This window comes from Bordetella genomosp. 10 (assembly GCF_002261225.1).
Classification (GTDB): Bacteria; Pseudomonadota; Gammaproteobacteria; order Burkholderiales; family Burkholderiaceae_B; genus Bordetella_C.
In genome coordinates this window covers 855,218-1,083,381 of sequence record NZ_NEVM01000002.1, presented here as the reverse complement: position 1 = coordinate 1,083,381, position 228,164 = coordinate 855,218, and the positions used below count along the sequence as shown (strand labels likewise).

Here is a 228,164-nt window from a genome sequence, read left to right as displayed (position 1 = left end):
CGCGATGCTCCGCGACGCCCATCCGAACCTGGTCCTGCGCCCCTACGTCGACCTGGCGCGCCAGCTCGAGCGGCGGGTATCGCGCGGCGAGCTGGACTTCGCCGTGTCGCCCGGCCCGTCGCCGGACAGCGACCTTCAGGCCGAGGTCATGAGCGAGGTCCGTTTCTCCTGGATGGGATCGCCCGCGCGCATGGGCAGGAGCAGGAAACTGCGCGCCGAGGACTTCGAGCGCCACCCCGTCATCACGATGACGGAGGACTCGGGGCTCACGCGCGCCTTCGACGCCTGGGCCGCGGCGCAGGGACTCCAGGTGCAGCGCATCCTCGCCTGCAACAGCCTCATGGCGATTACCGGACTGACCGTCGCCGGCGTGGGCATCAGCTTTCTCCCGACCGATTACATGGGCACCTGGGTCCAGCAGGGATCGCTGGTCGAGCTGGCCAGCGATCCGCCCTTGCCCACGCTGAACTACTGCTTTCTCTCGCGGCGGGACGATACGCGCGGCATGCTCCAGACGCTGCGGGATTTCGTGCGCGAAGCGGTCGATTTCTCCGATGGGCCGCCCGCCCCGCCCGTCGCGCGACGATCCTAGATTTTGGCATCTGATTCCTTTTCCGAATAAAAGCCAAGTCGTTTAAATCGCTTTCCAGCGCATGGCCGACTGTCCCATGATTGCGTTCACCAGACTCGAACAAAATCCGGAGACTATCGATGCCACGTCCATACGCGCCCTTGCGCGCCCTATCCGTCGCCTTCGCGCTGGCGAGCGCCGCGCCCATGGCGCACGCCGCCTGGCCCGACGACCAGCCGATCGAAGTCGTGGTCGGCTTTTCCGCGGGAGGCGGCACCGACCTGATGGCGCGCGCGCTGGCGCCTTTCATCGAGAAACGGCTGGGAGGCCATGCCAGGGTCGTGGTCCTGAACAAGCCCGGCGCCTCCGGCGAGATCGCCAACGCCTACGTCGCGCGCGCCAAGCCGGACGGCTACACCCTGGGCATCGTCAATGTCCCGGGGTTCAACTTTCTGCCCCTGTACAAGAAGACGCAGTATCGCCCCGAAGACTTCACTCTGGTCGCCCGCGTGGTCAACGATCCCACCGTGCTTATCGCCAAGCGCGAGGTCAAGGCCACCACCCTGGCGGGAATCGTCGAGGCGCTGAAGAAGAGCCCGAAGACCCTGTCCTGCGGATACAACGGCATCGGCACCAACGGCCACCTGGCGCTCAAGCAACTCCAGAACGACTCGGGCGCGACGTTCAACGAGGTGCCCTTCAAGGGCACCTCCGAATCCAAGACCGCCGTTCTCGGCGGCCATGTGGACTATGCCTTCGTCAGCGCGGGCGAGGTTCCTGAACTTCGAAGCGGCGCGTCGGACCTGCGGGCCATCGCGCAGTTCGGCACGCAGCGCTCGCAGGCCCTGCCCGACGTGCCCACCGCGACCGAGACCGGCTACGCGGTGACGATGACGTCGGAACGCGGGTTCGCCGCGCCCAAGGGAACGCCCGCCGACGTGGTCGCCCGGTTGCAGAAGGCGATCGCGGACAGCATCGCCGACCCGGCCTTCATCAAGGCCGCCAGCAACGACGCGCCCGTACTGGCCTATCTTCCCGGCGCCGAATGGCAGGCGTCCTTGAGCAAGCAAGCGCCCGCGCTTCGCGCCATCGCCGCCCAGATTCCCAAAGAATGATCATGGAAAACCAAACACGCGTCCCAAAACGCAGGCTCTGGATATACCTTTTCCTCTTCACCCTGACGCTGATCAACTATATCGACCGGGTCTCCATGTCCATCGGCGCCTCGGCGCTGAAGCAGGAGTTCGATATTTCCCCGGTGCAGATGGGCTATCTTTTCTCCTCCTTCACCTGGCTGTACTTCATCGCGCTGATCCCCATGGGCTATCTCGTCGGCCGCTACGGACCCAAGCGGGTGAACGGTTACGGCATCGGCCTGTGGTCCCTCGCCACCGGCTTCACCGCCATCGCCACGGGCTACGCGTCCCTGCTCGCGTTCCGCCTGGCGATGGGATTGGGCGAGGCAACCACCTACCCCGCCGGCGCCCGCGTCATACGGGACTGGATGCCCGCGAAGGAACGCGGCCTGGCCACCGCCGTATTCCATAGCGGCAGCCTGGTCGGGCCCGCGGTCGGGGCGCTCTGCTTCGGTTGGCTGATCACCGTGCTCGGCTGGCGCGCCGCTTTCATCGTCGCCGGCGTCATCGGCTTCGTCTGGCTGGCCGCCTGGCTGAAGTGGTATGGCAACCCGGCGCGGGTGTCGTGGCTCAGCCGCGAGGAGCTGGACACCATCACGGCCGACGAGGCTGCCTCGACGTCGGGAAGCAAGACGGGACAGCCCCAGGGACTCGCCGGCATCGCGCGTTCTCCCACGATGTGGGCGATTGCCCTGTCGCACGGTTGCGCCGTGTACGCCACCTACTTCTTCCTGACCTGGCTGCCGGGCTACCTGCAGGCGGAACGCGGCCTGACGATACTCAAGAGCGGCATCTACACCGCGATTCCCTATCTGGGCGCCGCCGTGCTCGCCGTCGTCATCGGGCGAATCAGTGACGCGCTGCTCAATCCCGAGCGGATCCGCCAGGGCCAGCGGCGCCTTGCCGTGGCCACGACCCTGCTCTGCTCGGCCATCATCTTCATCGTGCCCCAACTGGGGGACATCTGGCCCATCCTGGCGGTCATCACCCTTTCGCTCGCGGCCTGCGCCTCGGCCGTTTCCCTGAACCTGTCGCTGGTCAACGACCTGATGGACCATGAAGCGGACGTGGGCACCGCGATCGGCTTCATCAGCACCAGCGGGAATATCTTCGGCTTGCTGGCGCCCATCGTTACCGGGTACGTCGTCGGCAGCACCGGCCACTTCGCCATGGCCTTCGTCGTCACCGGCGCGCTGCTCGTCACCGGCGCCGTGCTCTCGGCGTTCTGCACCCGCCGGCCGGTGGGCGCCGGGGCCGATTCCTCCATCCACATCAGCAGGGCATGACGATGTTCGCACCCCCTCCCCGCATCACCGCGCAAATCTTCGCGACCCTTCCCGATGCGCTGCGCACCGGAACGCCCGGCTCCGGCTGGAACGCCTTGCAGCCCGCGGGCCTGGCGGCGCCCAGTTTCCTGGAGGGTCCCAGCTTCGACGAGGACGGGACGCTGTGGTGCGTGGACGTCGTCAACGGCCGCATCCTGACGGTGAATCCCCAAGGCGAATTCGAGGTCCGCATCGAATACGACGGATGGCCCAACGGCTTGAAGATCCACAAGGACGGCCGCATTTTCGTCGCGGACCACAAGCACGGCATCATGCGCTTCGACCGCGAACGGCGCAGCATCGAACCGATACTGGAACGCCATGGCACGGAGCGCTTCAAGGCGGTGAACGATCTGTTCTTCGCCGCCAACGGCGACCTGTACTTCACGGACCAGGGGCTTACCGGCTTGCACGATCCTACCGGGCGCGTGTTCCGCCTGGATGCGAAGGGTAATTTGACCTGCCTGCTGTCCAACGTTCCCAGCCCCAACGGCCTGGTGATGGACCTCGATGAACGCGCGCTCTACCTGGCCGTGACGCGGGACAACAGTATCTGGCGCGTGCCGCTCGGCCGCGACGGCCTGGCGACGAAGGTAGGACGGTTCATCCAGATGTCGGGAGGCGTGGGCCCCGACGGATTGGCGCTGGCGGCCGATGGCGGCCTGCTGGTCGCGCACGCGGGGCTGGGATGCGTATGGTCGTTTTCGCCGGCCGGCGAGCCGCTGCTGCGGATAGATTCGCCGGCCGGCAAGCTGACCACCAACATCGCCTTCGGCGGTAAGGACAATCGCGAGCTCTACATCACCGAATCGTCCCAGGCGGCCATCTTGAAGGCGCACCTGGCGTGCGCCGGCAAGGCGATGTACTCGTCGGCCTAGTATTTGGCCAGCCGCTCCAGGAATCGCGGCCATACCTCGGGATTGACCAGGCGAACCGGACGTTCGCCGCCGAGCATCGTCCGGAACTGCCCCGCCGCGCCGCGCGCGACATTGCGGCGGGCTTCGTACGTAACGCCGCCCGTATGAAACGAGGCCACCACGTTCTCGCGTTGCAGCAGCGGCGCATCGTTGGGCGGCGGCTCCTGCCGCCATACGTCCAGGCCGGCGCCGGCCAGATGCCCGGAAGCGAGCGCGTCCTCCAGCGCGTCTTCGTCATGAATGCCGCCGCGCGCCGTCGTGATGAAGACGGCCGTCGGCTTCATGGCGGCGTATTCCCGCGCGCCGATCATGCCTCGCGTTTGCGCATTCAACGGGCAATGCAGCGACACGACGTCCGAGGTCGCCAGCAGGGTTTCCAGGCTCACCGGTTCGGCGCCGCGCTCGCGGATGGCACGCTCGTCCAACAGCGGGTCGTAGGCACAGACCTCCATGCCGAAGCCGTTGGCGATGCCGACGACACGGCGGCCGATCTGGCCGATTCCGACCAGTCCGATTCGCGTGCCCTTGATTTCGTGGCCCATCAGCGATTCGCGGCTGAAGCCGGAGCGGGTGCGCAGCTTGTCGTGCGAGAGCACGATGCGCCGCTGGACCGCCAGCAGCAAGGCGAAGGTATGTTCGGCGACGGAATCCGCGTTCATGCCCGCCTGGTTGACGACGGCGACGCCGGCCTCCGTACACGCGGGAACGTCGACCGTGTCATAGCCGGCGCCCGAGGACGCGACGCACAGCAGGTCCGGGCAATCGCGCAGCAACTCGCGCGAAACGAACCACGCGGGCGGCAGCTCGTCGCGCGCGGCCGAAACGAGATAGGCGTGAGATTCGCGCAGCGCCGCGCGTGTCGCCGCATCATTCCCCCGCGCGGGAAGAATGGAAAGCTCGGCGAACGCGCGCGTCAGCGCATCGAAATCGGGGTGGACCCACAGGTCCAGTCGGCTTACCTTGAACGTCATCTTCACTCCACCTGCCGGCGCGTCATGCCGGGCGCGCGCCTTGTCGGTCTCTGATCTATCGGCGTTCACACTGTACGGAAGCCGGATCGAGAACAAAAGCGAATATTTTTCCCTTCGAAACATCGCTTTTTAGAATGTCGGCGGAACGCCGAGGCGAGGCTCATGGAAGAGGGAAACTGGCGCATCCGTGCCGGCGTCATGCCGACTACCTGAAACCGCGGGCATCCACCGATGCACATGGGTCCCAAACCCGGATACCTTTCGTTCAACATGTAGCACAAGGACCCCGTCATGACGCAAGGCCTATCGCAGGAACGGCAGAAATTCGATGTGGTGATCATCGGCGGCGGGATCGTCGGATCCAGCACCGCCTACAACATCCTGGACATGGCCCCGGGCATCCGCGTCGCGGTGATCGAGCCCGATTCGACCTATGAATTCGCATCCACCCTGCGCGCCTCCGGCGGCTGCCGGATCCAGTTCTCCTGTCCCGAGAACATCGAAATGTCGCTGCGCAGTCTCGACGCCATCAAGCGCTTCGAATCGACCATGGCGACCGCGGACCGCGCCGCGCCGGTCGACTGGGTGCAAGGAGGCTATCTCTTTCTCGTCCCGCCCGACAAGATTCCGCTATTGGAAGCAAACGTCGACAGGCAGCGTTCGCACGGCGGGCGCGTGGACTTCCTGAAACCCAGTGAGCTAAAGGAACGTTTCCCCTCCATCAACGTCGACGACCTCGGCGCCGGCGCCCATACGCCCGAAGACGGCTGGTGCGATCCGAACGGCCTGCTCTGGGGCTATCGCCGCAAGGCCGTCGAACTGGGCGCGGTGTACATCGAGGACAAAGTCGTCGGCGCGGAATATTCCACGGGGCAAGCCCTCGCCGTCAAGCTGGAGAGCGGGCGACGCATCGACGCGGAGGCCTTCGTCAACTGCGCGGGCGCCTGGTCGGGGCGGGTCGCCGGGATGTTCGACATGCCTCTTCCCATTTCACCGATGCGCCGCTTCGAGCACTATTTCACCGCCGGCAATCCCATCGAAAAACTGCCCTACGTGAAGGACCTGAGCCGGCTGGCCTTCCGCTCCGAGGGCAACGGTTTTTCCGGCGGCCTGGTCGATGGCGACGAGCGCCGCGGCTTCAATTTCGACGTCGACCACGATTACTTCGAACGCGTCGTCTGGCCCGCGGTGGCCCACCGCTTCCCTCCCCTGGAGGCGGCAAGATGCCACCGCACCTGGTCGGGGCTCTACGAAGTGAACGAACTGGACGGCAACCCGGTCATCGGCGCCTGGAATTCCCGGCTGAAGAATCTCTATACCGTCGCGGGTTTCTCCGGACACGGCATGATGCACGCCCCCGCCGCGGGGCAGGCGATCGCCGAACTGATCGTCGACGGCCGGTTTCGGACACTGGACCTGACGCGGATGGGCTACGAACGCATCGAAGCGAACCGGCCCTATGCCGAGCAAGGCATCCTCTGACTCGACTAGCCGGATCGCTCCCCGCTTCCCGCCGCGCCTTCGCGCTCCAGCCACGCGCAAAACAGCATGACCCGTTCATCCCGCGCCTTCTCTTCCGGCACGTAGGCGCAATAACTACGTGACGGCAGCCAGGGGCCGGAAAAAGGCATGACCAAGCGCCCCGCGGCCAGGTCGGCGGCGGCCAGCGCCGTCGGCCCCACCGCGACGCCGGCGCCGTCGACGGCGGCCTGCAAGGTCAGATAGAAGTGATCGAAGGTCAGGGTCGCCGCCGGTTCGAGGCGGGGAACTCCGGCTTTCGCGAGCCAGTCCGGCCAGAGCCGCGGCAGGCTGGAGGTATGCAGCAAGGTATGGGCGCGCAGGTCGTCGGGAACCGCGAGCGGATGGCGCCGTAGCCGCGCGGGACTGCATACGGGAATCCTCTGCTCGGAGAGGAAAGGCCGCATCGCGTAGCCATAGAAGGTATCCGGTCCGCCACGAATGATGACGTCCCAGTTTTCCTCCAGGCTTTCCAGCGGCTCGTTCGAGGTTTCGAGCTTGACGTCGATGCCCGCATGCGCGTCCCGGAATCCGGATAGCCGCGGCACGAGCCAGCGCAAGGTGAAGGTCGCCAGCGCGTTCACCCGCAGCGTCCGCGCCACCGGATTCACGATGCCGTACTTCGCCGTCGCCCGCGAGACCTGGTCGAACAGCGGGCCGATCTCTTCCAGGTAAGCGGCCGCCGCGGGCGTCAGCACGACGCGCCGGTGCTGCCGCTCGAACAGCGTGGCGCCCAGCCACGCTTCGAGCAGGCGGACCTGCTGGCTGACCGCGCCATGCGTGACGTGCAGTTCCTCGGCGGCCTTCTTGATGCTGCCCAGCCGGCCCGCGGCCTCGAAGGCCCGCAGCGCGTTCAGCGGCGGCAAGGTCCGTTTCATATAAGAGATAAGCTAACGCAAACCGGCAATTTATCTGGTTTGTCGGCCTCCTACAAGATAGGTAATCTCTCCTGAATGCCAGGAGAGATCGATGCCCACCCATGTCCTGCTGCTCGTCCTCCTGGCCGCCTTGCTGCACGCCAGTTGGAACGCCGTCGTCAAATCCAGCCCGGATAAGCCGCTCGACATCGTGTTCGTGACGGCCAGCGCGGCCGCGCTCTGCCTGCTCGCCGTCCCCTTCCTGCCCTTGCCGGCCGGCGCAAGCTGGACGTACATCGCGCTGTCGGCGGCCATCCACGTGGCCTATTTCCTGTTGATCGGCGCGGCCTATCGCAGCGGCGACATGAGCCACGCCTATCCCCTGATGCGGGGCACGCCGCCGCTGCTGGTGGCGCTGGCGAGCGGGCCGCTGATCGGCGAGCGCCTGAACGCGGGCGAGTGGGCCGGCATCCTGCTCATTTGCGCCGGCATCCTGGGACTGCTGGCCGCGCATCCGCCGGCCGCACATACGACCCGCGCCGCGACGGCGCGCACCACGCGCCTGGCCTTGCTGAATGCCGTGACCGTCGCGTCCTACACCTTGGTAGATGGGACAGGCGTGCGGTTGTCCGGGGATCCTGCGTCCTACACGATGTGGGTATTCATCCTGACGGCGCCGCCTATCCTGGCGTGGACGCTGGCGCGCCGGCGCGCCGATGCGGCCAGGCACTTGCGCACGCGCTGGCGCTTCGTGCTGGCGGGCGGCGCGTGCACCCTGGCCGCGTATTCGCTCGTGTTGTGGGCGATGACGCGCGTGCCCATCGCCCTGGTCGCCGCCTTGCGGGAAACCGCGATCATCTTCGGCGCCGCCATTTCCGCTTTCATCTTGCGCGAGCGCCAGGGCTACGGCCGCGCCGCCGCCGCTGCCGTCATCCTGCTCGGCGTGGTCGCCCTGGAAACGCTGCATACGGATTGAGAGGCCGGCGCCGTCAAGCCTGGCGGCCTGAAGCCAAGTCCGCGCCCGGCGCCTGGCCCGACGCATTTCCCACCATCACCCATCACCCATTACTCATCATTTATCACCCGGAGGGTTGCAAGATGAACAGGAATGCAGTCCCAGATGCCACGCCCGATGCGCCATTGATCCTGGTCACCGGCGGAAGCCGCGGCGTAGGCGCGGCGACGGCGCGCCTTGCCGCCGCGCAAGGCTATGACGTGGCGATCAGCTATGTCTCGAACGAATCCGCCGCCCTCGCGGTGGCCGCCGACGTGCGGGCCGCCGGCCGCTGCGCGCTGCCCGTGCAGGCCGACAGCGCGGAGCCGGAACAGGTGGCCCGCCTGTTCGCCGCCATCGACCGCGAGTTCGGCCGCATCGACGTGCTGGTGAACAACGCCGCGATCATCGGCCGGCAGTCACGGCTGGAGGATCTCGGATTCGAGCGGATGCAGCGCATCTTCGCGGTCAACGCCATCGGCCCCATCCTCTGCGCGCAACAGGCGGCCAGGCGGATGTCCCTTCGCCACGGCGGGCGCGGCGGCGCCATCGTCAACGTGTCGTCGGCGTCGGCCCGGCTGGGCAGTCCCAACGAATATGTCGACTACGCCGCCTCCAAGGGCGCCCTGGAGACCTTCACCACCGGCTTCGCCAAGGAAGTCGCGCGCGAAGGGATACGCGTGAACTGCGTGCGCCCCGGGCACATCTATACGGAGATGCACGCCAGCGGCGGAGAGCCGGGCCGGGTGGATCGCGTCAAGGACTCGATCCCCATGGGCAGGGGCGGCCAGCCCGAGGAAGTGGCACGGGCCATCCTGTGGTTGGCCGGCGCCGAGGCGTCCTTCATCACCGGGACCTTCCTCGACGCCACCGGGGGCAAGTAAGCGGCGCCAGGGTTGCCGTATGCGCCGCCCGCGCGGGCATGCGCCCTCGTCCTTCCAGGCCGCGACATGCCTGCCGCCGCGCGGCGCGCGGTCGGAAGCTGCTGCCTCAGCCCCCGTGCGCCGCGACGATGTAAGGCCGCAGGCGCTCCAGGTCGGGCGTGACGCCCAGGCCCGCTTCGCCGGACAAGGTCACGGTGCCGTCCTTGACCGCGAAGTCGGCCGGCAGCAGCCAATCGCGCAACATATTGGGATTGGAATCCACCTCGACGTAGCCCACGCCGCCGATCGCGGCCTTCAGGTGCAGGGAGGCCGTCAGCCCGATGCCGCCGCCCAGCCAGTGCGGGCAGAAGGTGCGCCCGCGGGCCAGGACGTCGCGCGCCACCGGCAGGCAGCCGCTGAAACCGCCCCATTTGCCGAGGTCGGGCTGGATGACCGCCATGCCGCCCTCCTCCATGGCGGCGACGAATGCCTCCGGCCCGCGCAGGTTCTCGCCGCCGGCGATGGGAATGGACGACTGCTCCGCCAGCGTGCGCCATACGGGCCAGGGCGTGTCGGCCGGCAGGGGCTCCTCCAGCCAGGCCAGGTCGTAAGCCGCCAGCCGTTGCGTCATGTCGGCCGACTGCGCCGGCGTCCAGGCCTGGTTCGCGTCGACCATCAGCGTCGCGCCGGCGCCCATGGCCTGGCGCAAGATGCGCACATTGTCCTCGTCGCGCTGGTCGCCGAAGCCGACCTTCAGCTTGAACGCCGTATATCCCTCGCGCGCCTTGGCCTCGGCGATGCGCTCGGGCTGGTCGGGATTGATGCCCGAGGTGTAGACGCGGATCGTGGGCTGGCCGCCCAGGTGGCGCCACAGCGGCTGTCGCGCGCGGCGCGCCACCATGTCCCAGATGGCGGTGTCCACGCCGGCCACCGCCTGCGCCAGCGGGCCCGGCTCGCCGGACTGGATCGCCAGGATGCGCAGCCGCGCGCCGAGCGCATCGAAGCAGGCCGCCGGGCTGTCCCATGCCTGCCCCAGCAGCAGCGGCTTGATGCAGGTATCGAGCAGGCGCGCGCGGTGCTCCGCGCCCACCGCGGGGAAGTTGCACCAGACCTCGCCCCACCCCTGGACGCCTTCCTTGCCCGTGACGCGCACCAGGAGCGCGGGACGGTCGTGCATGACGCCGAACGACGTGCGCACCGGCGGACTCGCCGGCACGCGCAGGACGAAGGTTTCCAGGCGGGTGATTTCAAAGCTGTTTTCTTGAGCCATGTCGGGATCCATGATTTTCGATTGATGTTCCTGATCGAGGCGCGTGGCGGGGCCGGCTTCACGGTCCCGGTCAGCAGGCCGGGCAGCCGTGCCGCTGGCGCCTGTCACGCCGTCATCGCACTGCTCTCCCGCGCCACCAGCGCGCAGGGCACTTCCTGCCGGACCGCGGCGGCGCCGGCCTCGGCCCCGCCCTGCATGAGGCGCAGGGCCGCGTGCGCGGCCGCGGCGCCGATGGCATAGGGATCGGGGCGCACGGTGGTCAGCGCGGGCGACAGCATCGGCGCCACCAGCGCATCGCCATAGCCCGCCACGCCGCAATCGCGCGGCACCTGCACGCCGTAGGCCGGGGCGCGCAGCAACGCGGCCATCGCCATGTTGTCATTGGCGAAAGCCAGGGCGCGCGGCCGGGCACCCGGCGCTTCGGCCGCGAAGGCGGCGATGGCGGCCTCGCCCGCCGCGAAATCGTCGGCCTCGGCGGCCCGCACGCAGGCCGCGACGGCGCCCGCCGCCTGCATGGCCGAGACGAAGCCCTCGCCGCGGCGCGTCGCCCGGCTGTCCTGAATGCTGGCGGGCAAGACATAGCGCGCGCACCGCACGCCCTGTTCGAGAAAATGCCGCGCCACCAGCGCGCCGGCATCCTGCTGGCGGAAGCCGACCTGGTGGAATGGCCGGTCGTCGGCCAGGTCCCAGGCTTCGACCACGGGCACCCGCGTGCCGCGCAACAGGGCTTCGATATCGGGCGCGTGGTCGCCGCGGGTCAGGATCAGCGCGCTGGGATGCCAGCCCAGGAAGGTCCGTATCGCCCTCGCCTCGGCATGCTGCAGGTAATCGCTGCTGGCCAGCAGCAGTTGCAGGCCCTGCCGGTCCACCACCTCGGTGATGCCCTGCACGACGCGGGCAAAGGTAGGGCTGCCGATGTTCTGCATGACGGCGCCCACCACGCCGCTCTTGGACGAAGCCAGGCGGCGCGCCACCTGGCTGGGAACATAGCCGGTCTGGGCGATGACTTCGCGCAGGCGTTCGCGCACGCCCTCGGAAACCAGTTCGGGCGAATTGAAATAGCGTGACACCGTCACCACCGACACCTGCGCCAGCCGGGCGATGTCGCGGTTGGTGGTGGCCAGCAGCTTCGGGCGCGCCCCTCGGCGGCGTGCGGCGCTTTCGTCCGGCGCGTCGGCGGTCATGGATTCCCCTGGATGGCTGGAACGCGGCCGGGCCGCGTCGCGAACGGGTAATAAGGAGTAAACGAAAAACGAGTAAGCGAAGATTGACGGATCGCGAGGAGGAATAATACACTTTTGCCATGGAACCGGTTTCATCCGAAACCACGAGGCTTTGGATATCGAAGCCCACCGCAACGCCTGCGCACTACCCGCCGGCGTTTTTTGCCGCCGGGCCACCCCAAAGCAAAAACGCTCCCTCGGGGGGCAGCAAGCGGCGTCAGCCGCGCGGCGTGGGGGCTTTTTTTTGCGCTTCGGATGAAACCGGTTCCATAAACACATAACCATGGCGCATAAGCGCCGTCCCTGCCCGGCCCATCGCTATCGCGAGACCCCGCCGGCCGAATGGAAAACACTGGAGACGACACCCCCATGCCCTCGACCGCCTTCGCGCGTGCCCTCCTGACCGGCGCGCTGGCCCTGACCGCCGCAACCGTCCTGCCCCAGGCCGCGCAGGCCGCCTCCGGCTATCCGAACCAGCCCATCACCATCGTGGTGCCGCAACCGCCCGGCGGCGCGGCGGACCAGTTCGCCCGTCCCTTCGGCCAGGCGCTGGGCAAGGTCCTGGGGGAATCCGTGATCATCCTCAACCGCCCGGGCGCCAACGGCAACATCGCCGCGGCCAACGTCGCGCGCATCACGCCGGCCGACGGCTACACCATCTTCTACGGCTCGATCAGCACGCTCGCCGTGAACCCGCACCTGTACAAGGACGCGGGCTTCGATCCGCTCAAGGATTTCCAGCCGCTGACGCTCACCAACCAGACGCCCAACGTGCTGCTTGTCGGCGCGCAGACGCCCTACCATTCCGTGGCCGACGTCATCGCCGCCGCCAAGGCCAAGCCCGGCGCCCTGGCTTTCGGCTCGGCCGGCAACGGCAACACCATGCACCTCGTGGGCCTGCAATTCCAGAGCAAGGCCGGCGTGCAGTTGATGCACATCCCCTACAAGGGCGGCCCCGCCGCGCTGAACGATGTGCTGGCGGGCCAGATCCCCATGATGTTCCACAACCTGTCGGCGGTCGTGCCCTTCCACAATTCCGGCAAGATCCGCGTGCTCGCCGTGGCCGACACCAAGCGTTCGCCGCTGCTGCCCGACGTCCCCACCATGGCCGAAGTCGGCTTGCCCGGCGTGGAGTCGGTGGCCTGGAGCGGCATGCTGGTGCGCGCCGGCACGCCCGCGCCCATCGTGGAAAAACTGAACGCGGCCATGCGCCAGATCCTCGACGACCCCGCCTTCCGCAAGCCGATGGAGGCGCAGGGCTTCGAAGTGCTGTCGTCGACACCGGACGAATTCACCGCGCGCCTGAAGAAGGACTACCAGTCCATGGGCGACGTGATCCGCGCCGGCAACGTGCACATCGATTGAGAACCCCACACGCCCATACGCCTTACCCATCGAAAACGGAGCGAGCGCACCATGCCTTTGCACAACCCCTTCAAGCACGCCTTGCGCGCGGGCCGGCCGCAGATCGGCCTGTGGTCCACCCTGGCCTCGCCCTTCGTGTCCGAGCTGATCGCCGGTTCCGGCTATGACTGGCTGCTGCTGGACACCGAGCACACGCCCAGCGACGTGCCGCTCATGCTGCAACAACTGCAGGCGGTCGCGGCCGAGCAGCGGCGGCCTTCGTCCGCCGTGGTGCGGCCCGCCTGGAACGACGCCGTGCTGATCAAGCGTTATCTGGACATCGGCGCGCAGACGCTGCTGCTGCCCTTCGTGCAGAACGCCGAGGAAGCGGCCGCCGCCGTCGCCGCCATGCGTTATCCGCCGCATGGCATACGCGGCATGGGCGGCACCATGCGCGCCAGCCATTTCGGCCGCGACGCGGACTACGTGCGCGACGCGGACAAGGAACTGTGCCTGCTGGTCCAGGTGGAAACCGAGGAAGCGCTGGCCAATATCGAAGCCATCGCGGCGGTCGACGGCGTGGACGGCATCTTCGTCGGGCCGGGCGACCTGTCGGCCAGCATGGGCCATCCCGGCGAATTGCAGCATCCCAGGGTCAGCGCGGCCATCGACGACGCCATCCGGCGCATCCGCGCCTGCGGCAAGGCGCCCGGCATACTGATGCTGGACGAGAAACGCGCGCGCGCCTGCCTGGACCTGGGCGCGCTCTTCGTCGCCGTCGCCACCGACCAGGTGCTGCTGCGCAAGGCGGCGGACGACATGGCCGCCCGCTTCGCCCAGCACCGCGGGCCCGTGGCGAACAGCCAATACTGACATCCATTTCCCGGAGACATCGCCGTGAGCGCCACCCGCCCCGCCGCCCGCAAGACGCTGGACCAGTTGCGCAGCCAGCGCTGGTTCGCGAACGAAGAGATCCGCGGCTTCGCCCACCGCCAACGCATGCAGCAACAGGGCTTTTCCCGCGAAGCCTTCCTGGGCCGGCCCTGCATCGGCATCCTCAACACCTGGAGCGAGCTCTCGCCCTGCCATGCGCACCTGCGCGAGCGCGCCGAATCCGTCAAGCGCGGCATCCTGCAGGCCGGCGGCTTTCCCTTCGAGCTGCCGGCCATGAGCCTGGGCGAGGTCATGGTCAAGCCGACGACCATGATCTACCGCAACTTCCTCGCCATGGAGGCCGAGGAGTTGATGCGCAGCCTGCCGCTGGACGGCGTGGTGCTGATGGGCGGCTGCGACAAGACCACGCCGGGGCTGATCATGGGCGCGCTCTCGATGGACATCCCCTGTATCTACCTGCCGGCGGGCCCGCTGCTGGACGACCGCTATCGCGGCGAAGCCGTGGGCGCGGGGACCCACACCAAGAAGTTCTGGGCGGAATACGCCATCGGCAATATCGGCCACGACGAATGGGTGCGCCTGGAAGGCCGCATGGCGCGCTCGCCCGGCACCTGCAACACCATGGGCACGGCCAGCACCATGACCGCCATCGCCGAGGCGATGGGCCTGTCGCTGCCGGGCGCCATGGCGATACCGGCCGTCGATAGCGCCCACCCCCGCATGGCCTGGGCCTGCGGCCGGCGCATCGTCGACTTGGTCTGGGAGGACCTCAAGCCCTCGCGCTTCATCACGCGCGCCTCGTTCCGGAACGCCGTCGTCGCCTACATGGCGCTGGGCGGCTCGACCAATGCTGCGGTCCACCTGCCGGCGATGGCGGGCCGCGCCGGCATCGCGCTGGGCCTGGACGAGCTGGATGCCGTGGCGCGCGAAGTGCCGGTGATCGTCGACCTCTATCCCTCGGGCAAGCGCCTGATGGAAGACTTCTACTACGCGGGCGGCCTGCCCTCGGTCCTGAAGCGGGTGCGCCGGCACCTGGACCTGTCGGCGCTCACCGTCACGGGCCGCACCCTGGGCGAGGAAATCGATGCCTGGCCCGATGCCGACGAAGGACCGGCGGCGCAGGCCGCGCCTACGATAAGGACGTGCGAGCAGCCGCTGATCGCCGCCACGCCGGATTGCCCGGAGGCCGGCATGGCCCTGGCCGTCCTGCATGGCAATCTCTGCCCGGACGGCGCGGTGATCAAGCCTTCCGCCGCCGACCCGCGGCTGCTGCGGCACACCGGCCGCGCGCTGGTGTTCGACTCCAACGAGGAGATGCTGGCGGCGGTGAACGATCCGGACCTGGACGCCGACGAGAACACCGTGCTGGTGCTGCGCAACGCGGGGCCGGTGGGCGGCCCGGGCATGCCCGAATGGGGCAACCTGCCGATTCCCAAGAAGCTGCTGCGCCAGGGCGTGCGCGACATGGTCCGCATTTCCGACGGGCGCATGAGCGGCACGCACTACGGCACCTGCATCCTGCACGTGGCGCCGGAATCCGCGGTGGGCGGGCCCCTGGCCCTGCTGCGCACGGGCGACCGGATCCGGCTGGACATCGGCGAGCGGCGACTGGACATGCTGGTGCCCGAGGCGGAGATTGACGCCCGCCGGCAGGCCTGGACGCCGCCGCCGCAACCCTACCTGCGCGGCTACACCCGCATCTACCAGGCCGAAGTGACGCAGGCGGACCAGGGTTGCGACTTCCGCTCGCTCGAGGGCACGGCGCCGACGCCCGAGCCGCCGATTTTCTGAGCGGCGCGCGGGGCTGGCTGCCCCGCCTTGATCGAAATCAAGTCGTGAACGGGACCCGTGGCCTAAGATGGCGCGGACAGGCGGCGCGGAAGCTTTATCTTTATCTGGGAGAAGATCATGTACAAGAAAATCCTGGTTCCCGTCGACGGCAGCGAGGGAAACGGACGCGCGATCGAGGAAGCGGTGCGCATGAAGGCCATGACGGGGGCCAGCGTGCTGTTGCTGCACGTGATCGATCCGCTCTGGTACTCCCATGGCATGGAACGCCACAGCATCTTCGTCAATGAAGTCCTGCCGGCCATGCGCCGGCATGGCGACGAGATCCTGGACGCGGCCCGCAAGAAGTTCGGGCCGGACGACCCGTCGATCGAATTCCTGCTGGAAGAATGCGAGGATCGCCGGATTCCGGACGTGATCGTCGAACGCGCCGGACGATGGGACGCCGACCTGATCGTCATGGGCACCCGCGGACGGCGCGGCCTGGACCGCATGTTCATGGGCAGCGTCGCCGAAGGCGTGGCGCGCACTTCGCCGGTGCCCGTATTGCTCGTGCGGCCGGCGGGATAGGCGGCCCCCGCCACGCCGCCGCATCCATCAATTGGTGGTGATGTTCCGGTCCTTGATGAGCTTGCTCCAGCGCTGCCGCTCCTGCGCTTCGAAGGCGGACAGGTCGGCGCCGGTCAGCGTGCCGCCGGTGGCGCCCACGGACGCCAGTTGCGCCTTCACTTCCGGCGTTGCCAGCGCCTTCTTCGCCGCATCGATCAGGGTGGCCTGCACTTCCGGCGGCGTGCCGGCCGGCGCGTACAAGGCGAACCAGGCCGTGACGTCGAAGTCCTTCAAGCCCGACTCCGCCGCGGTGGGCACGTCCGGCAAGGAGGGCGAACGCTGGGCCGACGTGACGGCCAGCGCGCGGACACGGGTGCCGTCCTTCAACTGGCTGAGCGTGCTGGGCAGGTTGTCCAGCAGGATGTCGATCTGGCCGCCGATCAGCGCGGGCATCGAACCGGACACGCCCTTGAACGGCACGTGCAGCATCTTGATGCCGGCGGCCTGTTCCAGATAGGCGCCGGTCAGGTGCACCGAGGAGCCGATGCCGGGCGAGCCATACGTGAGCGGCTTGTTCGCGTTGGCCTTGGCCTTGGCGATGAGATCCTGCAGCGTCTTCATGTCGGACGTCGCGCTCACCGCGATGACGTTGGGCGTCGTGAAGACCATGGCCAGCGGCGCGAAGTCCTTCGCCGGGTCGAAGGGCATGTCATGGTACAGATACTGGTTGATGGTCTGCGTGCCGATGGTGCCCATGCCGATGGTGTAGCCATCGGGATTGGCGCGCTTGACCACGCCCATGCCGATATTGCCGCCGGCGCCCGCGCGGTTGTCGACCACGATGGACTGCTTGAGAAACGGGCCCATGGCCTGGGCGATGGTGCGGGCGGCGATGTCCGTGGTCCCGCCGGCGGGATAAGGAACGATGAGGGTGATGGGCCGGGCCGGATAGGTCTCGGCGTGCGCGGCCAGCGTGGCGCCGCCCAGCACGGCCAGCGCCAATGCCTGGATAAGGGAAACCGATTTCATCGGCGTTGTCTCCATGGTTTTATTCAGTCGCGTATTTTTATTCAGGCGCGGAAACTGTAAAGACTGGAAAGCCGCCAGGGCGTCCCATTTGATGAATTTCTCTCATCGCGTTCCGATGGCGCCCCCTGGATTTGCGCGAGCGCCCGCCTGACGCCTGGACCTTAACATTTAAATCCGGGTCACGCCCAATGCCTCGTCCGCGCCCGCCATTCTCCGGACGCTTTGCGGCGGGTGGCCCAGCATGCGGATGAAGGCGCGCCGCATGCGCTCCGGATCGGCGAAACCCACGGCTTGGGCGATGTGTTCGATGGGCTCGGCGCCCTGCTCCACGCGCGGACGCGCCACCTCCACTCTCAGGCGCTCCACCGCCTTGGCGGGCGTTTCCCCCGTTTCGGCCAGGAAGGCGCGGCCGAACTGGCGCGGGCTCAGGCAGGCGACCGCCGCCAGCTTCTCGGTCGACAGCGCCTCGTTCAGATGCTCGCGCATATAGGCCAGGACGGTGCGTATCCGGTCGGACTCCGGTTCCATCCCGGCCATGGCCGAGAATTGGGATTGGCCGCCCGGCCGGCGGTAGTACACCACCAGCATCCGGGCGGTCTGCTGCGCCACGTCCAGGCCCAGGTCGTCCTCGATCATGGCGAGCGCCAGGTCGATGCCGGCGGTAATGCCCGCCGAGGTCCAGATGTCGCCGTCGCGGGTGTAGATGCGGTCGCCGTCGACCTTGACGCGCGGGAACATGCGCTGCAACTGGATCGCATGCCGCCAGTGCGTGGTCGCCGGACGGCCGTCCAGCAGGCCCGCGGCCGCCAGGATGAAGGCGCCCGTGCAGACGCTGGCGATGCGCCGCGTGCGCCGGGCCACGGCCCACGCCAGGTAGGCGGAGATCGCCGGCCACTGGACCGGTTCGCGCGAACCCTGGCCGCCCACGACGATCAGGGTGTCGTACGGCGTCGAGCGCACCTTGCGCGTCACGACCTCCAGCCCCGAGGTGCTGAGAACGCCCCCGCCGTCCATGGAGACGACGTGGCAGCGATAGGCATTGCCGGGGATGCGGCCGGCAGTGTCGAAAGCGGACAACGGGCCGCTCAGGTCCTGGATCTGGAATCCCGGATAGACGAGAAACGCGATGTCCCGCGGCGGCTCGGCCGATTCCCGTCCTGTATTCCTCGTATTCATTGCGCACCCGCCTACAGGCCGGCCCGGCGAAGCGGCCGCCGGCGCCATGCCGTCCATGACATATCCCGAATGCCGAATAGTGCACGAGAAATGGGATGGCGGAAAGGACATGTATCCCTCGAAAACCGCCATTCCCAACCCGCGTCTCGAAACGAGGGATCTTCGTCCTTTCCCCGCCGCCGCCGGCTGTCCAGAATGCCCTCCATCCGCATACCGCGATAGCCGGCGCCCCGGCGTGGAATTCCCTGTTCCGCCGGCGCCCTTCCCCGTTCCACAGGCCACAGGAGAGCCCCCGATGCATGTCCCGCTTCCCGCCACCTCCCTCCCCGCGCGGAGGCGCCGCGCATGAACGCTCCCCGCATCGCGCCGCCCCCAGCCGCCGAACCCGCGTCCGGCCGGCGGAACACCACCGTCCTGGCCATCGCCCAAGGGCTGTTCACCGCCTCGATCGCGGTCGACCTGACGCTGACGGGGCTGACGGGCTACCAGCTCGCCCCGGACAAATCGCTGGCCACGCTGCCCTTCGCGCTGATCACCGTGGCGGCGGCGGTGGTCACCCTTTTCGCCTCGCTGTTGATGCAACGCCTGGGCAGACGCCGGGGCTTCGTCGTCGGCGCGCTGGCCGGCGGCATGGGCGGTCTGGTCTCGGTCTGGGCCGTGATCCACGAACACTTCTGGATGTTCTGCCTCGGCACCGCGGCCGTCGGCGTGTTCCAGGCCTTCGCCCAATACTACCGGCTGGCGGCCGCCGACGCCGTGGCGGAAGCGCACAAGGCGCGCGTCATCTCCATCGTGCTGACCGGCGGCGTGATCGCCGCGGTGCTGGGACCGGCCCTGGCCGCCTGGAGCCGCGATCTCCTGCCCACGGTGTTCGCCGGATCCTATCTGATGGTCGCCCTGCTGGGCTTCCTGTCGGCGCTATTGCTCGGGATAGGCTACCGGGACGCGGGAGCGTCGGGCGTCCCGCAACCGGATGCCGATTTGCCGCCGAGGCCGGTGGGTGTCGTCCTGCGTCAACCCATCTCGCTGGCCGCGCTGGCCAACAACGCCATCGGCGGCGTGGTGATGATGTTCACCATGACCGCCGCGCCCCTGGCGGCGGTCGCCTGCCATCATTCCATCGACGACGGCGCCAACATCATCCAGTGGCACCTGGTGGGAATGTACGCGCCCTCCTTCTTCGCCGGCCGCCTGATCAAGCGCTTCGGCATGCCGGCGGTGCTGTTCGCCGGCATGGCGCTCAGCGCGCTATGCGGGATCGTCGCCGTGGCGTCCACCACGCTGGCATCCTTCTATGTGGCATTGCTGTGCCTGGGGATAGGATGGAATTTCATGTACGTCGGTGGCACCACCCTGCTCGCGTCCTCGCACCGGCCGTCCGAGCGCGCGCGCGTCCAGGGCACGGCCGAACTGATACGCTACGTCCTGACCGCCCTGGCGACGCTGGGGGCGGGTCCGGTATTCGAGCACCTCGGCTGGAGCAAGCTCAACCTCATCACCTTCCCCTTGCTGGCGCTCGCCGCGGCGATGACCTTGCTCTGGGTCAGGGCCGCCCGGCGCGCCAAGGCGATGCCGGCAAACGTGGTAAGTTCCTCGCGATGAAAGACACGCCCTCCCATCCGCCGCCCGCCGAACGCCTTGCCCTGCCGGGAGAGGCGCTGGAAAGCCTGGGCGCCAGCGATGCGTCCATCCGCGCGCTGCTGCGCGAGGGCAGCGCGGAAAACACGGTGGCGTCCTATCGTTCGGCCATCCAGTACTGGGCGGCGTGGCACGCCCTGCGCCTGCGGCGGCCCCTGACGCTGCCCGTTCCGGTCGACGCCGTCCTGCAGTTCATCGCCGACCACGTCGAGCATCTGGAAGGCCAGGCGCTGGTGCATGACCTGCCCGCCGACGTGGATGCCGCGCTGGTCGCCGCCAAGGTCAAGCGCCAGGCCGGGCCGTTCAAGCTGGCCACGGTCCGCCATCGACTGGCGGTGTTGTCCGAGGCCCATGAAACCCGGTCCCTGCCCAACCCTTGCCGCAGCCGCGCCGTGCGGACCGTGCTGGAGCGCACCCGCAGCGCCTACGCCAAGCGCGGCGTGCGCGCCGGCCGCAAGGACGCCCTGACCCGCGAACCGCTGGAGCAGTTGCTGGCCACCTGCGACGAATCCCTGGCGGGCCTGCGCGACCGCGCCCTGCTGCTGTTCGCCTGGGCCAGCGGCGGCCGCCGGCGCTCGGAGGTGGTCCGGGCCACGATGGAAAACACCCGGCGCGTGGCCGAGGGCTATCTCTACACGCTCACCTATTCCAAGACCAACCAGGAAGGCGTGGCGCGCGCCGACAGCCACAAGCCCATCGTCGGCCGCGCCGCGCTGGCGCTGGACGCCTGGCTGAGCGCCGCCGGCATCGTATCGGGCCCGCTGTTCCGCCGCGTGCGGCGCGGCGGCGTCATCGGCGAAGGCCTGGGCGCCGAAGCCGTGCGCAGGATCGTGCAGGCCCGCGCAGCCCTGGCCGGCCTGGAAGGAGATTACGCCGCCCACAGCCTGCGTTCCGGCTTCATCACCGAAGCGGGACGCCAGGGCCTGCCCCTGGGCGAGACCATGGCCATGAGCAATCACGCCAGCGTGGCCAGCGTGATCGGCTATCACCGCGCCGGCGAGGCGCTATCGTCGCGCGGCGGCCGCCTGCTCGATAGCGAACCTCGATAGCGAGCCATGAGCCCGCTCAGGCAGGCCCGTATCCCCCGCCCCCCGCGCTTTCCATCACCACCCGATCGCCCGGCTTGAGGATGCGCTGCTCGGTGGGATCGAGCTCCTGCCCGTTCACCGTCAGGCGCCCGCGCTGCCCGGGATCGCCGCCGTTCAAGCCCGGCGGCGGAAACTTCAGGCGCGTCATCAGGAAGGAGGTCGCCACGCTGGAGGCCTCGGGCGTGATCTCGAACTCGAAGGTCAGGCCGTCGCCGCCGCGATGCTGCCCGACGCCGCCGCTGCCGCGCCGGATCTCGCGCTTGTGCACGACGATGGGCGCCAGCGCCTCCATCATCTCCACCGGCGTATTGCCCAGGTTGGCCGGGAAGGAAATCGCCGAGAAGCCGTCGCGCGCCGCCGTCGCCCCCTGCCCGCCGTTGATGAAGTTGACGACGTTGAAGGGGCGGCCCCGATACTGGCCGAACATGGTCACCGAGGAATTGGCCGACCCCGACGCCCACACGCGTTCCGGCAGGATGCCCGCGAGCGCCAGGAAGATCGCCGGCGACAGCATATGGCCGATGGCCCCGCGCCCGCCCGACGCGGCCGGATAGGTCGGATTGAGGATGGAGCCCAGGGGCGCCTGCGTGGTGATGGGCAGGAAGCCGCCCTCGTTGTTCGGCACCTCCGGGCACAGCAGGGCCTTGATCGGATAGGCCGAGTACGCGAAGGCGTAGATGGGCACCACGTTCACCGCGCGCGGCTGCTGCGGGCTGGAGCCGGCATAGTCGATGGCGATGGTGTCGCCGGCCACGGTGAGCTTGCAGCAGATGCGGATGGGCTCCTCGAAGCCGTCATGCAGCACCTCCGACTCGTACACGCCGTCGGGCAAGGCGGCGATGGCCTCGCGCATGGCGGTTTCCGAGCGCTGCCGGATGGCGGCGCCCAGCGCATCCAGGTCGACCTTCTCCAGCAGAGGCAGCAGCCGTTCCTCCATCATGCGGCAGGCGCTGACCTGGGCCCAGATGTCGCCCAGGCCCTGTTCCGGCACGCGGATATTCTGGCGGATCATGTCCACCAGCGTCTCGTTGACGCGGCCCTGCTCCATCAGCTTGAGCATGGGAATCTGCAGGCCTTCCTCGTAGATATCGCGGTTGGCGTTGCTGCGCAGCCGGCCGCCGATATCGGGCAGGTGCGAGACCAGGGCCGCGAAGGCCACCAGGCGGCCGCGGAAGAAGATGGGCATGACGGTGTTGACGTCATGGATGTGGCCCGTGCCCATCCACGGATCGTTCGTCACCAGCACGTCGCCCGGCCGCAGCGTCTCGGCCGGGTACTTCTTGAGGAAGTGCTTGACCGTGGCCGGCAGGCTGCCGATGAAGGAAGGAATGCTCATGGTCGATTGCGCCAGCGAGCGGCCCTGGGCGTCGGTCAGCACCACGGCGAAGTCGTTGGCGTCGCGCACCAGCGTGGAGAAGCAGGTGCGCACGAAGGCGGTGGAGGCCTCGTCGACGATGCTGATGAGACGGCGCCAGAGGATCTCCAGCTCGATGGGGTCGAAACGGGACGCCACCGGGGCGCCGTGGTCCGCGACGGTCTGCATTATTCGAACTCCTTGAGAATCACGGAAACGGTGAGGTCGGGCAGGATCTCGACGTCCGCCGCGAAAGGCACGACCAGCGTCGATTCGCGTTCTTCGAGCACCAGCGGCCCCTGCAGGCGGGTGCCCGGCGGCAGCGCGTAGCGCTCGTGGACGTCGACGGCGCGAAAGCCGCGCTGCAAGGGCAGGTAGATCTCGCGCTGCCTCGGCGCGGCGCTGCCGCCATTGCGCGCCCCGCCCCAGGTGAAGTCGCGCGCGCCGACGACCGAGCGGCCGGTCAGCCGCCACGTCAGCACCTGCGGCAAGGCGCCCGGCACCAAGTGCCCGTAGAGTTCGCGATAACGCTGCTCGAACACCTCGCGCATGACCTTGCCGCCGGCCTGCTCGCCCTCGCGCTCGAACACCCGCCAGTCGAGCGCCACCGGCACGTTGTCGCCCTGGCCGTAGTAGCGCATCTCCGCGCCTATGGTCCACGAAAGGCTGTCCGCGCCGGCCCCCGAGGCCTGCAGTTCAGCCTGGGCGTCGGCGCGCAAGGCCGCCAGGCGCGCATTGACGTCGTCCCAGTCGATCTCGCCCAGCAGCGCGGGCTGCGACCAACTGCGGTCGGCGCGCGCCGGCGCCGCCAGCATGCCCAGGCAGGAACCGGCGCCCGCCGCGATCGACGCCAGCAGGCGCGGGATGCGCAGCTTGCGCGCCACCTCGGCCGCGTGCACCGGTCCGGCGCCGCCGGTGGCGACGAAGGTGAAATCGCGAGGGTCATGCCCTTTTTCCGCGATGTGGATACGCGCCGCGCTGGCCATGTTCTCGTTGACCATGTCGTGGATCCCCCACGCGACCTCCAGGGGCGCCATGCCCAGGCGGTCCGCCAGGCGCTGCATGCCTTCCAGGGCCAGGTCCTTGCGCAGGCGCATCTCGCCGCCCAGGAAGTTGTCGGGATTCAGGTATCCCAGCACCAGGTCCGCGTCGGTCACCGTCACGTCGGTGCCGCCGTTGCCGTAGCACGCCGGCCCGGGCACCGAGCCGGACGACTCCGGCCCGATGTTGAGCAGGCCCAGGCGATTGACGTGCGCGATGGAGCCGCCGCCGGCGCCGATCTCGATCAGGTCGATGCTGGGAATCAGGATGGGCAGGCCGGAGCCGCGCTTGAAGCGATGCACCCGCGCGCACTCGAAACTGTAGGCGATGGGCGGCTCGCCTTCGGTGACGGCGCAGGCCTTGGCCGTCGTGCCGCCCATGTCGAAGGCCAACACCTGGCGCAGGCCCTGCGCGCGCGCCGTGTTCAAGGCCGCCAGGACGCCGGCGGCCGGTCCCGACTCCAGCAGGAAGATGGGCGTATGCGCGGCCGACCGCGCCGAGGTGAAGCCGCCGCTGGAGACCATGATGCGCAAGGCGATGCCGGGATGCACGGCGTCGATGCGCGTTTCCAGTTGACGCAGGTAGTCCGCCACGATCGGCTTGACGTAGGCGTTGGCCGCGACGGTGGAGGTCCGCTCGAATTCCTTGAGCTCGCGCGCCATGTCCGAGGACAGGGAGACTTCCACGCCGGGCAGCGCCTGTTGCAGGTGGGCGCCGATGGCGCGCTCGTGCGCGTCGTTGATGTACGAATGCAGCAGGGACACCGCCACGGAAGGCACGTCCAGCGCGCGCACGGCCTGGGCGACGCGGTCCAGCTCCTCCTGCGTCAACGGCCTCAGCACCTGTCCCGCCGCGCCCAGGCGCTCGTCCGCCTGCACGCGCCGGTCGACGGGGATGAGCGGCTCGGGCAAGGCCAGTTCCAGGTCGTACAGGTCGTAGCGCCATTCGCGGCCGATATCGAGCGCGTCGCGCATGCCCTGCGTGGTCACCAGCGCGGTCGCCGCGCCCTTGCGTTCGATCAGCGTATTGGTCACCAGCGTGGTGCCGTGCACCACTTCCTCCAGGGCGTCGCCCTTGGCGCCCGCCTGCGACAACAGGCTTTCGATCACCGTGGACACGGCCACGCCCGGATCGTCCGGCGTGGTCAGGGTCTTGCCCACCCAGATGCGGCCATCGGATTCGCGGATGGCGACGCCGTCCGTGAACGTGCCGCCGATATCGACGGCGATACGCAGCCCTGGCGTTGTCCTGCCGCCGGACTGATTCGTTGAAGACTCCACGCTGCGCGCCCTCCTGACTGGATGGAAAAAACCGGATGAAAAAAATGATAGGGGTCGGGATTTACACCTACAAATGAAAAATTCGGATTGATTCAGCGATGCGGCCTATATATGCTGAAGGCCTCGCCTCGCCGTCCCGTCGCGAGACCACGCCCACCCACGCCTGCCGCCCTATGTCCACGCTCATCACGCTGCGTCATCTGCGCAGCTTCGTCGCGGTCGCCGATACGGGGTCCTTCACCCGCGCGGCGGAACGCCTGTTCCTGACGCAATCCTCGCTGAGCTCCACCATCCATCAACTGGAAGACGAGGTGGGCGTCAAGCTGTTCGAGCGCACCACGCGCAGCGTCACCCTGACCCCGGCCGCCCGCCACCTGCATCAACAGGCCAGCACCCTGCTACAGCAGTTCGACACCATGATCAGCGACCTGCGCGCCGTGGCCCTGCACCAGCACGGCCACCTGCGCATCGCCGCCGCGCCGTCCATCGTCGCCTGGCTGCTGATCCCCGCCCTGCCCCGTTTCCAGGCCGACTATCCCCACGTCACGCTGTCCGTGCGCGAAGCCGGCTCGGCGGAAATCGAGCGCCGCGTGCGCGACGGCGACGTCGACTTCGGCATCACCAGCCGCCTGCTGGACTACGACGACCTGGACTACGTCCCGCTGCTGCGCGACCGCTACGGCATCGCCTGCAGCGCCGACCATCCGCTGGCCACGCCGGGCGAAGAGGTCCACTGGTCGCAGGTCTCCGCGCACCGGAACGACCTGGTGGGCCTGGCCTCCGATACGCAGGTCGGCATCGTGCACCGCCAGACCCTGCAAGACTTCAACGTGGCCGAGCCGCGCGAGGAAGTCTCCAGTTCGACCTCGCTCTACCCCATGCTGCAACTCGGCGGCCGGCTGTGCATCCTGCCCCGCCTGACCGCCTTTACCCACCAACTGGAGCAACTGCCCTTCCGCATGTTGCGCGACCCGGTGCTGTACCGGGAACTGTTCCTGGTGTCGCGCAGCCTGCGGTCGCTGTCCTCGACCGCGCAGGCCTTGCAGCAAGCCCTGCTGGACACGCTGGGCGAACGCGAATTGCCGGAGGGCATCTCGCTGTCCCCCGCGCCGGCGGCGGCCCATCCGCCGGACGAAGGAGACGGCGCGCCGCCCGCATAGGACCCACGGTCCCTCCGTTCGCGGCAGGGCTGGCCGCGCCGCGCGGGACTACCCTTCCTTGCCCAACGCGCGGATGTCCTCCCGCCGCCGCAGCCACCATGCATAATCCCTGGGCAGCAGCCCCAGGTAATCCGGCACGCCCAGTTCGTTCGCCGCGCGCACCGGCCAATTGGGGTCCGCCATCAGCTCGCGCGCCAGGGCGACGAGGTCCGCCTGCCCTTGTTGCAGGATGCGCTCGGCGTGCGCCGGCTCCGTGATCAGGCCCACCGCGCAGGACGCGATGCCCGCCTCCCTGCGCACGCGCTCGGCATACGGCACCTGGTAGCCCGGAACGCGCGGCACCACCGCCATGTTCAAGGGACCGTTGATGCCGCCCGACGAGCAGGTCACCACGTCGACGCCGCGCTCGCGCAAGGCCCGCGCCAGCACCACGGTATCGTCCATGTCCCAGGCGCCGCCGTCGCCGTCCACGGCGGACACGCGGAAGAACACCGGCCTGTCCGCCGGCCAGACCTGGCGCACCGCCTCGGCGATTTCCAGGGCCAGGCGCATGCGGCCGGCCAGGTCGCCGCCCCAGCCGTCGGTCCGCAGATTGGCCAGCGGCGAGAGGAATTGATGGATCAGGTAGCCGTGCGCGCCATGGACTTCGCACACGTCGTAGCCGGCGTCCACGCTGCGCTGCGCAGCCGTGCGCCAGGTCTGGATCAGGGCGCGGATTTCCGCCTCGTCCAGCGCGTGGGGAACCAGCGCGCCGGGCTTGGCCGGCAATTCGCTGGCGGACACGCCGCGCCAGGGCGGCATGCCTTGCCGGGCGTCGTCGTCGGTCAGCGGACGGAAGTTGGTCCAGGGCGGTCCGCAAGAGGCCTTGCGCCCGGCGTGCCCCAACTGGATGCCGGACGCCGCCCCCGCCGCATGGATGAAGTCGTTGACGCGGCGCGCGGCGGCGACGTGGCGATCGTCGTACATGCCGGCGCAGCCATAGGTCTTGCGGCCGCTCGCCTCGACGGCGGTTTCCTCGCAGAACACCAGGCCGGCACCGCCCATGGCGAACTTCCCCAGGTGCACCAGATGCCAGTCCGTGGCCGCGCCGTCGTTCGAGACGTACTGGCACATGGGAGAGACGACGACGCGGTTGCGCAGCGTCAGGCCGCGCAAGGTGCAAGGCGTGAAGAGTCGCGGCAAGGGATGGGCGGCGGCCTCGGGTTGGACGGTCATCATGGATGCTCGATTCGGTTGTGCGATTCGGTTGTTCGATTGGCTTGCTTGATTCAGCGCGCGAGTCGGAGGCCGCTGATCGCGCGACTCCCAGGAAGAAAACCCGGGACGGCGCGCAACGGCCACTACAAGGAAACGCTCAGGGCAACGTAATATGCCGCTGGGCGATCAAGCTCCCCCACTTGCGGGTTTCCTCGGCCGCGTACGCAACGTAGGCCTGGGCCGGACCCGGGGTGAGCTCGAAGCCCTGCGCGGCCAGTTGCTTCGACAAGGCGGGATCGCGCAGGCTTTCGTTGAGCGCCGTGTTCAGCTTCTGCACGATGGCGTCGGACGTGCCCGCGGGGGCGAACAGGCCGAACGTGGTCAGCGACTCGAAGCCGGACACGCCCGATTCGGCCAGCGTGGGAAGGTCGGGCAGCAAGGGCGCGCGCTTGGCGCCGCTGGTCCCCAGGGCGCGCAGCTTGCCGCTGTGGATCAGGGGCTCGGCCACGCTGATGTCGACGAAACCGACTTCGGTCTGTCCGCCCAGCAAGGCCTGCACCGCGGGCGCGCCGCCCCGGTACGGCACGTGCATCATGCTGATGCCGGTGGTGGACATCAGCAGCTCGGTCGCCAGATGGCTGGATCCGCCGACGCCCGACGAGGCATAGTTGATGGCGCCGGGCTTGGCCTTGGCCGCCTTGACCAGGTCCGCCACCGTCTTGTACGGCGCCTGCGGCTGCACGCACAGCACCTGCTGGTTGGCCCCTATCATGCCGATGGGACGGAAATCGCGTTGCAGGTCGTACGGCAGGTCGTGGTAGAAATGCGGCGCGATGGCGAAGGTGCTGTTGGTGCCCAGCAGCAGGGTGTAGCCGTCGCCCGGCGAACGCGCCACCTGCGCATAGCCGATGGTGCCCGTGGCGCCCGGCTTGTTCTCCACGACGATGGCCACGCCCAGGCGCTTGCCCATGCCCTCGGCCAGCAGCCGGCCCAGCATGTCGGTGGACCCGCCCACCGACCAGGGAATGATCATGCGTATCGGACGCGAGGGATAGTTCTCGGCGCAGGCCTGGCCGCCGCCCGCCAGGCCGGCCAGACAGAAAAACGCGGCAAGCAGCGCGCTTGCGGTATAGCGTAGCGTACGCATCGGATGAAGCCCCTTGTTGCTGGTTCGGAACCGCCGGCGGCGGGCGCCGGCATGTCTTCTTTGCCCTCAACTATCGCCGCCGGGCGAAAGACCGCACAAATGAAAAAATCCAATGCTTTTATCGATACGCCTCAACAATCGGGTGTGGCGGCTCCGGCTAGCCAGCCGCCAGGAAGCGGTTCAGCACGTTGCGCGTGATCCCCTGCGTGTACGGGCAGTTCCTGGTCAATCCCATGATCCACTCGCAACTGCCGGCGGTGAAGACCTCGCCCTTGCCCCGGGTAAACGACACGATGACCCCGCAGCCGTACTTGTAGCGCTCGATCGCCTCCGGGCTGTCGTCGCCGCACAGGGCCTTGGTGCGGCGCGCCGCGCCGTCGTCCTTGATGTAGTAGCGAAAGCCCTCGCCGTCGTGCATTTCCTCGTCGTGCACGGCCGGCGACAGCGCCAGGATCTCGGTGTTCCGGGGCACGCCGTCCTCGTGGGTGGGATACGGCAGGCCGTGGCGGAAGGTGTATTCCACGCCGTCCACCTCGTAGGCGAAGATGCCCGCCTCCGCCCCCAGCACGTCGCCGTAGTGCATGTCCAGGCCGGCGAAGGCCCAATGGCGCGGCCGGTACACCGTGAAGCCGCGGCTGGCGCGCGGCGCGAAACCGCCCCACGACGAATAGGTGCCGCGCCAGCCGTTGACGCCGAACGTCGTCGCGCCCGGCCAGTTCACGGACTGCTGCTCCCAGGCGCCGGTGAGGTAGGTGTTGTCGGGGCCGCCGGCCACCGGGTCCTCCGTGTCGGCCCGCGCCTTGTAGCAGACCTGGCGCGCGCCCTCCTCCTCGAGCCGGATCTGCCACATGAAGTTGCCGGCGAAGCGCGCCACGCGGCCGCCGCCGTCCACATAGCGGTCGATGGCCTCGCGCATCTGGCGGGTCCAGTATTCGTCATGGCCGGCGATCACCACCGTGCCGTAAGCGTCGAGCAGCTCCGGACGGTAATGCAGGTCGGTCTGCGTGATGGTGTCGAAGGCATACCCCTCGCGCTCGGCCCATACGGCGAAATGGCGCTCGAACTGCGCCCATCCCGACGAGGCGTAGTACTGGGCGTAGCCGTTGGTGTAGGCCCATTCCTTGGTCGGATAGCGCGGCGCCTCGCCCGCGCCGCGCGGCACCGGGTCGCACAGCCGCGGCGCGCCCGGCGGCAGCCACACCAGCCCGCGCGTCCAGGGGCGCAGCGTGCTCAGCGTCGGCGAGAACTGCTTGCCGTTCGGTCCGTCGATGCCGTCGTAGGAATTGGCGCCGCCCCAATCGTTGTAGGCGGTCCAGGTGGAGGTCGACAGCAGGAAGAGGAATCGGCCCTGCCGCCGGGGCTGGCCCGCCGCGGGGCGCACGACGAAGAAGTGATGCTGCAGGAAGCGCGAGCCGTCGGCCCGTTCGCACCATGCGGCGACGCGATAGAAACCGCTGGCGGCGTCCGCCGGCACCGTCCAGCGATGCACCTCGGGCCAGCCGCAGCCATCGCGATACGCGGCCGGCGGCATGGGCGCGAACGTGCCCGGCACCTCGTCGCGCGCGTGGACGCAGTCCGGCGTCACGCCGTCGCGCCAGATCTCCAGGCTGAAGCGCGGCGCCGTGCTGGAGCCATGGAAGACCACCGTCTCGCCCGGCGCGTACGACATGGCGTTCGTGTACACGTAGACCTCGGGCAGCGCGGGATCCTCGCGCGGCGCCTCGTACCAGTGCGAGACGTGCCATCCCTGGTCCGGGTGCATGACACTGGTGGGACGGGGACGCTGGTTGAAGGCGCCGAACTCGGGACGAGCGCGAGACATGAGGCGGATTCCTTTTTACTGGGACAGGGATCCCGGCGCGGCCGGGCTGATGGTTTCGTGGAAATGGCAGGCGACCTGCCAGCCCGCCTCGACCTCGCGCAAGCGGGGTTTTTCCTCGCGGCAGCGCTCGGCGGCGTGCGGGCAGCGCGGCGCCAGGCTGCAGCCCTTGGGCTTGTCCAGCACGCTCAGCAGCTCGCCCTTGATGGGAGGCTGGCGCGGACGGCCGACTTCCGGCCGCGGCACCGCCTTGAGCAAGGCCTGCGTGTAGGGGTGGCGGGGCCAGGCATAGAGACCGCGCTTCGCGCCGATCTCGACCACCTCGCCCGCGTACAGCACGGCCACCCGTTGCGAGATGGCGCGCACCACCGCCAGGTCGTGCGCGATGAACAGGTAGCTCAGGCCCAGCTTGTCCTGCAGGTCCATCAGCAGATTGACGATCTGCGCCTGCATGGACACGTCGAGCGACGCCACCGCCTCGTCGCAGACGACGAAATCCGGGTTCAGCGCCAGGGCGCGCGCGATGACGATGCGCTGGCGCTGGCCGCCGGAGAACTCGTGCGGGAAGCGGCTGGCGAAGGACGGCGGCAGGCCCACCATCTCGAAGAGTTCGGCGACGCGCTCGCCGCGCGCCTTGCCGTCCAGCTTGCCGGCGATGTCGATGGGCTCGGCCACGGCGTCGCCCACGCGCATGCGGGGATTCAGCGACGAATACGGATCCTGGAAAACGAATTGCAGGCGGTGGCGCACGGCCTTCAGATTGGCCTGGCCCGGCTTGCCGGCGATCGACCTGCCGAACAGGCGGATGTCGCCTTGCGACGGCGGCAGCAGGCCTATCATCATCCGGCCTATGGTCGACTTGCCGGAACCGGACTCGCCGACCAGGCCCAGGGTCTCGCCCACGCCGATCTGGAAACTGACGTTGTCGACGGCGCGCAGCACGGCATTGCCGGCGCCGCGCCCCAGCTTGAAATCGCGCGTCAGGCCGTCGACCTGGACAATCGGCGCACCACGGGTTGGTGTGCCCTCCTGTCGCTGCGCGACCTCCTCCCCAAGGGAGGATTCGCGCTTGGGGCGGCCCGGCGCGTGCATGGTGCCCTCCTGTCGCTGCGCGACCTCCTCCCCAAGGGAGGATTCGCGCTTGGGGCGGCCCGGCGCGCTCATGCCACCCCCTCCAACGCATCGGCGAGCGCCATGGCGCGCCGTGGCGGACAGCGCAGGCGCCGGCCGCCGGCCAGGTCGTCCAGCGGCGGCGGCGCGGCCAGGCAGCCCGGTTCCGCGAGGGCGCAGCGCGGGCTGAAGCGGCAGCCTTGCGGCCAGTTGCCGGCGGCGGGGATATTGCCCGGGATCGCCGGCAGCCGGCGCGCGTCGTGGTCCAGCCTGGGAATCGCGCGCAGCAGCCCTTCGGTGTAGGGATGCAGCGGCCGCGTGAAGATATCGGCCGCGTCGGCCTCCTCCACCACGTGCCCCGCGTACATCACGACCACCCGTTGCACGAATTCGGCGACCAGTCCCAGGTCGTGCGAGATCAGGATGACGGACATGCCGATCTCCGCCTGCAGCTCGCGCAGCAACTGCATGATCTGCGCCTGGATGGTCACGTCCAGCGCCGTGGTCGGCTCGTCGGCGATCAGCAGCCGCGGCCGGCAGGCGATGGCCATGGCGATCATCACCCGCTGGCGCATGCCGCCCGACAGGCGATGCGGATACTCGTCGACCCGGCGCGCCGCGTCCGGAATGCGCACCATGTCCAGCAGCTCCACCGCGCGGCGCCGCGCCGCGGACTTGTCCAGGCCCTGGTGGATGCGCAGCGTCTCGCCGATCTGGTCGGCGACGGTCAGCACCGGGTTCAGCGACGTCATGGGGTCCTGGAAGATCATCGCGATGTCCGCGCCGCGCACCCGGCGCAGTTCGCGGTTCGAAAGCGTCAGCAGGTCGCGGCCGTCGAAGCGGATGCGCGCGCCCGGCATGCGCGACATGCGCCGGTGGTGCAGCCGCAGGATGGACAGCGCGCACACGCTCTTGCCGCTGCCCGATTCGCCCACGATGCCCAGCGAGGCGTTCTCGCCGACGGAAAAGCCGACGTCGCTGACGGCGCGGGTCCAGCCGCCGTCGCCGCGAAAATCCACGTTCAGGTCTTCGACTTCCAACAGGGCCATCAGTTGCCCTCCACTTTCAGCCGCGGGTCCAGGACGTCGCGCAGTCCGTCGCCCAGGAGGTTGATGGCCAGCGCGGACAGGCTGATGGCCAGTCCGGGAAAGAGCATGATCCACCACGATTCCACCGCGTAGTCGCGGCCTTCCGAAATGATGTTGCCCCAGCTTGGCGTGGGCGGCGGCGGCCCGATGCCCAGGTAGCTGAGCGTGGCCTCCGCCAGGATGGCGTACGCGAACACGAAGGTCAGCGAGACCAGCAGGGGCGCCAGCGTATTGGGCAGGATGTGGCGCGTCAGGATGCGCCAGGCGCCGGCGCCGCTGATGCGCGCCGCGTCGACGTAGTCCAGCCGACGGATGACCAGGACCGACGCCCGCACGATACGGGCGGTGCGGGGCACATACGCACAGGACAGCGCGACGATGACGCTGTGCACCTGCGGTCCCAGCACGGCGTTGATGCCGATGGCCAGCAGGATGGCGGGGAACGCCAGCAAGGCGTCCATGAAGCGCATCAGGATGGAGTCCAGGCGCGAGAAATAGCCGGCCGCCATGCCCACCACGGCGCCGCCGATGGCCGACAGGATGGCGACGCTGAAGCCGATCCACAGCGACAGCCGCGCGCCGTACAGCACCCGCGTGTAGACGTCGCGCCCATACTGGTCGGCGCCGAACGGGAATTCGCCGGACGGCGCGTGGAAGCGGTTCACCATCTGCATGGTCATCGGATCGCCTGAGCTGATGAACGGCGCCAGCACGGCGGCGCCGACGATCAGCAGCAGGACGATCGCGCCGATGCGGAAGGAACGATGGCGCCACAGCCGCTTGAGCACGAGGGCGCGCGGCTGCGCGGGTGCGGTTTCGGCCTGGGCCTGGGCCTGGGCCTGGGCCTGGGCCTTGTCGATGGCGGCGTCCGTCGCGACGTCAGTCATAGCGCACCCGCGGGTCCAGGTAGGTGTAGAGCACGTCGATCAGGACGTTGATCAACACGAAGGCGAAACCCAGCAGCAGCATCGTGCCCTGCACCGTAGGGTAGTCGCGCGACATGATGGCCTGCACCAGCAGCCGCCCCACGCCCGGCAGCGCGAACACCTGCTCGACCACCACCGACCCGCCGATCAGCAGGCTCAGGATATAGCCGCCCACCGTCACCACCGACACCAGCGTATTGCGGAAGGCATGCTTGCCCACCGTGGCGAACTCCGACACGCCCTTGGCGCGCGCGGTGCGGACGAAATCCTGGTCGAGGATTTCCAGCATTTCGGACCGCGTCATGCGCGCCAGGAAACCGATCTGGAACAAGGCCAGCACCACCGCCGGCTGCACCAGCGAGGCGAACCACTCCCCCACCCCGCCTTCCGCGATCGGCACGTAGCCCGCGGTCGGCAGCCATCCCAGGTTGACGCTGAAGAGAATCACCGAAATGGTGCCGACCCAGAAACTGGGCAGCGATACCCCCAGCAGGGCGAAGCCCATCACCGCGGAGTCGATCCACGAGTTGCGCCAGAACGCGGCGACGATGCCCAGGCCCACGCCCACCGGCACGGTAATGACGAAGGCCACGGCGGCCAGCGACAAGGTCACCGGCAGGCGCTCCGTGACCGCCTGCAGCACCGGCTGGTTCAACACCAGCGAATCGCCGAAATTGCCGTGCGCCAGGTGCGTCAGCCACAGCCAGAGCTGTTCCGGCAGCGGCCGGTCCAGGCCCAGGCTATGGCGGATGGCCGCCACGGCCTCCGGCCCGGCCTGGTCGCCGGCGATGATGACCGCCGGGTCGCCGGGCAGCATGTGCATCAGGAAGAAAGTGAGGATCGCCACGATCAACATCACGGGCAGGGCCTGGGCGATCCGCGCGGACACGATACGGGACATGGACCGCTTATCCTTACTTGAGCCAGACGTTCCAGAAATGATTCAGGTAATACGGCTCGAAGCCGCCCGCCTTGCGCGTGTTGATCACCTGCACGTTGCCGCGGTCGGCCACCTTGATCATGTAGGCCTGGTCCAGGACGCGCTGCTCGATGGTCAGCCACGCGGCCTTGCGGCCGGCCATGTCGGGCGTCTTGTAGAAAGTGTCGTAGGCATCGTCCAGCACCTTGTCGTTCTTGACGTGCGGGAAGTTGTAGATCATGGCCTGCCACTGCTGCGGGCCCAGCAGCGGATTGGCGCAGAACGTGGTGGTCGACACGTTCCAGTTGCCCTTGCCGGACTGCATGTTGGAGGCGTTCGTCGTCCAGTCCGTGATGTCCATCTTGGCGTTCATGCCGGCTTTCTTCAACTGCTCCGACAACACCAGCAAGGCATCGCGCATGTAGTCGTAGTTGTTGTTGGTCTGCAGCACGATGGGCTCGTTCTGGTAGCCCGCCTGCTTGAGCAGCTCCGCGGCTTTCTTCGGATCGTTCTGGTTGTAGCGGCCGTCGGTGACCTCGCCGCCGTAGTACGGGCCGTCCGGGTACACCATCGAGTGATTCTTGCGCGACGCGCCTATCACTTTCATGATGTCGTCCACGTGCACCGCCGTGCGTATGGCCTGGCGCACCTCCACCTTGTCGGTGGGCGGCTGCTGGGTATTGACGATGAAGTACTGCTGGCAGGCGGGATAGGTCGTGAACGATTCCAGGTACTTCATCGGCTTCAGGCGCGCCAGCAGTTCGGGCGGTATCGCCGCGGTGAAGACCGCCTCGCCGGTCTGCATGGCCGCGACCCGGGCATTGGCCTCGGGCACGAAGTTGAAGCGCACCGTGTCCACGTAGGCGGTGCGCTTGCCGGCCAGGCCGTCCGGACCGCCGGCGCTGTCGTCGGGCGTGTAGCCGTCGAAGCGCTGCAGCGTCAGGTAGCTATCCTTCACCCACTGTCCCAGCTTGAAGGGGCCGGTGCCGATGACGTCGACGCCGCGCGCCGGCTTGTCCTTCTCCTCGGCGGGCAGGATGACGAAGGGATAGACGGGGGTCTTCAGCACGTCCAGGAAGACCGTATTGGAATGCTTCAGGTGGATGACGAAGGTGTCCGCGTCCGGCGTCTCGTAGCCGGCCACGTCGTCGAGCACGGACTTGTTGGGGCTGACCCGCGCGTAGCGTTCGAACGTGGCCTTGACATCGGCCGAGGTCATGACCTTGCCGTTGTGGAACTTGACGCCCTTGCGCAGGACGAAGGTATAGGTCTTGTTGTCGTCGCTGACCTTGGCCTCGCGCGCCAGCATGGGCTTGGCGTTGTACTTGGCGTCCATGGCCACCAGGCCTTCGTAGATATGATGGACGACTTCCAGGTCCACCATGCTGGCGGCGACCTGCGGGTCCAGGGTGTTGGGGCCGGACAGGTCGGCGTAGACCAGCGTGCCGCCCTTCTTCGGCGCGTCCTCCGCCGCGGGGGCCGCCGCCAGGGACATCGCGCCGAGCAGCGCCGCAACCGTCAGTGTGCGTTTCAAAACCATGCTTGGACCCCTTGCGGTTCAGGACGAGTTCCGAACACGATATATAATATATGGTGTTTTTACAACCTGCCCCGGCATTAGTAGTTCTACTAGGGGCCCCCACCTTCACCAGTACAGACGCCATGGCAATCGAGCAACCGTCCGTCACCCGCACGAGCCTGACCGGCCAGGTCTACCGCACCCTGCGCGACCGCCTCATGTCGGGCCGCTTCCAGCCCGGCGAGCGGCTGAAGATCAAGGAGCTCGCCGCCGACCTGCAAGTCAGCGAAACCCCCGTGCGCGAAGCCATCCTGCTGCTGGCCAACGACGGCGCCATCGAGATGAAGGCGGGCTACTATTTCCTCACCCGCCGCCTGTCACTGGCCGAGTACATGGAGATCCGGCGCCTGCGCCTGCTGCTCGAGCCCATGGCCGCCGTCGAGGCGCTGCCCCACGTCGACGCGGCCTTCATCGCCGACCTCGAACGCGCCCACGCCACGCTGGTGCGCGCCGAACAGGAAAAGGACTATCCGCAGGCGGTGCAATCGAATTTCGATTTCCACTTCCTCCTCTATCGCCGCTCCGGCATGGGGCAACTGACGGACATCCTCGAACGCCTGTGGATACAGGCGGGGCCGCTGCTGAACTACCTCTATCCGCACGGCCATCCGACCTACCACGGCGACCACCAGCACGAGCAGATCGTCGCGGCGATCAAGGCCCGCGACCCGCAGGCGCTGAAGACCGCGGTCGAACAGGACTTGATCGAAGGTGGCGAACAGTTCATCAACTACCTGGCCAGCATCGACGGCAAGGACGTCGAACCCGTCAAAAAATCCTCCACCAAATCGGTGCGGCGCGCGCCGCGCAAGACGGCTCGCGCATAGCGGGCCGGGATCGCGGGGCGGGCTCACGGGCCGCGGTTCGATCCGGGTTTTCCCGTTTTCGATAACATCATATATCATGTATCGTGTTCGCATAAACCAACCGCAGCACACGGACAGGAAAGAATATGACCGCCCTTTCACCGGTAGTGGATCCTGGCAGTAGCGGCGTTTCCGGCGATGCGGACCTGCGCCGCCGCGCGGCGCGCGTCATTCCCGGCGGCATGTATGGCCACCTCAACGCCAGGCTGTTGCCGCCCGGTTATCCGCAGTTCTACGAGCGGGCCGAGGGTTGCCGCCTCTGGGATGCCGACGGCCGCGAATATCTGGACTTCATGTGTAGCTGGGGGCCCATCATCGTCGGGCATCGGCACCCCGCCGTCGAAGAGGCGGCGCGGCGCCAGGCGGCGCTGGGCGATTGCATGAACGGTCCCACCGCCCGGCTGGTCGAGCTTTCCGAACGGCTGGTGCATCTGCTGCCGCACGCCGACTGGGCCGTCTTCCAGAAAAACGGCACGGACGCGACCACCACCGCGGTGACCATGGCGCGCGCCGGCACCCGCAAGCGCAAGATCGTGCTGGCCAAGGGGGCTTACCACGGCGCCGTGCCCTGGTGCTCGCCGTCGCTGGCCGGCGTGACGGCGGAAGATCGCGCCCATCTCATCTACTTCCGCTACAACGACGTCGAGAGCCTCGAAGCCGCCGTGCGCGAGGCCGGCGACGACCTGGCCGCCATCCTGGTGTCCGCCTTCCGCCACGATATGGGACAGCCGCAGGAGCTGCCGACCGCGGCCTTCGCGCGCGCGGCCCGCGCCCTCTGCGACCGGGCCGGCGCGGCCCTGATCGTCGACGAGGTGCGCGCCGGCTTCCGCCTGTCCATGCAAGGCAGTTGGGAACGCCTGGGCGTGCGTCCCGATCTATCGGCCTGGAGCAAGGCCATCGCGAACGGCTACGCCCTGGCGGCGGTCACCGGCAACGACGCTTTCCGCCAGGCCGCGCAGGAGGTCTACGTCACGGGTTCGTTCTGGATGGGCGGCGTCGCCATGGCCGCCGCCTTGGCCACCCTGGACGTCCTGGAAAACAACGACGCCATCCGGCATTTCGAAGAAACGGGACAACGCCTGCGCGACGGCCTGGCCCGCCAGGCCGCCCGCCATGGCCTGGCCATCCGGCAAACGGGCCCCGCGCAACTGCCTTCGGTGCTGTTCGAGGACGACGCCGATTACGCCAAGGGCGCTTATTTCGCCGCCGAGGCGATCAAGCACGGCATCTACCTGCATCACCGCCACAACATGTTCCTGAGCCTTGCGCACACGGTTCAGGACATAGATCTCGCATTGCAAGTCACCGACCACGCCTGCGCCCGCCTCGCGGCGCATCTGTGAGGAAGCCATTCCCATGGACACCGCACTCCGTTTCGAACCGACGCGCACCGCCGGCGAACTGCGCGCCATCGCGCTGGCCCTGCGCAAGCAGGTCGTCCGCATGGTGGCGCGCACCGGACAAGGCTATGTGCAGCAGGGACTGGGCGCCGCCGACCTGTTCACCGCCCTGTACTTCGCCGAGCTCCGGCAGCGTCCGCAGACGCCCGACTGGCCGGAACGCGACCGCTTCATCCTGTCCACCGCGCACAACACCGCCATCTTCTATGCCACGCTGGCGGCGCGCGGCTATTTCCCGCCGGCCTTGCTCGACGGCTATTGCGACGACGGCTCCCCGCTGGAGATCAACGCATCCGAGCGGCTCGGTCCGATGATCGAGGCCACCTGCGGCTCCCTGGGCCAGGGACTGTCGGTGGGCGTCGGCATGGCCGCCACGCTCAAGCGCACGGGCGGCGGCAGCCGCGTCTTCGTCATGCTGGGCGATGGCGAATTGCAGGAGGGCCAGGTCTGGGAAGCGGCCATGGCCGCCGGCAACTGGCGGCTGGACAACCTTTGCCTGATCATCGACGCCAACGACATGCAGGTCGAGGGCCATATCGACCAGGTGCAGCCGCACGAGCCCCTGGCCGACAAATGGCGGGCCTTCGGCTGGCGCGTCGAGGACATCGACGGCAACGATATGGACGCCATCCTCGCGATGCTGGACCGCGTGCGCGCGACGCCCGGGCAGCCGCATTGCATCATCGCCCGCACCCTGGTCGGCAAGGGCGCGCCCTCGCTGGAAGGACTGCTGGGCCACAACCTGCGCCTGCCGCCCGAGACGGCGGCGCAAGCCCTCATGGAACTGGACAGGAAGGCACACCCGTGAACGCCCCTTCAGTTAACACCCATTCAGTGAACGCTCCGTCGTTGACCGTCAATGACTTTACCGACCGATCCGGCCAGGGCGTGGCGGCCAAGCCTTACGGCTCGGCCTTGCTGGCCGCCGCCAGGCGCGACCCGCGCATCGTCGCCCTTACGGCCGATCTCAGCGGACCGACCGAAACCGACCTGCTGCGCGACGCCCTGCCCGACCAGTTCTTCCAGGTGGGCATCGCAGAGGCCAACATGATGGGCATGGCTGGAGGCATGGCCCGTTGCGGCCGCATTCCGTTCGTGCACACCTTCAGCGTCTTCGCCACGCGGCGCGCCTATGATCAACTGGCCATGCAGATCGCCTATCCCCGCCTGAACGTCAAGGTGGTGGGATTCATTCCGGGCCTCGATACCTTGCTGGGCGTCAGCCACCAGGCCATCGACGATATCGCGATGATGCGCGGCCTGCCCAATATGCACATCCTGGAGCCGGCGCCGGGCCAGGTCGCGGACGCCGTGGCCGAAGCCGTCGCGCACGAAGGGCCGGTCTATCTGCGCCTGGCGCGAGCCAGGGAGCAGGCCGCCGGCGCCGCCGCGCCCTCCTCCGGCGGCCGCGGTTACGCGGTCCTGCGGGAAGGCGCGGACGGACTGCTACTGGCCTGCGGCCTGAGCGTGCCCGAAGCGCAGGGCGCCGCCGATCGCCTGGCCGCGCGCGGCATCGACGTGGGCGTAGTCGCGGTGACGCGGCTCAAGCCGCTGAGCGCCGACCTGCTGGCGCTGGCGCGCGCGGCCGGCGCCGTGCTGACCGTCGAGAATCACTCCATCGTCGGCGGCTTGGGTTCCGCGCTGGCGGAGCAGATCGCCGAAGCCGGCTGCGCCCTGCGCTTCGGGCGCGTGGGCGTGCCGGACGTCTTCGCTTATGGCGCCACCACGCCGCACCTGATGCGCGAGTTCGGCATGGATGCGAAGGGCATCGCCCGCAGATTCGAAGCCTTGGTGGGCGTGGACGGTAAAGCCGCGTAGCGACGACGCCGTGCTCGTGACGCCGGGCTGGCAGCGCAGGCGACCGGCTGTGCAGGCCGGCATGCTCGGCGCGGATGGCCCCGCGCGCCCTGCCCGCTATGCGCCGCCCGGCAGCACGCTGCCCAAGACTTGGCGCGCCGTGTCGATCACCACGTTGCCCTGGTCGGGGTCGCCTTGCAGCAGCGCCTTGCCGAAGGCGCGCGCCTGGGTCATGGTGATGTGCGGCGGCAGCGGCGGCACGCTAGGGTCGGCCTTCACCTCGATGACCACGGGACGGTCGGCATGCAGCGCCGTATCCCATGCCGCGCCCAGCATGTCGTCCTGGTCCACGTATATCCCCTTCAGGCCTATCATTTCGGCGAAGGCGTGATAAGGAATCGACGGAATATCCTGCGATGCGGAAAACTTGGGGTCGCCGTTCATGACCCGCTGTTCCCACGTCACCTGGTTCAGGTCGCCGTTGTTCAGGACCATGCAGATCCATCGCGGGTCGGCCCACTGTTCCCAATATTTGGCGACGGTGATCAACTCCGCCATATTGTTCATCTGCATCGCGCCGTCGCCCACCAGCGCGATGACCGGCCGCGCCGGATGGGCGAACTTGGCAGCGATGGCATAGGGAACCGCCGCGCCCATGGACGCCAGTCCGCCGGACAGCGAGCACATCATGCCGCGCTGCACCTTCAAATCCCGCGCATACCAATTGGCCACCGAGCCCGAGTCGCTGGTGACGACGGCGTCGGCCGGCACGCGGGACGACAGCTCCCACACGCTGCGCTGCGGATTCACGCCTTCGCGCCCGGGCTCCAGCGCGCGCTTCTCCAAGGTCTTCCACCAGCGGCCGGTCCAATGGGCGATGTCGTCGCGCCATCGCGTGTCGGTCTTCTGCTCCAGCAGCGGCAGCAGTTCGCGCAAGGTCTGGGCGCTGTCGCCCACCAGGCTGACCTCCATGGGGTAGCGCAGGCTCAGCATATCGGCCTTGATATCGATCTGCACCCCGCGCGCGGCGCCTTCCTTGGGCAGGAATTCCGAGTACGGAAAACCGGACCCGATCATCAGCAGCGTGTCGCAAGCCTCCATCATTTCGTAGCTGGGCTTGGTGCCCAGCAAGCCGATGGAACCGGTGACCCAGGGCGTATCGTCCGGCAATACCGCCTTGCCCAGCAAGGCCTTGGCCACGCCCGCCCCCAGGCGGTCCGCCACGGCGATCACCTCATCGGTGGCGGCGAGCGCGCCGGCGCCGACCAGGATCGCGACCTTCTTGCCGGCGTTCAGGACCTCGGCGGCGCGCTCCAGGTCTTCCTTGAAAGGAAGCAGGCGCGGCGCCTGGTAGCCGACGCCGGAATGCACCGTGCCGTGCTTGTGGCCCGGCGGCTCGTATCCCAGCTCCTGCAGGTCGTTGGGCAGCACCAGCGCCGTCACCTTGCGCTCCGCCAGGGCCGTGCGGACGGCCCGGTCGACCAGGTGGCGCACCTGGCCGGGCACCACGGCCTGCTGCACGAAGGCGCCGGCGACGTCCTTGAACATCGAGACGAGGTCCAGCTCCTGCTGGTAATGGCCGCCCAGCGACGCGCGCGCCTGCTGGCCGGCGATGGCCAGCACCGGCACATGGTCCATGCGGGCGTCATAGAGGCCGGTCAACAAATGGGAGGCCCCGGGGCCGGACGTGGCGATGCACACGCCCAGCTCTCCAGTAAATTTTGCATGGGCGCTGGCCATGAACGCGGCCATTTCCTCGTGGCGGGCCTGCACGAACTCGATCTTGCCGCGCGCCCGCCGCAAGGCCCCGAAGACGCCGTTGATGCCGTCGCCCGGATAACCGAAGATGCGGCGCACGCCCCAGGCATACAGGCGGTCAACCAGGAAATCGCCGACAGTGGTGGCCATATGAGACTCCCGATGATGAGCAAGGTTTGAGACACAGGCCGAAAACTGCGCAAATGGCGTTCCTTGCTCCGGGAGGGCGGCCGCTCAGGGGGCCGCGGCGGTTTCTCCTTCTTCGTCTTCCCCTGCCCACTTCTTCCATTCCGCGGGACCCGCCGCCATCTCCGCATCGTCCAGCAGGCAGGCGTCGAACCAGGCGCGCAGGACGGCCTCGTCCATGCCCATCCCGATGATGACGATCTCCTGGCGCGCGTCGCCGACCCGATCGTCCCAATTCTTCCGAATGGAAGCGAGATATTCGGGATCCTGCGGCCACTCTTCTGGCGGCATGGCCGCCCACCAATAGCCCGCCGGGCCGTGACGGGCCACGGCGCCCGCCTGCGACCATGAACAGGCGACTTCCGGCTGCGAGGCCAGCCAGAAATAGCCCTTGGATCGCACCACGCCCGGCCATTCGCGCTGCGTGAGCGCCTTGAACCGTTCGGGATGGAAGGGCCGGCGCGCGCGATAGACGAAGCTGCGGATGCCGTATTCCTCCGTCTCGGGGACGTGCTGGCCGCGCATCTCGCGCAGCCATCCCGGCGCCTTGGAAGCCTCGTCGAAATTGAACAGGCCGGTGTCCAGCACCCGATCCAGCGGCACCTGTCCCTGCTGCGCCAGCTCGATCCGCGCGCGCGGATTCAAGGTGCGCAGGATGGCCAGCAGCCGCTCGCGCTCCTGCTCGTCGACCAGGTCGATCTTGTTCAGCACGATGACATCGCAGAACTCCACTTGCTCGATCAGCAGGTCGACCACCGTGCGTTCGTCTTCCTCGCCCAGCGACTCGCCGCGCGCCTGCAGGCTGTCCTGCGAGCCGTAGTCGCGCAGGAAGTTGTAGGCGTCGACCACGGTGACCATGGTGTCCAGCCGGGCCGCGTCGCTCAGGCTGCGGCCGTCCTCGCCTTCGAAGGTGAAGGTTTCCGCCACGGGCAAGGGCTCGGAAATGCCGGTGGACTCGATCACGAGCTGGTCGAAACGGCCTTCGGCGGCGAGCCGCCCTACCTCCAGCAACAGGTCTTCGCGCAAGGTACAGCAGATGCAGCCATTGCTCATTTCCACCAGCTTCTCGTCCGTGCGCGAGAGCTCCGCGCCGCCGGCACGCACCAGGGCGGCATCGATGTTGACCTCCGACATGTCGTTCACGATGACCGCCACCCGCCGCCCCTCACGGTTGTTCAGGATGTGGTTCAACAGCGTGGTCTTGCCCGCGCCCAGGAATCCCGAAAGCACCGTAACGGGCAGCGTGCGCGGCGTGGCGGCGGTAGATGAGGCAATGGTCATGAGTCGTGTAAATCCGGTGGAAGATGGGATGGAGCATCCAATCGATGGGACGTCCAGATAGGATGCCCAGGGGATGCCCATTTATTGAGATGTTATAACATAACAATATCGGCAAAGACCATGGGCAAAGGACACGCGCATGTCGCCGGCCCCGTGGCGCGCGTGATACCATCCGCTGAAATTTTCCAGGCGATTTTTCCCAACGTCCGACAAGGCCACACCGACCATGCGCTCCGGAACCCGCAGCAGGGCCGCATCCTGGTTCGCGTCACTCGCGGCGTTCGTGATCGCCTTTTATTCCCTGATGTCGGCATCGGCCCTGGCCGGGACCGTGGTGTCCTCCACGGCCGGCGGCGCCACCACCATCATCTGCACGGCTGCCGGTCCCCGCGTGATCAAGCTCGACGCGGGCGACAGCGCCACCGCCTCCAAGGCAGTCGCCGAACACGGCAACACGCTGCCGCACTGCTGCAGCGGCGGCTGCGCCATGGCCGGCGCCGCCGTGCTTCCCACGCTCTATCTGCTGGCGTGGATGCTGCCCGCCGGTCCGGCCAGCCTGCCGGACTTCACCGTCGAAGCGCCGCCAGCGGCGCAGGGCCTGCTCGCCAGCTCTCCTGGCCGGCCACGCGGGCCGCCCGCCGCTTGAGCGACTCCGCCCCGTGATGGCTTGATGCCGTCGTCCGGATGACACGCCGGCGCGCCGCGCCCGCGTGCCGGCGTCGACCGTGCGCACGGGGGGCTCGCCGCTCACCGCCGTCGCGCGCCGTCGTGAAACCGCAGCCTCCTTGCGCTGCGCGATCGCGCTTCCACGCGCCACGCCCCCGGCCCGAGCGCGCCTCCCTCGCACCGCCGCCCATCCGCCGACCGCATCGGCCACGGCCGCCGCCTGGCGCGCGGCCGCCCTTCGGCTAGTTTCAACGGCGATTCCATTCATGAACGGTTCTTTCCCAAGGCCGGGCAATCGACTGCCCCTGCCCGATACCCCTTCGTCCGGCATTCCCGGTGTCCTGACTTCTTCCCCTCCCGGCCGGCGCCCGGATGCCGGCCAGGCGTTGCCTCGATTTGAGCGATCGCTGCTCGCGCTATCGCTACTGATGGCGCCCGGCCTGGCGCTTGCCGCGGCGGACACGCCGGCGGCAACCCCCGGCGTCGTAGCGCCGGGGGCTCCCGCGCCAGCCACGCCGCCCCAGCCCGTGCGGACGAATCCGTCCGCGCCGACGCCGACCGCCACCCTGGCGCCGGTCACCGTCACCGCGGAGGACGGCTCCGCCCTCGACATTCCCGCGGCCACCGGTTCCAACCTGGGCCTGACGCCGCGCCAGACGCCGGCCAGCGTGGACACGATAGACCGCGCGCAACTGGAGCAGCGCGGCGACGCCAACCTCATCGACGCCATCACCCGCGCGCCTGGGTTCAGCAACATTGCCCATCCCGGCAACGGCGGATCGGCGCTGTCGGTGCGCGGTTTCACCGATTCCACCTCGGTCATGCAGCTCTACGACGGCCTGCGCCAATATGGCGGCCTGGGCGTCACCTTTCCCTTCGATACCTGGTCGATCGACCGCATCGAAGTGCTGCGCGGTCCCGCCTCGGTCATCTATGGCGAAGGCGCCATCGGCGGCGTGGTCAACGTCATTCCCAAGAAGCCGACCAACGGTCCCATCGAAAACGAGGTCCAGGCCACCGTGGGCACGGAGGACACCCAGCGCCTGTCCTTCGGCAGCGGCGGCGCCATCAACGACAAACTGTCCTATCGCTTCGACATCAGCGGCAATCATTCAGGAAACTGGGTGGACATGGGCGATTCGAGAAATCTCAGTATTTCCGGCGCCTTGAAGTTGACCGTGTCCCCGGAATTCAGCCTGACGCTGAGCCATGCCCAGGGCTGGCAACAGCCCATGCGCTATTTCGGCGTGCCGCTGATCGACGGCCGCCTCGACGATTCAATCCGCAAAAAGAACTACAACGTGGGCGACGCCATGATCAAGTACGACGACCGCTGGACCGAGCTGTCGGCGCAATGGACGCCCAACGCGGACACGACCGTGCGCACGCGCCTGTACCAGGTGGACAGCCACCGCCACTGGCGCGACGCGGAGTACTACACCTGGCAGCCCTCCAGCGGCCTGATCCAGCGCTCGTCCTACACCGAAATCCTGCACGACCAATCGGAGCTGGGCGCCACCTCCGACGCCACCTTCAAGGGACATGTGCTGGGCCTGGCCAACCAGGTGTCGGTCGGCTTCGACGCCAGCCACAGCAGCTTCAAGCACACCAACAACTCGCCCTACTCCGGCGTCACCTACGTCGACCCCTACGACTTCGGCCATGGCGACTTCATCAACGTCGCGGGCACCGCGCCGAAGTACCGCAACAAGGCCTCGCAGTACGCCTTCTACGGCGAGGACAGGTTGTCGCTGACCGACAAGTGGTCGGTGGTCGGCGGCCTGCGCTACGACCATGTGGACGTGTCGCGGCGCGACCTGGTGCTGGACCAGCAGGCCTTCGACCAGCGCTATTCGCATACCGGCTGGCGCCTGGGCACGGTCTACGACCTGACGCCGGACTTGTCCGTCTACGGCCAGTATGCGGAAGCCGCCGATCCGGTCAGTGCCCTGCTGATGCTGTCGCCCTCGAACAGCGGCTTCAGCATGTCCACCGGCCGCCAGGTCGAGATCGGCCTGAAGCAGTCCTTTCTGGACGGCAACGGCGACTTCACCCTGGCGGGCTATCGCATCGTGAAGAAGAACCTGGTCACGGCCGATGCCCTGGATCCGTCCACCAGCGTGCAGGTGGGCAAGCAGTCCTCGCGCGGCATCGAGGCCACGCTGGGCCTGACGCTGGCGCGCGACTGGCGCCTGGACGCGAACGCCACGCTGCTGCGGGCGCGCTACGACGACTTCACGGAATCCGTCGGCGGCGTGGCGGTCTCGCGGGCGGGCAACGTGCCGGCCAACGTGCCCGAGCGGCTGGCCAATGTCTGGCTGAGCTGGCGTTTCCTGCCGCAATGGACGGCCAGCGCGGGCCTGCGCTATGTCGGCCGGCGCTACGCGGACCGCGCCAATACGCTGGAGATGGCGGCCTACACCACGACCGACCTGGCGCTGAAATGGGAGCCGCGGCGCGACCTCTCCTTCACGCTGCGCGGCTTCAACATCTTCGACCGGCACTACACCACCACCGCGTACTACAACGCGACGCAGTGGCTGTATGACGACGGCCGGCGCGTGGAGCTGACCATGAACTACAAGTTCTAGGACAGCCGCCATGGAAACGCCCTGGTCCGCCTTCAAGCGCGCCGTGTACCTGGTGCACCGCTGGATGGGCATCGCCGCCTCCCTGCTGATGGCCGCGTGGTTCGTCAGCGGCATGGTGATGCTCTTCGTCGGCTATCCGAAGCTGACGCCCTGGGAGCGCCTGGCGCACTTGCCGGCGCTGGACGCGGATCGGGTCCGCGTACCGGTGGCGGACGCCCTCGCGCGCGTCGGGGCGACAGCGAACGCCGCCGAAATCGTCCTTACCTCGGTCGCGGGGCGGCCCGTCTACCGCGTGCGCGACGGCGCCGGACGGCTTTACGCGGTCGACGCGGCGAACGGCCAACCGCTGCCGCGCGCCGGGCCGGAGGCGGCCGAGGCCGCGGCGCGGGCCTGGGCAGGCCCGTCCGGCGCCGGGGCGCGCTACGTGGACACCGTCGCGGAGGACCGCTGGACCCACTCCGGCGCCCTGGATCCGCACCGGCCGCTGCTGCGCGTCCAACTGGACGACGACGCGCGGACCCTGCTCTATGTGTCGTCGGCCACCGGCGAAGTGGTGATGGACGCGCCGCTGGCGCAACGCGCCTGGAACTATGTCGGCGCCTGGCTGCATTGGCTGTATTTCCTGCGCGACCGTCCCGTCGACCCCGGCTGGAGCTGGATCGTCATCGTCCTGTCGGCGGCGGGCACGGTCGTGGCGGTGACCGGCACGCTGGCCGGCGTGTGGCGCTGGCGCTTCCGCGGCCGCTACAAATCGGGCTCGCGGTCTCCCTACCGGGATTTCTATCCGCGCTGGCACCACCTGACCGGGCTGGCCTTCGCGGCGATCACCTGCACCTGGATCTTCAGCGGCTTGATGTCCATGAATCCGCTGGGCGTATTCGCGGCGCAGGGGCAGCGGCCGGACGTCGTCTCCTACCGGGGCGGCGTGCCCGGCGCGCTGCGGCCGGCGCTGCAGCCGGCCGAGGCCTTGCGGGCGTTGCAGTCGGCGTCCTTCGCGCCGCGCGAACTCGCCTGGCGGGTGCTGGACGGCCGGCCCTATCTGCTGGCGCGCGACGGCGCCGACCGCACGCGGCTGGTGCTGGACGGCGTGGCCGGGAACGGCGCCGGCCTTGACCATGCGCAACCGCGCATCCTGAAGCAATGGCCGGAGACCGCATTGCGGGCCGCCGCCGCCCGTCTCGTCGCCGCGCCCCTGGCGGACATGCGCCTGCTGGACCGCTACGACGACTATTACTACGGGCGGGCTCCGGAAGCCATGAACGGCGGCCTCGAACGGCGCCTGCCGGTCTGGCGGCTGAAATACGCCGACGCGGCCGATACCTGGGTCTACCTGGATCCGCGAACGGGCGACATGGCGCTGGGCGTGGACCGCGCGCAACGCCGCGGCCGCTGGCTGTTCAACTTCCTGCACAGTTGGGACTTGCCCGCCATGTTGCGGGACGAAGGATGGCGCGCGGCCGTGCTGATATTCCTGAGCGCCGGCGGCCTCGCCCTGAGCCTGACCGGCGTCGTGATCGGCGTGGCGCGTCTCCGGCGGAAGTTGGGACGACGATCCCAACCGCCAGGACGAGCGCGCCCGCCCATGCCGGCCGCGCCCCGGCGAAAAACCTGAAACCTTCTCTGAATCCCCTCGATCAAGATATGGGAACCACGGGGTAAATACCGACAAAGGAAAATCCTATGCGTGCATAGAAAAGCGATATTTGCCCTGGCGTCCGGCTCTCCCTACGATGGACCCCGCCCGCGCGGACCAGCGCCATAAGAAACGCGCATGGCGCGTCACTTCAAGGGAAATCGATGTTCAGTCTCCGTTTGTCCGGCGCCCGCCGCGCCGCCCTCGCCAGCACCGTCCTGCTCGCCGCCGCCCTGGCCTTGCCCGCGGCCCGGGCGGCCGGGTTTCCGGATCATCCCATCCGGCTGATCGTCCCCCAATCGGCGGGATCGGGCGGCGACGTGGTCGTGCGCTTGCTGAGCGACAGGATGGGCAGCGCTCTGGGCGCCTCCGTGGTGGTTGAGAACAAGCCCGGCGCCAACGGCATCGTGGCGATGTCCTACGTTGCGAAGTCGCCCCCCGACGGCTACACCCTGCTGCTGGCCGGCGTGTCCCAGATGAGCTTCAACCCCAAGCTGTACAAGAACCTGCCTTATGACGCGGACAAGGACTATACCTACGTCGCGCCCGTCGTCGACACGCCCTTCGTGCTGGTCGCCGGCAAGAACAGCCCCTACAAGACGCTGCCGCAACTGATCGCCGCCGCCAAGGCCGCGCCCAACGCGATTACGTTCGCCAGCGCCGGGGCCGGCAATTCCACGCATCTTTCCACCGAGCTGATCGCCAGCGGCGCCGGCATCAAGCTCAAGCACATTCCGTACAAGGGTTCCGGCCCGGCGCTGAACGCGGTGATCGGCGGCCAGGTCGACCTGATGACCAGCGTGCTGGGCTCGGCGCTGCCGCAGATCCAGGCCGGCAACGTGGTCCCGCTGGCCGTCCTGGCCGACCAGCGCGCCAGCGACCTGCCCAACGTCCCGACGCTGCAAGAGGCCGGCTTGCACGTGCCGCCCATGCCGGGCTGGTTCGCCCTGGTCGGCCCCGCCGGCATGGACCAGGCGGTGGTGGGCAAGCTGAACGCCGCCGTGCAGGCGGCCATCGCCGACCCCGGCGTCGACAGGAAACTGCGCGACCTGTACTTCGTGCCGCTGCACGGCAGCGCCGAGCAGATGCGGACCCGCGCGGACCAGGACGCGCGCTTCTGGGGCGATTTCATCGCCAGGAACGGCATTCAGGTCGATTGAACCGGCTCGGCCGGCGGAATGGCCGGCAGCGGCCGTTCCCCCTGCCATTGCACGCCGGTCCAGCAGCCTTGCGCCACCAGGCCGGCAGCGACCTCGATGAGCGTCTGGTGGACGTGCGTGCACGCCACGCTTTTCTCCGTCGACACCGACATGCACACCGAGACCCGGCGCCGGAAATCGGCGCTGGCGATGCGCGTGGCGACGATGTTGTCCGAGCGCGCCTCCGGCCCGACCAATGCCGAGGACGGCAGCACGGTCCAGCCCTTGCCGGCGCGCACCACCGTCAACAGGACGGACACCGCGCTGGTTTCCACCACCAGGCGCAAGGGCAGGTCCTCTTCGGCGAACGTACGCGCGGCCAACACCCGGATGGAATTCGGGAAGCTGGGCAATACCAGCGGCAGCGCGGACATCTGCCGCAGCGTCACGGCGTCCACGCCCAGCGGCGGCCCGACCAGGAACAGGTCCTCGGTCAGCAGCGGCGCGATCGTCATGCGCGCCGGCTGCGGCCGCGCGTCCATCGCCACGGAGAGGTCCAGCCTGTGCATGGACACCGCCGTCGCCAGGTCGCTGCTGCTGCCCTCCACCACTTCCAGCACCACCTCCGGATACCGGCTGGCCACGGCCTCGATCAAGGGCAGCGCCAGTATGCGCGAGGTGCTGGTGGGCAACCCTACTTTCACATGGCCCGACGGCGTATCGCGTCCATGCTTGATGGCCGACCTGGCTTCCTCCGCCTGCCGCAGCATGACCTTGGCGTGGCGGTACAGCAATTTCCCGGCTTCGGTGGCGCGCACGCCGCCGGGACCGCGCAGGAGCAGCGGCGTTTCCAGCTCCTTTTCCAGATTGGCCACGTGCTGGCTGAGCGACGGTTGCGCGATATGCAGCGTTTCCGCGGCGGCGGTGATGCTTTCGAGCTCGACGATGCGGACAAAATACCTGAGTTGACGCAGATCCATCAGAAAATCCTATTTGGCCGATGGCATCTTAGCGAAGATGAAGGCGGGTTCGCGCGCGCCTCGGTGTAATTCCCTATATCGAACGCCGTCCTGGCATTCAGCATCCGGGATCGCATTTTCCTATGCCGGCATCCACATCAAGTATTGGCGGGAAGCCGCCCCGCTCTCTAAGATAGCCGTCGATATTCCGTGCACCTCCCAAGGATTCGCCATGCCCCCCTATGCCAAGAACGAGGACCAGGCCTGGTCCGTGCCGCCGCAAGCCTACGCGGAACGCCGGCCCGTCGATTACGTCGTCCCCGAACCGTCCTCGCGCTACCTGACCATGCGCGACGGCTGCCGGCTGGCGATCGACGTCTACCTTCCACGGGCGGCCGACGGCAAGACGGCGGCCACGCGCTTTCCCGCGATCACGCTGTTCACCCCCTATTACCGCCGCTTCGCCCTCAAGCCGGACGGCAGCGGCGAACGCGCGCCCAACACCGCCAAGCTGCGCGACTATTTCGTGCCGCGCGGCTATGCCGTGGTGGTGATCGACGTGCGCGGCACCGGCGCCAGCTTCGGCACGCGCGACAGCTTCCGCTCCCCCCGCGAACGCGAGGACAGCCGTGAAGTGGTCGACTGGATCGTCGCCCAGCCCTGGTCGACGGGCGTGGTCGGCGCCACCGGGATTTCCTACCTGGGCGCGGCATCGGATTTCCTGGCGGCGACACGCCATCCCGCGCTCAAGGCGATCGCGCCGCTCTTCTCGGTCTGGGACACCTATACGGACAACTACTATCCCGGCGGCATCCAGCTCAAGGCGTTGACGCAAAGCTATGACGACCTGATGGTCGCGCTGGACCATGACCGGCGCGAAATGCTGCACCGCTTCGTCTACTACGCGAATCCGGACTTCGCCGGGCCGCAACCCGTCGACGAGGATCCCGACGGCGTGCTGCTGAAGCAAGCCGTGCATGAGCACCTGGGCAATTTCCGCCAGACCGAATTCATGCCGGAATTCCGCTTCCGCGAAGAGCCCCTGCCCTACGACGCCAATTTCAGTTCGGCCACCTTCAGCCCCTACAGCCTGGCGGCGCAGATCCCGCCGGACGTGGCCGTGCTGTCGGTTTCCGGCTGGATGGACGGCGCCGGCTACATGAACAGCGCGATCTCGCGCTACCTGACGCTGGACGGGAATCCACGCCACCTGATGCTGGGCCCGTGGGACCACGGCGCGCGCATCGACGTGTCCCCCTGGCGCGCCGCGCAGATGGCCGACGCGCCCTGGCTGGCCGAAACGCTGCGTTTCTTCGACCATTACCTGCTGGGCCTGGACACCGGCCTGCAGCACGAGGCGCCCATCCACTATTACGCGCTGCACGCCGAGCAATGGCGCGGCGCCACGCAATGGCCGCCCCATGGCGATGAGGCCGCCACGCGCCTGCACCTGGCGCCGCAAGGGAAGCTGGCCGGCGCCGCGCCGGCCGAGACTTCCCAGCAGGACTACCAGGTCGATTTCTCGCTGGGCACCGGCGCCGGCACGCGCTACGAGCGCATCGCCGCCATCAACAGCACCGAGTACTACCCGGACTGGCAAGGCCGCACCGACCGCATGGCCAGCTTCACGTCCGCGCCGCTGGAAGCGGCGGCCGAACTGGCGGGCCACCCGGTGATCGACCTGTGGGTCGCCAGCAGCGAGCCCGACGCCGCCGTCTACGTCTACCTGACGGAGATCGAGGCGGACGGCCGCGAGCGCTACGTGACCGAAGGCATCCTGCGCTTGCTGCACCGCAAGGTCACGCCGTGCCCGTCCGGGTACCGCACGACCTGGCCGTTCCGCAGCTTCCGCCGCGATGACGCGGCGCCGCTGACGCCAGGGCAATTCGAGCGGGTCGAACTGGCCCTGCTGCCGACGGCATGGCGCTTCGCGGCCGGCAGCCGCATCCGCGTATCGATCGCCGGCCACGACGCCGACCATTGCGGCCAGGTGCCGCACGGGCGTCCGCCGCGCCTGGCGCTGGGCACGGGCGGACGGCATGCGTCGTCCATTGCCTTGCCCCTGCGCGCGGCATAGCCGCGGCCGCGTGCCGCCGCGGCGGTGCGCGGCGCCACCGACGCCGTGGCCCGGCCATTCGACAGGCCGGAACAGGCGGGAACAGGCCGAAAGCGCCGTCTCCGCGATGCTTGGATAGAATGGGCGTTTCCCGCCCCGCTTTCCGGGCAGCCCCGCCCGGGCCATAACGAGAATCGAGAATACGAGACAGCCATGAGACTCCGCCTATCCCCGCTTTACTTCTGCCTCGCCGTGGCCTGTGCCCCCGGCCTGTCCGCCGCGCAGATCAAGCCCGTGGAGCCGCCCGCGCCGCCCGCCGCCGAGCAGGCCGCGAAGCCCGCGGACCAGGCGGCCGGCACGGCCGCCGAAAAGCCGGCTGAAAAAACCGCGGACAAGAGCACCGACAAGACCGCGCCCAAGCCTCCCGCCAAGCCCGTCCGCGACGAATTCTTCTGGCTGGGTGAAATCAACAAGGCCACCGCCGTCATCAATACCGACGAAGGCCTGCTGGACAAGTCCATGGCGCCGCGCCTGGCCGCGGCGGTGCAGAAGGTCATCGACGACGGCAACCAGCCCGGCGGCAAGCGTCCGTCCACGGTCATCACCTTCGAACCGCTGCTGATCAAGGCCGGCGGCCTGGACGTCACGCTGCTGCACGCCGGCCGCTCCAGCCAGGACATGCACGCGACCTACCGTTCCGCCATCCTGCGCGACAAGCTGCTGGACCTGGCCGAGCAACTGCACGCCACGTCCAAGACCCTGGTCGACCTGGCGGCCCGGCACGTCGGCACCATCGTTCCCAACTACACCAACGGCGTGGCCGCGCAGCCCAACAGCTATGGCCACTACCTGCTGGGCTTCGCCGCCGCGCTGGAGCGCGACGCCGAGCGCATCCGGGAAACCTATGCGCGGGTCGACCGCTCGCCCATGGGCACCACGGTGCTCAACGGCACGAGCTGGCCGCTGGATCGCAAGCGCATGGCCGACTATCTGGGATACGCCAAGCTGGTCGACAACGCCTACGACGCGTCGCAGTTGTCGTCCATGGACGAGCCGGTGGAAGTCTCGTCCATCGTGACCGCCATCGGGCTGCACACCGGCAATTTCATCGAGGACATCATGACGCAGTACGCGCAGTCGCGTCCGTGGATCCTGCTGCAGGAAGGCGGCGGCAACACCTACGTGTCCAGCGCGATGCCGCAGAAGCGCAACCCGGGCCTGCTGAACTCCACCCGCAGCGACGCCTCGACCGCCCTCACCCTGGCCATGGGTCCCATCATTCAGACCCACAACATCACGCCGGGCATGCCCGATCCCAAGGACGTGGCCCAGAATTCCGCCATGGTCGATGCCGCCATCAAGGCGCTGAAGAAATGGGACCGCATTCTCAAGGCGCTGGTCATCAATCCCGACCGCGCCCTGGAGGAATTGAACAGCGACTGGACGGCGTCCCAGGAATTGGCCGACCTGCTCATGCGCAAGTACAAGCTGCCGTTCCGCGAAGGCCATCATTTCGCCTCCGACGTGGTCGAGTATGCACGGCAGCACGACATCAAGCCGCTGGACTTCCCCTATGCCGACGCCAAGCGCATCTATGCCGAAGTCGTCAAGGGCAGCAAGTATCCGCAGGAACTGCCCATGAGCGAGGCTGAATTCCGCGCGTCGCTGGATCCGGTGGCCATCGTCAAGGCGCGCGCCACCTCGGGCGGCCCGCAGCCGGCCGAGATGGAACGCATGTTGAAGGAGGCGCGCGAAAACCTGGCGCTGCAGGAAGACTGGATCAAGACGCACCGGGCGCACATCGACGACGCCCTGGCGCGCCTGGACAAGGACTTCGACACCCTGGTGGCGTCGGGCGCCAAGCCGGCTCGCTGAACCCCGGCATCCGTCGTGGCGGCGGGCGCCGCCACGCGGCCGCCGCCTACATCACGCGCACCGCGTCAGCCCGCGCGCACGACCATGGGCTGGAAATGCCGCGGCGCCTCGCGCACGGGCGCCTCGTCCCGTTCCACGCCGCGTTCGCGCGCCGCCCCCAGCGACAGGTAGCGCAGGCAACAGACGCGCAGGAAGGACGCGAAGCTCATCGTCATCTCGCCATGGCGGGCCAGCAGCTCGTCATGCAGTTTGATGGCGAATTGATTGGTGGTCAGCCCTTCCCGCTCGGCGATCTCCTGCAGCACGTCCCAGAACAGGTTCTCCAGCCTCACGGTCGTCACCACGCCGTGGATGCGCAAGGAGCGGGTGCGCGATTCATAAAGTATGGGATCGGTGTTGACGTATATCTTGCACATGCTTCACTCCTCGAAGTGGGCACGCCGATGCCGGCTGGCATGCGTCGACTGCCATCATAAGCCAGGGCGGCGGCGTCCGGGGGCCGGCCGCCCTGGCGGTCCCGCTCAGATCGCCCGCTGCTTCATCTGCCCGGCGATATAGTCCGCCTGCCGCATCGCCAGCGTGACGATGGTCAGCGTCGGATTCTCCGCCGCGCCGGTGGTGAACTGGCTGCCGTCAGACACGAACAGGTTGGGAATGTCGTGCGCCTGCCCATGCCGGTTGACCACCCCGTCTTCCGGCCGCTCGCTCATCCGCGCGGTGCCCAGGTTGTGCGTCGACGGATACGGCGGCACGCGGTACACGTCCACGGCGCCGGCCGCCTTGTAAAGCGCCTCGGACTGCCTGAAGGCATGCTCGCGCATCGCATTGTCGTTGGCGTGGTCGTCGAAATGGACGTTGGCCACCGGCAGGCCGTACTGGTCCTTCAACTCCTTGTCCAGCGTCACCCGATTGTCCGCGCGCGGCATGTCCTCGCCGACGATCCACAGGCCGGCGGTGTAGGCATACTGGTCCATCGCGTGGGTGAAATCCGCGCCCCACGCGCCGGGCTTGAGAAACGCCGCGTAGAACGGCAGGCCCAGCGAAATGGTCTCCAGGTGATAGCCGCCGGCGAAACCGCGCTTGGGATCGTGGCGGGCTTCGTCCTCGACGATGCCGGCCATGACCGTCCCCTTGTACATATCGACCTTGTCCTTGAAGGTGGCGTACACCGAGCCGGTGGTGTGGCGCATGTAATTGCGTCCCACCTGGTCCGACGTATTCGCCAGGCCGCGCGGGAACTTGGCCGAATGCGAGTTCAGCAGCAGGCGCGGCGTCTCGATCGAATTGCCGGCCACCGCCACCGCCCGCGCCTTCTGCCTTTGCAGCTTGCCCTGGGCGTCGTAATAGACGACGGCGTTGACGCGGCCCCGGTCGTCGTGCTCGATGCGCGCCACGTGGGCCTCGGTGCGCAGCTCCGCGTGTCCGGTGGCGATGGCGCGCGGCAGCTCCGTGTACAGCGTGGACCACTTCGCGCCGAATCTACAGCCCTGGAAACAGAAGCCGCGCTGGTAGCAATGGGCCCTGTCGTCCTGCGGCACGCTGTTGATGGCCATGTGACCCGTGTTGACGTGCTTGTAGCCTATCCTGGTCGCGCCGGCGTGGAAGATCTTGAAGTTGTTGTTGCCCGGCAGGCCCGGCGCGCCGTTGGTGCGGGTCACGCCCAGCTTCTTTTCCGCCCGCGCGTAGTACGGGTCGAGCTCCTCGCGCGTCAGCGGCCAGTCCAGCAGCGTCGCGCCCGGAACGTCGCCATAGGTGGTGCGCGCCTTGAACTCATAGGGCTGGATGCGCAGGCTGGCGCCGGCCCAGTGCACCGACGTTCCGCCGACGGTCTTGCAGATCCAGGCCGGCAGATTGGGAAAATCCTTGGCCAATTGATAGGACCCCGACGACCGGCGCGGATCCAGCCACGCAAGCTGCTGGAAGGAGCCCCATTCGTCGGTAAGGAAATCGGCGCGCGTATGCAGCTTGCCGGCCTCCAGGATGACCACGTCCACGCCTTGTTGCGCCAATTCGTTGGCCAGGGTGCCGCCGCCCGCGCCCGAGCCGATGACGACCACCACCTTGTCGTCGTCCAGGGCGAAGGTCTTGCCGTGCTGGCCTTGCAGTTCAGTCTCTGACATGTCTTTTCTCCTCGAATCAATTCGCCGGAACCGGGCCGCTGTCCTGCGGCGGCGGATCGGGGAGCCAGGCCAGGTCGTTGAAGCCCGTGAGCAGGTAGCCGCCGTCGCCCGCGTTGGCGCCATAGCCGAAATGCGCATAGGCCAGGGGATTGGCGTACAGCGCCACCACGGCGGTCGAGCGCACGGTTTCGAAGAACGGCGTGCCGGCGATCGCGGCCGCGTCCTGGTCCTTGTCCGCGGATGCCCGCTTGAGCCAGTCGCCCTGCCCCAGGCCGTCGAGTTTGCGCACGCCCTCCGCCAACTGCGTCTGCACGGCGGGGTCGGCGGCCGCCTTTTCGTCCAGGCTCTTGACCACCAGCGCATAGACCGCGTCGTCCAGCGTCGCGTGCGGATAAATGCGCCGGGTCAAGGCCAGCAGCACGTCGCCCTGGTGGGTGTCGAGGCGCTTGAGCGCCAGCGCCCACGCCCGGCTGGGGGCGAAGGCGGCCAGCGTGGAGGACAGCGCCAGCGTGCCGAACAGCACGCCCGTTCCCTTCAGCCATTCGCGCCGGGTGAGCGCAATGCCGGCGGGCCGGGCCGGACCGTCGCCGTGCCGCGTCTCGGCGACGGCGAGCGGAATCGTCGTTGATTTCATGTGTGTCTCCTTCCTCTACCGGGTGAGTCCCGGATTCTTCGGTCGTTGCGGAACGCGGTGCGCCGGGCCTGCCGGCGCGCCGCTACCGGTAATGTCCATGCCGTTCGAGCACCTCCACCTTGTAGCCATCCGGATCGAGGATGAAGAAATAGCGCGCCAGCAGCGTGCCGTCGTCCGCATGGAATTCGCGCAGGTCGTTGGGCGTATGGCCCTGGCCGACGAGGCGTTCGCGTTCTGCCCTGGCGTCATCCACCACGAAGGCCACGTGGCCGTAGCCGTCGCCGTGGGTATAGGGCTCCTCCCTGCCCTTGTTCCAGGTCAGCTCGATTTCCGCTTCGCTCTCGTCGTTGCGCAGGTAGACCAGCGTGAAGTCGTCGAAGTCCAGCCTGTGGCTGGTCTTCAGGCCGAACACGCCTTCGTAGAACGAGAGCGAACGATCCAGGTCGCGCACGCGGACCATGGTATGTATGAGTTTCGCCATGCCGCCGCCCGTTCAGTGGCTGATGCGCGTGCCCAGCAGCGCGAGGAATTGCGCGATCCAGTTGCTGTGCGCGGTCCAGGCCGGCGCCGTGACGAACTGGCCGTCGGTGATGGCGTCGGGCCAGCCCAGTTCGACGTACTCGGCGCCGGCCAGCCTCACCTCCGGCGCGCAGGCCGGATAGGCCGAAATCTTCCGGCCCTCGATGACGCCGGCCGCGGCCAGCAGTTGCGCCCCGTGGCAGACGGCGGCGATGGGCTTGCCGGCGCGCGCGAATTCCCGGACCAGGTCCAGCACGCGGTCGTTCAGGCGCAGGTATTCCGGCGCCCGCCCGCCGGGAATCAGCACGGCGTCGTAGGCGGCGCTGTCGACGCCGGCGAAGTCGGCGTTCAGCGTGAAGTTGTGCCCGCGCTTCTCGCTATAGGTCTGGTCGCCCTCGAAGTCGTGGATCGCGGTACGGATCTGGTCCCCGGACTTCTTGTCCGGCGTCACCACATCCACGACGTGGCCGACCGCGCCCAAGGCCTGGACGGGGACCATGAGCTCGTAGTCCTCGACGTAATCGCCCGCGAGCACCAATATTTTCTTGGCCATGACTCTCTCCTTTCTGTAGGAATAAGGCGGTGGTACGGCCACCGTGGAGAGAGTCTAGGCACGCTGCGAGGCGAGCGGGTAATAGCAGGTTAAATTGCCATTAAGGTTTTCACTAGTTCGATGTCCCGGGAGAGACGGCGGCGGAGCGCGATTCCCTTGCGCCCCGCCGCTGCCTGTCCCAAATGCCGGGTATCTAATGCCTGGTATTTAATGCCGGGCGGAGCGGCGCACCACTTCGCCCCAGGTCTTGATTTCGCGCGCGATCGTCTGGTCGGTGGCGGCCGGCGAACCGGGCGTGGCGACGGCGCCCAGCTTTTCCGCCCCCCTGCCGCACCGCCGGCAGCTTGCCGGCCTGCTGCATCGCCAGCGACATCTTTTCTATGGCGGCGGGCGGCGTCCCGGCCGGCGCCAGCAAGGCATACGTGGTCGCCACCGCATACCCCTGCACCCCCGCCTCCGCGAAGGTGGGCACGTCCGGAAGGCTGGGCACGCGCGCCGGGGCGCTGACGGCCAGGATGCGGATCTTGCCGCTCCCGGCTTGCGGAATCAGCGCCGGCAGGGTTTCGATCACCATGTCGATCTGGCCGCCCAGCAGGTCCGTGACCGCCGGGCCGCTGCCGCGATAGGGCACGTGCAGGATATCCGTCCCGGTGACCTGCTTGAACAGCTCGCCGGCCATATGCTGGGAACTGCCCGTCCCCGCCGATCCGAAGGTCAGCCGGCCGGGCCGCTGCTTGGCCAGCGCCACCAGTTCGGCCAGGTTATGCGCCGGCACCTTGGTGCTGACGGCCAGCGCCATGGGCATGGTGATCGCCACCGACACGCCCTTGTAGTCCTTGGCGAAGCTGTAGTTCTGCTTCTCCAGCATCGCGGCGTTGATCGCCAGGCTGCCCAGCGCGCCCATCAGCACGGTGTAGCCGTCGGGGGGCGCATGCGCGACATATTCGGCCCCCAATTCGCCGCCCGCCCCGGCCTTGTTCTCCACCACCACCGACTGCTTGAGATAGTCGCCCATATGTTGGGCATAAAGCCGCGCCGCCACGTCGGTGGCGCCGCCCGGCGGATACGGCACGATCATCCGGATGGGCCTATCCGGCCACTCGCCCGCGTGGGCCGCGCACATCCAGGCGGCCGCCGCCGCCACGAGTACGCCTCGTGCAAACCTGCGCATCATTGTCTCTCTCCGTTTTTCCGCCTTTGGCGGTTTTTATATTCCCAATATATAGGATTTAATTCCTATATATGGCTTAACAAGAATTCCATACGATGCTATTCTGGTCAAGAGAAAATCCGCTGTGCCCTTAAAAGGGTGAGATTCGACTATCAATAAATGAGACATGCACGAGGGACGGCCAGCCGGCGGCGGCACGGCGGGCCTTCCTCCAGGAAGGAGATACGCAAACCATGACTTCCGGATTCAACGGCCAGGACAAGCAGCTCGCGCTGGCGCAACTCGCGGCATTGGTGCCGGACGGCGCCTCCGTGGCGCTGGGCGGCAGCTTCCTGCACCGGGGCCCCTTCGCCTTCGTGCGCGAACTCATCCGCCAGCGGCGGCGCGACCTGGAAATCATCAAGCAATCGCCGGGCTACGACATCGACATCCTTTGCCGCGCCGGCGCCGTGCGCAAGGCGCGCGCGGGCATCGTCGCCATGGAAGGCAATTTCGGCCTGGCGCCGTGGTACCGCAAGGCCGTCGAACAGGGCCAGATGGTGCTGGAAGAACACGCCTGCGCCACGCTCACCGCGGGACTGCGCGCGGCCGCTTTCGGCGTGCCCTACATGCCTTGCGGCGGCCTGCACGGCAGCGACCTGCCCGCGCTCAATGGCTGGGCCAGCGTGGAGGATCCCTACGGCAGCGGCCAGCGTCCCTACCTGATTCCCGCCGTCAAGCCGGACTTCGCGGTGTTGCAGGTCACGGAGATCGACCGGCTGGGCAATGCCCGCGTCCACGGCACCTCGCACTGGGACCGCATCATGTCGCGCGCCGCCGGCAGCGTGCTGGTGGTGGCGGAAAAAATGGTCGACACCGCGGTCTTCGAGGCGCAGCCCGAAGCGACGCTGCTGCCCTATTTCATGGTGCAGGCCTATACCGTGTTGCCGGGCAGCGCCTGGCCGGGTTCCTGCACGCCCTGCTACGACATCGACTATCCCGCCGTCGAACGCTATATGGACACCAGCCGCAGCCTCGAAGCCCACATGGCCGAAGCTCCCGAAATCCGGGAGGCCTCCCATGCCTGAATTTTCGCCGTTCGCCCACATCGTGCTGGGCCTGTCCCGTTTCATCCGGCCCAATGAAATCACGTTCAGCGGCGTGAACTCGACGCTGCCGATGCTGGCCTGCCTGGTGGCCAAGCGCGCCTACGATTTCGACTACGTCTATATCAACGTGGCCGGCGGCGTCGACCCGCGGCCCGAGCATATTCCGCTGTCCAGCTCGGATCCCCAACTGGCGGCGCATACCGCGTCGATCTTCGCCAACGAGGATTTCTACGACCTGTGCACGCGCGGCCGCATGGACCTGACCTTTCTCGGCGCGGCGCAGATCGACGGCGAGGGCTCGGCCAACAATTCGTGCATCGGCGACTGGCACCATCCCAAGGTGCGGCTGCCCGGCGGCGGCGGCGGCGCCGTCATGCTGCCCACGGCGCGGCGCGCCTGCACCTGGCGCACCGAGCACTCGCGCCGCACCTTCGTGCAGAAGCTGGATTTCCGCACCTCCTGGGGCGGTTTCCACGGCATCGCCACGCCCATCGCCATCTTCGTCAAGCGCGATGGCCGGCTGGCGCTGCAATCCTGGCATCCCGACGCCAGCCTGGAGGAAGTGCGCGAGCGCACGGGCTTCGAATTCGACGCCACCGGCGCTCAGCCCACGCCCCTCCCCACCGCGCGAGAACTGGCGGCGCTGAAGGCCGTCGATTCCGACGGCGCCTTCGAACGCGACGCGGCCGTCAAGCTGCGCTAGAAGCGGCCGGCGCCCGCTGCCGACGAACCAGGAGAGCCCTGCATGGCCGACCCCCGCAATCTGCCGGCGCTGTGGCGCAGCGTCTGGCAGGATCCCGAGCGCCGCGACCATCCGGCGCTGATCACCGAACAACGGCGCTGGAGCTATGGCGAACTGGACGACGCCGTTCGCCGGCTGGCCGGCGCGTTCCGCCGCGCCGGCGTGGCGCGCGGCGACTATGTGGCCCTGGCGCTGGAGCGCGGGCCGGGCCAGGTGCTGGCGCTGCTGGCCGCGCTGGTGGCCGGGGCCTGCCCCTGCCCGCTCGAGCCGCGCCTGGCGGCCGAGGAAACCCGGCGCCGCGTCGCCGCGGTGGGCCTGCGCTGGATGCTGCATGACGCCGGCCATGCCGCGCTGGCCGAGGCCGGCGGCATCCCGCCGGAACGGCGCCTGGACCTCGACGGCCTGCCCGCGGGCGACCCGTATTGGGACGAGACCCACGCGGCGGACGATCCGGCCCTGCTGCTTTTCACGTCCGGCAGCACCGGCAAGCCCAAGGGCGTGCTGCAGGCGCATCGCGGCGTGCTGCTGAACGCGCAAGGGGTGGGCGCCCACACGGGCTTGCGGCCCGACGACGTGCTGTTGCACGTCATGCCGCTGCACCACACCAATGCCGTCAACAACCAGATCTTCGCGCCGCTGGCCCGCGGCGCCACGGTGGCGCTGGCCGGACGCTTCCGCGCCGAGGACATGCCGGGCCTGCTGGCACGCTTCCGCCCGACGCTGATGACGGGCGTGCCCACCATGTATTCCCGCATGCTGGAGCAGACCTTCGATCGCGCGGCGCTGGCCGGGCTGCGCATGGCGCGCTGCGGCTCGGCGCCCATCACGCCGGCCCTGCACCGGGAAATCGAAGCCTTCATGGGCTGCCCCCTGGTGGTGTCCTATGGCTTGTCGGAGGCCACCTGCACGTCAACCATCAACCCGCCCGCGGCGCGGCGCATCGGCACGGTGGGAACGGTGCTGCCCGGCCAGCGGGTGGCGCTGCTCGACCCCGAGGGCCGCCCCGTGGCCGAGGGCGCCGAAGGCGAGGTCTGCATCGGCGGCGACATATTGATGCTGGGCTACCTGGGCCACGACGGCGACAGCCCGGTGCGCGACGGCTGGCTGCGCACCGGCGACCTCGGCCGCTTCGACGCCGACGGTTATCTCAGCATCACCGGCCGCATCAAGGACGTCATCATCCGCGGCGGCGAAAACCTGTCGCCCCGGCAGATCGAGGACGTGCTCTGCCGCGAGCCGGCGGTCGCCGCCTGCTGCGTGGTGGGACGCGCCGACCGGGACCTGGGCGAAGTCCCGGTGGCGGTCATCGTGCCGCGCGCCGGCGCCGCGATCCCGGACGGCGACGTCCTGCGCGCCCGGGTGCGCGAGCAACTGGGCCGCATCTACGCGCCCGAAGCCGTCTACGTCAGCGCCGCGCTGCCGGAAAACGCCGTCGGCAAGGTGGATCGCAAGGCGGTGGCGCAATGGGTGCGCGACCGGGATGAGGCGCTCGGGATAGGTGCTATCCTCAACGAAACGCAACACATCTGAAAATCTGGGAATCGAATCCTGATATCAAGGATTCACTTTCCTACATATGCATATAGCGGGATATCAAAGCCATGAAACACACCGCGGCCTTGGCCGGAGTGAAGGTCATCGAAATCTGCAACGTCGCAGCCGGGCCGTTCTGCGGCATGCTGCTGGCCGACATGGGAGCGGACGTCGTCAAGATAGAGCATCCCGAGGGCGGCGACACGCTGCGCGCGTGGCCGCCCCTGAGCGAGGGCTATAGCGAGAACTTCGCCTCGCTCAACCGCAACAAGCGCTCGGTCACGCTGAACTTGAAGGACCCCGCCGACGTGGCGCGCGCGCGCGAGCTGGCCGCCGGCGCCGACGTCCTGCTGGAGAACAACCGGCCCGGCGTCATGGCGCGTCTCGGGCTGGGGTACGAAGACCTGGCCAAGCTCAACCCGCGCCTGGTCTATTGCTCGATTTCCGCCTACGGGCAGTCCGGGCCGCGCGCGCAGGAAGGCGGCTTCGACCTGACCATCCAGGCCATGAGCGGCATCATGAGCGTGACCGGCGAGGCCGGCGGCGCGCCGGTCAAGTGCGGCGTGCCGGTGGCGGACTTCACCGCCGGCCTCTATGGCGCGTTCTCGATCGCCTCGGCGCTGCGCGTGGCCGAGGCGACGGGCCAGGGCACGCACCTGGACGTTTCCATGCTGGGGGTGACCATGGGCATCGCCGCGCTGCAGACCTCGGAATATTTCGGCAGCGGCAAGGATCCGCAGAAGCTGGGATCGGCGCATCCGCGCAACGCGCCCTACCAGGCCTTCCGCTGCCGCGACGGCTACTTCGGCATGGCGGCCGGCAACAATGCCCTGTGGAAGAGCGTGTGCGCCGTCGTCGGGCGGCCCGAGCTGTTCCAGGACGAGCGCTTCCTGGACACGGGCCGGCGCGCCCGCAACCAGGTCGAACTGCGCGACCTGCTGGAAGCCATCTTCGTCCTGGAGGACGGCGCGACGTGGCTGGCGCGCTTTCGCGAGGCCGGCGTGCCCTGCGCGCCCATCAATACCTATTCCCAGGTGCTGGCCGACCCGCAAGTCGAACATATGGGATGGGTCCAGCCGCTCGAGCTGCCCAACGGCGTGAAGACGCGCACCTTCGGCGCGCCGGTGCGGATCGCCGGCCAGACCCTGCCCATCCGCAGCGCCCCGCCGGCGCTGGGCGAACACAACGCGGAAGTACTCGGCGCGCAGGCCGCCAGGGAGACCGCGCAATGACCGCCGGCGCGCAGGACCGCGACGGCGGTCTGGTGCGGGTCGAGCACCGCGAGCACGCCACCCTGATCACCCTGGACCGGCCGGAGAAGATGAATGCCCTGTCTGCCGGCCTGGTGGAGGCGCTGATCGCGGCGGTCGACGAGGCCCATGCCCGCCGCAGCGATCTCATCGTGCTGCGCGGCGCCGGCCGCAATTTCAGCGCCGGCTTCGATTTCGGCGGCTACGAGGAACAAAGCGAGGGCGACCTGCTGCTGCGTTTCGTGCGCATCGAACAACTGCTGCAGAAAATCGCCACCTCCCCGGCCGTGACGCTGGCCCTGGCGCACGGCAAGAACTTCGGCGCGGGCGTGGACATCTTCGGCGCCTGCGCGCTGCGCGTGGCCACGCCCGGCGCCGCCTTCCGCATGCCCGGCCTGAAGTTCGGCCTGGTGCTGGGCACGCGGCGCTATGCGGGCATCGTCGGCAAGCAGGTGGCGCGCGAGGTCCTCACCCGCACCCGCGTGTTCGACGCCGAGGAAGCCTTGCGGCATGGCTTCGCAACCGAACTGGCCGCGGCCGAGGAGCACGACGCCTGCATCGCCCGGGCGCTGGAAGCCGCCCTGGCCCTGGCCCCGGCGGCGCGCGCGCAACTGCACCAGGCGCTGGCGCCGGACACCCTGGACGCGGACCTCGCCAGCCTGGTCCGGTCGGCGGCCGAACCCGGCTTGAAGCAGCGCATCCGCGCCTATCTGGGAGCCTGATGCAAACGTGATCTTTCCGTCCGTCCGGCGCCGACGCGGCCTCTGCCGTGTGGTAAGTTAGCCGTCCCAATATTCGGGAATTGATATGGACAAGACACTGCTCAAGGGACTGATGGTGCTGGAGGCGGTCACCGACGTCGACGCCCCGCCCCAGACCATCGACGCGCTGGCCGAGCGTGTCGGGCTGACGCGCAGCAACACGCATCGCACCCTGCAAACGCTGATGCACGCCGGCTACGTGACCCGGAACGACGACGGCAGCGGCTACCGCGGCGGCATCCGCCTGTTCGAGCTGGCCGCGCGCCAGTTGGGCAAGCTCGACGTGCGCCGCCTGGCCACGCCCTACATGCGGGAACTCGCCGGCAAGACCGGTGAAACCGTGCACCTCTCGGTGCTGGACGGCATGGACGTGGTCTATATCGACAAGATCGACAGCCCCCAGCCCATCCGGGCCTATTCCATGGTGGGCGGCCGCGCGCCCGCGTACGCCGTGGCCACCGGCAAGGCCCTGTTGGCCTTCCAGCCGGACGGCTATCTGGAAAGCCACGCCGGCAAGCTCGACAAGCATACGTCCGCCACCCTGACCTCGCTGCCGCGCCTCAAGGACGAATTGCGCAAGACGGTCCGCGCCGGCTACGCCATCAATCGCGGAGAATGGCGCGACACCGTGGGCGGCATCGCGGTCGCCATCTTCAACGCGCTGGACGACCCGGTCGCCGCCATCGGCATCTCCGGCCCGCTGGACCGCTTCACCGCCGCCAAGATCAAGCAATGGGTGCCCGAGGTCCAGGCCTGCGCGCGGGCGATTTCGGCCTTGCTGGGTCACCAGGACGAATTGGTCTAGCCCGCCGGCCCGGTCCGGCAATTGCCGTTGCGGCGCCGCCCTGCCCGACGGCGCTGCCCACGCGCTCGACAAAGGTGCGAAACCGGGGCGCGTCTTCCAGATATGTCATGTCCCGTTCCAGGAAACAGGGATACGACAGGGATACGCCGACTTCATGGGAAGTTCCTGAATCCTATCATTCAGGAATAGACACCTAAAAAATAAACTTGAAAGCCGTCATTCCCCTGCCAGCCGGCCCCGAAATCCAAGGGTTCACCCCTATAAACAAGGGTTATCCCTCATAAATCTGGTGAATGGCAAAAATAAGAAAACAGAATTTTTCTTCTGGCGGACGGCGGGCGTATAACGGTGGCCTCCCACACCTCAACCCACTTCGAGAGACAAGACATGAGGGGAAATGCCGCCACCGCCTCGACCGCGCACCAACCGGTGCGCGCCTCGGCCGCCGCCTTCGTCGGCACCATGATCGAATGGTACGACTTCTACATCTACGCCACCGCCGCCGCCCTGGTCTTCGGCAAGCTCTTCTTCCCGTCGGCGAACGGCTTCTACGGAACCCTGGCCTCGCTGGGCACCTTCGCCGTGGGCTTCTTCGCCCGGCCGCTGGGCGGCGCCCTGTTCGGGCATATCGGCGACCGCATCGGCCGCAAGAAATCGCTGGTCATCACCATGCTGATGATGGGCCTGGTGACCATTTTCATCGGCCTGCTGCCGACCTACGACAGCATCGGCATCTGGGCGCCGGTGCTGCTGGTCCTGCTGCGCGTGGTGCAGGGCATCGCCGTCGGCGGCGAATGGGGCGGCGCGGTGCTGATGGCGGGCGAGCATTCGCCCGACAAGGACAAGCGCGCCTTCTTCGCGTCCTTCGCGCAACTGGGCAGCCCCGCCGGCCTGATCCTGTCCACCGTGATGTTCAAGATCATGACCGGCCTGGGCGACGCGGCCTTCCTGAGCTGGGGCTGGCGCGTGCCCTTCCTGTTCTCGGCCGTGCTGCTGGTGGTCGGCTTCGTCATCCGCCTGAGCGTGAATGAATCGCCCGACTTCCTGCGGGAACGGGAAGCCCAGGCCAAGCGCGGGCCGGCCACGCGCGCGCCGCTGGTGGAAGTGCTGACCGGCGCGCCCGGCATGCTGGCGCTGGCGGTGGGCGCCAACGTGCTGGGCATCGCCGGCTTCTACTTCACCAACACCTTCATGATCGCGTACACCACCCAGTACCTGCACATGAGCCGCGCGGTGATCCTGGACTGCCTGCTGGTCGTGTCCATCATGCAGTTCTTCATCACGCCGTTGTCGGCCTGGATCGCCTACCGCATCGGCAACCTGCGCTTCCTGGCCATCACGTCCTTCCTGTCGCTGTTCACGCCCTACGCCATGTTCGCGCTGGTGGACCGCGGCTCGCTGGCCGCCATCACCGCCGGCGTCGCCATCGCGGTGCTGTTCATGAGCGCGTTCTACGCGGTGGTCGCCGGCTACGTCAGCGACTGCTTCCCCACCCGCATCCGCTATACCGGCATTTCCATGGCCTATCAGTTGTCGGGCGCCATCTTCGGCGGGCTGACGCCGCTGGTGGGCACCATCCTGGCGGAGAAATTCAAGGGCGACTGGATGCCGCTCGCCCTGCTGTTCACGATCATCTCGCTGCTGTCGCTGCTTTCCGTGCTGGGCCTGAACGCCAAGCGCCGGCAAGGCAGCGCCGCCTTGCACTTTGGGAGCAACCAGGCATGAAGGCCTATTTTCACGAAGACCAGAAACTGCATCATCCGCAGACCTATTTCTCGCGCGGCAAGATGCGCACCCCGCAGGAAATCCCGGCCCGCCTGGACGGCCTGGTCGGCGCGGCCCGCAAGCTGGGCTTCGACGTGCAGGCGCCGGCCGACCACGGCGCCGGCCCGATTTCCGCGGTGCACTCGCTGGACTACCTGCGCTTCCTGCAGGACGCCCACGCCATGTGGAAGCAGTTGCCCGGCGACTGGGGCGACGAAGTGGTGTCCAACGTGTTCGTGCGCGAGCGCAATGCCCTGCGCGGCGTGCTGGCCCAGGCCGCGCGCTACCTGGCCGACGGCAGTTGCCCGGTCGGGCCCCACACCTGGCAATCGGCCTACTGGGCGGCCCAGTGCGCCATCGCCGCCGCCGAGGACCTGCTGGCCGGCCAGCGCCAGTCCTATGCCTTGTGCCGGCCGCCCGGCCACCATGCCCGCCGCGACGCGGCCGGCGGCTTCTGCTACCTGAACAACGCCGCCATCGCCGCGCAGCACCTGCGCCGCAAGTTCGGCAAGGTGGCGATCCTGGACACGGACATGCACCACGGCCAGGGCATCCAGGAAATCTTCTACGAGCGCGACGACGTGCTCTACGTCTCCATCCACGGCGACCCGGAGAACTTCTATCCGGTGGTCACCGGCTTCGAGGACGAACGCGGCGCCGGCGCGGGCTACGGCTACAACATCAACCTGCCCATGCCGCACGGCTCGCCGGAATCGGTGTTCTTCGACAAGCTGGCGCAGGCGCGCAAGGCCATCGCGCTGTTCCAGCCCGACGCCCTGGTGCTGTCGCTGGGTTTCGATATTTTCGAGAAGGACCCGCAGGCGATGGTCGCGGTCAGCGAGGACGGATTCGAAAAACTGGGACGCGCGGTCGGCGAGTTCAAGCTGCCGACCGTCATCGTGCAGGAAGGCGGCTACTATATCGAAGGGCTGGAATCCAACGCCACCCGGTTCTTCACCGGCCTGGCCGCCGCTTGATCCCCACCGACGGGGCGCGCGGGAGGGATGACGGCCCGGACGGCTCCCGGGGCTACGCCGGCCGGGAGCCGACGACCGACCTCCCGCGCGATTTCATGGCATTGGCATCTTCTTCGAATCGACCCGCCTCCTCGCTGCCGCTGGTGCACGAGCGCATGGACTGGAACCTGCTGCGCACCTTCATGTTCGTGGTGCAGGAACGCGGCATCGGGCGCGCCGCCGGCGTGCTGCACCTGAGCCAGCCGGCCGTCAGCCAGGCGCTCAAGCGGCTGGAGGACGCCGTGGGCGGCCTGCTCCTGCACCGCCGCAACGGCGAATTCCGGCTGACCGGCCTGGGCGAGGAAGTCTATGCCATCGCCCGCGACATGTACGGCACCATGGCGCGCATCGAGACCGCGGCGCTGCAGGACCAGGACACCGCCGAAGTCGCCGGCACGCTGCGCCTGCTGGTCATGAGCCGCGTGCAGAGTTCGGCCTATGACGACTTCCTGGCGCATTTCCACCGCCGCTATCCCCGCATCGAATTCCAGATCGACGTCCAGCAGAGCGCCGCCATCCTGGACGCCCTGACCAAGCGCGTGCCGGCGCTGGGCATCTGCCTGTGCCGCAAGCCGGTGGAGTCGCTGTACCGGCGCCTGTTCCTGCGCCATCGCTACGCGGTTGTCTGCGGCCGCCACCATCCGCTGTTCTCCAAGCGCCGCGTGGTGATCGAAGACCTGATGGACCAGAATTTCGTCTGCTTCGCCAGCGACCAGATCGGCGACACGCTGTCGCCCTTGACCATCTTCCGCGACCAGCGCGGGTTCACCGGCCGCATCGTCGGCACCTCGCCGCATATCGAGGAACTGCGCCGGCTGGTGGTGGCCGGCGTCGGACTGAGCTTCTTTCCCGAGCACCTGATACGCCAGGACATACTCGGCGGCGAATTGCGCCGCCTGCCGCCCGAAGAAAGCGTGGCCGAGATCGACGTCTTCCTGACCTGGCACAAGCAGCGCAAGCTGACCGCGCCGGAACAGGCCTTTCTGACCGCCTTCGAGCGTTTCCTGAATCGCACGCCGCTGGAATCGCGGGCCAATTGACCGGCGGCGCCGGAATCATATCGCCGCTTGCGGGATCTCCCCGCCAGGAATCAGGACATGGGCCCAGGCGCCATCAGCCCCAGGCATCCCACGACCGCCAGGGCCAAGGCGCCCAGCGCCAGCTCCGCGACGGAATTGCGGCGGATGCGGGCCAGGGCCTGTTCGCGCGCCGCCCGCAGGCGGCGTATCCAGCGATAGCGATTGACGATGGCCAGCAAGGTCATCGCCAGCGCCAGCAGTATCTTCAACAGCAGCAGGCGTTGATAGGCGGCGCCGATGTCCAGTCCCGCCGGCGCCACGATCATCCAGGCATTGACCGCCCCGCTCGCCAGCAACAGGGCGACGGCCACGTGGCCGGCCGTGGAGAAGCGCATCAGGGCGCGGCCCGCCGGCGCGCGCGCATCGGGCTGCTCCCAGGCGCGCAGGCAATGCAGGAACACGGGCAGCGCGCCGAGCCAGAAGCCGGCGGCCAGGCAGTGGATGAAGTCCGCCAAGGCATGCACCATGCCCGCGCCGCCCTCCTGCATGGCGGCGTGGCCGCTGAGGCACAGCGGCGCCAGGGCCAGGGCGGCGACCAGGGCCTGCCAGGCGTCCCGCGAGACCGGCGCGCCCTCGCCTTGGGGCGCCGACCGCACCACGGCGAGCAATACCAGCACGCCCAGCACGCGCAACAGCCACGCCTGTCCATAGCGCGTCTGCCAGGCGACCGTGCCCAGCATGGACGGATCCAGCATCGCATGGGGATCGCCGGCAATGGAGGCCGTCTGCAAAGGCAGCAACAGCAGGACGGACACCACGCCAAGGACGGCGGCGGCGAGCATGAGCGTGCGCAGGCGCGCCCGCGCGGATTGCGCCAGGGATGGGCTTCCGACCATCGCCAGCATGGCGCTGGCGCCGAACAGCAGCAAGCCGCTGGCATAGGCGATGAAACGGCTGGCGGCGAAAACGGCGAACAAGGACATCACCGCGGCGTCAGCGCATGGGCGGCATGACCGGGCGCCACGACGGCCATTACGGCTTCACCGTGAAAGACCAATCGCCTTGCGTCTTGTGGCCGTCCTTGGAAAGGGCTTGCCACTTGACGGTGTAGGCCCCCGCCGGCAAAGGCGTGGCGACGGGCAGGACCAGGGTCTTGTCGTCGCCCGGCGCGGGGGCGGCCTTGGCGCCGTCCACCGGCTTGCCCGCCGCATCGACCAGCGTCAACGACGAGAACGCGGGCTCCAGGCCTTCCGTGAAGCTGGCCGTGACTTGCGCCGGCGACGTCTGCACCACCGCATCCTTGGCGGGACTCGACTGCTTCAAATGCGCGTGCGCCCACGCCATCTGCGGCAGCGCGGCAAGCAGGGCGACGGCCAGGGCGGTTCTATGGGACATGGGAGGCTCCTGACGAATGTTGGATGTTGGGATGTGGGATGTTGAAGATGGGATGTTAGATGGCGATACACACCGCCTGATCGAGAAACCGTTAGGACAGCGGCGACGGTCTAAGATTCCAGCCTACACGAAATGCCGGCCGGGCCTGCTGCTTGCTAGGCAGTTGCTTATGCCGTCCGTGTAGCATGGCCAGCGGCCGGCGCGGCAACGCCGCGATGCCGCGGGCCTGGTCTTACAACGATCTGACATCACAACGATCTGACACCAAGAGCGCCCCTATGACTCGTATCCTTATCGCCTCTCTGCTCCTGCCCGTCTTCCTGCTGACGGGCTGCGTCGTCGAACGCGACCATCACGACTACGACCGGCGCGACCGCGATTGGCATCATGACCACGACGCCCCGCCGCCGCCTCCGCCGCCTTCCTACCGTTACTGATCCTCAAGCGCGCAGGCGCAGCCGCGCCTGCGCAAGCAAGCCGTCCCGCAGGCTCTGCGCCGCCGCGCTCATCGCGCGGTCGCGCGGCCACACCAGGGCCAGCGCCGGCTCCTCCACGTCCAGCAGGTGGCGCGCCGCCAACCCCTGGCGCCGCGCATAGTGCGCGCCCAGGCTCTCGACGATGGCGACGCCCAGCCCTTCCGCGGCCAGCGCGCAGGCCGCCGACGATTGCACGACTTCGATGATGGGCCGGTAAGGCAATCCGCGCGCGTCCAGCGCCTGCCGGGTCGCCCGGCCCGCCGGCAAGGCCGTGGCGAGCACGATAGGTCCCGCCTCCGCTACCTCCTCCAGCGCAAGCGTCTTGCGCCGCGCCCACGGATGATCGCGCCGCAAGACCGCATACAAGCCCAAGGGTCCCAAGGGCTGGCTGGCGACGCGCTGGTCGGTCTCGGGCGAGCCGATGAGGATGCCCAGGTCGATGCGATGGTCGACCGCCATTTCGATGATGTCCAGCGCCGTGCCGGCGCGCACGGTGACCGCCACGGCGGGATGCGCGCGCCGCATTCCGGCCAACGCCGCCGGCAGCAGGCTGGACGCCGCGATGGCCACGGCGCCCACGGCCAGCCGCGCCTGCGCCCCCTGCCGAATGTCGCCGGCCATCCGGTCCACCGCCTCCAGGCCCGCCAGGGCATTGAGCGCCTCGGGAATCAAGGCGCGGCCCTGGCTGGTGAGGCGCAGGCGCCGGTGTTCGCGGCTGAACAGGGCGAAACCCAGGCGCACTTCCATGTCGCGCAGCAAGGCGCTGGCGGCGGGCTGCGTCATGCCCGAGGCGGCCGCGGCCGCCGTCACCGTGCCATGCAGGTACATCGCGCGCAGCAAGGTGAGCTCACGGCGGCTGATCATATGAAAACCATATGGAAATAGTCAGATTATCTATTTGACCATATGGTGGGACGCCGCAAGAATGCCGGCCATATCGACCTATCCCAACCCCTATCAATCCCATACCAACGAAAGGCCGTCCCTCCTCCATGCCCGCCAACGCCATCGTCTCCGTTGAGTGCATTCCCATGCGCCTGCCTTTCCATCACTGGAGCCCGCCGCCCCTGTTCGCCGGCCGGCCGCGCGACAAGCTGGACAGCGCCCTGGTGCGTGTGCGTACCGAGGACGGCGCCGTGGCCTGGGGCGAATCCTATTGCGTGGAACCACGCGCATTGACGGCGATATTCGAAACGCTGATCGAACCGCTGGCGCGCGGCAAGGACGGCGACGACGCCACCCTGCTCCCGACCATGCAGCGTGCGCTGCACAATCTGGGACGGTCCGGACCGGTGGTCCATGCGCTGGCCGGACTCGATATCGCTTTATGGGACCTGCGCGCCAAGCGCGCCGGCGTCCCGCTTCATGAATTGCTGGGCGGCAAGCGGCGCGACCGCGTGCGCGTCTATGCCTCGCTGCTGCAGTATTACGGCGATGCCGGCAAGCTCGATGCGGTGACCACCCGCGCGCTGAACGAGGGCTATACGGAGATCAAGCTGCACGAGCGCACCGCCGACGCCCTGGCCGCCGCGCGGCGCGCCGCCGGTCCCGGCGTTCCCATCATGGTGGACACCAACTGCGCCTGGCTGCCGGACGAAGCGCCCGCCGCCATCGCCGCCATGGCGCCCCACGATCCGTTCTGGATCGAGGAACCGCTCTGGACGCCCGAGGACGACCGCGCGCTGGCGCGCTTGAAGGAGACCTGCGGCATCGCGCTGGCCGTGGGCGAAAATGCCGCCAATGCCCTGGCCCTGGAACGCATGGCCGAGGATGCCGTCGTGCAGTACGTGCAGCCCAGCGTCATCAAGCTGGGACTGAGCGCCGCCTGGCGCATCGCCCAACGCTGCGGCGACGGGCCGGTCGCCTGCGCGCCGCAGGTGGCTTTTTTCGGCCCGGGCTACCTCGCCAGCCTGCATCTGATCGCGGCGCAGCAAAAGGAAGTGGCGCTGGAGCGCCTTTATGTCGAATTGGCCCACGTGCCTTACGGGCTGAGCGTACCCATAGAAAAAGGCTGGGTGCGGGTGCCGGACGGACCGGGCCTGGGCGCCGACCCGGAGGCCGCGTTGGCGGCCGGCCAATACAGCCACTAGCCACTAAAACGCCCCTGCGCAGGCGCCGCATCCCGGCGCCTGGAGTCTGGAGCCTGGAGACGATATGAATCCGCAACGCCGTCAATTCTTCTCGCGCGCCGCCGGCCTCGGCATGGCCGCCGCGCTGCCCTGGGCCGCCCCCGCCCGCGCCGCCGCCTATCCCGACAAACCGGTGCGGTTCTACGTGCCCTATCCACCCGGCGCCGCCACCGACACGCTGGGCCGCATGGCCGCGCAGGTGTACGGCCAGCAATTCGGCCAGACCTTCGTGATCGAGAATCGCGGCGGCGGCGGCACGACCATCGGCACGCGCGCGGTCGCGACGGCGGCGCCGGACGGTTATTCGATCGGCATGGTCGACTCGGCCTTCACCATCAATCCCGGCCTGCTGGGATCGAAGCTGCCCTATGACACGCTGAAGGACTTCGCGCCCATCTCGCTGATGGCGACCGCGCCCTTCGTCATGGTGGTCAACCCTTCCGTGCCGGCCCACGACCTGGCGTCCTTCCTGGCGCTGGCCAAGGCGCAACCCGGTTCATTGTCCTTCGGATCGGCCGGGGTCGGCAGCGCGCCTCACCTGGCGGGCGAACAGCTCAAGCAGGAAGCCGGCGTGCGGGTGCTGCACGTGCCCTATCGCGGCGGCGGCACGGTCTTCACGGACCTGCTGGGCGGCCAGGTGCAATTCGCCTTCGCCACCGTTCCCACCCTGCTCGAATACATCAAGGCCGGCCGCCTGCGCGCGCTGGCGGTGACCACGCCCGAACGGCTGCGGCAGTTGCCCGACGTGCCGACCTTCCGCGAAGCCGGTCTTCCCGGCGTGGACACGACGCCCTTGTTCGGCCTGGTGGCGCCCGCGGGGACGCCGGACGGCATCGTCGACCGACTGTCCTCCACGCTGGGGCAATCGGTGCGGCAAGGGGAATTGCATGAGAAGCTGACCGGCCTGGGCTTCGATCCGGTCGGCAGCACTCCGGCCGAATTCGAACAGCGGATACGGACGGAAGTGGCCAAATGGACGGCGGTGATCCGGAAGGGAGGCATCAAGCCCGAGTAGTGCCGCCACTGGGGAACGGACGTTGCATCAAGGCACGTCCGGCCTGGGGTCCGGCACGAAGCCGTTGACGTTCGGCATGCGGATCTTCAACAACGTCCGCGCATTGGCCGGCTGGTTCTCCGGCCACAGGCCGTTGAGCGCGAGCACGTAGGCAGTGACCGCGTACACGTCCTCGTCGCTCAGGCTTTGCGGGGCGGTCAGCGGCATGGCCCGGCGGATGTAGTCGAAGAGCGTCGTGGCATAGGGCCAATAGCTGCCGACGGTGCGTATCGGTTTCCTGTCCTTGAGCGTGCCGAAGCCGCCGGCCAGGCGATCGCCGATGCCGCCCTCGCCCTTGGCGCCATGGCAGGCCGCGCATTGCGCGGCATACACGCGCTGGCCCTGGTCCAGCGTGCCGCTGCCGGGCGGCAGGTTCTTGCCGTCGGGCGCGACGTCTATGTTCCAGCCCGATATCTGGCGCGGCGTGGCGAGTGTGCCCAAGCCGTAGGGACCATGGGGAGGCCCGCCCGCCGCGTGCACTGTCGCGGCCGCGAAAAACGCCGCCAGCAAGGGCAAGGCGACGACACGCCTCGGGCGCCGGGGCACGGATTTCCTACAGGCGCGCATTGCTCACCTCCCCGCTGGCCGCCACGCGCCAGGGCGTAATGGCATTGTTGTGATAGCCCGAATTCAGGCCGCGCACGTTCACCAGGTCTTCCAGCGCGGGTTGCACGTAGCCGGTCTCGTCGATGGCGCGGCTCTGGATGACCGCCGGCGCGCCGTCCCAGCGCCACGGGAAATTGAAGCGCGTCACCGCCTTGCTCAGCACCGGTTCCTGCAGGCGCGCGTCCCGCCACGTCCGGCCTTCGTCGACCGAGACTTCCACGCGCCGGATCCTGCCGCGGCCGCTCCAGGCGATGCCGCGGATCTCATGAAAGCCGGGACCGGACAGGCGCTGTCCGCCCGAGGGCGCGGTGATGATGGACTTGGCTTCCATGTGGAAGGTGAACTGGCGCGCGGTGCCGTCAGGCATCAGGTCGGTGTACTTGGCGGTTTCCTCGCGCGAGTAGACCGGCTGCGCGGTCAGGTGCAGGCGCCGCAGCCACTTCACGCTCATATTGCCTTCGAAGCCCGGCAGCAGCAGCCGCAAGGGATAGCCTTGTTCCGGCCGCAGCCGTTCGCCATTCTGGCTGTACACCAGCAAGGCGTCGTCCAGGCATTTCTCGATGGGCACGCTGCGCGTCATGGCCGCCGCGTCCGCGCCCTCGGCGACCGCCCACCGCGCTTCGGGCCGCAGGCCGGCTTCCTCCAGCACCGTGCGCAGCGGCACGCCCGTCCACTCCGCGCAACTGATCAGGCCATTGGCCTCGGCTGCCGTCTTGCCGTGCACGTCGAAGCCCGGATTGCCGGAGCATTCCAGGAAATGGATGCGCGACACGGAGGGGAAACGGCGCAGATCCTCGACGGAAAACAGCAGCTCTCTTTCCACCAGGCCGTGCACGAGCAGGCGGTGCTGCGCGGGATCGATATCCGGCACGCCGCCGTGATGCCGCTCATAGAACAGGCCGTTGGGCGTGATGATGCCGTCCAGTTCGGCGATGGGCGTGCGCGAGGACGACGAGAGATATTGCTTGTCGGTGGCCCGCACGCCGCGCACCACGCGCTTTTCGAATGCGGAGGGTTTGCCGTAGGGCTGCCCGCCGACCGGGGCGCCCGGCGTCCTGGACCAGGGCGGCACGGGCAAGGGAACGTCCGGCGCGCCGCCGGGCTGCGGGAGCGCGGCTGCCGGCGCCTGCGCGCCGGCGGCGGAAGGAACCGCCGCCGATACGCCCAGCGCCGCGGCCTTCTCCAGGAATTGTCTGCGTGAACTCAAGATACGGCACCCAGATGGAAACCATCCGGATGCTATGTCGGCGCATCGCTTACGGGAACGACGGTCTCGCGATATGGATATGTCCGCGATCCTCCCCGCCGCACCCGCGCGCCTGGGCATGGCCCCCAGCCGCGACCGCCATCCCGCCTTTCCCAAGACCTATTCGTTCGGTTTGAATCCCAGGACCCGCATGGCGGGACGCACGTCCTGCGGCGCATAGTCGTCCCATGGACTGTCGGCGACATCCAGCCTTTCCTGTATGTTGCCTATCGTCCATTGGCCCGAGCTTTTCACCTTGCCCAACTCGTCCCAGGTAATGGGAACCGACACGCCCAGTCCCGGCCGCGAACGGGCCGACCATGCGGCCACGGTGGTCGCGCCGAAGCCGTTGCGGAGATAGTCGACGAAAATGCGGCCGACGCGGTTTTTCGGGCCGCTCTTGGAGACGAAGCGATCCGGCAGCGTGCGCGCCAGGCGGCGCGTCACCTCGGCCGAAAAATCCTTGATCGTGTCCCAGCCGTATTGCTTGCGTAGCGGAACGACGACGTGCAGCCCCTTGCCGCCGCTGGTCTTGAGCCAAGCCTTCAGGCCCAGTTCGTCAAGCATGGCATGCACCAGTTCGGCGGCCTGGACCACCTGCGCCCACTGCACGCCCTCGCCGGGGTCCAGGTCGAACAGCATGCGATCGGGCGTGCCGATGGCCGTGTACACCGCGTTCCAGGTATGGAATTCGACGGTGTTCATCTGCACGGCCGACATGATGGCGGTGGGCGTCGGCACTTCCAGCAGCGGCGGATGGCCCGGATAGAGCGCCTCGGGCAGCGTTCGAACCTCCGGCATCGGCGCTTCCAGATGCTTCTGGAAGAACAGTTCGTGATCGATGCCTTGCGGCGCCCGCACCAGCGAGACGGGACGCTTGTCCAGGTGCTTCAGGAGCAAGGGCGCCACCAGGCCGTAGAACCTCGCCAGGTCGAGCTTGGTGGCGCCCGTGCTGGCGTCGATGATCCGGTCGGGATGCGTCAGCCGCAGTCCTTTGCCCGAGTCCTGGTCCTCGGCGTTCTTTCCGCGCCTGCCATGGCTTGTCGATTTTCCCGTCATGCCGTTCGCCTTCTCCGCCTTGGCCTTGGCCGCGCGTGCAGTTCCGGTCGCGCTCGCGGTTCCGGCCTTTTTGTCTGCCTTGTCCGTCTTGTCCTCCTCCGCGTCCGCCTTCGCCACGGGCACTTTCAGGTCCTTCTCGCCGACCGCGCGCTCGCGCGTGATGTCGCTTGCCGGCTTGTCCTCGCGCAGTCCCTTGAACACCGCGTGACGCACATGGCCGCCGTCGGTCCACGCGCCGAAGGCGACCTCCGCGACCTGCTCCGGCCTGACCCATTGCACCGAACGCTCGGCGGGCCTGCCGCTCAGCCGCGCCGGCGGCTTGTCCGTCTCCATGGGCGACAGGCGTTTGTACAGGCGATCCAGCATGGCGTCGTCGAAGCCGGTTCCGACCTTGCCCGCGTAGCGCAGGGCGCCGTCCTTCTCGTTGACCGCCAGCAGCAAGGCGCCCAGCCCGCGCCGGCTGCCCTGCGGCGGGGTGTAGCCGACGATGACGAACTCCTGGCGCTGGCCGCACTTGACCTTGATCCACGCGGGCGAGCGGCGGGAAACATAGGACGCCTCGCGGCGCTTGCCGATCAGTCCCTCGAAACCCATCTGGCAGGCCGAGGCGGCCAGGTCGGCCGGAGGCGCGTCGAAGGTCTCGCTGAAACGCAAGGGGTCGCCGGGACCGCGCGCCAGCACCTTCGCCAGCCAGCCGCGCCTTTCCTCCAGCGGCACGCCGCGCAGGTCGCGGCCGCTCAGGTAAGGCGCATCGAAAAGGTAGTACACGATGCCCTTGGTGCGGTCGCTGTCGAAGGCATTCTGCAAGGCCTGGAAATCGGGACGGCCTTCGTCGTCCGGGACGATGATCTCGCCATCCAGCCAGCCGTCGGATATGGGCAGCTTGGCCAGGGCCCGCGCCAGGTGCGGCAGGCGTCCGGTCCAATCGTTGCCGTTGCGCGTATAGAGACGCACGTCGCCGTTGTCGATGCGGGCGAGGATGCGGTATCCGTCGAATTTCAGTTCGTAGATCCATTCCTGGCCGGTGGGCGGCGCGCCCGTATAAAGCGTCGCCAGTTGCGGCTGGAGCGTCTCCGGCAATGCGGCGGGCACGCCGGGCGGATCCGCCGGCGACGCCGGCACCGCGGCGGAGGCGCGCTCGATTTCTTCCGCCTGCCGCGGGGAGCCTCCCCCTTGCGCGGATACCGCGCCGGCCGCGTCCTTCGCGGCCGGCGCGCGTCGCGGCTTCCCGCCCCCATCGCCGCGCAGGGGCACGACACTGTCCGGCATCTGGTCGACCACGCTGAATTCACGATCCGTGCGCGCCTCGTCGTCCTTTTCCTTGATCAACAGCCAGGGCGGCTGCTTTTCGGACTTGCCCTTCATCCGCACCAGGGCCCAGCGGCCGTGCAGCTTGACGCCATGCAGCTCGAATTTCAGGTGTCCCTCGCGATAACCCTTGCGCGCGTCGCCCAGCGGCGTCCAGGTGCCCTCGTCCCAAATGATGACTTTTCCGGCTCCGTAATGGCCCTCCGGAATCGTGCCCTCGAACTGGTTGTACGCGATGGGATGATCCTCCACCTGCACCGCCATGCGCTTGACCGTGGGATCGAGCGACGGTCCCTTGGGCACGGCCCAGCTTTTCATGGCGCCGTCCAGCTCCAGCCGGAAGTCGTAGTGCAGGCGCGAAGCCCAATGTTTCTGGATGACGAAGGCCGGCGCGTCGGGATGCGCCTGGCCGCCGTCGGCCGGCTCCGTCGTCGCCTTGAAGTCGCGCTTGGCGCGATAGGTCTTGAGCGTATCGTCCATGGATCAAGCCGCCTTGCGCGCCGTCCCCGATGTGGACGCACGCGCCGTTGATTTGCCCGGGCGTTTCCCTGCCGCGCCGGCGGCCGCCCTGCCCGCCGGTTTGCCGGCCGATTTCTCTGCCGATTTACCCGCCGGCTTGCGCGTGGTCCCGGCGGCTTTTCCCGCCTTTTTCGGCGCCGCCTGGGCCTTCTTTGCAGCCTTCTTCGCGACCGCCTTCGAGGCCGTCTTGCCGGCGGCGCCGCCCTTGCGTCCCGCCAGGCTCTGCCGCAGCAGCGCCGTCAGGTCGATCACATTGTCGCCATGGGCCGGGGCTTCTTCCTCCGGCTCGAACACCTGCTCCGTCTGGCCGGCCTTGGCGCGTTTCTCCACCAAGCCCATGATAGCCTCGCGGAACTCGTCCTTGAACTCGTCCGGATCCCATTCCCCGGTCATGTCGTCGACCAGCATGCGCGCCATCTTCAATTCGGCCGCGCTGGGCGACATGCCCTTGGCGCCGGCCTTGGGCAGGTCCAACTCGTCCATCGGCTTGACCTCGTCGCCCCAGCGCATCAGGTCCAGCACCAGGCCGTCGCCGGAGGGGATGAGCGCGGCCAGATGCTGTTTGGTCTGGATCACCACCTTCGCGATGGCGATCTTCCCCGCCTTGGCGAGCGTGTCGCGCAGCAGCGCATACACCTTCTGCCCCTTGTTGATCGGGGCGACGTAGTACGGGCGTTCCAGGTAGACGAAAGGCACGGCCCCGGCCTCGACGAAGCGCAGGATCTCGATGGTCTGCGTGGTGCGGGGATAGGCTTCCTCGATTTCCTCGGGCGAAATGATGACGTACTGCCCGTTCTCGTATTCGACGCCCTTGACGATATTCTCGCGGTCGATTTCCCGGCCGGTGCGCTTGTTGATGCGCTTGTAGCCCACCGGATCCATGGTGCGCTTGTCGAGCCAGTCGAAATCCACCCCGGATTCCCGGGTGGCCGTATGCAGGCCCACCGGAATGTGGACCAGGCCGAAGGAGATGGCGCCCTTCCAGAGGGTACGCGATGCGGTGCCAGCCATGACGATGCTCCGAGGCGTGATGAAACCGCCGGAACAGCATGAAATGTGCCTGCGGGCACGGCCGTTGCGTTACCCTACCGCCGTCAGCGCACGCACGAGGAGTCCCATCATGCAGAATCGTCCCACCGTCCATCCGCCCGCCATGCGCCGCGCCGGCGCATGGTGCCTGGCCGCGGCCGTCGCGGCCGCGCTATTGGCCGGCTGCGCCGACAGCCGCTTCGACCATCCCGGGCCGCCGCATCCGGGCGCCGTCAACCCGTGGAGCAACGGCGGATTCAGCGATCCGGGCCCGAATTATCCGGACACCGGCCGATAGCCGGCCGTCCTACGCGGAGGTGCGGCGGAAGCAGGCCCGGTCGTGATCGTCGATGATGCCCACGGCCTGCATCCAGGCGTAGACGATGACCGGGCCGACGAATTTGAAACCGCGCCGCTTCAATTCCTTGGAAATCCGCTCGGAAACCGGACTGCTCGCCACGCGGGGACCGCCGTCCGTGCGCACCGGCTTGCCGCCGGTGAAGGACCAGCAGAATTCGGCGAAGTCCTCGCCGTTTTTCGCCATCTCCAGGTAGACCTGGGCGCCGCGGATGGTCGCCTCGATCTTGGCGCGCGAGCGCACGATGCCCGCGTCCTGCATCAGGCGCTCGACGTCCTTCCCGGTGAAACGCGCCACCTTGGCCGGATCGAAGCCGGCGAAGGCCTTGCGCAGCGCGTCCCGCTTGTGGAGGATGGTGCGCCACGACAAGCCGGCCTGGAAACCGTCCAGCATCAGCTTTTCCCATAGGGCCCGGCTGTCGTGCTCGGGCACGCCCCATTCGTCGTCGTGGTAGGCGCGCATGCGGGCGTCCTCGCCCGCCCAGGCGCAACGATGCACCGCCGGCGCATCGGCGGCCGGCCGGGACGCCGCCGTCCCATCGGAAACGACGGCGGGCGCGGGCTTCGCGGCACGCGCGGCTGCCGGAGCCTTCTTCGCCGGGGTCTTATTGGCGGCGGACGCCGTCGCCCCCGATTTCTTGACGGCGGATTTTGCCGCCAAGGCTTTCTTGGCAACCGGCTTTGCCGCCGGCGCCGTTTTCGATGCGGTCATGTAGAGCAGGCCTCCCGGAGCGCCACGCGGCGCGATGGCAGGCATATTACCGCCGTCGCCGTCCGCGCGCCCCTCCGGAAGTTGCTCCAGGGCCGGAGCCGCTCAGACGCCCCCGGGCGTCGGCATCGTGAACTCCGCGCCCTTGCCGATGCTGTCCGGCCAGCGCTGCATGATGCTCTTCTGGCGCGTGTAGAAACGCACGCCTTCCTCGCCATAGGCATGCATGTCGCCGAACAGCGACCGCTTCCAGCCGCCGAAGCCCTGCCAGGCCATGGGCACCGGAATCGGCACGTTGATGCCGACCATGCCGACTTCGATGCGGCGGCCGAATTCGCGCGCCACCTGGCCGTCGCGCGTGAAGCAGGCAACGCCGTTGCCGAACTCGTGGGCGTTGATCAGGGCCACCGCCTCGGCGAGATCCTTGACGTGGACGCAGCTCAGCACCGGTCCGAAGATCTCTTCCTTGTAGATGCGCATCTCCGGCGTCACCTTGTCGAACAGCGTGGCGCCCATCCAGAAGCCGTTCTCGCAGCCGTCGCCGGCCTGCTTGGCGTCGAAGCCGCGGCCATCGACCAGCAACTGCGCGCCCTCCTTCTGGCCCTGCTCGATGTAGCCCGTGATGCGGGCATGGGCGGCGGCCGTGACGATGGGGCCCATCTCGGCGGCGCGATCCTCGCCATTGCGCACCTTCAGCGTCTTGGCGCGTTCGACCAGCATGGGAATCAGCCGCTCGCCGACGTCGCCCACCAGCATGGCCACCGACACCGCCATGCAGCGCTCGCCGGCCGAGCCGAAACCGGCGCCGATCAGCGCGTCGGCGGTCTGTTCCAGGTCGGCGTCGGGCATCACCACCATGTGGTTCTTGGCGCCGCCCAAGGCCTGCACGCGCTTGCCGTGGCGCGCGCCGGTCTCGTAGATGTAGTTGGCGATCGGCGTCGAGCCGACGAAGGACACCGCCTTGACGTCGGGATGCTCCAGCAGCGCGTTCACGGCATCCTTGTCGCCCTGCACCACGTTGAACACGCCGTCCGGCAGGCCGGCCTGCTTGAGCAGCTCGCCCAGCAGCAGCGACGGCGACGGGTCGATGGGGCTGGGCTTGAGCACGAAGGTGTTGCCGGTGGCCAGCGCCACGGGGAACATCCACATCGGCACCATGACCGGGAAGTTGAACGGCGTGATGCCGGCCACCACGCCCAGCGGCTGCCGCACGGTCCAGTTGTCCAGGCCGCCGGCCACCTGCTCGGTGTAGTCGCCCTTGAGCAATTGCGGGATGCCGCAAGCGAATTCGACGATGTCGATGCCGCGCGCGACTTCGCCCAGCGCGTCTTCGTACACCTTGCCGTGTTCGGCGGTGATCGCATGGGCCAGGCGCTCGCGGTTTTCCTGCAGCAGTTGCAGGAACTTGAACATGATGCGCGCGCGGCGCAGCGGCGGGGTGTCGGCCCAGGCCGGGAAGGCGGCGCGCGCGGACGCCACGGCGGCGTCGACGTCGGCCGGCGCGGCCAGGGCCGCTTGCGCGCTGACGGCGCCGGTGGCCGGGTTGTAGATGGGCGAACGGCCCGCGCCGGCGCCGGTGACGGCCTTGCCGTCGATCCAGTGGCCGACGACGGGGGTCTGGGTGTTGGTAGCCATGTTTATCCTCCTGGTTCGTATCCGGTGCGCCGCGCCGGCCCGCTGGCCGGGTGCGCTGTGCGTGGGGCGATCACTGGGGCGAATATTCAGGATTCGCCGCTCAATATGTGTGACCACCGCAGTCTAGGCAAGCACGCGCGGCTTGATAAGTCAGCAAAATGTGATATTAGTGTTCGATATTTTGAACAATATCTGGATTCGCCCTTGCCCCTATGAGCGCCGACGCCATCGCCCCCCATGTCGCGGACATCTACCTGCTGACGGTGGTCAGCCAGACCCGCAGCTTCACCCAGGCCGCGCGGCGGCTGGGCATCTCCAAGGCCTCGGTCAGCGGCCGCATCCACGATCTGGAGCGCAGCCTGGGATTGCCCCTGGTCCGCCGCACCACGCGCTCGGTCTCCATGACCGAAGCCGGCCAGTTGCTGGTGAGCGGCGCGCAGAACGCCTTCGGCGCCCTCTATGACAGCGTCAATGCCGCCCGCCAGACCATGGACCAGCCGCGCGGCTTGGTGCGCGTCAGCGCGCCCGTGGCCTTCGGGCGGCAGCACCTGGCGCCGCTGGTCACGCCTTTCCTGCAGGCCTATCCCGAGGTGACGCTGGAGTTGGAGCTGGCCGACCGTTTCGTCAACCTGGAAAACGAGGGCTTCGACCTGGCGGTGCGCCACGCCGACAGCGTGCCCGAATCCTATGTCGCGTGGCCCCTGCTGCGCACGGAAGCCGGCCTGCTGGCCAGCCCGGACTATGTGGCCCGGCACGGGGTGCCTTCCCATCCGGCGGCGTTGAGCGGCCACGTCTGCCTGCATTACCTGCGGCCGGGCGCCGCGGACGTCTGGTCCTTCGTTCCACGCGCGGGCGCGCCCACGCGCATCGACGTCCCCATCCGCGGCCGCTTCCGCGCCAACAACAGCGAAGTGCTGCGCGACGCCGTGCGCGGCGGGCTCGGCATCGGCCTGTTGCCCGATTTCAGCGCGCTGGCCGATACGGCCGACCTGGTGCCCATCCTGCCGGATTGGCGCGTCATCGGCTTCTTCGGGCAGACCATCCATGCCTTGCGGCCGTGGTCGGCGACCGTGCCGCCGGCGGTGCGCTGCCTGGTCGATTTCCTCAAGGTGCATTTGCCCGGGCAAGTCCAGGGAACGGCGGCGGCTGGAGGATAAGGCGGCCCCGGCGTGTCCCAAAAAAGGCCCCCACGCCGCGCAGCTTGCGCTGCTTGCTGCCCCCGAGGGGGGCGTTTTTGCCTTGGGGCGGCCCGGCGGCAAAAAATGGATGCGAAGGCGCGACTTCAGGATTGCGAATATCCGGGACCAGGCACTAGGGAAATCCCCAGCAAGAAAAACTGCCCGAGCGCGGCGGGAGCATAGATAATACGGAACTGTATACAGACCTATCCGCACTTATCCGTCCGCCGAATCCGCCAACCGCCCACGCCATGCACGCCGCCGCCAACACGCCCGCCCAGGTCTATGCCCGCATCAAGGCCATGGCGACCACCTTCCGCCTGCGGCCGGGGGAGCGCGTCAACGAGGTCGAGCTGGCCAAGCGCCTGGGCGTCAGCCGCACGCCCGTGCGCGAAGCGCTGAACCGCATCGCCGCCGAAGGCTTCCTGGTGTCCACGCCCAATCGCGGCTATTCCGCGCGGCCGCTGGACGCGAGGCAGATCCTCGATCTGTACGAATACCGCGCCACCGTCGAACTGGGCGTGGTGCGCCTGGTCTGCCGGCGGGCCACCGACGAGCAGTTGCGCGAGCTGGCCGATTTCACCGAACAGGACCGCGATACGCCGGAAACCGACGAACAGGCGCTGCATCTGCTGGAACGCGACGAAGCCTTCCACGAACGCCTGGCGGCGCTGGCCGGCAACGAAGAATTCCTGCGCTCGGTGCGCTCGATCAACGAGCGCATCCGCTTCGCCCGCTGGCTGGACCTGAAGTCCCGCCGGCAGGACACCCGCAACGACCATCCCGAGATCGTGCGCGCCCTGCAGGCCCGCGATCTCGCCCGCGTCGAAGCGCTGATGAACGCGCATATCGTCCAGTACCAGGACCATGTCGTCGCCCTGACCCGCACTGGCTACGCGGAGATCTACATGGGCAACGCCCTCGCCGATTTCGCCGAGGCGCGGCTGCAAGCCTGACGCCTCTTTCGATCAACATACCCTCTCTATCACGGAGTCCCATGAAAGCCTGCTTCATCGACGCCAATCCGACGCTCGCCGCGGTCGCCGAACGCCTGCACCAGCCCGGCGACCTGCCGCTGACCATCAACCGGCAGCCCGACATCACGCCCGATCAGGTTCCCGGCGTGCTCGGCGACGCCGAGATCATGATCGTCGACCATACCCATTTCCCCGTCGACATCGCGCGCCAGTGCAAGGCGCTGAAGCACGTGGTCTTCCTGGGCACCGGCCCGCGTTCGTATATGGATCCGGAAGCGCTGGCGGAAATCGGCATCCAGGTGCACATCATCAAGGGCTACGGCGATACCGCCGTGGCCGAGTGCGCGTTCGCCCTGATGTGGACGGCCGCCAAGGGCTTCGCCCGCATGGATCGCGGCATGCGCGCCGGCAACTGGCTGCGCTCGGACGGCGTGCAGTTGACCGGCAAGACGCTGGGCCTGGTGGGCTATGGCGGCATCGCCGCGGAAATGGCTCGCCTGGCGCGCGGCGCCGGCATGAAGGTCATCGCCTGGAACCGCACCCCGCGCAGCGCCGACGGCGTCGATTTCGTGTCGCTGGAAGAGTTGCTGGCGCAGAGCCACGTCGTCTCCCTGCACCTGCTGCTGACCGATGAAACGCGCGGCATGATCTCGCGCGAACGCATCGCCGGCATGCGCGACGGCGCCATCCTGATCAACACCGCGCGCGGCGCGCTGGTCGACGAAGAAGCCATGATCGAAGCGCTGCAATCGGGCAAGCTGCTGCATGCGGGCCTGGACGTCTACGTCACCGAGCCCATGCCCGCCGGCCACCCGCTGACCAAGCTCGACAACGTGACGCTGTCGGCCCACTCGGCCTTCCGCACGCCGGAGGCCAGCGACAACCTGATCCAGGCCGCCCTCAACCACGCCCGCCGCGAATCCGGCATCGGAACCCAGCAATGAGCCAACCCATCACGCGCCTCGACCAGAACGCGCGCCGCTCGCGCGCCGTCATCCACAACGGCACCGTCTACCTCGCCGGCCACACCGCCGACGACCGCGCCCAGGACGTGGCCGGCCAGACCCGCCAGGTGCTGGCCAAGATCGACGAAATGCTGGCCGCCGCCGGCACCGACAAGTCCAAGGCGCTGAACGTGACCATCTGGCTGTCGACCATGAAGGACTTCCAGGCCATGAACGAGGTCTACGATGCCTGGATCTTCCCCGGCCACGCGCCGGCCCGCTGCTGCGGCGCGGTCGAACTGGCCGCGCCCGACATCCGCGTCGAGATCATGGTGACGGCGGCCCTGTAGTTTCCATCCTGCGCGCCCGCGGGGCGCGCATTTTCCACCAGCGCAACACATAGAAGGGGAAAACTCATGCTGCGCTCGACATTCAAGCTGCGCGCCTTAAGCGCCACCGTCAGTGCCACCGTCAGTACCGTTGCAAGCGCCACCGCCCTGGCCGTGGCCGCCGCCGTTCTCGCGCCGGCCGCCCATGCCGAGGACCCGGCCAAGTGGCCGACCCGCGCCATCACCATCGTCGGCGGCTTTCCCGGCGGCGCCGGCACCGATCTCTACGCCCGCAAGCTGGGCGAGGGCCTGAGCAAGGAACTGGGCGTTCCCATCATCGCCGACAACCGCACCGGCGCCGGCGGCAACGTCGCGTCCGACGTGGTCGCGCGCGCCCCCGCCGACGGCTACACCTTCCTGCTCGGCACGGCCGGCACGCACGCCATCAACGCGGCGCTCTACAAGAGCCTCGCCTTCGACGTCGAAAAGGATTTCACGCACATCGCGCTGCTGGGGGATGTTCCCAACGTTTTGCTGGTCAATCCCAAAAAGCATCCCGAGATCAAGACCTGCGGCGATCTGATCGCCCAGGCAAAATCCAAGCCGGGCGTCCTGAATTATGCGTCCACCGGCAACGGCGCCTCGGGCCACCTGGCCGGCGCGCAGTTCGCCCACGGCGCCGACATCAAGGTCACGCACGTCCCGTATCGTGGCCAGGGTCCGGCGATGACCGCCCTGCTCTCGGGCGAAGTCGACTTTTTCTTCAACCAGAGCGCGCCGTCCGTGCCCGCCGTGAAGTCGGGCCAGGTCGTCGCGCTGGGCGTCACCACGGCGCAACGCATCAAGGCCTTGCCCGACGTGCCGACGGTCGCCGAGGCGTGCAACATCAAGGGTTATGAAAGCAGCACCTGGTACGGCCTGTTCGGTCCGGCCAAGCTGCCGCCGGAAATCCAGAAGCGCATGAGCGAAGCGGTGATCAAAGTCATCAGCACGCCGGAGTTCCAGGCATGGCTCACCGACCTGCAGGGCATCCAGCCCCCGGCCGATCCGAGCATCGCCGCCTTCGAGCGCATCCACAAGGCCGACATCAAGCGGTGGGCCGATATCGTGAAGATGTCCGGCGCGACCGTGGATTGAGAAAGCCCACCCCGAGAAAGCCCGCCCCGTAACCGCTTCGCGGGCCCCCTCGAGGCTTGCCTTACTCCGCCGCCGCGCCTTCGCCGGCGGCGGCGTTCTTTCTGGCGCTGCGGCCCGCCCAATATCCCGCCAGCAAAGAACCCGACAGGTTGTGCCACACCGAGAACAAGGCGCCCGGCAAGGCGGCCAGGGGCGTGAAGTACAGCTTGCCCAGCGTCGCCGCCAGGCCGGAGTTCTGCATGCCGACTTCCATCGCCAGCGTGCGGCAGATGGCCTCGTCGAAACCGAGCAGGCGTCCGCCCCAGTAGCCGCCCAGCAGGCCCAGCCCGTTGTGCAGGATCACGCCGACGGCGACGACCAGGCCCACCGAGGCGATGCTTTGCTGCGTGCCGCCCACGACGGCGGCGATGATCAGCAGGATCGAGACCATCGACACCAGCGGCAGGATGGGCTCGATGCGGCGCACGAAGCCGGTGAACAGATGATGGATGATCAGGCCGACGATGATGGGCAGCGCCACGATCTGCACGATGCTGATCAACATCCCGTGCACGTCCACCACGATCGAGGCGTCGACATACAGGCGCGTGAGCAGCGGCGTCGCGAAAATCCCCACCACCGTCGACAACGCGCTGATCGTCACCGACAGCGCCACGTCGCCGCGCGCCAGATAGATCATCACGTTGGAGGCCGTGCCGCTGGCCACGCTGCCCACCAGCACCATGCCGGTCGTCAGGTCCGGCGGCATGCGCAGCGCCTTGGCGATCAGCCAGGCCGCCAGCGGCATGACCAGGTAGTGCAGCACGATACCCGCCACCACCGGCGCGGGGCGCGTGAACACGCGCTTGAAATCGCCCAGCGACAGCGTCACGCCCATCGCCAGCATGATGATGGTCAACAGCGTCGTCACGTACGGCGCGATACCCGCCACGGAGGACGGCGAGAAATAGGCCAGCAGCGAAGCCAGCACGGCCCACACGGGGAACAATCGGGTGATAGGGGCAAGCACGTTGGAAATCCTGGATACGGTCGCGCGGCATGGCGCAATGCGGCCGCGCGGTCTTTCTAATGGTTATGGGAAGATGGCCGGATCCGCGTGGGAAAGTGGCCAGGTCCGCGCCGCGCCTGCATCCTTGTGGGTCGCCGCGCCCGCGGTTGCTCGGGCGGGCCGTATTGTATGCGCGCCGGCGAACCGGGGCGGCGCGGGCCTGAAAAGCTTACTTTCACCTTAATAAAGCGATCATCGAATCCACGGCGGCAACGGCGCGGCGGCTGTCGCAAATGGTGGCCCGAAGTTACTCACTCCCCCGCGCCGGCCGGCCTCAATATCGCCAGGAAAAGGACGCATGCGTGTGCGTGCCGGGAGTTTCGCGCCGACGCGCCCCGCGCGGGAACCGGGGAACAAGCCGGACGACTCAAGGCTGCAACGCGAACCGACCCGCCTGGAGACCGGCAGATGCCTCGCCCATACCGCAACCCCTCGCTCACGCCCCGTTCCGCCCGCCTCTCCGCGCCTCGGTCCGGCAACCGGGACCTCCGCGGCCGCGCGCGCCATGAAGCGGCGCGGCCGCTCACGGCGCGCGCCGCGGTCCGCGCCAGGACGATGCTGGCGGCGATGCTGTGCGCCATGGCCGGCATGGCGGAGGCGGCCGGCACGGAGCCGGATCCCGATCGCTGGCATGTCGTCGCCAGTCCCTACCTCTGGGCGGCATCCCTGCGCGGACATGCCGACGTGGCCGGCCGCCGCGCGGACTTCCACCTGCCCTTCTCCACCATCTTCGACGATCTCGATTTCAGCTTCATGGGCAACGTCGAGGCCACCAACGGCCGCTATGGCTTCTACCTCGACAACGTCTACACCAACCTGGGACAGCGCAACGCCATCGACGGCGTGTCCACGCATGCCAGGCTGCGCGCCAACTGGCTGACCGCCGGCGCCTTCATGCGCGTCTACGAGCAGGCGCTGGGCGGCGACACGCTCGCCGGCACGCCGCGCGTCTTCGCCGTCGAACCCACGGCGGGACTGCGCTGGACGTCCATGCACGGCGCCCTGGACAGCCCCATCGGCGACGCCTCCTCGCGCGTGAACTGGACCGACCCTTTCGTCGGCCTGCGCGTGCAGGCCGACCTGGACGAGCGCTGGAACCTGTCGGCCGAAGCCGACATCGGCGGTTTCGGCGTGGGCTCGCGACTCAGCGCCAACGGCCAGGCCTACCTGGGCTACCGCGTCCGGCTGTTCGGCTACGACACCATGCTGCGCCTCGGCTACCGCGCGCTGTACCAGGACTATCGCGAGCACACCGATTACGGACGCGCCAAATGGGCGAACACGCTCCAGGGACCGGTGGCCGGCCTCTCGGTCCGCTTCTGATCCGAACCGCGCCAGGCACGGCAAGAATTTTCCGATGGAGTCCCGCGTCCGCGGGGCGCACAGTGCCGCGTTCACCCGCGTGGCGATCATGAAGGGATGCGCGGCGCATCCCTGAACCCTAGTCGAGGAGATTTTCATGCCTGCCTTCCTGTCCCCGTTCGCCATGCTTGCGCGGCGTGCCGCGGCACGCGCGCGGCCGCGCTGCCGGCGCTTCGTCCGGCAACTGCCGCGCCGCCTGCGCGCCGCCCTGGCGCTGTGCCTGGTCGCGGCCATGGTCCTGGCGCCCCTCGACGCCCTTGCCTGCACCAGCTTCACCATCCGGACCAGAACCCACGGCGTCATCTATGCGCGCACCATGGAATTCGGCTTCCCGCTGCAATCCCAAAGCATATTCATTCCCCGCCAACAATTGATCTTCGCCACCGGGACCGAGGCGCACCCCGGCGCGCAATGGACCACCAGATACGCGGTCATCGGCATGAATGCCTTCGGCCTGAAATGCCTGAGCGACGGCATGAATGAAAAAGGCCTGGCCGGCGGCCTGCTGTATTTCCCCGATTACGCGGCCTACACCAAGGACTCGAAAGACATCGGCGACCGCCCGGTGCTGGCGCCCTGGGATCTGCTGACCTGGGCGTTGACCAATTTCGCCAGCGTCGCCGAGGTCAAGGATGCGTTGGCCAAATCCGAAATCGTGGTGCTGGGCGTCAAGGAACCGCATCTCGGTTTCGTGCCCGGCGTGCACTACACCCTGCATGACGCCAGCGGCGCGTCCATCGTCATCGAGCCGATCGACGGCCAGCTCAAGGTCTATGACAATCCCTACGGCGTGCTGACCAACTCGCCGCCCTTCAAGTGGCACGAGATGAACCTGCGCAACTACGTGAAGCTGTCGCCGACCCAGGTCCCGCCGCGCGTGATTGCCGGCCAGACGATCAAGCCGCTGGGCGAAGGCTCGGGCCTGCTGGGCATTCCCGGCGACACGACGCCGCCATCGCGTTTCATCCGCGCCCTGGGCTTTTCCCAGGCCGCCGTCCCGGCCGCCCCCGGCCTGCCCAGCGTGCGGCTGGCCGAGCACATTCTCAACAACTTCGACATTCCCAAGGGTTGGGCGCAAGATCCCGCACTGCAGGAAGCCTCGATCGAATACACGCAGTGGAGCGTCGTCGCGGACCTGGAGAACCGGCGCTACTACGTCAAGAGCTACGAGGATCCCACCTTGCGGGAACTGGATTTCAAGCAACTGGATCCGAACGGCAAGCACATCCTGCTGGCGCCGCTGCATGACGCGGTGACGCCGCCGGTCACGCCGCTGTCGAACAGGATGGCCGCGCAGTAGCGCGGGGCCGGCCGGCGCCCGGCCCCGCTGGCCCACGGTCACGAACGTCACGAACGTCACGAACGTCACGGACATGACGGGCGTCACGGGCGTCACGAACGCGCGCTATCATGGACATCGACCTCGCGCGCCACGGTTCCGTGGCGCCTCCATGATCCCCGACGATAGGGAGCGCCATGAACGACACCGTCCGCGCTGGTGATGACGTATGCCTGCTGGTCCTGAACTGCGGTTCCTCCAGCATCAAGTTCGCGCTATTCGACGGCCGTGAATATCCGCCGCCGCGCCGCCCCGCCTGGCACGGCCAGGTGGCGGGCATCGGCGGTCCGAACCCGACCTACACCGAAGACGGCGCCGCCGCCGAAGCGGTGCCGCTGCAAGGCGGCGAGACGCCGTACCACGCGGCGCTCGAACACATCCGCGTCCACACGCGCCAGCGCCTCGCCGGCCGCCGCCTGGGCGCGGTCGCCCATCGCGTCGTCCACGGGGGCAGCAAGTACAGCGAGCCCGTCCTGGTCGACGCCGCCGTGCTGGCGGACCTGAAAAGCTATATCCCGCTGGCGCCGCTGCACCAGCCTTTCGCGCTGGAGGCCATGGAGGTCTTGCTGGCGGGCCTGCCCGACTGCCCGCAGGTCGCCTGCTTCGACACAGGCTTCCATCACACGCTGCCGCTGGTCGAGCGCCTGCTGCCCCTGCCTTATTCGGCCTATGAGCGAGGGCTGCGCCGCTATGGCTTTCACGGGCTCTCGTACGAATACATGTCGGTCGCGCTGGCCGAGCGCCATGGCGAGCGCGCGCGCGGCCGCACCGTGGTGGCGCACCTGGGCAGCGGCGCCAGCCTGTGCGCGATGCACGACTTGCGCAGCGTCGCCACCACGATGGGGTTCTCGGCGCTGGACGGATTGATGATGAGCACGCGCTGCGGCGCGCTGGATCCGGGCGCCGTGATCTACCTGATGGAGATCGAGAAGCTGAGCCTGGAACAGGTCGGCCACGTGCTGTATCACGAGTCGGGCCTGCTGGGCGTATCGGGCGTCTCCGGCGACAGCCGCGAACTGCTGGCGCGCGAACAGGAAGCGGGCGAGACGGGCGACCGCATCCGCGCGGCCCTCGCGCTCTACGTGCGGCGCATCGTGCGCGAGATCGGCGCGCTGGCCGCCGTGCTGGGCGGGCTGGACATGCTGGTCTTCACCGCCGGCGTGGGCGAGCACAGCGCGGCGATCCGCGGCCGGGTGTGCCGCGATCTCGCCTACCTGGGCGTGGCCCTGGACGAGACCGCCAACGAACGCAACGACCCCGTCATCGCCGGCCCGGGCAGCCGCGTGCTGGTCGGCGTGGAGCCGACCAACGAGGAATGGATCGCGGCGCGGCAGGCGCTGGCGGTGACGCGAGACAAGCGCCAGGGCTGAGGATTACGCCGACGCAGAACCCGGCCGCGTGACGGCGGCGGATCACCCCGCGTCGACCGCCTTCAGGATGCGGCCGAACAGGCCGTCGGCGTGTTCGGACTGCAGCCAGCGCACGATGACCACCATGCGCCGCTCCGGCTCGACCCAGGTGAAGGAGCTGCCGGCGCCGACGCCGAAGAAGCTCGAGGCCGGCACGCTGGGGAAGACCTTGCCCTGGTCGTTGAGCCAGATGAGGAAGCCGTAATAAGGCGCCAGCCCGGTCGGCTGCCGCATGGCCTCGACCCACGCCGTGGACAGGACCTGGCGGCCATCGTTGGCCTTGCCGCCGTTCAAGAGCATCTGTCCGATCAGCGCCTGGTCGCGGCTGCCGATGGACATGCCGCCGCCCCAGTGCGAACCGCCCGGCACCGACGGCATGCGTTTGCCGTCGATCTCCACCCAGGCATTGTCGTAACCCACCCAGCGCCAGTTCTCGCTGGCGCCGATGGGACGCGTGATGGCTTCGCGGAAGACGTCCGGCAAGGGCTGGCGGAACAGGTGCAGCAAGGCATAGGACAACTGGTTGATGCGGACGTCGTTGTATTCCCAGTAGGTGCCCGGCGCCTGCAAGGGGCGCGCGTCGCCTTTCTTGCCATTGGGCGGCGCGCCGAAGCTGACCGCGCGATAGCGGTCGGCCTGGTCCGAGATGCCGAAGCGTTCGCCCTCCCATTCGCTGGTCTGCGTCAGCAGGTGGCGCCAGGTGATGGGCGCGTTGTGCTCGCTGTCGAAACCGATGCCCTTGAGCCGTTTGACGACGGGTTCGTCCACGTCCGGCAGCAAGCCGCGATCGTGCGCAACGCCGGCCAGCAGCGCCAGGTACATCTTGGCCACGCTGAAGGTGAGATCGGCGCGGTCCGGTTCGCCCCACTCGGCCACGGTCTTGCCGTCGACCACGACGACGCCCGAGACCGGCCCTCGGTCGTGCAGCGGACCATACGCGCGATTCCAGGGCGGCGGATCGTTCTGATGCACGCCGAACTTGCCCGTGACGCTGCGATCCCACAGGGACTCGTACTCGTTGGCGAACTGTATGGCTTGCTGCATGAGGGTCTGGTCCATCGGGCTACCTTCCTTGTGCTGGCCGGGCCGGCCAGGAGACGTCGCGATGGAGAAGGATTGTAGGACAGACACCGCCGCGCGGGGCCGCAATCGCTCAGGGTTTACGCGGATGAAGACTGGCGCGGCGGACGCTGCGGGAAGCTGCGGTCGAAGATGCCCTCGGCGATGCGGTTCTTGAGGATTTCGATCGATCCGCCGGCGATCATCCAGCCGCGGCAACGGCGCACGCAGTACTCCACCAGCGACTCGCGGCTGTAGCCCATGCCGCCCAGCACCTGCAGCGCATCGTTGGCCACGTCGAAGCCGACCTGGTTGCAAAAGGCCTTGGCGATGGCCGTCTCGGTCGCCGACGGGAAGCCCGAATCGGCATTGGTGGCGGCGCGATACAGCAGCAACTGCGCGGCATCCAGCTTGATGCGCATATCGGCGAACTTCCACTGCAAGCCCTGGAATTCGCACAGCAGGCGGCCGAACTGCTTGCGCTGCATGGCCCACTCACGCGCCTCTTCGTAGGCGTAGCGGCCCAGGGCCAGGGAACGCGCCGTGTTGCCGATGCGCTCGACGTTGAAGCCGGCGATCTGCTTCTTGAAGCCGCCCTCGCCCAGCACCACCATTTCGTCGGGCACGTAGACGTTGTCGAAGAAGATTTCCACCCATTCCTCGTCCGACATGAAGGCCGACCGCTTGCCCAGGCGCACGCCCTCGGCCTTGGTGTCGATCAGCACCGACCCGATGCCGCCCGTACCCGGGCCGAAGCGCACGTAGGCCAGGATGACGGTCGCATGCGGGCCGTGGGTGGTGAAGATCTTGGTGCCGTTGACGCGCCAGCCCTTGCCGTCGCGCGTGGCGGCGGTCTTCAGTTCCGTGACGGCGGAGCCGGCGTCGGGCTCGGTCATGCCGACGGCGATCAAGGCCTCGCCGGCCAGCAGCGGCTTGAGGAAGCGCTCCTTCTGCTCGGCGCTGCCGTACTCGGCCAGGACGCGGATGGCGCCGAAGTTGCCCGCCTGCACCACGTCCGCGCTGCGCGGGCATACCGAAGCCACGGTCTCGATGGCGACGACCGCGTCCATCAGCGTGCCGCCGATGCCGCCGTCCTCCGGCTTCATGGTGATGCCCAGCAGGCCCTGCCCGGCCATTTTCCGGGCCACGTCCCAGGGATAGGACTGGGCGTGCGCGCGATCGCGCGCGCCGGCCTTCAGCTCGCCTTCGGCGAAGCGGCGCACCGCGGTCTGGAAGTCCTGTTGTTCGGGGGTCAGCTTGAAGTCCATCTTGGGTGTCCTGGTGATGATGTTGTTCTATTTACTGAATACTGAATGAAGATATTGAAAACGCTGGACGCGGAGGACGTCATGGGACGGCACGGCGGCCGGGCCGGGGATCAGGCCAGCCGGACCAGGCCGTCCACCGCCACCACGCCGTCGGCCCGCACGAACAGCGGATTGATCTCGGCCTCCTCCACCACGGCCCCGTCCAGCGCCGCCAGGCGCGAGAAGGCGGCGATCGCGCGCGCCAGGGCGGCGCAATCGCCGCGCGGCAGGCCGCGGAAACCGCGCACCAAACGGGTCTGGCGCACGGCTTCGATCATGCGCATGGCTTCGTCCTCGTCGACCGGCGCCAGGCGCAAGGCGTAGTCGGGCGTCAATTCCGCCGTAATGCCGCCGGCGCCCAGCAGCACGGTCGGGCCGACCAGGGGATCGCGCCGGTAACCCAGGATCAGTTCGATCAGGCGGTCCTCCATGGGCTGGACCAGGATGCCTTCGATGCGCGCCGCCGGCGCGTGCCGCTTGACGTTGTCCAGCATGGCGGAAATGGCCTCGCGCAGTTCGGACAGGCTCTTGATGCCTATCCGTACCGCGCCCGCGTCGGTCTTGTGGGCCAGGTCGCGCGAGCAGACCTTGGCGACCAAGGGATAGGACAGGCTTGGCCCGGACCGCGCCGGGACGGCGTCCACGGCCGCATCCGAAGCGGACGCCGCGGCGGGCTGGGCCAGATCCTGTTCCAACCGCGCCAGGTCCTGTTCCAGGCGCGAGGGATCGAGCAGGCGCCTGCGCGCCGCCGGCACGCCGAGTTCGGCAAACAGGCCGGCGGCCTCGCGCTCGTTCAGCATGCCATGGCGCGGCAAGGCGGCCGGCCAGGCGACGGGCGGGACCTCGGCCGGCGGCCGGCCCGTGCCCTGGAAGAAGACGGACAAGGCATCCGCGCAAGCCTCCGGCGTGCGGAAGGCGGCGATACCGCCCGCCCGCAGCAAGGACAGCGACTCGGGCGCCTCGGGGGCCAGGAAGACCGCCAGCGGCTTGTTTGCGGGCTTGTCCGCCTCCAGCAGCGGTTTCACCGCCAGGTCCGGATGGAATTGGGCCGACGAACCCACCACGCTGAGCACGGCGTCGCACCACTCCGTGCGCAGCAAGGCTTCCAGCAGGCCTTTGTATTGCACGCTGGTGGCCGCCAGCGTCAAGTCCATGATGGGCGTTTCGCGCAGTTTCAGGCCGAGGCCGGCCATTTCCGCGATGAAGGCCGGCGGCGGCGGCACGGCCACCATGCCGTGCAGGCCCAGGTTGTCGACCACGGAGGCGGCGCCCCCGCCCGTGGTGGTGATCACGGCCACGCGCGCCGGCGCATCGGCCGCCGCGGCTTCCGGGCGCCCGCCATGCGCGCCATACCGTTCCGCCAGGGGCGCGATCTCGAACAGCGTCTCCAGTTGGCGCACGCGCATCACGCCATGCGCCCTGAGGAAGGCGTCCACGGCCGCATCGTTGCCGGCGAGCGCGCCGGTATGGGATTGCGCCAGCGCGTCCCCCTGCTCCGAGCGTCCCAATTTATAGGCGACGACGGGCTTGCCCGCCGCCCGGGCGCGCTCCAGCGCGCGCGCCAGCGTCGGCGCGTCGCGCAGGGTTTCCAGAAACAGCAGGATGACCTTGCTGTGCGGATCGTCGACCAGGGCGTCGACCACCTCGCCGACCGTCACGTCGCTCTCGTTGCCCACCGACACCGATTTGGCGAAGCCGAAGCCGCGCGCGGCGGCGCGCGACAGCAGGGATCCCATCATGGAACCGCTCTGCGACACCATGCTAAGCGATCCCGGCAACAGCGACTCGGTCTCGAAGGCGGCGTTCACCGACAGGATCGCGCCGCTGTGCAGGTTGGCCAGGCCGATGCTGTTGGGCCCCAGCAGGCGCAGGCCCAGGCCGCGCGCCCGCGCCACCAGCGCCTCCTGGCGCGCCATGCCGGCCGCGCCGGTCTCGCCGAAGCCATCGGAATAGACCGTCACCACGCGGGCGCCGGCCTGGGCGCAGCTCTCCAGCAAGGGATCCACGCCCTCGCCCGGAATCATGACGAAAACGTGATCCACCGGCGCGGGCAGGTCGTTCAAGGAAGGATAGGCGCGCTCGCCCAGGATCTCGGCGCGGGCGGCGTTGATCGGATAGATGGCGCCCGTATAGCCATGCTTGCGCATGAAACGCAGCGGACGCGCGGTGTTCTTCCGGACGTCGCCGGAAGCGCCCACCAGGGCGACGGAACGCGGCGCCAGCAAGGCGTCGGCGAAAGAGGTCTCGGACATATCGGATTCAGGGGTGGTTGAAGCTGCAATCAGGGAACGCGCGGCAATGGGCAGGCGGGATATTGCAGGCGGGCTATCAGGCGCGCCCGTCGGTCGCCAGGCGCAAGGCGCGCACCGGCAGGGTCTCCAGCCGCCATACCGCGTCGCGCAGCGCCGCCATGCGCTCCGCCCCCAGCACGGGGCCCGCCAGTTCCGCGAACTTGTCGTTGAGATCCGCATCGGACAGGGGCGCCTCGGGGTCGCCCTTGCGATACGGGGCGTGGTATTCCAATGTGTCGCCGGCATGCGTGGTCAGGCTGACGCGGGCGGCCCGCATATTGGGAAAGCCAGCCGTCAATTCGGGATCGGCCTTCAGCGATATCCGTCCCATCAGGCCGCGCACCTCGGCATCGGCCATGCGCTGGGGGGTGAAGGCGTCCAGGCGCGGCGAACCGTGCACGAAGGCATGCGCCACGACGTAAGGCAGGCTGAACTTGGCCTCGTAGGCCGTGGCGGGGTCCTGGATCCCCGCGACGTCCAGGGCCGGCTGGTAGGTCTCCACGCGGACCGAGGCGATATCCTCCGGCCGCACGCCGCGATCGCGCAGCGCCATCGCGGCATCGATGGCGGCGAAGGTGTGGCCGCAGCAGCCGTGGTTCTTCTGCGTGATGACGCGGATGTTGTAGCGCTCTCCCAGGCCGTCGACCGCGCGGCGCCAATCCGGATCGCGCGCCAGCGCGGCGCCGAAGCCGACCTCGCCCTCCAGGATGTCGGGCACGCCCGTCACGCCATGCGCGGCGCCCTGCCCCGCCCGCACGCCGACCGCAGCCGCATGGCCGGCGTGCAGCGCCTTGGTCATGGCGTCGGAACGGAATGCCTGCTGCAAGCCGCTGGCGAACGTCCCGGCGGTGGCCAACGCGTGGCGCATCACGTCCGCGTCGCCGGGCTTGCACAGGGCGGCCGCGGCGGCGGCGCCGCCGAAGCAGCCCACCGTGCCGGTGGTGTGGAAGAAACGATAATGCGAGGGCTGCACCGCGGCGCCGATGCGGGTGGAAATCTCGTAGCCGACCACGATGGCGTTGAGCAGCGCGCGGCCATCGGCGTCGCCGGCCTCGGCCAGGGCCAGCGCCGCCGCGATGGTGGGGCAGCCGGGATGGTAGACGGCGTCGCGGAAGATGTCGTCGAACTCCACCGCATGCGACACGCTGCCGTTGATCCAGGCCGCGGTGGCCGGGAACGCGGTCGTCCCATTGCCCGGCAGGCTCGAATGGCCGCTGCCCAGTTCTTCGGCATTCGCGGCCAGCAACTGCGGCGAAGGGGCCACGCGCGTGCCCGGATACAGCGCGGAAAGCCAGTCCAGGAAAGCGCGCTTGGCGTAATGAAGAATGTCGTCGGGCAAACGGGCCTGACTGTCCCGGGCGCCATAGTCGGCGATGGTATCCAGCAACATGCGTGTCTCCTGCGTTGTCTTGTGCGGCGCGCCGGACCGCGCCTGTCCCAAGATCCAGGATCCGGGACAGGGCGCCGGATGCGCGCTTCCGGCCCTACCTTCCGACCCCACTTTAGACGCCGAAGACACCCCCAGGGTTGATGAAAAGGAAAGGGAGCTTTCATCCCGATGGACAACGCCTCGGGAAAACGTCCTTCGCGCTTCTCAAATCCTGAAATCCGGGACGCCCGGTTCAGCCCGCTTCCGGGGCCACCAATACCTGCAGCAGGTCCGCGACGGACGCCGTCATCTGGCCCGGGTCGCGCACGCAAACGTAGAATTGCCGCTCCGCCCAGGCATCGCGCAGGCGCAGCAGCACCAGGCCCATCGCGCCCAGATAGTTGCGCGCGATGGCTTCGGGCACCACGCCTATGCCTATCCCCTCCCGGATCATCCGGCAGCGCGTCTCGAAATTCGAGACCTGCAGCTTGACATTGGGCGGGCGCGACAGCGTCTGTCCGGCATAGGCCAGGAACTGCTCCAGCGAGTGGCGCGGGAAATAACCCAGCAGGTCGTAGTCCAGCGCGTCCTCCAGGTAGAGCTCGCCGAGGTCGGCCAGCGGATGGCCGATGGGCACCACCAGGCCGACCCGGTCGCGCCGGAACGGCATGGAGGTCACGCCCGGGACGGGATGGTCCGCATGATAGATGCCGATGTCCACGGCGCCCTCCGCGACCATGCGCGGGATGTCGAAACTGTGGGCTTCCAGCAGGTCCACGCTGACGCCCTGGCGTCCCGCCAGGAAGCGGTTCATCACCGGCGGCAGGAACTGGAGGATGGTGGAGGGATTGGAAGCCAGGCGGATCTTGGCCTGGCCATTCGCGGAATAGCCGCTGATGGCCTGCTCGGTCAGTTGCACCCCGCGCAGGATGGCCTTGGCGCGCTGATACAGCAAGGCGCCCGCCGGCGTCGGCTCCACGCCGCGGCCGTGGCGGTGCAGCAGCGTGCGATCCAGGTGGCGCTCCAGTTCGGCGACGCGCTTGCTGGCCGCCGAGGTGACGATGTTCTCGCGTTCGGCGGCCTTGGAGAGGCTTTTCTCTTCCACCGCCGCGACAAAGATCGCCAGCGTGGGAATATCCAGCGTTTTCATAGCGGGACTATACCTCGCCGGACTGTCCCATTCCTGGCGCGACGCAACATGGCCGCGCGGCCGGGCACAGCGCGTGCTATCCGGCAGCGCCCATCGGCAGGCGATCCGCCGTTGCGGCGCGGCATTTCCCGGTTTCCCAATTTCCCACCCTGGCTGGCCTCATCCTCATGCTCGAAGCAGTCTGGTTTCTCCTGATCGGCGCGCTGCTGATACTCATGGGACTCGCCCGCAGCGTCATCGCCGGCCTGCCCATGACGGGCGCCATGGTCTATCTGGCGTTCGGCTTTCTCATCGGCCCGGCCGGCCTGGGCATGCTGAACCTGGATATCTATCGCGACGCGCACGTCCTGCGCACCCTCGCCGAGGCCGGCCTGCTCATTTCGCTGTTTTCCATCGGCATGCACCTGCGCATGCCCCTGGGCAGCAGCCGATGGCGATTGGTGCTGCGCCTGGCCCTGCCGGCGATGGTGCTGACCATAGGCGCGATGACGCTGGTCGGTTTCTATGCGTTGGGATGGACGCTGGGCGCCGCGCTGCTGGCGGCGGCGGCGCTGGCGCCGACCGACCCGGTCCTGGCCAACGAACTGCGCCCGCGCGAGGCGGGCGACGACGAACCCTTGCGCTTCGCCCTCTCCGGCGAAGGCGGCGCCAACGACGGCGCGGCCTACCCTTTCGTCTTGATAGGACTGGCGGTATGCAATCTGGGACATCCCGACGCCCAATCGCCGGCCACCCTGGCGGCGTCGCTGGTCTGGGGCGTCGTGGGCGCCGTCATCGTGGGCTGGCTCATGGGCACGGCCACGGAAGCCCTGGTCGCGCGCCTGCGCATCCGCTACGCCAAGGCCATGGGCTATGAGGGATTCCTCGCGCTGGGGCTGATGGCGGCCTGCTACGGCGTCGCGCTCCTGATCCACAGCTATGCCTTCCTGGCCGTATTCGCCGCCGGCGTGGCCCTGCGCCGCAAGGAAATGCACGAAACCGGCGAGGAGACGCCCAACGAGGCGCTGGAGCAGGTGGCGCATGGCGACATGCAGCGGGCCGCCAAGCATCCCGAGCTGGCGCATGCCTACCTGGCGGAATCCATGATGACTTTCTCGGTGGAGCTGGAACACCTGGTGGAACTGGGCCTGCTGCTGTTGATAGGCAGCGTCGTGTCCTCGTGCTGGCGGGACCTGCTGCAATGGCAGTCCCTGGTCGCCGTGCTGGCCCTGTTCCTGGTGGCGCGGCCCCTCTCCGTCTGGGTGTCCTTGATCGGGACGGGCACGGACAGGACGCAGCGCCTGCTGGCCGGGTGGCTGGGCATACGCGGCGTCGGCACCTTCTTCTACCTGCTGCTGGCGCTGGAACACACCGATCCCGACAATATCCGCCCTATCGCGCCCGTCCTGCTGGCGGTCATCGTGGCGTCCGTGTTCCTGCACGGCATCTCGGCGTCGCCCCTGCTGGAACGCTATTTCCGCGCGGGCAACAAGGCGCAAGCGCCGCGCGAAGCGGCGCAGCAGGCCTTGAAAAGCTGAACGGGTCAGTCCGGGGCCCTGTCGTCCCCGCCCCACTCCGCGGCGAACTGATCGCGAAAGGCCATCACCCAGCGCGCGCGCTCCTCGGCCAGGGCCCGGCCGGCTTCCGTCTGCATCGTCGCCGGCAGGCGCAGCAGCTTGCACGCGATGTGGTCCAGCGTATAACGCCCGTCGTCCGCGTCGCGGCGCAACGCCAGCGGATCGGCCGAATGGGCCAGCGCGCGTCCCAATTGCCCGCCCACATGGAACATGCGGGCCAGTCCCACGGCGCCCAGCGCGTCGATGCGGTCGGCGTCCTGGACGATCTTCGCTTCCACGGTCTCGGGCGCGATGCCGGCCGAATAGCTGTGGGCCTCGATGGCATGCGCCACCGCGGCAAGGCGGTCCGCCGGAAAGTCCAGGGCGGACAACCGGGCCACCGCCGCCTGCGCCGACATGCGCGAAGCGCTGCTGCGCTCCGGATGATTCTTCGGCAGGTTGACGAGATCGTGCAGGTAGCACGCCGCCATCACGACCAATGCGTCGGCCCGCGGCAAGGACGCCAGGATGCCGCGCGCGCTCGACCAGACGCGTTCCAGATGATTCAGGTCATGGGCGCCGTCGTTATCGTCCGACGCCGTGGCGAGGCGTATCAGCCGGGGGCGCCACAAGGCGAGCCCTTCCTGCGTGGAAGGCGAAAAAGAAACGGCATGCATGCGCGCTATGGCTCCGTCGCGATCACGATCGGCGCCAAGGTGCCGTACCCTTCCTCGCCATAGATCAGGACCGGCAAGGGCGCCGGATCGCGCGCGCGCACCAGGGTCTCGACCCAGCGCATGCCGGTATCCACTACCGCGTCCTGGACGTCGAAACCGGTACCGCCGCCGTCCAGCAACGGCACGTCAGGCTCCACGCCGCGCTCCGTATAGCGGACGTCGAACAGATAGCGATGGCCTTCGATCGCCTTGTTCAGGACGAACATGTCCGGCCCGTCCAGGCTGGCCACGATGGAGAAGGTGCCGGTGCCGTCCTGGTCGGGAAAAACGGCGATGTGGATTTCGCGCGCCCTGGGCGGCAAGGCGGCGATCAAGGCATCCAAAGTGGCATGCGCCGGACCGGCGTGGGCCTGCAATACGCCGTCCAGCGCGCTCGTGTATTCGTCTAGGGTCATGCCCAAAGCATAACGCAAGACGCGAATGGCCCTCTCAGTCCGCTCCCAGTTGCAAGGGATTCGGCTGCCGCTTCTCGATATTCCACTTCAACAGCGCCGCGCTGCGGAAGATGCCGTGCGCGAACTTGCCGTAGGGCAGCGTCAGGAACAAGGCCATCACCGGTCCCAGATGCAGGGCCAGCAACAGGCCCATGGCGCTCGTGTCGCGCCCGATCAGCAAGGCCAGGCCCGTGATCGACACCAGCAGCAGCAAGGCGATGAAGCCGCGATCCATCGGCCGCTGCGCGGCGTCGCCATGCAGGGGGCTGCGGTGCACGTTCAGCCAGAACAGGCCCGCCGGTCCGATGATCAGGCCTATCCCGCCCAGCGTGCCCAACACCACCGGCAGGCTCGTATAGCCGTACGGCGCGTGCAGATCCAGGAAGTAGTGATAGAACGTGGCCACGCAGGTCGCGGCGAAGCACAGCAGGAAGCCGTAGAACGTGAAGTGGTGAAAGCGGCGGCGGGCCAGCGTGAAGGCGTCGCTGGACTCGTTGCAGCCCTTGCCGTGGCCGCCGTCCAGGTAGCGCAGCCGCAGCACGTCGTGCGTCGCCTCCGCCACCGCCGGTCCGTTGGCCGATCCCGGCGAGACCCGGCGCCAGAACCGGCTCACGCCCACGCCCAGGGCGAAGATCGCGAACAGGAAGACCACGCCGAACATCAGCGCCAGCATGTTGTGCGGGAAGATGGCGTAGAAATTGCCGGCCAGCGGCGCGTGGAACAGGGAGCCGCTGGAGAGGATGGCCAGGACCAGGAACAGCGCCAGGCCGAAGGCGGTGGCCAGCGACAAGGTCAGGCCATTGCGCTGGTATAGCGAACCCAGGGCCGCCGGCCACGCATAGTCGGTGTAGGTCTGCTTGCGCACCTTGGCCATCGCCTGCGGCACGTTGACGCCGAATTCGTGCGGCGGCGCGTACTGGCACGCGTGCAGACAGGCGCCGCAGTTGTGGCACAGATTCGCCAGGTAGTTGATGTCGGCCTTGCCGAACTCCAGCCGCCGGGTCATCGCCGGGAACACCGCACAGAAGCCTTCGCAATACCGGCAGGCATTGCAGATCTGCATGATGCGCGCGACCTCGGTTTCGTCGGCGGTGGTCGGGGCCAGGTCCTCGCCGTTGCGCACGAACTTGACCGGCGTTTCCTTCATGCCGCCGGCCGGCGCGGGCTGGTCCAGGTTGAGCGTGGCGTTGGCCTGGCGCACGAGGGCTTCAAGCTGTTTCAAGGGAAGCTCCCATGGAAGTGTTTTTATCCAGGCCCAGCGCGAAGCGCGCGGCCTGCGTGCCGGCGATGCGGCCGAATGCGGTGCCGATGGACATGCCCACGCCCGCGGTATAGCCCTTGCCCAGGACGTTGCCGGCCATCATTTCGCCGGCGACGTAGAGGTTGTCGCTGGGCATGCCGTTGAAATGCACGGCGGCCTTGTCGTTGACCTTCAGGCCCAGGTAGGTGAAGGTGATGCCCGGCCGCAGCGGATAGCCGTAGAACGGCGCGCGGTCGATGGGCCGCGCCCAGTGCGTCTTGGCCGGCGCGATGCCTTCCGTATGGCAATCGTCCAGCGCGGTGTGGTCGAACTTGCCGACGCGGCAGGCGGCGTTGTACTCGTTCAGCGTCTGCATGAAGGTGGCGCGGTCCAGGCGCAGCTTGTCCGCCAGCTCCTCCAGCGTGTTGGCCGTGGTGCCCGGAAAGACCGGCGGCATGAAGCGGCCGATGGCCTTGCTGTCGATGATGGAGTAGCCGATCTGGCCGGGCTGGTTGGCCACCAGGCGGCCCCAGATGGCGTAGCGCTTGGGCCAGAAGTCCTCGCCTTCGTCATAGAACCGCTTGGCGTCGCGGTTGACCACCACGCCCAGCGAAACGCAGTCGATGCGCGTGCAGATGCCGCCGTCGTACAGCGGCGCGCGCGCGTCGATGGCCACGCAGTGCGATTGCGAGGGATCGCCGATGATGTCGGCGCCGGCGTCCATCATGAACTTCAGCAATACGCCTTTGTTGAAACGCGTGCCGCGGATCAGGAAATTGTCGGCCGGCCATTCGCCGCGCTCGTTCTGGCCCCAGGCCTCGCGCAGCCACTCGATGTTCGATTCGAAGCCGCCGGCGGCCAGCACGCAGGCCTTGGCTTCGATGCGTTCGCCCTTGACGTAGGCGGCGACGAAGCGGCCGTCCTTCAGATCCAGGCGGTCGACCGGCGCGTTGTATCGGATCTGCACGCCCAGCGACTCGGCGCTGCGGAAATAGGCGTTGACCAGGGCCTTGCCGCCGCCCATGAAAAACGCATTGGTGCGGGCCACGTGCAGCGCGCCCGACAGCGGCGGCTGGAAATTCACGCCGTGCTTGCGCATCCAGTCCCGACAGGACGAGGAAGCGCGGATCACCAGGCGCGCCAAGTGCTCGTTGGTAATCCCGCCCGTCACCTTGAGCAGGTCCTGCCAGAACTCTTCTTCCGGATAGGCCTCGACGAGCACGTCCTGCGGCGCGTCGTGCATGCAGCGCAGATTGCGCGTGTGCTGCGAATTGCCGCCGCGCCACTCCTTGGGCGCGGACTCCAGCAGCAGCACGCTGGCGCCGGCTTCGCGCGCCATCAGCGCCGCGCACAGGGCCGCGTTGCCGCCCCCTATCACCAATACGTCCACCATGGCGAGTGTGTCCTCCTTGAACAGGGTGGCACTGTAACCAGACCGTCATGCGCGCGCCAGAACCCGCCGCGCAAGGGGTCTTCACTTATCTTGAAGACCCGCGTGCAGGGTCGCGCCCGGCCAGCCGCCTTCGCGCACCAGCGTGCGCGCCACGTCGCTCAGCACGACGCGCGCGGCCAGGGCGGCGGGCGACAGCTCGTCCTCCGGCAGGCTGACCAGCAGGTTGCGCCGCTGCAGGTTGTCGTCGCTCAGTTGCAGGCGCGACAGGGAGGGATCGACCGGCAAGGCCGCCCCGGGCTGGATGGTGGCGACGTGCCCGACCCGCACCATCGCCATCAGCATGGCCAGCCCGTCGACCTCGGCGACGATGTTCAGCGTGCGGCCGACGCGGGCGCAGGCGGCGTCGATCAACTGGCGCAGGCCGTGGGCCGGACTGGGCAGCACCAGCGGCACCTCGTGCAGACCGGCCAGGGAGATGTGTTCGCTGGTCGGCCAGGCCGGCGTGCTGGGCTGGCCCATCAGCAACAGGCGTTCGTCCAGCAGGGGCTGCACGGTCCAGCGCTGCGCCGGATCGGTATGGAAGACGATGGCCAGGTCCAGTTGCCGGGCGTTGAGCATGGACGCGAGGTGACCCGACAGGCTTTCCGTCATGCGCAGGCGCACGTCGGGATAGCGCTGCTGCATGGCCTGGATGAAGCGCGGCGCCAGCACCGTGCCGGTGGTGGACGCCAGGCCGACGCTGACCTGCCCCGTCAGCCGCGCCTCGCGCGCCGCCATGGCCGCCGCGTCCGCGTGGCGGATGGCCAGTTGCGCCTGGCGCAGGAAGGCCCTGCCGGCGTCGGTCGGCACCACGCCGGTGGACGTGCGTTGCAACAGCCGGGTGGCGAGCTCGCTCTCCAGGCGGCTGATCTGCTGGCTCAGGGCCGAGGTGACGATGCCCAGCTCGGCCGCCGCCCGTCCCATGCTGCCCAGCTCCACGACCCTGGCGAATGAACGCAGTTGGCGCAGTTCCATGGCTGTCTTCACTATTTATGAAAACCCCATTTTTGCATGCAATGGGAGATTTCCCACTCTCTGTTTTCACATATGTTGAAGGCCTCTTCAGCGAATCAGGGTTACGGCGGACGGATGGATGCCTATAATTCACGTCAAAATAACGTTTCATTAACGACGATTATCGATTCTGAGCAAGTTTTGATCGATAACCTCATATTTCAATAAAACCGAGATGATAGGCACTGCCGGTTGCATTCCTTCCTATAGATAACGTTTCATTCAAAATCTATCGTCCCCAAAATTCATCATCCGGGACGACATGAATGCAAGCGCATGCGCAGCGCCCCCTTTCACTATTCAAGACAACCTCATATGACTAGCACTCCTCTCCATATCGCCGGCCTGCCTCCCACCGGCGCCTTGATCGACGGACGCTGGGTCGACGACGGGCCGCGCTTCACCGTCGATGACAAATTCAGCGGCCGTCCCGTTGCCGAAGTCGCCGCCGCGACCCGCGCCCAGGTCAGCGAGGCCGTACGGGTGACGCGCGCCGCCGCCGATGCCGGCGCTCCGCCCCCGCATGACCGCGCCCAGGTACTGCGCCGCGCCGCGGCCCTGATGGGGAGCTATCGCCTGCGCCTGGTCGACGTGATGGTGGCGGAAGCGGGATTCACGCTGGTCGACGCCGGCAACGAGGTCGATCGCGCCATGGTGACCCTCAGCTTGTCGGCCGATGAAGCGCTGCGCCTGGTCGGCGACGTGGTCCCCTTCGGCGCCAGCCCCGGCGCTCATCGCCGCATCGGTTTCACGCAGCGCTTTCCGGTGGGCGTGGTCTGTGCCATCACGCCTTTCAACTCGCCCCTGAACACGGTCCTGCACAAGGTGGCGCCGGCCTATGCCGCCGGCAACGCGGTGGTCCTGAAACCCTCGGCCTTCACGCCCCTGACGAGCGCCCTGCTGGCCCAGTTGCTGCTGGAAGCCGGCATGCCGCCGGCCTTCCTGGCCGTGCTCCAGGGCGAAGGCGACAGCGTCGGCGCCTGGCTGCTGGAAGAACAGGACATCGCCTTCTACACCTTCACCGGAAGCACGCGCGTGGGCCGCATCATCCAGCAGGCAGCGGGCTTGCGCCGCACGCAGATGGAACTGGGCAGCATCGCCAGCACCATCGTCTGCGCCGACGCGGACCTGGATCGCGCCATTCCCAAGATCGCCAATGCCGGCTTGCGCAAGGCCGGCCAGGTGTGCACGTCGGTGCAGCGCCTGTATGTCCATCGCTCGATCGCCGAGGAAGTGGGCCAACGCCTGGCCGCCTTCGCCCAGACCCTGCAAGCGGGTGACCCGCGCGACCCCGCCACCAAGGTGGGTCCGCTGATCAGCGAGGCGTCCGCCATCCGCGCCGAAAGCTGGCTGCGCGAGGCCGAGCAAGGCGGCGCCCGTCTGCTGTGCGGCGGCCAACGCCGGCGTTCGGTCATCACGCCGGCCGTGGTCACCCATGCCCCTGACGACGGCCGGGTGTGGTGCCAGGAAGCCTTCGCGCCCTTGTTGGCTTTGCGTCCCTTCGAGGATTTCGAGGAAGCAATCCGCGACGCCAATTCCACGCCCTTCGGCCTGTCCGCCGGGATCTTCACGCAGGACATCGATCGCGCCCTGCGCGCCGCCGCCACGCTGCGCTTCGGCACGGTGCAGATCAACGAAAGCTCCAGCGCGCGCTCCGACGTCATGCCTTTTGGCGGCGTCAAGGACAGCGGCTTCGGCAAGGAAGGCCCGGCCCATGCCATCCGCGAAATGACGGAAGAACGCCTGGTGGTCTTCAACCCCTGAACGGCAAGGCGCCAGCCGCATTCCCTGTCAGCAGCACCCCAACACCCACAACAAGCGGCCAGGCTCCAACGCTCACAGCCCGCATCAGCACTTCGGAGACAAGCACCATGACCACCCTCACCACCCGTCGCGGCGTACTCGTTCTGGCCCTGGCCGGCTGTGCCGGCTTGCTGGCCCCGTCCGCGCAGGCGGCGGATTGGCCCGATCGCCCCATCACCCTGGTGGCGCCCTTCACGCCCGGCGGCACCACCGACATCGTGGCCCGCGCCATCGCCGTGCAGTTGCAACAGCAATTGGGACAGACGGTGATCGTCGAGAACAAGCCCGGCGCGGGCGGCACCCTGGGCGCCGGCTACGTCGCGCGCGCCAAACCGGACGGCTACACCTTGCTGCTCGCCAACGTCGGCCATGCCGCCGCGGGCGTGCTGTACAAGAACCTGCCCTACGATTTCGAGCGCGACATGACGCAGATCACCACCGTGGCCAATGTGCCCAACGTGCTGGTGGTGGCGAAGAACTTCCCCGCGAACAATGTGCGCGAGCTGCTGGCCTATGCCAAGGCGCATCCCAACGACGTCAACTACGGCTCGGCCGGCATCGGCACCACGCAGCACCTGTCCGCCGAATTGCTGAAGAAGCAGACCGGCATGACAGCCCTGCACGTGCCGTTCAAGGGCGCCGCGCCCATGATGACCGACCTGATCGGCGGCCGCATCACCTTCGCCCTCGATTCGGCCGCTTCCGCCGCCGCGCAGATCAATGGCGGCGGCGTCAAGCCGCTGGCCGTCACCAGCCTGACGCGCACCCGCTTCCTGCCCGACGTGCCGACCCTGGACGAGTCGGGCGTACCGGGCTACCAGATGACCACCTGGTACAGCCTGGCCGGCCCCAAGGACCTGCCGCCGGCCGTCACGGACCGCATCTATCGCGCGGTGCGCGCCGCCATGGACGATCCCAATATGCGTAAAGCGCTGGACAGCATGGCAGCGGATCCGGGCGGCATGGAGCCGGCCAAGTTCCAGGCCTTCGTGCATCAGGAAACGCTGCGCTGGACGGAGCTGGCACGCGGCTGGGACAGCGCGAACTGATGGCCGATGCGACGGCGGGTGTCGCGTCCAGACACCCGCGTCCCGGCCGCATTCTCATCCAGACCGGTGCGCTGCCCCCTGCAAATGCGCCGGTCGTCTTTACATAGGTTCATCATGGCTGCCACCGACATCAGCACTTTCTTCTGCCCTACCCGCCTGTACACGGGCATCGGTTCGCACCGCAAGCTGGGCGAGATCCTGCGCGCGCACGACTGCGAACGCGTCTTCATCGCCATCGACGGCGCCCTGCTCGAAGGCGAGTTCTACGCCGGCATCCAGCGTATTCTGAAAGACGAAGGCGTGGCGGCGGCCGCCTATTCCGACATCGAGCCCGATCCCAGCGCCATCACGGTCGAGCGTGCCTTCCAGGCTTGCCAGGCGCATGGCGCCACCCTGCTGTTGGCCATTGGAGGCGGCAGCACCATGGACGTCGCCAAGGCCGTCGGCATCCTGGCCACGAATGGCGGACGCATCCACGACTACGAAGGCATCGAGAAATTCAGCATGCCGCCGCTGCCGCTGATCGCCATTCCCACCACGGCCGGGACCGGCTCGGAAGTATCGGGTTCCTGCGTCATCACCGACACCGAGAAGCAGTTGAAGATGTCGATCCGCCATGCCGCGCTGAACCCGGCGCGCGCGGCCATCCTGGATCCACTGGCCTTGCGCACGGTGCCGGCGCATGTGGCGGCCCACTCCGGCATGGACGCCTTCGTGCATGCCTTCGAGTCCTATATTTCGCGTCAGGCCAACCTGGTGACGGACGCCATCAACATCGAAGCCATCGAATTGCTGGCGGCCAACATCCGGCCTTTCGTGGCCAACCGCGACAACCTGGAAGCCGGCTTGAACATGCTGGTCGGCTCGGCGCTGGCCGGCATCACCTTCGGCCAGACCGGCCTGGGCAATGTGCATTGCATGGCGCGTTTCGTCGGCGCGTATTGGCATCTGTCGCATGGCCTGTCCAACGCGGTGTGTCTGCCCCACGTGGCGCGCTTCAACCTGCCGGCCAACCCGCGCAAGTTCGCGCGCATTGCCGCCGCCATGGACAGGCCGGTGCGGGGCCTGCCGGAAATCGATGCGGCGCGGGCAGCCGTCGACGCCATCGACACGCTGTGCCGCGACCTGGGTATTCCCGCGCGCCTGCGAGACGTCGGCGCCACCGAAGACAAGTTCGACGAAATCGCCGAGCTTTGCACGCAGGCCAACTACAACCGCTGGAATCCGCGCCAGACCAGCACGGCGGACTTCCGCACGCTGTTCGCGCAGGCGTATTGATGTATTGACGTATTGATCAGGTCCCGGCGCGGCCCGATACAATGCCGCTCATGCCTCCGAAACCTCCCCGCTCCGAGCCTGTCCCCGGCGCTGCCCGCGTCACTGTCCATGACGTGGCGCGCGCCGCCGGCGTCGCCATCGGCACCGTCTCCCGCGTCGTCAACGGCGCGCCCAGCGTCACCCCGGATGTGCGTCAACGCGTCGAGCACGCCATCAGCGAACTGGGCTGGGCGCCCAGCGCCGCGGCCCAGGCCATGCGCGGCGCGCCGACCCGCATGGTCGGCTTCATCTTTTCCGATATACGCAACCCGCTCTATTCGTCCATGATCAAGGGCGCGGAGGATGTCCTCAGCGAACACGGCTACATGCTGGTGGTCGCCAGCAGCGACGGCCAGCCGACGCGAGAAATCGCGCTGATGCAGCTATTCACGCGCCGCCGCGCCGACGGCATGCTGTTCGCCGTGGAGCAGGAGTCCAATGCGGACGTGCTGCGCTGCGTGGCCGATAGCGGCTATCCCATCGTATTGCTGGAGCGTGAGATGGCGACGGCATTGGGGACGGTCGGGGCCGACCACCTGAGCGGGACGCGCCATGCCACCGCGCACCTGCTGTCCCTCGGGCATCGCCGCATCGCGCTGATCAGCGGCGGCCGCAACAACCGCGTCGGCCGCGACCGCCTGGCCGGCCTGGTGCAGGCGCATGAAGCGGCCGGCGTGCCGCTGGATCCCGCGCTGCTGCGCCTGGATAGTTTCGCGTCTGACTACGGCTTGCGTGAAGTCCAGTTGCTGCTGGAGCTGGATGCGCCGCCCACTGCCATCGTCGCCGCCGGTATGCACCTACTGCAAGGCGTCCTGCAAGGCATACGCATGAAGGGCCGCCGCATCCCCGAGGACGTTTCGCTGGTCGCGTCCAACGACAGCCCGCTGGCCCAGTTGGTCACGCCGCCCGTGGACGTGATCCGCTACGACGCCTACGCGCTGGGCCGCGAGGCGGCGCTGCTGCTGTTGCGCCGCATGAACGGCGAGGCCATTCCGCCTGCCACGCGTATCGACGTACCGACGGAATTCGTTCTACGGGCGTCCAGCGCCCCGCCGGCGCGCCGGCCGCGCGCTTGACGGCCCTGGCGACTTTCCGCTCCGTGCGCTCCCGGCGCGACGGCGATGCCACGCGGATCAGCTATCCTTGCAATCCGCCCCGTTTCCTTATCATCGTTCGGCGGCCTCGCCCCGGCCGTCGCCCCTTATCCGAGGAGCCTTTTCCCCATGCCCTCCCCAGGCCGACCGTCCCTGCTTCCCGCCCTCCGGGCCAGCAAGATCACCCTGCTGCTGGTCATCGCCAACGTCGCCGTCTACGCCGGCCTGGGATTCGTCGACACGCGCGCGTTCGAGACGCTGAGCCAGGGCTCCTTCCTGATCGACTGGGGCGCCAACGTCCCGCCGCTGACGCTGTCCGGCGAGTACTGGCGCCTGTTCACCAGCATGTTCCTGCACGTCGGCTTCGCCCACCTGGCCATGAACATGCTGGCCCTGTGGTCGCTGGGCCTGGTGCTGGAGCCGCGCATGCGCTGGCCGGTCTTTCTCGGCATCTACCTGCTGTCCGGGCTGTGCGGCAGCCTGACCACGGCGTTGTGGAACCGGGGCGAGCTCATGGTCAGTTGCGGCGCGTCCGGCGCTATTCTCGGCCTGTTCGGCGCGGCGCTGGCCTACGCCCTGCGCGACCGCAGGACCGGCCGCCTGCATTTCCCCGTGCGCAACCTGATGCTGAGCCTGGTGCTGACCTTCGGCGCCGGCACCGTCTTCTCCATCGATAACGCGGCGCACGCCGGCGGACTGGTCTGCGGCTTCCTGCTGGCCCTGGTCGCGCTGTACAGCGAGAAGCTGCGGCCGGCGGCCGCCGGCGCGACGCTTTCCGTCGCCGGCCTGGCGGTCGCCGCGGCGCTCGTCGCCGTGGCCTCGGCCAATCACGACCAGGATCTGAGCGACAAGCTGGCGGCCGCGCGGCTGAACCGCACGCTGCAACATCTGGGATTCGACGGCTACGCCACCGCGCTGGACGGCGTCCAGACGCTGGATGCCTGCATCATGAGAGTAATGATGGGCGACGCGCCCGACGGCAATCCCATGCCCGACCGCAAGCCCGGCGAAACGCGGGTGGAAGACCTGCGCCAGTGCAACCGTAACGACGACCGGGCCGAGGTGCTCGCGCGCTTCCTGCCGGCGGAATTCGCCCATTGCCGCGCGCAAGCCGCCGACCTGCGCGACAGGGTGACCCGGCAGGCGACCCTGCGCGGCCTCGCCATCATCGACCGCTATTGCACGACGCAGCCGCGGGTCCAGGCCGCCGTCTTCGCCCCCGCACCGGCGGACCTCGACCTGAAGGCCGCCTACCGCGCCCGCCAGGACGTGGAGAACCTGCTCGACGGGACCGGGGTGGAAATCGGCGACGGCCGGGGCACGGACGAGGAATCGTCCAAGGCCATCCGCGAACTCCTGCGCGGCGCCGGCCCGCTGGCGACGGCCGTGGTGGAGGAATCCGGCTGCCCGTACTGGTCCTGCCGGCGATAAGCCTCAGGCCGGCGCCTTCTCCCCCAGGTCCCAGTACAAGCCCGCCATGATGGCCATGCCCTCGCGGGCAATGGCCACCGGCAGGTGCTCGTTGGGCGCGTGCTGCGAGCATCCCGCATAGGAATGCGGCACCCACAGCGTGGGCATGCCCAGGGTGTCGCTGAAGACGTGATTGGGCAAGGTGCCGCCCAGGTTGGGCAGGATGGCCGGTTTCTTGCCCGTGGTCTCGGCGATCGACGCGGCCGCCCATTGCACCCACGGATGGTCGGGGTCCAGGCGCGTGGCCGGCGCCATTTCCTGGCGCGGACTGGACAGTTCGATCATGGTGTAGCCCAGCCGGTCCAGGTGGCGCCGCAAGGCCGGCACCACCGCTTCGGGATCGACCCCGACGACGTAGCGCAGTTGCATGCGCGCCCAGGCGCGCGGCGGAATGGCATGCACCGGCTTGTCCGGATTGCCGCACACGAAGGCCAGGACCTCGGCCGAACTCCAGCCGTACACTTTCTCCGCCGCGGTGAAGCCCGGCTCGCCCCAGCCGGGATCGATGGCGGGCCCGTCAGCCGTGTCCAGCACGCAGTCGGCCAGCGCGCGCCGCACGGAGCCGGGCAGCTCCGGCGGCATCCACTCCGGCACCAGGATCTTGCCGGTGGGACCCACGATGGTGGCGATCGCGTTGGCCAACTGGATGCCGGGGTTGGACAGCAGCCCGCCCCAGTTGCCGGAGTGATGGCCGCCTTCGCGCGCGTCGATCTCCAGGTCGACGTTGACGATGGCGCGCGAACCCATGAACAGGGTCGGCCGTTCTGCCAGCAGGCGCGGGCCGTCGGAGGCGATCAGCACGTCGCCGCGCAGCAGGTCGCGATGCGCGGCGCACACGTCGAGCAGGCCGGGCGAACCCATTTCCTCGCCCATCTCGATCAGGTACTTGACGTTGAAGCCCAGTTTGCCGCGGGTTTCCAGCACGCACTTGAGCGCGGCCAGGTTGATCGAATGCTGCCCCTTGTTGTCGGCCACGCCGCGCCCGTACCAGCGGTCGTCCCTGGGCGTCAGCGTCCAGGGATCCAGCGCGTCGCGCCAACGGCCTTCCATGCCCGGCACCACGTCGCCGTGGCCGTAGGAAAACACCGTGGTCAGCGCGGGATCCTCGATGCGCTGCGCGAACAGGAAGGGGCCCTTGGCGCGCGGATGCTCCAGCACCTGGCAGTCGAAGCCCAGGGCCTCCAGCGTCGGCCGCATCTCCTTGTCCAGGTAGGCCCGCAGCTCGGCGGCGCGCTCGGGATTCTGGCTCTCGGTCGGCCGCGCCACGCGGCGCGCCACGTCAGCGAAGAGCGTGCCGTCGTCGAAGTATTCCTGTGCGCGTTGGATGGCTGCGCTACGAGTCATGATGAGGTTCCTCCAGGGGAAAATGGCAAGCATGCCGATGCGCGGCGCCGGTCATGCGCGGCGTCTCGCGCGCGCAGGTTTCCCGGGCGCGCGGACAGCGCGGATGAAACGCACAGCCCGGCGGCGGATGCAGCGGGCTGGGAAACTCGCCGGACAAGGGGATGGCGGGCAGGCCCGCGCCCGGCGTCGGCGCCAGCACCGAACCCAGCAGCGCCGCGGTATAGGGATGGCGCGGCGCGTTGAAGACGTCGGCGGTCGCGCCCTCCTCCACCACCGCGCCGAGGTACATCACGGCCACCCGGTCGACGAGATGGTGGACGACCGCCAGGTTGTGGCTGATCAGCACCATGGTCAGGTTGAAGTCCCGCTGCAAGCCGCTGAGCAGGTTGAGGATCTGCGATTGCACCGACACGTCCAGGGCGGAGGTCGGTTCGTCGCAGACCAGGATTTCCGGCTCGCCGATCAGCGCGCGGGCGATGGCCACGCGCTGGCGCTGGCCGCCCGACAACTGGCTGGGATAGGCGTTGAGCAGATGCGGCGGCAGGCCCACGGCATGGGCGATGTCGGCGACCTTGCGGGCCCGCGCGCCGGCGCGCTCGCCGCGGACTTCCAGCGTCGCGCCGATGATGGCGGCCGCCGTCATGCGCGGGTTGAGCGAGGAATACGGGTCCTGGAACACGGGCTGGATCAGGCGCGCGCGCTCCAGCCGGCCATAGGCGGACACGGGCCGGCCGTCCACGAGCACCGTGCCGGAAGTCGGCGCTTCCATGCCCAGGAGCAGCTTGGCCAGGGTGCTCTTGCCGCAGCCGGACTCGCCCACCAGGCCCAGGGTCTGCCCCTTGTACACGTCGAGATCCACGCCCCGCACGGCCTGCAGGATGCCGCCGCCGACCTTGTAGTCGCGGGTCACCGCGTTGGCGCGCAGCAGCGGCGCGCCCGGCCTCATGCCAGGCCTTGCATCGGTCATCGCGCCGGACGTCGTGACGGATACGGCGCCGCGCTCCGCCGGCGCATCGGATGGCGCCGCCTTGCGCGCGCCCGCCGAATCGATGGCATCAAGATTCATGCCGCGCTCCTTGCCGGTATGTCTTCGCCCGCACCGGCGACGGCGGCGCGCGTGAAGCGTTGCCACGCATCGGCAGGCCGGCCGCCGCCATCGACCGGCAGCACGCAACGCACCGCATGGCCGGTATCGTCGTCCTCGCGCAAGGGCACCGGCCCGGCCGCACAGGCCGCGCCGGCGTAGGGACAGCGCTCCAGGAAACCGCAGCGCGTCAACGCGCCCGCCTGGCGCGGCACCACGCCCGGGATATAACCCAGCATCTCGCCCCGCCGCGTCGCCCCGGGCACCGGGATGGAACGCAGCAGGCCTTCCGTGTAGGGATGCAGCGGCCGCGCCAGCACGCTGGCGCAGGCGCCGGTTTCCACCACCTGGCCGCCGTACATCACGGCCACCCGGTCGGCGATGCCGGCCACCACGCCCAGGTCGTGCGTGATCAGCACCAGCCCGATGCCGGTCTCGCGCTGGATGCGCGCCAGCAAGTGCAGGATCTGCGCCTGGATGGTGACGTCCAGCGCCGTGGTCGGCTCGTCGGCGATGATCAGTTCGGGCTCGCACAGCAAGGCCATGGCGATCATGATGCGCTGGCGCAAGCCGCCGGACAACTGGTGCGGATATTGCGCCAGGCGCTGTTCCGGCGAGGAGACGCCGACCTGTCGCAGCAGCTCCACGCACCGCGCGATGGCGTCCGCGCGGCTGACCGCGCGGTGCTGGCGCAACACCTCCGTCATCTGGTCGCCGACGCGGTAACAGGGGTCCAGCGCGGTCATCGGATCCTGGAAGATCATGGCGATGCGGTTGCCGCGCACCTGGCGCCAGTCGCGCTCGGACAGTCCTTGCAGCGACGCACCCTTCAAGGCGATGCGCTGCGCGGTGATGCGCGCCTGGCGCGGCAGCAGGCCCATGATGGCCAGCGACGTCAGGCTCTTGCCGCAGCCCGATTCGCCCACGATGGCCAGGGTTTCGCCGGCCGCCACGCGCAGGTCCACCCCGCGCACCGGCCGCAACAGGCCGTCGGCCGTCGCAATTTCCACCGCCAGGCCGCGCACGTCCAACACGGGCTCGCCCGCCTCTCCCGGGGAAGATGCGCGCTCGGGATGCGCCGCCCGGCTCATGCCCTGCCCTCCGGCGCCGTGGCGTCGCGCAGCGCGTCGCCCAGCATGTTGATGGCCAGCACCAGCAGCACCAGCGCGGCGCCCGGCACGGCGATCAGGTAGGGGCGGAACATCAACTGGTTCTTGGCCTCGGCGATCATCAGCCCCCAGGTGAACAGCGGCGGCTGCACGCCCAGCCCCAGGAAGGACAGCGTCGCCTCCAGCAGGATGGCGTGCGCCATTTCGATGGACGCGACGACCACCAGCGGCCCCGTCAGGTTGGGCAGGATTTCCTTGAACAGGATGCGCGGCGTCGAACTGCCGATGGCGCGCGCGGCGCCGACGAACTCGCGGCCGGCGAGCAGTTGGGTGGCGCTGCGCGTGACGACGGCGAAGCGGTCCCACAGCAGCAGCCCGATGACCAGGATCAGCAGGGGCAGCGAGTTGCCCACCACCGCCACAACCACCAGGGCCACCAGCACCACCGGCAAGGTCAGGCGGATGGTGAGGATGAAGTTCACCGCCAGGTCGATCCGCCCGCCCCAATAGCCGGCGGCCACGCCCAGCGCCGTGCCCACCGCGCCCGAGACGAGCACGGTCAGGACGCCGACCACCAGGGAAATGCGCGCGCCGTACAGCAGCCGGGCGAAATAGTCGCGGCCCAACGCATCGGTGCCCAGCAGGTGCGCCCAGCTACCCTTGGGCGACCACACCGGCGGAATCAGGCGCTGGCTCAGATCCTGCAAGGCGGGATCGGCCGAGGTCAGCAGCGGTGCGCAGACGGCGCAGAAAACGATGATCAGCAGGATGCCTCCGCCGAACCAGAACCCGCCGTGCCGCAACGCGCGGCGCACGGCGGCCTGGCGCGGCGACAGGAGGCGCGTCGCGGCCGCCGCCGCGGTCGGCGGCGGCGCGATCGCCGGCGTGGATGCTTGCATATTCATCTCAGGAAATCCGGATGCGCGGGTCCAGCGCCGCGTTCAGCAGGTCCGCCAGCAAGGTCAGCAGCGCGTACACCACCGCGATCGCCAGCAGGATGGCCTGCACCACCTCGATGTCGGAGCGCTGGATGGACTGCCAGGCCAGATAGCCCAGGCCCTTGAGCGAGAACACCGTTTCGATGACGATGGAGCCGCCCAGCATGTAGCCCAGTTGCACGGCCGCCAGCGACACCACCGGGATGATGGCGTGCCGCAAGGCGTGGCGCAGCACCACGCGCCAGCGCGACAGGCCGTAGGCGCGCGCCGTGCGCACGTGGTCCGACTGCAAGGCCTCGATCATGCCGGATCGGGTCAGGCGCATGATGGCGGGCGCCGCGTTATAGCCCAGCGCCACCGCCGGCAGCACGAAATGCAGCCAGGTCGAGCCGCCCGACACGGGCAGCCAGCGCAAGGTCACCGCGAAGACGAAGATCAGCAGCATGGCGAAGACGAAGGACGGCACGGCCTGCCCCGCCACCGCCAGCCACAGCGCGAAACGGTCGACCAGCGTGTTGGGCCGCAGCGCCGCCAGCACGCCGAGCGGGATCGACAGCAGCAGCGTGAACGCCAGCGCCATCAGGCCCAGCCGCACGGTCACCGGCGCGTACTCGGCCAACACCGGCTGGACGGGCGTGCGCAGATAGAAGGAACGGCCGAAGTCGCCATGCAGCACCCGGCCCACCCAGTTGAAATATTGCTCGGCCAGCGGACGATCGAAGCCGTACACCTTGCGGATGTTCTCGACATCCTGCTGCGTGGCGTTCTCGCCGGCCATGGCGACGGCGGGGTCGCCCGACAGGTGCACCAGCGAAAACGCCACGACGGAGACCACCGCGACCACCGCCAACGTAACCAGCAAACGCTTGACTGCATAGGACAGCATGGGAAAAGACCGGCTGGGGCGCGCCCGCCGGCGCCGCCCGGTTGTTCAACCCTGGAGGATCACTTCCAGCGGGCCAGGTAGAAATGCGCCATTTCGTCGGGCGTCAAGGGATAGTCCAGGTCCTTGTTGAAGGCATAGGTGCGTCCGTAGGTGTACAGCGGCACGAAATACGCCTGGTCCTGGATGCGCGACAAGGCCTTGGCGTAGTACTCCTTGCGTTTTTCGGGATCGGTCGACGTATCGGCGGTCTCCAGCCAGTCGCGCACCTGGGGATCGCGGGCGTAGTCGTCGCCCGTGAACTTGAAGTAGTAGCTGGTCGACGCCGACGCGTCCAGCATGCCGTTGGACCCCAGCGTCAGGTGCGCCAGTTGCGCCTTGCCGCCGACCACGATGGGCCGCAGCGCGCCCCATTGCAGGAACTGGATGTTGGTGCGGATGCCGACCGCGCGCAGGTAATTCGCCACCGCCTCCGTGTACTGGCGGTCACGGTAGGCGTAGAAGGTGATGTCGAAGCCGTTCGGGTAGCCCGCCTCGGCCAGCAGCGCCTTGGCCTTGGCCGGATCGTAGGGATAATCGGGCACCTTGTCCGTGCAGCCGAACTGGTTCATGGTGCACATGGACTTCTGCACCACCGAGCCGGGGCCGATCAGGTTCTTCACCAGGGCCGCGCGGTCGATGGCGTAGAACACGGCGCGCCGCACGCGGATATCCTTCATCGGGTTGTCGCCGGAACGGCCCGAGGCATCCAGCGACAGGAAGGACATGCGCATCGTCGGGGCCGACTTCACCGTGATGTTGTCCTGCTCGGCCAGCAGCTTGGCGTTCTCCGGCGGCACGCCCCACATCCAGTCGATGCCGCCCGTCATCAGCTCCGAGACCTGCGTATCGACATCCGGGATGGTGCGCAGCACGATCTTGCCGATATGGGGCTTGCCCTTGGGACTGCCTTCCCAATATTGGTCGTTCTTGACCAGGGTCAGGGACTGGCCCGGCTTGTATTCCTGAAGCTTGTACGGCCCCGTGCACATCGGCAGCACCGCGCCGTAATCGCGCCGGGTCTTGCCGTCGGCGGTGGGCACCGTGGGCGCGTTGTCGTAGTGTCCCTTGGGGAAGATGGGCGACGTGCCCGTCAGGTATTCCAACGCGGCGGGCGCGGGATGCTTCGCATGGAAGATCACTTCATAGGGCGACACCACCTCGACGTTCTGTATCCAGTCGACCAGGGCGCGGAACGCCATGCCGCTGCTCTCGGGCGCCAGGGTGTTGAAGGTATAGGCCACGTCCTCGGCGGTCATCTCCTTGCCGTTGTGGAACTTGACGCCCTTGCGCAGCTTGACGTCCAGCGTGCGGTCGTCGGTCCACGCCCAGCTCGTGGCCAGCAGCGGCTTGTACTCGTTGGTGATGGGATCGCGGTGCACCAGGGAATCGCACATCGCGTAGGTCACGATCAAGGCTTCGCGCTGGTTGCCGTAGTAGATGTCCGGCGTATTCATCTCGGAGGCGGTGGCCCATACCAGGGTATCGTCCGCCTTGCCCGCCCACGCGGAACCGCCGCCCGCCGTCAGGACCGCGGCCGCCGCCACGCCCAGCAAGAATCGCTTGCCGCCCATTTCCTATCCCCTTGGCTAAATTGCATTCAAAATTGCATTCAAAAACCCCAAGGGATTTTGCCGACGCGGTCGGCCCGTGCCTACCTAGGACATACACTAGGGCCCCGGCGCGCGGGAAAGCGCCCTTCCCCGCGGAACGCGGGTAGGCCCTAAGCCCGCCCCGCCGGCGCCTGCCGCGGCAGCACCAGCGTGAAGGTCGTGCCATGGCGTTCGCCCCCGCGCCGGCTCTGCACGTCGATGCGGCCGCCCAGCACCTCGTTGACCATCTGCGCGACGATGTGCAGGCCCAGGCCGGTGCCGCCGTGCCGCCGGTTGGTGGTGTAGAAGGGATCGAAGATATGCGGCAGGTCCGCCGCGTCGATGCCCGCGCCGTCGTCGATGACGCGCACGACCACGTCGTCGCGCGCTTCGCCGTGGGCCTGGATGCGCAGCGTGCCGGCGCCCTGCGCGTTGTCGAAGGCGTGCGCCAGGGCATTGTTCAGAAGATTGCCGATCACCTGTTCCAGCGGGCCGGGATAGCTGTCCATGAACAGCCCCGGCTCCAGTTCCAGGCGCAGCTCGATCTGCCCTGGGTAAGGCCATTTGCGCAGGCGCGGATCGGCGTCCAGCACGACTTCGTCCAGGACGAAGGAGCGCCGTTCCATGCTAGTGCGGTCCACCGCCACCTGCTTGAAACGGCGCACGATGGCCGATGCCCGCCGCACCGCGGCATCGGCCAGCCGGGTAGCCTCGTCCGCCTCGGACAGGAAGCCTTGCAGCTCCGACTTGCGCAGGCCCGCCTCCAGCCGGCCGCGCAAGGTGTCGACGGATTGCGCCAACGTGTTGATCGCCAGGCTGGCGCCGCCCAGCGGCGTATTCAGTTCGTGCGCCACCCCGGCCACCATCAGGCCCAGCGAGGACAGGCGCTCCGCGCGCGACAGGTCCGCGCGCACATTGGTCAGATTGCCGTAGGCCTCGCGCAAGGCCTGGTTGGCGCGGCGCAATTCCTCCGCGCGCGCCTCGTCGTCGACCATGCCGCGCATCGTCATCCAGCCGTAGCGCAGCGTGACCAGCAGCGCGAGGGCCATGAGGGGCGCGAGCATCATCTTCCAGCTATCGGCCCAGCCCGCCGCCTGCCCCCGGTCGCCGCTCACCAGCACGATCACGCCGACCTTGGTGATCACGGGCCCCGCGCTCTCCATGTCGGTGAACGTATCCGTGCCTATGCGCAGCCGGCGAAAGGCATAGTCGCCGTCGCGCCCGCGGTAGCGGCCGTTGTTCTCGCGGCCCAGCGCCCGCCACAAGGCCGGGTCGGTATCGGAGACGCGGCGTTGCGGCGCGCCCAGTTGCCAAGCCCAGTCGTCGTCGGGCTCGGGTCCCTGCAGCCAGTAGCCGCTGTCGTTGAGCAGCAGCACCGTCAGGCCCTGGCGCCGGGCCAGGTCGTTCAAGCGGCTCAGCAGGCGCGATACCCGGTAATTGAGCACCACGACACCCTGGGCGACGTCGTGCTCGTAAAGCGGCGTGGCCACGCGCAGCGTCGGCACCAGCGGGCGCTCGACGCCGCCGTGCTCCTCATTGAGGTTGATCTGCGAGAAATACACCGAGCCCGGCGGCGTGCCGCGCGTCTCCTCGAAATAAGGTCCCGTGACCTTGTCCTGCAATTCGGACGGCGACGCCAGCACGGGGCTGCCCACGCGCCAGTTCACGCGCAGCCGCTCGCGGCCGTCCTGTCCCAGCCAGCGCACCTGGTCGTAGACCCCGGCCGTGCGCGAGAACGTCATGTACAGGCGCGCCATCGGCGAGCCGTCGGCGACGTTGTCGCGCGGCAGTTGCGCGGACATGTCGCTGAGAAAGAGCACGTCGTGCTCCACGCTGTCCAGCGTGCGCCGCAGGATTTCCATCGACTCGTCCAGCAAGCCTTCCCTTTCGCGCCAGAGCGGCTCCTGCGCCAGGGCGTCGAACTTGGCCCACAACCACGGAAAGCCCGTCGCGAAAACGACCAGCCAGGGCAGCAGCATGACGGCGAAGCGGCGCCGCACCGGCCGCGGCAAGGCGAGAAAGGCGCGCAGCAAGGAAGTCCGCGCAGGCGCGGCGGCAGACGGCATTACGCTCATGGGATGCCCTCCTGTCGCTTCGCGACTGCCTCCCCAAGGGAGGATTCGCGCTTGGGGCGGCCCGGCGCGCTCATCACCCTCCCAAGGCCTGCGCCTGCCGCCCCAATCGGTCCAGGAAGTCGTCGATGGGCTCGGGGCGGGCGTACAGGAAGCCCTGCGCGTACGGACAGCCGTGCGCCAGCAACCATGCCGCCTGGCCGGCCGTCTCCACGCCCTCGGCCACGAGCTGCATGTTCAGGCGCCGGCCCAGCTTGAGGATCATCTCCGCGATGACGTGATCGCCCGCCTCCTGGTCGATGGCCTGGATGAAATGACGGTCCACCTTCAGCGTGGTGACGGGCATGTCGCGCAGATAGGCCAGGGACGAATAGCCGGTGCCGAAGTCGTCGATGGCGATGGGAAAGCCCGCCTCGCGCAAACCGCGCAGCAGCACGCCGTTGCTTTCATGATCGTGCATGGCGACGCTCTCGGTGATTTCCAGCTCCAGGCGCCGCGGATCGACGCCGTATTCGGCGGCCAGGGCGATCAATTCCTGCATGAAGCCGCGCCGCGCGAACTGCACGGCCGAGACGTTGACCGCCACCTTGACGTCCTCGTGGCCCGCCCTGCCCAGCCGCGCCAGCGCCTCGCACGCCAGCCGCAGCACGCGGTTGCCCAGCGGAATGATCAAGCCGTTCGCCTCGGCCATGGGGATGAACTCGGCGGGCGGCACGCGCACCCCGTCCTCGCGGGTCCAGCGCGCCAGCGCCTCGGCGGCGATCACCCGGCCGGTGACGATATCCACCTGGGGCTGCAATTCGATGCCGATCTGGTCGCAGCGCACGGCGCGGGACAGCTCGCGCGAGCGGAGGAAGCGCTGGTTCAGCATCTGCTCCTCGCGCGCCTCGTACTCCGCCAGGCCCACGCCGTTCTTGATGGGAGAACGCCGCAGCAGCAGCGAACCCAGCGCCATCGCCGAGGCGGCGGAGCCCTCGTAGGCGTCCAGGTCCAGCCGCGCCGCGCGCACGCTGATGAAGACCTGGTCGTCGCCGCCATCCATGAATTCCAGTTGATCGACCTGGTCGTGCCCCAGCCGCTCGGCTTGCCCGAGGATGGCGAAGGTGTCGTCGTGCAGGCGCGCCACCAGGCTGGGCGGCGGAAAGACCGCGAGCAGCCGCGCCGCCATCTTCTGCAGCATCAGGTTGCCCTGCTCCACGCCCAGCGCCAGGCAACTGGCCGTGTACTGGTCCAGCTCGACGAACAATATCGCGCGGTCGCGCGGCGCCGGCTGCTCCAGCACCGGCGCCAGGGCCCGCAGCATGGCGTTGGCGTTGGGCAGGGACAGCAGCGTGTCCTCGTAGGCCACGCGGTCCAGCCGGCTGTTCAAGGCGACGTTGATCAGGCCGGAGTTGATGTGCGCGGCGAAGACCCGCAGCAATTCATGCTCGGTGGGGTCCAGCACGCGGCCCGTGGCGATATAGGTGGCCGCGTGCGGGCCGTCCTCCGCTCCGGGGAAAAACAGCACCTGGCTGGCGCCGCCGTCGACGTTGGCGCGCAAGGTCAGCGCCCGCACCAGGGCATCGCGGATCTCTCCCTGGCGCAGGTCCCCCAGGGCCATGTCGATGGCGTCCGCCAATCGGCCCGCGGCGCCCACGATGCGCGCCTGCAAGGGGTCGTGCTGCGCGCCGCCGTCCTCGGCCACGCACACCAGGCCTTCCGGCGCCACGCCCAGCAGGCGCGCCAGCTCCAGCACCACGCGTTGCGAAAAATCCGCCAGGCTGCGGGAACGGGTCAGGCAGTTGCCGGCCTCCACGATCACCTGCAGGCCCTTGCGGGCGCGGCCCAGGGCGCGAATCTGCTCCCAGGTGCGCAGGTTGCTCATGAGGATGCCGTGCAGGCGTTCCACCGTGAGGTCCGTCTTGAGCCAGTAGTCGCTGATGTCCAGTTGCGACAGGGACTGCTTCATCGGCGCCATGCCGGGCTGCCCGGTCAGCAGCACCACGCGCACCTCGGCGTTGCCCAGCACTTCGCGCACGCTGCGCACCAGCCTCAGGCCGGCATCGTCGGTCTCCATGACGACGTCCAGCAGGATCAGCGCGATCTCCTCGCCCTCGGCAAGCAGGCGCGCCGCGGCGGCGGCGGAATTGACGGAAAGAATGCGGACCGGCTCGCCCAGGAAGGTGAAATTGGCCAATGCCAGGCGCAGCGAGCGCTGGAATTCGCCATCGTCGTCGACCGAAAGAACGGTAAAACCCGTCGCGGCGGCCTGCGCGCCGTCGTCGCTGCCCGGCGTCCGCGCCGCGCCTCCTTCCGGTTCGGCCGCGAACGTGAAGAGATCGCCGTCCTCCGCGCCCTCGTGCCCGGTTTTCCCTCCTGCGGCCATCTGCCCCCCTATGCCTTGTCTCGACTTTTCCGGATCCAGGGTCCGGCGCAGCCAGCCGTGCGCAAGCTGTGTTCTACGAGTGTTCTACGATTGTGAATAGAACTTATATCCCAGCATATTAATAGAAACAATAGGTTTCTCACGCGCGGAAGTCCTATCCCTCGTATGACAACTGCGAGAAAGTAGGAATCAAACAGGCCAATCCCCGCCATGTCGATCCCGCGGATCGTCATTCGTCGTCGCAATGAAGCGAAGCCGCCCGCCGGGCGGTCCGACACCCCAGGAGACCCCGCCATGAACACGACCGTCAAACCGATTCCCCCGGACACGCACACGGTGACGCCGCATCTCGTCTGCCGCGACGCGGCCGGCGCCATCGACTTCTACAAGAAAGCCTTCGACGCCGCCGAACTGACGCGCCTGCCCGGCCCGGACGGCAAGCTGATGCACGCCATGCTGCGCATCGGCGATTCCAAGGTGATGCTGGCCGACGAAATGCCGAGCTGCGGGTCGTTCAGCCCCGTCGCGCTGAAGGGCACGCCCATCACGCTGCACCTGTACGTCGCCGACGTCGACGCCGCCTACGCCCGCGCCATCGAAGCCGGCGGCAAGGCCATCATGCCGCCCGCCGACATGTTCTGGGGCGACCGCTACGGCGTCCTGGAAGATCCCTACGGGCACCGCTGGTCCATGGCGACGCACACGCGCGACATGACGCCGGAGCAGATGGACAAGGAGATGAAGGAAATGATGGCCAACTGGAAACCGCCGGGACAATAGGAGGACCGGCGCGGAAGACCAGGCAGGAGGGCCGGCCGGGAAGACCGGCCGGCAGGACCGGCGCGCCGCCTCAGCCCGCCCGCAGGCCGAGGAATCCCGGCACCGCCAGCATGGCGCCCAGCCGGGCGCCGGCCACCATGGCCGGCGTCACGCGCTCGGCCGGCATCAGCAGGTTCAACGTGCCCAGGCAGACGTCGCCCATCACCACCGGCACGTTGATCACCGATTTCAGGCCGAGCGACGCGATGGCGGCATGGTCGTCGAACGACTCGCGGATCGCCGCCTCGCCCTCGCCCACGTACACGCGCCGCTCCAGCAGCACGTGCCGTCCCCACGGCATGCCCGCCTTGTCCTTGGAGCCGCCCGGCGGATAGGACCGGGGGTCGGAGCTGTAGAGGCGCCGCACGGCGACGCGCTCGGCCTCGAAACGGTTGACCGTGCACAGCGTATGGCCCAGCAAGGGGCGCAGGTAACGGTCGATGGCGCCGAACAGCGCCACCGGATCCCGGCCGGCGCAGGCCGACGCGAGCGCGTCGACATCGAGCAGCGGCGCGGCGGCCGACAGATCCAGGGTCGGGGTCATATTCAATCCTCGGCGCGGATGCCCAGTTCGCGCACCAGCTTGCCGTACTTGTCGGCGTCGCGCCGCAACACTTCGGCGAACTGCGCGGGCGTGGTCTGCAACACCTGCACGCCGATGTCGCCCATCTGTTTCCGCACGTCCGGCAGGGCCAGGATGCGGTTGATTTCCTTGTTCAGCTTGTCGACCACGGCGGGATCCATGCCCGCCGGCCCGAACGCGCCATACCATACGGCCAATTCGTAGCCCGGCACGGTTTCGCCGACGGTGGGCACGTCGGGCAGCAGCGGCGAACGCTTGTCCTCCGTCACGGCCAGCAGCCTGAGCTTGCCGGAGTTGACGTGGGGCAGCGTCTGCGTGCCCGCGCTGAACAGCAACTGGGTGCGGTCGGCGACGGTGTCCAGCACCGCGGGCGCGCCGCCGCGATAAGGCACGTGGGTCATCTTGATGCCCGTGGCCTTCTCGAACATGGCCGCGCTCAGATGATTGGTCGAGCCCGCGCCGGCCGATGCGTAGGCCAGCGTGTGCGTCTTGGCGTAGTCGATGAACTCCGCGACGTTCTTCACCGGCAGCGCGGGATTGACCACCATGGTGTTGGTGACCAACGCCAGCTCGGCGATGGGCGTGAAGTCCTTGACGCCGTCGAACGGCATCGTGGCGTACAGCGCCTGGTTCATGGTGTGCGTGCTCATCGAGCCGATCAGCAGCGTGTAGCCGTCCGGCTTGGAACGCGCCACGTAGGACGAGCCGATGTTGCCCGAGGCGCCGGAGCGGTTCTCGACGATCACCGACTGGCCCAGCGAGGTCGTCAGGTGCTGCGACAACAGGCGCGCCAGGATGTCGGTGGAGCCGCCCGCGGCCCAGGGCACCACCAGGGTGATGGGCTTGTCGGGATAGGCGGCCGCGGCCAGCGCCGGCATGATGGCCAATGCGGCCAGCGCGCCGCGGAAGAAACGTCGGAAGGAAGGCATGAAAATCCCCTTATCGCAAAGAGCCGGTGCGTATGCCGGCGGAAACCCTGGCGCCGCGCGCATCGCGCGAAGCCGGACCATTTTTCTCGGGCCGCGGGCGGCGCGGCCGCGCCATCAGCGGCCGACCGCGTAGCCCTGCATGCCGCGCGGATTGGCGCCCGCGCGCAGCAGCAAGCCGCCGCCGGCCGCCGGTTCGCGCGCGCAGGCGCTGATGCGGCCTTCGGACCAGTCCGCGCCGACCTTGACCTCGTGCCCCGCGGCGCGCAGTCCTTCCAGCGTGGCCGCCGGCATGCGGCCTTCCACCGTGATGCGGTTGAGCGTGGTCGAGCGCGGCCAGAACGAACTCGGGAAATGATCGACATGCCAGGACGGCGCTTCGATGGCCTCCTGCAGGTTCATCCCGTGCAGCGCGTGGCGCAGGAAGAAAGGCGCCGTCCACTGGTCCTGCTGGTCGCCGCCGGGCGTGCCGAAGGCCAGGTAGGGCTCGCCGTCGCGCAGGGCCATGCCCGGCGACAGCGTGGTGTTGGGCCGCATGCCCGGACGCAGCGAACCGGGCAGCCCTTCGTCCAGCCAGGTCATCTGCAGGCGCGTGGTCAGGGAAAAGCCCAGTTCCGGCACCGCCGGGCTGGACGACAGCCAGCCGCCCGACGGCGTCGCCGCCACCATGTTGCCGTCGCGGTCGATGACATCGATGTGGCAGGTGTCGCCGACGAAGATCTCGCGCGCCGCCCACTCCTGCACGGGCGGCAACTGGGCGAAGGTCGGCTCGCCGACGCCGAAGCGGGTATCGGATCTGGCCAGCGTGCGCGCGGCGGCCTCCAGGTCAGGCAGGCGCGGCGCGCGCCCCTGCGGCTGCCCGGGGTCCAGCGCCTTGCCGGCCTGTTCCGTGATGCGCGCGGCGCGCGCGCGGGCGTATTCGTCCGACAGCAGGCCCGCCAGCGGCACGTCGACCGCGTCGGGATCGCCGTACCACGCCAGGCGGTCGGCGAAGGCGAGCTTGGCGGCCTCGGCGATGCGGTGCACGAACTCGGTGGAATCGGGCGCCACGCCGTCCAGGCCCAGGTGGCGCGCCATGGCCAGTTGCTGCAACAGCGCCGGTCCCTGCGACCAGGGGCCGCACTTGGCCACGGTGTAGCGGCCGATGTCCGTGGTCACCGGCGTGCCGTAGGTGGCGCGCCAGTCGGCCATGTCCTCCAGGCGCAGCAGGCCCTTGTTGCGTTCGCCGGTGGTGTCGCGGATGGCGGTGTTGCGATAGAAGTCGTCGATGGCCCGCGCCACGAAACCGCGGTACCAGGCGTCATGCGCGGCGTCGATGCGGGCGCGGCGGTCGCCGGCGCGGCTGGCCTCTTCCAGGATGCGCGTATAGGTGGCGGCGATGCCGGGCGTGCGGAACAGGCGATCGGGATGCGGCACCTTGCCGTCGGGCAGCCAGACGGCGGCGGAGCTCGACCACTCCTCGCGGAACAGCTCCCGCACCGCATAGATGGCCTGCGGAATGCGCGGCACCAGCGGAAAACCGTTGCGCGCGTAGTCGATGGCGGGACGCAGCACGTCGGCCAGCTCCCAGGTGCCATGGTCGCGCAGCAGGGTGAGCCACGCGCCGAAGGCGCCCGGGACGGTGGCCGGCAGCAGGCCGATGCCGGGCACCAGGTCCAGGCCCATGGCGCGGAACCGGGCCGGCGTCGCCAACGCCGGCGCGCCGCCCTGGCCGCACAGCGACTGCATGCGCTTTTCGCGTTCGCTCCAGAACAGGATGGGCACTTCGCCGCCGGGGCCGTTGAGGTGCGGTTCGACGATCTGCAGCATGAAGCCGCCCGCGGCGGCCGCGTCGTAGGCGTTGCCGCCGCGCTCCAGCACGCTCATGGCCACCTGGCTGGCGAGCCAGTGCGTGGACGACACCACGCCAAACGTGCCGCGGATTTCAGGACGAGTGGTGAAGGATGAGGACATGGCGGCGTGAGAGACCGGTAAATGAATACGGAGGGGGCCGGCGCGATGGGCGCCCCGCGCAGGAGCAGGCGCTCCCGGACGTCGGGCGCCTCGGTCGGGGGAATGCCAAGGCAAAGGTAAAAGCAGTATAGGTCTGGCGAAATAACCCATTACCGGTTTTTTATAATGCCGGCATAAACAGACGGTTATACCTGGTCCTGGCGGCTGCCCCCTTGATGGTCCTTGATGGTCCTTCATGACTCTTTATGGCCCGCCCGGCCCCCTCCGCTCACGTCGTCGTCCGCCACAACACGCCCTCATGCCCGCCTCCCCCTCCCCGACCGCCGCCGCGCGCCTGGTCTCGCGCCTGAAGCTGCGCCACCTGGCGCTGCTGATCCACATCGCCGAACGCGAGTCCCTGACCCGCGTCGCCGAGGAAATGGGCTTCAGCCAACCTGCCGCCACCAAGGCGCTGGGCGAGATAGAGGCTATTTTCGGCGCCCCGCTTTTCCTGCGCACGCCGCGCGGCCTGCGTCCGACGCCGCTGGGCGAACGCGCCATCGTGCGCGCGCGCCAGATGCTCCAGGACGTCGACCGCTGGGCCGCGGAAATGGAGGCGGTGCGCGGCGGGCACACCGCCCATCTGCACGTGGGCGCGATCCCGTATATTTCGGCGCGCGTGCTGGTGCCGCTGGTCGAGCGCCTGTACGAGCGGCACCGCATCACGATCAGCCTGCAGCGCGCCACCACCGACCAGTTGTTGGACGGCCTGCGCGCCCATGCCCTGGATTGCGTGATCGGCCGGGCGGCCGTCATGAAGGGCATGGACGAACTGCGGCACGAGGTGCTGTATCCGCAACGCCCCGCGCTGGTCGCCAACCGCCGGCTGGCCCAGTCCCTGGCGCGCCGGCCGCCGGACTGGGCCGCGCTGGCGGAGATGAATTGGATCCTGCCCTCGCCGGCGACGCCCATCGGCAACATGATCAGCGAATTGTTCGCCCGCGCCGGCGCGCGGCCGCCGGCGCCGATGACGGAAACCTATTCCATGGACGTGATTGCCGGCCTGATGGCCCATGACGACAGCCTGATGTCCATCGTTCCCGAGGAAATCGCCACCGACCTGAGCCGCGACGGCAATATCGCCATCGTGCCCTGGACGTTCGACTGGACGCTGCCGCCGGTCAGCCTGATCCGGCGCCGCCGCGAATTCACCCTGCAAGCCGAGGAATCGCTGGTGCGCATCCTGCGGGAGGTGTGCGCGGAGGCGGCCGGCGCTGCGGCGGGCGGCCACGATTCAGACTGAATTCAGGCTGGGGGTCAGCCCAAGGCCACGCAACGCACGCACGGTGGCGCGGACGGCCCGCGCGACGCGCGGCGCGCCCGTGAACAAAGGGTAAGCGATTGAAAACCCGCCATCGCGCCGCCGGCCTTTTGGACTAGTCTTTCCGTGGCCTTGCGCGCATGGACGGCAAGCTGACAGTACGATTCATCACGATTGAAAAAAACACATGCAGATCGCGGACTGCCGCCTGCGTATTCTCGCCTCGTCCCGCGCCACCTGGCCGGGCCAGGCAATCGCTAGGAGAACAATCATGAATTCACGCATCGCGCTGCAAGCCGCCCTCTGGACCGCCGCCGCCCTGGCCGGCGCGCCGGCCATCGCGCAGACCGCCACCGGGCCGGCCAACCCCGCCGCGCCGGCGGCCATGACCACGGCTCCCGCCAATGCCAAGACGGCGACGCCGCACCGGACCAACGATCGCGTCGAAAAGCACATCAAGAGCCTGCACGACCAGCTCAAGATCACGGCCGCCCAGGAAAGCCAATGGGACGCCGTGGCGCAGACCATGCGCGACAACGCCGACCAGATCGACGCACTGGTGGAAAAGCGCAACGCCAACACCAGCATGACGGCGCTGGACGACCTGAACTCCTACGCCGACATGACGCAGGCCAACTCCGACGGCGTGAAGAAACTCGCCGCGGTGTTCGCGCCTCTTTACAACAGCATGTCCGACGAGCAGAAGAAGAACGCCGACAAGGTCTTCGGCGAGGCGCATAACCGCCATACCGTCCACAACAAGAAACCCCAGCCGGCCAAGACCCCCAGCAAGGGCTGAGCAGGGAGCCGTTTCCCGGCGCTCGCGCGCCGGAACCGATCCGGGACATTTCCCGGAACCGGCTCCCCCGGATCGCACAGGACAATGCCGCTTGCACGCGAGGCGGCATGTTTCCTGCATGCGAGGATGGCACACACAGAATCAAGGACATCACCATGAAACGATCCACCCTGACCCTGGTGGCGGGTCTTGCCGTCATGGCCGCCGCCACGACGGCGCAAGCAGAGATCAGCGTCAACCTCGGCATCGGCGTCCCCGCCTACGGCCCCCCGCCCCCCGTCATCGTCACGCCGGCGCCGGTGTATCGCGCGCCGCCGCCCGTGATCTACCGCGGCGGCGGCTACTGGGGACGTGACTACCATCGTCCGCCGCCCCCGCCGCCGCGTCGCCCCCACTACGACCGTCACGACGATCACCATCACGACGACCATCACCACGACAACCACCATCATTGACGGAAACGCGCGGGGCGGCGCGACGAGGGCCGCCCCGGCTCACAGCACGCGCGCCAGCGCGAAGCCGTCCCACCCCTTCTCCCCCACCGTCTGCAGCGCGGTCGCCGACAGGCGGCGATCGGCGCCCAACTGCTCGAAGAACTCGAAGACCCCGCGCACGTCCTCGTCCTCGCGGGCGGCCGGATCGACGATGCGGCCGGCGCGGATGATGTTGTCGCCCACGATCACGGTGCCCGGCCGCGACAGCGCCAGCACGCCTTTCAGATAGAAGGGATTGGAGGCCTTGTCGGCGTCGATGAAGGCAAAGTCGAACGGCTCGCCCTCCTCCTCGCGCAGGCGCGCCAGCGACGCCCGCGCGTCGCCCACCATGACGCGCACGCGATCGGCCAGGCCGGCCTTGGCGATGTTGCCGGCGGCCACGCGCGCATGGCCGGGATCGGCCTCCAGCGTCACCAGCTCGCCATCCAGAGGCAGCACGCGCGCCAGGCAGATGGCGCTGTAGCCGCCCAGCGTGCCGATCTCCAGGATGCGGCGGGCGCCGCACATCTGTGCGAAAAGTTGCAGCATGCGGGCCTGGTTGGGCGCCACCTCGTGCGCCGGCAGGCCGGCTTCGCGCGAAGCGGCCAAGGTCTTCTCCAAGGTGCGGTCCGACAGGCCCAGCGTGTGTTCGAAATAGCGGTCGACGGCGATCCAGCGGGCTTCATCCATGATGGCGGTTCTCTGCGGATAAGGAAAAACGAAGCCGGTTTCCAGGTTCGTCCCCGCGGCGTGGGCGGGAGGACGGCCGGTATCCAGGCGATGACCGGCATGCTACGGCCGCCCCGGCCGTCATGAACAGGCAATAATTTTGCTGCTATCGTCAGTTTTTCTGACAGATGGTCGTGATCGACGTGGGCGTGGCGTTGCGCGGGCAGGCTGGCCGGGGCCGGGCTGAGCTGGCCCGGACTCGCGTCCCACGGCCTCCCGCAAGGCCGCGCCTCCCTGCCCTCTGCCGTTCCTGCCCGCTGGCATCCCGCCTTTTCTTCCGCCATCCCGCCGACATGCGCAATCTTCCCTCGCTATCCGCCCTGCGCGCCTTCGAAGCCGTCGCCCGCAACTGCTCGGTCACGCGCGCCGCCGCCGAACTGCACCGCACCCACGGCGCCCTCAGCCGGCAACTGCGCCTGTTGCAGGAACACGTCGGCGCGCCTTTGTTCGACAAGGTCGGCACCGGCCTGCAGTTGAACGACGCCGGCCACGCGCTCTACGACCTGGCGCGCCGCGCCTTCGATGAACTGGAAAGCGGCTATGCCCGCGTGCTGCGCCAGGCGCGCGATCCCGGCCTGCACGTCGCATGCAGCGCCACCTTCGCCATGCGCTGGCTGGTGCCCAAGCTGGAGCGTTTCTACCGCGCCTGCCCCGAGGCGCGCCTGCGCCTGTCCATGACCTCCGCGCGGCAGATGCGCGGCGAGGACGCGGACATCCTGATCGCCTGGGACCTGTCGGCTTATCCGGCCGCCGACCGCCAACGCGCCATCAGGCTGTCCGGCACGGCCTTCGGTCCGGTGCAGGCGCCTGGCTACAAACCGGCGCGCGGACAGCGCGTGCGCATCGCCCACGACTACACCGGCCGCGCGTGGGAGCAGTGGCAGGCGCGCGACCGCCGGCCGATGTCGTTCGCGCGCGAACTCGCCTTCCCGCACACACACCTGTGCATCGAGGCCGCCGTGGCGGGCCTGGGCGTGGCGCTGGTGGAGCGGCGCCTGGTCCGGCGCGAGCTGGAGGAAGGCGCCCTGGTGGCGCCGCGCGGCTTCGTGGCCTTCGACGAAGGCATGATGGCCCTGCCCGCCGCCGGCCGCCCCTTGTCGCGCGAAGGCCTGGCGCTGGTGGACTGGCTGCGCGCCGCGCTGGAGGCCACGGAGGAATGAATGGCGGCGCAGGCTACGGCGCCCGCGCGATGGAATACGCCGATACGCCGATAGGCCAGTACGCCACTCAGTCCTTCAACAAACCGAGCAAGCCGTCCAGTTGTTCGGCGCAGGCGCGCTGCGCGGTCTTCTCGATGTCGCGGTACAAGGCGACGAGGCGTTCGCCGGCGGGGGTCAGGCCGCTGCCGCCGCCGCTCACCCCGCCATGGCCGGAATGCGTGGCGGGTTCGCGCAGGGCGCGATTCAGTTCGTCGATGAGCAGCCACGCCCGCCGGTAAGACATGCCCATGCTGCGCGCCGCGGCGGCGATGGAGCCATGCGCCTGAATCGCCTCCAGCAGATCCACCTTGCCGGGACCGATGGCCAGCAGGTCCCGATGGCGGATACGCAGGCGGAAGCGAACCTCCGTCCCGGCGGCAGCCTCCGTCGCGGCATCGCCGGACACTTCGGCATCCGCCGCCGGTTTACGAGAGGAAGGGGAAGCTTTCATGCCGGCAAGCATACACGAGGCAGACGCCGGCCATCCCGGGTTTAGCCAGCGCGCGAACTTGCCGAAGCCGGGTCGCCATGCAGCGTCGCCTCGCCCACCGGCCGAGCTGCCTCAAACCAGCAAGGACACCGACTTCACCTGCGCCCACGCATGGCTGCCCGGCGCCAACGCCAATTGGTCGCGCGAAAACCGCGTGATGCGAGCCAGCAGCGGCGTGCCGGCGGCGTCCAGGCGGACCATGACCTGGGCAGGCTCGTCGCTTTCCACCATGCCCTCGACGCGCACCCGCAGCACGTTGAGTATGCTGCTGTCCCGCGGCGGCGTCAGCGTCAGGCTGACGTCCCGCGCCCGCACCACCAGGCGCATGCGGCGTCCCACGGGCAAGGCATCGTGCACCACGCGCAGGCTCGCGCCCGCCCCGGCCTCGCGTTCAAGCGCATCCGCAGTCGCGCCCGCACCCACACCCGTGCCGCCAGCGCCTGCGCCATGCGCCGCACCACCCGCCGCCTCCAGTACCCCCGGCAAGCGCACCGTCAACAAGCGATACTCGCCGTCATAGCCCGCGACTTCGCCTTCGATGACCACCGAGGCGTCATCGGCCAGCGCCGACGGCAGGTCCAGCCGCGCCAGGGTCTCCCCTATCGGCCCGCTGGCCAGCACCTTGCCCTGCTCCAGCAGCACCAGATGATCGGCCAGCCGCGCCACTTCCTCCGGCGCATGGCTGACGTAGACGATGGGAATGTCCAGTTCTTCGTGCAGGCGCTCCAGGTAAGGCAGGATCTCCTGCTTGCGCGCGTTGTCCAGCGCGGCGAGCGGTTCGTCCATCAGCAGCAGACGCGGGCTGGTCAGCAGCGCGCGCGCCATGCCCACCCGCTGCCGCTCGCCGCCCGACAGGCCGGCCGGCATGCGGTCCAGCAGATGATCGATGCCCAGCAATGCGGCGGCATGGTCCAGCGCCACCTTGCGTTCGGCCGGCGCCACCCGCTTCTGCCCGTAGCGCAGGTTGTCGCGCACGTTCAGGTGGGCGAACAGGCTGGCTTCCTGGAACACGTAGCCCAGCGGCCGGCGGTGCGTGGGCACGTCGATGCGCCGCGCCGTATCCAGCCAGACCGCGCCGTCCACGCTCAAATATCCTTCCTGCGGCGCGGCCAGGCCGGCCAGGCAACGCAGGCAGGTGGTCTTGCCCGAGCCCGACTGGCCGAACAGCGCGGTCACGCCGCGTCCGGGCAGATGCAGGTCGACGTCCAGGGTGAACGCCGCCTGCCGCAGCAGGAAACGCGCATGCAGCGCGGGCCATTGCGCCGCGTCCGCGTTCGCATTCGCATTCGCGTTCGCGCCGGCGGTGGAAACCGCCCGGCCCCGCGTCGCGGCATTGCCGTCCCGCACGGGCACGGCGGTGGCCATGGCCGGGGCGCCGGCCTTCGTATCGGCTATCGACATGGGATTCAAGCCAGCGCCGAACGGCGGCTGGAATAAAGCAGCATCAGGATGAGGAAGGAGAATACGACCATGCCGCCCGCCAGCCAATGCGCCTGCGCATATTCCAGCGCCTCGACGTGGTCGAAGATCTGCACCGACACCACCCGCGTCTTGTCGGGAATGTTGCCGCCTATCATCAGCACCACCCCGAACTCGCCCACCGTATGCGCGAAACCCAGCACCGCCGCCGTCACGAAACCCGGCCGCGCCAGCGGCAAGGCCACGGTGAAGAAGCGGTCCCAAGGGCCCGCGCGCAAGGTCGCGGCCGCTTCCAACGGGCGGCTGCCGATGGCCTCGAAGGCGTTCTGCAGGGGCTGGACCACGAAAGGCATGGAGTAGAACACCGATCCCACCACCAGGCCGGCGAAGGTGAAAGGCAAGGTCCCCAGCCCGATGGACTGGGTCATCTTGCCGACCACCCCGTTGGGGCCCATCAACAGCAGCAGGTAGAAGCCGATCACGGTCGGCGGCAGCACCAGCGGCAAGGCCACCACGGCGCCCACCGGTCCCTTCAGGCGCGAGCGCGTGCGTGCCAGCCACCAGGCGATGGGCGTGCCCACCACCAGCAGCAGGACCGTGGTCAGGCTGGCCAGTTGCAGCGTCAGCCAGATGGCGCCGAAGTCGCTGGACGTCAGGTCCATGGCTGCCCCGCTTTAACGATCGCGGCGGCCATCGTCATGGACCGGCTAGGCGACGGGGAAAACGTCACGGCATCCTGTCCCGAAGCTCAAAGCTGGTAGCCGTAGGACTTGATGATGGCGGCCGCCTTCGGTCCCTTCAGGTAGTCGACGAAAGCCTTGGCGGCGGGATTGTCCTTGCCCTTGTCGAGGATCACGGCGTCCTGGCGGATGGGCTCGTGCATGCTGGCCGGAACCACCCAGGCCGAGCCGCTGGTGACCTTGCCGTCCTTGTAGATCTGCGACAGCGCGACGAAGCCCAGTTCGGCATTGCCCGTGGCGACGAACTGCTGGGCCTGCGTGATGTTCTGGCCTTCGACGATCTTGCTCTTGACCGCCTGCGTCAGGCCCATTTTTTCCAGCGTCTGCACGGCGGCCAGGCCATAGGGCGCGGCCTTGGGATTGGCGATGGACAGGTGCTTGAACTGGTTCTTCTTCAGCACCTCGCCCTTGTCGTCGACATAGCCTTCCTTGGCCGACCACAGCGCCAGCGCGCCGGTCGCATAGGTGAAGCGCGAGCCGGGGACGATGCGCTTTTCCGACTCCAGCTTGGCCGGCGTGGTGTCGTCGGCGGCCAGGAAGACCTCGAACGGCGCGCCGTTCTGGATCTGGGCGTAGAACTGGCCCGTCGCGCCGAAGGCGGCGACCACCTTGTTGCCCGTGTCCTTCTCGAATTCCGCGGCGATGGCCTTGACCGGCGCGGTGAAGTTCGCCGCCACGGCGACCTGGACTTCGCCGGCATGGGCGGCGGCGCCGATGGCGCTGGCGACGACGGCCAGGGCGGCGGAGAAGAATCGGATATTCATGAGGGAATCCTGGATGATGGGAGTGGATGGAGGACCGCCGATCGCCAGGCAGAAACACATCCCGGATGGCGGCGGCCACGCAACAACGGTTCGATATATACGACAGGATATTACGGCCGTTATATTACGCAGTTCGCGCGAAACCGCCAAACGGCGGCGCATCGGCGCGCCGCATTGCGCTCGTCCGGGAGTCGGCGTAGCATTGTTCTCAGCCTAGGGACAGACCCGAAGCGCTATCAAACATCTATGAGGGATGCTCATGGAACTCGATTACCTGGTCTTCATCGGCCGCTTCGAACCTTTTCACAATGGCCACGCCGCGGTTGCCCGTCACGCCCTGACCCGCGCCGGCAAGGTTATTTTCCTGGTCGGCTCGGCCGACACCCCCCGCACCACGCGCAATCCCTGGACGGTCGCCGAACGCACCGTCATGATCCAGGCCGCCTTGGGCGACGAACTGGCGCGGCGGCTGATCATCCGCCCGCTGCGCGACCACCTGTACAACGAAAGCCTGTGGATCGCCGGCGTGCAGCGCACCGTGGCCGAGGCCATCCGCCAGGACGGCGGCGACCCCGCCGGCGCGCGCGTCGGCCTGATCGGCATGGACAAGGACGCCTCCAGCTACTACCTGAAGGAATTCCCGCAGTGGCCGCTGGTGGACGTGCGGCACACCGAAGCGCTGTCCGCCACCGAACTGCGCCGCTATCTGTTCGAAGCGGGCGACAACGACCGCCACGGCGCGCTGCTGCTCCTGCGCGGCAACGTGCCGGAACCGGTATTCGACATGCTGGAGGCCTTCCGCAGGAATGCGCCGGCGTACAAGGAACTGGTGGCGGAATACCAGTTCATCATGCAGTACAAGGAAGCCTGGAAGCAGGCCCCCTACCCGCCCACCTTCGTCACCACCGACGCCGTTGTGGTGCACTCCGGCCATCTGCTGCTGGTGCGCCGCCGCGCCGCGCCCGGCAAGGGGCTGTGGGCGCTGCCGGGCGGTTTCGTCGGACAGGGCGAGACCATACTCGACTCCGCCATCCGGGAACTGCGCGAGGAAACGCGGCTCAAAGTGCCTACGCCCGTCCTCAAGGGGTCGCTCAAGGGCCGGAACGTGTTCGACCACCCGGACCGCAGCCAGCGCGGCCGCACGATCACCCACGCCTTCCACTTCGATTTCCCGGCTGGCGAACTGCCCGACGTGCGTGGCGGCGACGACGCCGACAAGGCGCGCTGGATACTGGTGAGCGAAGCCTTGGACATGGGGCCCCGGCTGTATGAAGATCACCTGCACATCATCGAATTCTTCCTGGGGCGCGGCTAGTCCTGAACGAAGGGCCGCGCCCGGCCGCCGGCGGATAGACCGCCGGCTTCACAACGACGAGAAGGAGCTTCCGTCATGAAATGCCTCGACAACCTGCTGCTCAACACCGACAGCTACAAGGCCAGCCACTGGCTGCAATACCCGCCCGGCACCGACGCCACGTTCTTCTACGTGGAGTCGCGCGGCGGCATCTATGACCGCACCGTATTCTTCGGGCTGCAGGCCCTGCTCAAGGAATACCTGGCCAAGCCAGTCACGCATGCCGACGTCGACGAGGCGCGCGACTTCTTCCAGGCGCACGGCGAGCCGTTCAACGAGGCCGGCTGGCGCGACGTGGTCGACCGCCACGGCGGCTTCCTGCCCGTCCGCATCCGCGCGGTGCCCGAGGGCACGGTGGTGCCCACGCACAACGCGCTGATGACCATAGAATCGACGGATCCCGCCGCCTTCTGGGTGCCCTCCTACCTGGAGACCATGCTGCTGCGCATCTGGTATCCGATCACTGTCGCCACCATCAGTTGGCACGCCAAGCAGACCCTGCGCCAGTTCCTCGAACGCACCAGCGACGACCCCGCCGGCCAGTTGCCCTTCAAATTGCACGACTTCGGCGCGCGCGGCGTCTCCAGCGCCGAATCGGCCGCGCTGGGCGGCGCGGCCCACCTGGTCAACTTCATGGGCACCGACACGATATCCGGCGTGCGCCTGGCGCAGGCCTACTACCAGGAGCCCATGGCGGCGTTTTCCATTCCCGCCGCCGAGCACAGCACCATCACCAGTTGGGGCCGCGAGCACGAGGTCGACGCCTATCGCAACATGCTCCAGCAGTTCGCCAGGCCGGGATCCATCGTCGCCGTGGTCTCGGACAGCTACGACATCTTCCACGCCATCCGCGAACACTGGGGCAGGACGCTGAAGGAAGCCGTCATCGAGTCCGGCGCCACCGTGGTGATCCGGCCCGATTCGGGGGACCCGGTCGCGGTGGTGCATCAATGCATGGAGCTGCTGGACGAGGCCTTCGGCCACGCCGTCAACGGCAAGGGCTACAAGGTGCTGAACCACGTGCGCGTCATCCAGGGCGACGGCATCAATCCCACCAGCATCCGCGCCATCCTGGAGCGCATCACCAGCGCCGGCTACGCCACCGACAACATCGCCTTCGGCATGGGCGGCGCGCTGCTGCAGCAACTGAATCGCGACACGCAGAAGTTCGCCCTGAAATGCTCGGCGGCGCGCATCGACGGGCGCTGGGTGGACGTCTACAAGGATCCCGTGACGGACAAGGGCAAGCAGAGCAAGCGCGGCCGCCTGGCGCTCATGTTCCATCCGGACCGCCACAGCTTCCGCACCGTGACCGTGCCGCCCGGCGTCGCCGGCGAGACGGTGACCGCGGAAGCCGTCGGCCTGCCGCCCGGCTATGTGGACGCCATGGTCACCGTGTGGGAAGACGGCAAGCTGCGGCATGACTGGCGCTTCGCCGACATCCGCGCGCGCGCCGGCGCCACGCGCTTGTAAGCGGCAATGGAAGCGTCATGAGGCCGCCCGTCTCCCTCGCCCCGCGCCGCGCACTGGCGCGGCTGGCCCTGTCGCTGGCGGGGCTGGCGGCGGGACTGCTCGGGGGATGCGCGGCGAGCTTCCAGCCCATGGGCGAGCCGGTGCGCGCGCCGGCGGTCGACGGCAACAGCCTGGTCACGCCGGACGGCGACCGCCTGCCGCTGCGGGCCTGGCTGCCTTATCGGCGGGAGCCCTGGGCCGTCATCGTCGCGCTGCATGGGATGAACGACTACTCCAATGCCTTCGACCAGCCCGCGCAGTATTGGGCCTACTACGGCATCGCGACCTATGCCTACGACCAGCGCGGCTTCGGCGCCTCGGCGCGGCCCGGCATCTGGTCCGACACCAACACGATGGTGGCCGATCTCAACGCGGCGGTGACGGCGGTCCGCGCGCGCCATCCCGGCGTGCCGGTCTACGTGCTGGGCGAAAGCATGGGCGGCGCGGTGGTGGCGGCGGCGCTGGGCAGCGGCCCTTCCGGCCGCGAACCGCCGCTGGCGCGCGAGATCGCCGGCGCCATCCTGTCGGCGCCCGCCACCTGGGGGCGCCAGTCGATGAATCCCTTCTACACCTTGACGCTGTGGCTGGGCTATCAGACCTTCCCCGGCATGCAGGTCGAGCCGCCGCGCGGCTTGAAGATCATGCCTTCGGACAATATTCCGATGTTGATCCAGTTGGGCGGCGATCCCCTCATCATCAAGCGCACGCGCATCGATGCGCTGAAGGGCCTGGTCGACCTGATGGGCGCGGGCGAGGACGCGCTGGACCATCTCCCGCCCGGACTGCCGACCCTGGTCATGTACGGCCAGAACGAACAGGTACTGCCCAAGCACCTGGTGGCCGCGACCCTGCACCACCTGCAAGCGCGTGAAAACACCACCCAGTTGCGCGTCGCGCTCTACCCGGACGGCTACCACATGCTGCTACGCGACCTGCACGCGGAAACCGTGTGGCGCGACGTACTGGCGTGGCTACGCGCCCCGTCCGCCACGCTGCCCAGCGGCGCGGAACAGCCGCCCACCAACATAGCAACGCGCGCACGCCACGACGGCCCGAAGGCCGACGCCGGCCACGCGACGAATTGAATCGCGGGCGGCACGCTTCGGCGGACGGCTCGGCGTCGACGCCATGCGCCCCCATGCCGCGTCACAATCCGCCTGGAACGTGGATAGGCGATTTCTCCAGTTCGGCGGCTATGCGCTCGAACTGCGATAAAAGCGGGACCAGATAATCGACATGCGGGTTTTCCGGCTCGCGCAGGAATCTGCCGACGTCCCGCATGTTCAACTCCACGGCGGCGAGCCTGTCCAATTCCGGACGCGCTCCAAGGCCAGCCTGATGCGCGCGATACGCCTCGAACATCGCGAGCGCCCGCGAAGCATCGCATTCGAGGCGAAGAAGATACATCAGCCCTATCGTCCCGTTTTCTCCCCCGCGCTTGACGCACAAAGGACGTTGCCAACGGACTTCGGACGCCAAGGCCGGGCCTAGTTCCTCCTCGACCTCGCGCAGGCAGCAGACCGCTGGATCGATGCGGCCGTCCGGCGCCATCTCCAGATTCCCGCCCGGGCACTGGATCTGGCCGGGAGCCGACGTGTGGCGCGCCATTTCGCCCAAAAGCAGGTGATCGTCCGCGGTCACGACTACCGCCGCGGTGTAGACGGCTTGGCAGTCGAATGCCTTGTCCGGATCCTGCCTGGCATAGAGGTAATGCGCATAATCGGTCAGCAATACGTCGATGGCGAGTATCCCGTCGACTATCCGCATGCCGGTGGCGGCTAGAACGGGACCGTTGAAGAACCTGCCGCCGGCGGACACCTTGCGCCAGTAGGCATCGACTCGGGTACGATAGCCGTCACGCAGCCCGATGGTTCCGGCCGTCACGTTCAGCCGGGCATGATACGGATTGAAGTCGAGGATGACAGGCGGCAAGGTGCGGCACCCTTCCTGAAGAATGCACGGACGCAGACGCGGTCTGCGCACGAACGGATAGGCAAAGGATACCCGCGATCATTGAGCCATGGCATCGCCAGCCCGAATTCCTTGTTCCAGGGAGCCCCTTACCGTGACCGACCTCACCGCCCTCGATGGCGCGACCATTGCTTTCGATCTCGATGGAACCCTGGTCGAGTCCGCGCCCGACCTGATCGGCGCCGTGAACGCCATTCTCGTCGCGGAAGGCTACGAACCGCTGACGTATGACGAGGGCCGTCCCTACATCAGCCGCGGCGCCCGGTGGCTGCTGCAACGCAGCCTCGATATCGCCGGCGAGCCGGAGCCGGCCGTGCGCACCGCCGCCCTTTTCGGCCGCTTCATCAGCTACTACAGCGAACACATCGCGGATGAAACCCGGCCGTTTCCGGGCGCCATCGATACCTTGAAAACGCTGAGGGGCGCCGGCGCCAGGCTGGTGGTCTGCACCAACAAACCCACCGCGCTGTCGCGCAGCCTGCTGACCCGGCTGGACATGGCCGGCTTCTTCGACGGCATCGTCGGCCTGGACGCGGTCACGGCGGCCAAGCCCAATGCCGCGCACCTGATCGAAGCCGTGGAAGCCGTGGGCGGCGACCTGGCCCGCACGGTCATGATAGGCGACGCCGACATCGACGCCGGCGCCGCCAGGGCGGCCGGCACGCCGCTGATCCTGTTCAGCTTCGGCTACACCGAAGTCCCCGCCGCCGACCTGGCGCCGGACATCCTGCTGCACCGCTACGACGGCGTGGTGGACGCCTGCGTGGCGTTGCTCAATGGCCGGCCCTCCACCAATTAGGCAACCAGCGTGTTGGCTTCGTCCTGCAGCGTGGCGCATACCGCCATCACCCCGTCGAATGACGGCGCATCTTCCGGCAAGATTCCCTCTCCCATCATTGCGGCATAGTCTGCTTCAAGCGTCTGCCGGCCCTCGCCTTCCGGGACAATGTGCAATGCACCGGCTATTGCGGCGTGGTAATTGATCTTGATTCCGGCGGCGTCCTTCTCGACGAAAAACATCGATTTGTGATCCGCCACCCTCTTGGCCACCACCCGGTCAACCAGCACCTGATCGCAGTGCATGCTCTGGTAAATCGCGGCCAGGTCATACCAGTGCCTCGCATATCTTTCCCCGCGCAGCCGATTTTGCTTGCAGTAGACATGCGCGGCCGTCGCCTTTTCCCAGAACGTACGAACGACGTTCATGACCAACGGCCTGGCATGAGGAAAACTCACGCCACCCAGCCGATCGGAAATGGATTCCAGGTCGCACCGCACTTCGATAGGCTGATGCGGCTCACCGGTCGAGCGGCCGCCGAATTCCAGAAGAACAGCCGGTTTTATGTAACCCGGCCCCTGTGCCACGGCAGGATAATGCAGTCGAAGATTCGACGGCGCTTCCTCGTCGACTTCAATGGCGGCCGAGACTCCTTGCGCTGCCAGCCTCTCTTCAAGCAGAGGGGCCATCTCTTTTGCTACCCACCGCGGCAAGCGGGCCTTGACCTCGTCGGTCCATTTGCGTTGCTGGCTTTGAGTGGGTGGAATTTCCCCATGCTTATCCGTCATCTCCGGGATAAGTTTGCGGATATCGAAGGTAATGTCGACGTCTTCCGAGAAGCGAGTGATGAGCTTGTGGGCTTTCGACAGCGACGTCCCACCCTTGAAGGTCAGGTCTGGCGCAAAGCTCGACTCGAACAATGCGCCCAGGCACCAGACTACCCAAAGATCCTTCTCCAACAGATTGACCGGACGTCCCAATTCCTGGGCGCCCAACTGCAGCGCTTCGAGCCGGTCCGCATCGGATAGATGCAGCACGAACTCAGACATTCGCCATCTCGCTGCCTATGGCCTTGGCCATCCAGGAAGGATAGGCGCCGCGGGCTTGCACCAGCGCCAGCCAGTCTTCTCCGGGCAAGCGCTTATGCAGCTTCCGCAAGACTTCCGTCACGTGTTGCGGCCCCAGCCATTTCACGGCTCTTGCCGCCGCGCCCGCCAGGTTTTTCGCCAGGAAAAGTCCTTGCGGCTGGACGTGCTGAATCTGCACCACGGATTTGCCGAAGTGCAGACGACGCTGCGGTCCGCTGGAAAGATAGACCTCGCGCACCGGCATCTGTCTGCTCAATCCCAGGCGATTTGCTTCCGCGGCGCCGCTCGGCACCAGGGATTCGCCCGTCCGGCGCTCGAGTTCCTGCATCACCTTTTCGGGAGCCGGGGCCCGGGAACCGAAGCGGCCGGGCATTGGCGCGGCATATAGCCCCCGGCACAGGCGAAGCAATCGTCCTTGCCTTGCCAGCCGGGAAAATGCCTGATCGACCGCGGCCCTGCCCCCCAAGTGCAGGAATTCACGCGGCGTAAGGACGCCGCCCTCAGGCAAGGCCTGGGCGGCGGCGACGATGGCCTGCGGCAAAGAGAGGGTCATGGCGATTCTCGAATAGATGGAAAACGATGTCAGATATTATAGAATAAATCTGACACACCGGAAAACTGGCCGGATTGCCGGAGCCAGGGCAGGCGCGGTCGAGCCCCTCAGTAACCCGTCATGCGATTTCGATTCCCGGATCTCAATGAGTCATGGCGGCGCGCCGCGGCCGTCACGGCCGAGGGTCGATCATCCGGCCATGCGGTTGGCCAGGGCAGCGCCGGGGCATGGCGCATCAATCCACGGACGGCCCGGACAATGTGCGCAAGGCGCGCAGGACCGTCGGCAGTTGCGCGGGCAAGTCCTCGGCGATCAGGCCGGGGCCGAAGGTTCGGGCGGCTTCGCCGTGCAGCCAGGCGGCGCAGGCGGCGGCGTCGAAAGGCGTCATGCCCTGCGCCAGCAGGCCGGCGATCAAGCCCGTCAGCACGTCGCCGCTGCCGCCGGTGGCCAGGTCCGGCGGCGCGTTGGCGTTGATGACGACGCGGCCGTCGGGCGCGGCGATGACGGTGTCCGGTCCCTTCAGCAAGACCACGGCGCCGCTGCGCGCGGCGGCGGCGCGGGCGCGTTCGGTCTTGCTGCCGCTGCCGGGAAAGAGCCGGCCGAATTCGCCCTCGTGCGGCGTCATCACGCAAGGCCCGTGGATGGCGTCGAAGAGGCGCTCGCCCTGCCCCGCGAAGACGGTGATGGCGTCCGCGTCCAGCACCACCGCGCGTCCGGTCGCCAGCGCCGACAGCGCGTGGCGCCGCGTCTGCGCCGTCACGCCCGCGCCGGGACCGATGGCGATGGCGTTCTTGCGAGCGTCCGCCAGGACCTCGTCCAGCGCGCCCGCGTGCGCCAGCGGCTGCACCATGATGCCGGTCAGCGCGGTGGCGTAGACCGGCCACGCGGACATGGGCGCGGCCACCGTGACCAGCCCCGCGCCCGCCCGCGCGGCAGCCATGGCCGACAGGCGCGCGGCGCCCGTCATGACGGCGCCGCCCACCACCAATGCATGGCCGCGGGCATATTTGTGTCCATCGACGCGCGGCCAGGGAAAGCGCGCCAGCCACAACGCGGGATCGTTCTCGTGCGCGCGCGGCGGCACCTGCGCGAGCACGTCGTCCGGAATGCCGATATCGGCCAGCACCAGCTCGCCGCACAACTGGCGGCCGGGCAGCAAAAGATGCCCCGGCTTCTTGCGGAAGAACGTCACGGTGAATTCGGCCCGCGCGGCGACGCCGCGCACCTGTCCGCTGGCGCCGTCGACGCCGCTGGGCACGTCCACCGCGCAGACCGGCAAGCCGCTGGCGCCGAGGGCTTCCAACGTGTCGCGCGCCACGCCTTCGATGTCGCGCGAGAGGCCGGCGCCGAACAAGGCATCCACCACGCCCGCCGCGCCTTCGAGCACATCCGGGGCCAGCGGCAGCGTCTCGCCCTGCCAGCGCGCCGCATGATGCGCGGCGTCGCCGCGCAAGGCCGCGCGCTCGCCCAGCAGCGCCAGCGCCACCGGCCAGCCGGCGGCCGCCAGATGCCGGGCCGCCACGAAACCGTCCCCCCCGTTATTGCCCGGGCCACAGAGCACCACCACACGGCCCCGGCGCCAGCGCGCCAGCACCGCCCGGGCCACCGCCAGGCCGGCGGCTTCCATCAGGCCGACGCCGTCGTGGCCGGCCGCCATCGCGGCCTGGTCCGCAAGCGCCATTTCATCCGGGGTCAACAAGGCCTGCATATCCGCGTCGCCGTGCATGCTGCATTCCTCTGTTCGCAAGATCCAGGTTTCGACTATGACATATCACAGTGGCAGGCCGCAAAAATCGGATATCTAATGACACACGATGTTCGGCAGCGTTCCGCTGCCGAACACGATACCTTCCGCTTCAGGCGCGTCGCAAATATCTCCGCAAATTTCACGATTCAATCCGTGCCATCGCATGGCGACGTGATTACACTGGGTGGCTTTGAAGCAGGACGCGTCTTCGGACGGTCCCTCCCGGCGCGCCCGTACGCCAGACTTGGCCGGCGCCGGCAATCCCCCGCTTCAGCCAACCCGATAGACAATCGCATGGCCATCAAGACCGACGGCGCTGCCGATACGCAGCCCGCACGCATCACTCGTTTGCAGCGAGAGCTCGCCCAGCGCCTGGCCCAGGATATCGCCGCCGGTGTTTTCGAGTTGGACAGCCATCTGTCAGAAAAGGCGCTCAGCGAACGCTACGAAGTGTCCCGCACGCCCGTACGCGGCGCCCTGCGCCTGCTCGCCGAAAGCGGCCTGGCGCGCTGCAAGCCCAACAGCGGCTATTACGTCGCGCGCCGCGCGCGCGGCGACGACGCCGTGGCGACGCCCGAAGGCGCGCCCATGACCAGCGAGGATCTGTATCGGCGCCTGGTGGCCGATCGCAGCCAGCGCCTGATCGAGGACAGCTTCACCGACAGCGAACTGCTGCACCGCTACGGCGTGCCGCGCAGCATACTGATGAAGACCTTGCTGCGCATGGCGTCCGAAGGCGTGCTGGAAAAACGCCAGGGCCATGGATGGCGCTTTCCGGCTTCGCTGGCCGACGACGACGTGCGCAAGGAAAGCTATCGCTTCCGCATGATGGTCGAGTGCGCGGGCCTGCGCGAGCCCGGTTTCAACGTGGACGCTCGCGCCTTCCGGGACATGCGCGAGCGGCACGAGGCGCTGCTGGCCGACAGCCGGCGGCCCATCGCCACGGGCGACTTCTTCGCCCTGAACAGCGCCTTTCACGAAATGCTGGCGCGCTGCTCGGGCAACCGCTTCATCCTGCAGGCGGTCCAGCAGCAGAACCAGTTGCGGCAACTGGACGCGCATCCCGCCAGCTACCCGGTGTCCACGCTGGAGCGTTATGTGCGCGAGCATCTGGATATCCTGGACGCGATGGAAGCCGGCGACCAGGAATGGGCGGCGGCCGTGATGCAGCGGCACCTGAAGGCGACGCAGTGGGCGGCCTAGAAAAAAGACGGGACAGGCAACGATGGGACAAGCGCAATGGCATCCGGGACGCCCGGCGCCGATGCCGATGCCGGTGCCTTTCAACCCGCTAACAGGAGATGTATCCCCAGCGCGCCCACGCCGACGAAGAACACCCGCCGGAACGTCGGCGCGCTGACGCGATGGCGCAGCCACTGGCCGAACCACATTCCCCCCAAGGCCGGCGCCAGGGCCAATAGCGAAGCCCAGGCTTCGCGGCCGCCCAGGTCGCCGCTGTGCACCAGGTCGCCCGCCAGCGCGATCGTGGAGGCGGTGAAGGCCAGGCCCATCGCCTGCACCAGTTCGTTCCTGTCCAGCCCCAGCGCCTGGAGATAAGGCACGGCCGGAATCACGAAGACGCCGGTCGCCGAGGTGATCACCCCGGTCGTGGCGCCCACCACGGGCCCCATCCAGCCCTCCATGCGCGGCGGCACGGACAGGCGCACGGCGGACAGGCCGATCGCGGCGTAGACCAGCAGGGCCGCGCCCAGCGCATGGCCCGCCCAGCCGGTGGAGCGTCCCGCCAGCCAGGCGCCCGCCATCCAGGTGCCGGCGCAGACCGCCAGCAGCATGGGCCACAGCCGCCGCAGCAGGTAAAGAAAGCGGCCACCCGCGGCCAGTTGCCACACGTTGGTGACCATGGACGGAACGATCAGCAAGGCCGCCGCCTGCGCCGGCAGCATGGCGACGCTGAGCAGGCCGATCGACACGGTGGGCAGGCCCAGGCCGATCACGCCCTTGACCGTCCCGGCCACGAGAAAGCTGATCACCACCAGCAGGATGAGGGAGGCGCCGCCGTCGCGGTAGAAATCGAGAATCGTATTCATCATGGGTCGCCATGATGCCCGGCGCGGCGCGCGGCGGAAATGCGGATTACACTTAGCCAGCCTTCGGCAACGGCGAAGGCTGCCGACCATGCACTTCGATCTCACCGACCTGCGCCTTTTCCTGCATACCGTCGACGCGGGCAGCATCACCGCCGGCGCCGCGCGCGCCCACCTGGCGCTGGCTTCGGCCAGCGCCCGCCTGCGCGCGCTGGAAGATTCGCTGGGCACGCCGCTGCTGACGCGCGGCCGCCGCGGCGTCACGCCCACGCCGGCGGGCCAGGCGCTGGCCTACCATGCCCGCAGCCTGCTCCAGCAAGTCGACCGCATGCAGGACGATCTCGGCGACTACGCCCGGGGACTGCGCGGGCGCGTGCGGCTGCTATGCAATACCGCGGCGATCAGCGAATACCTGCCCGAACCGCTGGGCGCCTTCCTGCGCGACCATCCCAATATCGACGTCGACCTGGAGGAAAGGGCCAGCCACCGCATCGTGCCCGAGCTGCACGCCGGCAGCGCCGACGTCGGCATCATTTCCGATGCGGTGTCGCTGCAAGGCCTGGAGACCTTCCCGTTCCGGCGCGACCGCCTGGTGCTGATGGCGCCGGCCGGCCATCCGCTGGCCCGCGCGGGCCGGGTGGACTTCGCCGCGACGCTGGCCCACGACCATGTCGGCCTGGCGCAGACCAGCGCCATCGCCGCCTATCTCGACGACCATGCCGCGCGCGCCGGCCACCGGATGCGTGTGCGCGTGCGGGTCAACAACTACGACGCCATGGCGCGCATGGTCATCCAGGGCGTAGGATTGGCCGTGCTGCCGCGGCCGGCGGCGCTGCGCTGGCGCGGCGCGCGCGTCCTTATACTGGAACTCGACGACGCCTGGGCCGACCGGAAATTGATGCTGTGCGTGCGCGACTGGGACAATCTGCCTCACTATGCCCAGGCGCTGATCCACGCGCTGCGCGAACCCGTGGGAACGTGATTCACCGATTCGCGGCCGCTGGAATCCCGAAGGCTGCCATGCCCCGCCCTGCTCTCCTGGAGACTGACGATGAGCAATCCCGATTTCCTGACGCCCGCCAAGCCGGCGGTCACCCTGGAGCCCGGCGCCCGCGCCTCGGTGCGCATCGCGATTACCTACTGCACGCAATGCCATTGGCTCCTGCGCGCCGCCTGGATGGCGCAGGAGTTGTTGTCCACGTTCTCGACGGACCTGGGCGAGGTCGCGCTGGTGCCCGGCACCGGCGGCATCTTCCAGATCCATTGCGGCGACGCGCTGCTGTGGGATCGCAAGCGCGATGGCGGCTTCCCGGACGCGAAAACCCTGAAGCAGCGGGTGCGCGACCAGATCGATCCCGGCCGCGACCTCGGCCACGTGGACGGCAAGCCGGCGGCGCATCCTCAAGGCTAGACGCCGCCGGGAGCCTGCCCAAAACCTACAGCTTGGCCACCGACACTTCCGTGGACTTCACGAAGGCCAGCACTTCCGTGCCCACCTGCAGGTCCAGCTCCTGCACGGAACGGGTGGTGATGACGGAGGTCACGATGCCGGCGGGCGTATCGATATCGACTTCCGACACGACGGGCCCGGTGATGATTTCCTTGATCTTGCCGCGGAACTGGTTGCGGGCGTTGATGGATTGGATGGCCATGGGGGAATGCTCCTCGAAGGGGAAAGGGTTCGGTCAGATGCTGAAGCGGGCCTGGACCAGCAGTTGGCCGACGTCGTAGCGCTCGGCCGGCGCCGGCGCGACGTGGCGCGCCAGGTGCTCGACGCCGGCGTGCAGGCGGTGGCTCAGTTCGTCGTCGAGCACGGCGGCGCCGTCCTCGGCCAACCGCACCTGTTTCTCGGTGGCGAAGACGCTGGCAAGGATGTGGCGCGCGCCCAATGCGGAAAGCACCGGCTTGAGGGTGTATTCGAGCGCCAGCAGGTGGGCCACGCTGCCGCCGGTGGCGATGGGCAGGACCACCTTGCCGGCCAGGGCTTTCTCATCCAATAGATCCAGGACGGCCTTCAGGCCGCCGGAAAACGAGGCCTTGTAGACCGGCGTGGCGATCAGCAAGGCGCTGGCCGCATGGACGCGGGCGCGCAAGGCGGCCGCGGCGGGCCCGGCGTAATTGCCTTCGATCAGGTCCTGGGACGGCAGGTCGCGCAAGCCCAAGGTGCTGACGGCGAGACCGCGTTCGCCCAACAGGGCGGCGGCGCGATGCAACAGGGCGGAGGAACGGGAAGTAAGGGAAGGACTGCCAGCCAGCGCGAGTACGGTCATCGATGTTTGCCACGGAAGCCGCCGGCGTCTCGAATCCTGCCGGCGCGAAATGAATGCTCGGCGTGATCCTAGGCTTCCGCCGGCGTGGCAACAACGAAATATCCGGCATATGGGTATGCCGCGCCACAACATGACTCGCGGCAATGACCGCGGCGCGCCACGCCGTCCCAGCCCTTCATGGGTGTCCGACGCAAGGCGCGTGAAAGGGGCAATGTGCGGTGGCAACATCCGCTTTCAAGAAATGGGGAATGAACCCTATGTCATAAGCAATAACCTTATGCAAGAATCGCCGGGACCGGGCGCGACGCCCTGGTTGCGCCAAACCGTCGCCACACGGAGCAAGGAGCAAGCAAAATGAAGAACCGTTCCAGCCAATTGTTCGCGGCCGTCCTGTTGGCCGTGAGCTGCAGCGCGCCGGTGTGGGCGCAGACCACCCCGGCGCCGGCCGCGGCGCCCACGCCGGCCGCCCCGGCCAGCCCGAGCAATGGCAAGGCGCTGACGCCGCAGCAGAAGCGGATGTCGGATTGCAGCACCGCCAACAAAGGCAAGACGGGCGAGGCCTACAAGGCCGGCGTCGCCGCCTGCCTGAAGGGCGAGAAGCCCGCCGCGACCGGCAAGACCCTGACGCCGCAACAGCAGCGCATGAAGGACTGCAACGCCCAGGCCGGCGCCAAGTCCCTCAGCGGCGATGCCCGCAAGACCTTCATGAGCACCTGCCTCAAGAGCAAGGGCTGAGGTCCGCCTCATCGTAAAGCGGCGGCGGCATCGAGCCGCCGCCCCGCTCCCCGCCGGGACGCCGCCTGGATCAGGCCGCCGGCGATCCCGGATAGGAACCCGGCACCAGCACGTCGCGGCCGATCTGGTGGATGTCGCGATAGCCGCACAGCGCCATGGTGATGTCCAGTTCCCGCGCCAGGATCTCCAGCACCTTGGTCACCCCCTCGCGCCCGCCCGCGCCCAGGCCGTAAAGGAAAGGCCGCCCGATCATCACGCCGCGCGCGCCCAGCGCCACCGCGCGCAGGATGTCCTGCCCGGAGCGGATGCCGCCGTCCATCCACACTTCGATATCCTTGCCCACCGCATCGACCACCTGCGGCAGCATGGCGACCGACGAGACCGCGCCATCCAGTTGGCGCCCGCCGTGGTTGCTGACGATCAGCGCATCGGCGCCGGTGTCCACCGCATGGCGCGCGTCGTCCGGGTCGAGAATGCCCTTGAGGATCAGCTTGCCGCCCCACCGCTTCTTGATCCATTCGACGTCGTCCCAGCTCAGGGTCGGATCGAACTGCTCCGCCGTCCATGCGCCCAGGGACGACAGGTCCGTCACCCCCTTCGCGTGGCCCGCGATATTGCGGAAGGTGCGGCGCTGCGTGCGCAGCATGTTCCAGCACCAGGCCGGCTTGGTGGCGAGATTCACCAGGTTGCCCAGCGTCATCCGCGGCGGCGCGCTCAGGCCGTTGCGCAGGTCCTTGTGCCGTTGTCCCAGGATTTGCAAATCAAGGGTCAAAACCAGAGCCGAGCATTTGGCGGCCTTGGCGCGGTCGATCAGGCGCTCGATGAAATCCCGGTCCCGCATGACGTACAACTGGAACCAGAACGGCGCGGTGGTGTGCGCGGCCACGTCCTCGATCGAGCAGATGCTCATGGTCGACAGCGTGAACGGCACGCCGAAGGCCTCGGCCGCCTGCGCCGCCAGGATCTCGCCGTCGGCATGCTGCATCCCGGTCAGGCCGGTCGGCGCCAGGGCCAGGGGGATGGCGGCGGGCTGGCCGACCATGGTGGTGGCCAGGTTGCGGTTTTCCATATTGCGCGCGACGCGCTGGCGGAAACGGATCTTCTGCAGGTCTTCTTCGTTGGCGCGGTAGGTCGACTCCGTCCACGAACCCGAGTCGGCATAGTCGTAAAACATGCGGGGAACCCGGCGGCGCGCCACGCGGCGCATGTCTTCAACGGTTGCAATAAAGGTGCGTGAGGGAAGCGGCATGGTGTTATGGGCTGCTGACAGGAACGAGGCCAGAGCTTAACCCACCATCGCCTGAGGGGCTTTTTGCAACGCAGCATCGGCGGCCGCGCTCGGGGCTCGGCCCCCTTACCCTATCCCGCGCGTGCATGCAACGGTATACCGATATAGCGTTTGCCCTTCTTGCGCTTCCCGGGAAGATCCCTAAGAATAGTTGTTACTTTTCGTATATCGCAGGCCCCGCGGTGGGCATCCCCTTCGAGCCATGCGGCGGGAGGGCCCCCGACGGCATCCCGGGCATACGTCCGCAATATCCCGATCATCCGCTGAACCGCCCCGCCCGGGCCCGTAACCATGAAGCTGCCGTTCCCCCCGCCCTGGAAGATGTAAGCCGTGTCAGCCGTCCAACTGGCATTGCGCCGCCCGTACACCTTCATCGTCATGGCCTTGCTGATCATCCTGGCAACGCCGTTCGCGCTGCTGCGCATGGCGACCGACATCTTCCCGGAAATCAATATTCCGGTGATCAGCGTCATCTGGACCTACACCGGCCTGCCCGCGCAGGAAATGGGACTGCGCATCGCCGCGTCCAACGAGCGCAGCCTGACCACCACGGTCAGCGATATCGAACATATAGAATCGACGTCGCTGGCCGGGATCAGCGTCATCAAGGTTTTCTTCCAGCCCACCGCCAACATCCAGACCGCCATCGCCCAGGTCGTGGCGGCCGAGCAGACCCAGGTGCGCCAGTTGCCGCCCGGCATCACGCCGCCGCTGGTGATCAAGTATTCGGCCTCCAGCATCCCGGTGATCCAGTTGGGCCTGTCCAGCCCCACCCTGCCCGAACAGACGCTGTACGACGTCGCCATGAACCAGTTGCGCCCGCAACTGGTCACCATCCCCGGCGTCGCGGTGCCGGCCGCCTACGGCGGCAAGACGCGCGTGATTTCGGTGGACCTGGACCTGCAGGCCTTGCAGGCGCGCGGCCTGTCGTCGTCCGACGTGGTGAACGCCATCAACGCGCAGAACCTCATCCTGCCCTCGGGCACGGCGAAGTTCGGCGAGACCGAATACTCGGTCAAGATGAACAGCTCGCCGGTCACCCTGGCGGGGATGAACAACCTGCCGATCCGCTCCATCCCCGGCGGCGGCACCACCTACCTGCACGACGTCGCCTACGTGCGCGACGGTTTCACGCCGCAGACCAACGTGGTGCGGCAGGACGGCGTGCGAGGCGTGCTGCTGTCGGTGCTGAAGAACGGCGGCGCCTCCACGGTGGACATCGTCAACAACCTGCGCGAGATGCTGCCGCGGGCGGTCCAGTTGCTGCCCGTCGACGTCAAGGTGACGCCGCTGTTCGACCAGTCGGTGTTCGTGAAGGCGGCCGTCAAGGGCGTGGTCATCGAGGCGCTGATCGCCGCCGCGCTGACCGCCGCCATGGTGCTGCTGTTCCTGGGCAACTGGCGCAGCACGTTGATCATCGGCCTGACCATTCCCTTGTCCATCCTGGCGTCCATCCTGGTCCTGCAGATGACCGGGGAGACGCTGAACCTGATGACGCTGGGCGGCCTGGCGCTGTCCGTCGGCATCCTGGTCGACCAGGCCATCGTCACCATCGAGAACATCGAGCGCCACCTGCACCTGGGCACCGAACTGAAGGAGGCCATCCTCACCGGCGCCAACGAAATCGGCACCGCGGCGCTGGTCTCCACGCTGTGCATCTGCATCGTGTTCGTGCCGATGTTCTTCCTGTCCGGCGTGGCGCGCTTCCTGTTCGTGCCGCTGGCCGAGGCGGTGGTCTACGCCATGATCGCGTCCTATATCTTGTCGCGCACCCTGGTGCCGACGCTGGTGATGCTGCTCATGGCCGGCCATCGCGACGCCGCGGGCAGCAACAGCCTGCTGCAACGCCTGTACCGCGCCTTCGACCGCCGTTTCGAGCTGCTGCGCCGCGCCTATACCCTGGCCCTGTCGGCGCAGTTGTCGCGGCGCAAGGCCTTCGCCCTCGCCTTCCTCGGCTTCAGCCTGCTTTCCTGCGCGCTCTATCCCTTCCTGGGCCGCGATTTCTTCCCCAACGTGGACGCCGGCCAGTTGCGCCTGCACATGCGCGCGCCCACCGGCACGCGCATCGAGGAGACCGCGCGCCTGGCCGACGAGGTCGAACGCCATATCCGCACGCTGATCCCGGCGGACCAACTGGAGACCATACTCGACAACCTGGGCGTCCCGAATAGCGGGATCAACCTTTCGTATAGCAATGCCGGCACGTTCAGCACGCTGGATGGGGAAATCCTGATTTCCCTGCGCGAAGGCCACGACCCGACCGAGAAATTCGTCTCGCTGCTGCGCATGGACCTGCCGCGCCGGTTTCCGGGGGTGGAGTTCTTCTTCCAGCCGGCCGACATCGTCACCCAGATCCTGAATTTCGGCCTGCCCGCCGCCATCAACGTGCAGTTCACCGGGCAGAACTACACCGCCAACGCGGAACTGGCGTCCGAACTGGTCAAGGCCGTGCGCAAGATCCCCGGCGCCGTCGACGCCCACGTGCACCAGCGCCTGGACCTGCCCACCGTCAATCTGGAGATGGACCGCTCGCGCCTGCAGCAGGTCGGCCTGAGCCCGGCCAACGTGGGCCAGAACGTGCTGATCGCCCTGTCCGGCAGTTCGCAGACCTCGCCCGCCTTCTGGCTCAATCCGCAGAACGGCGTCGTCTACAACGTCACCACCCAGACGCCGCAATACAACATCGATTCGCTGGACCGCCTGCTCAACCTGCCGGTGGGCGCCACCGGCGCGGGCGCCGGCACGCCGGGCGGCAGCACGCAGTTGCTGGGCAACCTGGTCGAGGCGACGCAGTCGCGGCAGCCGGCCGTCATGTCGCGCTACAACATCCTGCCCGCCATCGACGTCTACATCAGCGTGCAGGGCACCGACCTGGCCAGCGTCGCCGGGCAGGTGGAGCGCGAGGTCGACGCGCTGCGGCCCAAGCTGCCGCGCGGCAGCCGGCTGGCGATCCGCGGCCAGGTGCAGACCATGCAATCGTCCTTCCTGGGCCTGGGCGTCGGGCTGGCCATGGCCATCGTGCTGGTCTACCTGCTGGTGGTGGTGAACTTCCAGTCCTGGATCGACGCGCTGATCATCGTCAGCGCCCTGCCCGCGGCCCTGGCCGGCATCGCCTGGATGCTGTTCATCACCGGCACCACGCTGAGCGTGCCGGCGCTGACGGGCGCCATCATGACCATGGGCGTGGCCACCGCCAACTCCATCCTGATGGTCGCCTTCGCGCGCCAGCGGCGCGAGGAAGGCGCCACCATCCTGGCCTCCGCACTGGAAGCCGGCGCCACCCGCATCCGGCCGGTGCTGATGACGGCGCTCGCCATGATCATCGGCATGATTCCCATGGCCCTGGGCCTGGGCGAAGGCGCCGAGCAGAACGCGCCCCTGGGCCGCGCCGTCATCGGCGGCCTGCTGTTCGCCACCGTCTCCACCCTGTTCTTCGTGCCGGTGGTCTACGCCGGCGTCCACACCAGACTGGCGAATCGCGCCGCCGCCCGCGCGGCGCGCCGCGGCCCGCCCCGCACTGACGCAACCCCCGGTGGTCCCGCCACCACGTCCGGCCCCGCGCGGCAGGAGAGCTGATTCATGTCGGAAGAAAGACATCACGCGCTCGGTATCCATTCCCTGGCCGGCGAAGCCGGCGGAGCCGACCTGCCCTCGCGCGACCGCATCGCGCGCCGCCTGCGCTGGCTGACGCTGGTGGTGCTGGTGCTGCTGGCGGTGGGCGCGGCGCGCACCATCATCGCGCGCGTGCATAACGCCAGCGAGCTGCGCGAGGGCACCGCCCAGCGCGCCATCCAGTACGTGCAGACCGCCATGCCGACCGCGCCGGACAAGGGCCAGACGCTGTCCCTGCCGGGCACCCTGCAGGGCTACGTGCAATCGCCCCTGTCGGCGCGCGCCAGCGGCTACCTGAAGCGATGGACCAAGGACATCGGCAGCCGCGTCGAGAAGGGCGAACTCCTGGCCGAAATCGAGACCCCGGAAATCGACCAGCAACTGTCGCAGGCCGTGGCCGCGCGCGAACAGGCGGCCGCCGCCATGGACCTGGCGCGCAGCACGCAGTCGCGCTGGGAAGCGCTGCGCCAGAAGGACGTGGTCTCGCAGCAGGACCTGGACGAGAGGCGCGGCGCGGCCGCGCAGGCGCGCGCCAACTACGCGGCGGCCCAGGCCAATGAACAGCGCCTGCGCCAACTGGAAGGCTTCAAGCGCATCGTGGCGCCCTTCGCCGGCGTGATCACGCGGCGCAACGTCGACGTCGGCGACCTGATCGACGCGGGCAGCGGCCGGCCGCTGTTCGTGCTGTCGCAGACCGATCCGCTGCGCGTGTACCTGAACGTGCCGCAGAGCTACGCCCAGCGCGTCAAGCCGGGCCAGCATGTGGTGGTGACGCAGTCCGAGCTGCCCGGGCAGGATTTCAAGGGCGTGATCGCGCGCACGGCCGCCTCCATCGATCTCGCCACCCGCACGATGCAGGTGGAGATCTCCCTGCCGAATCCGGACAAGGTGCTGCTGCCGGGCGCGTACGTGCAGGTGGACCTGCAATTGCCGCCGAGCGACGCGCTGGTGCTGCCGGCCAACGCGCTGATGTTCCGCCGCGAAGGCGCGCTGGTGGCCGTGGTCGACGACGCCGGCAAGGTCAGCCTGCGCAAGGTCACGGTGGGCCGCAACTACGGCCAGACGGTGGAAGTGCCCGAGGGCGTGACGACGACCGACCGCGTGGTGCTGAACCCCGCCGACTCGCTGGCCAACGGCGACCAGGTGAGCGTGGCCGCGTCCGCTCCCGCCCAGGGCCTGGACAAATGACCCGAGTTCCGACGACGGCATCGCGCCGGGCCAGGCAGGCCCTGCCCCTGGCCTGCGCCCTCCTCCTGTCGGCCTGCAGCCTCGCGCCCGAGTACCACCAGCCGGCGCCCGACATGCCGGTGAGCTGGAAGCTGGAAGCGCCCTGGCGCACCGCCACGCCGCGCGACGACATGCCCAAGGGGGCATGGTGGCTGCGCTACCGCGACCCGACCCTGGACGCCCTGCAGGATAAGCTGCTGGCGGCCAACCCCAGCCTGGAGGTCGCCGGCGCGCGGCTGGCGCAGGCGCGGGCCCAGGCCACCGCCGCGACGGCGGGCCTGTTCCCCACCATAGGCACCAACGCCCGCGTGCAGCGCCTGAAGATCTCCGGCAACCGCCCGCTCACCAGCTACGACTCGCCGCTCTACGAAACGGTGCAGAACGACTACACCCTGTCGTTCAACGCCAGCTATGAAGTCGACCTGTTCGGCCGCGTACGCAATTCCGTCGCCGCCGCCCGCGCCAACGCGGAGCAGTCGGCCGCCGACCTGCGCAACGCCCGCCTGGTGCTGACCGCCGAACTCGCGTCCAACTACGTCAACCTGCGCGCGCTGGACAACGAGATGGACGTGGTGCGCCGCTCGGTCGCCCTGCAACGGCGCGCGCTGGAGCTGATCACCGCGCGCTACGACGGCGGCGCGGCCTCCGGCCTGGAAGTCGCGCAGCAGCAGGCCCTGCTCGACAACACCCTGACGCAGATCGACGTCCTGGCGCGCCAGCGCGCGCAGTTCGAGCATGCCATCGCCAGCCTGACCGGCACGCCCGCGCCGCAATTCGAGCTGGCCCCCGCCGTCACCGACATGACGCCGCCCGCGATACCGCTGGGCGTGCCCTCCGACGTGCTGGAGCGCCGCCCCGACGTCGCCTCCGCCGAGCGCGCCATGGCGGCGGCCAACGCGCAGATCGGCGTGGCGCGCGCCGCCTTCTACCCCAGCTTCATGATCAATGGCGGCTACGGCGTGGACAGCCGCCTGCTGGGCGCCCTGTTCGACGGCCCCAGCACGTTGTGGAACCTGGGCGTGTCGATGGCGCAGACCCTGTTCGACGGCGGCCGCATCGGCGCCAACGTCGATTTCGCGCGCGCCGGCTACCAGGCCACCGCCGCGAACTACCGCCGCGTGGTGCTGGTCGCCATGCAGGAAGTGCAGGACGGCATCAGCGGGCTGGCGGCGCTGGAGCGCGCCAGCGCCCAGGCGCGCACCGCCGTGGCCGACAGCCGCAAGGTGCTGGACATGGCCACCGCGCGCTATTCCGGCGGCGCCACCACCTACCTGGACGTCATCACGGCGCAGCAGGCGGTGCTGAACACCGAGCGGCAGGCGGCCCAGCTCGACGGCCAGCGCATGCTGGTCTCGGTCTTCCTCGTCAAGGCGCTGGGCGGCGACTGGGAAAGCGCGCCGGCGGTGGCCGACAACGGCGGCGCGCCCGCCGCGCCCTGACGCGGGACTTGGGCCGCGCGCCCAATCCCGCTTACGATAGTCCGGTGCATAACGACAGGAGAGCACCGTGACCACATCCTTGACCCAGAAACTGCAACGCCCCGACCTCTTGCGCGACGCCTGCTACATCGACGGCAAGTGGCAGGGCGCGGGCAGCGGCCCCAGCATCCCCGTCACCAATCCCGCCACCGGCGCGACCATCGTCTCCGTGCCCAAGCTGGGCCGCGCCGACACGGAACGCGCCATCGCCCGCGCCCAGGCCGCCCTGCCCGCCTGGTCCGCCAGGCCGGCCAAGGAACGCGCGGCCATCCTGCTGAAATGGGCCCAGTTGATGATGCAGCACCAGCAGGACCTGGCCGCCATCATGACCTCGGAACAGGGCAAGCCGGTCACCGAAGCCGCCGGCGAGATCGCCTATGCCGCCTCGTTCCTGGAGTGGTTCGGCGAAGAGGCCAAGCGCATGGACGGCGAAGTGCTGCAAAGCCCCAAGGGCGGCCAGCGCATGATGGTGCTGAAGCAGCCGATCGGCGTGTGCGCCGCCATCACGCCCTGGAATTTCCCCGCCGCCATGATCACCCGCAAGCTGGGCCCCGCGCTGGCGGCCGGCTGCACCATGATCGTCAAGCCCGCCCAGCAGACCCCGCTGACGGCGCTGGCCCTGGCCGTGCTGGCCGAGGAAGCCGGCGTGCCGGCCGGCGTCATCCACGTCATCACCGGCAGTTCCAGCGACATCGGCGCGGCCCTGTGCGAAAGCGACGTGGTGCGCAAGCTCAGCTTCACCGGCTCGACCGAGGTCGGCCGCAAGCTGATGGCGCAGTGCGCGCCCACCATCAAGAAGCTGTCGCTGGAACTGGGCGGCAACGCGCCTTTCCTGGTGTTCGACGACGCCGACCTGGACAAGGCCGTCGACGGCATCATCGCGTCGAAGTTCCGCAACGCCGGGCAGACCTGCGTCTGCGCCAACCGCATCTACGTGCAGGACGGCGTCTACGACGAAGTGGCCGCGCGCCTGGTGAAGAAGGTCGAGGCGATGAAGGTCGGCGACGGTTTCGAGAGCGGCGTCACCCAGGGGCCGCTGATCGACGAGAACGCCGTGGCCAAGGTGCGCGAACATATCGACGACGCCGCCAAGCACGGCGCGCGCATCCTCACCGGCGGCCAGCCGCATGCGCTGGGCGGCACCTTCTTCCAGCCCACGGTGGTGCGCGACGTCACGCAGTCCATGCGGTTCGCGCAGGAAGAGACCTTCGGCCCGGTGGCGCCGCTGTTCCGCTTCCGCACCGAGGAAGAAGCCCTGGCCATGGCCAACGACACCATCTTCGGCCTGGCCGCCTATTTCTTCACCCGCGACAACGCCCGCGTCTGGCGCGTATCCGAGGGCCTGGAATACGGCATCGTCGGCATCAACACCGGCCTCATCTCCAACGAGGTCGGTCCCTTCGGCGGCGTCAAGCAATCCGGCCTGGGCCGGGAAGGTTCGCGCCACGGGCTGGAGGAGTACGTCGAGCTGAAGTACCTGTGCATCGACATCGCGGGGTGATGGACGGGGGCGGGGCCGCCGCCCCGCCCCGCCGCGTTCACATCGTCGGCGTCACGCCGCCGTTCATGGGCACGACCGCGCCGACGACGTAGCTGGCGCGCGCGCTGCTCAGGAACAGCGTGACGTCCGCGACTTCCTCCGGCTTGCCGTAGCGGCCCATGGGAATGCGCGCCTGGGCATCGGACAAGGCCTGTTCCTTGCTGATGCCCAGGCGCTTGGATTCCACCTCCAGCGCCTGGTCCACGCGGCCCGTATAAGTGGGCCCGGGATTGATCGCGTTGATGCGGATGCCGAGCTTCGCATAATGCTGCGCCAGGCCGATGGTGGACAGCATCAGCGCCGCGTTGGCCGAGCCGCCCGCCACGTGGGTCACCGAAGGCTGCTTGCCGCCGTTGCCGATGATGTTGACCACGCTGCCGCGCTGGCGCCCGCGCATGCGTTTGAGCACGGCGTCCTGCGTGTAGACGTAGGGGAAGAACTTGGCGTTCATCGCGGCCTGCCACTTTTCCGCGTCCAGCGTATCGGGGTCGTAGCGGCGCGCGGCGCCGGCGCTGTTGACCAGGATATCGATGGGGCCGAGATCGGCCTCGGCCTGCGCGACCGCGCGTTCGGCCTGCGCGGCGTCGGTCAGGTCCGCTGCGATGGCGATGACCCGCGCGCCGCGTTGCGCATGCGGCGCCAATTGGGCCTGGGCCTCGTCGAGGCCCGCCTGGCCGCGCGCGACGATGGCGACGCTGACGCCTTCCGCCAGATAGGCCCGCGCCACCGCGTGGCCGATGCCCCTGCTGCCGCCCGTGACGACGGCCACCTTTCCTTTCAATTCGAGATCCACGCTCTGCCCACCCGTTGTTGTATCGCGCTGTGCGGCAGCGCCGCCGTGCAGGGGATCGTACACGCAAAAGGCGCCGGCGCGTGGGCGCATGCCGATGGCGGCGGAGCGGGCGCGGCGGCGGGCTCGTTCAAGGGCGTCTTGAACGAAAACACCGGGCTTCGCTCGCGGGCGCCATCAACGCCATCAACGTCATCGACAGCATCGACACGTCGAGCCCATCTTCAATAATGGGGCGGGATCTCGTCGCGCAGGCTGGCCAGCGTCGTGCCGCTGCCGGCCTGGTCCACCTGCTGCCGCATGTCCGCCAGTTGGCGGGCCAGGCCGTCGATCTCGCGCTGCTGGCGCAGGATGACCTGGTTGAGCTGCTCCAGCATGTCGTCGGCGAACGATGCCTTGATTTCCAATTCGTCGATGCGACGCGTCAATTCCTGAATGTTTTCCATGTGGCCGTACTCTGGTTCAAATCCTGTATTTCAAATCCCGTACTTCAAATTCTGTATTTCAATAACCGATCGCCGCGCCCGCCGGTCGCCGCGCGTCGTTGGCCCCGTACAGATAGCCTTCGCGCACGGCCCCCGAGACGCCCGCGTCGTTGCCCGAACTCGACGCCGGCGCGTGGCTCAGGCCCGGCAGGCCCACCAGGATCAGCGCGGCGGCGCCCCACGGGCTTTGCTCGACCATGCGGTAGCCCATGCCGCGCAGCACGGCCAGCGTGTCCGGCGACAGGCCGTACTTCTCGTAGTAGATCTCATCGGGCAGCCATTGGTGATGCACGCGCGGCGCGTCCACCGCTTCCTGCGGCGTCATGCCGTAGTCGATGATGTTGAGCGCCGTCTCCAGGATGATGGTAATGATGCGCGATCCACCCGGCGAGCCCAGCACCATGTACGGCTTGCCGCGCCAGGTCACCAGCGTGGGCGCCATCGACGACAGCGGCCGCTTGCCCGGCGCGATGGCGTTGCGCTCGCCCTGCACCAGGCCGAACAGATTGCGGGCGCCGGCCTTGGTGGTGAAGTCGTCCATCTCGTCGTTGAGGAAGAAACCCGTGCCCGGCGCGATCACCGTGGCGCCGAAGCGGCCGTTGATCGTATAGGTGGTGGACACCGCGTTGCCGTCCTTGTCGATGACGGAATAATGCGTGGTCTCGGGCTTTTCGTGCGGCGCCACGCCCGGCGCCAGCGCGGCGGACGGCGTCGCACGGTCCGGCTCGATGCGCTCGCGTATCCGCGCCGCGTACGAAGCGCTGAGCAGATGCGCCAGGGGGTTGTCGACGAAGGCGGGATCGCCCAGCAGCATGTTGCGGTCCAGATAGGCATGGCGCATCGCCTCCGCCATGACGTGGACCGATTGGGCCGACCCGTAGCCCATGGCCCGCAGGTCATAGCCGGAAAGGACGTTGAGGATCTGGCACAGCGTCGTGCCGCCGGAACTCGGCGGCGGCGCCGAGACGAAGACGTAGCCGCGATAGGCGCAGCGCAGCGGCGGCGTATCGCCCACGCCCGCCGCGCGATAGGCGGCGAAGTCCGCCGCCGCGATCACGCCGCCCCCGGCGCGCGACGCGGCCTCGACCGCCGCCGGAATGCGGCCCTGGTAGAAGGCGTCGGGCCCCTGCTCGGCAATCGCCTGCAGCGTGCGGGCCAGGTCCGTCTGCACCAGCCGGTCGCCGGGCTGCAAGGGGCTGCCGTCGGCACGCAGGAAAATGCGCGCCGCTTCCGCGTCCTGGCGAAAATGCCGCACGCCGACGTCGAGAATGTCGGTATCGGCGCGCGTGAGCACGAAACCGTCGCGCGCCAGCGCGATGGCCGGCGCCATCACCTGCAGGCGCGTCAGCCGGCCGTAGCGCCGCTGCGCCGTGTCCAGCCCCAGGACCGTGCCCGGCACCGCCACGGCGCGATAACCGTACAGGCTGGCGCCGGGAACCAGCCGTCCCCCGGCGTCCTGGTACATATCCGGCCGCGCCGCCGCCGGCGCGGTTTCGCGGAAATCGATGAAGCGATCGCGCCCGTCCGCCAGGTGCAGCGTCATGAACCCGCCGCCGCCGATATTGCCGCAGCAGGGATTGACCACGGCTTCCGCATAGCCCACCGCCACCGCGGCGTCGATGGCGTTGCCGCCCTGCTCGAGGATGTCCACCCCGACGCGCGCCGCCAGCGCCTGCGAGCTGACCACCATGCCGTGGCGCGCCTCGACGGCGGGCAGCGACGCGGCCCGCGCCGGCGCCGCCGGCAGGCCGCCCGCCATGCCGGCCAGGACCGCGGCCGCCAGGGGCGCCGCCAGCGCGCGCGCGATGCGCCCCCGGGCCGCGCACGGCGGCCTGGCCGGGGAAAGGAATCGGGTCGGATGCAGCATGTCGTCCTTGGATATCGCCGCGCGGCGCCGGCGGTGGAATGGGAACCCGGGACCGGCCATGGCGCCGCGAAATGCGCCGCTGTACCGGTCGGCCATTGTAAGTTCCATAAACAAACATCCCCGCCTATAAACACCCTTTCATAGGATGTTTTGGAATCCTGCATCGTCGCGCCGCCGATGCTTGCCATGCGCGCAACGCTTCGGTATCTTGCTTTTTTCTCTCACGATCTTCGCCCACGTGACGCCAACATCCACCAACGTGGCGCGCAACGCTTTCCTTCTCCGCTTCGCTTTCGTGCTCGCCTACGGGCTGCTGGCCGTGCTCTGCATGCGCGACCGCGACGCGGTGACGATGTCCACCCTGCTGTGGCCGCCCGCCGGCCTGTTGCTGGCGGCGCTGATGCTGAGCTGCCCGCGCCGCTGGCCGGGCTGGATGGCGTTGGCGGCCACCCTGCACGTCGCCAGCGGCGTCCTGGTCGCCCAGCGCGGCCTGCCCGCGGCCCTCGTCTTCGCCGCCGGCGACCTGGCGCTCTGCGGCGCCGTCGCCGCGGTCTGGCGCTGGGGCACGGTGGACCGGCGCAGCCTCGCGCGCGTCGGCAGCGTGCTGTGGTTCATCGTGCCGCTGGCCGCCGCCTCGGTGGCGGGGGGCTGGCTGGTGGCCCAGGGGCTGCACGCCGTCGATCACGGCATCGACACGCAGCATTGGTATATCTGGACGCAGGCCGCCTTCGTCGGCTGCCTGATCGCCACGCCGCTGGTGGTCGCCTGGTCGAACTGGCGCGCGCAGGCTTTCGCCGAGCAGGACCTGCGCTACCTCTGGCTGGGGCTGGCCGCCGCCTTCGCCCTGCTCGCCGGCACCACGCTGGTCTTCAACAAGCAATGGTCGGACTGGCTGTGGCAGGGCCGGCCCGCCGCGGACCTCACCTACGCGCCGCTCGTGTTCCTCGCCTTCGTCGCGGTGGCGTGGGGCCAGGCGGGCTGCACGCTGGTGGTCACCGGGCTGGCCATCGTCACCGGCTCGTACACCCTGAGCGGGTTGGGGCCCTATGGCGGAGCGGGCGGCGTGCCCCTGGTGGCGATACAGGGGTTCCTGGGCGCGGCCGCCCTGCTCAGCCTGCTGCTCGGCGCGCTCAGCGCCGACCGGGAACGCGCGACGCGCGAAGCCGTGGCCTGGAAGCAGCAGCTCCAGTCGGCCCTGCGCACCAGCCATCACCTGGCCTGGGAGTTCTTTCCGGATACCCGGCGGGTGATCTGGCTGGGGGACTTCCCCTCGCCCTACGGGCCGGCCTGCCAACCGGATACGACGGTCGAACAATGGCTGTCCTACGTCCACGAGGACGACCGGGCGCGGCTGTTGGCGTGGGTGGAGAGCACCGGCAAGCCGGACGCCGCGCGCCGCCTGCGCGCGCGGCTGCTGTGCGCCGACCGGCAATACCACGAGGTGGAGCTGAACGGCTCCGCCGTGCGCCTGCCCGACGGATCGGTCGCCTCGGTGACGGGCCTGCTCAGTCCCTGGGGCGATACGAGCTGGTTGTAAACCAGGTGGAAGCCGCTGCGGCGGGTGCTAGTCCCTGAGGCGCTCAGGCCGGCGTCCGGGTATGCAATTCCCGTTCGATTTCCCGCAAGGTGTCCTCGAAGTCGCGCAGCACCGCCGCCAGGCGAGACAGCAATTCGGCGCGGTCCGCGGCCTTGTCCGGTTCGGCGATGGCCTGCTCCATAGCTTTCTCCAACTGGGTGCAATCGGCGACCACGGGCCAATGCCCCAGCATGCTCAGCGCCCCCACGCTGCGGTGCAGCCAGCGCGCCACCTGGCCATAGAACTGCGCGCACAAGGGACCGCGCGCCTGCGCCAGGTCGTCGCGCAACAGTTGCAAGGACTGCAGCGCGAATCGCCGCGCCGCCAAGGCATCGCCGAACTGCGCCCGCAAGCCATCGAGATCCAGCCCCTGCAACGGCGCGGCCCCGGCGGCCGACGCCGCCCCGCCGGCGCCTGATGTGGCTGAGGAGCCTGGCGCACTCGATGCGCCCGACGCCTCTGTGTTCGATCCACCCGCTACGCCCGACCCACCTGGCCCGCTCGACGCGCCTGACGCGCCCGATACATTCGATACATTCGATGCGTCCGATGAATTCGATGCGTTCGACGCAGGCGCGGCGCCGGAAAGCCCAACCGGCGCCGGCACCCATTCCGTCAGCATTTCGCGCAAGGCGTCCAGTTTTACCGGCTTGTACAGGCAGGCATCGATCGCCTCGCAGATCGCGGCGGCGGGCAAGGCCCGCTCGGCCGTCGCGGTCATGGCCACGATGGGCATGCGTTGTTTCGCGCCACGCGATGCCTCGATGTCGCGCCAGGCACGCGCCAATTCGCCGCCGTTCATCGGCGGCATCTGGCAATCGGTCAGCAGCAGCGCGTAGCCGCCGTGCCGCAAGGCCGCCAGCGCCGATGGCGCGTCCTCCTTCACGTCGCAGGCATACCCCAATGCCACCAACTGGCGCCGCACCACTTCGCGATTGATCGCATGGTCATCCACCACCAGGATGCGAGGCACGCCGCCCGCCGCCACGCCGGTCGCCGATGCCGCGCCAACCGATGGCATCGTGCCGGTCGATGACGCTACACCAGCCGATGCAGTCGCGTCAGCCGATGACGCGGCACCGGCCGATGAGGTCGCGTTGACCGACGACACCGCATCGTTGAAGGACGCCGCACCGGTCGACGACTTCGCACCCGCCGATGGCGCAACGCCAGCCGACAACGCCATACCCGTTGATCGCGCCGCGCCGGCCTCGGCATTGTCGGCGCCGGCCCCAGGCTCGCCGCCTCTCACGGGCGCGGCCAACGCGAGCCCCGGCCGCGGCGTCGCCTGGCCCGGCATCCCCTGCCCCAGCGTCCCCTGCCCCAACGTCCCAGGCCCGGCATGCGCCCTGGCCCCGGCGCCGGCGCGCGCCGCGACCACTTGATGACGCCGAGGCGGCCTGTCCACGCGGTTGGCGATGCTGTCGATATCCAGCTCCAACGCGACCGCCGGCGCCGGCGGACCGGCGGTCACCGCGAAGCGGCAGGTGAACGTGGCCGTGGTCCCGCGCCCCGGCATGCTGTTCAAGGTGATGGCGCCGCCCATCAGCGCGGCCAGCCGGCTGCACACCGACAGTCCCAGGCCCGTGCCGCCATAGCGCCGGCTGGTGGCGCCATCGGCCTGGCGATAAGGCGCCATGACCTGCGCCAGCTTGGCGTGGGGAATGCCGATGCCGGTATCGCTGACGCTGAACCGCAGCCATTGCTCGCCGGCGCCGCTGCGATCCACCGACACCGCCAGCGTCACCTGCCCCTGGTGGGTGAACTTGGCCGCGTTGCTCATGAGGTTGGACAGGATCTGCCGGATGCGCAGCGGATCGCCCCGCACCTCGCTGCCGACGTTGGGATCGACGCGCAGCATCGTGCGCACGCCGCGGCGCCGCGCCGGCTCGCCGATCACCATGACCACGCTATGGACCATGGCCCGCAAATCGACGGGCACGGACTCCAGACTCATGCGGTTGGCCTCGGCCTTGGAGAAATCCAGCACGTCGTCGAGGATCTGCAGCAAGGCATTGGCGGCGGTGTCCACCGCGGCCATCATCTGGCGCTGGTCGTCGTCCATCGCCCCGCGCCGCAGCAGGTCCAGCATGCCGATGATGCCGCTGAGCGGCGTGCGGATCTCATGGCTCATGGTGGCGAAGAAGGACGCCTTGGCCAGCGAGGCGCTGTCGGCCAGGTCGCGCGCGGCCTCCAGGCGCAATTCCGCGGCGCGCCGGCGCGCGACTTCGCGCCGCAACTGCACGTAGGCCAGCGACAGCACCACCGCGAAGGCCAGCACCAGCAGCATGGCCGGAAAGATCTCGCGCCAGAACACCGCCACCGGAATGGCCTGGTCCCGCAGCGGTCCGGGACCGTTCATGACCGGGACGGGAACGGCGGCGTTCGGCGCCGGAACGGCCGCCGCCTCGTGCGCCGCCGGCGCGGCCATGGCATCGTTGCGTGCGAGCAAGGACGCCTCGCCGCCGCGCGCCGCAACGGTCACGATCTCACCGCGGTCAGCGGACGCATGCGCCATGGACGCATGCACAGACAAGCCCAGGCAAGCGGTGAAGCAGGCGAAGAGGCAAATACGCAGGCAAACACCCAGGCGGACAAGGACGAGAATGAGCGGCAACCGCTTCCGCTTGGGGCCTGGCAGGTTCATGGGCATGGGCGTTGGTGACGCGGCAATCGAGTTTAGCAACCGTTGCCGCGCTGCCCCGGGATTCTTCTTTTGCCTGACGTCATGCTTGTTTTGGATAACGTAGCTAAGTAGCGGCAGCCCCCGCCGCCGTTCCTTGCCCGCCCCACGCGCGGCCCCGCCTACCCGCCGCCCTTTGCCGTTCCTTTCACGCCACGGCGTGCGCCATTCCCGCCGGATCGCCCACGCCGGCCCGCGGCCCCACGCGCAGTTCATGCGTATGGAAGCGCGCCAGCGCATCGCGATGCGCCACGCTGACGATGGCGGTCTCCGGCAGTTGCCGCACCAGCGCCTGGTACAGCTCGCTTTCCATATCGCCGTCGAGCGAGGACGTCGCCTCGTCCAGGAACAGGTACGCCGGCTTGAGCAGCAAGGCGCGCGCGAACGACAGGCGCTGCTTCTCGCCGGGCGACAGGCGCTGGCTCCAGGCATCGCGGGCGTGCAGCAGCTCCACGTAGTCCTCCAGCCGGCAGTCGCGCAAGACGCGCGCGCACTCGGCGTCGTCGTGGTCCTGGGCGTGGTCGGGATAGCACAGCGCATCCTTGAACTCGCCGTCCGGCACATAGCTGACCTGCGGCAGGAACAGCGCCAGCCGCGACTGCCCCGCCCCGCCGCGCCCGGGCATGGTGACCTCGCCGTCGGCATAGGGCCACAGCCCCGCCAGCGTCCGCAGCAGCGTGCTCTTGCCGCTGCCGGACGGCCCGCGCACCAGCCAGCGCTCTCCCGATTGGATGGCGAAGTCCCCCGGCACGGCGAGCGGGCGGCCGTCGGGCCGGTTGACCCGCAGGCCGGACGCGCGCACCTCGGCGCCGGCGGCAAGCCGCAGCCCGCTGGCTTCCGGCTCGTCCAGACGCCAACTGAATTCGCGCAGACGGTTCACCGTGGCGCGCCAGTCGGCCAGCGTCGAATAACTGTTGATGAACCACGAACAGGCGTTGCTGACCTGGCCGAAGGCGTCGTTCAGCCGCATGAGCACCCCGATGGTGAAGGCGCCGGCGAAATAGCGCGGCGCGGCCGCCATCATGGGGAAGATCAGCGCCGCCTGGCCGTAGATGGAGCTGGCCAGCATCAGGCGCTTGGTGTAGCGCATGACTTCGCGCCAGTTGGCGCGGATGGCGCCGAAGGCCACGCGCGCGCGGGCGCCTTCGATGGCGCCGCCTTCGTAGAAGGCGATCTGCTCCGCGTTCTGGCGCAGCCGCACCAGCAGCACGCGAAAATCCGCCTCCACGCGCTGCTGCCTGTAGTTGACGCCGACCAGTCCGCCGCTGACCTTCTGGATGATCCACGAGCCGGCGACGGCATACAGGATGGCCACCCAGACCATGTAGCCGGGAATGCCCACGCCATGGCCGAACAAGGTGAAGCTGAGGGTTCCGGACAGGATCCAGAGGATGGTGACGAAGGAAAAGAAGGTGACCACCGTGGACAGCAGGTCCAGCGACAGGGCCAGCGTGTTGGAGGCGAGGCTGCGCAGGTCCTCGGCGATACGCTGGTCGGGGTTGTCGAAGGTATGGTCGCGTTCCAGGCGATAGTAGGTGTCGCCGCGCAGCCAGCGCGCCAGGTAGACGTCCGTCAGCCATTGCCGCCAGCGGAACTCCAGCCCCTGCCGCACGTAGATCTGCGCCGTGGACATGAAAATGAACAGGAACGCCAGCACGGTGAACACCAGCAGCAGGTGCTTGAAGGCGGGGAAATTGTGCTTCTCGATGGCGTCGTAGAAGCTGGCGAACCACGTATTGATGCGGACGTTGACGTACACGATGCCGAGGTTCAGCAGCACCACCAGCAAAAGCATGCCGCGCGCGCGGTGGCGCTCCTCGGAAAACCAGTACGGTTTGATCAAGGCCCACGCGCCGGGCCGCGCCGGGCCCGCGTCGCCGCCCCTTGCCTGAATGGAGGCTGAATTCATCGTGTCATCCCGAAATCTTGTCAGCGGGTATGACCGCAAGGCGCGGCTTAGGTTTCACGATTGTTTGACAGCAAGCGGCACTTCCGGCTTGCCGGCCGAACGCGTGCCGGGGCGCGGCCGCGTGCCGGCGCCGTGATAGGTATGCACCACCGACAGCTTCACCTCGTCGCTCTGGTTGCGCCCGGCGGCGTGCAGCGTGCGGCAGTGGAAGAACAACACGTCGCCCGGCTCCAGCTCGGGCGACACGGCCTGGGCGATCAAGGCCTGGTTTTCCGGCAGGTCCTCGCGCAGGAACTGCACCGCGTCGAAGCGCTCCGGCGCCAGGTCCATGGCATGGGAACCGGGCACCAGCCACAGCGCGCCGTTATGGCTGGTCTCGCGGCCCAGCGCCAGCCAGGTGGACACCAGGTCCTCCTTGTCGAAGGACCAATAGCGGATGTCGCGATGCCAACCCGTGAGGCTGCCGTAGCGCGGATGCTTGGTCATGACGCAGTTGTGATGCGCGCGCGACAGGACGACGGGCTCGCCGAAATAGGCCTGCAACGACGCCGCGATCGCCGGGTCGGCGGCCCATGCCGCATAGGCGGGGTCGCGCGCATAGGCATCCAGCAGGCGCCGCACCGTGCCGCCGCCCTCGGCGTTGCGCGAAGACGGCGCGCCCGGATACCGCAGGTCGGCCTCGTATTCGAGCGGCGCCCGTGCCTGCGCCAGTTGCGTCTCGGACAATCGGCGCAAGGCCGCGCGGCGTTCGGGGGAAAGGAACTGCTTGGCGATGACGAAACCCTGCTGGCGCAGGGTTTCGATCTGGGAGGCATTCAGCGGCGACATGGATACTGCCTGGCGGGGGATAAAAAGCGGCTTGGTTATTTTACGTTCGCTTTACGTCCCGCGACGCGTCGCCGTCACGCAAAATCAATCAGAACAGCCCGCCGAAGACCAGGCCGGCCACCGCGCCGCCCAGCAGCAGCCACAGCGGATGCAGCTTCGTGCGCCATCCCAGCAGCGTGGACGCCGCCGCGATGACCAGCAGCAGGACGTTGCTTACCGAGGCCATGGTGATCAACACGCCGCTGGCCGCCACCAGCCCCACCGTCATGGGGAAAATGCCCTGCTGCGCCACGATGCGCCAGGGCCGGTCCTTGAACTTGTCCCACAGCCGCAAGACCAGGATGGTCACCAGCGCCGGCGGCACGAACTTGGCGATGCTGGAGACGAGCATGCCGGCCCAGCCCGCGACGTGCCAGCCCACCAGCGGCACGATCATCAGGTTGGGGCCCGGCGCCGCCTGCGCCAGCGCGAACAGCGAGGTGAAGGTCTCCGCCGTCATCCAGTGATGCACGTCCACCACCTGGCGCTGCATTTCCGGCAGGATGGTCATGCCGCCGCCGAAGGAAATCAGCGCCAACTGGGTGAACAGCGTGAAGAGATCCAGCAGGGTCTGCGCCACCGAGCTCATTTGCGCAGCCTCCAGGTGCCGAAGATGCTCAGCGGCGTGAGCACCAGCATGGTCGGCACCAGCGGCAGGCGCAGCACGGCGATGGCGATGAAACAGGCCACCACGATCACCGCGCCCCAGGCGTTCTTGAGGATGGGCTTGCCGATCTTCAAGGCCATCGACAGCACCAGTCCCGCGGCGGCGGCGGCCAGGCCGGCGAACAGGTGGCGCACGTGCGGATCGTGCTGATAGTGGGCATAGACCACGCCCAGCGCCAGCACGACGATGGTCGGCACCAGCACGAAGCCCGTCAACGCGAGCACCGCGCCGATCACGCCGCGAAAGCGCATGCCCAGCGCCACCGCCAGGTTCATGATGTTGCCGCCGGGCAGGAACTGGCACAGGCCCAGCATGGTCGTGAATTCCTCGCTCGACAGCCATCGGTGCTTCTCCACCACCATGCGCCTGACCAGGGGCAGCGCGCCGCCGAAGGCGGTCATGCCGAGGACGAAGAACCCCCAGAACAACTGGTTCAACGTGGGGGGCGGCGCCAGTTCGGCATCCGGGATATGGGCTGCGGTACTCATGCCGGCGGCTTCCTTGCTCGGTCGGAGAAGAGAAATAGGTCTTATGTATTATATAAGACCCCCGACTCGCTTTCGACGTCCGCGCCGGAAAATCGATGCTGCGACGCACCCGGCAGCGGCAACCAGGCCACACTCGCATCGACCACGCCGGCTTAAAAACACGGGGCGGCCGAAGCCGCCCCGCCACACCGATGACGACCGCCGGGGCGGTCGCGCATCATTCGAATCGATCCCGCGTCAGTCCGCCTGGATGTGCGCCGCCTTGATGACTTGCGACCACTTGGCGGTTTCCGTCTCCACGAACTTGCCGAAGTCGGCGGCCGTGCCCGGCGTGGCCGAGGCGCCCAGTTCGGCCAGGCGGCTCTTCACGGTGGCATCGGCCAGCGCCTGGTTCAAGGCCGTATTGAGCTTTTCGACCACCGGCGCCGGCGTGCCCTTGGGCACGTTCAGGCCCCACCACACGGTGGCTTCGGCGTTCTCCAGGCCCAGCGACTTGACGGTGGGAACGTCGGGCAGCAGCGACGCCGGCTTGTCGTCCATCACGGCCAGCGCGCGCATCTTGCCCGACTTGATATGGGCGATGACTTCCAGCGGGTTGATCGCCATGAACGAGATGCGGCCGCCCAGCAGATCGGTGATGGCCGGCGCCCCGCCCTTGTAGGGCACGTGCAGCGCGTTGAACTGGCCGGCCGCCTTCAGCAGTTCGCTGGCCAGGTGGCCGGAGCTGCCGTTGCCGGCCGTGCCGAAGGTCAGCTTGGTCGGATTGGCCTTGGCGTAGTCGATCATTTCCTTCAAGGTCTTGAACGGCGAGTCCGCGGCGACCACCACCACCAGGGGGGCGTAGCCGATGGCGCCGACCGGCGCCAGGTCCTTGGACGGATCGAAAGGCAGCTTGGCGAACAGCGAGGCATTGCTGGCCAGCGACGGCGACGAGGTCAACACCGTGTAGCCGTCGGCCGGCGCGCGCGCCACCAGGTCCATGCCGATATTCGTCGCGCCGCCGGGGCGGTTGTCGACCACGATGCTCTGCTTGAGCGTCTCGCCCATCTTCTGCGTGACCAGGCGGGTGACGATGTCGACCGCGCCGCCGGGCGCATAGGGCACCACGACACGGATCGGCTTGGAAGGATAGGCGTCCTCGGCATGGCCCAGGGCGGGCGCGCCGGCGGCGACCAGGGCGGTGGCCAGGCCGAGGCCGCGAAGGATTCGTGCGAGCGCGTGGCTGCGTAGCATGCTTTCGTCTCCGTAAGTCAGGGTTTTTTTGCCGCCGGGCCGCCAAGGGAAGCCCACCCCGTACCCGCTTCGCGGGCCCCCTCGAGGGGGCGGCGTTGGCGGACCGGCAAAGCCGGTTCCGCTACGCCCTGGATGGGTACCGAGGCTTGCGCCCGGCCTTTTTCGTCGGGCTTGATAGTGCCCCCCACTGACTGATATCGTCCAATACTTTTTCCAGCGCCGATTAATAGGCTTTCCAGATAACTCGGGATATATACCCATGGATTTTCGCCAGTTGCGCTATTTCGTCGCCGTCGCGGAAGAGCTGAGTTTCAGCGCCGCCGCCCGCCGCCTGCACATCAGCCAGCCGCCGCTCAGCATGCAGGTCAAGGCACTGGAAGATGAATTAGGGACGGAGCTTCTGGCCCGCAACAAGCGCAACGTCGCGCTGACCGAGGCCGGCCGCCTGTTCCTGGAGCAGGCCCGCCGCGCGCTCCAGCACCTGGAACGCGCCGGCGACGTCGTGCGCCAGGCGATACGCGGCGAGGCGGGCGAGATCCGCATCGCCTTCACCGCCTCGGTGCCCATGTTCGAGGCGTTTCCGCGCATGGTGCAGGACTTCCGCGGCCGCCATCCCGCCGCCCGCGCCGACCTCATCCACATGTCCACCGGCCAGCAATTGCAGGCGCTGGCGGAAAAGAGCATCGACGTGGGCTTCCTGCGCCCGTCCATCCTGTTCTGCCCGCCGCCCGGGATCCGCGTGCTGCGGCTGTGGCGGGACCGTCTCGTGGCGGTGCTGCCCGCCCGCCATCGCCTGGCCGGGGAAGATACGCCCTTGCCGCTGGCCGCGCTGTCGGAGGAGACCTTCATCCTGTTTCCGCGCGGCCTGGGCTGCGGCCTGTTCGAACACGTCACGGTCCTGGCCAGCCGCGCGGGATTCGCGCCCCACGTCGGCCAGGATGCGCGCGAAGGCGCCACCATCATCGGCCTGGTGGCGGCCGGGATGGGCGTCTCCGTCCTGCCCGAAACCTACGCCAAGACAGGAATTCCCGGCGTGGTCTACCGGCGCCTGGAAACGGACGACGCCGCCAGCGAAATCCTGCTGGCGCACCGGGCCGACGACGCGTCGCCACTGCTGGCGCGCTTTTTCGCCATGGCCGCGGAGGGCGGGCAGGCGGCCGCGGCCTGAACGCCCCGCCCCGCGCCCTACTTCGGCGCGCCGAAGAGCGTGATCGTGTGGTCCGTCAGCGTATAGCCCATTTCGTCGGCGATCTTCTGCAACCGCTTCTCGATCTGCGGGTCGTAGAATTCCCGGACCTCGCCCGTCGTGGTGCTGACGAGGTGGCCGTGATGGCGTTCGCCGTCGTTCAGTTCGTAGACGGCCTTGTTGCCGCCCAACTGGCTGCGTTGCAGCAGGCCGGCGTGCTCGAACTGCGTGAGCACCCGATACACTGTCGCCAGGCCCATTTCCACGCCATCGTTGATCAGCAGCCGGTACACGTCCTCGGCGCTGAGGTGACGCTGTTCGCTGTTACGGAACAGGTCGAGGATTTTCATGCGGGGGAAAGTGACCTTCAGGCCAATTCCCTTCAGCTCCACCGCGTCGCTCATTTGTATCTCCGCGTAATCGGTCCTGGCATCGGTCGGCACGGCGACCACCCGCCAGTATCCATCGAAGGCGGCCGGCGCGCCAGTCCGCCGCGAACGATATCCGCCCGCCGGGCAGACGGCAAGTCCCCATTTAATGGCATGATGTGCCCCATGGCCGCCCGCCCCGCCCCCGCGCCCGCGCGCATGCGACGGGCCACCTTCCCGGGAACCCCATGAATTCGACCACCCTGCATTACCGTACCTTCCTCGCCCTGCTGATCGCCGTATCCATCGCCTTCGGCTGGATCATGTGGCCCTACTACGGCGCGATCTTCTGGGGCACCATCCTCGCCATCATTTTCGCGCCGCTCCAGCGGCGGCTGGTGGCCGCGCTGGGCAAGCGGCGCAATCTCGCCGCGCTCATCACCCTGCTGCTGTGTATCGTGCTGGCCATCCTGCCCGTGGTGGTCATCACGGGCTCGCTGGTGCAGGAAGGCACGATGCTGTACCAGCAGGTCAAATCCGGCGACCTGAACTTCGGCGCCTATTTCGAACGCGCCGTGGCCGCCCTGCCGCCCTCCGTGCATAGCCTGCTGGACCGCTACGACCTTGCCGACATACGCAGCCTGCAGCAAAAGCTCAGCGCCGGCGCGGTGCAGGCCAGCCAGTTCCTGGCGACCAAGGCGTTCAGCATCGGCCAGGATACGTTCCAGTTCGTGATCAGCTTCGGCATCATGCTCTACCTGCTGTTTTTCCTGCTGCGCGACGGCAGTTCGATGGCGCGCCGGGTCACGCAGGCCATCCCGATGAGCGAAGCCTACAAGCAGCACCTGGCGCGCAAGTTCACCACGGTGATCCGCGCGACCGTCAAGGGCAATATCGCCGTGGCGGCGACCCAGGGGCTGCTGGGCGGCCTGGCGTTCTGGGTGCTGGGCATCCAGGGCGCCTTGCTGTGGGGCGTGCTGATGGGTTTCCTGTCCCTGCTGCCGGCCGTGGGCGCGGCGCTGATCTGGGTGCCGGTGGCGGCCTATTTCCTGCTGACCGGCGCGATCTGGCAAGGCGTAGGGTTGACCGCCTTCTGCGTGCTGGTCATCGGCATGGTGGACAACATCCTGCGGCCCATCCTGGTGGGCAAGGACACCAAGCTGCCCGACTGGCTGGTCCTGATTTCCACCCTGGGCGGCATGGCGCTGTTCGGCCTGAACGGCTTCGTCATCGGGCCGCTGGTGGCGGCGCTGTTCACCGCCGTGTGGGACCTGTTCGCCTCCGACGGCCAATCGCTGCCCTCGGGCGAAGTGCTGGACGCCGGCAACCTGCCGCCGCCCGAAGACGAGTAGGCAGGACGGGCGCGCGCCGCGCGCGCCCTACCCGGCTACCTGCCTACGCCGACTCCCAGGGAAATTCGATCAGGTCGCCGTACAGGCGGCGCAGCGTCGCCTTGACCTCGGGCGACTGCTGGTAGATGGCGATGAACTTCAGCAGGCGCGCATCCTCGGCCCGTTCGGGCAGCGTCACCCAGCGGATGGCGTAGCGGCGCACGTTGGCGGGGTCGCCGTTGTCGAAGGCCAGGCCGTCCTTTTCATCCAGGCCGCCATGCCGGGCGAAGGTCGTGTAGGTGACGGAGGCGGTGACGTCGTCGAAGGTGCGCGCGGCCTGCGCGCCCTCGATGGAGACGAACTTCAGCTTGCGCGGATTGTCCGTCACGTCCAGCAGCGTGGCTTTCTCCTCGACGCCCGCCCGCAGCCGGATCAGGCCCATGGACTGCAACAGCAACAACGCGCGGCCCGTGTTCACCGGATCGGCCGGGATGCCGATGGAGGCGCCGTGCGGCATGGCGTCGCCGCGCTTGAGCTTGCGGGAAAACAGGCCCATGGTGGTGGAGTAGCCGTAGGCGATGGGCGCCAGGTTCTGGCCGCGGCTCTTGTTGAACAGGTCGAGGAAAGGCGCGTGCTGGAAGTAATTCACGTCCAGCGAGCCTTCGGCGACGCCCAGGTTGGGCATCACCCAGTCGGCCAGTTCGACCAGCCTGGCCTGCACCCCCTGCGCGCGGGCCTGGTCGATGGCGATTTCGGTGGCCTCGTTGGCGATGCTGGGGATCACGCCGATGCGCAGCGGCGCATTCTGCGCCCGCGCCGGCCGCATGGCCGGCAGGGGCAGCGCGGCGGCCGCGCCCAGGGCGGCCAGCACGCTGCGGCGGATGCGCCCATGCCGCGTCATGCGGCCTCGCCGTCCTGCGGCACGGGGGCCTCGCCGCAGGGATGGAATTCTCCGCTTTCCGGGTCGCGCACGAACAGCAGGCCGGTGGCGACGCCGAAATAGGCGCCGTGCAGCTCCAGCTCGCCGCGTTGCACGCGCTGGCGGATATAGGGGAAGGTCATCAGGTTCTGCAGGCTGTGTTCGACCACTGCCAGTTCCAGCAGGCGCAGGTCGCCGGCGCGGTCCTTGCCCGAGAATTTCAACTGGTTGGCGGTGCCGCTGATCTGCGACATCCACTTGCCGATGAAGTCGCCCTTGGCCAGCGGCTCGGCATCGTCGTAATAGGAACGGATGCCGCCACAGGACGCATGGCCCATCACCACGATGTGCTTGACGTTCAAGCCGTTGACGGCGAATTCGATGGCCGAGCTGGTGCCGTGGTAGTGCGAATCGGGCTGGTAGGGCGGCACCAGGTTGGCGACGTTGCGCAGCACGAACATCTCGCCGGGACCGGCATCGAAGATCAACTCGGGCGCCACGCGCGAATCGCAGCAGCCGATCACCATGATTTCCGGGTTCTGGCCTTTTTCGGCCAACTGGCGGAAGCGGGTGCGTTCGGCCGGGAAACGGCCGCTGAGAAAGGCCTGGTAGCCCGAGAAAAGACGGTCGGGAAAGGAGGAAGTTTTGCTCATGGCGACAACCTATTGAAGCGGAACCGGAGGTACCGGATAAAGCGCATTTTACCGGGCTGTCCGTCAACCGGCCGCAAAAGCCGGAGCGGCAAGCAGGGTTGTCCGCCTTAAAATCGGTCCATGCCTGCCCTTCGCCCCTCCCGCCCCTGCTCTGCCGGCCAGGACGCGGCCCCGTCCGCGGGCCGCGCGCCGGCGGACGGCCGCGCGCGGGACCCGTCCATGCCCGAGGCGGCCGGCGCCGGCCATCTCTCCGGCCACCTTTTCGGCGATCCGGAAGCGGAAGCGCCGTGGGATGAAGCCATCGCGCCCGGCGCCGTGCTGCTGCGCCGCCACGCCTGCGCCCGCGCCGAGGCCCTGCTGGCGGCCGCGCGCGAGGTGGTCGCCGCCGCGCCGATGCGCCATCTGGTCACGCCCGGCGGCCAGACCATGTCGGTGGCCATGACCAATTGCGGCGAATGGGGCTGGGTGTCGGACCGGCGCGGCTATCGCTACGACCCCGTCGATCCCGCCAGCGGCCGGCCCTGGCCGCCCATGCCCGCCGTTTTCCTGGAGGTGGCGCGCGAGGCCGCCGCCCGCGCCGGCTATCCGGACTTCGCGCCGCAGGCCTGCCTGATGAACTTGTACCGTCCCGGCGCCCGGCTGACCCTGCACCAGGACCGCGACGAGCTGGATCTCGCGGCGCCCATCGTCTCGGTATCGCTGGGGCTGCCGGCGATTTTCCTGTTCGGCGGCCTGCTGCGCAGCGAGCGTCCGCGCCGCTATCCCTTGCAACACGGCGACGTCGCCGTCTGGGGCGGGCCGTCGCGGCTGGCCTTCCACGGCGTCGCGCCGCTGGCCGAGGGGCATCATCCCGCCACCGGCGCGGTGAGATTGAACCTGACTTTTCGCAAGACGCGCTGAAAGGCGGCCGCGCCGCCTCAACCGCGCGGATGGTGCTGCGCGTGCAGGACCTTCAGGCGCTCCCGCGCCACGTGCGTATAGATCTGCGTGGTCGAGATATCCGCGTGGCCCAGCAGCAGTTGCACCACCCGCAGGTCGGCCCCGTGGTTCACCAAATGCGTGGCGAAGGCATGGCGCAGCACGTGCGGGGAGATGGGTGCGTGGATGCCCGCCTCCTTCGCATAGCGGCCGATGATCAGCCAGAAATTCTGGCGATGCATGCCCTCGCCGCGCACCGTCAGGAACAGCGCATCCGACGGCCGTCCCTTGGCCAGCAGCGGCCGCGCCTCGCGCGCATAGCGGTCGACCCAGTGCGCGGCCTCGGCGCCCAGCGGCACCAGGCGGTCCTTGCCGCCCTTGCCGCCCACCACGCGCACCACGCCCTCGTTCAGGTTGACGTCCAGCAATGACAGGCCGATCAGCTCGGAGACCCGCAAGCCGGTGGCGTACAAGGTCTCCAGCATGGCCTTGTCGCGCAGGCCCAGCTCCGTCAAGGGTTGCGGCGCGGCCAGCAGCGCCTCGACCTGGGCTTCGCTCAGCGTCTTGGGGCTGCGCATGGGCTGCTTGGCCGACCGCACCGCCAGGCAGGGATCCTCGGCGACCAGGCGCTCCCGCATGGCCCATTGGAAATAGCGCCGCAAGGCGGCCAGGCGCCGGTTGGCGGTGGTCGGGCGGGTATCGCGGTGCACGGCGGCGAACCAGGACTCGATGTCGCCGGCCCGCGCCTGCGTCAGGCCGCGGCCGGCGTGGCCGCGCAGCCAGACGTCGAAGCTGGCCAGGTCGTTGCGGTAGGCGTTCAGGGTGTTGCGCGCCAGGCCGTCCTCCAGCCAGAGCGCGTCGAGGAAATCCGCGATGCCGGGATCGACGTCGGTGCGGCTCTGGATGGAGGGGGTCTGCGCCGCGCCGTCCGGCGCGGCCTGGGCCGGGGTATCCGCCATCACGCCGCCGGCGCCGCGCTGACGCCGGCGTCGCTGTCGTTGGCGGCCTCCTGGCGCCGGCTGCGTTCCAGCCAGGCGTTGTAGCCGCCAGCCAGCGCCCAGGCATTGCGGTAGCCGGCCTTCTTCAGCCTGGCGGCCAGGTAGGCCGCGGAGATTTCGTCCGGGCAGGCGCAATACACGACGATGCGCGCATCCAGCGGCCACGCCGGCGGCCGGGTGGCGATGGGATCGCGCGGATCGAACATGATCGCGCCCGGCAAGGGATTCTCGCCGCTGCCCCGCACGTCCAGCAGCACGACCTCGCAGCCTTCCTCCCTGGCCGCCTGCCAGGCGTCCAGCTCGTCCAGCGTCACGCGCGGCACGTGGCTCAGGCGGGCTATCGTGAACCGGCGGCGGAACAGGCGGTAGGCCAGGTACAGGGCCAACGCCGCGCCCAGCGCGCCCAGGCCGTAGGCGCCATAGCGGCCCAGCGTGTCCAGCACCTGTCCCAGCATGTCGTTGAACGCCGCGCCGACGATCATGGCCGAGCCGGCCCACAGCAGCGTGCCCGCCGCGTCGAAGGCCAGGAAACGGCGCATCGGCAGGCGGGTCAGGCCGGACATCACCGTCGACAAGGCGCTGGCGCCCGGCAGGAACTTGGCCACGAGCAGGATGGCGGGACCGGTGCGCAGGTACAGCGACTGCGTCTGGCGGATGCAGGAATCGCGCGACAGGGAGACGCGGCAGACCGTGGCCAGCAGGCCGGCGCCGTAGCGCTTGCCGCCGTGATACCACGCGGTGTCGGCGATCAGCCCGCCGGCCGCCGCGGCCAGCAGCACCGCCTGCCACGCCAGGTCGCCATGCATCACCATGGCGCCGGCGACGACCAGGATGGGATAGGCCGGCAGCGGCAGCCCCGCCTGCTCCAGCAGGACATTGGCGAAAACCAGCAGCGGGCCGTAGTCATGCAACAGGGTCTGGATATCTTTCACGGCAATCCCGATATTCTTCAATGCCCGCGGCCGGCCCGGGTCTGTCGACGCCGGCGCCGGCCGCGCATGGCGGCGCGCGCGGGCGCGCGCCAGGGCACGCCGCCACCATACCGCATAATTGGGGGCGCGCCGGCGGATTTTCAACCGGCAACCATTCGATTCGAGCAGGGAACGCCATGCGTCGCTATCTCTTCCTCATCCGCATCATCTGCGTCGGCATCCTGGCCCATGCCTATGTCGGCGCCCGCCTGATTCCCGATGCCCCGGTCAGCCCCGCCGCGCGCTGGGGCGCCGTCATCTTCCTGTTGCTGTCCTGCCTGGTGATCCCGGCCGGCTTCCTCAGCCGCCGCCTGCCGCGCTGGTTTTCGGAGGTCTTCGGCTGGATAGGCCTGCTGCTGATGGGGTATTTCTCCTCGCTGTTCGTCCTGACCCTGTTGCGCGATCTGTTCCTGCTGTCGATATGGGTCGCCGGCGCGGTGAGCGGCCGCGCCCTGCCCGGCGCCGGCACTCTGGCCGATACCGCCATCGCCGTGCCCCTGCTGGCCCTGGGAAGCAGCCTGGTCGGCCTGTACAACGCCCGCCGGCGCGCGCCGGTCCGCCCGGTGGACGTGCCGATTCCCGGGCTGCCGCCCGCCCTGCAGGGCTTCACCATCGCCCAGATCACCGACGTGCACGTGGGCCCGACCATCAAGCGGCGCTACGTGGACGCCATCGTCGACGCCGTCAATGCCTTGCAGGCCGACCTCATCGCCGTCACCGGCGACGTGGTGGACGGCAGCGTGGCGCGCCTGTCGGCGCACACCCGGCCCCTGGCCCGGCTGCAGGCGCGCCACGGCGCCTACCTGGTAACCGGCAATCACGAGTACTACTCCGGCGTCGATGCCTGGGTGGCCGAATTCGAACGCCTGGGCCTGAACGTGCTGCTGAACCGCCACGTGGTCATCGAGCACGAGGGCGCGCGGCTGGTCGTGGCCGGCGTGACCGACTACGGCGCCGGCGCCTACGATCCGTCCCAGCAAAGCGACCCGGAAAAGGCCTTGGCCGGCGCGCCGGCGGACGCCAACGTGCGCATCCTGCTGGCGCACCAGCCGCGCACGGCCTTCGCCGCCGAGCCGGCGGGCTATACGCTGCAGTTGTCCGGCCATACCCATGGCGGGCAGTTCCTGCCCTGGAATTTCTTCGTGCGCCTGCAGCAGCCCTTCACGGCCGGCCTGCGGCGCCTGGGGCGGCTATGGGTCTACACCAGCCGCGGCACCGGCTACTGGGGCCCGCCCAAGCGCGTCGGCGCGCCCTCGGAGATCACGCGCATCCGGCTGGTGGCGGCGCGCTGACGCCCGCGGGCGTCAGTCCGCCTCACCGCCCGGCGTGGTCGGCAGGTGCAGGCGGCCGGTATGGTAGTCGTAGCCGTAGACCTCGCCGTAGCGGCCCCATTCCACCGCCACCTTGAGCACGCGCTCGGCCTCGTCGGGCTTGAGGAATTCCTCCAGCATCTCCAGGAACTGCCTCTCCGGCAATTCGCCCGTGGCCTCCTGCTCCAGCGAATGGCGGATGTTGGCCGCCAGCGGGATGTGCGCCACCAACTGGCGCCCGAACAGCGCCTGCCGTTCCTGCTGGTCGGCGGCGGCGTAGCGGCGGCCGGCGGCCGTCAGCGTGATGTCGCCATGCTCGACCAGCGCCAGGCCCAGCAGGCCCAGGGCTTCGTAGGCGGGGAAGAGTTCCTCGTCCGGCAGGCCGGCCTCCTCGGCCAGGCGCGGCAGGTCGGCGCGGCCGTTGAGCGGCGGCTCGGCCAGCAGCTCCAGCACTTCCTCCATGCGGCCGACGTTGGCGTCGGGCAGGCGGTAGCCGTGGTGCACTTCCTGCGCCGGCGCGCCGGCCGCGGTCGCCGGCGCGGGACGCGCCGTCATCAGGCCGTAGACCTGGTCGACCAGCGCGCGCACCTCGGCCGACTCGGCGTTGCGCGGGCGCGGCAGGTGCACGCGGATCTCGTCGCGCACGCGGCCCGGGTCGCTGGCGAATATCAGGATGCGGTCGGCCATCATCACCGCTTCCTCGATGTTGTGCGACACCACCAGGATGCCGCGCGTGCTGATGCGTCGCTCGTCCCACAGCTCCAGCATGTCGTCGCGCAGCGTCTCGCCGGTCAGCACGTCCAGCGCTGAAAAGGCCTCGTCCATCAGCAGCACGTCGGGGTCGGTCGCCAGGGCGCGCGCGATGCCCACGCGCTGGCGCATGCCGCCCGACAGTTCGCGCGGCAAGGCGCCGCCGAAGCCGGCCAGCCCGATCAGTTCCAGCGCCGCCTCGGCGCGCTGCTCGCGCTCGGCCAGCGGCACGCCCTGCGCCTCCAGGCCCAGGGCCACGTTCTGCCGCACGGTCAGCCAGGGAAACAGCGCGAAGGACTGGAACACCATGGCCACGCCCGAGGCCGGTCCGTACAGGGGCTGGCCCCGGTACTTGACCTGGCCCTGGTCGGCGGGAATCAAGCCCGCCATGATGCGCAGCAGCGTCGACTTGCCCGAACCGGACTTGCCCAGCAAGGCCACGATCTCGCCGTCGCGCAACTGGAAATCCACGCCCTCCAGCACCGAGCGGTTGGTGCCGTCCGCCGTCTGGAACATCTTGCTGACCCCGCTCAGGTCCAGCAGGAAACTGGCTTTGCCGTTCATCGCCCTACTCCCTTGCCGGCGGCCCGCATGGCCGCCCCGCCTTTATCCAAGCCGCCGCCCCTTGCCGGGGCGGCGCATCCGCCGCGCCAGCGCGCGGCGACCTCATATATGTCCCGCCGCGCCTACCGGCTCCACTTCTCGGCCTGCAAATACAGGCGCCGCCAGAAGTACCGGTTCAGTCCCATCACGAAGATGCACATCACGCCGATGCCGAGCGCGATGCGCGGGAAATCGCCTTTTTCGGTCATCTCGGCGATATAGCCGCCCAGGCCGGTCGCCGTCAGCGTGGTCTTGCCCCAGGTCACGACCTCGGACACGATGCTGGCGTTCCAGGAGCCGCCGCTGGCCGTGATGGCGCCGGTGACGAAGCTGGGGAACACGGCGGGCAGGTAGAAGCGCTTCCACTTCAGCCAGCCCTTCAGGCCCAGGTTGTCGGCGGCATAGCGCAATTCGCTGGGAATGGTGCTGGCGCCGGCCACCACGTTGAAGAGGATGTACCACTGCGTGCCGAAAATCATCAAGGGGCTGAGCCAGACTTCCGGGTTCAGGTCGAAGGCGACGATGGCCACCACCGCCAGCGGGAACAGCAGGTTGGACGGGAACGCCGCCAGCAACTGGGCCAGCGCCTGGATGCGCTGCGACAGGCGCGGGCGCAGGCCGATCATGATGCCCAGCGGCACCCAGATCAGCGACGCCAGCAAGATCAGCACCATCACCCGCACCAGCGTGATGCCGCCCAGGCCCAGCACGCGCAGGGCTTCGGACCAGCCCACTTCGGCGTGCACGAAGACGGCCAGGCGCCAGACGGCGAGCAGGGCCAGCGCCGTGAGCAGCGCGTCGACCATGCGCTCGCGCAGCGGGTTGACGGCGCGGACGCGGGCGCGCACCGAGGTGCCGTCATAGCCGCGGCGGAACCAGCCCAGGGCGCGTTCGCCGCGCTGCGCCAGGCCCAGCGACAGGGCGCGGGTCAGCCGGCCGCGGCGCAGCAGGTCCAGCACCCAGGATTGCTGGGCGGTGTTGCCCTGCGTGTCCTCGAAGCGGAACTTGTCGGCCCAGGCCAGCAGCGGGCGGAAGAACAACTGGTCGTACAGCAGGATGCCCACCGCCATGGCGATGATGGCGTAGAAAATGGCGTGCAGGTCCTGCTGGTCGATGGCCGCCGCGATATAGGAACCGATGCCGGGCAGCTTGATGTCCTGGTTGGACACGGTGATGGCCTCGGAGGCCACCACGAAGAACCAGCCGCCCGACATCGACAGCATCATGTTCCACAGCAGCGCGGGCGTGGCGTACGGCAGCTCCAGGCGCCAGAAACGCTGCCAGCCGCTCAGACGGAAGACGCGCGCGGCCTCGTTCAGTTCCGAGGGCACGGTGCGGATGGACTGGTACAGGCTCAGCGCCATGTTCCACGCCTGGGAAGTGAAGATGGCGAAGATGGCCGCGCATTCCACGCCCAGCAGGCGGCCCGGGAACAGCGCGATGAAGCCGGTCACCGTGATCGACAGGAAGCCCAGGATGGGGATGGACTGCAGGATGTCCACCATCGGCACCAGGATCTTCTCCGCGGTGCGCGATTTCGACGCCACGGCCGCGAAGACGAAGCTGAACGCCAGCGACACGGCCAGCGCGATGAACATGCGCAGCGTGGTCCGCAGCAGGTAATAAGGCAGGTAGGCGGGATCCAGCGAAATCGGCAGTTGCTGGCCGACGGAGTATGGCGTGGCCATCTCCTTGGCGCCGAAGGCGAGGATCACCAGGAAACCCAGGACGAGCGGCAACAAAAGCCAGTCCCAACGATTGGGACGGGTGCCGGGCAGGCGCTCCAGGCGCCGGATGTCGAAGAAAGGATGCATGCCGGGCTCCGGCGCGAGGCTGCTTAAACAAATACCCGACCTGCGCCGGATCCGTTCCGCCCGGGTTGGACGCCGCATGCGCAGCCACGTGCACATTGCACGCGCATGTCCGCGTAAACCCCTAGGGCGTGCGCAAATTAGCATGGTGGCGCTGTCATAGTCCATTCAAAAATCTGCCTTGCCGCTGCCGTTGCGGCTAATGCGCCACGCCGCCGTGCCGGCGAGCGGCGGCGCATGAAAAACGGCTGAATTTCCGCTTGAAAAACGCCTGAATGGACCCTGGAGGAAAGATGCTTATGCGGGGGCTGCCGGACGTTTTGGTATACGATCCCAGCCTTCACATTTTTACGCATCGTTCACGCCCCCCAGATGGCCAGTACGCCAGAAACCGACAACGCTGACGCTCCATTGGTCACGCGGCCCGCCTTCGCGCATTTCCTTCTTTCCCGCTTCGGCGCCTCGCTCGCCTACCAGATGGTCTCGGTCGCCGTCGGCTGGCAGATCTACGCCCTCACCGGCAGCGCCATGGACCTGGGCCTGATCGGGCTGGCGCAGTTCCTGCCCATGCTGCTGCTGACCCTGGTGGTGGGGCACGTGGCCGACCGCTACGACCGGCGCAAGATCCTGGCGGTCTGCCTGACGGTCGAGGCCCTGTCCGCGTCCGTGCTGTCGGCCGTGTCGCTCGCCGGCGAGGCCAACCACTACGTGGTCTACGCCTGCATCATCGTCATGAGCGCGTCGCGCGCCTTCGAATCCCCCACCATGCCCACGCTGATCCCGGCCGTGGTGCCGCGGGTGCTGATTCCGCGCGCGACCGCCATGTCGGCCTCGTCCAACCAGATCGCCCAGATCGCCGGGCCGGCGCTGGGCGGCGTGGGCTATGCGCTGGGCGCGGGCTGGGTCTACGCCCTGACCGCCGCCTGCTATTTCGTCGCCCTGCTTTCCATGCTCACGCTGAAGACCGAGGGCCTGCCGTCGCGCAAGGAGCCCACCACCTGGCGCACGCTGTTCGCGGGCTTTACCTTCATCGCCAGCCGCCGCATCCTGCTGGGCACGCTGACGCTGGACCTGTTCGCCGTGCTGCTGGGCGGCGCCACGGCCCTGCTGCCCATCTTCGCCAAGGACATCCTGCACGCCGGCCCCTGGGCGCTGGGCATGCTGCGCGCGGCGCCGGCCGTCGGCGCGGTCAGCATGGCGCTGGTGCTGGGGCGCAAGAACCTGACGGGCAATATCGGCATGACGCTGTTCGGCGCGCTGTTCGCCTTCGGCATCGCCACCATGGTGTTCGGCATCTCGACCTCGATACCGGTCTCCATCGTCGCCCTGATGGTGCTGGGCGCGGCCGACTCCATCAGCGTGGTGGTCCGGTCGTCCCTGGTCCAGTTGAACACGCCCAACGAAATGCTGGGACGGGTCAGCGCCATCAACATGCTGTTCATCGGGACGTCCAACCAGATGGGCGAATTCCGCGCCGGCATCATGGCCTCCCTGACCGGCGCCGTCCCCGCCGTCGTCCTGGGCGGCGTCGGCACCATCGCCGTCGCCGCGATATGGATGTGGCGCTACCCGGAATTGCGGCGGCTGCGATCGCTGCACAACGTCACGCCCGAAACGGGCTGAGGCGCGTGAGCGGGCGGCGCGGGACACCTTGTCTGCGCCTACAATCAAAACGCCTCGGCGCGGATGCCGGGGGTTCTACTTGCCTGGGATGACGCCGACTATCATGACCGACCGGATTTTTGCGCTGTTGGGCGCGCTGAATATGTTCGTCGCCGTGGCCGCCGGGGCGTTTGGGGCGCATGGCTTGAAGGCGCGGCTCAGCGCGGAGATGCTGGCGATCTGGCAGACGGGGGTGACCTATCAGATGGCGCATGGCCTGGGGTTGCTGGCCATCGCCGCGCTGGCGCCGCGCTTCGGCTCGTCGCTGCTGACCGGCGCCGGCTGGCTGATGTTCGCCGGCATCGAGATCTTCAGCGGCAGCCTGTATGTGCTGGCCCTGAGCAACGTGCGCTGGCTGGGCGCCATCACGCCCATCGGCGGGCTGGGATTCCTGGCGGGCTGGCTGCTGGTGGCCCTGGCCGCCTGGCGCGGGCCGACGGCTTGAGGCGGCGTGTCCCGCGCGGTGCGCGCCGCGCGGGACACGCTACGAAGCCCGTTCCCCCGCCACCACGCCGCGGCCCTGGCCCGTGACGAGGTGGAGGCGCACGCTCAACGCCACCGAGACCGCGAGGAAGGCGCCGATCAGGCCGGCCACGCCGGCCCAGCCGGCCCATTCCCAGCACTTGCCGCCGACCGAGCCCAGCACGCTGGAGCCCAGGTAATACGCCAGCAGGTAGAGCGACGCGGCCTGCGCCTTGTAGCCGCGCGCCAACTGGCCGACCCAGCCGCTGGCCACCGAATGGGACGCGAAGAAGCCGAAGGTCAGCACCACCACGCCCGCCACCATGACGGCCAGGTTGGCCGCCAGGGTCAACAGCAGCCCCGCCAGCATGGTGCCCACGCCCATGCAGAGCATGGCGCCGCGTCCGTAGCGGTCCGCCAGCCGGCCGAACAGCGCGGACGCGAAAATGCCCACCACATAGACGGCGAAGATCGCGCTGATCACGCTCTGGCTCAGGGAATACGGCGGCGCCAGCAGGCGAAAGCCGGCGTAGTTGTAGATGGTGACGAAGCTGCCCATCAACAGGAAGCCCAGCGCGAACAGGGACAGCAGATTGGCGTCGGCCAGGTGCGTGGCGAAGCCCTGGCGCGCCGCCGCCCAACCGCCGCCGCGCTGCGGCTTGAAATGGCGCGAAGCCGGCAGCGCCAGCACGAACAGCACGCCCGCCAGCACGCCCACCGCGCCGACGACGACCAGCGCCAGGCGCCAGCCGCCATGATCGGCCAGCAGGCCGGTGATCACCCGCCCCATCATGCCGCCGAAAGCGCTGCCGCCGATGTACAGGCCCATGGCGAAACCGAGATCGGACGAAGACACTTCCTCGGCCAGGTAGGCCATGGCCACCGCCGGCACGCCGCCCAGCACCAGGCCTTGCAGGGCGCGCACGGCCAATAGCGCGTGCCAGTCCGGCGTCGCGGCCACCGCCAGCGTCAGCACGCCGGAGGCGAACAGCGAGGCCGCCATCACGGGCTTGCGCGGCAGGCGGCCGGACCAGAAGCCGACCAGGAAGATGGCCAGGGCCAGCAGGCCCGTGGTCAGGGACAGCGACAGGCTGCTCTGCGCCGGCGAGACGTTGAAATGCTCGGCGAACAGCGGCAGCAAGGGCTGCACGCAGTACATCAGCGAGAAGGTCGAGAAGCCGGCGGCGAACAGCGCCCAATTGGCGCGGCGGAAGGCCGCGGTGCCGCGCCGCAGATAGGGAACGGATTCGGTCTGTGCGGCGGGCGAGGCGGATGAAGGCATCCACGTAAGGTAGTCTCATGGCGGCTATCTGTCCAATCCATGGGAATGGGATCCCGCGCCCGGCCGGGCGCGCCCTTCAATCCTCGTCCTCGAACGACGGCCCCGGCTCGTCCTGGAGCACCTTCTTCAACGCCGCGAGAAAGCGCCTGGCCATCAAGGGCAATGGCTGCAATTCCGAATACGTGGCCCAAATGCCGATATGCGCGGGCGGAACGATGGGACGCACGGCCAGTCCCGCCCGCGTCCGCGGTCCCACGCACCAGCTATCCACCAGCGCCGGCCCCAGCCCCTGCTGGACGAACGCCAGCGCGGTCACGGGCGAATGCACTTCGATGGCCGCGGGCGTGCGGTTCGGCGCATAGCCCAGGTAAGCGGTCAGCACGCGCCCCAGGGGCGCGTCGGCCGGATAACCTATCCACGCCCCCGCGGCGAAATCCGCCGGCGCGACGGCCTGGCAGCGAGCCAGCGGATGATCGCTCGGCATGACGCACACCACCTCGCTGCGACCCAGCTCCACCGAAACCAGGTTGGGATGGACCGGCGGCCGCATGGACACCGCGATGTCGGCCTGCCCGCTGAGAAAGTGCCCCGCCAGTTCGTCGTAGGTCGAACTCCGATAGTCCACCCTCGCCTGCCCGCGTCCCTGCCGCAGCACGGCGAGGGCTTGCGGCACCATGCGCTGGCCGAAGCTGGCGCTGGAAATCACCCGCAGCGCGCCGGCGCCGGCCTGCGCCAGGTTGGCGGCCAGTTCATTGACGCGTTGAATGCCGCCATAGACCTGCTCGACCTCCGCGAACAGGCGGCGCGCCTCGGCGGTGGGCGCCAACCGGCTGCGGCTGCGCTCGAACAGCGGAAAGCGCAGCCGGCTTTCCGTCAAGGCCAGCACGCGGCTGATGGCCGGCTGCGACACGTGCAGCATGCGGCCGGCGCCGCTGATCGAGCCGGTCAGCATGATGGCGCGGAAAACCTCGATCTGGCGCAGGTTCAACGGCGGCCGCGTGCCGCTCCCGGCCGCGTCGGCCGAATCGTCATCATCCAGGCCGTCTTCGCGCGGCGCATCGGCGGTGTCGGGCATCGTGCCGCCTCCCCTTTTTCAGTCGTTTCACGATAACGGCGGATTATAGGTTTTCCATATTTTTTGATATGCGGCTTCCCGCTGCCCGGTGCTAGTCTGCCGCCCTGTCTCCAACAAAACGTCACGCGCCACACCGGCTCGCCGCCAGGTCCACGACCAAGGACCGAAGCGGCACGCCGCGCTACGCAACGACGTCCTCAGCCGCAGAAACCCAGGGGAAACCTTCATGCCGCAACCGTCCTTCCGCCCATCCGTCTTCCGTCCTTCGATCGCATTCCGCCTGTTGGGCGCCACCCTGGCGCTGGCGTGTGCAGCCGGCGCCGCCCACGGCGCCGGCAACTGGCCCGACCATCCCGTGACCTTCATCGTGCCTTCCGCCGCCGGCGGCTCGCCGGACGTGCTGTCGCGCCTGGTGACGACGCAACTGGCCAAGCAGGTGAACGGCTCGGTGATCGTCGAAAACCGTCCCGGCGCCGCCGGCAACATCGGCATCAACCTGATCAAGCGCGCCGCCCCGGACGGCTACACCATCGGCTACGGCAACATCAACACCCTGGCGGTGAACCGCTCGCTGTTCAAGTCGCTGCCCTACGACGTCGACAAGGACCTGACGCCGGTCGCCCACATGTTCGACCTGTACAACGTGCTGATCGTGCCCGCCGACTCGCCCGCGCACAGCGTGCAGGAGCTGATCGACCTGGCCCGCAAGCGGCCGGGCCGCCTGTCCTACGGCGCGCCGGGCGTGGGCACCACCGGCCACATGGGCGGCGAGCTGTTCAAGAGCATGGCGAAGATCGACGTCATGTTCATCCCGTACAACGGCGGCCCCGCCGCCATCCAGGACCTGCTGGGCGGCCGCATCGACTACCTGTTCGCCAACTCCTCGGAAGCCGGCCCGCTGGTCAAGAGCGGCAAGGTGCGCGCGCTGGGCGTCAGCAGCCTCAAGCGCCTAGCGCTGTTCCCCGACGTGCCCACCCTGGACGAGTCCGGCTTGAAGGGCTACGAGACCGTGGCCTGGGGCGGCGTGGTGGCGCCGGCGCACACCCCGGCCGACGTGGTCGCCAGGATCAACAGCGAGATCGACGCCGCGCTGCAGTCCAAGGAAGTGCTCGACGGCCTGGCCACGCTGGGCGCCGTGCCCGCCGGCGGCAGCCCCGCGGAATTCAAGCAACTGATCGACAGCGAAACCAGGAAGTGGCACGACATCATCGAGTCGGCCCACATCGAGAAACTGGACTGATACGCCGCCAGCCGCGCCGCGACCGCGCGCCCCGCCGCCCGGCCGCGGCGCCATCCCAGGGAATACACGGAACGCCATGCAGCAGCAACCCGACCTCATCCTCGCCAATGCCCTCGTCGTCGACGGCAGCGGCGCCGGCCGCTACACGGCCGACGTCGCCATCGCCGGCGAACGCATCGCCGCCGTCGGCCGCTTTCCCGACGCGACGGCGCCGCGCCTGGACGTCTCGGGCCTGGCTGTGGCGCCGGGTTTCATCGACTCCCACACGCACGACGACGGCTATCTGCTGGCGCATCCCGACATGACGCCCAAGGTCTCGCAGGGCATCACCACGGTGGTGACCGGCAATTGCGGCATCAGCCTGGCGCCGCTGGTGCGCGCGCAGGTCCCCCAGCCGCTGGACCTGCTGGGGCCGCCCGAACTGTTCCGCTACCCGCGTTTCGCCGACTGGATCGCGGACCTGCGCGCGACGCCCGCCGCCGTCAACGTCATTCCCCTGGTCGGCCACACCACGCTGCGCGTGGCCGCCATGGACGACACCCAGCGCGCCGCCACGCCGGCGGAGATCGCCGCCATGCAGGCGATGATGGAAGAAGCCTTGCAGGCCGGCGCCTTCGGCATGTCCACCGGCACCTTCTATCCGCCGGCGGCGCACGCGCCGACCGAGGAAATCATGGCCGTGGGCGCGCCCATCCGCGCGCGCGGCGGCTTGTACGCCACCCATCTGCGCGACGAAACCGACCAGATCGTGCCGGCCATGCAGGAAGCCCTGGACATCGGCCGCGCGCTGGACTGCCTGGTGGTCTTCTCGCACCACAAGCTGGCCGGCCAGGCCAACCACGGCCGCTCGGTCGAAACGCTGGCGATGATAGACCGCGCGGCCCCGCTGCAACCGGTCTGCCTGGACTGCCACCCCTATCCCGCGACGTCCACCATGCTGCGCCTGGACCGCGTGCGCATCGCGCGCCGCACCATGATCACCTGGTCCAAGGGCCATCCGCCGGCCAAGGGACGCGATTTCGCCGACCTGATGGCCGAGCTGGGCCTGGACGAGCAGCAGTTGCTGGAAAAGCTGGCGCCCGCCGGCGCCATCTACTTCCTGATGGACGAGCAGGACGTGCGCCGCATCATGGCGCACCCGGCCGCCATGGTGGGCTCGGACGGGTTGCCCTTCGACCCGCATCCGCACCCCCGCCAATGGGGCACGTTCACCAACGTGCTGCGCACCCTGGTGCGCGAACAGTCCGTCCTGACGCTGGAAGCCGCGGTGCACAAGATGACCGGCCTGGCGGCCCGCAACTACGGCCTGGCCGAGCGCGGACTGCTGCGGCCGGGCTATTATGCGGATCTGGTCCTGTTCGATCCCGAACGGGTCGGCGACCGCGCCACCTTCGAGGCGCCGGTGCAGGCCAGCCAGGGCATCCACGGGGTCTGGGTCAACGGCCGGCGCGTGTGGGCCGACGGCGCGGCGGGCACGGCCCGGCCCGGCCAGGTGCTGGCGCCCGCGCGCCGCGGAAAGGCCGGCGCCTGATACCGGCGCCTGATACCGCCCCCCGGCCCGCGGCCCTGTCGCCGCCCCGGCCCGACCGAGGACCGGAACCCTGCATATATCGGAGTATTTTTCGTGACCAACGCTATATCCGGCCTCTACCTGGGCATCCTCGGCGGCATGGGCCCCATGGCCGGCGCCGCCTTCGCCGAACGGCTGGTGGCCCTCACCCCGGCCGCGCGCGACCAGGACCACATTCCCGCCCTGCTGGTGAACGATCCCCGCGTCCCCGACCGCACCGCCGCCAAGCTGGCCGGCGGCGAAGATCCCCTGCCCGCCATGTCGCGCGGCATCGCGCTGCTGAACGGCGCCGGCGCGCGGCTGATCGCCATTCCCTGCAACACCGCCCACCTGTGGTACGACGAACTGGTGGCGGCCTCGCCGGCGCCGGTGCTGCACATCATCGAATCGGTGGTGGAAGACCTGCGCCGGCGCGGCATCCACGGCGGCCCCATCGGCCTGATGGGCACCGAGGGCACGCTGCGCATGGGCCTGTACCAGCGCCACCTGGAGCGCCACGGCTACGAATGCGTGGTGCCGACCGAGGAAGAAATGACGGCGTACTGCACGCCGTCCATCGCCGCCGTCAAGGCCAACCGCCTGGCCGAGTCCTTCGAGCCGGCGGCCGCCTGCATCCGCGCCCTGGCGGCGCGCGGCGCGGTGGCGGTGGCCCTGGGCTGCACGGAGCTGCCCCTGGCCATCCCGCACGACCGCCGCGGCGAGTTCAGCGTGCCCCTGACCGACTCCATCGACGCCCTGGCCCTGGCCGCGATCCAGCGCTACCAGGAAGACATGGGGGCCGGCCGCAAGACCGCCTGACCGCGGCGCGGCCGCGCCCCGCTCCCCTCACGCGCCCAGGTAGGCCTTGCGCACGTCGGCGTTGACCAGCAGGTTGGCGCCGGTGTCGTGCATCACCACCCGGCCGTTCTCCAGCACGTACCCGCGGTCGGCCACCTGCAGCGCCTTGTTGGCGTTCTGTTCGACCAGGAACACCGTCACGCCCTGGTCGCGGATGGTGCGGATGATGTCGAAGATCTGCGCGATGATCAGCGGCGCCAGTCCCAGCGTCGGCTCGTCCAGCAGCAACAGGCTGGGCCGGGTCATCAGCGCGCGGCCGATGGCCAGCATCTGCTGCTCGCCGCCCGACATGGTGCCGGCGCGCTGCTGGGCGCGTTCCTTCAGGCGCGGGAACAGTTCGTAGACGTGCCCCAGCCCCTGCTGCATCTGCACCCGGTTGGAGAAGAACCCGCCCATCATCAGGTTCTCCTCCACGGTCAGGTCCTTGAACACGCGCCGTCCTTCGGGCGACACGGCGATGCCGCTGCGCATGATCTGGTGCGTGTCCGCCCGCGTGATGTCGCGCCCCTCGAAGGTGATGACGCCCTCGCGCGCCTGCGGATTGCCGCAGACCGTCATCAGCAAGGTGGTCTTGCCGGCGCCGTTGGCCCCGATCAAGGTCACGATCTCGCCCTTGTTCACCTCCACCGACACGCCGTTCAGGGCCTGGATGGCGCCGTAGTAGGTGTGCACGTTCTCCAGCTTCAGCATCATTCCTCTCCCAGATACGCCTTGATGACGCGCTCATCGCTGCGCACCGCCTGCGGGGTTCCGGTGGTGATGGGCTTGCCGTGCTCCATGACCAGGATGCGGTCGGAGATGCCCATCACCAGACTCATGTCGTGCTCGATCAGCAGCACCGCCACGCCGAACTCGCGGCGCAGGCGGTCGATCAGGCGCTGCAGGTCCTGCTTCTCCTGGGGATTGAGGCCGGCGGCCGGCTCGTCCAGCATCAGCAGCCGCGGCTTGGTGATCATGCAGCGGGCGATCTCCAGGCGCCGCTGGTGGCCATAGGCCAGGTTGCCGGCCTCGCGGTTGGCGTAGTCGCGCAGGCCCATGAAGTCCAGCCATTCGGCCGCGCGCTTGACGGCGTCGGCCTCCGCCTGCCGGTAGGACTTCAGCTTGAGCAGGCCCGGCAGCAGCCGCGTCTCGACCTGCGTATGCTGCGCCACCAGCAGGTTCTCCAGTACCGTCAGCTTCTTGAACAGGCGCACGTTCTGGAAGGTGCGCACCAGGCCGTGCTGCGCCACGCGGTGGCTGGGCAGGCCGGTGATGGAAACGCCGTCCATCTCGATGCCGCCCTCGCTGGGGTGGTAGAAGCCGCCGACGCAGTTGAACACGGTGGTCTTGCCGGCGCCGTTGGGGCCGATGATGGCGAACACCTCGTCGCGCCCCACGTCGAAGGCCACGTGGTCGACGGCCAGCAGGCCGCCGAAGCGCATGCACAGACCCGATACTCTCAGCAAGGCGTCGCTCATTTCCTGTCCAGCTCCACGTGAGGACGTTGCATGGGCAGCAGGCCTTGCGGCCGCCACATCATCATCAGCACCATGACCAGGCCGAACATCAGCATGCGGTACTCGGCGAACTCGCGCGCCAGTTCCGGCAGCACGGTCAGCAGGATGGCGGCCAGGATCACGCCCACCTGCGAGCCCATGCCGCCCAGCACCACGATGGCGAGGATCAGCGCCGATTCGATGAAGGTGAAGGATTCCGGATTCACCAGCCCCTGGCGCGCGGCGAAGAACGCCCCGCCGAAGCCGGCGAACATCGCGCCCAGCGTGAAAGCGGACAGCTTGATGCGGGTGGGATTCAGGCCCAGCGAGCGGCAGGCGATCTCGTCCTCGCGCAAGGCTTCCCAGGCCCGTCCCACCGGCATGCGCTTGAGCCGCGTGGAGACGAACAGCGTGATCAGGGCCAGCGCCAGCGCCATCAGGTACAGCCAGATGATGACGTGCTGGTTCTGGAAGGTCAGGCCCAGCATTTCATGGAAGGTCTGGCGTCCCTCGACGCTGGACGAGCGCGCCATCTCGATGCCGAACACCGACGGCTTGGGTATGCCGGAGATGCCGTCCGGGCCCCCCGTCAGCCAGTTCAGGTTGATCAGCAGCAGGCGGATGATCTCGCCGAAGCCCAGGGTGACGATGGCCAGGTAGTCGCCGCGCAGGCGCAGCACCGGAAAGCCCAGCACGAAGCCGAACAGCGCCGACATGGCGCCGGCGAAGGGCAAGGCCTCCCAGAAGCCCCAGCCGCCCCAGTGGTACAGCAAGGCATAGGTGTAGGCGCCCACCGCGTAGAAGCCGACGAAACCCAGGTCCAGCAGGCCGGCGAAGCCCACCACGATGTTCAGGCCCAGCCCCAGCATGACGTAGATCAGCACCAGCGTGGCGATGTCCACCGCGCTGCGGTCGCCGAAAAACGGCCATACGACGGCGACGACCACCAGCGCCGACACCAGCCATTTGTGGCCGCTGGCGGGCGCGGCCGGCAGCGTCGGCAGCGCCCCCTTCAGGCGCTTGAACGGCAGGCCCAGCCAGGGCCGCAGCAACTGGCCGGCGAACACGATCGCCATGGCGACCAGGACGTTGGACCAGTGCGGGTCCATCAGCGTGCGCGCGCCCTGGCGCACCAACTGCAGGCCGAACACCGGCGTGACGATGACCGCGGTCATGATGGCCGCGATGAAGGCATTGCGTATGTTTTGCGCCATCAGACTTTTTCCACCTCGGGTTTGCCCAACAGGCCGGTGGGACGGAACAGCAGGATCAACACCAACAGCAGGAACGCGACGATGTCCTTGTATTGGGACGACAGATAGGCCGCGGCGAAGGTTTCCACCAGGCCCAGCAGCACGCCGCCCAGCATGGCGCCGGGAATGCTGCCGATGCCGCCCAGCACCGCCGCCGTGAAGGCCTTGATGCCGACGATGAAGCCGATGAAGGGATTGAGCTTGCCGATGGTCACGGCGACCAGCACCCCGCCCACGGCCGCCAGCATGGCGCCCAGCACGAAGGTGAAGGAGATCACCCGGTTGGTGTCGATGCCCAGCAGGTTGGCCATGTGCATGTCCTGCGAGCAGGCGCGCGAAGCGCGGCCCATGCGCGAATGGCGGATATACAGCGACAGCGCGACCATCAGCACCACGGTCACCACGATGATCATCACGCGCGAATACGGGATGGTGACGTCGAAATTGGTGCCCATGTGGAATTGCAGCGCGCCCGACAGGATGTTGGGCACGGCCATGTCGCGCGCGCCCTGCCCCAGCGCCACCCAGTTCTGCAGGAAGATGGACATGCCGATGGCGGAGATCAGCGCCACCAGCCGCGGGCTGCCGCGCAAGGGCCGGTAGGCCACGCGCTCCACGGCGAAACCGTAGGCGCCGGTCACGGCCATGGCGACGATGAGCATGGCGGCCACCAGCAGGTAGACCGGCATGCCGCTTTGCGTGCCGATGGCCGTCAGCGTCACCAGGCCGACGTAGGCGCCGATCATGTAGATCTCGCCGTGCGCGAAATTGATCATGCCGATGATGCCGTACACCATGGTGTAGCCGATGGCGATCAGCGCATAGATGGCGCCCAGCGACAGCCCGTTGAAGAACTGCTGCGTCAGTTGCGGAAGAAGGTCAGACATTCACGCGTGCTCCAAATGGATCCGGCCCCGGTAAAACGCCCCCGGAGCCGGAAACCTGGATTTACTTCGGTGGAAACCCCGCCCGTGCGGGAGCGATCGGCATCAGAGCTGGGTCTTCTTGCCGTCCTTGTCCCACTTGAACACCGCGAACTCGAAGTTCTTCAAATCGCCCTTGGCGTCGTATTCGACCTTGCCGATGGACGTGTCGAAGCTGTGCTTGTGCAGGTAGTCGGCCACCTTGACGGGGTCCTCGCCCACCGCCTCGATGCCGTCGGCGATCAGTTGCACCGCCGCGTAGGCGGGCATCTGGAAGGCGCCGTCCGGGTCGCGCTTCTTGTCGCGGAAGGCCTTCACGATGCCCTCGTTGCCCGGCAGCTTGGTGAAGTCCGCCGGCAGCGTCACCAGCAGGCCGTCGATGGCCGGCCCGGCGATGGCCACCAGGTCCTGGTTGGCGGTGCCTTCCGGCCCCATGAACTGCACGTTCAGGCCCTGTTCGCGCGACTGGCGCAGCAGCAGGCCCAGTTCGGGGTGGTAGCCGCCGAAGTAGACGAAGTCCACGCCCTGCGACTTCAGCTTGGTGATGACCGCCGAGTAATCGCTGTCGCCGACGTTGATGCCCTCGAACATGACGACGTTCACGCCGTCCTTGACCAGGGTGTCCTTGACCTGGGTGGCCACGCCCGAACCGTAGGTCTGCTTGTCGTGCAGCACGGCGACCTTCTTGGGCTTGACGTTCTTGGCGATGTAGTTGGCGGCGAACGGGCCCTGCTGGTCGTCGCGGCCGATGGTGCGGAAGAACATCTTGGGCTTGGTGGTGTCGGTCACCAGGGGCGAGGTGGCGCCCGGGGTGATGGCGACGATGCCTTCCTGCTCGTAGACGTTGACCGCCGGCACCGTGACGCCGGAGCAGGCGTGGGCGACGGCGAACTTGGCGCCCGAGTTCACCACCCGGTTGGCGGCGGGCACGGCCTGCTTCGGTTCGCAGCCGTCGTCGATGAGGATGGGTTCGAGCTTCTTGCCCTTGACGCCGCCTTTGGCGTTGATGGTTTCGATGGCGGTCAGCGCGCCCGCCTGGATCTGGTCCCCGTACTGGGTGTTGGGGCCCGTCATGGGCTGCGGAATGCCGATCTTGATGGTATCGGCGGCATGCACGGCGCCGGCCAGCGTAAGGGCCCCCAGGGCCAGCGCCAGGGGGGTAACGCGTTTCAACAACTTCATGCGAGGGTCTCCGCGAGGGGTTGAGCGGCTCGGCACATGACGTCGGGCGGGATTGGTGATCCCCCCGTCGCATCGCGCGTCACCGGCTTCTTGGGCAAAACTCTGAGGCAAAACACGACGTGGCAGCCATTCTGAAAGCAAGCCGTCAGGCTGTCACTGCGTGTATTCCCCAGGTCCGAATATGAATGAGGAAAAAATGCCCCCACGCCGCGCGGCTACGCCGCTTGCTGCCCCCCGAGGGGGCGTTTTTGCCTTGGGGCGGCCCGGCGGCAAAAAACCACCGCCATCGGCGCGATAAAAGGCACGCAAAAAGCAAAAGGCCCGGGAGTCCGATCCGGGTCTTTGCCGTAAACGAGCCGGCGCCTGGCGCCCGCCTCGCCATCCTCAGGGCGACGCAGGAGTCCCGTTCGTGGCGGCGGGGCGCGCCAGGTTCCACATCAGGGCGCGGAACGGCGCCAGCATGCTGATATTGACCGCCAGCTTGACCGCGACGTCGCCCAGCATCCAGGTCACCCACGGCGCCCCGGTCGCCGCGAAGGCGACGCTGAAGAACAGGGCCGTGTCGAGCAAGGCGCCCAGCACGCCGGACACCAGCGGCGCACGCCACCAGCGCAGGTCGCGCAGGCGGTCGAACACCTGGATGTCGAGCAATTGGGCGCAGATATAGGCCACGCCGGAGGCCAGCGCGATGCGCGGCGAGGCCAGCCAGGTAGACACCGCCAGCGCGGCGGCGAAGCCGACCCAGGCCACGCGCCGGGCCGCCAGCGGGCCGAAACGGCGGTTCAGCACGTCGGTGACCAGGAAAGCCAGCGGATAGGACAGGCCGCCCCAGGTCAGCCAGTGATTCAGCGGTATCTGCACCAGGATATTGGAGCCGACCACCACCAGCCCCATGCACAGCACCGCCACGAAGAATTGCAGGCCGCCCATGCGCTCGAAGCGCGCCGCGCGGCCGTCGCCGGCCGGGGCCACGCCGAACAGGCTGGACAGGCGGCGGGAAAACAGAGACGGCGGGGAAGCCCCCAGGGCCGGGGCCTCGCGCCCCCGGCTTGCCTGCGTCACTTGCCGAACTCCTGCGCCAGTTCGCGCGAGCGCTGGGCGGCGGCCGCCATGGCGCGCGCCACCAGGCCCATCAGGTCGCCGTCGTCGAAGACCTTGAGCGCGGCGGCGGTGGTGCCGCCCTTGGAGGTCACCCGCTCGCGCAGCACCGACGGCGAATCGGCCGATTCGCGCGCCAGCTTGGCCGCGCCCTCGAAGGTGCCCAGCGCCAGCGCCTTGGCCTGTTCCTCGTCCAGGCCCACCGCCACGCCGCCGGCGATCAAGGCTTCCAGGAAGCGGAACACGTAGGCCGGCCCGCTGCCGGACAGCGCCGTCACGGCGTCGATGGCGGCGTCGTCGTCCACCCAGACGACGTGGCCGACCGAGCTCAGCATGGTCTGCGCCAGCTCGCGGTCGGCCGCGCCGACCCCGGCCAGGGCCAGCATGCCGGTCACGCCCGCGCCGACCAGGGCCGGGGTGTTGGGCATGCAGCGCACGATCTTGTCGTAGGGCTGTCCGTCCTGGCCCAGCCAGGCGGCCAGCACGTCGCCGCGCAGGCCGGCGGCCACGCTGACGACCAGCGTGCCGGGGCGCAGCCAGGGCTGGCAGGCCCGCACCGCGTCGCGCATGTATTGCGGCTTGACGGCGAAGAACCAGACGTTGCATTGGGACAGCGTCTCGTCCGGCGCCGTCGCGGTGGTGGCGCCGCGGGCCTGCCAGGCCGCGTGGCTGTCCGGATTGAGGTCGACGGCGTGGATCTGGCCGGCGGGGCAAAGGCGGCCGGCCATGCCGGTGGCCAGGGCGGTAGCCATGTTGCCGGCGCCGATGAAGGCGACGCGCAAGCGGCTGTCGGGGGTGATGTGCGTGTCCATGGGCGCGATTGTAATAGCGCGGCACAGGGAAGTGGGCGGGAAGATGGGCGGGTTCCCGAAGTGGGCCATTGTCCGGGCCGTTGCTAGGGCCGGTGTTGCCGTTGTTCCAGATCCTCTCAGGGAGAGTCCGAATTTGACAGGCCTCCCGGCCGGTGTAACAGTCACGAGTTCGTCACAAACAATTCATATGGTGTCGTGCTTCGCCGAGGAAACCCCTCAGGCGGCACATTTGAGTACTTTAGGAGGAAATACCCATGCGCTCCCACCGTCTCGCCCTCGCGGCGGCGGCCCTGATCGCCGCGTTCGGCGCGTCGTCGGCCCACGCCGCCACTGAAATCCAGTTCTGGCACTCCATGGAAGGAGCGCTGGGCGACCGCGTCAACGAAATGGTCGACCAGTTCAACAAGAGCCAATCCGACTACGTCGTGAAGGCCGTCTACAAGGGCAACTACGGCGAATCGATGAACGCCGGCATCGCCGCCTTCCGCGCCGGCAACGCCCCCGATATCCTCCAGGTCTTCGAAGTCGGCACCGCCACGATGATGTACGCCAAGGGCGCCATCAAGCCGGTGCAGCAGATGTCCGAGGAAGCCGGCGATCCGATCGATCCCAAGGCCTTCATCGGCGCCGTGGGCGGCTACTACTCCTCCGCCGACGGCAAGCTCGTGTCGATGCCCTTCAACAGCTCGACCGTGGTCATGTACTACAACAAGGACGCCTTCAAGAAGGCCGGCCTGGACGCCGACAAGCCGCCCAAGACCTGGCAGGAACTGGCCGAGGCGACCAAGAAGCTGAAGGCCGCCGGCCAGGAATGCGGCTACACGACCTCGTGGCCGTCGTGGGTCCAACTGGAAACCTTCTCGGCCTGGCACAACGTGCCCTACGCCACCAAGGACAACGGCTTCGGCGGCCTGGACGCGCGCCTGGCCATCGACTCGCCCCTGCACCAGCGCCACCTGGAATTCCTGGCCCAACTGGCCAAGGACGGCGAGTTCATGTACGGCGGCCGCGGCGACGATCCCAACGCCCTTTTCATCTCGGGCAAGTGCGCCATGATCACCGGCTCCAGCGGCCTGCGCGCCAACATCATCAAGAACGCCAAGTTCCAGTTCGGCACCTCGACCGTGCCCTACTACGCGGACGTCAAGGGCGCCCCGCAGAACACCATCATCGGCGGCGCCTCGCTGTGGGTGTTCGGCAACAAGTCGCCGGCCGTCTACAAGGGCGTGACCAAGTTCTTCAAGTTCCTCGCCAGTCCGGAAGTGGCCGCCAAGTGGCACCAGCAGACCGGCTACGTGCCCGTCACCAAGGCCGCCTACGAGCTGACCGAGAAGTCCGGCTTCTATGCCCAGAACCCGGGCACCGACGTCGGCGTCAAGGAACTGAACGTGGAAACCACCGCGCAGTCGCGCGGCGTGCGCCTGGGTTTCCTGCCGCAGATCCGCGAGATCGAGGACGCCGAAATCGAGCGCATCGTCTCCGGCAAGGAAAGCGCCAAGGACGGCCTGGCCAACGCCACCAAGCGCGGCAACGAGTTGCTCGAAAAGTTCGAAAAAAGTGTAAAGTAGCGCGTTTTGCCCGGGCGGGAACGCCCGGGCATGCGTACAGATACAGTCAGGGATACGGTCGGGATCGGCGTGAGGCCGTGGCTTCGCCCGACCCCCGATGCTTCATCGAGTCCATGCGGATTGCAGGCAGGCCCGGCAATCCGCATTGCGTCGTTTGTCTGGATGCTTTCCCGGTGGTCCGAACGCGCCGCGCCAGGACCATTACACGTTTGTTACCCCGCGCGCGATGCCCCCGCATCGTGGGCAAGGCATAGCTCGCCCCATGGAAAAACGCGTCGTATTCGGCCACAAGACCCTGCCCTACCTGCTGCTCGCGCCGCAGTTGATCATCACCATCGTATTTTTCTTCCTCCCCGCGGGACAGGCCATGTGGCAGTCCATGCGCCTGGAGGACGCCTTCGGCCTGTCGTCGGAATTCGTTGGCCTGGCCAACTTCGCCGACCTGTTCAGGCAGGGCGAATACCTCAATTCCTTCCAGACCACCGCGGTGTTCTCCGTGCTGGTGGCCTTCGTCGGCCTGGCCGTCTCGCTGCTGCTGGCCGTGATGGCCGACCGCGTGATCAAGGGCGCCGCCGTCTACAAGACCCTGCTGATCTGGCCCTACGCCGTGGCGCCCGCCGTCGTCGGCGTGCTGTGGCTGTTCCTGTTCTCGCCGGCGGTGGGCATCCTGGCCGTGGCGCTGCGCAACGTCGGCGTGGACTGGAATCCGCGCCTGGACGGCAACCAGGCCATGATCCTGGTGCTGATCGCGGCGGTGTGGAAGCAGATCTCCTACAACTTCCTGTTCTTCCTGGCCGGCCTGCAGTCCATCCCGCGCTCGCTGATCGAGGCGGCCGCCATCGACGGCGCCTCGCCCACGCGCCGCTTCTGGAGCATCGTCTTCCCGCTGCTGTCGCCCACCACCTTCTTCCTGCTGGTGGTGAACGTCATCTATGCGTTCTTCGACACCTTCGCGGTCATCGACACCACCACCCAGGGGGGCCCCGGCACCTCCACCTCCATCCTGGTCTACAAGGTGTACCGCGACGGTTTCGTCGGCCTGGACCTGGGCTCGTCGGCCGCGCAGTCGGTGATCCTGATGTTCATCGTCGTGATCCTGACCGTGGTCCAGTTCCGCTACATCGACCGCAAGGTCCAGTACTGATTTTTCCGAGGCATTAGGCATATGGTTGAGCGCCGTCCCTGGCTGGATGTCCTGGCCCACGCAATCCTGCTCTGCGGCGTGGCCGTGGTGGCATTCCCGCTCTATGTCACCTTCGTCGCGTCCACGCAGACCGCGCAGGAGGTGGCGTCCGCGCCCATGTCGCTGATCCCGGGCTCGCACCTGGTCAGCAACTACATGCAGGCGCTGTTCTCCGGCTCCGGCGGCGGCTCCAGCGGCACGCCGGTGGCCCGCATGATGTACGTCAGCCTGGTCATGGCGCTGTCGATTTCCATCGGCAAGATCGTGATCTCGATGATGTCGGCCTTCGCGGTGGTGTATTTCCGCTTCCGCTTCCGCATGTTCTTCTTCTGGATGATCTTCGTCACGCTGATGCTGCCGGTGGAAGTGCGCATCGCGCCCACCTACAAGGTCGTCGCCGACCTGGGGCTGCTCAACAGCTACGCCGGCCTGGCGCTGCCGCTGATCGCCTCGGCCACCGCCACCTTCCTGTTCCGCCAGTTCTTCCTGACCGTGCCGGACGAACTGGTGGAAGCCGCCCGCATCGACGGCGCCGGCCCCATGCGCTTCTTCCGCGACGTGCTGCTGCCTTTGTCGAAGACCAGCATCGCCGCGCTGTTCGTCATCCAGTTCATCTACGGCTGGAACCAGTACCTGTGGCCCCTGCTCATCACGACCAAGGAAGACATGTACCCGGTGGTGATCGGCATCAAGCGCATGGTCAGCGGCGGCGACAGTGTGACGGAATGGAATCTCACCATGGCGACCGCCATGCTGGCCATGCTGCCGCCCGTGCTGGTCGTGATCCTCATGCAGAAATGGTTCGTCAAGGGCCTGGTCGACACGGAGAAGTGACGCGCCCGCGTCCGCTCCGCGCCCTGCCCCTCTGATCCCGCTACAACCCAGCGAACAATCGTATGGCTACTCTCAGCTTCCGCAACGTCAAGAAAACCTACGCCGGCAACGTGCCGGTGATCCACGGCATCGACATGGACATCATGGACGGCGAGTTCGTCGTCATCGTCGGGCCGTCGGGCTGCGGCAAATCCACGCTGATGCGCATGGTGGCCGGCCTGGAGGAGATCACTAGCGGCTCCATCGAGATCGACGGCAAGGAGGTCAACAACCTGGAGCCGGCCGAGCGCGACATCGCCATGGTGTTCCAGAACTACGCCCTGTATCCGCACATGAGCGTGTTCCAGAACATGGCCTACGGCCTGAAGATCCGCAAGATGCCCAAGGACGAGATCCGCAAGCGGGTCGAGGCCGCCGCGCAGATCCTCGAACTCGGCCCGCTGCTGGAGCGCCGCCCGCGCCAGTTGTCCGGCGGCCAGCGCCAGCGCGTGGCCATGGGACGGGCCATCGTGCGCGAGCCCAAGGTCTTCCTGTTCGACGAGCCGCTGTCCAACCTGGACGCCAAGCTGCGCGTGGCGATGCGCCTGGAACTGCTGAAGATGCATCGCCGCCTGGGCACCACCAGCCTGTACGTGACCCACGACCAGGTGGAAGCGATGACGCTGGCGCACCGCATGATCGTCATGAACAAGGGCATCCCGGAGCAGATCGGCACGCCCATGGAAGTGTTCGAGAAGCCGGCCTCCACCTTCGTCGCCGGCTTCATCGGCTCGCCGCCGATGAACCTGATCAACGTGCACGCGCACGGCGACGGCACGCTGAAGACCGAGGACGGCCTGGACCTGGCGATTCCGCCCACCGCGGTGCCGGGCGCCGTGCGCGGCCGCGACATCGTCATGGGCATGCGCCCGGAGCACATGGTGCTGAACTCGCCCGGCATGCGGGTCGAGGTGGAGATGGTCGAGACGCTGGGGTCCGAGCAACTGGTGCATTGCCGTTGCGGCAAGGCCGCCGTGGTGGTGCGCTGCACGACCCGGCAGATGCAGGAAGCGGTCATCAAGGCCGGCGACCAGTTGAACATCGGCCCGGACGGCCGGCACGAACTGCACTGGTTCGAAATCCAGGGCGGGAAGCGGGTGAAGGGGACCTGAGAGGAATCCGGGCGGTAAGCCTGGGCCGGCCCTGCCCCTGCACCCGTCCTGCCGACAGGCGCCTCGCGGTGCGCTGGTCCGGTGGTCCGGTGGTTCGCTACGCGGCCAGGTCCGCGGCGGATTCAGACGATCACGCCGTCCTCGGCCGCACGGTCAGGGACTGGCTCAGCACGGCCACCGGCCCCCGCGCGTCGTGGACGATGCTGTGGGTCACGCCCAGCCCGGCGGGACCGAAGCCGACCTTGGTGTCGAAGCCGACCCAGCCGCCCACCGGCTGCCGCAGCAGATGGGCCGTCAGGTCTATGTTCGGAAAGGCCACGTCCTTGGGATGCGCGCGCGGGCTGACGCCGTTGGCGGTGTCGAGCAGGCCCAGCAGCCTGGCCGTCGGACTGGGGCTGGCGCCCGCCAGGAGCTGCACGTCCGTATCGACCCAGTAGGTCGCGGCGCCCGGAACCGCCTCGGCGCGGCGCAGTTGCAGGCTGCGAACGTAGCCGCCCGGCCAGACGCCGGTCATGTCCCAGGGCGGCAGGTCGTCCGGCGCCGGCAGCCGGGGAAAGGGATCGCCCGCCAGCGCCTCGGTGTCCATCGCGGCCATGAGCCACGCCCGCAACGTCAGTCCCACGCGGCCTTCATGGCTCAGGCGCGCCTCCACCAGCTCGATGGTCCGGCCGGGCCGGATGACCTCGATCTCCACGTCGCACGCCTCCATGGGCAGCGTGCCGTAGATGTCGTAGCTGGCCCGCCCGATCTGCAAGCCGTCCTGGCGGCGCGCGTCGCGGTGCGTCTCCACCAGATGGGCCAACAGGCCCAGCGCCGGCGCGATATGCTGCTCGGCGGGATTCCACCCGCCGCCCACGTGAAGCGTCGGCACGAAGCGCGACGCGCCCACCGATTCGAAATACGATGAAGGCCGGGAAGCATTCTGGTTTTTCATGCGGCGCCTGAAATGGGGTTGGTCATGGATGCGGACGATATTATGCGCATACCGCGCCGCCCCCGGCCGCCGCCATGCCGTCTTCAGGGCCAAGTCAGGGCGGCGCCAAGGCCTTGAGGCCGATCTCCCGCTCTCTTGATCCAGGTCAAGCGCAAGGGGTGATGCGGCGCAGCATACGCATGTAATATCGACGGCATCGATCAGTGTCATCCTGTCCGCCATGGACGGGCGCCCAGGGAGAATGCCATGGACCGGATAGAGAATCGCACGTATGCGGAGCTGCGCATCGGCGACTCGGCGAGCCTCGCGCGCACGCTTTCGCATCGCGATATCGAGCTCTTTTCCGTCATGGCGGGCGACGCCGCGCCCATGAGCCTGGACGAAGGCGTGACGCACAGCGAGCAGTTCCAGGCCACCGTGGCGCACGGCATGTGGGCGGAGGCGCTGCTCTCCACCGTGCTGGGCACGCGCCTGCCGGGGCCGGGCACGATGTTCCTGGAGCAGGCACTGCGTTTCGTCAGGCCCATCGCCGTGGGCGACGCGATCACGGTGTCGGTGCGCGTCACCGACAAGGACGACGCCACGCACCGCGTCGCGCTGGATTGCCGCGCCGTCAACCAGAACGGCGAGGACGTCATCACGGGCACGGTCCAGGTGGCCGCGCCCACGGAAAAGGTCTCGCGCCCGCGCGCCGCCCTGCCCGACGTCGAACTGGTCCAGCGCGGCCGCGGCTACGAACGCCTCATCGCCCTGACCCGCGAGCTGCCGCCCCTGCGCACGGCCGTCGTGCATCCGGTGGACACGCCGTCGCTGGTCGGCGCCATCGAGGCGGCCCGCGCCAAGCTCATCACGCCCGTGCTGGTCGGGCCGCTGGCGAAGATCCAGGCCGCCGCCGAGCGCGCCCGCATCGACCTTGGCCCCTACGAAATCGTGCCCACCGAGCACAGCGAAGCCGCCGCCGAACAGGCCGTCCTCATGGCCCGCGCGGGCAAGGTGCAGGCCTTGATGAAGGGCTCGCTGCACACCGACGAACTGATGCGCGCCGTGGTCAGCGGCGCCGACGGCCTGCGCACGGCGCGGCGCATCAGCCACGTCTTCGCCATCGACGCGCCGGCCTACCCGCGGCCCCTGTTCGTCACCGACGCGGCGATCAACGTCGCGCCGACGCTGGAGGACAAGCGCGACATCATCCAGAACGCCATCGACCTGGTCCACGCCCTGGGCATCGCGCAACCCCGCGTCGCCATCCTGTCCGCGGTGGAAACCGTCACCGGCAAGCTGCGCTCCACGCTGGACGCCGCCGCGCTCTGCAAGATGGCCGACCGCGGGCAGATCACCGGCGGCATCCTCGACGGCCCCCTCGCCTTCGACAACGCCGTCTCGGCCGCGGCGGCGGCGACCAAGGGCATCCACTCGCCCGTGGCCGGCCGCGCGGACATCTTCGTGGTGCCGGACCTGGAGGCGGGGAATATGCTGGCCAAGCAGCTCGAATACCTCGCCGGCGCGCAGATCGCCGGCATCGTGCTGGGCGCGCGCGTGCCCATCATCCTGACCAGCCGCGCCGACGAGACCCTGGCGCGGCTGGGATCCTGCGCCATCGCCCTGCTGCTGGCGCATCACCAGGCCGCGGCCTGACCGCAATGGAACGCCCATGACCGCAAAATCTTCCGTCCAAGCCTCCGAACTCGCCATGCTGTGCGTGCCGGCCTTCTGGCCGATGGCCATGGCCAAGACCCTGATGGACGAGGAGCGCGAGCTGTACGCGAAGAACCTCAAGTTCATCGGCGAAGAGGTGAAGATCCGCACCACGCTCAAGCCCAGGCTCGCCAACCATAGCCATCCGCGGCTGGACCTGCGCACCATGGTCCTGCGCGACTACGGCAAGCCCGGCGAGGGCCTGCCCACGCTGGTGGCCGCGCCCTATGCCGGCCACACCGCGATGATCGCCGACTACCGCAAGGGCCAGAGCCTGGTCGAGACCCTGCTGGCCAACGGCGTCGGCCACGTGGCCCTGACCGACTGGAAATCCGCCACGCTGGACATGAAGGACCTGGAGGTGGACAACTACCTGGCAGAACTCGTCGTGGCCATCGACGACCTGGGCGGGCGCGTCAACCTCGTGGGCCTGTGCCAGGGCGGCTGGACCTCCGCCATGATCGCCGCCCGCTTTCCGGAAAAGGTCAACAAGCTGGTCCTGGCCGGTTCGCCCATCGACACCGACGCCGGCAACGGCCCCATCAAGCGCATGGCGCACGAATCGCCGCTGTCCTTCTACGAGGACCTGGTCCGCCTGGGCGGCGGCCTGATGCTGGGCAAGTTCATGCTGCGCGGCTGGAAGAACATGCATCCGGTGGAGCACTACGTACAGAAGCACATCGACCTGTACGAGCACATCGACGACCCCGCCTACCTGGCCAAGGAAGAAGTCTTCGAAAGCTGGTACGAGAATCCGCTCGACCTGCCCGGCCGCTGGTACCTGCAGGTGATCGCGCAGATCTTCCAGGAGAACCGCCTGGCCAAGGGCCGCTTCGTCGCGTTGGGCCGCCAACTGGACCTGCACGCCATCACCTGCCCCACCTATCTGCTGGCCGGCGCCGAGGACGACATCACCACGCCGGAACAGGTGCTGGACGCGCAGAAGTACATCGGCACGGCGCCGGCGCGCATCGTCTCCAAGACGGTGCCGGGCGGGCACATCGGCCTGTTCATGGGCTCCCGCACCCTGAAGGAGCACTGGCCGGAAATCGCCCGCTGGATCGCCGGCGCGTGAGCGTCCGGCGCCCGCCGCGCAAAGCCGGCCCGGACCGATGCCCCGGACCGCGGCGGGAGCAAGGACAAGCGAAGATTCTTTGCATTGATTTGAATCAAGGACGAATCCGGGCGGCGCTGTATGATGCGGCGTTTGTTCATGAACCGGGGTCAGCAGAATGACGGAGCGTGGGCCGGCAGCCACGGACTATCGCCCCTCCATCAAGGCGGTGCCTTTCATGAAAGGCGCCGCGGGAGAAGCGATTCAATTATTGTCGTCCGCCGAGCAGGAAGCGCTGATCAAGGTATCGCGCCTGATCCGTCTTCCCAAGTACACCGAGCTCTATACGAAAGGGAGCGAGGCCCGGTACATCTACAACATCGTGAGCGGTGTCGCCGAAACGTACCACTCGATGTCGAATGGATCCAAGCGCGTTACGGCCTTCCTGTTCCCCCACGACCTGGTCGGGTTGGCCGAAAACGGCGCCTACGTATCGAACGCGCAATCGCTGACCCCGCTGGTCGCCTACCAGATTCCGGTCAACGCGCTGCGGGATGCGCTGGTTCGCGATCCAAAGCTGGATTTCGGCCTGCTGTCCAAGCTGTGCCATGACCTTCGACGTTCCCAGTACCATACGCTGACCGTGTCCTTGAACGAAGCCGCGGCGCGCGTCTCCAGCTTCCTGCTGTGGATCAAGGAAGCCTACCCGGAAGGCATGAGCGATGGAAACGAGTTGACGCTGCCCATGGCGCGGCACCACATCGCCGACTATCTCGGGCTCTCGACCGAATCCGTCAGCAGGGCCTTGCTCGCGCTGGAGCAGGCAGGCGCCATCGCCCGCAAAAGCCCGCGTTCCGTCGTCCTTGCCGACATACCGGCGTTGGCGGGAATCGCGGTGCAAGGCGCGTGACATGGCGACGCGCCCTCCGCGCTCATGCCCGCTTTCTTCGGCGCGCCGGCGCCGGCTCGGGCAGGCGCAGGGTATCCAGCAGTAATTTACGGTGCGCTTCCTTGAGCTTTTTCAGGTCGCGCCGAAGAAAGTCATCGCCGAAAACCAGGAACATCATCCACGCTTGCGCGACAGGAGCCACCACGATATCGAAGAAATCCGTCAACGGGCCCGGCCGCACCGCGCCCTGCGCCACGCAACGGTCGATCATCTTCTGCTGCTGGTCCAGGTAAGGCTGGAGCACTTCGCCGCGCCAGCGGCGCACGAGCTGCGGCATGCGCCCGCTCTCGGCGATCAGCAGGCGCAGCACCGCCGCGACGCGCGGCTCCTTGAACCGGTCGTAGGAGGAATCGATGTAGGTATCGACGATGGCTTCCAGCGGCCGCGCCGGCGAGGGGCACCAGTCCTGCGCCGCGAACGAAGGCGTGAGCGATCGCATCAGCAGGGTCTCGAAAATCTCGTCCTTGCTGGCGAAGTGCGCGTAGACGCCCGCCTTGGAAAGCTGCGCGCGCGCGCCGATCCTGTCGATCGAGGTGGCGGAAAAGCCGTGCGCGCCGAACTCAACCAGCGCGGCGTCGAGGATCTGCTCCTTGCGGATTTCGGGCGATAGCCGGACGCGCTTGCGCGGCGCCGGGCTGGTGGCTTTGCTCATAGGGACCATGTCTCCGCATGTGGATGCGCGAAACCAACAAGGAGGCGGCCAGCGCGCCCGCCTCCCGGATTCGGCGCCATCGGATTTTATCCTTTGCGCATGGCTCGACCTTAACGACCAACGGGTCGTTAAGTAAGGTAAGATGAATACCGATCGAAAGATGAACACCGATCCCAAGCACTTTTCTCCCAGGGTCCATTGACGATGCGCGGTGACTTGCAAGGCGCACGCAGGCAGTTCTTCGCCGTGCTGGCCGCCACACTTCTTTCGGGGTGCATCTCGTCCGCGCCGCCCGCCCCGCCGCCCTTGCCGGTGCAAGCGGCGTGGCCGGCCGACACCGCCGATCCCAACGCGCCGCAAGCCGCGGCAACCCCGCAAGAGACCGCCGCGGCCGCCGACCTGCCGTGGCGCGGCTTCTTCACGGACGCGCGGCTGCAATCCCTCATCGAAAAAGCCCTGGACAACAATCGCGACCTGCGCGCGGCGGTGTCGCGGGTGGAACAGGCCCGCGCCGCCTACGGCATCCAGCGCTCGGCGCTGTTCCCGCAAATCGAGGGCGACGCGCAGGCGACCCGGTCGCGCGTGCCGGGCGACCTGAACCTCACCGGCCGTCCCGTCACGGCAAGCACCTACGGCCTGTCGGTCGGACTCACCACCTGGGAACTGGACCTCTGGGGCCGCGTCCGCAGCCTCAAGGACGCGGCCCTGCAGGACTTCCTGGCCACGCGCGCGGCGCAGTCCGCCATACGGGTATCGCTCATCGGCCAGGTCGCGAACGGGTATCTCGGATTGCGCGAACTCGACGAGCGTATCGCGCTGGCCGACCGCACCGTCGCCAGCCGCCAGGAGTCCCTGCGCATCTTCACCCGCCGCTACGAAGTCGGCTCGATCTCCAAGCTGGACCTCACCCAGGTCGACACGCTGCTGCGCCAGGCGCAGGCGCTGCGGGTGCAACTGGCGCAGAGCCGCGCCAACCAGGCGCATGCGCTGGGCCTGCTGGTGGGCAGCGCCGACGAGCTGGAAGCCCTGCCCGTCCCGGCGCAATCCGACGACGCGGTGTTCCGGCCGCTGCGCCCAGGCTTGCCCGCCGACCTGCTGGTCTCCCGGCCGGACATCGCCGCCGCCGAACACGCGTTGCAGGCCGCCCATGCCAACATCCGCGCCGCGCGCGCGGCCTTCTTTCCCCGCATCGCGCTGACGGGGGATTTCGGCACCGCCAGCGCCGAACTGGACGGCCTGTTCAAACACGGCAGCCGGGCCTGGTCGTTCACGCCCACGCTTGCCCTGCCGCTGTTCGACGGCGGGCAGCGCAGCGCCAACCTGGACCTGGCCCGGGCCCGCGCCAACGAGGCCGTGGCCGACTACGAAAAGACCATCCAGACCGCCTTCCGCGAAGTCGCCGACGCCCTTTCCGACCGGCGCTGGCTGGCCGAACAGGTCGGCATCCAACGCGCCACGCTGGAGGTGCAGACCGAACGCGCGCGGCTCGCGCAGCTCCGCTACGACAGCGGCGCCGCGGCCTATCTCGAAGTCCTCGACGCCCAGCGCGACCTGCTCGAGGCGCAACAACAACTGGTGCAGGTGCGCCGCGGCCTGCTGTCGAGCAACGTGACGCTGTACGCCGCGCTGGGCGGCGGCGCCATCGACCCGCCCGCCCAATCCGACTCCCGCTAAGGCGCCCTTCATGACCATTTCCCTATCCCGATACCGGAAGCCGATTATTGCGATCGCCGTCCTCGCCGCGCTTGCGGGCGGGTGGTACGCGTGGAAAGGCCTGCCGGACGACGGGCCCGGCGCGGGATTCGCCAGCGGCAACGGCCGCATCGAAGCCACCGAAATCGATATCTCGACCAAGCTCGCCGGCCGCATACAGGAGGTGCTTGCCAACGAAGGCGATTTCGTCAAGGCCGGGCAGCCGCTGGCGCGCATGCAGGTCGACACCTTGCAGGCCCAGTACGAAGAAGCGAAGGCCAACAGCCAGGAAGCCTTGCACGCCGTCGCCGCGGCGCGCGCCCAGGTCGCCCTGCGGCAAAGCGACGTCGCGGCGAGCCAGGCCAATACGGAACAACGCCGCGCGGAACTGGACGCCGCCCGGCGGCGGCTCGCCCGTTCCGAGACCCTGGCCCGGGAAGGCGCCTCGTCGCAGCAGGAACTGGACGACGACCGGGCTCGCGTGCGCAGCGCCCAGGCGGCCGTCAACGCCAGCCAGGCGCAAGTCGTCGCGGCCCAGGCCGCGGTCGAGGCGGCCAAGGCCCAGCAAGTCGGCGCGGCGGCCCGCGTCACCGCGACCGAGGCCACCGTCGCGCGCATCCAGGCCGACCTCGCCGACAGCGTGCTCAGCTCGCCGCGCGACGGCCGGATCCAGTTCCGGGTCGCCCAGCCGGGCGAGGTGCTGGCCGCCGGCGGCAAGGTCCTCAACCTGGTCGACCTCTCCGACGTGTACATGACCCTGTTCCTGCCGGAAACCGTCGCCGGCCGCATCGCCCTCGGCGCCGAGGCGCGCATCGTCCTGGATGCGGCGCCCCAATACGTCATTCCGGCCAAGGTTTCCTTCGTCGCGAACACGGCCCAGTTCACGCCCAAGACGGTGGAAACGGCGTCCGAACGCCAGAAACTGATGTTCCGGGTCAAGGCGCAGATTTCCCGCGAATTGCTCGAACGGCACCTGACGCAGGTAAAGACCGGCTTGCCCGGCGTGGCCTGGGTCAAGCTGGACGCCAACGCGCCCTGGCCCGCGTCGCTGGCCTCGCGCGTGCCGGACTGAGCCATGGCGGCGGACCCTCGATCCCCGGAGATCGCCAGCCTGCGCGGCGTCCGCTTGCGCTACGGCAAGACGGTGGCGCTGGACGACGTGACCCTGGGCATTCCGGCGGGCCGGATGGTCGGCCTGCTCGGTCCCGACGGCGTGGGGAAATCCAGCCTGCTGTCGCTGCTGGCGGGCGCGCGCGCGATACAGGAAGGCACGGTGCATGCGCTGGGCGGCGACATGGCGGCCAAATCGCATCGCGACGCGGTCTGCCCGCGCATCGCGTACATGCCGCAAGGCCTGGGCAAGAACCTGTACCCGACCCTGTCGGTGGAGGAGAACCTGCAGTTCTTCGCCCGGCTGTTCGGCCACGACGAGGCCGAACGCCGCCGGCGCATCGACGACCTGACGCAAAGTACGGGACTGCATCCCTTCCTGGACCGGCCGGCGGGCAAGCTGTCCGGCGGCATGAAGCAGAAACTGGGCTTGTGCTGCGCGCTGATCCACGACCCCGACCTGCTCATCCTCGACGAGCCGACCACCGGCGTCGACCCGCTGGCGCGCGCGCAGTTCTGGGACCTGATCAACCGGATACGGCGGAGCCGGGCGGGCATGAGCGTGGTCGTCGCTACCGCGTATATGGACGAAGCGCAGCGCTTCGACTGGCTGGTCGCCCTGGACGACGGCAAGGTGCTCGCCACGGGCTCGCCGGCGGAACTGCTGGCGCAGACGCAGGCGGACTCCCTGGAAACCGCCTTCATCCGCCTGCTGCCGCAAGCCAAGCGGCAAGGCTACGAGCCCGTGCGCATCCCGCCCCTGGAGGAAGACGGCGACGACGTGGCGATCGAGGCCAGGGACCTGACCATGCGCTTCGGCGACTTCGTGGCCGTCGATCACGTCAGTTTCCGCATCCGCCGCGGCGAGATCTTCGGCTTCCTGGGGTCCAACGGCTGCGGCAAGTCGACCACCATGAAAATGCTGACGGGCCTGCTGCCCGCCAGCGAGGGCAAGGCCTGGCTGTTCGGGCGCGAGGTCGATTCGCGGGACATCGACACGCGCCGGCGGGTGGGCTACATGTCGCAGGCCTTCTCCCTGTACGGCGAACTGACCGTGCGGCAAAACCTGGTGCTGCACGCGCAGCTCTTTCACGTGCCCGAGGACCAGTTGCAGGCGCGCGTGGCCGAGATGGTCGAACGCTTCGGCCTGGGCGGCGTGCTCGACAGCCTGCCGGACGCCCTGCCCCTGGGCATGCGGCAACGCCTGTCGCTGGCGGTCGCGATGGTGCACAAGCCCGAAATCCTCATCCTGGACGAACCCACCTCGGGCGTCGACCCGGTCGCCCGCGACGGCTTCTGGCGCCTGCTCGTCACGCTGTCGCGCCGCGACCGGGTGACCATCTTCATCTCGACGCACTTCATGAACGAAGCCGCGCGATGCGACCGCATGTCCATGATGCACGCCGGCAAGGTGCTGGACAGCGACAGCCCCGCCAACCTGGTCAGGAAGCGCAACGCCGCCAACCTGGAAGAAGCCTTCATCGGCTACCTCGTCGAGGCGGGCGGCGCGGCGGCGGCCGAGGAAGGCACTCAAGAAAGCACTGAAGAAACCACCCAGGAAACGCCCAAGGCGAACCAGGCGCCCGCCGCCCCCGCCCGCCGCCGGGCCTTCAGCCTGCCGCGCCTGCTCACCTACACCTGGCGCGAAGCGCTGGAGCTGCGGCGCGATCCGGTGCGCGCCACCATGGCCCTGCTCGGTTCGGTGATCCTGATGTTCGTGATGGGCTTCGGCATCAGCATGGACGTGGAAGACCTGCGCTATGCCGTCCTGGACCGCGACCAGACCACCCTCAGCCGGAACTTCGCGCTCAACCTGTCCGGCTCCCGCTATTTCATCGAGCAGCCGCCCATCGCCGACTATGCCGACCTGGACCGCCGCATGCGCAGCGGCGAGCTGACGCTGGCCATCGAGATCCCGCCGGGATTCGCGCGCGACGCCCTGCGCGGCAAGCAGGTCGAGATCGGCGCCTGGATCGACGGCGCCATGCCCTCGCGCGCCGAGACCGTCCGCGGCTACGTGCAAGGCATCCACCAGCTCTGGCTGGCCCAGCAGGCGCGCGAACGGCTGGGCGAGGCGGCCGAGCCGCAGTTCGGCATGCAGACGCGCTTCCGCTACAACCCGGACGTCCGCAGCCTCCCGGCCATGGTGCCGGCCGTGGTGCCCTTGCTGCTGCTGATGCTGCCCGCCATGCTCACCGCGCTGGCGGTGGTGCGGGAGAAGGAGCTGGGCTCCATCATCAATCTCTACGTGACCCCCATCACGCGCACGGAATTCCTGCTCGGCAAGCAACTGCCCTACATCGCGCTGGCGATGGTCAATTTCCTGATGATGAGCCTGCTGGCCGTCACCGTCTTCGGCGTGCCGGTCACGGGCAGCTACCCGGTGCTGCTGCTGGCCGCGTTCCTGTTCAGCATCATCGCCACCGGCATGGGGCTGCTGGCGTCGGCGGTCACCCGCAGCCAGATCGCCGCGATGTTCTTCGCCATGATAGGCACCATGGTCCCGGCCATCCAGTTCGCCGGCCTGACCGATCCCGTGTCCTCGCTCGAAGGCGCGGGCCACGTCATCGGCAACCTGTACCCGGCCACCCATATGTTCATCATCAGCCGCGGCATCTTCAGCAAGGCGCTGGGCTTTTCCGACCTGGCCGGCGAATTCCTGCCCCTGCTGCTCGCCATCCCGCTGATCGTCGGCGCGGCGATCGCGCTGCTCAAGAAACAGGATAGCTGACATGCGCCGCGTCCTGAACATCCTCCGCCTGGGCCGCAAGGAATTCTGGAGCCTGCTGCGCGATCCCACGATGCTGGTGCTGATCGTCTACACCTTCACGGTGTCCGTCTACACCAACGCGACGGCGCTGCCGGAAACCCTGCACAACGCGCCGATCGCCATCGTCGACGAGGACAACTCGGCGGTTTCCGCCAGGATTGCGTCGGCCTTCTTTCCGCCGCAGTTCCTGATGCCGGCGATGATCACGTCCCAGCAAATAGATGCCGGCATGGATCGCGGCGACTACACCTTCGTCCTGAATATTCCGCCCGACTTCCAACGCGACCTGCTGGCGGGCCGCCACGTCGAGATCCAGCTCAACGTGGACGCCACCCGGATGAGCCAGGCATTCACGGGCAGCGGGTATATCCAGCAGATCGTCTCGGGCGAGGTCACCGAGTTCGTCCAGCGCTATCGCAGCGCCGGCACGCTGCCCATCGACCTGGCCCTGCGCGCGCGCTTCAACCCGAACCTGGAGAAAAGCTGGTTCGGCGGGCTCATGGACATCATCAACAACGTCACGATGCTGTCCATCATCCTGACCGGCGCGGCCCTGATCCGGGAGCGCGAGCACGGCACCATCGAGCACCTGCTGGTCATGCCGGTCACCCCGGCGGAGATCATGATCGCCAAGGTCTGGTCCATGGGACTGGTCGTGCTCGCCGCCGCCGCATGCTCCCTGCTGTTCGTGATCAAGGGGCTGCTGGGCGTGCCGATCGAGGGCTCCATCCCGCTATTCCTGGCCGGCGCCGCGCTGTCCCTGTTCGCGACGACGTCCATGGGCATTTTCATGGCGACCCTGGCGCGCAGCATGCCGCAGTTCGGCCTGCTCATGATGCTGGTGCTGCTGCCCTTGCAGATGCTGTCGGGCGGCAACACGCCCCGGGAAAGCATGCCGGAAATCGTGCAGACCCTCATGCTCGTCGCGCCGACCACCCATTTCGTCGAACTCGGGCAGGCGATCCTGTTCCGCGGCGCCGGCCTGGACGTGGTCTGGAAAACCTTCCTCAGCCTGTTCGCCATCGGCTGCGCGCTGTTCGGCCTGTCCCTGGCCCGTTTCCGGCGTACGATCAGCCAGATGGCCTGATCCGGCCGTCCGACGGGCTCGCTCCCATGGAATGAGGCCATGAAATCGGGGCCATGAACCTGCCCGGCGCGGCCCCGGCTCGAACTAACGACCCGGGGGTCGGTAATTGATTTACATCAATGCCCATCGGCACGGCGCGCCGCAAGATGGCAACTTCAGGATACCGGCGCCGTGCCCCGGAGAACAGCCAGGTCCTCATCCGACGCCGAAGGAGCGCGTTTTGTCCCTCCCCCAGCAGACCGTCACGCCGGCAGCCATCGATGGACGCGCGCATGCGCTGTGGGCGAACACGTGGGCCTCGCTCTCTCCCGAATCCGCCATGCTGGCGGCCATGGACTGGGCCAGCCACCTGGCGCTGTCCCCGGGCAAGCAACTGGAAATCGCCAAGCTGGCGTCGGACCAGATGCACCAGTTCCTGCACTATCTGCGGGAGCACGCCAAGGACGGTCCGCTGAATCCGTTCAACCGGGCCACGCCGCCCATCCTGGACCGCCGCTTCCGCGATCCCGCCTGGCAGAAATGGCCCTTCAACGTCCTGCACCAGGCCTTCCTGATGACCCAGGAATGGTGGGAAGGCGCGACGGACAAGGTGTGGGGCGTATCGCCGCATCACCAGAAGGTCGTCGGCTTCGCGGCCAGGCAATGGCTGGACGTCTTTTCGCCCGGCAATCTGTTGGCGACCAATCCCGTGGCGCTCAAGCGCACCATGGACGAAGGGGGCGCCAACCTGGTCCGCGGGGCGAAGAACTGGCTGGAGGACATGCAGCGGCGTGCCGCCGGCCTGCCGCCCGAGGGCACGGAGCAATTCACCGTGGGACGCCAGGTCGCCGTCACCCCGGGCAAGGTGGTGCTGCGCAACCAGCTCATGGAATTGATCCAGTACGCCCCGGCCACCGGCAAGGTGCATCCCGAGCCCATCCTCATCGTGCCGGCCTGGATCATGAAGTACTACATCCTCGACCTGTCGCCCGGCAACTCCCTGGTCAACTACCTGGTGTCGCAGGGCCACACGGTGTTCTGCATCTCCTGGAAGAACCCCGGGTACGCGGAACGGGACATGGGCATGGATGAGTACCTGGCCCAAGGCGTCCAGGCCGCGCTCGACGCCATCGCGGCGATCGTGCCCGGCCAGCGCGTCCACGCGACCGGCTACTGCCTGGGCGGCACGCTGCTGGCCATCGCCGCGGCGGCCATGGTCCGCGACGGCCAGGCCGACAGGCTGGCGTCGCTGAGCCTGTTCACCGCGCAGACCGACTTCAGCGAGCCGGGCGAACTGAGCCTGTTCATCGACGAAAGCCAGGTCAGCCTGCTGGAGGCCCAGATGGCGCAGACCGGCTACCTGCGCGCCGACCAGATGGCGGGCGCCTTCGAGATGCTGCGTTCCTACGACCTGCTGTGGTCGCGGCTGGTGGAGGAATACCTGCTGGGCGACCGCCGTCCCATGAACGACCTCATGGCCTGGAACGCCGACGCCACCCGCATGCCGGCCAGGATGCACTCGCAGTACCTGCGCAGGCTGTTCCTGGACGACGACCTGAGCAATGGACGCTATACGGTCGGCGGCCGGCCGATCACCTTGAGCACGCTCGACATCCCCACCTTCTGCGTCGGCACCGTCAAGGACCACGTCGCGCCGTGGCGATCGGTCTACAAGCTGCACTACCTGTCCCCCGCCGAAATCACCTTCGTGCTGACGACCGGCGGCCACAACGCCGGCATCGTCAGCGAGCCCGGCCACCCGCACCGCGAGTACCAGATCGCCACGCGCCCGCAAGGCGGCGGCTACATCGCGCCCGACGAATGGGCCGCCACCGTCCAGGCGCGCGAGGGCTCCTGGTGGGAACCCTGGGTCACGTGGCTGAAAAGCCGCTCGGGCAAACCCGGCAAGCCGCCCGCCATGGGGGCCGCCGCTCATGGCTACGCGCCGCTGGAAGACGCCCCCGGCACGTACGTCAGGGAGAAGTAGCCATGGCCCATCCCGCCCGCCAGGGCGCCCCCTACCCATCCACCAAGGAGACTCACATGGCCGAAAACGCCTTCCCCTTCAATCTTCTGAAGGCCAACCTCGAACTGCATCTTCGTCTTGCCCAACTGCTGCAGGAGGACGGCCAGCGCTGGCTGGAACAGTCCTCCCAGATCGGCCGCGAAGGCCTGGACGAATACAAGACCGCCATCGACAACCTGGCGCAGGCCCAGAACTGGCAGGCCTTTCTCACCGTGCCGGCCGAGGCCTACTGGCGCCAGGTGCATCATCGTTTCTCCCACGCGCAAAACGCCGCCCAACTGGCCATCGAGACCCAGGCCACGCTCACCCGGGGCCTGCAACAGGCCGTGCAGAGCTGGCAGAAATCGGCCATCGGCAACCTCGACGCCGCCGCGGTCAAGCTGCCCTTCCTCGACGTATTCAAGAGCGGCGGCGCGAACCGGGCCCCGGCCGCCGCCGGCAACAAGCAGGGAGCGCATCATGGCGGCTAAGCGCACCGCCCTCGTCACGGGGGGCATGACCGGCCTGGGCCAGGCGATCGCCTGCCGCCTGTACGACGCCGGCCACACGGTCATCGTGACCCACAGCGTCGGCAATCCGCAGGTCGCCGATTGGCTGCGGGCCCAGGCCGAGCGCGGATACGAATTCCGGGTCTACGAAACCGACGTGTCCGACTTCGACGTCTGCCAGAACATGGCCGCCAGGCTCCATGCCGACGGCCTCCAGGTCGACATCCTGATCAACGACGCCGGCATCACCCGCGACGGCACTTTCCGCAAGATGAGCAAGGAGAGTTGGGACGCGGTCATGCGCACCAATCTCGATTCCATGTTCAACGTCACCAAGCCCTTCGTCGAGGGCATGGTGCAGCGCGGCTGGGGCCGCATCGTCAACATCTCGTCCATCAACGGCAGCAAGGGGCAGTTCGGCCAGACCAACTATGCCGCGGCCAAGGCGGGCATACACGGCTTCACCAAGTCGCTGGCCCTGGAGCTCGCCAGCAAGGGCGTGACGGTCAACACCGTCTCGCCGGGCTACCTCGACACGCAGATGGTCGCGAAGATCCCCAAGGACGTGCTGGAAAAGCAGATCCTGTCGCAGATTCCGGTGGGACGGCTGGGGCAGCCCGCCGAGGTCGCCGAATTGATCGCCTACATCTGCAGCGACGCCGCCGCCTTCATGACCGGCAGCAACGTCGCGATCAACGGCGGCCAGCATATGTATTGACGTATCGGCGGGACCGGCCGGGAATCGCGGCCGGTCCGGGCGCATGCCCGGGGCAGCGCACGCCCGGTCGGTTAATGCGATATTTCGAGTTGGTAGGCCAGCGCGACGAACAGGCTTTGCGCCAGCGCCATGGTCGTGGTCAGCGCGCGGAAGCCGAAGGTCGCGTTGTCCTGCACCAGCAGCAGCGCCTCGGCGTCGCCGGCGATCGGGCTCATGCGGCTGTCGGTGATGGCGATAAGGCGCGCGCCGCGCTGCAAGGCCTGCTCCACGACCTGGATGGTCTCCTCCGCGTAAGGCGCGAAAGAAACCGCGATCAGCACGTCGCCTTCGCGCACCGACCGCGTCTGCCCGGACTGCATGCTGCCCAGCGCGCTGAAGAGCCCCACCCGCTTGTCGGTATGCTGCAGCGCGTAATCGAGGTAGACGGCGACCGGAAACGCGCGCCGCGAACCGGCGATCCAGATCGCCTGGGTCTGCGCGAGCAGGCCGACCGCGCGCTCGAAGGCCTGCTGGTCCAGCGCCTGGCGCAATTGCTGCATGCCCGCGATGCCGCCGTTGACGAACTCGTCGAGGATCTGGCCCGGCCGCAGCGCGGACGAGCCGGATTCGATGACGCTGCGCAGCCGCTGGCTGTACGCGCTTCCCGGCGCGATCTGCTGTTCCAGGCCGTCGCGGAACAGGCGCTGCATTTCCGAGAAGCCCGAGAAGCCGAAATGCTTGGCGAAGCGCACCACGGCGGACGGCTGCACGCCGCATTGCTCCGCCAGCGCCTGCACGCCTTGCAGGCCCAGGTGGTTGCGGTGCGTTTCCACGTGATGGGCGATCGCCTTGAGCTGCTTGCTCAAGGCGGCGTACTCCTGCGCGATACGCTGCAGGAACTGTTCGATACTCGACGGGGGCTGCGTGTCCTGGCTCATGGCGGGAGGATACAACCAATCCATCGCCTTTGGCATGGCCCGCCGCCCTCCTCCGCGTCCGTCAGTCCATCAGCAGGCCGCCGTTGATGTCCACCACCTCGCCGGTGATGAAACCCGCCAGCGGCGAGGCCAGGAAGCGCACCACGTGGGCGAACTCCTCGGGCTCGCAGAAGCGCCCGACCGGGATTTCCTTCAGCAGCTTCTGGCGCTGTTCCTCGGTCAGTTGCTCCGTGATCATGGGCGTCTTCACGTAGGCGGGGGAAATGCCGTTGGCGGTGATGCCGAAGGACGCGAGCTCGCGCGCCAGGGAGAAGGTCAGCGAGGCGAGCGCGCCCTTGGAAACCGAATAGGCCGTTCCCGCCGTCAGGCCGCCGGTCTTCGCGGCCAGCGACGTCGTGGTGATGATGCGGCCGCGGCGGCGCTGCTTCATGGCGGGTATGACCTGGCGCGCGAAGAAGAAGGCGCCGTCGAGGTTCACGCCCAGCACGTGGCGCCATTCCTCCGTGCTGGTGGACACCGATTTGTTGTTGGACAGGATGCCGGCGTTGTTCAGCAGGATATCGACTTCGCCCAGTTCCTCGACGATGGCGGCGTGGCCGAGGCGCACCTGCTCGGGGTCGCTGATGTCGAACGAAAAGGCGCGCGCCGCCGGGCCGAGTTCGTCGGCCAGGGCCTGGTTGCGCGCGGCGTTGGCGTCCACCATCGCCACCTTGCAGCCGTCTTCCAGCAGGAACCTGGCCGCCGCCAGGCCCATGGTGCCGGCGGCGCCGGTGACCACGGCCACCTGGTCCCGCAGGGGTTTGCTACGTGTATCCGACATGGTTGTTTCTCCTGGTTATGGGCGTCGTCAATGCAGGCCGAGCGCGGCCAGCGCCATCACGCCGCCGATGCCGACCAGGGATATGGCGGTCTCGAGCACGCACCAGCTCTTGACCGTTTCCTTGACGGACAGGTTGAAGAATTCCTTGAACATCCAGAATCCCGGATCGTTCGGCGGCCCGGCGAACACGCTGCCCGCGCCGGTCGCCAGGACCATGAGCTCGGGGCTGACGCCGGTGGAGGCGATCAGCGGCACCATCATGCCCCCGGTCGTCAGCGCGGCGACGGTCGCCGACCCGACCGCCACGCGCAGCAGGCATGCGGTCAGCCACGCCAGGATGTACGGCGACACCGCCGAGTGCGCCATCATTTCCTGGATGTACTTGCCGACGCCGGCGTCGACCAGCACCTGCTTGAGCGCGCCGCCGCCGCCGATGGTCAGCATGATCATCGCCACCGTGCCGACCGCCTTGTGCACGCCGTCCATCAGCACCGGCGTGGAAATGCCGCGCGCGATGCCGAAGGTGTAGAACGCCACGACCACCGCGATGAGCAGCGCCATGTCGGCGTTGCCGATGAATTCGAGGGCCTGCCGGACTTCCGATTCCGCGGGCAGGGTCAGGCTGGCGATCGAGGCCGCCGCCATCAGGATGACCGGCATCAGCGCGGTCAGCAGGCTGGGCAGGAAACCCGGCATTTCCTCTTCCTTGAAGACCTTGGAGGCGGTAATGCCCTTGGGCGCGGAAGGCCGTATGTTCTTCATCACCGGCAGGAACAGCGGGCCGGCCACGATGGCGGCGGGAATGCCGATGAGGATGCCGTAGAGCAGCGTGCGGCCGATGTTGGCGCCGTAGATCACCGCGATGGCGGTCGGTCCCGGATGCGGCGGCAGGAAGCAATGGGTCACGGACAGCGCCGCGGCCATCGGCACGCCGACCTCCAGCACGGAAATGCCCGCGCCGATGGCGATGGTGAAGACCAGCGGGATCAGCAGCACGAAGCCGACTTCGTAGAACAGCGCGATGCCGACGATGAAGCCGCTCAGGCACACCGCCCAGCGCAGGTATTTGCGGCCGACCGCGCCGATCAGCACCGAGGCGATGCGCTGCGCGCCGCCGCTCTCGACCATCCAGGTGCCCAGGATCGCGCCGAAGGTGACGACCACGGCCAGGTGGCCGAGCGTGCTGCCGACGCCGGCCTCGATCGATTGCATCACCTTGGCGAAAGGCAGGCCCTCGGCCCGGCCCAGCGCCAGGCTGACGAGAATCAGGGAAAGAAAACTGTTGATCCGAAAACCGATGATCAGGATGAAGAGTACCGCGATGCCGGCAGCCAGGATGAGCAAGGGCATGTTGTCTCCAGACGATGTAGGAATTATGGGTAGAAACGATGCAAGCGAAGGCGGCTAGTCGAGATGCTCGAACAGGTCGTCCAGCCTGCGTATGGGCAGCACGCGCTGCCGCAGTTGCGGGGGGATTTTTTCCGTGGGACAGAGCGCGAACACCGTCATGCCGGCGGCCACGCCCGCTTCCATGCCGGGGATGCTGTCCTCCACCACGGCGCACTGCCGCGCGGCGACCCCCATGGCGTTGGCCGCATGGATGAAAAGCTCGGGCGCCGGCTTCCAGTGGCCGATGTCGTAGGCGCTGAAAATGGGCCCCTTCATCGCCGGCAGCAGGCCGCAGATCTCCAGCGTGAGGCGGATCTTTTCCTGGGGCCCGTTGGACGCGATGCAGTAAGGCAGCGCCAGCCGCGACAACACCTCCAGGGCGCCGGGCATGGTCTGGAGCCGCTCGGCGAAATACCTCGCCATGCGCGCCCTGACGCGCGGCACGAAATCGTCGGGCAGCGTCTTGCCGATGCGCCGTTCGATCTCCTGCACGCAGAACACCATCTTGATGCCGGTGAACAGGGCCGCGCCTTCGGCCGCGTCCATCTCCAGCCCATGTTCGGCGCCCTCGTCGAGCAGCGCGGCATGGGCGATGGGCTCGCTGTCGACCAGCGTGCCGTCGCAATCGAATATCACGGCGGCGATGCGGCCGCGGACCGGGCTTGTGCTGTCGGCCATGATGGGCTCAGGCCGGCTGGGGGTTCTTGGACAGGTCGTAGAGGATCGCCGCGCTCGTCAGGCCGCCGTCCACCACCATGTCGTGGCCGGTCACGAAGCGCGCGTCGTCGCTCGCCAGGAAGGCGATCACGTCGGCGACTTCCTCGGGCTGGCCGTAGCGCGCCATCGGCGTCGCGTTGACGATGGCCTCGCGGACGATGCGGTTGTGCAGCGTGGCCGTCTGCGGCGTTTCGATCGGGCCGGGCGACACCGAGTTGACGGTGATGCCGAACGGGGCGAGGTCGATCGCGCAGGACTTGGCAAGGCCCAGCACGCCGCCCTTGGACGAGCAATAGGCCACCCGGCCGGACCACACCTGCTGTCCCGAGATGGACGCCAGCATGACGATGCGCCCCGACCTGCGCGCGGCCATGCGCCTGGCGACGGCCTGGGCGCACAGGTAGCTTCCGGTCAGGTTGATGCCGATGACGCGCTCCCACGCCTCGATGGGATTGTCCAGCACCGAGCCCTGGTAGCTGACGCCGGCGCTGGTGACGAGGACGTCGATGCGCCCGAAGTCCGCTTCGACCTGCGCGACGACCGCCTCGACCCGGGCGGGATCGCGCACGTCGAGCACGTAGCCGCGCGCCCGTCCGTCGGCCACGCCGAATTCCGCGATGGCCCGCTCGATGGCCTGCGCGTTGACGTCGGCGACCGCGACCGCGGCGCCCTCGCGCAGCAGGCGCCTGGCGGTGGCCAGGCCCAGGCCGCTGGCGCCGCCGGTAATCAGCGCGACCTTGAAGGCCAGGCGGCCCGATTCCTTCTTGTCCATGCTCGTCTCCCGTATGTCGTCCGGCGGGCCCAGGGAAGACCACGCCGCATCCTGCCCTCAGGGCTTGCGATGTTCAGGCCTCGCCGCGATTGCGCCAACCACGGATCAATGCCATGAAATTCCCGGTCACGCGCTGGCGGAAGCCGGCGTCGTCCAGCGCGCCGCGCAGCCATTCGGCGCTGGGCTCGGCCCATACCGAACGTCCCACCATGAAGCCCTTGACGATGGGCGCGCGCGCCTCGGTGAAAGCGGCCAGCAACTGCTCGATGGGCTGCGCCAGCCCGAGAATGACGGCGCCGCGGCAATAGGGATCCTGTTCGCGCACCAGGGCGTCCAGCTCGTCCCACTTGGCGGCGGACATGGCGCCGAGCTTCCACCATTCGGGCTTGAGGCCGGCCGCGTACAGGTCGCGGATGACGCGCAAGGCGGCATCGCCCGCGTCGTCGCGCGCCAGCTTGTCGGCGGGCGGGATGATTTCCAGCAATAGCTCGTGGCCGCTCGCCCGCGTGGCTTCCCACAACTCGGCGAGCCGTTCCATCTGCGCCGCGCGCAGGTCTTCAGGGTCGTCCGGGTGCATGAACACCAGGCACTTGACGACCTGCTCCAGCGGCCAATGTTCCAGTTCGCTGGCGACCGAATGCGTGCCGTCGAAGCGCAGCGGGCGCGATCCGGGAAGCTCGACCGGGCGGCCCACCCACCAGCCCCGGCCGGTGGCTTCGTGCAGCGCGGACTCGCCGAGGTCGGGGCGGCCGTCCACCAGCACGCCCAGCTTGCCGCGGCATCCGGGTTCGTCCTGCTCGATCTGCGCGACGACCTCGTTGAGCAGGTGCTTGAGCTTGCGCACGCGCGCGGGGTCGGCGCCCGCGGCTTCGGCCAGCGCCAGGAACTGGGGCCGGTGATCGTAGGCGAGCACGCACAGCTCGGGCCACGGCCGCCGCTTGACCGACACCCGGTGCAGATGCGCCAGTTGCGGATCCTGGTCCGGGCGCGGATGGCGGTGGCCGGAAAACCAGTGCGCCAGTTCGGCGGGCGTCGGCATGGCGGGCGCGCAGCCGTGGCGCGACACCACGATGGCGCCGCAGGCGTTGGCGATGCCGGCGGATTCGCGCCAGTCCTTGCCGCGCAGCAGCCCGGAAAGCAGCCCGGACGCGAAGGCGTCGCCCGCGCCCAGCACGTTCAGGACCTCGATGCGCTCGCCCAGGACGGTCAAGGCATCGTCGATCGCCACCGGCACCTCGCCCGGGACGATGCTGCAGCCCAGCGCGCCGCGCTTGACCACGAAAACGGCCCGCGTGCATTCGCGCGCGCGGCGCAGGCTGGCCATCAGGTCCGCCTTGACGCCGCCGGCGATGATCCATTCTTCCTCGGTGCCGATGATCAATTCGAATTGGCCGAGCTGATCCTGCAGGTGGCGGCTGACGCCCTGGTTCTCGACATAGCGGGTCTCGCCGTCGCCGCGGCCGGTCAGCCCCCACAGCACGGGGCGGTAGTCGATGTCCAGCACGCGCACCACGCCGTGCCGGCCCGCGATGTCCAGCGCGCGGCGGCTGGCTGCCAGGACGGTGGGCGTGCTCAGGTGCGTGCCCGTGATCAGCAGGCTGCGGCAGCGGGCGATGAAGGACTCGCTGATCGCCTCGGCGTCGATGGCCATGTCGGCGCAGTTCTCCCGCACGAACAGCAAGGGAAAGGTGTGCTGGTCCTTGATCCCCAGCAGCACCATGGCCGTGAGCCGCTGCTTGTCGATCTGCACCTGCGACACGTCGCAGCCTTCGCGCGCCAGCGTGTTCAGCAGGAAGCGGCCGTTCTGCTCGTCGCCCACCCGGGAAATCATGGCCGCGGCCAGGCCCAGGCGCGCCGCGCCGAAGGCGATGTTGGCGGAGGAGCCGCCCAGGTATTTGGAAAAGCGGGTGGCGTCCTCGAGGCTGCAGCCGAACTGGTCGGCATACAGGTCGACGCCCAGCCGCCCGAGGCAGGCCACATCGATGTCCCGGCCGGAGGGGAAGGAAAGTTCCATGGATAGCTGCCTCTGAATATCTGCTTATGGGCCCGCGCGGGGCCTCGTTGCCGCCAGGCGAAACCGATGTGCCTGGCCGGATGACGCAGCAGTCTATCAAAAATGGAATATATTTATCAATATAAATTTTTATAGAAATATTTTTCTTTTCCAGAACAAGCGATCCCCGGCCGCGCAGAGGCGGGCGGGCACGGGCGGCCCGCCGCGTCGAACGGCGGCCTTCCTGGGACTCGCCCCCGGGCTACCCGAGGATGCAAGGAACGCAATGCGGATAGGCGCGCCGCCTAGGCCTTGAGCGTGGCCACGACAGGCGCGCGCAAGGTGCGCAGCGCGGCGTTGAAGGCTTCCAGCGGCAAGGCCGGCGTGGCGGTGGCGACGCAGCGGGTCTGCCCGCCGCCCTCGGAGACGTGCGGCAGCAGTTCGTCGAGCACCTTGTCGGCGGGATCGAGGAATTGCACATCCGGCGCCGCGGCGCGGAAAAAGGGCGCCAGCCAGGGCAGATGGGTCGAGGACATGGTCATGACGTCCAGGCCGCCCTGCTCCGCCCGCAGCCTGGCGATGAACGCGGTGACGATTTCCTGCGTGCGCGCGGGATCGTCGATGAAGACGAAGGTCTCGACCAGGTCGACGAGCGACGAGGCATTGACCAGCGCCACCCGTCCGAGCCCCGCGCTTTCACGCGCGGCCAACTGCCGCATGGCTTCGCTTTCGACCATGGAACGGACGCCGAGCACGGCGACCTCCTTGCCGCGGGACAGAGCCAAGGCCTCCCGTATCGGCGGAAATACGCCGATGACGGGAACCGCCACCGCGGCGCGCAGCGGCTCCAGCACGACGACGCTGGGCGCATTGGAGGCCAGCACCACGGCCGCGCACCCGGCCTGCTGTAGATATAGGGTGGCGGCGCGTACCGAGGACAGGAGTTCCGCCGGCGTCTTGCCGCCGTACGGAAAGCTCGCGCGGTCGGCGAAGTAGAGAATGTCCTGCCGGGGAAACCGGGCGCGGACACGCTCGACGATGGCATAGCTGCCGAGGCCGGCGTCGAAGATGCCGATCGGGCGGTGAAGTTGCATGGCAAGGCCTCGGGTTGGGGTACGGATACGGGAGCAGTTGCGATTGCAGTTGCAATGGCGGAAGCTGGCCATTCTACCCAGGCCAAGGGCGGGCCGCTCCCCTGCCCCTTCCCGTCCCGCGACGTTCGCTTTCCGCCGCCCCGCGCCTAATGCCGCGCCAGGGACGCCGGCCTTTCCCGATATTCGCGCGGCGAGCATTTCATCAGCCGCTTGAACGCGTGGCTGAACGCGCTGTCGGAGTCGTAGCCCAGTTTCTGCGCGATGGAAGAAATCGTCGCGTGCGTGCTTCTTAGCGCCCGCGCGGCCAGTTGCATGCGCCAGCGCGTCACGTATTCCAGCGGCGCGATGCCCGCCTTCTGCTTGAAGCGCAGGGCCAGGGTCGAACGGGAAACGCCGGCGACCCTGGCCAGGTCCTCGAGCGTCCAGCGCTGCGCGGGGTCGGCGTGGATCGCCTGGATGGCGGCGCCGATGCGCGGGTCGGAGACGGCCAGCAGCCAGCTCGGCGTGCTGCTTCCCTCCTGCGTCAGGTAGAGCCGCAGCACCTGCACCAGCATGATGTGGCCGAGATGCTGGACCACGATCGCGTTGCCGGGCGACGGGGTGGCAAGCTCATGGGCGAGGCACTGCAAGGCCCAGCTCAGCACCGAGGCCTGATCCGAACCGCGCTTGACGACCGCCACGGGCGGCAGGCCATCGAAAAGCAGACCGGCTTCCTCGCCGAACGCCAGGCGCCCTCCGATCAGGAAGAACGTATCGGCGGCACCGCAGCGGGCGATGCCGTTGACGGCATGGCGGTAGATCTCGTCCGAGGGGATGGCCGGCAAGGCCGGATCGCTGCGCAGCGAAAACGCGCGCTGGCGGGACAGCAGGAAGCAGTCGCCGGCGTCGAGCCGGATCGGCTGCGCCACGCCATCCACGCGCAGCCAGCAGCTTCCTTCGACGACGGCATTGAACTTGATGCCGTCGGGCGGCGGGAAGTCGATGGCCCAGTCGCCGCCCGCCTTCAGGCCGGCGAAAACGGAGCTGTGCATACCGAGCAGGGAAAGCACTTCGGAAAGGGGGTCCATGGGCGAACTCGGACAAACTCGGACGATCTCGACAGAACGTGGGACTTTGCTGCATTCACGGCCTCAAGTCCAGCCTGGACAATGACGGACACGGGCTTGGCCTTGGCTTCATCGCCGGCCTGCAAGCCCTATCCAGAACGCACCAAGGCCCGACCTAGGTCTCACCCAGGAAACATCGAGGACACGCCATGACCAGCAAGCAGTCTCCCATCGGCTCCGGTTTCGGCGCCGCGACCACCGCGGCGGAAGTGCTCGCGGGACGCAAGCTGTCCGGCATCGCCGCGCTCGTCACCGGCGGCCATTCCGGCCTGGGGCTGGAAACGACGCGGGCGCTGGCAAGCGCCGGCGCCCGCGTCACGGTGGCGGCGCGCGACGTGGCAGCGGCGCGCGCGAAAGTCGCCGGCATTGCCGGCATTGCCAGCGTGGCGGTCGAACGCCTGGATCTCTCCGACCTCGCCAGCGTCGGCGATTTCGCCCGGCGCTTCCTGGCCGGCGGCAGGCGCCTGGATATCCTGATCTGCGGCGCGGGCATCATGGCCTGCCCGGAAACCCGCGTCGGGCCGGGCTGGGAAGCGCAGTTCGCCACCAATCACCTCGGCCATTACGCGCTGGCGAATCTGCTTTGGCCGGCGCTCGCAGGCGGCGCCCGGGTGGTGGCCGTCTCCTCGGCCGGACACCACCAATCCGGCATCCGCTGGGACAACGTGCAGTTCACGCGAGGCTACGACAAGTGGCTGGCCTACGGACAATCGAAGACGGCCAACGCCCTGTTCGCGCTTCACCTCGACCGGCTCGGGCGGCACGCAGGCGTGCGGGCCTTTTCCCTGCATCCCGGCAAGATCTTCACGCCGCTCCAGCGCCACCTGGCGCGGGAAGAAATGGTCGCCGCCGGCTGGCTGGACGCCGACGGCAATCCCGCCGATCCCACCTTCAA

At 68.3% G+C, this 228,164-nt stretch carries 198 protein-coding genes (2 of these 198 running past the window's edge); 94 read left to right on the top strand and 104 right to left on the bottom strand.

Annotation, left to right across the window (positions count from 1 at the left end; genetic code table 11):
• From CAL29_RS14150 to CAL29_RS14135, 4 genes are all read left to right on the top strand, one after another.
• Window positions 1-592: the 3' portion of a LysR family transcriptional regulator gene (locus CAL29_RS14150; protein WP_094853620.1), read on the top strand. Its footprint begins 326 nt before the window's first position; 592 of the gene's 918 nt are visible here — the last part of the coding sequence; its start codon lies off the left edge, out of view; it ends in the stop codon at window positions 590-592.
• 119 nt (window positions 593-711) lie between these two features.
• The gene (locus tag CAL29_RS14145) at window positions 712-1,686 is read left to right on the top strand and encodes a tripartite tricarboxylate transporter substrate binding protein (RefSeq protein ID WP_094853619.1); all 975 of its coding nucleotides are present in this window, start codon (window positions 712-714) and stop codon (window positions 1,684-1,686) included.
• 2 nt (window positions 1,687-1,688) lie between these two features.
• Window positions 1,689-2,993 (top strand): MFS transporter, encoded by a 1,305-nt coding sequence (locus CAL29_RS14140; RefSeq protein WP_094853618.1) that lies wholly within the window; start codon window positions 1,689-1,691, stop codon window positions 2,991-2,993.
• 2 nt (window positions 2,994-2,995) lie between these two features.
• Complete coding sequence (locus tag CAL29_RS14135) at window positions 2,996-3,910, top strand: SMP-30/gluconolactonase/LRE family protein (RefSeq protein ID WP_094853617.1); 915 nt, start codon at window positions 2,996-2,998, stop codon at window positions 3,908-3,910.
• On the opposite strand, the gene CAL29_RS14130 is transcribed toward CAL29_RS14135, so the two are convergent.
• Window positions 3,907-4,920: a hydroxyacid dehydrogenase gene (locus tag CAL29_RS14130; protein ID WP_094853616.1), complete on the bottom strand. Its 1,014-nt coding sequence runs from the start codon at window positions 4,918-4,920 to the stop codon at window positions 3,907-3,909. The genes CAL29_RS14135 and CAL29_RS14130 overlap by 4 nt on opposite strands.
• Window positions 4,921-5,211: 291 nt before the next feature.
• On the opposite strand from CAL29_RS14130, the gene CAL29_RS14125 reads away from it, so the two are divergent.
• On the top strand, window positions 5,212-6,402 hold the full coding sequence (locus tag CAL29_RS14125; protein ID WP_094853615.1) for an NAD(P)/FAD-dependent oxidoreductase: 1,191 nt from the start codon (window positions 5,212-5,214) through the stop codon (window positions 6,400-6,402).
• 5 nt (window positions 6,403-6,407) lie between these two features.
• On the opposite strand, the gene gcvA is transcribed toward CAL29_RS14125, so the two are convergent.
• A complete protein-coding gene (gene gcvA / locus CAL29_RS14120) occupies window positions 6,408-7,316 on the bottom strand; it encodes a transcriptional regulator GcvA (RefSeq protein WP_094853614.1) in 909 nt (302 codons plus the stop codon).
• 91 nt (window positions 7,317-7,407) lie between these two features.
• Between gcvA and CAL29_RS14115 the strand changes: the two genes are divergently transcribed.
• Together CAL29_RS14115 and CAL29_RS14110 are read left to right on the top strand one after the other, a co-directional pair.
• Entirely contained in the window at window positions 7,408-8,271 is an 864-nt protein-coding gene (locus tag CAL29_RS14115) for a DMT family transporter (protein WP_094853613.1), read from the top strand.
• Between the two features lie 122 nt (window positions 8,272-8,393).
• The gene (locus CAL29_RS14110) at window positions 8,394-9,173 is read left to right on the top strand and encodes an SDR family oxidoreductase (RefSeq protein WP_094853612.1); all 780 of its coding nucleotides are present in this window, start codon (window positions 8,394-8,396) and stop codon (window positions 9,171-9,173) included.
• 106 nt (window positions 9,174-9,279) lie between these two features.
• Here CAL29_RS14110 and CAL29_RS14105 read toward each other — a convergent pair whose 3' ends face one another.
• Window positions 9,280-10,422: a mandelate racemase/muconate lactonizing enzyme family protein gene (locus tag CAL29_RS14105; protein ID WP_094854092.1), complete on the bottom strand. Its 1,143-nt coding sequence runs from the start codon at window positions 10,420-10,422 to the stop codon at window positions 9,280-9,282.
• 104 nt (window positions 10,423-10,526) lie between these two features.
• Window positions 10,527-11,606 carry a LacI family DNA-binding transcriptional regulator gene (locus CAL29_RS14100; RefSeq protein WP_179284022.1) on the bottom strand — a complete coding sequence of 360 codons (1,080 nt, stop codon included), beginning with the start codon at window positions 11,604-11,606 and terminating at the stop codon, window positions 10,527-10,529.
• Between the two features lie 408 nt (window positions 11,607-12,014).
• Here CAL29_RS14100 and CAL29_RS14095 point away from each other — a divergent pair, with 408 nt between their 5' ends.
• The 4 genes from CAL29_RS14095 (at window position 12,015) to CAL29_RS14080 (ending at window position 16,241) form a co-directional block, all read left to right on the top strand.
• A complete protein-coding gene (locus CAL29_RS14095; RefSeq protein WP_094853610.1) occupies window positions 12,015-13,010 on the top strand; it encodes a Bug family tripartite tricarboxylate transporter substrate binding protein in 996 nt (331 codons plus the stop codon).
• A gap of 51 nt (window positions 13,011-13,061) precedes the next feature.
• Entirely contained in the window at window positions 13,062-13,862 is an 801-nt protein-coding gene (locus CAL29_RS14090) for an aldolase/citrate lyase family protein (RefSeq protein ID WP_094853609.1), read from the top strand.
• Window positions 13,863-13,886: 24 nt separating this feature from the next.
• Complete coding sequence (gene araD / locus CAL29_RS14085; protein WP_094853608.1) at window positions 13,887-15,674, top strand: L-arabinonate dehydratase; 1,788 nt, start codon at window positions 13,887-13,889, stop codon at window positions 15,672-15,674.
• Window positions 15,675-15,791: 117 nt separating this feature from the next.
• Window positions 15,792-16,241 carry a universal stress protein gene (locus CAL29_RS14080; protein WP_094853607.1) on the top strand — a complete coding sequence of 150 codons (450 nt, stop codon included), beginning with the start codon at window positions 15,792-15,794 and terminating at the stop codon, window positions 16,239-16,241.
• Window positions 16,242-16,268: 27 nt separating this feature from the next.
• Here the strand turns inward: CAL29_RS14080 and CAL29_RS14075 are convergent, their stop codons facing one another.
• Both CAL29_RS14075 and CAL29_RS14070 read right to left on the bottom strand, forming a co-directional pair.
• Window positions 16,269-17,249: a Bug family tripartite tricarboxylate transporter substrate binding protein gene (locus CAL29_RS14075; RefSeq protein ID WP_256977454.1), complete on the bottom strand. Its 981-nt coding sequence runs from the start codon at window positions 17,247-17,249 to the stop codon at window positions 16,269-16,271.
• A 168-nt stretch (window positions 17,250-17,417) separates the two neighbouring features.
• Window positions 17,418-18,425 carry a GlxA family transcriptional regulator gene (locus CAL29_RS14070; RefSeq protein WP_094853605.1) on the bottom strand — a complete coding sequence of 336 codons (1,008 nt, stop codon included), beginning with the start codon at window positions 18,423-18,425 and terminating at the stop codon, window positions 17,418-17,420.
• Window positions 18,426-18,770: 345 nt separating this feature from the next.
• On the opposite strand from CAL29_RS14070, the gene CAL29_RS14065 reads away from it, so the two are divergent.
• Window positions 18,771-20,027 (top strand): MFS transporter, encoded by a 1,257-nt coding sequence (locus CAL29_RS14065; RefSeq protein ID WP_094853604.1) that lies wholly within the window; start codon window positions 18,771-18,773, stop codon window positions 20,025-20,027.
• On the top strand, window positions 20,024-21,112 hold the full coding sequence (locus CAL29_RS14060) for a site-specific integrase (protein WP_179284021.1): 1,089 nt from the start codon (window positions 20,024-20,026) through the stop codon (window positions 21,110-21,112). The genes CAL29_RS14065 and CAL29_RS14060 overlap by 4 nt, the downstream gene beginning before the upstream one ends.
• Window positions 21,113-21,128: 16 nt before the next feature.
• On the opposite strand, the gene CAL29_RS14055 is transcribed toward CAL29_RS14060, so the two are convergent.
• Both CAL29_RS14055 and CAL29_RS14050 read right to left on the bottom strand, forming a co-directional pair.
• On the bottom strand, window positions 21,129-22,694 hold the full coding sequence (locus CAL29_RS14055; RefSeq protein ID WP_094853603.1) for a hydantoinase B/oxoprolinase family protein: 1,566 nt from the start codon (window positions 22,692-22,694) through the stop codon (window positions 21,129-21,131).
• Window positions 22,694-24,826 (bottom strand): hydantoinase/oxoprolinase family protein, encoded by a 2,133-nt coding sequence (locus CAL29_RS14050; RefSeq protein WP_094853602.1) that lies wholly within the window; start codon window positions 24,824-24,826, stop codon window positions 22,694-22,696. The genes CAL29_RS14055 and CAL29_RS14050 overlap by 1 nt, the downstream gene beginning before the upstream one ends.
• A gap of 173 nt (window positions 24,827-24,999) precedes the next feature.
• Here CAL29_RS14050 and CAL29_RS14045 point away from each other — a divergent pair, with 173 nt between their 5' ends.
• Window positions 25,000-25,986, top strand: coding sequence for a LysR family transcriptional regulator (locus tag CAL29_RS14045; RefSeq protein ID WP_179284020.1), 987 nt, complete (start codon window positions 25,000-25,002; stop codon window positions 25,984-25,986).
• A gap of 48 nt (window positions 25,987-26,034) precedes the next feature.
• Here CAL29_RS14045 and CAL29_RS14040 read toward each other — a convergent pair whose 3' ends face one another.
• From CAL29_RS14040 to CAL29_RS14005, 8 genes are all read right to left on the bottom strand, one after another.
• A complete protein-coding gene (locus CAL29_RS14040; RefSeq protein WP_256977452.1) occupies window positions 26,035-27,204 on the bottom strand; it encodes an NADH:flavin oxidoreductase/NADH oxidase in 1,170 nt (389 codons plus the stop codon).
• 136 nt (window positions 27,205-27,340) lie between these two features.
• The gene (locus CAL29_RS14035) at window positions 27,341-28,330 is read right to left on the bottom strand and encodes a Bug family tripartite tricarboxylate transporter substrate binding protein (protein ID WP_094853600.1); all 990 of its coding nucleotides are present in this window, start codon (window positions 28,328-28,330) and stop codon (window positions 27,341-27,343) included.
• Between the two features lie 157 nt (window positions 28,331-28,487).
• Window positions 28,488-30,152: a N,N-dimethylformamidase beta subunit family domain-containing protein gene (locus CAL29_RS14030; protein WP_094853599.1), complete on the bottom strand. Its 1,665-nt coding sequence runs from the start codon at window positions 30,150-30,152 to the stop codon at window positions 28,488-28,490.
• A 15-nt stretch (window positions 30,153-30,167) separates the two neighbouring features.
• A complete protein-coding gene (locus CAL29_RS14025) occupies window positions 30,168-31,313 on the bottom strand; it encodes an ABC transporter ATP-binding protein (RefSeq protein ID WP_256977451.1) in 1,146 nt (381 codons plus the stop codon).
• Window positions 31,310-32,308 (bottom strand): ABC transporter ATP-binding protein, encoded by a 999-nt coding sequence (locus CAL29_RS14020; RefSeq protein ID WP_094853598.1) that lies wholly within the window; start codon window positions 32,306-32,308, stop codon window positions 31,310-31,312. Before CAL29_RS14020 ends, CAL29_RS14025 begins: the two co-directional genes overlap by 4 nt.
• Window positions 32,308-33,234, bottom strand: coding sequence for an ABC transporter permease (locus CAL29_RS14015; protein WP_094853597.1), 927 nt, complete (start codon window positions 33,232-33,234; stop codon window positions 32,308-32,310). Before CAL29_RS14015 ends, CAL29_RS14020 begins: the two co-directional genes overlap by 1 nt.
• Entirely contained in the window at window positions 33,227-34,174 is a 948-nt protein-coding gene (locus tag CAL29_RS14010; protein ID WP_094853596.1) for an ABC transporter permease, read from the bottom strand. Before CAL29_RS14010 ends, CAL29_RS14015 begins: the two co-directional genes overlap by 8 nt.
• 13 nt (window positions 34,175-34,187) lie before the next feature.
• Window positions 34,188-35,732, bottom strand: coding sequence for an ABC transporter substrate-binding protein (locus CAL29_RS14005; RefSeq protein ID WP_094853595.1), 1,545 nt, complete (start codon window positions 35,730-35,732; stop codon window positions 34,188-34,190).
• 122 nt (window positions 35,733-35,854) lie between these two features.
• On the opposite strand from CAL29_RS14005, the gene CAL29_RS14000 reads away from it, so the two are divergent.
• From CAL29_RS14000 to CAL29_RS13985, 4 genes are all read left to right on the top strand, one after another.
• Window positions 35,855-36,598, top strand: coding sequence for a GntR family transcriptional regulator (locus CAL29_RS14000; protein ID WP_179284019.1), 744 nt, complete (start codon window positions 35,855-35,857; stop codon window positions 36,596-36,598).
• A 125-nt stretch (window positions 36,599-36,723) separates the two neighbouring features.
• The gene (locus tag CAL29_RS13995; protein ID WP_094853593.1) at window positions 36,724-37,980 is read left to right on the top strand and encodes an aminotransferase class III-fold pyridoxal phosphate-dependent enzyme; all 1,257 of its coding nucleotides are present in this window, start codon (window positions 36,724-36,726) and stop codon (window positions 37,978-37,980) included.
• A gap of 13 nt (window positions 37,981-37,993) precedes the next feature.
• Window positions 37,994-38,845 (top strand): transketolase, encoded by an 852-nt coding sequence (locus CAL29_RS13990; protein ID WP_094853592.1) that lies wholly within the window; start codon window positions 37,994-37,996, stop codon window positions 38,843-38,845.
• Window positions 38,842-39,855 (top strand): transketolase family protein, encoded by a 1,014-nt coding sequence (locus CAL29_RS13985; RefSeq protein ID WP_179284018.1) that lies wholly within the window; start codon window positions 38,842-38,844, stop codon window positions 39,853-39,855. The genes CAL29_RS13990 and CAL29_RS13985 overlap by 4 nt, the downstream gene beginning before the upstream one ends.
• Before the next feature lie 96 nt (window positions 39,856-39,951).
• Here CAL29_RS13985 and CAL29_RS13980 read toward each other — a convergent pair whose 3' ends face one another.
• Entirely contained in the window at window positions 39,952-41,742 is a 1,791-nt protein-coding gene (locus tag CAL29_RS13980) for a thiamine pyrophosphate-requiring protein (RefSeq protein ID WP_094853590.1), read from the bottom strand.
• Window positions 41,743-41,826: 84 nt separating this feature from the next.
• Complete coding sequence (gene zigA, locus CAL29_RS13975; protein WP_094853589.1) at window positions 41,827-43,059, bottom strand: zinc metallochaperone GTPase ZigA; 1,233 nt, start codon at window positions 43,057-43,059, stop codon at window positions 41,827-41,829.
• Between the two features lie 226 nt (window positions 43,060-43,285).
• Between zigA and CAL29_RS13970 the strand changes: the two genes are divergently transcribed.
• The 4 genes from CAL29_RS13970 (at window position 43,286) to CAL29_RS13955 (ending at window position 49,109) form a co-directional block, all read left to right on the top strand.
• Entirely contained in the window at window positions 43,286-43,705 is a 420-nt protein-coding gene (locus CAL29_RS13970; RefSeq protein WP_094853588.1) for a hypothetical protein, read from the top strand.
• Window positions 43,706-44,153: 448 nt separating this feature from the next.
• Entirely contained in the window at window positions 44,154-46,316 is a 2,163-nt protein-coding gene (locus CAL29_RS13965) for a TonB-dependent receptor (RefSeq protein WP_094853587.1), read from the top strand.
• A gap of 10 nt (window positions 46,317-46,326) precedes the next feature.
• Window positions 46,327-47,928 (top strand): PepSY domain-containing protein, encoded by a 1,602-nt coding sequence (locus CAL29_RS13960; protein WP_094853586.1) that lies wholly within the window; start codon window positions 46,327-46,329, stop codon window positions 47,926-47,928.
• A 185-nt stretch (window positions 47,929-48,113) separates the two neighbouring features.
• Window positions 48,114-49,109 carry a Bug family tripartite tricarboxylate transporter substrate binding protein gene (locus CAL29_RS13955; RefSeq protein WP_094853585.1) on the top strand — a complete coding sequence of 332 codons (996 nt, stop codon included), beginning with the start codon at window positions 48,114-48,116 and terminating at the stop codon, window positions 49,107-49,109.
• Here CAL29_RS13955 and CAL29_RS13950 read toward each other — a convergent pair.
• Window positions 49,097-50,068 carry a LysR substrate-binding domain-containing protein gene (locus tag CAL29_RS13950; protein WP_094853584.1) on the bottom strand — a complete coding sequence of 324 codons (972 nt, stop codon included), beginning with the start codon at window positions 50,066-50,068 and terminating at the stop codon, window positions 49,097-49,099. The genes CAL29_RS13955 and CAL29_RS13950 overlap by 13 nt on opposite strands.
• A gap of 211 nt (window positions 50,069-50,279) precedes the next feature.
• On the opposite strand from CAL29_RS13950, the gene CAL29_RS13945 reads away from it, so the two are divergent.
• Window positions 50,280-52,124, top strand: coding sequence for a CocE/NonD family hydrolase (locus tag CAL29_RS13945; RefSeq protein ID WP_094853583.1), 1,845 nt, complete (start codon window positions 50,280-50,282; stop codon window positions 52,122-52,124).
• 192 nt (window positions 52,125-52,316) lie between these two features.
• Window positions 52,317-53,978, top strand: a complete 1,662-nt coding sequence (locus tag CAL29_RS13940; protein ID WP_256977449.1) for an argininosuccinate lyase — start codon at window positions 52,317-52,319, stop codon at window positions 53,976-53,978.
• Window positions 53,979-54,043: 65 nt separating this feature from the next.
• On the opposite strand, the gene CAL29_RS13935 is transcribed toward CAL29_RS13940, so the two are convergent.
• The 6 genes from CAL29_RS13935 to CAL29_RS13910 all read right to left on the bottom strand — a co-directional run bounded on the left by CAL29_RS13935 (window position 54,044) and on the right by CAL29_RS13910 (window position 58,978).
• Window positions 54,044-54,394, bottom strand: coding sequence for a ribbon-helix-helix domain-containing protein (locus CAL29_RS13935; RefSeq protein ID WP_094853582.1), 351 nt, complete (start codon window positions 54,392-54,394; stop codon window positions 54,044-54,046).
• 105 nt (window positions 54,395-54,499) lie between these two features.
• Complete coding sequence (locus tag CAL29_RS13930) at window positions 54,500-56,098, bottom strand: GMC family oxidoreductase (protein ID WP_094853581.1); 1,599 nt, start codon at window positions 56,096-56,098, stop codon at window positions 54,500-54,502.
• Window positions 56,099-56,114: 16 nt separating this feature from the next.
• Window positions 56,115-56,732 (bottom strand): tat (twin-arginine translocation) pathway signal sequence, encoded by a 618-nt coding sequence (locus CAL29_RS13925; protein WP_094853580.1) that lies wholly within the window; start codon window positions 56,730-56,732, stop codon window positions 56,115-56,117.
• 82 nt (window positions 56,733-56,814) lie between these two features.
• Entirely contained in the window at window positions 56,815-57,213 is a 399-nt protein-coding gene (locus CAL29_RS13920; RefSeq protein WP_094853579.1) for a VOC family protein, read from the bottom strand.
• 12 nt (window positions 57,214-57,225) lie between these two features.
• Entirely contained in the window at window positions 57,226-57,804 is a 579-nt protein-coding gene (locus CAL29_RS13915) for a DJ-1/PfpI family protein (RefSeq protein ID WP_094853578.1), read from the bottom strand.
• A 193-nt stretch (window positions 57,805-57,997) separates the two neighbouring features.
• Window positions 57,998-58,978, bottom strand: coding sequence for a Bug family tripartite tricarboxylate transporter substrate binding protein (locus CAL29_RS13910; protein ID WP_256977448.1), 981 nt, complete (start codon window positions 58,976-58,978; stop codon window positions 57,998-58,000).
• Window positions 58,979-59,208: 230 nt separating this feature from the next.
• Between CAL29_RS13910 and CAL29_RS13905 the strand changes: the two genes are divergently transcribed.
• The 9 genes from CAL29_RS13905 (at window position 59,209) to CAL29_RS13865 (ending at window position 68,974) form a co-directional block, all read left to right on the top strand.
• The gene (locus tag CAL29_RS13905) at window positions 59,209-60,042 is read left to right on the top strand and encodes a CoA transferase subunit A (RefSeq protein WP_094853577.1); all 834 of its coding nucleotides are present in this window, start codon (window positions 59,209-59,211) and stop codon (window positions 60,040-60,042) included.
• A complete protein-coding gene (locus tag CAL29_RS13900; protein ID WP_094853576.1) occupies window positions 60,035-60,766 on the top strand; it encodes a CoA-transferase subunit beta in 732 nt (243 codons plus the stop codon). Before CAL29_RS13905 ends, CAL29_RS13900 begins: the two co-directional genes overlap by 8 nt.
• Window positions 60,767-60,808: 42 nt before the next feature.
• On the top strand, window positions 60,809-62,335 hold the full coding sequence (locus CAL29_RS13895) for a class I adenylate-forming enzyme family protein (protein ID WP_094853575.1): 1,527 nt from the start codon (window positions 60,809-60,811) through the stop codon (window positions 62,333-62,335).
• A 71-nt stretch (window positions 62,336-62,406) separates the two neighbouring features.
• On the top strand, window positions 62,407-63,570 hold the full coding sequence (locus CAL29_RS13890) for a CaiB/BaiF CoA transferase family protein (protein ID WP_094853574.1): 1,164 nt from the start codon (window positions 62,407-62,409) through the stop codon (window positions 63,568-63,570).
• A complete protein-coding gene (locus CAL29_RS13885; RefSeq protein WP_094853573.1) occupies window positions 63,567-64,310 on the top strand; it encodes an enoyl-CoA hydratase/isomerase family protein in 744 nt (247 codons plus the stop codon). Before CAL29_RS13890 ends, CAL29_RS13885 begins: the two co-directional genes overlap by 4 nt.
• A gap of 85 nt (window positions 64,311-64,395) precedes the next feature.
• A complete protein-coding gene (locus CAL29_RS13880; RefSeq protein ID WP_094853572.1) occupies window positions 64,396-65,154 on the top strand; it encodes an IclR family transcriptional regulator in 759 nt (252 codons plus the stop codon).
• 387 nt (window positions 65,155-65,541) lie between these two features.
• On the top strand, window positions 65,542-66,879 hold the full coding sequence (locus tag CAL29_RS13875; RefSeq protein WP_094853571.1) for an MFS transporter: 1,338 nt from the start codon (window positions 65,542-65,544) through the stop codon (window positions 66,877-66,879).
• Complete coding sequence (locus tag CAL29_RS13870; protein WP_094853570.1) at window positions 66,876-67,895, top strand: histone deacetylase family protein; 1,020 nt, start codon at window positions 66,876-66,878, stop codon at window positions 67,893-67,895. The genes CAL29_RS13875 and CAL29_RS13870 overlap by 4 nt, the downstream gene beginning before the upstream one ends.
• 95 nt (window positions 67,896-67,990) lie before the next feature.
• Window positions 67,991-68,974 (top strand): LysR family transcriptional regulator, encoded by a 984-nt coding sequence (locus CAL29_RS13865; protein WP_094853569.1) that lies wholly within the window; start codon window positions 67,991-67,993, stop codon window positions 68,972-68,974.
• Window positions 68,975-69,024: 50 nt separating this feature from the next.
• On the opposite strand, the gene copD is transcribed toward CAL29_RS13865, so the two are convergent.
• Both copD and copC read right to left on the bottom strand, forming a co-directional pair.
• Entirely contained in the window at window positions 69,025-69,936 is a 912-nt protein-coding gene (copD, locus tag CAL29_RS13860; RefSeq protein ID WP_094853568.1) for a copper homeostasis membrane protein CopD, read from the bottom strand.
• Between the two features lie 49 nt (window positions 69,937-69,985).
• A complete protein-coding gene (gene copC / locus CAL29_RS13855) occupies window positions 69,986-70,348 on the bottom strand; it encodes a copper homeostasis periplasmic binding protein CopC (RefSeq protein WP_094853567.1) in 363 nt (120 codons plus the stop codon).
• A gap of 278 nt (window positions 70,349-70,626) precedes the next feature.
• On the opposite strand from copC, the gene CAL29_RS31600 reads away from it, so the two are divergent.
• The gene (locus CAL29_RS31600; protein WP_179284017.1) at window positions 70,627-70,785 is read left to right on the top strand and encodes a hypothetical protein; all 159 of its coding nucleotides are present in this window, start codon (window positions 70,627-70,629) and stop codon (window positions 70,783-70,785) included.
• Window positions 70,786-70,788: 3 nt separating this feature from the next.
• Here CAL29_RS31600 and CAL29_RS13850 read toward each other — a convergent pair whose 3' ends face one another.
• Window positions 70,789-71,688 (bottom strand): LysR family transcriptional regulator, encoded by a 900-nt coding sequence (locus CAL29_RS13850; protein ID WP_094853566.1) that lies wholly within the window; start codon window positions 71,686-71,688, stop codon window positions 70,789-70,791.
• A 128-nt stretch (window positions 71,689-71,816) separates the two neighbouring features.
• Here CAL29_RS13850 and CAL29_RS13845 point away from each other — a divergent pair, with 128 nt between their 5' ends.
• Both CAL29_RS13845 and CAL29_RS13840 read left to right on the top strand, forming a co-directional pair.
• Window positions 71,817-72,914, top strand: a complete 1,098-nt coding sequence (locus CAL29_RS13845) for a mandelate racemase/muconate lactonizing enzyme family protein (protein WP_094853565.1) — start codon at window positions 71,817-71,819, stop codon at window positions 72,912-72,914.
• Between the two features lie 64 nt (window positions 72,915-72,978).
• Window positions 72,979-73,968: a Bug family tripartite tricarboxylate transporter substrate binding protein gene (locus tag CAL29_RS13840; RefSeq protein ID WP_094853564.1), complete on the top strand. Its 990-nt coding sequence runs from the start codon at window positions 72,979-72,981 to the stop codon at window positions 73,966-73,968.
• A 27-nt stretch (window positions 73,969-73,995) separates the two neighbouring features.
• Here the strand turns inward: CAL29_RS13840 and CAL29_RS13835 are convergent, their stop codons facing one another.
• From CAL29_RS13835 to ku, 4 genes are all read right to left on the bottom strand, one after another.
• A complete protein-coding gene (locus CAL29_RS13835; protein WP_094853563.1) occupies window positions 73,996-74,574 on the bottom strand; it encodes a c-type cytochrome in 579 nt (192 codons plus the stop codon).
• Window positions 74,561-75,823 carry a sulfite dehydrogenase gene (gene soxC, locus CAL29_RS13830; protein WP_256977507.1) on the bottom strand — a complete coding sequence of 421 codons (1,263 nt, stop codon included), beginning with the start codon at window positions 75,821-75,823 and terminating at the stop codon, window positions 74,561-74,563. Before soxC ends, CAL29_RS13835 begins: the two co-directional genes overlap by 14 nt.
• A gap of 156 nt (window positions 75,824-75,979) precedes the next feature.
• The gene (gene ligD / locus CAL29_RS13825; protein ID WP_094853561.1) at window positions 75,980-78,706 is read right to left on the bottom strand and encodes a DNA ligase D; all 2,727 of its coding nucleotides are present in this window, start codon (window positions 78,704-78,706) and stop codon (window positions 75,980-75,982) included.
• Between the two features lie 3 nt (window positions 78,707-78,709).
• Window positions 78,710-79,756: a non-homologous end joining protein Ku gene (gene ku / locus CAL29_RS13820; protein ID WP_094853560.1), complete on the bottom strand. Its 1,047-nt coding sequence runs from the start codon at window positions 79,754-79,756 to the stop codon at window positions 78,710-78,712.
• A 109-nt stretch (window positions 79,757-79,865) separates the two neighbouring features.
• Between ku and CAL29_RS13815 the strand changes: the two genes are divergently transcribed.
• Entirely contained in the window at window positions 79,866-80,072 is a 207-nt protein-coding gene (locus CAL29_RS13815; RefSeq protein ID WP_143277662.1) for a hypothetical protein, read from the top strand.
• Window positions 80,073-80,081: 9 nt separating this feature from the next.
• On the opposite strand, the gene CAL29_RS13810 is transcribed toward CAL29_RS13815, so the two are convergent.
• Window positions 80,082-80,594, bottom strand: coding sequence for a DNA-3-methyladenine glycosylase I (locus tag CAL29_RS13810; protein ID WP_179284016.1), 513 nt, complete (start codon window positions 80,592-80,594; stop codon window positions 80,082-80,084).
• Between CAL29_RS13810 and CAL29_RS32005 the strand changes: the two genes are divergently transcribed.
• Window positions 80,593-80,847, top strand: a complete 255-nt coding sequence (locus CAL29_RS32005; protein WP_179284015.1) for a hypothetical protein — start codon at window positions 80,593-80,595, stop codon at window positions 80,845-80,847. The genes CAL29_RS13810 and CAL29_RS32005 overlap by 2 nt on opposite strands.
• Window positions 80,848-80,945: 98 nt before the next feature.
• Here CAL29_RS32005 and CAL29_RS13805 read toward each other — a convergent pair whose 3' ends face one another.
• A complete protein-coding gene (locus CAL29_RS13805) occupies window positions 80,946-82,475 on the bottom strand; it encodes a CoA-acylating methylmalonate-semialdehyde dehydrogenase (protein WP_094853559.1) in 1,530 nt (509 codons plus the stop codon).
• Window positions 82,476-82,687: 212 nt separating this feature from the next.
• Between CAL29_RS13805 and CAL29_RS13800 the strand changes: the two genes are divergently transcribed.
• From CAL29_RS13800 to CAL29_RS13780, 5 genes are all read left to right on the top strand, one after another.
• Complete coding sequence (locus CAL29_RS13800) at window positions 82,688-83,632, top strand: LysR family transcriptional regulator (protein WP_094853558.1); 945 nt, start codon at window positions 82,688-82,690, stop codon at window positions 83,630-83,632.
• A 272-nt stretch (window positions 83,633-83,904) separates the two neighbouring features.
• Window positions 83,905-84,609, top strand: coding sequence for a GntR family transcriptional regulator (locus tag CAL29_RS13795; RefSeq protein WP_094853557.1), 705 nt, complete (start codon window positions 83,905-83,907; stop codon window positions 84,607-84,609).
• A gap of 41 nt (window positions 84,610-84,650) precedes the next feature.
• Entirely contained in the window at window positions 84,651-85,574 is a 924-nt protein-coding gene (locus CAL29_RS13790; protein WP_094853556.1) for an NAD(P)-dependent oxidoreductase, read from the top strand.
• Window positions 85,571-85,924, top strand: coding sequence for a RidA family protein (locus tag CAL29_RS13785; protein WP_094853555.1), 354 nt, complete (start codon window positions 85,571-85,573; stop codon window positions 85,922-85,924). Before CAL29_RS13790 ends, CAL29_RS13785 begins: the two co-directional genes overlap by 4 nt.
• Window positions 85,925-85,990: 66 nt before the next feature.
• Entirely contained in the window at window positions 85,991-87,040 is a 1,050-nt protein-coding gene (locus CAL29_RS13780; RefSeq protein WP_094853554.1) for a Bug family tripartite tricarboxylate transporter substrate binding protein, read from the top strand.
• A gap of 61 nt (window positions 87,041-87,101) precedes the next feature.
• On the opposite strand, the gene panS is transcribed toward CAL29_RS13780, so the two are convergent.
• Window positions 87,102-88,049, bottom strand: coding sequence for a ketopantoate/pantoate/pantothenate transporter PanS (panS, locus tag CAL29_RS13775; RefSeq protein ID WP_094853553.1), 948 nt, complete (start codon window positions 88,047-88,049; stop codon window positions 87,102-87,104).
• 447 nt (window positions 88,050-88,496) lie between these two features.
• Here panS and CAL29_RS13770 point away from each other — a divergent pair, with 447 nt between their 5' ends.
• The 3 genes from CAL29_RS13770 (at window position 88,497) to CAL29_RS13760 (ending at window position 92,159) form a co-directional block, all read left to right on the top strand.
• Window positions 88,497-89,411, top strand: coding sequence for a hypothetical protein (locus tag CAL29_RS13770; protein ID WP_094853552.1), 915 nt, complete (start codon window positions 88,497-88,499; stop codon window positions 89,409-89,411).
• 136 nt (window positions 89,412-89,547) lie between these two features.
• Entirely contained in the window at window positions 89,548-90,750 is a 1,203-nt protein-coding gene (locus tag CAL29_RS13765; RefSeq protein ID WP_218831851.1) for a linear amide C-N hydrolase, read from the top strand.
• Between the two features lie 176 nt (window positions 90,751-90,926).
• Window positions 90,927-92,159 carry an acetate/propionate family kinase gene (locus CAL29_RS13760; protein WP_094853551.1) on the top strand — a complete coding sequence of 411 codons (1,233 nt, stop codon included), beginning with the start codon at window positions 90,927-90,929 and terminating at the stop codon, window positions 92,157-92,159.
• A 42-nt stretch (window positions 92,160-92,201) separates the two neighbouring features.
• On the opposite strand, the gene CAL29_RS13755 is transcribed toward CAL29_RS13760, so the two are convergent.
• From CAL29_RS13755 to CAL29_RS13735, 5 genes are all read right to left on the bottom strand, one after another.
• Complete coding sequence (locus tag CAL29_RS13755; RefSeq protein WP_094853550.1) at window positions 92,202-93,257, bottom strand: serine hydrolase domain-containing protein; 1,056 nt, start codon at window positions 93,255-93,257, stop codon at window positions 92,202-92,204.
• Between the two features lie 101 nt (window positions 93,258-93,358).
• A complete protein-coding gene (locus tag CAL29_RS13750) occupies window positions 93,359-94,525 on the bottom strand; it encodes an acyl-CoA dehydrogenase family protein (protein ID WP_094853549.1) in 1,167 nt (388 codons plus the stop codon).
• A 110-nt stretch (window positions 94,526-94,635) separates the two neighbouring features.
• Window positions 94,636-96,816, bottom strand: coding sequence for an acetate--CoA ligase family protein (locus tag CAL29_RS13745; protein ID WP_094853548.1), 2,181 nt, complete (start codon window positions 96,814-96,816; stop codon window positions 94,636-94,638).
• A 76-nt stretch (window positions 96,817-96,892) separates the two neighbouring features.
• Window positions 96,893-98,245 carry an MmgE/PrpD family protein gene (locus CAL29_RS13740; protein WP_094853547.1) on the bottom strand — a complete coding sequence of 451 codons (1,353 nt, stop codon included), beginning with the start codon at window positions 98,243-98,245 and terminating at the stop codon, window positions 96,893-96,895.
• 232 nt (window positions 98,246-98,477) lie between these two features.
• Complete coding sequence (locus CAL29_RS13735; protein ID WP_094853546.1) at window positions 98,478-99,374, bottom strand: LysR family transcriptional regulator; 897 nt, start codon at window positions 99,372-99,374, stop codon at window positions 98,478-98,480.
• Window positions 99,375-99,541: 167 nt separating this feature from the next.
• Here CAL29_RS13735 and CAL29_RS13730 point away from each other — a divergent pair, with 167 nt between their 5' ends.
• Window positions 99,542-100,891 carry a cation:proton antiporter gene (locus CAL29_RS13730; protein WP_094853545.1) on the top strand — a complete coding sequence of 450 codons (1,350 nt, stop codon included), beginning with the start codon at window positions 99,542-99,544 and terminating at the stop codon, window positions 100,889-100,891.
• 5 nt (window positions 100,892-100,896) lie between these two features.
• Here the strand turns inward: CAL29_RS13730 and CAL29_RS13725 are convergent, their stop codons facing one another.
• The 5 genes from CAL29_RS13725 to CAL29_RS13705 all read right to left on the bottom strand — a co-directional run bounded on the left by CAL29_RS13725 (window position 100,897) and on the right by CAL29_RS13705 (window position 105,727).
• Window positions 100,897-101,586, bottom strand: coding sequence for an HD domain-containing protein (locus CAL29_RS13725; RefSeq protein WP_094853544.1), 690 nt, complete (start codon window positions 101,584-101,586; stop codon window positions 100,897-100,899).
• Window positions 101,587-101,591: 5 nt separating this feature from the next.
• Window positions 101,592-102,041, bottom strand: a complete 450-nt coding sequence (locus CAL29_RS13720) for a DUF6389 family protein (RefSeq protein WP_094853543.1) — start codon at window positions 102,039-102,041, stop codon at window positions 101,592-101,594.
• Between the two features lie 34 nt (window positions 102,042-102,075).
• Window positions 102,076-103,302 (bottom strand): tricarballylate utilization 4Fe-4S protein TcuB, encoded by a 1,227-nt coding sequence (gene tcuB, locus CAL29_RS13715; RefSeq protein ID WP_373559744.1) that lies wholly within the window; start codon window positions 103,300-103,302, stop codon window positions 102,076-102,078.
• The gene (gene tcuA / locus CAL29_RS13710; RefSeq protein WP_094853542.1) at window positions 103,289-104,713 is read right to left on the bottom strand and encodes an FAD-dependent tricarballylate dehydrogenase TcuA; all 1,425 of its coding nucleotides are present in this window, start codon (window positions 104,711-104,713) and stop codon (window positions 103,289-103,291) included. Before tcuA ends, tcuB begins: the two co-directional genes overlap by 14 nt.
• Before the next feature lie 81 nt (window positions 104,714-104,794).
• A complete protein-coding gene (locus CAL29_RS13705) occupies window positions 104,795-105,727 on the bottom strand; it encodes a LysR family transcriptional regulator (RefSeq protein ID WP_094853541.1) in 933 nt (310 codons plus the stop codon).
• A 354-nt stretch (window positions 105,728-106,081) separates the two neighbouring features.
• Between CAL29_RS13705 and CAL29_RS13700 the strand changes: the two genes are divergently transcribed.
• The 5 genes from CAL29_RS13700 to CAL29_RS13680 all read left to right on the top strand — a co-directional run bounded on the left by CAL29_RS13700 (window position 106,082) and on the right by CAL29_RS13680 (window position 112,460).
• Window positions 106,082-107,530, top strand: coding sequence for an aldehyde dehydrogenase family protein (locus CAL29_RS13700; protein ID WP_094853540.1), 1,449 nt, complete (start codon window positions 106,082-106,084; stop codon window positions 107,528-107,530).
• Window positions 107,531-107,637: 107 nt separating this feature from the next.
• Window positions 107,638-108,618, top strand: a complete 981-nt coding sequence (locus CAL29_RS13695; RefSeq protein WP_094853539.1) for a Bug family tripartite tricarboxylate transporter substrate binding protein — start codon at window positions 107,638-107,640, stop codon at window positions 108,616-108,618.
• Window positions 108,619-108,732: 114 nt separating this feature from the next.
• Window positions 108,733-109,896: an iron-containing alcohol dehydrogenase gene (locus tag CAL29_RS13690; protein WP_094853538.1), complete on the top strand. Its 1,164-nt coding sequence runs from the start codon at window positions 108,733-108,735 to the stop codon at window positions 109,894-109,896.
• A 50-nt stretch (window positions 109,897-109,946) separates the two neighbouring features.
• Entirely contained in the window at window positions 109,947-111,011 is a 1,065-nt protein-coding gene (locus CAL29_RS13685; protein ID WP_094854083.1) for a LacI family DNA-binding transcriptional regulator, read from the top strand.
• A 147-nt stretch (window positions 111,012-111,158) separates the two neighbouring features.
• On the top strand, window positions 111,159-112,460 hold the full coding sequence (locus tag CAL29_RS13680) for a rhomboid family intramembrane serine protease (RefSeq protein WP_179284014.1): 1,302 nt from the start codon (window positions 111,159-111,161) through the stop codon (window positions 112,458-112,460).
• A gap of 3 nt (window positions 112,461-112,463) precedes the next feature.
• On the opposite strand, the gene CAL29_RS13675 is transcribed toward CAL29_RS13680, so the two are convergent.
• From CAL29_RS13675 to CAL29_RS13640, 8 genes are all read right to left on the bottom strand, one after another.
• Window positions 112,464-113,843, bottom strand: coding sequence for a M20 family metallopeptidase (locus tag CAL29_RS13675; protein WP_094853536.1), 1,380 nt, complete (start codon window positions 113,841-113,843; stop codon window positions 112,464-112,466).
• A complete protein-coding gene (locus CAL29_RS13670; protein WP_218831850.1) occupies window positions 113,833-114,909 on the bottom strand; it encodes an ABC transporter ATP-binding protein in 1,077 nt (358 codons plus the stop codon). The genes CAL29_RS13675 and CAL29_RS13670 overlap by 11 nt, the downstream gene beginning before the upstream one ends.
• On the bottom strand, window positions 114,906-116,018 hold the full coding sequence (locus CAL29_RS13665; RefSeq protein WP_094853535.1) for an ABC transporter ATP-binding protein: 1,113 nt from the start codon (window positions 116,016-116,018) through the stop codon (window positions 114,906-114,908). Before CAL29_RS13665 ends, CAL29_RS13670 begins: the two co-directional genes overlap by 4 nt.
• Window positions 116,015-116,935, bottom strand: coding sequence for an ABC transporter permease (locus CAL29_RS13660; protein WP_373559781.1), 921 nt, complete (start codon window positions 116,933-116,935; stop codon window positions 116,015-116,017). Before CAL29_RS13660 ends, CAL29_RS13665 begins: the two co-directional genes overlap by 4 nt.
• 7 nt (window positions 116,936-116,942) lie before the next feature.
• Window positions 116,943-117,860 carry an ABC transporter permease gene (locus CAL29_RS13655; protein ID WP_094853533.1) on the bottom strand — a complete coding sequence of 306 codons (918 nt, stop codon included), beginning with the start codon at window positions 117,858-117,860 and terminating at the stop codon, window positions 116,943-116,945.
• A gap of 59 nt (window positions 117,861-117,919) precedes the next feature.
• On the bottom strand, window positions 117,920-119,470 hold the full coding sequence (locus CAL29_RS13650; RefSeq protein WP_094853532.1) for an ABC transporter substrate-binding protein: 1,551 nt from the start codon (window positions 119,468-119,470) through the stop codon (window positions 117,920-117,922).
• Window positions 119,471-119,619: 149 nt separating this feature from the next.
• Complete coding sequence (locus CAL29_RS13645; protein ID WP_094853531.1) at window positions 119,620-121,563, bottom strand: sensor histidine kinase; 1,944 nt, start codon at window positions 121,561-121,563, stop codon at window positions 119,620-119,622.
• 73 nt (window positions 121,564-121,636) lie between these two features.
• Entirely contained in the window at window positions 121,637-123,925 is a 2,289-nt protein-coding gene (locus CAL29_RS13640; RefSeq protein WP_094853530.1) for a putative bifunctional diguanylate cyclase/phosphodiesterase, read from the bottom strand.
• A 294-nt stretch (window positions 123,926-124,219) separates the two neighbouring features.
• Here CAL29_RS13640 and CAL29_RS13635 point away from each other — a divergent pair, with 294 nt between their 5' ends.
• Window positions 124,220-124,705: a VOC family protein gene (locus CAL29_RS13635; RefSeq protein ID WP_094853529.1), complete on the top strand. Its 486-nt coding sequence runs from the start codon at window positions 124,220-124,222 to the stop codon at window positions 124,703-124,705.
• 70 nt (window positions 124,706-124,775) lie between these two features.
• Here CAL29_RS13635 and CAL29_RS13630 read toward each other — a convergent pair whose 3' ends face one another.
• The 3 genes from CAL29_RS13630 to CAL29_RS13620 form a co-directional block, all read right to left on the bottom strand.
• Window positions 124,776-125,288: a GAF domain-containing protein gene (locus CAL29_RS13630; RefSeq protein WP_094853528.1), complete on the bottom strand. Its 513-nt coding sequence runs from the start codon at window positions 125,286-125,288 to the stop codon at window positions 124,776-124,778.
• Window positions 125,289-125,290: 2 nt separating this feature from the next.
• Window positions 125,291-126,256 carry a Bug family tripartite tricarboxylate transporter substrate binding protein gene (locus CAL29_RS13625; RefSeq protein WP_094853527.1) on the bottom strand — a complete coding sequence of 322 codons (966 nt, stop codon included), beginning with the start codon at window positions 126,254-126,256 and terminating at the stop codon, window positions 125,291-125,293.
• Window positions 126,257-126,370: 114 nt separating this feature from the next.
• A complete protein-coding gene (locus CAL29_RS13620; protein ID WP_094853526.1) occupies window positions 126,371-128,206 on the bottom strand; it encodes a gamma-glutamyltransferase family protein in 1,836 nt (611 codons plus the stop codon).
• A gap of 298 nt (window positions 128,207-128,504) precedes the next feature.
• Between CAL29_RS13620 and CAL29_RS13615 the strand changes: the two genes are divergently transcribed.
• From CAL29_RS13615 to CAL29_RS13605, 3 genes are all read left to right on the top strand, one after another.
• Window positions 128,505-129,488 (top strand): LysR family transcriptional regulator, encoded by a 984-nt coding sequence (locus CAL29_RS13615; RefSeq protein ID WP_094853525.1) that lies wholly within the window; start codon window positions 128,505-128,507, stop codon window positions 129,486-129,488.
• Between the two features lie 289 nt (window positions 129,489-129,777).
• Entirely contained in the window at window positions 129,778-130,305 is a 528-nt protein-coding gene (locus CAL29_RS13610) for a Spy/CpxP family protein refolding chaperone (protein WP_143277661.1), read from the top strand.
• Window positions 130,306-130,460: 155 nt separating this feature from the next.
• A complete protein-coding gene (locus CAL29_RS13605) occupies window positions 130,461-130,760 on the top strand; it encodes a hypothetical protein (RefSeq protein ID WP_179284013.1) in 300 nt (99 codons plus the stop codon).
• 39 nt (window positions 130,761-130,799) lie between these two features.
• On the opposite strand, the gene CAL29_RS13600 is transcribed toward CAL29_RS13605, so the two are convergent.
• Window positions 130,800-131,468, bottom strand: a complete 669-nt coding sequence (locus CAL29_RS13600; RefSeq protein ID WP_094853523.1) for an O-methyltransferase — start codon at window positions 131,466-131,468, stop codon at window positions 130,800-130,802.
• A gap of 332 nt (window positions 131,469-131,800) precedes the next feature.
• Here CAL29_RS13600 and CAL29_RS13595 point away from each other — a divergent pair, with 332 nt between their 5' ends.
• Complete coding sequence (locus CAL29_RS13595; protein ID WP_094853522.1) at window positions 131,801-132,667, top strand: LysR family transcriptional regulator; 867 nt, start codon at window positions 131,801-131,803, stop codon at window positions 132,665-132,667.
• A gap of 67 nt (window positions 132,668-132,734) precedes the next feature.
• On the opposite strand, the gene CAL29_RS13590 is transcribed toward CAL29_RS13595, so the two are convergent.
• The 4 genes from CAL29_RS13590 to modA form a co-directional block, all read right to left on the bottom strand.
• A complete protein-coding gene (locus CAL29_RS13590; protein WP_094853521.1) occupies window positions 132,735-133,157 on the bottom strand; it encodes a winged helix-turn-helix domain-containing protein in 423 nt (140 codons plus the stop codon).
• A 111-nt stretch (window positions 133,158-133,268) separates the two neighbouring features.
• Window positions 133,269-134,561, bottom strand: a complete 1,293-nt coding sequence (modC, locus tag CAL29_RS13585; protein ID WP_094854081.1) for a molybdenum ABC transporter ATP-binding protein — start codon at window positions 134,559-134,561, stop codon at window positions 133,269-133,271.
• A gap of 41 nt (window positions 134,562-134,602) precedes the next feature.
• Window positions 134,603-135,277: a molybdate ABC transporter permease subunit gene (gene modB / locus CAL29_RS13580; protein WP_094853520.1), complete on the bottom strand. Its 675-nt coding sequence runs from the start codon at window positions 135,275-135,277 to the stop codon at window positions 134,603-134,605.
• An 86-nt stretch (window positions 135,278-135,363) separates the two neighbouring features.
• A complete protein-coding gene (gene modA / locus CAL29_RS13575; RefSeq protein WP_094853519.1) occupies window positions 135,364-136,119 on the bottom strand; it encodes a molybdate ABC transporter substrate-binding protein in 756 nt (251 codons plus the stop codon).
• 259 nt (window positions 136,120-136,378) lie between these two features.
• Between modA and CAL29_RS13570 the strand changes: the two genes are divergently transcribed.
• The 3 genes from CAL29_RS13570 to CAL29_RS13560 all read left to right on the top strand — a co-directional run bounded on the left by CAL29_RS13570 (window position 136,379) and on the right by CAL29_RS13560 (window position 140,070).
• Window positions 136,379-137,434, top strand: a complete 1,056-nt coding sequence (locus CAL29_RS13570; RefSeq protein WP_094853518.1) for a bifunctional nicotinamide-nucleotide adenylyltransferase/Nudix hydroxylase — start codon at window positions 136,379-136,381, stop codon at window positions 137,432-137,434.
• Between the two features lie 75 nt (window positions 137,435-137,509).
• Window positions 137,510-138,946: a nicotinate phosphoribosyltransferase gene (locus CAL29_RS13565; protein WP_094853517.1), complete on the top strand. Its 1,437-nt coding sequence runs from the start codon at window positions 137,510-137,512 to the stop codon at window positions 138,944-138,946.
• A gap of 17 nt (window positions 138,947-138,963) precedes the next feature.
• A complete protein-coding gene (locus CAL29_RS13560) occupies window positions 138,964-140,070 on the top strand; it encodes an alpha/beta hydrolase (RefSeq protein ID WP_218831848.1) in 1,107 nt (368 codons plus the stop codon).
• A gap of 61 nt (window positions 140,071-140,131) precedes the next feature.
• Here the strand turns inward: CAL29_RS13560 and CAL29_RS13555 are convergent, their stop codons facing one another.
• Complete coding sequence (locus CAL29_RS13555; RefSeq protein ID WP_094853516.1) at window positions 140,132-140,917, bottom strand: NUDIX hydrolase; 786 nt, start codon at window positions 140,915-140,917, stop codon at window positions 140,132-140,134.
• Window positions 140,918-141,050: 133 nt separating this feature from the next.
• Between CAL29_RS13555 and gph the strand changes: the two genes are divergently transcribed.
• The gene (gene gph, locus CAL29_RS13550) at window positions 141,051-141,755 is read left to right on the top strand and encodes a phosphoglycolate phosphatase (protein WP_094853515.1); all 705 of its coding nucleotides are present in this window, start codon (window positions 141,051-141,053) and stop codon (window positions 141,753-141,755) included.
• Here the strand turns inward: gph and CAL29_RS13545 are convergent.
• The 3 genes from CAL29_RS13545 to CAL29_RS13535 form a co-directional block, all read right to left on the bottom strand.
• Entirely contained in the window at window positions 141,752-142,783 is a 1,032-nt protein-coding gene (locus tag CAL29_RS13545) for a nucleotidyl transferase AbiEii/AbiGii toxin family protein (RefSeq protein ID WP_094853514.1), read from the bottom strand. The two genes, gph and CAL29_RS13545, sit on opposite strands and share 4 nt — an antisense overlap.
• Window positions 142,776-143,363 carry a type IV toxin-antitoxin system AbiEi family antitoxin domain-containing protein gene (locus CAL29_RS13540; protein WP_256977442.1) on the bottom strand — a complete coding sequence of 196 codons (588 nt, stop codon included), beginning with the start codon at window positions 143,361-143,363 and terminating at the stop codon, window positions 142,776-142,778. Before CAL29_RS13540 ends, CAL29_RS13545 begins: the two co-directional genes overlap by 8 nt.
• Before the next feature lie 247 nt (window positions 143,364-143,610).
• Window positions 143,611-145,101: an NAD(P)H-hydrate dehydratase gene (locus tag CAL29_RS13535; protein ID WP_218831847.1), complete on the bottom strand. Its 1,491-nt coding sequence runs from the start codon at window positions 145,099-145,101 to the stop codon at window positions 143,611-143,613.
• A gap of 315 nt (window positions 145,102-145,416) precedes the next feature.
• Here CAL29_RS13535 and CAL29_RS13530 point away from each other — a divergent pair, with 315 nt between their 5' ends.
• Entirely contained in the window at window positions 145,417-146,325 is a 909-nt protein-coding gene (locus CAL29_RS13530; protein ID WP_094853512.1) for a GntR family transcriptional regulator, read from the top strand.
• An 80-nt stretch (window positions 146,326-146,405) separates the two neighbouring features.
• On the opposite strand, the gene CAL29_RS13525 is transcribed toward CAL29_RS13530, so the two are convergent.
• Window positions 146,406-147,170, bottom strand: a complete 765-nt coding sequence (locus CAL29_RS13525) for a sulfite exporter TauE/SafE family protein (RefSeq protein ID WP_094854078.1) — start codon at window positions 147,168-147,170, stop codon at window positions 146,406-146,408.
• 88 nt (window positions 147,171-147,258) lie between these two features.
• Between CAL29_RS13525 and CAL29_RS13520 the strand changes: the two genes are divergently transcribed.
• Both CAL29_RS13520 and CAL29_RS13515 read left to right on the top strand, forming a co-directional pair.
• The gene (locus CAL29_RS13520; protein ID WP_094853511.1) at window positions 147,259-148,149 is read left to right on the top strand and encodes a LysR substrate-binding domain-containing protein; all 891 of its coding nucleotides are present in this window, start codon (window positions 147,259-147,261) and stop codon (window positions 148,147-148,149) included.
• A 69-nt stretch (window positions 148,150-148,218) separates the two neighbouring features.
• Window positions 148,219-148,578, top strand: coding sequence for a SelT/SelW/SelH family protein (locus CAL29_RS13515; protein WP_094853510.1), 360 nt, complete (start codon window positions 148,219-148,221; stop codon window positions 148,576-148,578).
• A 25-nt stretch (window positions 148,579-148,603) separates the two neighbouring features.
• Here the strand turns inward: CAL29_RS13515 and CAL29_RS13510 are convergent, their stop codons facing one another.
• Both CAL29_RS13510 and ssuE read right to left on the bottom strand, forming a co-directional pair.
• Entirely contained in the window at window positions 148,604-148,819 is a 216-nt protein-coding gene (locus tag CAL29_RS13510; protein ID WP_094853509.1) for a TOBE domain-containing protein, read from the bottom strand.
• A gap of 33 nt (window positions 148,820-148,852) precedes the next feature.
• Window positions 148,853-149,437, bottom strand: a complete 585-nt coding sequence (gene ssuE / locus CAL29_RS13505; protein WP_094853508.1) for an NADPH-dependent FMN reductase — start codon at window positions 149,435-149,437, stop codon at window positions 148,853-148,855.
• A gap of 354 nt (window positions 149,438-149,791) precedes the next feature.
• Here ssuE and CAL29_RS13500 point away from each other — a divergent pair, with 354 nt between their 5' ends.
• A complete protein-coding gene (locus CAL29_RS13500; RefSeq protein ID WP_094853507.1) occupies window positions 149,792-150,172 on the top strand; it encodes a PsiF family protein in 381 nt (126 codons plus the stop codon).
• Window positions 150,173-150,242: 70 nt separating this feature from the next.
• Here the strand turns inward: CAL29_RS13500 and CAL29_RS13495 are convergent, their stop codons facing one another.
• Complete coding sequence (locus CAL29_RS13495) at window positions 150,243-151,421, bottom strand: alpha-hydroxy acid oxidase (protein WP_094853506.1); 1,179 nt, start codon at window positions 151,419-151,421, stop codon at window positions 150,243-150,245.
• Between the two features lie 369 nt (window positions 151,422-151,790).
• Between CAL29_RS13495 and CAL29_RS13490 the strand changes: the two genes are divergently transcribed.
• The 4 genes from CAL29_RS13490 to CAL29_RS13475 all read left to right on the top strand — a co-directional run bounded on the left by CAL29_RS13490 (window position 151,791) and on the right by CAL29_RS13475 (window position 159,278).
• Window positions 151,791-155,036 carry an efflux RND transporter permease subunit gene (locus CAL29_RS13490; RefSeq protein ID WP_094853505.1) on the top strand — a complete coding sequence of 1,082 codons (3,246 nt, stop codon included), beginning with the start codon at window positions 151,791-151,793 and terminating at the stop codon, window positions 155,034-155,036.
• 3 nt (window positions 155,037-155,039) lie between these two features.
• Window positions 155,040-156,260 carry an efflux RND transporter periplasmic adaptor subunit gene (locus tag CAL29_RS13485; RefSeq protein WP_094853504.1) on the top strand — a complete coding sequence of 407 codons (1,221 nt, stop codon included), beginning with the start codon at window positions 155,040-155,042 and terminating at the stop codon, window positions 156,258-156,260.
• Complete coding sequence (locus tag CAL29_RS13480) at window positions 156,257-157,738, top strand: efflux transporter outer membrane subunit (protein ID WP_094853503.1); 1,482 nt, start codon at window positions 156,257-156,259, stop codon at window positions 157,736-157,738. The genes CAL29_RS13485 and CAL29_RS13480 overlap by 4 nt, the downstream gene beginning before the upstream one ends.
• Window positions 157,739-157,817: 79 nt before the next feature.
• A complete protein-coding gene (locus tag CAL29_RS13475) occupies window positions 157,818-159,278 on the top strand; it encodes an NAD-dependent succinate-semialdehyde dehydrogenase (protein WP_179284072.1) in 1,461 nt (486 codons plus the stop codon).
• Window positions 159,279-159,315: 37 nt separating this feature from the next.
• Here CAL29_RS13475 and CAL29_RS13470 read toward each other — a convergent pair whose 3' ends face one another.
• The 3 genes from CAL29_RS13470 to ggt all read right to left on the bottom strand — a co-directional run bounded on the left by CAL29_RS13470 (window position 159,316) and on the right by ggt (window position 162,351).
• Window positions 159,316-160,110 (bottom strand): SDR family NAD(P)-dependent oxidoreductase, encoded by a 795-nt coding sequence (locus CAL29_RS13470; protein WP_094853501.1) that lies wholly within the window; start codon window positions 160,108-160,110, stop codon window positions 159,316-159,318.
• 221 nt (window positions 160,111-160,331) lie between these two features.
• Window positions 160,332-160,553 carry a SlyX family protein gene (locus CAL29_RS13465; protein WP_094853500.1) on the bottom strand — a complete coding sequence of 74 codons (222 nt, stop codon included), beginning with the start codon at window positions 160,551-160,553 and terminating at the stop codon, window positions 160,332-160,334.
• 58 nt (window positions 160,554-160,611) lie between these two features.
• Window positions 160,612-162,351, bottom strand: a complete 1,740-nt coding sequence (ggt, locus tag CAL29_RS13460; protein ID WP_094854077.1) for a gamma-glutamyltransferase — start codon at window positions 162,349-162,351, stop codon at window positions 160,612-160,614.
• Window positions 162,352-162,667: 316 nt separating this feature from the next.
• Between ggt and CAL29_RS13455 the strand changes: the two genes are divergently transcribed.
• A complete protein-coding gene (locus CAL29_RS13455) occupies window positions 162,668-163,996 on the top strand; it encodes an MASE1 domain-containing protein (protein WP_179284012.1) in 1,329 nt (442 codons plus the stop codon).
• A 43-nt stretch (window positions 163,997-164,039) separates the two neighbouring features.
• Here CAL29_RS13455 and CAL29_RS13450 read toward each other — a convergent pair whose 3' ends face one another.
• The 6 genes from CAL29_RS13450 to CAL29_RS13425 form a co-directional block, all read right to left on the bottom strand.
• Window positions 164,040-166,520, bottom strand: a complete 2,481-nt coding sequence (locus tag CAL29_RS13450) for a hybrid sensor histidine kinase/response regulator (protein ID WP_143277660.1) — start codon at window positions 166,518-166,520, stop codon at window positions 164,040-164,042.
• A 346-nt stretch (window positions 166,521-166,866) separates the two neighbouring features.
• On the bottom strand, window positions 166,867-168,627 hold the full coding sequence (locus tag CAL29_RS13445; RefSeq protein WP_094853497.1) for an ABC transporter ATP-binding protein/permease: 1,761 nt from the start codon (window positions 168,625-168,627) through the stop codon (window positions 166,867-166,869).
• 54 nt (window positions 168,628-168,681) lie between these two features.
• Window positions 168,682-169,455 (bottom strand): phytanoyl-CoA dioxygenase family protein, encoded by a 774-nt coding sequence (locus CAL29_RS13440; protein ID WP_094853496.1) that lies wholly within the window; start codon window positions 169,453-169,455, stop codon window positions 168,682-168,684.
• A gap of 88 nt (window positions 169,456-169,543) precedes the next feature.
• Window positions 169,544-170,074, bottom strand: a complete 531-nt coding sequence (locus CAL29_RS13435) for a chromate transporter (protein ID WP_094854076.1) — start codon at window positions 170,072-170,074, stop codon at window positions 169,544-169,546.
• Window positions 170,075-170,079: 5 nt separating this feature from the next.
• On the bottom strand, window positions 170,080-170,649 hold the full coding sequence (locus CAL29_RS13430; protein ID WP_094853495.1) for a chromate transporter: 570 nt from the start codon (window positions 170,647-170,649) through the stop codon (window positions 170,080-170,082).
• A 237-nt stretch (window positions 170,650-170,886) separates the two neighbouring features.
• The gene (locus CAL29_RS13425; protein ID WP_094853494.1) at window positions 170,887-171,882 is read right to left on the bottom strand and encodes a Bug family tripartite tricarboxylate transporter substrate binding protein; all 996 of its coding nucleotides are present in this window, start codon (window positions 171,880-171,882) and stop codon (window positions 170,887-170,889) included.
• Window positions 171,883-172,141: 259 nt separating this feature from the next.
• Between CAL29_RS13425 and CAL29_RS13420 the strand changes: the two genes are divergently transcribed.
• Window positions 172,142-173,050 (top strand): LysR substrate-binding domain-containing protein, encoded by a 909-nt coding sequence (locus CAL29_RS13420; protein WP_094853493.1) that lies wholly within the window; start codon window positions 172,142-172,144, stop codon window positions 173,048-173,050.
• A gap of 17 nt (window positions 173,051-173,067) precedes the next feature.
• Here CAL29_RS13420 and CAL29_RS13415 read toward each other — a convergent pair whose 3' ends face one another.
• Window positions 173,068-173,472, bottom strand: coding sequence for a transcriptional repressor (locus CAL29_RS13415; RefSeq protein ID WP_094853492.1), 405 nt, complete (start codon window positions 173,470-173,472; stop codon window positions 173,068-173,070).
• Window positions 173,473-173,684: 212 nt separating this feature from the next.
• Here CAL29_RS13415 and CAL29_RS13410 point away from each other — a divergent pair, with 212 nt between their 5' ends.
• Window positions 173,685-174,788, top strand: coding sequence for an AI-2E family transporter (locus tag CAL29_RS13410; RefSeq protein ID WP_094853491.1), 1,104 nt, complete (start codon window positions 173,685-173,687; stop codon window positions 174,786-174,788).
• Between the two features lie 43 nt (window positions 174,789-174,831).
• Here the strand turns inward: CAL29_RS13410 and CAL29_RS13405 are convergent, their stop codons facing one another.
• Window positions 174,832-175,668, bottom strand: a complete 837-nt coding sequence (locus CAL29_RS13405; RefSeq protein WP_094853490.1) for a MetQ/NlpA family ABC transporter substrate-binding protein — start codon at window positions 175,666-175,668, stop codon at window positions 174,832-174,834.
• Window positions 175,665-176,339, bottom strand: coding sequence for a carbonic anhydrase (locus CAL29_RS13400; RefSeq protein WP_094853489.1), 675 nt, complete (start codon window positions 176,337-176,339; stop codon window positions 175,665-175,667). Before CAL29_RS13400 ends, CAL29_RS13405 begins: the two co-directional genes overlap by 4 nt.
• Before the next feature lie 219 nt (window positions 176,340-176,558).
• On the opposite strand from CAL29_RS13400, the gene alkB reads away from it, so the two are divergent.
• Complete coding sequence (gene alkB, locus CAL29_RS13395) at window positions 176,559-177,239, top strand: DNA oxidative demethylase AlkB (RefSeq protein WP_094853488.1); 681 nt, start codon at window positions 176,559-176,561, stop codon at window positions 177,237-177,239.
• A 17-nt stretch (window positions 177,240-177,256) separates the two neighbouring features.
• On the opposite strand, the gene xerD is transcribed toward alkB, so the two are convergent.
• Window positions 177,257-178,216, bottom strand: a complete 960-nt coding sequence (gene xerD / locus CAL29_RS13390) for a site-specific tyrosine recombinase XerD (protein WP_094853487.1) — start codon at window positions 178,214-178,216, stop codon at window positions 177,257-177,259.
• Window positions 178,216-179,187, bottom strand: coding sequence for a VTT domain-containing protein (locus tag CAL29_RS13385; RefSeq protein WP_094854075.1), 972 nt, complete (start codon window positions 179,185-179,187; stop codon window positions 178,216-178,218). The genes xerD and CAL29_RS13385 overlap by 1 nt, the downstream gene beginning before the upstream one ends.
• A gap of 176 nt (window positions 179,188-179,363) precedes the next feature.
• Here CAL29_RS13385 and CAL29_RS13380 point away from each other — a divergent pair, with 176 nt between their 5' ends.
• Window positions 179,364-180,518, top strand: coding sequence for a metallophosphoesterase (locus CAL29_RS13380; protein ID WP_094853486.1), 1,155 nt, complete (start codon window positions 179,364-179,366; stop codon window positions 180,516-180,518).
• A gap of 12 nt (window positions 180,519-180,530) precedes the next feature.
• Here CAL29_RS13380 and CAL29_RS13375 read toward each other — a convergent pair whose 3' ends face one another.
• Together CAL29_RS13375 and CAL29_RS13370 are read right to left on the bottom strand one after the other, a co-directional pair.
• On the bottom strand, window positions 180,531-181,850 hold the full coding sequence (locus tag CAL29_RS13375; protein WP_094853485.1) for an ABC transporter ATP-binding protein: 1,320 nt from the start codon (window positions 181,848-181,850) through the stop codon (window positions 180,531-180,533).
• A gap of 122 nt (window positions 181,851-181,972) precedes the next feature.
• Window positions 181,973-183,703: an ABC transporter permease gene (locus CAL29_RS13370; RefSeq protein ID WP_094853484.1), complete on the bottom strand. Its 1,731-nt coding sequence runs from the start codon at window positions 183,701-183,703 to the stop codon at window positions 181,973-181,975.
• 369 nt (window positions 183,704-184,072) lie between these two features.
• Between CAL29_RS13370 and CAL29_RS13365 the strand changes: the two genes are divergently transcribed.
• Both CAL29_RS13365 and CAL29_RS13360 read left to right on the top strand, forming a co-directional pair.
• Entirely contained in the window at window positions 184,073-185,323 is a 1,251-nt protein-coding gene (locus CAL29_RS13365) for an MFS transporter (protein ID WP_094853483.1), read from the top strand.
• Between the two features lie 103 nt (window positions 185,324-185,426).
• Window positions 185,427-185,807, top strand: a complete 381-nt coding sequence (locus CAL29_RS13360; protein WP_094854074.1) for a DUF423 domain-containing protein — start codon at window positions 185,427-185,429, stop codon at window positions 185,805-185,807.
• 39 nt (window positions 185,808-185,846) lie between these two features.
• Here the strand turns inward: CAL29_RS13360 and CAL29_RS13355 are convergent, their stop codons facing one another.
• Both CAL29_RS13355 and CAL29_RS13350 read right to left on the bottom strand, forming a co-directional pair.
• Window positions 185,847-187,106 (bottom strand): MFS transporter, encoded by a 1,260-nt coding sequence (locus CAL29_RS13355; protein ID WP_094853482.1) that lies wholly within the window; start codon window positions 187,104-187,106, stop codon window positions 185,847-185,849.
• A gap of 76 nt (window positions 187,107-187,182) precedes the next feature.
• The gene (locus CAL29_RS13350; RefSeq protein ID WP_094853481.1) at window positions 187,183-188,181 is read right to left on the bottom strand and encodes a LysR family transcriptional regulator; all 999 of its coding nucleotides are present in this window, start codon (window positions 188,179-188,181) and stop codon (window positions 187,183-187,185) included.
• A gap of 226 nt (window positions 188,182-188,407) precedes the next feature.
• Between CAL29_RS13350 and CAL29_RS13345 the strand changes: the two genes are divergently transcribed.
• The 3 genes from CAL29_RS13345 to CAL29_RS13335 all read left to right on the top strand — a co-directional run bounded on the left by CAL29_RS13345 (window position 188,408) and on the right by CAL29_RS13335 (window position 191,789).
• On the top strand, window positions 188,408-189,421 hold the full coding sequence (locus tag CAL29_RS13345; protein WP_094853480.1) for a Bug family tripartite tricarboxylate transporter substrate binding protein: 1,014 nt from the start codon (window positions 188,408-188,410) through the stop codon (window positions 189,419-189,421).
• Between the two features lie 76 nt (window positions 189,422-189,497).
• A complete protein-coding gene (locus CAL29_RS13340; protein WP_094853479.1) occupies window positions 189,498-190,952 on the top strand; it encodes an N-acyl-D-amino-acid deacylase family protein in 1,455 nt (484 codons plus the stop codon).
• 93 nt (window positions 190,953-191,045) lie between these two features.
• The gene (locus CAL29_RS13335; RefSeq protein ID WP_179284011.1) at window positions 191,046-191,789 is read left to right on the top strand and encodes an aspartate/glutamate racemase family protein; all 744 of its coding nucleotides are present in this window, start codon (window positions 191,046-191,048) and stop codon (window positions 191,787-191,789) included.
• A 27-nt stretch (window positions 191,790-191,816) separates the two neighbouring features.
• Here the strand turns inward: CAL29_RS13335 and CAL29_RS13330 are convergent, their stop codons facing one another.
• The 7 genes from CAL29_RS13330 to proC all read right to left on the bottom strand — a co-directional run bounded on the left by CAL29_RS13330 (window position 191,817) and on the right by proC (window position 198,571).
• Window positions 191,817-192,518, bottom strand: a complete 702-nt coding sequence (locus CAL29_RS13330) for an ABC transporter ATP-binding protein (protein ID WP_094853478.1) — start codon at window positions 192,516-192,518, stop codon at window positions 191,817-191,819.
• The gene (livG, locus tag CAL29_RS13325; RefSeq protein WP_094853477.1) at window positions 192,518-193,285 is read right to left on the bottom strand and encodes a high-affinity branched-chain amino acid ABC transporter ATP-binding protein LivG; all 768 of its coding nucleotides are present in this window, start codon (window positions 193,283-193,285) and stop codon (window positions 192,518-192,520) included. The genes CAL29_RS13330 and livG overlap by 1 nt, the downstream gene beginning before the upstream one ends.
• Window positions 193,282-194,517 carry a high-affinity branched-chain amino acid ABC transporter permease LivM gene (locus CAL29_RS13320; protein ID WP_094853476.1) on the bottom strand — a complete coding sequence of 412 codons (1,236 nt, stop codon included), beginning with the start codon at window positions 194,515-194,517 and terminating at the stop codon, window positions 193,282-193,284. Before CAL29_RS13320 ends, livG begins: the two co-directional genes overlap by 4 nt.
• Window positions 194,517-195,443 carry a high-affinity branched-chain amino acid ABC transporter permease LivH gene (livH, locus tag CAL29_RS13315; protein WP_094853475.1) on the bottom strand — a complete coding sequence of 309 codons (927 nt, stop codon included), beginning with the start codon at window positions 195,441-195,443 and terminating at the stop codon, window positions 194,517-194,519. The genes CAL29_RS13320 and livH overlap by 1 nt, the downstream gene beginning before the upstream one ends.
• A 102-nt stretch (window positions 195,444-195,545) precedes the next feature.
• The gene (locus tag CAL29_RS13310) at window positions 195,546-196,661 is read right to left on the bottom strand and encodes a branched-chain amino acid ABC transporter substrate-binding protein (protein WP_094853474.1); all 1,116 of its coding nucleotides are present in this window, start codon (window positions 196,659-196,661) and stop codon (window positions 195,546-195,548) included.
• Between the two features lie 384 nt (window positions 196,662-197,045).
• Window positions 197,046-197,591 (bottom strand): VUT family protein, encoded by a 546-nt coding sequence (locus tag CAL29_RS13305; RefSeq protein WP_094854072.1) that lies wholly within the window; start codon window positions 197,589-197,591, stop codon window positions 197,046-197,048.
• 128 nt (window positions 197,592-197,719) lie between these two features.
• The gene (gene proC / locus CAL29_RS13300) at window positions 197,720-198,571 is read right to left on the bottom strand and encodes a pyrroline-5-carboxylate reductase (protein WP_094853473.1); all 852 of its coding nucleotides are present in this window, start codon (window positions 198,569-198,571) and stop codon (window positions 197,720-197,722) included.
• Window positions 198,572-198,825: 254 nt separating this feature from the next.
• On the opposite strand from proC, the gene ugpB reads away from it, so the two are divergent.
• From ugpB to CAL29_RS13280, 4 genes are all read left to right on the top strand, one after another.
• Entirely contained in the window at window positions 198,826-200,139 is a 1,314-nt protein-coding gene (gene ugpB / locus CAL29_RS13295; RefSeq protein WP_094853472.1) for a sn-glycerol-3-phosphate ABC transporter substrate-binding protein UgpB, read from the top strand.
• Between the two features lie 262 nt (window positions 200,140-200,401).
• Window positions 200,402-201,283, top strand: coding sequence for a sn-glycerol-3-phosphate ABC transporter permease UgpA (gene ugpA / locus CAL29_RS13290; RefSeq protein WP_094853471.1), 882 nt, complete (start codon window positions 200,402-200,404; stop codon window positions 201,281-201,283).
• 21 nt (window positions 201,284-201,304) lie between these two features.
• Window positions 201,305-202,156 carry a sn-glycerol-3-phosphate ABC transporter permease UgpE gene (gene ugpE, locus CAL29_RS13285; protein WP_094853470.1) on the top strand — a complete coding sequence of 284 codons (852 nt, stop codon included), beginning with the start codon at window positions 201,305-201,307 and terminating at the stop codon, window positions 202,154-202,156.
• A 62-nt stretch (window positions 202,157-202,218) separates the two neighbouring features.
• Window positions 202,219-203,307, top strand: a complete 1,089-nt coding sequence (locus CAL29_RS13280) for a sn-glycerol-3-phosphate import ATP-binding protein UgpC (protein ID WP_094853469.1) — start codon at window positions 202,219-202,221, stop codon at window positions 203,305-203,307.
• Between the two features lie 130 nt (window positions 203,308-203,437).
• Here CAL29_RS13280 and CAL29_RS13275 read toward each other — a convergent pair whose 3' ends face one another.
• Window positions 203,438-204,241: a thioesterase family protein gene (locus CAL29_RS13275; RefSeq protein ID WP_094854071.1), complete on the bottom strand. Its 804-nt coding sequence runs from the start codon at window positions 204,239-204,241 to the stop codon at window positions 203,438-203,440.
• A 246-nt stretch (window positions 204,242-204,487) separates the two neighbouring features.
• Here CAL29_RS13275 and CAL29_RS13270 point away from each other — a divergent pair, with 246 nt between their 5' ends.
• The 3 genes from CAL29_RS13270 (at window position 204,488) to CAL29_RS13260 (ending at window position 207,900) form a co-directional block, all read left to right on the top strand.
• On the top strand, window positions 204,488-205,876 hold the full coding sequence (locus tag CAL29_RS13270) for a bifunctional enoyl-CoA hydratase/phosphate acetyltransferase (protein ID WP_094853468.1): 1,389 nt from the start codon (window positions 204,488-204,490) through the stop codon (window positions 205,874-205,876).
• 16 nt (window positions 205,877-205,892) lie between these two features.
• A complete protein-coding gene (locus CAL29_RS13265; protein WP_094853467.1) occupies window positions 205,893-207,011 on the top strand; it encodes an alpha/beta fold hydrolase in 1,119 nt (372 codons plus the stop codon).
• A 157-nt stretch (window positions 207,012-207,168) separates the two neighbouring features.
• Window positions 207,169-207,900: a Crp/Fnr family transcriptional regulator gene (locus tag CAL29_RS13260; protein WP_094853466.1), complete on the top strand. Its 732-nt coding sequence runs from the start codon at window positions 207,169-207,171 to the stop codon at window positions 207,898-207,900.
• 22 nt (window positions 207,901-207,922) lie between these two features.
• Here CAL29_RS13260 and CAL29_RS13255 read toward each other — a convergent pair whose 3' ends face one another.
• Entirely contained in the window at window positions 207,923-208,591 is a 669-nt protein-coding gene (locus CAL29_RS13255; protein WP_179284010.1) for a TetR/AcrR family transcriptional regulator, read from the bottom strand.
• Window positions 208,592-208,795: 204 nt separating this feature from the next.
• Here CAL29_RS13255 and CAL29_RS13250 point away from each other — a divergent pair, with 204 nt between their 5' ends.
• From CAL29_RS13250 to phbB, 7 genes are all read left to right on the top strand, one after another.
• The gene (locus tag CAL29_RS13250; protein WP_094854070.1) at window positions 208,796-210,265 is read left to right on the top strand and encodes an efflux transporter outer membrane subunit; all 1,470 of its coding nucleotides are present in this window, start codon (window positions 208,796-208,798) and stop codon (window positions 210,263-210,265) included.
• A 10-nt stretch (window positions 210,266-210,275) separates the two neighbouring features.
• Window positions 210,276-211,355, top strand: coding sequence for an HlyD family secretion protein (locus tag CAL29_RS13245; protein ID WP_094853464.1), 1,080 nt, complete (start codon window positions 210,276-210,278; stop codon window positions 211,353-211,355).
• A 3-nt stretch (window positions 211,356-211,358) separates the two neighbouring features.
• Window positions 211,359-214,124 (top strand): ribosome-associated ATPase/putative transporter RbbA, encoded by a 2,766-nt coding sequence (rbbA, locus tag CAL29_RS13240; protein ID WP_094853463.1) that lies wholly within the window; start codon window positions 211,359-211,361, stop codon window positions 214,122-214,124.
• Window position 214,125: 1 nt separating this feature from the next.
• Window positions 214,126-215,250 (top strand): ABC transporter permease, encoded by a 1,125-nt coding sequence (locus CAL29_RS13235; protein WP_094853462.1) that lies wholly within the window; start codon window positions 214,126-214,128, stop codon window positions 215,248-215,250.
• A 220-nt stretch (window positions 215,251-215,470) separates the two neighbouring features.
• The gene (locus CAL29_RS13230; protein ID WP_373559739.1) at window positions 215,471-217,216 is read left to right on the top strand and encodes a PHA/PHB synthase family protein; all 1,746 of its coding nucleotides are present in this window, start codon (window positions 215,471-215,473) and stop codon (window positions 217,214-217,216) included.
• Window positions 217,217-217,272: 56 nt separating this feature from the next.
• Window positions 217,273-217,725 carry a phasin family protein gene (locus tag CAL29_RS13225; protein ID WP_179284009.1) on the top strand — a complete coding sequence of 151 codons (453 nt, stop codon included), beginning with the start codon at window positions 217,273-217,275 and terminating at the stop codon, window positions 217,723-217,725.
• Window positions 217,715-218,461, top strand: coding sequence for an acetoacetyl-CoA reductase (phbB, locus tag CAL29_RS13220; protein WP_179284008.1), 747 nt, complete (start codon window positions 217,715-217,717; stop codon window positions 218,459-218,461). The genes CAL29_RS13225 and phbB overlap by 11 nt, the downstream gene beginning before the upstream one ends.
• Before the next feature lie 71 nt (window positions 218,462-218,532).
• Here phbB and CAL29_RS13215 read toward each other — a convergent pair whose 3' ends face one another.
• The 8 genes from CAL29_RS13215 to CAL29_RS13180 all read right to left on the bottom strand — a co-directional run bounded on the left by CAL29_RS13215 (window position 218,533) and on the right by CAL29_RS13180 (window position 227,230).
• The gene (locus tag CAL29_RS13215; protein ID WP_373559738.1) at window positions 218,533-219,414 is read right to left on the bottom strand and encodes a MurR/RpiR family transcriptional regulator; all 882 of its coding nucleotides are present in this window, start codon (window positions 219,412-219,414) and stop codon (window positions 218,533-218,535) included.
• A gap of 25 nt (window positions 219,415-219,439) precedes the next feature.
• Window positions 219,440-220,198, bottom strand: coding sequence for an SDR family NAD(P)-dependent oxidoreductase (locus CAL29_RS13210; protein ID WP_094853459.1), 759 nt, complete (start codon window positions 220,196-220,198; stop codon window positions 219,440-219,442).
• A gap of 27 nt (window positions 220,199-220,225) precedes the next feature.
• The gene (locus tag CAL29_RS13205) at window positions 220,226-221,548 is read right to left on the bottom strand and encodes a gluconate:H+ symporter (RefSeq protein ID WP_094853458.1); all 1,323 of its coding nucleotides are present in this window, start codon (window positions 221,546-221,548) and stop codon (window positions 220,226-220,228) included.
• Window positions 221,549-221,602: 54 nt separating this feature from the next.
• Window positions 221,603-222,265, bottom strand: coding sequence for an HAD family hydrolase (locus CAL29_RS13200; protein ID WP_094853457.1), 663 nt, complete (start codon window positions 222,263-222,265; stop codon window positions 221,603-221,605).
• A 7-nt stretch (window positions 222,266-222,272) separates the two neighbouring features.
• The gene (locus tag CAL29_RS13195; RefSeq protein ID WP_094853456.1) at window positions 222,273-223,076 is read right to left on the bottom strand and encodes an SDR family NAD(P)-dependent oxidoreductase; all 804 of its coding nucleotides are present in this window, start codon (window positions 223,074-223,076) and stop codon (window positions 222,273-222,275) included.
• Between the two features lie 73 nt (window positions 223,077-223,149).
• Window positions 223,150-225,090, bottom strand: a complete 1,941-nt coding sequence (locus CAL29_RS13190) for a bifunctional 5-dehydro-2-deoxygluconokinase/5-dehydro-2-deoxyphosphogluconate aldolase (RefSeq protein WP_094853455.1) — start codon at window positions 225,088-225,090, stop codon at window positions 223,150-223,152.
• A gap of 284 nt (window positions 225,091-225,374) precedes the next feature.
• Entirely contained in the window at window positions 225,375-226,163 is a 789-nt protein-coding gene (locus CAL29_RS13185) for a glutamate racemase (RefSeq protein WP_179284007.1), read from the bottom strand.
• 146 nt (window positions 226,164-226,309) lie between these two features.
• Window positions 226,310-227,230, bottom strand: a complete 921-nt coding sequence (locus CAL29_RS13180; RefSeq protein ID WP_094853453.1) for an AraC family transcriptional regulator — start codon at window positions 227,228-227,230, stop codon at window positions 226,310-226,312.
• Window positions 227,231-227,418: 188 nt separating this feature from the next.
• Between CAL29_RS13180 and CAL29_RS13175 the strand changes: the two genes are divergently transcribed.
• Window positions 227,419-228,164: the 5' portion of an SDR family NAD(P)-dependent oxidoreductase gene (locus CAL29_RS13175; protein ID WP_094853452.1), read on the top strand. 235 nt of this gene lie beyond the right edge of the window; only the first 746 of its 981 coding nucleotides appear in the window; its start codon is at window positions 227,419-227,421; the stop codon falls past the right edge of the window.

Excerpts from the sequence above, each read along its gene's own strand:
- CAL29_RS14145 (WP_094853619.1), top strand. The coding sequence starts at position 712 with ATGCCACGTCCATACGCGCCCTTGCGCGCCCTATCCGTCGCCTTCGCG.
- CAL29_RS14140 (WP_094853618.1), top strand. The coding sequence starts at position 1,689 with ATGGAAAACCAAACACGCGTCCCAAAACGCAGGCTCTGGATATACCTT.
- CAL29_RS14135 (WP_094853617.1), top strand. The coding sequence starts at position 2,996 with ATGTTCGCACCCCCTCCCCGCATCACCGCGCAAATCTTCGCGACCCTT.
- CAL29_RS14130 (WP_094853616.1), bottom strand. The coding sequence starts at position 4,920 with ATGACGTTCAAGGTAAGCCGACTGGACCTGTGGGTCCACCCCGATTTC.
- CAL29_RS14125 (WP_094853615.1), top strand. The coding sequence starts at position 5,212 with ATGACGCAAGGCCTATCGCAGGAACGGCAGAAATTCGATGTGGTGATC.
- gcvA (WP_094853614.1), bottom strand. The coding sequence starts at position 7,316 with ATGAAACGGACCTTGCCGCCGCTGAACGCGCTGCGGGCCTTCGAGGCC.
- CAL29_RS14115 (WP_094853613.1), top strand. The coding sequence starts at position 7,408 with ATGCCCACCCATGTCCTGCTGCTCGTCCTCCTGGCCGCCTTGCTGCAC.
- CAL29_RS14110 (WP_094853612.1), top strand. The coding sequence starts at position 8,394 with ATGAACAGGAATGCAGTCCCAGATGCCACGCCCGATGCGCCATTGATC.
- CAL29_RS14105 (WP_094854092.1), bottom strand. The coding sequence starts at position 10,422 with ATGGCTCAAGAAAACAGCTTTGAAATCACCCGCCTGGAAACCTTCGTC.
- CAL29_RS14100 (WP_179284022.1), bottom strand. The coding sequence starts at position 11,606 with ATGACCGCCGACGCGCCGGACGAAAGCGCCGCACGCCGCCGAGGGGCG.
- CAL29_RS14095 (WP_094853610.1), top strand. The coding sequence starts at position 12,015 with ATGCCCTCGACCGCCTTCGCGCGTGCCCTCCTGACCGGCGCGCTGGCC.
- CAL29_RS14090 (WP_094853609.1), top strand. The coding sequence starts at position 13,062 with ATGCCTTTGCACAACCCCTTCAAGCACGCCTTGCGCGCGGGCCGGCCG.
- CAL29_RS14080 (WP_094853607.1), top strand. The coding sequence starts at position 15,792 with ATGTACAAGAAAATCCTGGTTCCCGTCGACGGCAGCGAGGGAAACGGA.
- CAL29_RS14075 (WP_256977454.1), bottom strand. The coding sequence starts at position 17,249 with ATGAAATCGGTTTCCCTTATCCAGGCATTGGCGCTGGCCGTGCTGGGC.
- CAL29_RS14070 (WP_094853605.1), bottom strand. The coding sequence starts at position 18,425 with ATGAATACGAGGAATACAGGACGGGAATCGGCCGAGCCGCCGCGGGAC.
- CAL29_RS14065 (WP_094853604.1), top strand. The coding sequence starts at position 18,771 with ATGAACGCTCCCCGCATCGCGCCGCCCCCAGCCGCCGAACCCGCGTCC.
- CAL29_RS14060 (WP_179284021.1), top strand. The coding sequence starts at position 20,024 with ATGAAAGACACGCCCTCCCATCCGCCGCCCGCCGAACGCCTTGCCCTG.
- CAL29_RS14055 (WP_094853603.1), bottom strand. The coding sequence starts at position 22,694 with ATGCAGACCGTCGCGGACCACGGCGCCCCGGTGGCGTCCCGTTTCGAC.
- CAL29_RS14045 (WP_179284020.1), top strand. The coding sequence starts at position 25,000 with ATGTCCACGCTCATCACGCTGCGTCATCTGCGCAGCTTCGTCGCGGTC.
- CAL29_RS14040 (WP_256977452.1), bottom strand. The coding sequence starts at position 27,204 with ATGATGACCGTCCAACCCGAGGCCGCCGCCCATCCCTTGCCGCGACTC.
- CAL29_RS14035 (WP_094853600.1), bottom strand. The coding sequence starts at position 28,330 with ATGCGTACGCTACGCTATACCGCAAGCGCGCTGCTTGCCGCGTTTTTC.
- CAL29_RS14030 (WP_094853599.1), bottom strand. The coding sequence starts at position 30,152 with ATGTCTCGCGCTCGTCCCGAGTTCGGCGCCTTCAACCAGCGTCCCCGT.
- CAL29_RS14025 (WP_256977451.1), bottom strand. The coding sequence starts at position 31,313 with ATGAGCGCGCCGGGCCGCCCCAAGCGCGAATCCTCCCTTGGGGAGGAG.
- CAL29_RS14020 (WP_094853598.1), bottom strand. The coding sequence starts at position 32,308 with ATGGCCCTGTTGGAAGTCGAAGACCTGAACGTGGATTTTCGCGGCGAC.
- CAL29_RS14015 (WP_094853597.1), bottom strand. The coding sequence starts at position 33,234 with ATGACTGACGTCGCGACGGACGCCGCCATCGACAAGGCCCAGGCCCAG.
- CAL29_RS14010 (WP_094853596.1), bottom strand. The coding sequence starts at position 34,174 with ATGTCCCGTATCGTGTCCGCGCGGATCGCCCAGGCCCTGCCCGTGATG.
- CAL29_RS14005 (WP_094853595.1), bottom strand. The coding sequence starts at position 35,732 with ATGGTTTTGAAACGCACACTGACGGTTGCGGCGCTGCTCGGCGCGATG.
- CAL29_RS14000 (WP_179284019.1), top strand. The coding sequence starts at position 35,855 with ATGGCAATCGAGCAACCGTCCGTCACCCGCACGAGCCTGACCGGCCAG.
- CAL29_RS13995 (WP_094853593.1), top strand. The coding sequence starts at position 36,724 with ATGACCGCCCTTTCACCGGTAGTGGATCCTGGCAGTAGCGGCGTTTCC.
- CAL29_RS13990 (WP_094853592.1), top strand. The coding sequence starts at position 37,994 with ATGGACACCGCACTCCGTTTCGAACCGACGCGCACCGCCGGCGAACTG.
- CAL29_RS13980 (WP_094853590.1), bottom strand. The coding sequence starts at position 41,742 with ATGGCCACCACTGTCGGCGATTTCCTGGTTGACCGCCTGTATGCCTGG.
- zigA (WP_094853589.1), bottom strand. The coding sequence starts at position 43,059 with ATGACCATTGCCTCATCTACCGCCGCCACGCCGCGCACGCTGCCCGTT.
- CAL29_RS13970 (WP_094853588.1), top strand. The coding sequence starts at position 43,286 with ATGCGCTCCGGAACCCGCAGCAGGGCCGCATCCTGGTTCGCGTCACTC.
- CAL29_RS13965 (WP_094853587.1), top strand. The coding sequence starts at position 44,154 with ATGGCGCCCGGCCTGGCGCTTGCCGCGGCGGACACGCCGGCGGCAACC.
- CAL29_RS13960 (WP_094853586.1), top strand. The coding sequence starts at position 46,327 with ATGGAAACGCCCTGGTCCGCCTTCAAGCGCGCCGTGTACCTGGTGCAC.
- CAL29_RS13955 (WP_094853585.1), top strand. The coding sequence starts at position 48,114 with ATGTTCAGTCTCCGTTTGTCCGGCGCCCGCCGCGCCGCCCTCGCCAGC.
- CAL29_RS13950 (WP_094853584.1), bottom strand. The coding sequence starts at position 50,068 with ATGGATCTGCGTCAACTCAGGTATTTTGTCCGCATCGTCGAGCTCGAA.
- CAL29_RS13945 (WP_094853583.1), top strand. The coding sequence starts at position 50,280 with ATGCCCCCCTATGCCAAGAACGAGGACCAGGCCTGGTCCGTGCCGCCG.
- CAL29_RS13940 (WP_256977449.1), top strand. The coding sequence starts at position 52,317 with ATGAGACTCCGCCTATCCCCGCTTTACTTCTGCCTCGCCGTGGCCTGT.
- CAL29_RS13935 (WP_094853582.1), bottom strand. The coding sequence starts at position 54,394 with ATGTGCAAGATATACGTCAACACCGATCCCATACTTTATGAATCGCGC.
- CAL29_RS13930 (WP_094853581.1), bottom strand. The coding sequence starts at position 56,098 with ATGTCAGAGACTGAACTGCAAGGCCAGCACGGCAAGACCTTCGCCCTG.
- CAL29_RS13925 (WP_094853580.1), bottom strand. The coding sequence starts at position 56,732 with ATGAAATCAACGACGATTCCGCTCGCCGTCGCCGAGACGCGGCACGGC.
- CAL29_RS13920 (WP_094853579.1), bottom strand. The coding sequence starts at position 57,213 with ATGGCGAAACTCATACATACCATGGTCCGCGTGCGCGACCTGGATCGT.
- CAL29_RS13915 (WP_094853578.1), bottom strand. The coding sequence starts at position 57,804 with ATGGCCAAGAAAATATTGGTGCTCGCGGGCGATTACGTCGAGGACTAC.
- CAL29_RS13910 (WP_256977448.1), bottom strand. The coding sequence starts at position 58,978 with ATGATGCGCAGGTTTGCACGAGGCGTACTCGTGGCGGCGGCGGCCGCC.
- CAL29_RS13905 (WP_094853577.1), top strand. The coding sequence starts at position 59,209 with ATGACTTCCGGATTCAACGGCCAGGACAAGCAGCTCGCGCTGGCGCAA.
- CAL29_RS13900 (WP_094853576.1), top strand. The coding sequence starts at position 60,035 with ATGCCTGAATTTTCGCCGTTCGCCCACATCGTGCTGGGCCTGTCCCGT.
- CAL29_RS13895 (WP_094853575.1), top strand. The coding sequence starts at position 60,809 with ATGGCCGACCCCCGCAATCTGCCGGCGCTGTGGCGCAGCGTCTGGCAG.
- CAL29_RS13890 (WP_094853574.1), top strand. The coding sequence starts at position 62,407 with ATGAAACACACCGCGGCCTTGGCCGGAGTGAAGGTCATCGAAATCTGC.
- CAL29_RS13885 (WP_094853573.1), top strand. The coding sequence starts at position 63,567 with ATGACCGCCGGCGCGCAGGACCGCGACGGCGGTCTGGTGCGGGTCGAG.
- CAL29_RS13880 (WP_094853572.1), top strand. The coding sequence starts at position 64,396 with ATGGACAAGACACTGCTCAAGGGACTGATGGTGCTGGAGGCGGTCACC.
- CAL29_RS13875 (WP_094853571.1), top strand. The coding sequence starts at position 65,542 with ATGAGGGGAAATGCCGCCACCGCCTCGACCGCGCACCAACCGGTGCGC.
- CAL29_RS13870 (WP_094853570.1), top strand. The coding sequence starts at position 66,876 with ATGAAGGCCTATTTTCACGAAGACCAGAAACTGCATCATCCGCAGACC.
- CAL29_RS13865 (WP_094853569.1), top strand. The coding sequence starts at position 67,991 with ATGGCATTGGCATCTTCTTCGAATCGACCCGCCTCCTCGCTGCCGCTG.
- copD (WP_094853568.1), bottom strand. The coding sequence starts at position 69,936 with ATGTCCTTGTTCGCCGTTTTCGCCGCCAGCCGTTTCATCGCCTATGCC.
- copC (WP_094853567.1), bottom strand. The coding sequence starts at position 70,348 with ATGTCCCATAGAACCGCCCTGGCCGTCGCCCTGCTTGCCGCGCTGCCG.
- CAL29_RS31600 (WP_179284017.1), top strand. The coding sequence starts at position 70,627 with ATGACTCGTATCCTTATCGCCTCTCTGCTCCTGCCCGTCTTCCTGCTG.
- CAL29_RS13850 (WP_094853566.1), bottom strand. The coding sequence starts at position 71,688 with ATGATCAGCCGCCGTGAGCTCACCTTGCTGCGCGCGATGTACCTGCAT.
- CAL29_RS13845 (WP_094853565.1), top strand. The coding sequence starts at position 71,817 with ATGCCCGCCAACGCCATCGTCTCCGTTGAGTGCATTCCCATGCGCCTG.
- CAL29_RS13840 (WP_094853564.1), top strand. The coding sequence starts at position 72,979 with ATGAATCCGCAACGCCGTCAATTCTTCTCGCGCGCCGCCGGCCTCGGC.
- CAL29_RS13835 (WP_094853563.1), bottom strand. The coding sequence starts at position 74,574 with ATGCGCGCCTGTAGGAAATCCGTGCCCCGGCGCCCGAGGCGTGTCGTC.
- ligD (WP_094853561.1), bottom strand. The coding sequence starts at position 78,706 with ATGGACGATACGCTCAAGACCTATCGCGCCAAGCGCGACTTCAAGGCG.
- ku (WP_094853560.1), bottom strand. The coding sequence starts at position 79,756 with ATGGCTGGCACCGCATCGCGTACCCTCTGGAAGGGCGCCATCTCCTTC.
- CAL29_RS13815 (WP_143277662.1), top strand. The coding sequence starts at position 79,866 with ATGCAGAATCGTCCCACCGTCCATCCGCCCGCCATGCGCCGCGCCGGC.
- CAL29_RS32005 (WP_179284015.1), top strand. The coding sequence starts at position 80,593 with ATGCGGGCGTCCTCGCCCGCCCAGGCGCAACGATGCACCGCCGGCGCA.
- CAL29_RS13810 (WP_179284016.1), bottom strand. The coding sequence starts at position 80,594 with ATGCGCGCCTACCACGACGACGAATGGGGCGTGCCCGAGCACGACAGC.
- CAL29_RS13805 (WP_094853559.1), bottom strand. The coding sequence starts at position 82,475 with ATGGCTACCAACACCCAGACCCCCGTCGTCGGCCACTGGATCGACGGC.
- CAL29_RS13800 (WP_094853558.1), top strand. The coding sequence starts at position 82,688 with ATGAGCGCCGACGCCATCGCCCCCCATGTCGCGGACATCTACCTGCTG.
- CAL29_RS13795 (WP_094853557.1), top strand. The coding sequence starts at position 83,905 with ATGCACGCCGCCGCCAACACGCCCGCCCAGGTCTATGCCCGCATCAAG.
- CAL29_RS13790 (WP_094853556.1), top strand. The coding sequence starts at position 84,651 with ATGAAAGCCTGCTTCATCGACGCCAATCCGACGCTCGCCGCGGTCGCC.
- CAL29_RS13785 (WP_094853555.1), top strand. The coding sequence starts at position 85,571 with ATGAGCCAACCCATCACGCGCCTCGACCAGAACGCGCGCCGCTCGCGC.
- CAL29_RS13780 (WP_094853554.1), top strand. The coding sequence starts at position 85,991 with ATGCTGCGCTCGACATTCAAGCTGCGCGCCTTAAGCGCCACCGTCAGT.
- CAL29_RS13770 (WP_094853552.1), top strand. The coding sequence starts at position 88,497 with ATGCCTCGCCCATACCGCAACCCCTCGCTCACGCCCCGTTCCGCCCGC.
- CAL29_RS13765 (WP_218831851.1), top strand. The coding sequence starts at position 89,548 with ATGCCTGCCTTCCTGTCCCCGTTCGCCATGCTTGCGCGGCGTGCCGCG.
- CAL29_RS13760 (WP_094853551.1), top strand. The coding sequence starts at position 90,927 with ATGAACGACACCGTCCGCGCTGGTGATGACGTATGCCTGCTGGTCCTG.
- CAL29_RS13755 (WP_094853550.1), bottom strand. The coding sequence starts at position 93,257 with ATGGACCAGACCCTCATGCAGCAAGCCATACAGTTCGCCAACGAGTAC.
- CAL29_RS13750 (WP_094853549.1), bottom strand. The coding sequence starts at position 94,525 with ATGGACTTCAAGCTGACCCCCGAACAACAGGACTTCCAGACCGCGGTG.
- CAL29_RS13745 (WP_094853548.1), bottom strand. The coding sequence starts at position 96,816 with ATGTCCGAGACCTCTTTCGCCGACGCCTTGCTGGCGCCGCGTTCCGTC.
- CAL29_RS13740 (WP_094853547.1), bottom strand. The coding sequence starts at position 98,245 with ATGTTGCTGGATACCATCGCCGACTATGGCGCCCGGGACAGTCAGGCC.
- CAL29_RS13735 (WP_094853546.1), bottom strand. The coding sequence starts at position 99,374 with ATGAAAACGCTGGATATTCCCACGCTGGCGATCTTTGTCGCGGCGGTG.
- CAL29_RS13730 (WP_094853545.1), top strand. The coding sequence starts at position 99,542 with ATGCTCGAAGCAGTCTGGTTTCTCCTGATCGGCGCGCTGCTGATACTC.
- CAL29_RS13725 (WP_094853544.1), bottom strand. The coding sequence starts at position 101,586 with ATGCATGCCGTTTCTTTTTCGCCTTCCACGCAGGAAGGGCTCGCCTTG.
- CAL29_RS13720 (WP_094853543.1), bottom strand. The coding sequence starts at position 102,041 with ATGACCCTAGACGAATACACGAGCGCGCTGGACGGCGTATTGCAGGCC.
- tcuA (WP_094853542.1), bottom strand. The coding sequence starts at position 104,713 with ATGGTGGACGTATTGGTGATAGGGGGCGGCAACGCGGCCCTGTGCGCG.
- CAL29_RS13705 (WP_094853541.1), bottom strand. The coding sequence starts at position 105,727 with ATGGAACTGCGCCAACTGCGTTCATTCGCCAGGGTCGTGGAGCTGGGC.
- CAL29_RS13700 (WP_094853540.1), top strand. The coding sequence starts at position 106,082 with ATGACTAGCACTCCTCTCCATATCGCCGGCCTGCCTCCCACCGGCGCC.
- CAL29_RS13695 (WP_094853539.1), top strand. The coding sequence starts at position 107,638 with ATGACCACCCTCACCACCCGTCGCGGCGTACTCGTTCTGGCCCTGGCC.
- CAL29_RS13690 (WP_094853538.1), top strand. The coding sequence starts at position 108,733 with ATGGCTGCCACCGACATCAGCACTTTCTTCTGCCCTACCCGCCTGTAC.
- CAL29_RS13685 (WP_094854083.1), top strand. The coding sequence starts at position 109,947 with ATGCCTCCGAAACCTCCCCGCTCCGAGCCTGTCCCCGGCGCTGCCCGC.
- CAL29_RS13680 (WP_179284014.1), top strand. The coding sequence starts at position 111,159 with ATGCCCTCCCCAGGCCGACCGTCCCTGCTTCCCGCCCTCCGGGCCAGC.
- CAL29_RS13675 (WP_094853536.1), bottom strand. The coding sequence starts at position 113,843 with ATGACTCGTAGCGCAGCCATCCAACGCGCACAGGAATACTTCGACGAC.
- CAL29_RS13670 (WP_218831850.1), bottom strand. The coding sequence starts at position 114,909 with ATGAATCTTGATGCCATCGATTCGGCGGGCGCGCGCAAGGCGGCGCCA.
- CAL29_RS13665 (WP_094853535.1), bottom strand. The coding sequence starts at position 116,018 with ATGAGCCGGGCGGCGCATCCCGAGCGCGCATCTTCCCCGGGAGAGGCG.
- CAL29_RS13660 (WP_373559781.1), bottom strand. The coding sequence starts at position 116,935 with ATGCAAGCATCCACGCCGGCGATCGCGCCGCCGCCGACCGCGGCGGCG.
- CAL29_RS13655 (WP_094853533.1), bottom strand. The coding sequence starts at position 117,860 with ATGCTGTCCTATGCAGTCAAGCGTTTGCTGGTTACGTTGGCGGTGGTC.
- CAL29_RS13650 (WP_094853532.1), bottom strand. The coding sequence starts at position 119,470 with ATGGGCGGCAAGCGATTCTTGCTGGGCGTGGCGGCGGCCGCGGTCCTG.
- CAL29_RS13645 (WP_094853531.1), bottom strand. The coding sequence starts at position 121,563 with ATGAGCGTAATGCCGTCTGCCGCCGCGCCTGCGCGGACTTCCTTGCTG.
- CAL29_RS13640 (WP_094853530.1), bottom strand. The coding sequence starts at position 123,925 with ATGGCCGCAGGAGGGAAAACCGGGCACGAGGGCGCGGAGGACGGCGAT.
- CAL29_RS13635 (WP_094853529.1), top strand. The coding sequence starts at position 124,220 with ATGAACACGACCGTCAAACCGATTCCCCCGGACACGCACACGGTGACG.
- CAL29_RS13630 (WP_094853528.1), bottom strand. The coding sequence starts at position 125,288 with ATGACCCCGACCCTGGATCTGTCGGCCGCCGCGCCGCTGCTCGATGTC.
- CAL29_RS13625 (WP_094853527.1), bottom strand. The coding sequence starts at position 126,256 with ATGCCTTCCTTCCGACGTTTCTTCCGCGGCGCGCTGGCCGCATTGGCC.
- CAL29_RS13620 (WP_094853526.1), bottom strand. The coding sequence starts at position 128,206 with ATGTCCTCATCCTTCACCACTCGTCCTGAAATCCGCGGCACGTTTGGC.
- CAL29_RS13615 (WP_094853525.1), top strand. The coding sequence starts at position 128,505 with ATGCCCGCCTCCCCCTCCCCGACCGCCGCCGCGCGCCTGGTCTCGCGC.
- CAL29_RS13610 (WP_143277661.1), top strand. The coding sequence starts at position 129,778 with ATGAATTCACGCATCGCGCTGCAAGCCGCCCTCTGGACCGCCGCCGCC.
- CAL29_RS13605 (WP_179284013.1), top strand. The coding sequence starts at position 130,461 with ATGAAACGATCCACCCTGACCCTGGTGGCGGGTCTTGCCGTCATGGCC.
- CAL29_RS13600 (WP_094853523.1), bottom strand. The coding sequence starts at position 131,468 with ATGGATGAAGCCCGCTGGATCGCCGTCGACCGCTATTTCGAACACACG.
- CAL29_RS13595 (WP_094853522.1), top strand. The coding sequence starts at position 131,801 with ATGCGCAATCTTCCCTCGCTATCCGCCCTGCGCGCCTTCGAAGCCGTC.
- CAL29_RS13590 (WP_094853521.1), bottom strand. The coding sequence starts at position 133,157 with ATGAAAGCTTCCCCTTCCTCTCGTAAACCGGCGGCGGATGCCGAAGTG.
- modC (WP_094854081.1), bottom strand. The coding sequence starts at position 134,561 with ATGGCCACCGCCGTGCCCGTGCGGGACGGCAATGCCGCGACGCGGGGC.
- modB (WP_094853520.1), bottom strand. The coding sequence starts at position 135,277 with ATGGACCTGACGTCCAGCGACTTCGGCGCCATCTGGCTGACGCTGCAA.
- modA (WP_094853519.1), bottom strand. The coding sequence starts at position 136,119 with ATGAATATCCGATTCTTCTCCGCCGCCCTGGCCGTCGTCGCCAGCGCC.
- CAL29_RS13570 (WP_094853518.1), top strand. The coding sequence starts at position 136,379 with ATGGAACTCGATTACCTGGTCTTCATCGGCCGCTTCGAACCTTTTCAC.
- CAL29_RS13565 (WP_094853517.1), top strand. The coding sequence starts at position 137,510 with ATGAAATGCCTCGACAACCTGCTGCTCAACACCGACAGCTACAAGGCC.
- CAL29_RS13560 (WP_218831848.1), top strand. The coding sequence starts at position 138,964 with ATGAGGCCGCCCGTCTCCCTCGCCCCGCGCCGCGCACTGGCGCGGCTG.
- CAL29_RS13545 (WP_094853514.1), bottom strand. The coding sequence starts at position 142,783 with ATGTCTGAGTTCGTGCTGCATCTATCCGATGCGGACCGGCTCGAAGCG.
- CAL29_RS13535 (WP_218831847.1), bottom strand. The coding sequence starts at position 145,101 with ATGCACGGCGACGCGGATATGCAGGCCTTGTTGACCCCGGATGAAATG.
- CAL29_RS13530 (WP_094853512.1), top strand. The coding sequence starts at position 145,417 with ATGGCCATCAAGACCGACGGCGCTGCCGATACGCAGCCCGCACGCATC.
- CAL29_RS13525 (WP_094854078.1), bottom strand. The coding sequence starts at position 147,170 with ATGAATACGATTCTCGATTTCTACCGCGACGGCGGCGCCTCCCTCATC.
- CAL29_RS13520 (WP_094853511.1), top strand. The coding sequence starts at position 147,259 with ATGCACTTCGATCTCACCGACCTGCGCCTTTTCCTGCATACCGTCGAC.
- CAL29_RS13515 (WP_094853510.1), top strand. The coding sequence starts at position 148,219 with ATGAGCAATCCCGATTTCCTGACGCCCGCCAAGCCGGCGGTCACCCTG.
- CAL29_RS13510 (WP_094853509.1), bottom strand. The coding sequence starts at position 148,819 with ATGGCCATCCAATCCATCAACGCCCGCAACCAGTTCCGCGGCAAGATC.
- ssuE (WP_094853508.1), bottom strand. The coding sequence starts at position 149,437 with ATGACCGTACTCGCGCTGGCTGGCAGTCCTTCCCTTACTTCCCGTTCC.
- CAL29_RS13500 (WP_094853507.1), top strand. The coding sequence starts at position 149,792 with ATGAAGAACCGTTCCAGCCAATTGTTCGCGGCCGTCCTGTTGGCCGTG.
- CAL29_RS13495 (WP_094853506.1), bottom strand. The coding sequence starts at position 151,421 with ATGCCGCTTCCCTCACGCACCTTTATTGCAACCGTTGAAGACATGCGC.
- CAL29_RS13485 (WP_094853504.1), top strand. The coding sequence starts at position 155,040 with ATGTCGGAAGAAAGACATCACGCGCTCGGTATCCATTCCCTGGCCGGC.
- CAL29_RS13480 (WP_094853503.1), top strand. The coding sequence starts at position 156,257 with ATGACCCGAGTTCCGACGACGGCATCGCGCCGGGCCAGGCAGGCCCTG.
- CAL29_RS13465 (WP_094853500.1), bottom strand. The coding sequence starts at position 160,553 with ATGGAAAACATTCAGGAATTGACGCGTCGCATCGACGAATTGGAAATC.
- ggt (WP_094854077.1), bottom strand. The coding sequence starts at position 162,351 with ATGGCGGGCGGCCTGCCGGCGGCGCCGGCGCGGGCCGCGTCGCTGCCC.
- CAL29_RS13445 (WP_094853497.1), bottom strand. The coding sequence starts at position 168,627 with ATGAATTCAGCCTCCATTCAGGCAAGGGGCGGCGACGCGGGCCCGGCG.
- CAL29_RS13440 (WP_094853496.1), bottom strand. The coding sequence starts at position 169,455 with ATGTCGCCGCTGAATGCCTCCCAGATCGAAACCCTGCGCCAGCAGGGT.
- CAL29_RS13430 (WP_094853495.1), bottom strand. The coding sequence starts at position 170,649 with ATGAGTACCGCAGCCCATATCCCGGATGCCGAACTGGCGCCGCCCCCC.
- CAL29_RS13425 (WP_094853494.1), bottom strand. The coding sequence starts at position 171,882 with ATGCTACGCAGCCACGCGCTCGCACGAATCCTTCGCGGCCTCGGCCTG.
- CAL29_RS13420 (WP_094853493.1), top strand. The coding sequence starts at position 172,142 with ATGGATTTTCGCCAGTTGCGCTATTTCGTCGCCGTCGCGGAAGAGCTG.
- CAL29_RS13415 (WP_094853492.1), bottom strand. The coding sequence starts at position 173,472 with ATGAGCGACGCGGTGGAGCTGAAGGGAATTGGCCTGAAGGTCACTTTC.
- CAL29_RS13410 (WP_094853491.1), top strand. The coding sequence starts at position 173,685 with ATGAATTCGACCACCCTGCATTACCGTACCTTCCTCGCCCTGCTGATC.
- CAL29_RS13405 (WP_094853490.1), bottom strand. The coding sequence starts at position 175,668 with ATGACGCGGCATGGGCGCATCCGCCGCAGCGTGCTGGCCGCCCTGGGC.
- CAL29_RS13400 (WP_094853489.1), bottom strand. The coding sequence starts at position 176,339 with ATGAGCAAAACTTCCTCCTTTCCCGACCGTCTTTTCTCGGGCTACCAG.
- alkB (WP_094853488.1), top strand. The coding sequence starts at position 176,559 with ATGCCCGAGGCGGCCGGCGCCGGCCATCTCTCCGGCCACCTTTTCGGC.
- xerD (WP_094853487.1), bottom strand. The coding sequence starts at position 178,216 with ATGGCGGATACCCCGGCCCAGGCCGCGCCGGACGGCGCGGCGCAGACC.
- CAL29_RS13380 (WP_094853486.1), top strand. The coding sequence starts at position 179,364 with ATGCGTCGCTATCTCTTCCTCATCCGCATCATCTGCGTCGGCATCCTG.
- CAL29_RS13375 (WP_094853485.1), bottom strand. The coding sequence starts at position 181,850 with ATGAACGGCAAAGCCAGTTTCCTGCTGGACCTGAGCGGGGTCAGCAAG.
- CAL29_RS13370 (WP_094853484.1), bottom strand. The coding sequence starts at position 183,703 with ATGCATCCTTTCTTCGACATCCGGCGCCTGGAGCGCCTGCCCGGCACC.
- CAL29_RS13365 (WP_094853483.1), top strand. The coding sequence starts at position 184,073 with ATGGCCAGTACGCCAGAAACCGACAACGCTGACGCTCCATTGGTCACG.
- CAL29_RS13360 (WP_094854074.1), top strand. The coding sequence starts at position 185,427 with ATGACCGACCGGATTTTTGCGCTGTTGGGCGCGCTGAATATGTTCGTC.
- CAL29_RS13355 (WP_094853482.1), bottom strand. The coding sequence starts at position 187,106 with ATGCCTTCATCCGCCTCGCCCGCCGCACAGACCGAATCCGTTCCCTAT.
- CAL29_RS13350 (WP_094853481.1), bottom strand. The coding sequence starts at position 188,181 with ATGCCCGACACCGCCGATGCGCCGCGCGAAGACGGCCTGGATGATGAC.
- CAL29_RS13345 (WP_094853480.1), top strand. The coding sequence starts at position 188,408 with ATGCCGCAACCGTCCTTCCGCCCATCCGTCTTCCGTCCTTCGATCGCA.
- CAL29_RS13340 (WP_094853479.1), top strand. The coding sequence starts at position 189,498 with ATGCAGCAGCAACCCGACCTCATCCTCGCCAATGCCCTCGTCGTCGAC.
- CAL29_RS13330 (WP_094853478.1), bottom strand. The coding sequence starts at position 192,518 with ATGCTGAAGCTGGAGAACGTGCACACCTACTACGGCGCCATCCAGGCC.
- livG (WP_094853477.1), bottom strand. The coding sequence starts at position 193,285 with ATGAGCGACGCCTTGCTGAGAGTATCGGGTCTGTGCATGCGCTTCGGC.
- CAL29_RS13320 (WP_094853476.1), bottom strand. The coding sequence starts at position 194,517 with ATGGCGCAAAACATACGCAATGCCTTCATCGCGGCCATCATGACCGCG.
- livH (WP_094853475.1), bottom strand. The coding sequence starts at position 195,443 with ATGTCTGACCTTCTTCCGCAACTGACGCAGCAGTTCTTCAACGGGCTG.
- CAL29_RS13310 (WP_094853474.1), bottom strand. The coding sequence starts at position 196,661 with ATGAAGTTGTTGAAACGCGTTACCCCCCTGGCGCTGGCCCTGGGGGCC.
- CAL29_RS13305 (WP_094854072.1), bottom strand. The coding sequence starts at position 197,591 with ATGGGCGGCCTGCAATTCTTCGTGGCGGTGCTGTGCATGGGGCTGGTG.
- proC (WP_094853473.1), bottom strand. The coding sequence starts at position 198,571 with ATGGACACGCACATCACCCCCGACAGCCGCTTGCGCGTCGCCTTCATC.
- ugpB (WP_094853472.1), top strand. The coding sequence starts at position 198,826 with ATGCGCTCCCACCGTCTCGCCCTCGCGGCGGCGGCCCTGATCGCCGCG.
- ugpA (WP_094853471.1), top strand. The coding sequence starts at position 200,402 with ATGGAAAAACGCGTCGTATTCGGCCACAAGACCCTGCCCTACCTGCTG.
- ugpE (WP_094853470.1), top strand. The coding sequence starts at position 201,305 with ATGGTTGAGCGCCGTCCCTGGCTGGATGTCCTGGCCCACGCAATCCTG.
- CAL29_RS13280 (WP_094853469.1), top strand. The coding sequence starts at position 202,219 with ATGGCTACTCTCAGCTTCCGCAACGTCAAGAAAACCTACGCCGGCAAC.
- CAL29_RS13275 (WP_094854071.1), bottom strand. The coding sequence starts at position 204,241 with ATGAAAAACCAGAATGCTTCCCGGCCTTCATCGTATTTCGAATCGGTG.
- CAL29_RS13270 (WP_094853468.1), top strand. The coding sequence starts at position 204,488 with ATGGACCGGATAGAGAATCGCACGTATGCGGAGCTGCGCATCGGCGAC.
- CAL29_RS13265 (WP_094853467.1), top strand. The coding sequence starts at position 205,893 with ATGACCGCAAAATCTTCCGTCCAAGCCTCCGAACTCGCCATGCTGTGC.
- CAL29_RS13260 (WP_094853466.1), top strand. The coding sequence starts at position 207,169 with ATGACGGAGCGTGGGCCGGCAGCCACGGACTATCGCCCCTCCATCAAG.
- CAL29_RS13255 (WP_179284010.1), bottom strand. The coding sequence starts at position 208,591 with ATGAGCAAAGCCACCAGCCCGGCGCCGCGCAAGCGCGTCCGGCTATCG.
- CAL29_RS13250 (WP_094854070.1), top strand. The coding sequence starts at position 208,796 with ATGCGCGGTGACTTGCAAGGCGCACGCAGGCAGTTCTTCGCCGTGCTG.
- CAL29_RS13245 (WP_094853464.1), top strand. The coding sequence starts at position 210,276 with ATGACCATTTCCCTATCCCGATACCGGAAGCCGATTATTGCGATCGCC.
- rbbA (WP_094853463.1), top strand. The coding sequence starts at position 211,359 with ATGGCGGCGGACCCTCGATCCCCGGAGATCGCCAGCCTGCGCGGCGTC.
- CAL29_RS13235 (WP_094853462.1), top strand. The coding sequence starts at position 214,126 with ATGCGCCGCGTCCTGAACATCCTCCGCCTGGGCCGCAAGGAATTCTGG.
- CAL29_RS13225 (WP_179284009.1), top strand. The coding sequence starts at position 217,273 with ATGGCCGAAAACGCCTTCCCCTTCAATCTTCTGAAGGCCAACCTCGAA.
- phbB (WP_179284008.1), top strand. The coding sequence starts at position 217,715 with ATGGCGGCTAAGCGCACCGCCCTCGTCACGGGGGGCATGACCGGCCTG.
- CAL29_RS13215 (WP_373559738.1), bottom strand. The coding sequence starts at position 219,414 with ATGCCAAAGGCGATGGATTGGTTGTATCCTCCCGCCATGAGCCAGGAC.
- CAL29_RS13210 (WP_094853459.1), bottom strand. The coding sequence starts at position 220,198 with ATGTCGGATACACGTAGCAAACCCCTGCGGGACCAGGTGGCCGTGGTC.
- CAL29_RS13205 (WP_094853458.1), bottom strand. The coding sequence starts at position 221,548 with ATGCCCTTGCTCATCCTGGCTGCCGGCATCGCGGTACTCTTCATCCTG.
- CAL29_RS13200 (WP_094853457.1), bottom strand. The coding sequence starts at position 222,265 with ATGGCCGACAGCACAAGCCCGGTCCGCGGCCGCATCGCCGCCGTGATA.
- CAL29_RS13195 (WP_094853456.1), bottom strand. The coding sequence starts at position 223,076 with ATGGACAAGAAGGAATCGGGCCGCCTGGCCTTCAAGGTCGCGCTGATT.
- CAL29_RS13190 (WP_094853455.1), bottom strand. The coding sequence starts at position 225,090 with ATGGAACTTTCCTTCCCCTCCGGCCGGGACATCGATGTGGCCTGCCTC.
- CAL29_RS13185 (WP_179284007.1), bottom strand. The coding sequence starts at position 226,163 with ATGCAACTTCACCGCCCGATCGGCATCTTCGACGCCGGCCTCGGCAGC.
- CAL29_RS13180 (WP_094853453.1), bottom strand. The coding sequence starts at position 227,230 with ATGGACCCCCTTTCCGAAGTGCTTTCCCTGCTCGGTATGCACAGCTCC.